The sequence below is a fragment of the Novosphingobium kalidii genome, assembly GCF_040534015.1.
Lineage (GTDB): Bacteria > Pseudomonadota > Alphaproteobacteria > Sphingomonadales > Sphingomonadaceae > Novosphingobium > Novosphingobium kalidii.
This window is the reverse complement of the sequence record NZ_JBEWLY010000004.1, coordinates 1-179,465: the sequence shown is the minus strand read 5'-3', so window position 1 is coordinate 179,465 and position 179,465 is coordinate 1. Positions and strand designations below refer to the sequence as shown.

Here is a 179,465-nt window from a genome sequence, read left to right as displayed (position 1 = left end):
CACGAGCCGCGCCTTTAGCAAAAATCGTGCACAGCCTGTCACCGCACTAAGATCCGACACCTCCGCCTCGGCGCGTTTTTACACAGCCTCGGGCGTGATACGTCGTAAAGGATCGGTGCCTCCGTGGGGCGCCCTCGAGCCGCCCTCCATTTGCATCGGCGATCCAATGGCCGCCAGTCGCGGTCACCAAGCTTTCCGTCCGGTCGATGCTGAAGGCGGCATAGATCGGGCGGGCGCCAACATTGATCCGCACACTGGTCTGGCTTCGACCCATCTTCTTGTCGAGAGGGAGTGTGACGGCCCGGTCACTGGGCTGCGGATCGCGCAGGATGAAAATGGTTCTCCCGGACGGGAAGGTTTCAGGACCGGCAACGCCGTCGGCACCCGCAACAACTTGCCGATCGCTGAATGCTGTGCGGATGTTGAAAAACGCTTCGCCCTCGCCGTAGCGAACTTTCTCGGTCCTAAACGCAATTCTCTCCGGTCCGACGACGTAGACATAGCCAATCATGCTCGACCTCAACTTGATCCGCTCGGCTACGTCCGAATTGACGGCCGGCACGGAGATTCCCTCTGGGGCGAGGCGAAATCGGACAGGTTGATTGTTGATGGTCATGTCAACCGGGTCGCCCATGCGCACGACGAGATCGCATTTCGCCGATCCCGAAGGCCTTGCCGCTGAACAATCAATTGCCGTGAGTAGGACGGACAGCAGCGATGGAAGCACGGAGCACCATATTGCCCCCCCACAGATGCCGCGATCATGAGATCCAACGGCGCTGAGCGATACCTGAATGCGAGGCGGTCTATACCATGATCGCCCTGGGTGACCGTCACATCTCCCAATCCTTCAACTTACTCTGAACGCGACCAATTTCGCCAACACACACTAGCGCTGAGACGGCGCAGATGCACTTACACACCCCGCCGTCAGCAAGAGTCCGAAGTCAGAGGCCGCGCAGCATTGTCGCTTCCTGCAGGGAAAGTAGAGGCGCATCGAACGCCCTGAACCGATAAGCCCCATATACGCGTGCCGGTGAAACTTAAATAGCGTTCCCGGCCCTTCCCGATGTGAGAGCAAGCTCCACGAGGAGCGACTAGTGATTTAGCTGCGGTATGGGTCATTAGTCACCCAAGTTCCGAAGTTTCGGCCCTCGTCTTCATCAATCGACTGCCGCCGGAAGCTCTTGGCCTATAGTTTCCTTGGAATGGCCCACGTCGCTACGGCATGTACTGACCCCAAATTTGTTCACGCCGCTTAGTATGCCACCGGGTAATCTTTGGGAAAATCCTGCCGTGAATAAGCGAGCCGCATGGTCCACGGCAGACCGGGGTCAGTCCAATAGCGGTGCGCGGCCGGCAGCCCCAAAGCGAGCAGGCTCTCCGACGCAATATACATGCTGCCCGCATTGGAATAGACGTCGCCGAGCGTAGGCTGGTGCCTTGCGAACCCAATCGTCAAAAAGCCGTCTTCATCGAAATTGCTGGGATCGGCGAAGATACGGCGCTGCGCCGCCATGGTCGCGGCGCGTACTTGCCCTAGCGGCAGGCTGTCTGGCAACTTCTCGCGCCAAGCCAAATGGCCCAAAGGTTGGTGCACGGCTGTGCGGTAAGTCAGCGAACGTCCAATCGCGGCATAGGCACCGTCCGGACCGATCAGGCGCTCCAGATGCTCACAATAGCGTTGCTCTCGCTTGAGAGCACGCGCAAGTTCTTCGGCTGGCTTGAGGCCGCTGAACGCCGGTTTGCCTGCCGCCATGACCTCTAGGATTTGCACCAACATCGGATGGATGACGTAGCTGTTGTAATAATCGAAGTGGAAAGTCGCGCCGTCGCCGTACCAGCCGTCGCCCACATACCACTCGATAAACTTGCGGATCGACATATCTACGCGCATTGGATCCCATTCCTCGCCGATGGAAAAGAGGAATGCCTCGTTCATCGATGCAAAGAGGATCCAGTTCTGATAAGGTGGATCCACACGACGAAGGTTCTTGATCTCTTCGACGATGCGGCGCTTGGTTGCCGTGCTCAGCGGTTTCCACAGGGCGTCGGGCGCGCGCAGAAGCGCGCTGGTGAAGAATGCAGAATCCACCAGAGCTTGGCCATGGCCGCGCCAGGTCAGGTAATCGGGGCTTTTGGGATCGACGGAGTGCTCGAAGCTTTGCAGGGCCTGCTCCCTAAGCCGTGCGCGCAAACGGCTTTCTTCCGTTTGATCATCGGGCAGAGCCAGCCAAGGCGCCAGACCATCGATCAGGCGGCCGAATGCCTCCAGATAGCCAACGCCGGGGTCACGGCCGTCCCATGTGGGACTAAGTTCTATCTTCCAGTCGCGGCGCAGTTGGCCGCGTGACATTTTTGCCAAGATCGGCTCGGCCATCCGACGTGCCAAGTCGACGGAAAAAACCCGGTCGGCGCGGCCGCTCGGCAAGGCCTCTTCTGGGCCTGGGGCGGTAAGATGCCTGCTGGAGGTTTGTGCAAGTGCTAGCTGCGCACCGGAAGCCGTCAGACCTGCCGCGCTTGCCAGACCGCCGAGGATATGGCGGCGATTAAGCGAATAGTTCAATTGTTGTCTCCCGGCACAGTGAAGTTCAGCCGCTCTCCGGCAACGTAGTCATCCCACTGCTCGCGGGTATGGAATGCGCCTTGACCAAGGTTCCACGCCGAACCCGAATAGTAGACAAACGGCTTTCCAGGCGTGACCCGCAGAAGCACCAGATAGTTGTCTATGTCCTGTCGAACGTCCGCGATCATCGCGGGGTCGACCCGGATCGCCACTGCCATCCGGCCGTGGTCGGCATCCTCAGGTCCCCACCACGAGAAGACGCCCTTTTCTCTATCTGCGGTCATTTCCCCGGCGCCCGGCCCGGTAGTGCGTTTGCCGATGCCGACGCCCACCAGCAGTTCATCCGGCTTATCCGACGAGATGGTCGAAACCATACGCGTGAAATGAGTGCCCAATGGGAGCGTGAACCGGCGCGTCTCCCACACCTTGCGACCTACGTCGACGGGCCATGGCGCATAGTCGACGGCAAAATCGGCCTCCTTTCCGCCGCTCGAAAATATGCGGTGCCTCACGTAGTTCCGGGAGGTCCAAAGCTTGTTGTCATGCCAGATCCCTAGGCCCCCGGCCCCGCGCGTGGTGCCGACATGGAAGAAATCCAGGCCTTCGCCGTGGTAATTGTGCTGATCCCCCGCACGCAGTTGGCGATCTGCATAAGGCCAACGTACATTCTTGCCCCATGAATCCACGCCAGAACCAGAGGGGGGCTCCACAGCCTCGAGCGCATGACCGTATATGCGGTGCGCGGTTCGATCGTTTTCCCACAGCAGGTCATCGAACCGATATGGGGCAAGGGTTACCGTCGCCTGCGCTTCCCGTGAAATCGGCGGTGGCAGAGCATCTATCACGTTGGGCAGCCAGCTTTGCGTCTGCGCCTTCGCGGACGAAGGCTGAGCATTCGCAGCGCCATTAAGTATTCCAGAACCCATGCCGCAAGCGATAAGGCCTGCGCACACAATCGCGTAACTTGTATGACCATTCCACGCCATAGCTCTCCCCTCGCCCGATGTTGTCATACAAATCTACAGCATGATTGCGGTAGTTCGCAAGCTTGTCGGACATCATCGCGCGCACCCCAACCTGTGGTATAGGCTTCGCAATGACGAAACCACCATCCTTGGCTGATGCTCTTTTCCTCAAGTTGGACGCGATGATCCGCTCCGCGCAATTGGCACCGGGCTCGCGCCTACCTTCGCAAAAGGACATCGCCGAGCAAGAGAACGTAAGCCGGACAGTCGTCCGCGAAGCCGTGGCAAGGCTCGAAGCGAAGGGCAGCGTTGTTGCGCGGCGCGGGTCCGGCGTCTTCGTATCCGACGATGCGCGTTATCAAGCGTTTCAAGTTTCGCGTGACGACATGAAGGAACTTGCCGACGTTGTTCGCCTCCTTGAAGTGCGCCTGGCAATCGAGACAGAGATGGCGGCTTTAGCGGCTGCTCGACGGACAATGGCCGATATTCGTGATATGCGTCAGGCCCTCAACGACATGACCTTGGCCGACGATCCCATCGATTCAGCTGCCGCTGACACGCGGCTTCATATGGCGATCGCGCGCGCAACGAAGAATGAGAATTTTGTCAAATTGGTCGACTTTCTTGGCGTGCGCCTTGTGCCCCCTCGCAGCCTTTATCTGCGCGACCAACCTGTGGAAGCGCAGCAAGCCTATTCCGAAAAAGTCTTCAAGGAACATGAGGCTATAGTCGACGCGATCGTACGGATGAATTCGGACGGCGCACGAGAGGCCGCACGCCACCACATGCAGGAAAGCCTGTGCCGTCACGCGGAGTTGAACCCGACAGGTCTGGCCCCAAGGCCCTCAGCCTAAAGAAACTCATTATTGACTCCGACAAATAGTTATATGACAACTCCTCTCAATGTCGCGATGAACGACGATGTGTGGAGGGGTACAGGTGGGCAAATTCAATTCACTTTGTGGCGCGTCGGTCATCGCGTTGTCAGCTGTCACAGGGTTCGCCCCCGCGGCGGCACAAACAGCAGCGGTAGGCAGTTCCGAGCCGGGTCCGGCGCCTGCGGCATCCGCGAACGACCAAGTTGCGGATACGGAAAACTCAGACAATCAGGGAGGCGACATTGTCGTCACCGGTTTTCGCGAAAGCCTCGCGCAAGGTCTGGCGCTTAAGAAGGAAGCGATCGGCCTCCGCGACTCGATCGTCGCCGAGGACATCGGCAAGTTCCCCGAAGCGAACGTGGCAGACTCACTGCAGCGTATCCCTGGCATTATTCTGACACGCGACGGCGCTTCGAACGAAGGCCAGCGTATTAGTATTCGCGGGCTTGGGCCGGAATTCACGGTCACCACCATCAACATGGCGCCCGTCCGCACGACTTCATCGTTCGACATCGGCGGCTCGTCGCGGAGCTTCAACTACGATGTGTTTCCGTCCGAGCTCTTTGGCCGGGTGGACGTGTATAAAACCCCTCTTGCCCACCTGGAGGAGGGCGGCATCGGTGGTAACATCGATCTGCAGACCCCGCGCCCATTCGACAGCAATGGGCGCGTTATCCGCTATACGGCGCAAGCCAATTACAACACCCAGTCTAAAGAATGGGGACCGCGCGGCTCGCTGCTGCTGAGCGATACCTTCGGCAATTTCGGCGCCTTGTTCGGCGTGGCCTATTCCCGCACCGTGAACGAGCGGTCAGGCTTCCAGGCGCCTGGCGGCTTTAATACATCCGCTATTGGCTCGCGCGGCTATCGAACGCCTGCTGGCCAACCCCGCCCCCTCGTAGGCGCCTATGAGTTCGAGCTCGATCTGGACAATCCAAGAGCCAATTTCGGAGATCTGACGCGGTCTCAAGTGGAGAACGCCTACCTGCCCCGCCTGTACCGTGCCTTCGCCTCCAATAATGAACGCGAGCGGCTCGGTATGGTAGGTTCGCTGCAGTACAAAACCGATCGCCTCGATCTCAGCGTTGACGGCATCTACTCGCGTCTGACGGACCAGACTGACGAATTCACCTTCGGTGTCGCCGTACGCAACTCCCGTACGGTGCCAGGCACCACCAACCTGCCCGGCAGAGGGACCAACTCCGGCATAATCCCGCTGAACGTCAAGATTGACGAGTTCAACAATCTTTACGGCACGTTTGGCAACACGACCATTCTAACGGAAAGCTTCTTCCGCGATTTCAAGACAACGTTCAAATACGGGATCGCGCGTGGCGCTTACGATATCTCCGACAATCTTAAGTTTTCCGCTCAAGGAAGCTTGAGCGAAAGTCGCGGGCGCAGCTCGGGTAATCGCGTACTCTCTGCCCTGTATGGTATAGAAACGACGTTTGATCCCACCGAAAACGTGTCTTACCCGACCATAAGCTCACCGGTTTCGTTCACGGACCCGCTTAACTTCGCAGACCCGACCATAGCCTTCGGTTCGGCGGTGGAGACTGACAAGCAGCACACGGCGCGTGCAGTTTTGGATTGGACCCTGCTCGATGATGGTGACCGGCTGTTCGAGATAAAGCTGGGCGGCAGCTACGTTTCTTCGACCAAGCAAATCTCTCGCCGGGATGGCAGCTCGATCGGAGCTACGCGAACACTGCCGGGTGGCGGCACGTTCAGGACCATGGACGTCTTCGGCTATATGGACCCCTTCGTTCAATCCGGCGCCTTGCAAGATGGCGGAAACCCCGGCTTTCCGTCCCAATTCGCTACCTTCTCACGCGATTTCGTTATGAATACACTCGATGCAAACGGTGCGAATGCCGCCGCCCCGCCTTTGCTGAACGGGTCATTCAAGGCGGCCGAGGCGGTTTCGACCGGCTTCTTCGAAGCCAGCTTCAAGACTCCGCTATTTGGCGGTGAGCTTCGCGGTAACGTAGGAATGCGCTATTCCGACACCCGCACGACGATCAATAACTACGTCAGCGCTGGCGCCGGTCAGTTTGTACCGGCAGAGCGAAAGGGCGGGTACGACAACTGGCTGCCAGCTGCGAGCCTTGCCTTCGACCTGACCCGTTCCATCACGCTCAGGACGTCCGCTGGGCGCACGATTACCCGCAACGCGCTTTCCACTATCGCAGGAAGTACCGTGGTGCCCAACGTGTTCTCAGGACAGGTAACGGTCGGCAACCCCGATCTGCTGCCTCAGATTGCAGATCAGTACGATGCAGCAGCAGAATGGTACTTCGCACCTGGCGCGCTGATCAGCGTCGGCGTCTTTCAGAAGAACATCAAGAACCGGCCCTTTGCATCACAGGAATACGTGCCGTTTAGCTCGCTTGGTCTGCCGCAAAACGCATTCAATGCGCTATCGCTGGGCTTTCCCGACGGCGTGATTCCGCCGGATTTCCAAATCCGCCGGACAATTACGATCAACCAAGGCGAACTTAATCTTAAGGGACTGGAAGCGGCGTATCAGCAGAACTTCACGTTCTTACCAGAACCTTTCGACGGTTTAGGCGTGACGGCAAGCCTGACATTGATCGATCAGGATGGCGGGGATTTCGTAACTACAGCCGGCACGATCGTTCCAATCTCGTTCGTGCCGAAGAAGTCCTACAGCCTTACCGGCTTCTACGAAAAAGGCCCGTTTACCCTGCGCGCCTCGTACAACTATCGCGGCAAGACCGGCACTTCGTTTGAAAACCTCGGCAACGATCTCATCACGTATGTCGCACCGCAAGGCTACCTTGATGGAACGATCAGCTATCAGCTGAACGATTTGATAGAAATTAGGATCGATGCGCTCAACATCTTGAACGAGAACACGTACCTCTACTTCGAAAACCCCGAACAATCCAAAGGCAACGGGCAGAGCCGCCGCGACAGCTCGTTCTACAATGGCACGACGGTCTCCTTCGGTGTTCGCGGCAAGTTTTAAGCAGGTCCTCCCTGTAAGGCGTCCGGTTCGTCCGGACGCCTCTTTTTCTTGTAACTGAAGAGGACGCTATGGTCGCTAAAGGCTCCGCCCCTCACCGCAGCATGGAACGTGTTGGGCGCTATCGCTGGACGATCTGCGCCCTGCTTTTTGCGGCGACGGCCATAAACTATATCGACCGTCAGATGATCGGGGTGCTGAAGCCTGTGCTTCAGGAAGACCTCGGATGGACCGAAGGGCAATATGCCGACATCGTTTTCTGGTTTCAGGCTGCCTATGCGGTCGGGTTCCTGGCGATGGGCCGCTTCATCGACTTTGCCGGTGCCAGGTTCGGCTACGCTATCGCCTTCACCTTCTGGACATTGGCGCACGTAGCGCACGGCTTGGTAAGTTCGGTCGCTCAGTTCGCGGCCGTACGCTTCGCATTGGGACTGGGCGAGGCTGGAAACTTTCCGTCTGGTCTGAAAGCAGTGACGGAATGGTTTCCCCAGAGGGAACGGAGCTTCGCCGTCGGTCTGTTTAACGCCGGCGCCAATGTTGGCGCGATTGCTACGCCGCTGCTCATTCCCGTCATAACGCTCGCCTATGGCTGGCGCATGGCGTTTATTGCCACCGGTGCTTTCAGCGTAATCTGGCTTGTTGCCTGGCTGACCTTGTATCGCCGGCCGGAAGAGCATTCAAAGGTCGGCGCAGCAGAGCTGGCGTTCATTCGCAGCGATCCTGTCCAGCCCAGCGCCCGGGTGCCTTGGCTGCGCCTCTTCGCGGTCCGTGAAACCTGGGCCTATGCCGTGCCCAAGTTCCTGACCGACCCGATCTGGTGGATGTTCCTGTTCTGGCTGCCCGATTTCCTGGCCAAGCGTTACGGCCTTGACCTCAAGACCTTTGGCATCCCTCTGGTCATCATCTATCTCTTGTCGGATGGCGGCAGCATAGCCGGGGGCTGGGCCTCCTCACGCCTGATTGCTCTCGGTTGGTCGCCCAATGCCGCTCGAAAGCTCACGATGCTGGCGTGCGCCATTGCCGTGCTCCCAATCATGACGGTGCAGCACGTGGATCAACTCTGGATCGCTGTGCTATTGATCGGCCTTGCAACGGCAGGCCACCAAGCCTTTTCCGCGAACTTGCTCACACTGCCCTCGGACCTGTTCCCACACAAGGCGGTTGCTTCCGTCGTGGGGATCGGCGGCACGGCTGGCGCGATCGGCGGCATGCTGATCGCCAAGTTCGTGGGCTACGTGCTCGAAGTTTCGGACAGCTATTCGGCGATATTCGCGGTGGCATCAGGCGCCTATCTGCTGGCGCTGTTTTCTCTGCACATCATCAGTCCCAGGCTGACGCCTGCTCGTTTTACCTCTCCGGAGACACAATCATGATATTCCGCGCCCTCATGGCCCCGCTGCTCGTCGTCTTCGCCATGGCAGCTCCGCTCGCCGCTGCGATCAAGCCCGCTGAGAGCCCGATCAAGACGGCAGTCAAGCTTGCCAACTGGCAACTTGAACGGATGAAGGACCCCCAGCTGGTCAGCCGCTGGACGTTCGAGACGAACAATCCGCGGGCTTGGGAGCAGGCAGTGTTCTGGGTTGGCATGACCGAGCTTGCCGATGCCGGCGCGCCGGCCAGCATTCGCAACGCCATTCTTCAGATGGGCGCAGCCAACAACTGGCAGCCGGGGGAGCGTCCCTACCACGCGGATGACCATACCATCACTCAAAGCTACCTTTGGGCCGCTAAGAACGGCGCACCGAAAGGCGCTCTTGCGCCCACTAAGGCCGCTTTTGACCGGATCATCGATAAGCCTGCCATAACGTCGCTGGCGTTCTACGCGCCGCCGCGCGGTCAGGGCGAAATCGAGTGCCTGACGCGCTGGTGCTGGTGCGATGCCCTGTTCATGGCACCGCCGGCGCTGGCCGAGCTATCGCTTCAGACTGGCGACCCGCGCTACCGCGAATTCGCCCTGAAGGAGTTCTGGGCGACAACGGACTTCCTATACGATCCGGTTGAGCATCTGTACTACCGCGACAGCCGGTTCTTCGAACGACGCGACGACAAGCAGCGGAAGATGTTCTGGTCGCGCGGCAACGGATGGGTGTTTGCAGGTATGGCCCGCATCATCCCTCGCCTTCCACAAGGCAGCCCCGATCGCCAGCGCATGGAAAACTTGTTCCGCGAAATGGCAGGCAAGCTCAAGAACATACAAAAACCGGACGGCTATTGGGCCCCTTCCCTGCTCGCACCCGAAAACTCCCCGCCGGAGACCAGTGGCACCGGCTTCTTCACCTATGGAATGGCATGGGGCGTTCGTAACGGTCTTCTGCCGCGCGCCGAGTACGAACCGGTCGCCCGGCGTGGTTGGGATGCGCTGAACCGCGCTATCCAGCCAGATGGTCGGCTCGGATACGTTCAACAGGTCAGCGACCGGCCAGAAAAGGTCGAGGCAATGGACACGCAATATTACGGCGTTGGCGCCTTCCTCCTAGCCGCCACCGAAATAGCCGCACTCAATCGTGCCTCGCGCTGAAAAGGATTACATACCGTGTTCAAGAAGACCTACTACGCCACGCACCCCGACATGATGGACGGCGCTTCCAACGAAGACCTGCGAGATCGTTATCTCGTTTCAGGATTGTTCGAGGCAGGCGAAATCGTGTTCACCTACTCTCACGGCGAGCGTTTTATCATCGGTGGTGCCGTGCCTTTGGACGCACCACTTTCCCTACCAGTGCAAACCGAACCGGAAAGTGCCGCTGGGCATTCTCTCCTCGAGCGGCGGGAACTTAGCGTGGTGAACATCGGCCAGGAAACCGGAACGGTAACAGTAGATGGTCAGGCATTCGAACTGGCAAGGTTCGAAACGCTTTACGTTCCGATGGGATCAAATGACGTAACCTTCGCCGGTAACGGAGCGCGGTATTACCTTCTCAGCGTACCCGCCCATGCCGCCTTCCCGCTCCGCAAGGTCACCTTGGCCGATGCCAATCCGATGCACCGCGGCAGTCTTGAGAGTTCCAACGATCGTACGATCTATCAGCTGATCCTGCCCCATCTGTGCGCCAGCGCTTCACTATGCCTGGGCCTTACTCAATTGAAGCCCGGCTCTGTCTGGAACACGATGCCGCCGCATGTTCACGAACGGCGCAGCGAGATCTACCTCTATATCGATCTCGATGACGACGACCGGGTGTTTCACTACATGGGGCAACCCGACGCGCTGCGACACATTGTCATGAAGAACGAGGACGTCGTCATATCCCCGCCGTGGTCGATCCACATGGGCGCAGGCACATCGAATTACGTGTTCATCTGGGCGATGGCGGGCGAAAATCAGGACTACACCGACATGGACGTGTGCGACATCTGCCAGCTCCAGTAAGCAGGGCTCCCATTACGAACTTGCAAAGCGCGCCCGATAAGGTCCCGCGTTCCGAGCGCGAACATTCATGAAAGACGATCCATGGCCATTTCCTTCGACCTGACGGGGAAGAACGCCCTCGTTACTGGCGCCAACACCGGGATCGGCCAGGCGATTGCCTTGGCTCTCGCACAAGCGGGCGCGGACGTTGCCGTAGCGGGGCGCTCAGACCCTACCGAGACGCTCGATCAGATAAGCGAAACCGGCCGCCGAGCCGTGAGCATCAAGGCAGACCTCTCCTCGGTGGAACCAATCGACCACATCATAGAAGAAGCGGTCAGCCGACTCGGGCAGGTGGACATCTTAGTCAACAACGCCGGGATCATCCGGCGCAGCGACATTCTGGAGTTCTCGGAAGAAGACTGGGATGCCGTGCTGGACACCAACCTAAAAACCTTGTTTTTCCTAAGCCAGGCAACAGCCAAGGGCATGGTGGAGCGTGGTAGTGGCAAGATCGTCAACATTGCCTCGCTCCTCACCTTCCAAGGCGGCATTCGTGTGCCCAGCTATGCAGCGGCCAAGTCAGGGGTCAGCGGCGTAACCAAGGCGATGGCGAACGAACTCGCACCAAGCGGCGTGCAAGTGAACGCGATCGCGCCCGGCTATATCACCACCAACAATACCGCAGCACTCCAGAGCGACGATATCCGCAATCGCCAGATCCTTGAGCGCATTCCTACAGGTCGTTGGGGGAAGCCAGAAGACATTGCTGGCGCCGCCGTGTTCCTGGCGTCCTCCGCGGCCGACTATGTGACGGGACATGTGCTGGCGGTGGACGGCGGGTGGCTTGCGCGCTAATAACGGGTGCTGACGTCCCAAGGTCACGGTTAACTCATTCGAGCCTGAAGAGCACGGTGGCGGCGGAGAGCGCGAGCCAAGGAAGAGCACCGATTCTGACAGGTTGAGGCGCGGCACCAATCCTTGGGCGGCCGAACGTGGGATCATGCGGTTGCAGCGATTGTCGTATTCGATGGGCGCCGAGCGAGATTAGCGGCCCAGAGGGCAGCAGTGCATTTTGGGGACACAGATATACGGTAGCGACCGGTCGTGCATAACAGCAAAGCGCATATCGAGCTTCCCGTCATTCGACCGTGTAAAATGGACAGCGGGCAATCTAACCCAACCATATGTCGGCCTGCTGATCTGCCCCCTTCTGGGTGGCCCATCGACTGTCATAGTCTGGACCACGAAGGAGGAGCGGAATGGCGCGGAAGCACAAGCCAGAGGAGATCATCGGCAAGCTGCGCGAGGCGGGGATCGTAGCCCCCCGATGGTCCTTTCGGAGACTAAATCAGATCGCGCCTCGGGCTGGGCAGGCGGTGGTTCGATGAGCAGCGCACATGTGTCGCGATCCGGATCACATATCTTGCGCCAACACCGCGAACGCTGCCGTAAAGGCACTCGCCCTGGTAAAGATCTCCTGTGCCGTGGCTCCGGTCCTGTAGAGTGCCGACCCGAGGCCATATCCGTTGGCCCCCGCCGCATGCCAGGGCCGCATGGTCTCGGGCGTGATGCCACCGACGACGAGCAGCGGCACTTCTTTGGGAAGCACCGCGCGCTGAGCCTTAACCACCGCGGGTGACGCAGCCTCGGCCGGGAACAGCTTGAGGCCGCTCGCGCCTGCGGACAGCGCGGCAAAGGCTTCGCTTGGCGTGAAGTAGCCAGGCAGGGAAATGAGGCCGCGTGTGACGCTCTCGGTGATGACCGCCACGTCGGTGTTAGGGGAGACGATCAGGCCCCCGCCCGCGTTCTGCACCTGCGCGACTTGCGCGACGCTAAGCACGGTGCCGGCGCCCACGATGACGTCGTCGCCGAGGCGGCGCGCCAAGCGCTCAATGCTGACCAGCGGTTCGGGCGAATTGAATGGAACTTCGATCATGGTGAAGCCCGCCTCGACCAAAGCGGCGCCCGCCGCCTCGACTTCGTCGGGCCGGATGCCCCGCAAGATTGCGACCAGCGGCATCGCGGCAAAGGCGGAGGCAAAGGCGGTCATGACATAAAGTTCCTGATTTGAGTGATGCCGGCGATGAACGAGGCATGGCTATCGATCGCGACGACCTTTCCGCCGGCGATGGTGATCGCGGCCGTGTAGAGCCGCGCGAGCAACCCGTCCGCAAGTAGGTAGACGGTCTGCTCAGGCTGGCGAAGGCGTGCGCGGCAGTCGTTGCCGATCAGCAATCCGCTGACATAGGCCGCTGCCTCGCCCGGCGCGCGCTTTCCAAGCACCGAGGCGGCACGAATGCCGAACAGCGCAGCGAGAAGGTCTGCGTCCGCGCTAGCGACGACACCCGCGCGGAACGAAGCGTCAGCGTTGACCTCGCCGGCCATCTCGCTGCCGATCAGCGCATGGCTCTTGAGCAGCGCAAACAACTCGCCGGTCATGGCAGTGGTGAAGTCGACGATTGCTCCCTGGCGCAAAGTGGCCCACTTGTTGTGCGTTCCCGGCTGACACAACAGTGCATCGCCCGGCGCAAGCCCCGCGGCCACCGCGCCAAGCAACTGCACTTCCTCGCCCCGCATGACATCCGCTCGTTCTGGCGTATCAACGTAGACCCCGGGGATGATCAACACGCCCTCGTCGGGCTGCACCACAGCAGACGCGATCGTTTCGAGGGTGGCAGGGCATGCAACGTAACCGGCGTCGTGCCAGCCTCGGTTCGATCCGACCATCCCCGCCATGATCACCGGGAGCGCACCGAGTTTGGCCCGCAACGCAGCAACCGCGGCAGGGAAGCCACCTGGCGGGACCGACAGGATGCCCATGCCGTCCCGCTGGGTCGCGACCGCTGAGCCCTGCTCGATACGAGAGACGCGGCGATTGGTCGTGCCCCAGTCAACCGCAATGAACGCATCAGTCACCAGACCACCGCCTGAAATAACCTCACTGCAAATACTCCATTGAAGTTCCGATCTGAGGAGAGAGGGCGTGCCTGACTGACTAGCGAAGGACTTCGTTGGGGCTCTCTGAAGTAGGCCCGTCGATCCGCGCCTGCGACCATAAAAAATATCGCTGGAGGGTGATAGTCAACGGTAAACGACCAGCGCGAGACGCGTCAATTCCTCGGCTTCAGCGAGCCATCAGGCAAGGAGCTGGAGATGAAGAAGTAGAGGTACACCGAGGAGCAGATAGCCTTCGCGTTGAAGCAGGCGGTGACAGGTAGACCGGCCGCCGAGGTGATCCGCCGCATGGGAATCTCCAAGCAGACATTTCACCCGTGGAAGAAGATGTACGGCGGCCATGGCGTGGAGCGCAACGCGCTCGCGATAGTCGATGCTTCCACTCGAGAGGCGGTGGCGATCGACGTCGATCCGAGCATCAAAAGTGAGCAGGTCGTTGCCGCGATGACGCGGACCTTACCGGCCCACGCTCCAAAGACCATTCGGGTCGACAATGGGCCGCAAGTTTGTCTCGAAGGCGATGGACCGGTGGGCCTACAAGAATGTCGTAACGCTGGACTTCAGCCGACCAGGCAAGCCGACGGACAATGCGTTCGTCGAGACATTACGTGATGGCGTCGTTCAACCCCGCTCGGCGTATGGGTGGTTGGCGAGCGCGACCGCGCCGTCGCTTTGCGGTGCACGCACCTCGGCTTCGCCTGTAACCCGCAAGTAACTGCCCGAGCTATGCGCCAACTTAGCGCTGAGGACTGATTTTCAGCACCTTACAGGCAAACTGAGTCTTGAGCCGCACGGCCGCAGGGAGGGAAAGTGTGCTTTTCACCGTCACCAGCATCTTCAACGAAGGCGGGGCGGCGTTGGCGGATCCCACGATCAACCTGACCGCGTCTGGCGGCAATCCCAACCTGCGACCCTATACCTCGTGGAACTTCAACACATCGTTCGAATGGTACTTCGACACGTTCGGCGCCTTCACCGTGGCCGCGTTCCACAAGGACATCAGCAACTACATCGCATCCGACTTCGAGACGCGCACGCTGGCCTTCGCGGTTGCCGATGGCAGCACGCTGCCCGTCGACGTCCTGGTCGCCACGCCGACCAACGTGGGCGATGCGACGATCACGGGCATCGAATTCGGCTATACCAACAAGCTACCCTTCGGTCTGGGCGTCACCGCCACGGCGACCTTCGCGACCTCCAAGCTGGAGCTCGACCTCTCGAACGTGGGCGTGCAAACCGCCGGCATCCAGGGCGTGTCCGGTGTCAGCTACTCGATCACGCCGTTCTTTGAGCGTGGACCGTTGGAGATCAACGTCAGCTACACCTACCGTAGCAACTGCATGACGGACGCGGGCGCGAACGTGACCTCGCTGCCCAGCCCTCAGGATGTCGTCGCATTCTATCAGAAGGGCTTCGGCATCGTCGACATCGGCGCCAGCTACCAGGTACGGCCAACGTCGAACTATTCATGCAGGCGGTGAACGTGCTGGACGAGCGGCAAGTCTCCTTTGCGGGCACCGAAAGCGAAGTCAGCGAAATCCACACTTTCGGACGCACGGTAAATTTCGGCGTACGCGCCAAGTTCTGATCCGACCTGCCGACACCGTCCCGACGCTCGCGCTTTGGGACGATGTCTGGCTTGCGGCACAAGGTGAAACCACTCCATGCTCACGCGCCTGATCCCTCTCGTTGCGAGCGCCGCCTTGGCAATGTCCGCTTCCGCCTTGGCCGAAGATGGGCAGCGTCGCTGGCTGGCCGGCGATCACCACGTGCACAGCATCTACAGCGCGCGCTACAAGCCCGATTCTGCGCATCCCGAGCGGGCACCTGCGCCGATCATCGGCGAGGATCCGTCTCATACGGTCCTTCAGAACGTGCAAATGGCACAGCGCTTTGGCTTGGACTGGATGGTCGCTACCGATCACAGCGGTCCGCACCACTCCGCGCTGAACCATGACAAGGCCTGGCCCGATGTTGTCGCCGCGCGCGGAAGGCGGTGCCAGGTATGACCGTGTTGTACGGCATGGAGTTCGACGTTCCAGGCGGCGAGCATGCCAGCCTGATACTGCCGACGAACCCGGAGGAGCGCTCGGCGTTGCGGGCGATCGAGTCTCGTTTTGGCAAGCGCGAAGCGTTTCCGCCGGACCCGTCGCGTAACACTAAGCCCCGGATGATCGAGGCGCTGCGCTACATGGCCGCGCTGCCGCAGCCGCCGGTCCTCGTCGGCAACCATCCTTCCCGCACCGCGACGGGAAAGGGCGCATGGGGGGCGCACACGCCCGCCGAACTCGCGGTCTGGCAGGCTGCCGCGCCCGGCGTGGTCATCGGCATGGAGGGCGCTCCCGGTCACCAGGCAGCCATGCCAAAGCACGGGCTGGACGCGGCCCACGGCTCTCGCGGGCTCTATGGCGGTTATCCAACGCTGGGCGGGCTCGACCAGATGGTGGCCCAACTAGGGGGAGCTTGAGATGCGCTGCTGGGTCAAGGCTTGCGCTGGAGCATCACGGCGAACTCGGACTCGCACGGTCACCATAGCGCGGGCGGAGCCGATTTCTGGCCTGGTGAGTATTCCAAGACCTGGGCCTACGCTTCGCCGAATGGTGACGACATTTTGGATGGGCTGCGCAAAGGGCGCATCTTCGTCGCCACTGGAGGGCTGATCGATAGACTGGACGTGACTGCGGCTCTGGCATCGACGCCTGCGATGGGTGACTTGATGTGAGAGATGGAGATGCGGGTTGCACAGATCCAAAGCGTTTTCACACAGCCTCTTCCTGATCCTGTCGAAACGATCCCGCCGCAGAGGTACGCGACGAGGAAACCGCTTCGCCGCTGCTTCGCTTCCACCCCTGGCTGAAAGACTGGGTCAACGGGGCCTAAAAGGCTTGCCAGTCGCTATCTGCTCCTGCCATCGCGGTGGAATGTCTCGCCGTGAGCACCGGGGCTGCGGGGACGTGGCGCGCCCCGACCGACCGGGTCGCCGGTGTCGGAGTGGTCCGTCGCACCTGTCCTGCATTGAACTGGGCGGCCTCGTCGCTGAGCGAGGCGACTTCGAAGGCAAGGTTGCGCGCGGCGGCGGAGGTTTGCTCCACCATGGCGGCGTTCTGCTGTGTCGACTGGTCCATCGTACGGATCGCGATCGAAACCTCCGCAATCGCGGCTGACTGTGTCTGGTTATCCGACGCGATGCGGCCCAGGAGCTGGTGCATCTCATCGACATCGGTCGAGATGCAACCGAGCGCACCATCGACTTTCTCCACCATCTCCACCGCGCCAATGATGTCCGCCTGCGTAGCGGTGAGCTCCTCCCGCGCCCGCGCAGCCTCCTCTTCCGAGCGCATCGCAAGCGCCGAGACGAGATCGGCGACCACAGCGAACCCGCGGCCGGCTTCGCCCGCGCGTCCGGCTTCGACGGCGGCGTTCATCGCCAGCACGCGCGTCTGGAAGGCGATCTTGTCGAGGCCTTCAATCACGCTGTCGATGCCTTTTGCGCCGTCGGCAACACGCGTCATCGCGTGGACTGCCTTGTCTGCAACTTCGCGTCCCTCCAACACGCTTTTAACCGTGCCAGTCGCCCGCTCAAGCGTGCTGTTCGCCGCTTGGGCGGTCGCCCTGAGGCGTTCGTCCATCTGCGCCACCGCGGCAGACGTTTCCTCCAGGCCCGCCGCATTGCTCTCGGTGCGGCGCGCCAAATCCTCGGATGCTTGCGCGATCTCGCCTGAGCCAACCTGAATTGTCGCTGCGCTTTCCGCAACCGATCCGATCAGAGCCCGGAGCTTGGCCAATGCTTCGTTGAAGTTGGCTTTCAGCGTCGCATAAGCGGCAGGAAACTCCTCGGTGATAGAGGTGGTCAGGTCGCCATTGGAAAGGTCCGACAGATGCAGGGAGACCGCGTGAACCACTTGCCGCTGTTCTCGTTCCGCAGCCGCGCGGGCCGCATCAGCCTCCGCCTTCTTAATTGCGGTCGCCCGGAACACTTCAAGCGCCTGCGCCATCTCGCCGACCTCGTCCGCCCGATCGCCGCCCGGGATGCCGGACTTTGTGTCACCCTCGGCCAGAGAACGCATGCGGTGGGTGAGCTCAACGATTGGTCTGGATATCGAGCGCCCTAGCAGGATTGTCAGCGCACAAACGCCGATTAGCATCGCCAGAACGATGCCCACCATCGTTATCGTCTCGCGCCATATCGCATCCCGGAGATCGTCGACATAGACGCCCGAGCCCACGATCCAGCCCCAGGGAGTAAAGCCTTTGACGAACGAGAGCTTGGGCTGCGGCTCGTCGGCGCCGGGCTTTGGCCAACGATAACCAACAACGCCCTCGCCACTGGCTTTCACGGTGGAGCTCATCGCGCGGAACGGGTAAACGCCATCGATGTCGACTTGACCGCCTACGTCCGTTCCGTCCATCTCAGGCTTCATGGGGTGCATGAGCATCCGCGGCTGGTGATCAGTGACGAACAGATAATCATTGTCGCCGTAGCGCATCACCTTGAGCGCGGACAGCGCAGCGGCCTGCGCCTGCTCCTTGCTCATCCGTCCGGCACGCTCTTCCGCTTCATAGTATGCAACGATGCTGTGGCCGGTCTCGACGATCTTCTTCGTCCGGTCGGCCACACCGTTGCGCATCGCGCTGTCCAGTCGCGTCAGCGACAGGCCAGTCACCAGGATCATGCCTAAGGCAATGGCCACGGTGATAACAAAAAGACGATGTCTGATACGCAACTTCTTCATGGACTACATTCCGCTCGGTTCCCTCGCATTTTAGACGGATCGAGCACGCCGGCGGTCCCGCAGAGACCTGCTCGGAAAAAAAGTGAAATCTCCCGCCTCGGTCCCGATCGCCACTGCACCGTCTATGATTGATGCTCAGCCTGCGGGATTTTCAATCAGAAATGCGACGTTCGACAACTTTTGGCACCTTGGGTGTTTTGACGGCGCTTCTGACGCCCACCACCCTTGCCGCGCAGACAGCGCGCGAACGCGATCTTGAAACTCGGGTGCAGCAGCTGGAGGAGGCCTTGCTTGCGCTTCGCCTGCAAATGCAACCATCAACCTCCGATCCGGTTGTTGCAGATGCTGGCGCAAGCCCCCGGTCTGAAATCGCCCCGCCCGCGCCGGTCAAATTCGCACCAGCCAAACCCGCACCGCCGATCGAGCGCGCGAGCGGCACTCAGGGCGACGAGACGCAGATCAAACTCAGCGGCTTTGTTCGAGTCAATATGATCGGCTCACGCAGCGATGCGGGAGAGATGCCTGTGGGTGCCTTGGGCCGGGAATTTTACCTTCCGCAGCAGATACCGGTCGGCCGCGACTTTGCCAGCAACAGCCTGCTGCTAAGCGCCCGGCAGACGCGACTTGCGGTCGACGTCGCCAAGGCGCTTCCGGCGGGCGAGATCAAGGCGCACGTTGAGTTCGACTTCGCGCTTGCCGCTGCGCCCGTCGGCGCCCAGCGCGCCACTAATCCTTATACCCCGACCTTCCGGCGAGGCTTCGTGCAATACGGCGGCCTGCTGATCGGGCAGGAGTGGACGACTTTCCAGAATGTCTCAGTGCTGCCCGAAACGACCGACTTCGTTGGACCGATAGAGGGCACGGTGTTCGCTCGCCAGGCCCTGATACAGTACAGGCTGCCGCTCAGTTCATCGCTAGACCTGCTGATGGCGGTGGAGAATCCCGAGACCGAGACGATCAGTGCCGCTGCGCCGATCATGGGCGACAATGACGACGACCGGCTTCCCGATTTGGTAGCGCGACTGAACGCACGCACGGCGTTCGGTGAATTCTCGCTCGCCGGGCTTGCACGCGAACTTCGCGTCCAGGACGAGGGGCTGGCGATCAGCACATTTGCATGGGGCGCGAGCTTGGCGGGCCGCGTTCCTTTCGGCCCCAAGAAGCGCCACGACATCCGGTTCATGGCGACTTATGGTCAGGGTATCGGACGCTATCTGGGACTTGGCTTCGCTCCGGACGCATTTCGGACGGCCGACAGGCTGGCGCCAATCGACAATCTTGCCGGCTTCGTCGCCGTCAAGCTGGGGTGGACCGATAAGCTGCGATCGACGGTCACTTACAGCCTGCAGGAAGCTGAGTACCCGGATTTTGCACCGGAAACCGCCAATATGCGTGCTGAAAGCCTGGCGGGTAACCTGTTCTGGACCCCGATCGACAAGTTCGACTTGGGTATCGAGTACCGTCGCGGCTATCGTTCAGTGCTGAGCGGGGCAGAGGGACGGCTCGATCGTATCGAATTCGCCGCCAAGTACGGGTTCTGAGTAGGGGACGGCTTTGATCGAGCCATTCGCTACTGAAGGTCAGGAACATTACAGGACGTCTTGTCAGAAAAGCTATGACGCCTGAGTGGTCACATCTCGGGGCAGTACGTCAGTGACCGCCGCCGTAGCGGCACCCCAGCTTACGCGGCCAATCAGCAACAGTGCGTAGCAATTTCGCGAGCCAGCGGAAATTTGTCACGAATGTCACATGGAACCAGAATAGGGGCGCCGGCGGGCGCTCGCGAGGCTGATGATCCGCAAAAATCACGCGGAGGGCACGGCGGCGCACCGGTTGCAAAAGGAAGACATTCGAATGATCTCGTACAAGCAGCGCAGGGCTGTGGTTTTTGCTTTGTTGAGCCTGGGCGCGAGCGCGCTGCCCGGCATGGCTTTGGCACAGGATGCTGCGGCATATGGTGGAACGACCGCCAGCGCTGAACAGTCCGGCGGGCTTGAAGACATCGTGGTCACGGCCGAGCGCCGTGAGGAGCGGCTGATGAACGTGCCGGTCTCCGTGGGTGTCGTGCGTGGCGATGACTTCCGCACCTTTACCGCTGGCGGCGATGACACCCTGCTGGCGCTCTCCGGCCGAGTTCCCGGACTTTATGCCGAGACGACCACGGGCCGCATCTTCCCGCGCTTCTACATTCGCGGCCTCGGCAACAATGACTTCTACCTCGGCGCATCGCAGCCCGTCTCGATCATCCAGGACGACGTGGTGCTCGAGCATGTGGTGCTCAAGTCCAACCCGGTGTTCGACGTTGCCCAGGTCGAGGTGCTGCGTGGGCCGCAAGGATCGCTGTTCGGCCGGAACACGACGGCAGGCATAGTCAAGTTCGACACCAACCGCCCCACCCAGCAGCTTGACGGTCAGGCATCCCTTAGCGTGGGAAGCTACAATTCTGTCGCGCTAGATGCCGGCATTGGTGGCCCGATCGTGGCCGACAGGATCGCCGTGCGCCTTTCGGCCTTGGTGCAGCATCGTGACGACTACGTGGACAACATCTATCGCGGCCCCAGCGCGGATGGCACCGTCTCTCCGATGAAGGACGTGATGGGTGGCTTCGACGATCGCAATGCTCGCCTCCAGATCCTGTTCACGCCGACAGAGGATGTGTCGCTGCTGCTGTCTGGCCATATTCGCGACTACGACGGCACTTCTACCTTGTTCCGTCGTGGAGCTCTGGAGAAGGGCTCGAACGATCCAATCGCACCTCGCAAGTCGGTCGCTTACGACGAGGCACAGAACAACCGTCAGGCTTACAACAGCAAGGGTGCATCGGCTCACTTCACCTGGGATTTCGGACCGGCGGCTCTGACTTCTATCACCGCCTATGAGACCACAGAGGGCTTCAGCCGCGGCGATACCGATGGCGGCGCGGCAGCTGATTTCCCCGTCAGAGGCGTCCCGAACGGTTATGGCCAGTCGCAGGGCAACATTCGCGATCTTGACCAGTGGACTCAGGAGCTCCGCCTCGCCAGCACTGGAGATGACGCCTTCAAATGGCAGTTCGGCGGTTTTTACTTCGATAGCCGCGACACGACTGACTTCTACCAGCGGGCGTTCTTCCTTAATGCTCCAGCGCGCAATCCAAATAACTGGGTTCGCCTTCGCAACGTGAACACTTCGTGGGCCGTGTTCGGCCAGGCAAGCTACAAGCTGACCGAGGCACTCACCGTAACCGCCGGTGCGCGCTACACCAACGACGACAAACGCACGCGCCTGCTCAAGACGGCCGACACTGCTGCTGGCGTGGTGACTTACCGCGGCCGTACCGACGTCGAGCTTGAAGCCGAGAAGCCTAGCTGGGACATCAGCGCGCTCTATCAGGCAAGCCCCGATGTAAGCATCTACGCGCGCATCGCCCGTGGCTTCCGAGGGCCGACCATCCAGGGCCGCTCGGCGGTATTTAACTCGGACTTCACCACCGCTGACTCCGAAACGATCACGTCGTATGAGCTAGGCTTCAAGAGCCAGCTTCTGGATAACACGCTGCGCTTCAATGCCAGCGCATTCTATTGGAACCTGAAGGACATTCAGCTCAACGGCAATGACTCGAACGGCAACGGTGTGCTGTTCAACGCCGACAAGGCCGAAGCCTACGGTCTTGAGGCCGAGTTGGAATATCGTCCGTTGCGCAACCTCTCGCTCTCTCTCGGTGGTAGCCTGCTGCACACCGAGATCAAGGACGACCGGGTCTATGCCCAGGCTTGTGCGCTCAACGGCGTGCTAGTCTGCACCGTCAACGATCCGATCATCACCCGTACGGTGTTCGGCGCCCCGGCCTACTTCGCGCAGATCGACGGTAATCCGCTGCCGAATGCGCCCAAGTACACGCTCAACGCGACAGCACGTTACGACATCCCGGTCGGCGATGCCTCAAGGTTCTTCATCGCCACGGACTGGAACGTGCAAGGCTACACGAACTTCGTTCTTTACAAGACGGACGAGTTGTACGCGAAGAACAACTTCGAGGGTGGCCTGAAGATCGGGTACGACACCGGCAATTTCGAGATTGCTGCATTCGCACGCAACATCACGAACGAGAAGAACCTCAAGGGCGTGATCGAGAACTACATGGCCGCCGTCTACAATGAGCCGCGCATCATCGGCGTCTCGTTGAGCGGCAAGATTCGCTGAGCCGTTCGGGACCGCCGCCATCGGGTGGCGGTCCCGGCACTCGGCTCTGGCCTCGCTATGCTGTGGTTTGATTTGAATGCCGTCCCGCAGGGGAGCGCGGCGTACGACTGGTCCTTCTGGAGACTTATCGTCATGCGTTCTCTCTACTGCTTCACGTCGCTTGCTGCTCTCGTGGCCCTAGCTGCCTGCCGAGCGCCTGCGAACGACAGCGAAGCTCCAGCCCCGGAAACTGCGCAGACCGCCGCCGACAAGAAAAGCGGCGCAGCAATTCTGTCCGAAAGGGAGGTTCCCGGGTTCGATATCGAAGTCCCTCAGGTCAGCGATATCAACGCCGCAGCCGCAGAGAGGATCAATGCCACTTTGTCCTCTGAAGACAATGGGAAGTGGATCGAACCGCTCAAAACCATCGCTGGAAAGGCGAATTAAGACGGGTTCAGAAACAGCGGCACCAAGGGCCGGACGTCAACATTGGCGTCCGTGACTAGATCAGGAATGCCGGGGAGCTTTGGTACAGAATTGAAATTCCTGCCATCGTCGCGCCGGCAACTGCGATCCACGCCAGCCATCGGTTGAGATCATCCGTACCGGCTGCTCTCACAATTCCCAGTGCATGCCAGAAAAGCCAACCCACAGCCGCGAGCGCGGCGACGGTGATCGCCAGGACCAACCAGCGCGCGACGGCAGATCCGGGAAAGAGGCTCGCGGCCGCGTAGACCCCGAAGAAGTGCGCGGTCCAAGCCAGAAAGCCACCGAGGAGGAGTTTCCACGTGCCCATCACACTCCGCCCGGGAAGAAGCGCAGGAGCAGCGTGGTCGCGGCGCCTTGGGCTGCGGTGTAAAGGAGGAACAGACACGTCACGTCGAACGTGGTGTTCCTGGGGCGAGTGACCAAGCCCCGGCTGGTTCGAGCGGCCAGGTAGCCGGCCATCAGAAGTACGATCGCAACGAGCTGCGCCTCAAGCGCCAGCATCGCATGCGAGAGTGCCCCTTGGGATGTCAGCTCCGGATCGATCCCTTGCGCGCGCCAACTGAACCAGTCGAGCACCAGCGCTGCGAGAATGAACCCGCTCGCGAACAACACGGCAGCCGTTGGGCTCCATAGCGTGGATTTCTCCCGTGTGAGCAATCGCCAGCCGTATAGGACCAGCAGCGCTGCGGCACCGTACCCCGCGACGATCGGCACCGCCCACCATTGTCCGGTCGGGGCGGTCCAGTACTCCGGATGGATGCCGTAGACGAAGAGATAGCCGAACACTGCCATCACGAAGATCATGAAGCAGACGACAAGGACGCAGATGATCGCCCACCAGCCGTGCGAGCTTGGCCCAGTGACATACGTGGGCAGGATGACGCCTGCTCCGACATCGACTTCGGCCTGCTTCGCAGGACGGTCCGTATCCCATAGCCAACGCAGGATGGATATCGTGGCCAGCGGCAGGCAGATCACCGCGGGGATGTAGGCCTGCACCGTCATGAGCAGAAAGAAACCGGCCGTGAACACCGCCGCGAGCAAGGGCCAGACCGACGGGCCCATCATGATCGTGAGATATTGCGGTTCGGCGCGGATGGGGCTTGTGATCAGCGTCTCGCGCAGGCCCGTCGCCGAAAAAGGCAGCATGTAGCGGCCTTCTTCCACGTCCTTGCAGATGTTCGGATCGTCCCACAGAGGCTGCCGGCTTCGCACCACGGGAATGCTGCGGGTGGAATAGAGCCCGGTAGGCAACCATTCGAGCGTCCCGCCACCGTAGGTGTTTCCTGCGTCGTCCTCGGCCGTGAAGCGGAAGTTGCGCGCAAGATCGAGGAGGAACACCGCCACACCTGCGGCAAGGACAAACGCGCCGACAGTGGAGAGCAAATTGGTCCACTCCCACTGCATTCCCGGCAGGTAGGTATAGACGCGGCGGGGCATCCCCATCAGGCCTGTCAGGTGCATGGGAAGGAAGGTGATGTGCATGCCAGCGAACATCAACCAGAATGCCCACTTGCCCAGCCGCTCCGAAAGCGGACGGCTGCTCGTCATTCCCACCCAATAGTAGAACGCGGCGAATACCGGGAAAACCGCACCGCCGATCAGCACGTAGTGCAGGTGAGCGACAATGAAATGAGTATCGTGAACTTGCCAGTCGAACGGGACCATAGCGACCATCACGCCGGTCAGCCCGCCCATGACGAACGTGACGAGGCCGCCGATCACGAACAGCGTGGGCGTGTTGAACGTCGGCTTGCCCGTTGCCAGCGTGGCGATCCAGCTGAACACCTGGATGCCGGCGGGGATGCTCACCGCCATGCTCGCTGCCGAGAAGAACCCGACCGACAGCGTCGGCATACCTGTCGCGAACATGTGGTGCGCCCAGACGCCGAAGCTGATGAACCCGGTGCCCAGCAAGGCCAACACGATCAGCTGATACCCGACCAGTTCCGTCTTCGAGAGACTGGCGACCATCATCGAAACCAGCCCGGCTGCGGGAAGGAAGATGATGTAGACCTCGGGGTGGCCGAAGAACCAGAACATGTGCTGCCACAGCATCGGGTCGCCACCGCGCGTGGCATCGAAGAACGGCCAGTTCAGCGCGCGCTCGATCTCCAGCAGCAGCGTTGCCAGGATAACCGCGGGAAAGGCGATCAGGATCATCGCCGCGAACACCAGCATGGCCCAGGCGAACAGGGGCATACGGGCCAGCGTCATGCCCGGCGCGCGGGTCTTGAGAATGCCCACGAGGATCTCGATGGCGCCCGCAATCGCGGAGATCTCGATGAAACCGATGCCGAGCAGCCAGAAGTCGGCGTTGATCCCCGGCGAGTAGGTGGTGCTCGTCAGCGGGGGGTACATGAACCAGCCCCCGTCTGGTGCCAGCCCCACGAAGAGAGAGCAGAAAAAGCTCAGGCCGCCAACGAAGTAAGCCCAGAAGGCATAGGCCGACAGCCGAGGAAACGGTAAATCGCGGGCTGCCAGCATCTGGGGCAGCAGCATGACGCCGAGCGCCTCCATCACGGGCACCGCGAACAAGAACATCATCACCGTGCCGTGCATGGTGAAGAACTGATTGTAGGTTTCCTGCGGCAGCACTCCCAGCAGCGGCAACGACAACTGGGTGCGCACCGCCAGCGCCAGCAAACCAGCCAGCAGGAAGAACAGGAACGCAGTCGCGACGTACCACAAGCCAATATAGTTGTTGTTGACGACGGTGAGCCGCGCCCATCCCTTGGGTGCGGCCCAGATCCGCTCAAGTTCGTCGACTTCGCTTTGCGGCCGTGCCTCCGCGGTGGGGAAGCGATCGAAAAGTTGCGGGTCGAACCCCGTTTCCGACGTCACCGTTGCGCCTCAAGATAGCTGGCGAGCGCCATGAGCTGCTCGCTCGAGAGAAGTGTGTAAGGCGGCATCCGATTGTTCGGCTTGATCGCTTGGCTGTTACCGATCCAGCCCATCAGCGTCCCCCGGTTGTTAGGTAGAATACCGGCGCCCAGCGTGCGACGGCTGCCCACGTGAGTCAGGTCTGGCCCGGCGACGCCGTTCGCATCGGTGCCGGCGATGCGATGGCACGCCGAGCAACCCGCCGTGTCGAACAGCCGCGCGCCTGCGGAGGTCGCGTCGACGGCGATTGCGGCTCTGGCAAGCCGCGCCTCCATCAGCCGCGTGAACTGCACTGGATCATGTGCGATCACCGTGAAGCCCATCAGCGCATGTGGTCCGCCACAGTATTCCGCACACTGGCCGCCGAATGTGCCCGGTGTATTCGCCTGGATACGCATCAGGTTGCGGCGGCCCGGTATCATGTCGAGCTTGCCCGAAAGGCGGGGCACCCAGAAGCTATGGATCACGTCTGCGGATTCGAGCTCAAGGACCACCGGCTGGCCGGCGGGAATGTGCAGCTCGTTCGCGTCCAGAATGATCTCCTGCCCCTGCGCGTCCAAGTATGCGACCCGCCACCACCACATTTCGCCGGTAATGCGGACCCGCATCTCGTCACCCCTGATGGGGTCCGACAGATGGTTGGTGAGCGACAGGCCGTAGACCAGCAGAGCGGTGAGGACGACGAGCGGGAAGGCCACGCCCCCGGCCCAGATCGCTGTCTTCCCGCCCACCTTGCGTTGCAGCTCTCGTCGTCCGAAGAGGGCGAGGTAAAGCGCCACAAGCACCACCAGCAGCACCACTGCGGCCATGGCAAAAAGTATCCAGCTGAGCAGGCTGATCGATCCAGCGTAAGGACCTGCCGGATCCAGCACAGGCGGCGGCCAACCATTGAACATCTTATTCTCCGCCCTGTTCGTACAAGTAGGCGGCGATATCGCGCGCCTCGTTCTGTGTGATCGGCATTGCCGGCATGCCTGACCCTGGCACGAGGCTTGGCGCATTTCGGATGTAGGCCGCGAGGACATCCGGCCTATTCGGCAGCACGCCTGCGATCAGCGCCCGATCCGCAAGGCCTTCCAGATTGGGCCCGACCTTGCCTTTGGGCCAGCGTATGCCCGGCATGGTGTGGCATGCGCCGCATCCGGCGCTCTCGATCGCAATCTTGCCTTGAGCCGCGTTCGCTTGCGGCAGGAACTGGCGCTGATCGGGCGGCGCCTTGCAGGCGACAACGCCAAGCATCAGCGGGAGCAACCCGACAGATGGGAACCAGCAGCTCCTTCTGGCAATTGCGCGCATGTGTTGATGCGTAGCCCCCTCCTTGCCGCCGCGACCCTCTTGGGTGCGCTGACCTCCGGTTGCACAGCTGTAGAGAGCAAATCTACGGATCGCCTGGCGCAGGACGGGCACCTGATCGCTCTGAGCGGTGCCAAGGCGGGAGCGGCCAACGCCTGTTTCACCTGTCACGGCATGGATGGTCTGGGCAATGGCGCCGGTGCGCCACGACTGGCTGCTCTTGACGCTGGCTATCTGGTTCGTCAGCTTGAGGCCTATTCCGACGGCAGGCGCGACCACGCGCAGATGGGATGGATTGCCAAGCGGCTGACGCCGACTGAGCGGCAGGCCGTCTCGCAGTACTACGCTCAACTTCCATTCCCAGGCAACGGCAGGGCGCCAGTGGCCCGGCTCGCGCTTTACCATGAAGGCGACGCCTCGCGCGGCCTTCCGGCCTGTTCCACCTGCCATGGCGATGAAGGACAGGGCATCGGTCCGGCCAACCCGCCACTCGCCGGGCAGCCCGGCGGGTACCTCACCGAGCAGCTCGAGCTCTGGCGAGCGGGGCGTCGGAGGAACGATTCTGGCGACGTGATGTTGAGAGTCAGCCAGCTTCTGACTCCTTCGGAAAGTCGGGCGCTTGGCGCTTATGCCTCTGCGTTGCCCGGTCGTCCTCCCAATCCGGAATCTCCGGCAGCATCCCGCGAAGGACATCGTGGCGGTCCCAGAAGTGGTGCTTCAGGGCCGCCCCTGCATGTGCCGGAATCAGCAAGAGCAGCAAAACGATAGAGCCGATGTGCACATCCTCGGCGAGATCGAGGATGATGAACTGCAGTTCCAACGACAGTTCGTCGAGCGGCATCTGCGGCCAGGGAACGATGCCGCCCAGATAAAGTGGACCAGGTGCCGCTATGGCGGACCACATGGCCCAACCGGACAGCGGGAGAGTGAAGAAGGTCACGTAGAACAGGAAAGCGGTTCCGTGAGCGATCTTCGTCTGAAGGCCCTGCGTATCGGCATCGTTGTAGGGATCATCAATCAGCATCCGCCACACGATCCGCCCCATCGCCAGCAGCAGGATGGGGAGCCCCGCGGCGCTGTGGATCTGATAGGCATGCACCTTCTCGCCGCCCGGCATCATCCAGTCGGTCCAGAACCCCCACCCGATCTGGAATAGGATCAAGCCCGCCATGACCCAGTGGAAGACAATGCCCACCGGCGTGTAGCGCCCTCGGTTGGTATAACTTCTGCCCCAAGCCTGCAGCCGCGCAATCATGCTGCGATCCGGCCTTCCTCATGTTTCAGGAAGCGGCTCATCACGAACAGCGCGGCTCCCAGATATAGCGCTGCGGAAGGAGCCCACATGATGAGTCCGGCGAGTTGCTGATCCTCCAGCGGGCTCATGTTCCAGGCGGCGGTCGTAAAGTAGTGCGGCTCGTAAAGCGGGACCCCTGCGAAGGTGATCAGCGCGCCCAGCAGGCCCATCAGCACGGTCGCGCCCAGCAGCGCCGCAATGGCAGCCGGACTGCTGGCACGGCGCACCGCCGCCCAGAACCCGGCCGCTGTTCCCAAAAGAGTGATTTGCATGCTCCAGTAGACAAGATCGCTGGAGAGAGCTGCTGCGTAGAAACCCGGTGCATGCCACAACCAGAACGTCAGCGTCTGAATGCCTGTCCAAACGGCGAGAGAGCCCGGCCAGCGCGTTCGCCAGGCTGGCAGCGCGGCAACGAGCGCAGGCGCGATCACTGCCGTAAGCAGGACGTGATGCGTCACCCGCGCAGAGAACAGGGCGGAAGTCAGCGCGCAGAACGGGGATACAAAGAGGATCACCGCCAGCGCGGCTGAACCGCAGAGGAACTGGCGCCCTCGCGAGTCGACCGACAGCCGCCATATCACCGCGAAAATGCCAGCCATTCCGATAAGGAGGAGGGGGTCGAAGTTCCAGCGGGCGAGGAGTTCGTCAGGCGTCGGACCTGCGCCGCAGTAAGGAACCCATAGGCGTGCTGCCGTCGTCGTCATCATGATTGAATGCTGCGCCGCCATTGCACTGGAGAAGTTGCTGGTGGGCTCCTGGTTGGTCGAGATCGCTTGCCATGCGACTGCAACCGCGTTGCCATTGTGCGGGATACTCGACGGCACCTGAGCGTGCTGGCGGTCACCACGGAAGAATGCGCCTCTCTTCTCGCTAAACAGGCTGTCTCAATCGGAAGTTCGCTCACGAACACGCCCCCTTAGCGGCATCGCCGCACTACCTGCCAGCATCCTGCTGCCATGATGCACCTGTTGCAGCAGCAGGCACAATCTCGCCATGGAAATTCAGGAACACATCAGCGCCAAGATTGCTGCAAAGCTTGCACGGCTTCTTTCAGGAAGTTGTTTTGCGCACACTCGCGCCAGCGAAAGGCTCCTCCATGTGGGGACCTTCGGCGTCGGTCAGTTCGAGAATCGCCTCGGCGGTCGGCACCTTCCGCCTGGGGCGTACCACTACCGTTTGCGGACGAACTCGGCTCGCAGCACCAAGCCTTTTATGCCCTCGTAGCGGCAGTCGATCTCCTGCGGATCGCCTGTCAGCCGGATGGATTTGATGAGCGTACCGCGTTTCAGCGTCTGCCCGGCGCCCTTAACCTCGAGATCTTTGATGAGCGTCACCTGGTCGCCGTCAGCCAGCAGATTGCCGACGGCATCGCGCACCTCTACCTGCCCGTCGAGCTGACGCTTGGCGGCCAACTCGGCTGCCGGCACCCACTCACCGCTGTCCTCGTCATAGACATAGTCGTCATCGGACATGCTTCTTCCTTCCCAATCACATGATTGGCAGCCCTTTACACCGCTCGCTGAGCCGAGAAAGCGCGATTGCGGCCGCCCTAGCTGGCGGGCTTCAACAATTCGAGATGCGGGCCGCGCAGACCGGTCAGGATCATTTCGCCATCTGCATCGACGCGAAACTCGCCAAAGCACGCCTCGTCGAGCGCCTTCGCCTGCCCTTCCTCAAAGAAGAAGGCATTGGTGGCGAATATTACCTCCCCGTGCCGGACGCGATACCGAAGCGCCACTTCGCCCGCACCCAGCGGCCGAGTATCGGCGAAGCGGCGAAACTGGCCGACGCCGCGCTCGTCAAGTGCGACAACAAGGCGCCCGCCGGCGACCTGCGATCCCGCGGCGCGAGACGCCTGATTAGCGGCAGCGAACCGCAGCCGCATATAGTCGCCCTGCATCAGCGAGCGCGGATCCACCGGGCTGAGCTCCAGTAGCACGACCCGACCATGCCTCAGAAGCCGCTCGCGCTCGTAGATGCCGTAGTTGACGAAAAGCAGGATCAGCAGTCCGACGGCGAGCGCAATCTGTTTACGCATGGTGCACCTCGTCCAGTTCGCCCGCCGTCCGGCGCAGGAACAGGAACGCGGCGAGAAGGCTGAGGCCCGTGACTGCGAGGATGCCGGACTTGAGGAGCAGCGTTGCGTGCAAGCTGTAGTAGAAATGGGCGGCGAAGCCGAGCAGGCCGAGGATGCCGATAGCCATCAACAACCGATTGCCCGCCGCGAAGCCGAGCAGGAGGATCAGCAGCGCCGCACCCAGGCCCGGCGCTATGAGGCACAGGCAGCCGACCAGCACCGCAGCCCCTGCTGTCAGCAGGAATCCCCGGCTGGTGAAGCGGAAGCCTTCGCGGGTTACCAGAAGGACAGTCACCCAGACCAGCACCGCACTCGTTAGTCCTCGACCGAGCAACGGGCCATGCTGCGCTATCCAGCCTGAGGCTGCGGCCCGGCCGAACAAGGCGTCCCAGCCGAACAGGCGGAATGTCTCCACCAGCATCAGCGCAAGCACCAGCCCATAGCCGACCGGTCGCCAGAGTCGACCGCCCCTCGCCCACCTCACCGGATCGAGCCAGACCAGCACCAGCGCCGCGCAGAACAGCGGAGTGGTGAGGCCGGGCAGTTCCAACTCATTGATCGCGAGCGCCAGCGCGATAGCGGCACCGCAAGCGGCCAGCAGGCGATGGAGGAATGCCGGCACAATGAGCACCAGCGCAGCCTCGACCAAAGCGAACGCGAAATAGAACGCCGGATCCTGCGGCCTGAAAACCTTTGCCAGCGCGACCGCTAGAAGCCCCTGCCCGGCCAGGCTGAGCGCAAGCGCGAACTGTTCGGCGAAGTCCTGTCCGGCGAAGGTGCGAAACAGCGCGAAGGCCGCCGCGCAACACAGGACGCCGGCGACTAGCGCGGAGGCGGCATCATCCACGATAGCGGTCAACGCGTTCGCGACGAAGCCGAGCAGAAACAGCGCGCCGATCCAGCCGGCGATGCCGAGCATCAGGCGGACGTACCAAGGCGAAACGCCCGCCTCAGGCTCGGGCTGAGCGCCCTTGACCAGGCCGGCGTCGCTCAGCTCGGTCCAGAGCTCCGCGGCGTTCATGCTGCCTACTCCCGCGCCACGGATTTAAGCCAGAGCGCGCCGGCAGCCGAAAGGCCGATCACTATCAGGCCGATGAACAGAAAGGCGACGCCGCCAGAATTTGGCAGGTGAAGCAACAGGAAGGCGGCGACCGCGACGATCAGGCTCAGCACGCCAATGGCCAGCATGAATAAGTCCGCTCGGACGCCGCGATACCAAGCGTAGATCGCCGTCAGCCAGCCCAGGTACGCGAACGTCGTGAGAACGGCACTGCCGCCGCTTCTCTCCACAATCGCCCACAAGATCAGCACCGTTGCGGAGCCAGCGCTCGCCATTGCGATCAGCCGCGCAGGCCAGCGTTCGCGCAGCCAGGCGAGCCCGGCGCGATGGGCGATCTCCCAACCGACCAGCGCCAGACCATTCAGCACGAACAAGGCCCACAACAGCGGCTCCTCGTCGCGACCGAGCACGAAGTACAGAAACACCGCAGTGTTGATCAGACCGAGCCAGACCAGCCACAGAGCTGCGAACCGCCCGATGAGCACCCACGGGAGGATGAGCGCGGCCCAATAGGCGAACAGTTCGAACGTGTCGGCGCCGGTCTGATAGATCTGTCCGGTCAAAGCCAGGAGCGCGCCTACCAGCAAGCTCCCCAAGGTGAGCGCAGCCTTGCCCGCACCCCCGTCCAGATCAAGCTGCCAGCAGGCGAGCAGAGCGACCAGGATCGCCGCTTCGGCCAGGCCAATCTTGACGAGGCGGCCAAGATCGTCCCAGTTGAACGCGAAGAAGAAGATCACCGCCGCGGCCAGGGCGAGCGTGCCCAGCCACAAGGCGATCTGCTCGAGAAACTTCCGCCACTGTGCGGGCTTAGGGATGATCCCGGCAGCCCGCAGCACCGCGAGTTCGCGACCGGGCATGACCCTCCGGGACATGACCCAACTCAGAACCTCGTCTTGAAGCTGGCCCATCTGCTCCCCCGCCCGCGCCCGGTATGGATAGCGAATCCATTTTCCTTGCGCCATAAATTCCGCTGCCGACACGGAGCATTGGCGCCAAGACCACGAAGGCGGAGTGCCTAGGCGATCAGCTCACCCCGAACCGGTCATGCGCGGCCTCAGCTTCGCTTTTCCGAGATTCAACGTTCGCGCTTCTTACAGCCCGTGTTTCTTCTCCAGTTCCAGGTCAAGGATCGCCCCATCAAAGTTTCCGCCAAGCTTCTGGTTGGCGTTTGAAAGGAGCGCTGCCGGCGCACCGGCGATGTAGCCATCGATCAGGCGCTGGTAGTTGCTGATCAGCCCTTCGCGCTCCTTGCACAGCCGCAAGTTTTCCAAGCCTTCAGAGTGCAGGCCTTTCTGCTGGATAGGTATATTGGAATAGTCCTGCCGCGGGATCATCGGGAAATCCTGGCTGTCGAATGGCAGGACGGTGGGTTCGCGCTGCAGTTCCGGCTCCTCGCCCTCCGGGTAGTGCGTCAGCGACCACAGTTCGAAAAGGCAGGACTCCGGGCCAAGCGGACGGATGCGGTATGCCGACATGCTCGTAAAGTAGGTGAGCAGGAAGGTATTGGGAAACAAGAATTCAACCGCTTCCACCGGCTGCTCCACCATCACTTTGGCAAGGTCCGGCACATCCTCGCCCCGCGCGCGCAGAGTGTCTGTGATGGCCTGACAGACGCGGCCGTACCAAGCCATTATCGCAACTTGCGGATCCTCGGGCAGGTCATGGGTGGGAACGGCGCGCGCGATTTCGATTTCCTTGCGCTGCACCAGTCCGGCCATGCCGTCGCTGAGCAATTCCATGGTCTGCAGCGCTTCTGCGATGTTCTCGCTCACACTGAGATTGGGATTGATCGTCGGCCCCAGCCCGCCGGTCTCATTACCATAGCGGCCGTTATAGAGGCTGGGCTGCGCGTGCTGGAGTTGCGGGTGCGTCTTCATCACGTGGTAGCCTTCCATGAAGGCCTCCATCGCCACCTTCCAGTTGGCGGGCAGCACTGTCGCGAACCACCACTGCGCGCGCATCTTGCTCATGCCGCGCGCTTCCAAGCGGTCGAGCACCGGTCCCAGGCTATCGCGCAGTGAGGGCGCATCTGGATCGTGGTTGATGAAGGCGCACCCGCCCCAAGTCTCGACCCGGACCGAGCGGAGCGCGAGGTCGTCCTTGTTCAACAGCTCTTCGTCGAACAAGTGGCGACCGTAAACGAAGGTGCAGTCGCCATCCATGTTCCAGCGCCAGCCGTGGAACGGGCAGATGAACCCGCTCTTGGCGCAGTTGCCGTGCGCGCTCTTGCCTTCAGCGTTGCCCTCCCCGCCCGCAATCGGCACGCCGCGATGCCGACAGTGGTTCTGGTAAGCCTTCACCTCGTCGCGAGTGCGCACGACGATGACTGATTTGCCCAGGTTCGAGTACTCGATCCAGTCGCCCACCTCCGGAATCTGCTCGAGCCGGCAAGCCATTTGCCACACGTGCGGCCACATCCGCTCGCCCTCCAGGCGATAGAAGTCCTCGTCGTAGTAGCGCCCGGCGGGGATCAGCGCGGGGTTCTCGATCCGCAGCGGGTTGTGCGCGTGCAGCTCGATCGGGTCCATTTCGGCCATGAGCCGGTCCTCTCTGCGTATGGGAGTCTTCAGGCGAAAGGTTCGTCACCCTGCAGGATCGTGCGATGGAGCAGGCGTCCGCAGTCGGGATCGTAGGGCATCGCGCGGTGGAGCGTGCCGGTGTTGTCCCACATCACGGAGTCTCCGACCTCCCACTCGTGCGAGTAGTGGTACGGCTCGCTGGTGGCGACCTCGCGCAGACCATGGAGGATGCATGCACTTTCCTCTGGCTCCAGACCGATGACATATTGCGCGGTGTTGCCGAGCACGAGCGACTTGCGGCCTGACTTGTGCTTCCACACCAGTGGCAGCTCACGCTTGCCCTGCCCGCGTGTCTGCCAGTCGCTGAGTTGCTTCAGCGTCGGCTCGGGCGTGTGGTAAAGCTGCGAGGCCCACATCGTATGCACCACCCGCAGCCCCTCGATGCGCGCCTTCGTCTCCTCCGGCAGGTCGTCGTAGGCAGCGTAGCAGTTGGCAAACTCGGTGTTGCCGCCCCAGGTCGGGAGAACCTTGCTCGTGAGGATCGAGCCCCGAACCGGCACGTCGTTCATGGTGCCGTCGATGTGCCAGAACAGGGAGCCCTTCAGGTACTCGACCGCCTCCTGGTTGATGCGGCGATCAAGTGAAATGGGGAACACCGCCTTGTTCTGATAGCCAATCTCGGTGGCATTGCCGCCCAGCGCATTCGTGAAGGCGATTTGCTCATCGTCGGTAAAGTGCAGCTGCTTGAAGACCAGCACCCCGCGCTGCTCCAGCAGCTCGTTGATCGCGCCGGTCAGTTCGCCGCTGAGCAGTTCTTCCTTGGTGTTGAGAATACAGCTGCCGATCATTGGCTTGATCTGTTCTGCCTTGAGGCGGCTGAGGGTCGTCGTTGCCATCTGGCTCTCTCCTGTCGATTGATGCGAGTGTGACTGCGTGGCGCACGCGCCGCTTTGATCCGGCGCAAAGACTAAGGAGCAATCAGTCCAGCGGTCGCGGGGCGCCAATACCCATGTACTTGGCGAGGCCGCGGTGCAGGTTGGTGACCTTGCGCTCCTGCCAAGGGTTAGGCAGGTTGCCCCGAAAGCCGCGTGACTTCAGCCCTCGCTGCACCTCAATCATGTTCGAGATGTCCTGTGCGATCACATGAGGCCAGGCGGTGAGATCCTGGTCGGCGAAGACCCACTCGGTCTTGGGTTCTTCCCCGGGCGGGAAGCGATCAAGGGCGATCGCCTCGTAGATGCACTTGTCCGGGTCAGAGCCATAGGGCCGAACACGATAATAGAGCGCGAAAGTCGGACCGGGCAGGATGTTCATATTCGGGAACACCGACAGTGCGAGACCCGCTTGGCTCATCTGCTCGTCGCTGATCTCGGGCCAGATCACACCGCGCGCCGCATCGTCGGCCTTTGCTGCCATGATCCAGTGATGATGCACCTGTTGGGGCGGTGTACCCTCGGGTAATTCGTCCACCAGGCGCTGGGCGGCCTGGACCAGCGTCTCGGTCGTACTGGCTCCGATCGTGTCCCAGAACTCCTGTTGCATGCGCGCGATGTTGACGCGGGCGTCCTTGCCCTTCGGCGCGCGGTGCACCGTGGTCCTGTCCGCCGAACCCTCGGCAGTGTGATCCTTGGTATCGTATCCATCGTGGCCGTGGAGACCGAGCGTGCGCGACCAGGCGTAAAAATCGCCGTACTTGGTCAGCTGCGGATGCGTGCCGGCAACGTGGTAAGGCTCCAGGAAGGCTTCGAGGGCGACCTTCCAGTTGCAGTCGAACACCCCCCACTGACGAAAGCGGTAGCGCATCTTTTCGAACTCGAACGGGTCGAGCAGGGAGGCGACAGGCTCGAGGTAGTCCCGCAGGGGCCGGGCACCGGGGTCCATGTTGATCCAGATCCATCCGCCCCAGGTATCCACCTGCACGGGCGTGAGGCTGGTCCTCTCCTCGTTGAGCGCACCCTGCCAGTCATCCTTGTCGAGGATGTGGGTCGCCTTGCCGTCCAGATCAAAGGTCCAGGCATGATAGGCGCAAGTGAAGGCACCCTGGCGTCCGCAGGCGCTGTGCTCCCCCTTGCTCTGCGGCAGCACGCCCTGCCCGCCGCCCGCGTTGTTGCCGACAAGGCGCCGCGCGCGATGCGGGCAGACGTTGTGGTAGGCCTTGATCGTGTCCGGCCCAGTCCGCACGATGAGTATGGAGTCGTGCGCGATGTTGTAGGTGATGTAGCTGCCCACTTCGGCAAGCTCCTCCACCCGTCCGGCGTGCTGCCATACCTTGGACCACAAACGATCGGCCTCAGCCTCGGCATAGTCGCGGCTGATGTAAGCTTCGGCCGGGAAGGTCAGCGGTTCGGACAAGTCGGCGGAGACGATCTTTTCTGGCTTGTTCATGGTGCGCCTCCTCAGGCCTCGACCGGCTCGCGGGTGAGTTCCAGCCCATCCAGCGTGCCGGCATCGCGCCAGCGCTCCAGCATGGCTTCGAAGTCGTAGAAGCCCGGCCCCCAGGGTTCGCCAAAGATGTGGCGCTTGTGAGCCTGATCGCCCTCATTGTTGAAGTAGCTGGGCGTGCATTCGTTGACGAAGTCGGAGTTGTCGACCGCCACCGACCGCAACTTGGCGAGGTAGGCGTCCTGTGCCTCCTTCGTGGGCTCCACCGTGACCGCCCCGCGCTTCAGCGCCTCGCTCGCGATATACCCGATGTGGCGCCCTTGCGCGATGAAGGTGGCACTGTTGGTCGCGTTGACTCCGGCTTGTGTAAAGCCCGTGAAGAACAGGTTGGGGAAGCCGTTCGCCATCATGCCCTGGAACGTCTTGAAGCCATCTGCCCAGTAGTCGTAGATCGACAGGCCATTGCGGCCGGTGACCGGATCGATGGCCCAGCGCCGGTGCAGCTCATTGGTCACCTCGTAGCCGCTGGCGAAGATCATGCAGTCGATCTCGTACTCACGACCGTTGGCGACAAAGCCCTTCTCGGTCATGCGCTCGACGCCTTGTGTTGCGGCGACGTCCACCAGTTCGACATTAGGGCGGTTGAAGGTCGCATAATAATCGTCGTTGGAGCACGGCCGCTTGCACAGGAAGCGATACCAGGGCTTGAGCGCCTCAGCCGTCGCCGGATCCTCCACGATCTCCTCGCAGCGTCGGCGCAGGCGCTCCATCACGCGGTAGTCCATGACTTCGCGGCGACGCATGTACTCCTCCAACGAGACGTCAGGCCACCCTTCAGCCTCGAGTTCGGCAGAGAGGTTGCGGCTGATCTCGGTCCAGATGTCCTGGATCAGGTCCGGCTCGCCGGGGGCAAGCCGCTCCATCGCGGCGTGGTGGAAGTTGCGGATGCGGTCCTGCTGCCAGCCCGGCTTGAGCGACTTGAACCATTCCACGTCCGTGGGCTTGTTGGCGCGCAAGTCGACGCTCGAAGGCGTACGCTGGATGACGTAGAGTTGGCCGGCGTGGCGCCCCACGTGCGGCACCACCTGGATGGCGGTGGCACCAGTGCCGATGACAGCGACCTTCTTGTCGGCGAGCTTGTCCAGCACAGGAGCTTTCCATTCGCCGCCAGTGTATTCGTAGTCCCAACGGGCAGTATGGAAGAGCTTGCCCTTGAAATCCTTGATGCCGGGAATGCCGGGCAGCTTGGGCTTGTTGAGCGGACCGTTGGCGATCACGACGAAGCGCGCCTTGATGTCGTCGCCTCGATTGGTGGTGACGTGCCAGCGATTGAGCGTCTCATCCCAGCTCAGCCCACGCACGAGAGTGTGGAACAAGGCATTTTCGTATAGCCCGAAGGTCTCGGCGATTGTGCGGCAGTGTTGCTGGATCTCGAAGCCGTCGGTGAACTTCTTGGAAGGCATCGTGCCCGTCTCTTCGAGCAGCGGCATGTAGCAGTACGCATCGTTATCGCACTGGATGCCGGGATAGCGGTTCCAGTACCAGGTGCCGCCGAAATCGCCGGCATGGTCAACAATGAAGAAGTCGTCGATGCCAGCCTGCTTGAGGCCATGCGCCACCATCATCCCGCAGAAACCGCCGCCGAGCACCACCACGTCAGTCTCACCGGCGATCGGCTCGCGCGGGGCGACCGGCATGTACGGGTCACGCTCGTAAAGGTCCGCCCACTCGCCGCTCGTCTCGATGTACTGCTCGTTGGCCTCTTTGCGGATGCGGCGGTCCCGCTCGGCGCGATAGCGTGCGCGTACCGCCTCGAAATCGATCTCGCTTGCGGGCGGGCAGTCGGTCGGCTGGCAGATCACAAGGCCTCTCCTAATCAACAGAGTTGTTGATTAGGCTCTATCACTCCTGCCGAGCGCTGCTTTGATCGAGATCAATGTGTGCCGAACGCGTATCGCCGAATGAAGACCTCGGTTGCACCCGCGTCTGGACACGACTTCCAGCGCCGCCCGCAACCGCTCTTCCCGACTAACATAGGCGGCCACTCGCAAGGTGGCCGCCTCCTTTTTGTTCAACGGCCAAGCACCAATTGATCTCGATCAATGTCGCGCCACCGACAACAGAGACACCGTGCGGTATCGATAATACACGGAGAGTTGCGCATGCACATGAACGACATGGTGGTCATAAGCACCGACGATCACATCTGCGAGCCGCCTACCTTGTTCGACAATCAACTGTCGGGCGACCTGCTGGCCACTGCCCCCAAGCTGAAGACCGACAAGCAAGGCAAAAACTTCTGGGAGTACCAGGGCTATATTCGCCCTTCTGTCGGCCTCAACGCCGTCGTCGGCCGTCCCTTCGAGGAGTACGGCATGGAACCCACCTCGCTGGACCAGCTGCGGGACGGCTGCTGGGACGTCCACAAGCGCATCGAGGACATGGACGTGAACGGGATCGCCGCCTCGATGTGCTTTGGCAACTCGATCGGCTTCGACGGGCAGACTTTCCATAAGGCGCCAGACAAGTCGCTCTCTCTTCGCCACATGCAAGCCTACAACGACTGGCACTATGACGAGTGGTGCATGGCTTATCCCGGCCGCTTCATACCGCTTGCAATCTTGCCGACGTGGGATGTCGACGCGACCGTGCAGGAGATACACCGCTGCGCCCGCAAGGGGTTCCGCGTGGTCTCCATGAACGAGAACCCGACCGCGCAGTCCCTTCCAAGCATCCACAACGACTATTGGAATCCGGTGTTCAAGGCGCTGATGGACAACGACATGACCATCGCGCTGCACATCGGCAGCGGCAATCCGGCGCCTCATGCCTCCATGGAAACGCCGATCGAGGCCTGGATCTCGACCATGCCGCTGTCGGTCGCGCAGGGCGTCGCCGACTGGCTGCAACTGGAAGAGCTGCATCAATATCCAGACATGCGCATCATCGTCGCTGAGGGTTCGATCGGTTGGGTGCCCTACCTCATGGAGCGGGCAGATTTCTCGAACTGGCGGCACAAGGCCTGGACCCGCTCCAGGTTCCAGGACATCAAGCCGAGCGAGCTGATGAAGCGCCACTTCGCACACTGCTTCTTGTGGGACCCGTACGGCCTGAAGAACTTGTCCGAAGTGGGAGAGGACAACGTCACTTACGAAGTCGACTACCCGCATTCCGACGCGCTCTGGCCCGACGCGGCCGAGCTGCTGTGGCAGCAAGTGCAGGGACTCACCGACGCCCAGATCAACAAGATCACTCACCTCAACGCTATCCGCTGGCTGCGCCACGACGCGCTGTTCAAGTACAATCGGCGCGAGGATATGACAGTCGGCGCCTGTCACGCACGCGCCGCTGCAAGGAACGTCGACACTAGCCCCAAGTCCTCCGGCGGTTCGGCCCCAACGACGGAGACGCGGCCCGTCACCTCGGGCGACGTCATGCAGATGTTCAAGGCGCACGCAGAGAAGCGCGCCAAGGAGGTCGAAGCCGCCTGAGCGGCATGCCGCACTGTCGCGCCGGATCGCCCGGCGCGGCAGTTCACGAAGGTGGAGCAGCGAAAAAGGCCGGCGGGATCACCGCCGGCCTTTTGCTTGCCCAAAAGGCGGATCAGAAGCGGAAGTAGGCGCCGCCGCTCACGACCCAGGGATCGAGCGAGTGCTTGGTTTCGAGTGCCTCCACGCCCGACGCTGTGTAGAAATGTGCGGTCGTGTTCATGAAGTACTTCTTGGCATCAAACGTGACACCAATGCCCTTATCACTCACCGGCACGTCGGCGCCGGCCTGCAGTGCGAGACCCAACTCGTTGCTCATCTTCACCCGCGTCGCCCCGAGCGCGCGAGCGGTGGCACCGGGCTTCTCGTCAAAGATGATGAACAGGCTCGGGCCGACGCCCACATATGGCCGCACCGGCCCAAGGTTGACGTGGTACTTGAGCGTGAGAGTGGCCGGCAGGATCAAGACATGGTCTACAATGTCCGTTCCGGCAAGCGGCCCCGCCCCGTTGACGTGGTGCTGCGTGAAGCAACAGATCGTCTCCACGGAGACGGCGGGCGTTGCATAATACTCGATGGCAAGAGTGGGCACGACATTGTCGTTGGCCTTGGTCTGGCTGCCGGCCGGGATGCCGACCAGGTTTTTCTTCAAGTCGTCGATCTTGCCATCGGGCAGCACGCCAGTGGCGAGCACTTTCACCTGCAGTCGGCCATCGGCATTCGTCGCAAAGGCCGGGGTGGCTGCCGCCGCGGCGAGCGCCGCGGTCAGGTACAGAACGTTTCGCATAGTCCCTCATCCGTCGCCGCAGTGCCCGCACGGCGCGGGCCAGGATTGTTGCAGCGTCGAGGACGGCCTTGCTCTGCTTCGAGCGCGCGCGCTTTGATCGCGCGCAAGTTCGCTTAACCTGTGAGCATTCCCCATCCGTGCCGGCCGGGAATTCCATGGCGCTGTTGGACCCAGTGCTGCGGCGAGAGCGATTCAGCGCAGTTGCCGCTTCTCCAGTTTACGCGCAAGCGTCCGCCTGTGCATTCCCAAGCGTCGGGCGGTTTCGGAGATGTTGAAGCCGGTGTCCGCCAGCGCCTCATTGATCCGTTCCCACTCAAGAGTTTTGAGTGAGGTCGGCTGCGCGGTGATTGGCGCTTCGACATTGCCATTGGCCTTGGCAAAGGCCGCCTCGATGTCGTCCGTGTTAGACGGCTTGGGCAGATAGTGAGAGGCCCCCAGCTTGATCGCCTCTACCGCCGTCGCGATGCTGGCATAACCGGTGAGGACGACGATCCGCATGCCGGGATCCATTTCATGCAGCGCCTGGACGCACACCAGGCCGGACGTGACGCCAAGCTTCAGGTCCACCACGGCTCGATTGGGGCGCTCCGTCTTCAGCAGCTCATAGAGCTGTTCCGGCGTGCCAACCACATGCACCTGATAGCCCCGACGCTCGAACGATCGCGCCAGCGTGCGGGCAAACGTGGCATCATCCTCGACGATGACGAGGCGTCGGTCCTCGACCTGCATTCACCTCTCCTCCGAAGCTGGCGAGTTGACGATGGGAAGTGTCAGCCGCACCTCGGCACCACCGCCCAGCCGGTTCGAAGCCTCAAGCTTTCCACCCAGCCGACGCGCAACGGTTCCTGCAAGAAAAAGACCGACGCCGTGCCCGGCATTCTTGGTCGTCTGATTCAGCGCGCCGATGCGCTCAAGCTGCTGCGGCGAAAAGCCGATGCCACGATCCGCGATGGTCACCATAAGGAATTCGTCGTCGATCACCTCCCCAAGGAGGAGCACTCCGGCAGGTGACGCTTCCGCGGCATTGTCCAGCAAACTCCAGATTGCCTGGCGCAGTGCTGGCTCGGCGGCTACGGCCGGCGTGCCGGTCCAATCGAAGCTGTGCTTGAGCGGTACGCTGGGATGCACAATCCGCCACTCAGCCGCGATGCTCTCCAGCAAGGCTTCTGCCGACGCCGAGCCCATCGCCTCCCCGCGTGAACGGCCAGCCGAGTGCAGGATGTTGGAGACGATCTGCTTGCACCGGCCAAGTTCGGCCTGGGCCTCCTCCAGCTCCTCGGCAAATTGCTTGTCGCCCAGGATCACGGGATGACGCTGCCAATCCGCGATCAGCACTGCCAGCGTCGAGAGCGGCGTGCCCAGTTCATGCGCTGCGCCGCTGGCGAACAGGCCCATGCGAACGATGCCGTCTTCCTCTACAGCCCGCTGTCCAAGTTCTGCGGCGTACGCATCGCGCGCGCGCAGATTGCGGGTGATACGGGTGCTGAACAGGACCAGGAGCACGGCAACCATGACGAAGCTGATCCAAGATCCGCTCATCAGCAAAACGGTCGCATCGTCCGAGAACTCAGCCGGAAAAACGAGGGGACGGTAATGAATGCTCAGGAAAGCCGTGCACACGCATGATGACGCCACCAGCAGCCAGGCGAGCGGTGCCTGCAACAGGATGGCCCCGAGTACGACCTGCACCAGATAGAGAGAAATGAACGGATTGGTGGCGCCGCCGCTCAGGTAGAGCTGAGCAGTCAGAGCCGCCATGTCGAGGAGCAGCGCCAACACAAGCTCGCCCGACACGATCCAGGACCGCCGAACCCGCAGCCTGAACAGGAAGTTCGCGAAGGCCAGCAGCCCCACGATCGCGATCATCGGGGCCAGCGGTAGTTCCACCCTGAGCAGGAAGTGCACCGCCAGGATCGCGATCAATTGGCCAATCACAGCGAGCCAGCGCAGCTGGATGAGCTGTCGCATGTTCTCGATTGAAGCTTGCCTGGCCGATACGTCGGGGAACCTGCTGAAGGGCCTTCGGGTAAGCGCAAGGAGTGGTGCGTCCATCACCGACGCTTTTGCGCCGGAAGCAGGAGCAAGACCAGTCCTGTGATCGAAAGAGCGGCGAGACCGAACCAGGTCAGGGCATAGATCAGGTGGGTATTGCGGAACTGAACCACGGTTAGCCCGCCGCGCGGATAGCCCATTGCGCTGCCGGTCGCCTCCGCATCGACGAAGAACGGCGCGACGTTGGTCAGACCTCGGGCTCGCGCGATCGCCGGAACGTCGCGAGAGAACCAGCGCTCTTCCGCCGGCCGGTTCGGCCGCAGGATTCGGCCATCCGGCTCCGACAGGCGGAGGAGCCCGGTGATCGTTACCTCAGCCGCCTCTTGCCCGGCGGCCGAGTTGGACTGCGCCTTCCAGTCATGAGGTACGAACCCGCGGTTGATCAGGACGATGCCTTGCGCGGTGCGCAGCGGCGTGACCAGCCATGCGCCTGGGCCAAGCTCGGTCAGGGCATCGACCAAAGTCGCGCGGTCATGAAGCAGAGTGCCGGTTACGCGCACCCAGCGATATTCTACATCCGCCGGGCTCAGGGACGCCCATGTTCCGGGTTCGGGCGGCGCTACCGGCGGTGCATGGATGCGGGCCTCTACCCGCTCGATCAGATCGAGCTTCCAGGCCCGCCGTTCCAGCTGCCATACGCCCAGTCCTGAAAACAGAACGCTGGCAAGCAGGCATAAGCCCAGGAGGAAGGCGCGCTTGCCTCCCCCCGGGATCACGGCATCGTCGCCGCTTGTCCCGTCATCATGCCCGGCATCATGTTCGTGTTGAGGTGATACATGATCCACAGCGAACCCGCGATGATGATCAGCAGGATCACGGCGGTGAACACGAAAGCCACCAGCGTCCACCCGCCTTCCGCCTGGGTGTTCACGTGCAGGAAGCAGATGGTGTGAACCACGACCTGTGCCACCGCGAACGCGATCACGGCGGCCGATGTCCAGGTCGAATTGCCCAGCACATCGCTCATGACGAGCCAGAACGGGATGGCCGTCAATACAGCCGACAGCGCAAAACCGATCAGGTAGCTGCGCATGGAGCCGTGCCCATGCGTATCACCGTGCGCGTGCAATTCGCCATCGAGATTGGCGCCGTGGGAAGCGGTAGAAGTCGAACTCATCGCACCATTCCAAGCAGATAAACGAAGGAGAAGACGCCGATCCAGATCACATCCAGGAAGTGCCAGAACATGCTCAGGCACTGAAGGCGGCGCTTGTTCTCAAGGTGCAGACCACGCTGATTGAGCTGAACCAGCATCACGCCAATCCAGATGATGCCGACGGTGACATGGAGACCGTGGGTCCCGACCAGCGTGAAGAATGCGGAAAGGAAGCCGCTGCGCTGGGGGGTTGCGCCTTCGGCGATCAGTTCAGCGAACTCGTACAGTTCGACTCCGACGAAACTCAGGCCGAGCAGGCCGGTGACCAGCAGCCACCCTTGCACTGCGCGCAGCCCCCCCCGCTCCATCGCCAACATGGCGAAGCCATAGGTGATTGAGGAGAAAAGCAGAATGGCGGTGTTGAGCGCGACCAATCGCAGGTTGAAAATCTCGTGAGGCGCCGGGCCTCCGGCGTAGCTGCTGCTCAGCACGCCAAAGGTTGCGAACAGGGCCGCGAAGATGAGCGCGTCGCTCATCAGGTAGATCCAGAAGCCCAGCAGCGTCGGACTGCCGTGGCCATGATCGTCCTGCTCGACCACGTAGAAGGTCGAGGGGTCCACGGGGCTGTTGTCTTGTGCCATCGTCGTCATCGCTCAGGCTCCCGCCGCCAACGCAGCGTCATGGCTGCGTTCCTCGCGCTCCACGTCCGCCGCGTCGATGTAGTAGTCGCGGTTGTAGTTGAAGGTATGCGCGATGGTGACGACCACCAGCCCAAGGAAGCTGAGTACTGCCAGCCACCACATGTACCATACCATCGCGAAACCCAGCACCGTGGCCAGCGCCGAAAGGATCAGGCCCGCGCCTGTGTTCCGGGGCATATGGATCGGCAGGTAGCCACCTTCCGGACGGCGATGCCCGCGGCTCTTCATGTCGTACCAGGCGTCCAGATCGTGCACGACCGGAGTGAACGCGAAGTTGTACGCGGGCGGCGGCGAAGAAGTGGCCCATTCCAGCGTACGCCCGTCCCAGGGATCGCCAGTGGTGTCGCGAAGCTGGTCGCGCTTCACGTAGCCCATCACGATGCTCATCACGAACCCGAGGATACCCACCAGGATGATCAGCGCGCCGATGCCGGCAAGCACAAACCAGATCTGCATAGACGGATCATCGAAGTGACGCACACGCCGGGTCGTGCCCATCAGGCCGACGACGTAGATCGGCGTCCACGCGACCCAGTAGCCGATCACCCAGCCCCAGAAGCCCACCTTACCCCACCAAGGATCGAGGTGGAAACCGAACGCTTTGGGGAACCAGTAGATGATGCCTGCGAAGAGGCCGAACACCACGCCGCCAATGATCACGTTATGGAAGTGAGCGACAAGAAACAGTGAGTTGTGGAGCACGAAGTCGGCGGGAGGAACGGCCAGCAGAACACCCGTCATGCCGCCGACCACGAACGTGAGCATGAACGCGACCACCCACATCATCGGCAAGTCGAAGCGAATCGAACCCCGGTACATCGTGAACAGCCAGTTGAAGATCTTCGCCCCGGTCGGGATAGAGATCACCATCGTCGCGATGCCGAAGAAGCTGTTGACGCTCGCACCCGAACCCATCGTGAAGAAGTGGTGCAGCCAGACCAGATAGCTCAGGATCGTGATAACGACGGTGGCATAGACCATCGACGTGTAGCCGAAGAGCCGCTTGCCGCTGAAGGTGGAGGTGATCTCGGAATAGATGCCGAAGGCTGGGAGGACCAGAACGTACACCTCTGGGTGGCCCCAGATCCATACCAGGTTCCAGTACAGCATCGGGTTGCCGCCGAGGTCGTTGGTGAAGAAGTTGGTCCCCACGTAACGATCCATCATCAACAGTGCGAAAGCGCCCGTGAGTACCGGGAAGATCGCGATGGCCAGAACGTTGCTGCACAGCGCCGTCCAGCAGAACACCGGCATTTTCATCATCGTCATGCCGGGGGCACGCATCTTGATGATGGTGACAACCATGTTGATGGCGGAAAGCGTGGTGCCAACGCCGGCTATCTGGAGGGCCCAAAGATAATAGTCAGGCCCGGTTCCGGGGCTGTTTTCCAAGTTGGTGACCGGCACATAATTGAGCCAGCCGCCGGTCGAGAACTCACCCACGAACAGCGAGATCATCACCAGTACCGCGCCGGCCACGGTCATCCAGAAGCTGAAGTTGTTAAGGAACGGGAAGGCCACGTCACGCGCGCCGATCTGCAGCGGCATGACGTAGTTGATGAGGCCGACCACCAGGGGGATCGCCACGAAGAAGATCATGATCGTGCCATGGGCGCTGAAGACCTGATCGTAGTGGTGAGCCGGCAGGAAGCCGTCATTGCCAGCAAAAGCGATGGCCTGCTGAGCACGCATCATCAAAGCGTCGGCAAAACCGCGCAACAGCATGATGATGCCTAGAATTATGTACATGATGCCGATCTTCTTGTGATCGACACTCGTGAACCACTCACGCCACAGCCAGCCCCATAATCCGAACTTGAAGACGGCGGCCACGATAGCGGCGCCCAGCAGGACCACGACGATGAAAGTGCCTAGAATGATCGGCTCGTGGAGCGGGAAGGATTCCCAACTCAAGCGGCCGAAGATCGTTGCGGCAAGGGACTGATCGAACACGTTCATCTGCTCCGAGTGGGCTAGATTTTGGGCTTGGCGGGCGCGCGCGAGCCGGCTTCAGGCGTATCGCCGAGGTCTCTGTCGTGCTCCGCCTCCGGCGAAATGACCCCGGGCTGCGAAACTGTCGTTCCAGGCACCGGACGCGCGCCGGTCTTGCGCGACGGATCGATCAGGTGGCCCTCTCGATCATCGCTCTGAGGCAGCGTCTCGCCGCGCGGCGTCATCGTGTGACCACCACTCTGGCCGTGACGCATCAGTTCGCTCATGCAAGGCTTGCCGGGCTCGACGCACCGCTCGACCACGCGCTGGAACAGATCGCCGTTCACACCGGCAAAGTGCATCGCGGGGACGCGTTCGCTCGGCTGGGCGAGGCGCTGGTACGAGGAAGTATCGAGCACCCGTCCGCTCTGTTTGACCTGGCGCACCCATTGCTGGAATCGGGCATCCGCGACGCCATGCAGGCGGAACCGCATGTCGCTAAAACCAGCGCCGCTGTAATTGGCGGAGAAACCTTCGGACACCACCGGACGATCGAGCACGGCGTGCAGAGTGCTCTGCATTCCGGGCATGGCATAGATCATGCCCGCCATCGTGGGTGCATAAAAGGTGTTCATCATGTTGCTGGACGTGATGTCAAACCGAACCTCGCGGTTGACCGGCAGCACCAGCTCGTTGACCGTGGCGATGCCCTGTTCCGGATAGATGAACAGCCATTTCCAGTCGAGCGCCACGACCTGCACCCGCAGAGGCGCCTCAGCAGGAGCGGTAGCCTCCTGCCCCACCCCGACCCGGTCCAGTGGACGGAACGGATCGAGCAAGTGCGTGCTCGACCATGTCAGTGCTCCCAGCATGATGATGATCAGCAGCGGCGCCGACCAGATCACCAGCTCCAGCGTTGTCGAGTGGTCAAACTCAGGATCGTACGTGCCGCCCTTCCCCTTTCGGTACCGCCAGGCGAACACCACGATCAGGATCATCACCGGCACGATGATCACGAGCATCAGGCCGGTCGAGATGTAGATGATATCGCGCTGTTGACGCGCGACGTCGCCAGCGGGGTCCAGCACCGCCTGATTACAGGCGGCAAGGAGACCAAGCAGAGGAAGCGTCGCCAACGTTCGCAGGCGGCGGACCGAGGAGAAGGATTGCTGCACCATGGCGGCGCTCATAGGCGAGCACCGACGTTCTTCGACATTGGACATTTTGTCCAATCCCGAAGCAGCAGCAGTTGCGGTTAAAGGAGCAGCTGTCCTTCGTGCTCGCACGTGCTTGGGACGTTGTGTAACCCGCGTTGCTAGAGAGTATTGCGCATGACTGCCCCTGCTACCGCGTCGAGCTCGACGCCTCTTGAACGCGATGCCCGGTTGGTAAACGCACGCCACGGCAGCATCGCGCCAGGAGATATCGCGATCGGCGTGATCATCGGCCGTATGGGCGAGTTCTTCGACTTTTTCGTCTATGCCATCGCGTCGGTGCTGGTATTTCCGGCCTTGGTCTTCCCTTACGTCGACGCGCTGACCGGTACGCTTTACTCCTTCGCGCTGTTCTCGGTCGCCTTCGTGGGCCGCCCAATCGGCACTCTTCTTTTCATGGCCATTGACCAGCGGCATGGCCGCGGCGTCAAGCTGACCATAGCCATGTTCCTGCTCGGCGGATCGACCATGGCGATCGCGCTGCTGCCGGGGTACGCTCAGGTGGGCATGGCCAGTGCGTGGATTCTCGGCTTCTTCCGGCTTTGCCAGGGCATCGCGCTGGGCGGAGCATGGGACGGGTTGCCTTCGTTGCTATCGTTGAACGCGCCGGAGGATCGCCGGGGATGGTACGTGATGATCCCGCAGCTCGGCGCCCCGCTCGGCTTGCTGCTGGCCAGCGGTCTGTTTGCCTACTTCCTGGGACTGCTCAACAGCGACGATTTCCTCAGCTGGGGCTGGCGTTATCCTTTCTTCGTGGCGCTCGCGATCAACGTCGTCGCCCTGTTCGCACGGCTCCGTCTGGTGGCGACGCCCGAGTTCGAGCGGTTGTTCGAAAGCCGGGAACTGCAGCCCTCCCCGCCGTTCCGCACCCTCGTGAGCGAATGGCGCACGATCGTGCTGGGTGCGTTCGCGCCGCTTGCCAGCTTCGCACTGTTCCACCTCGTCACCGTGTTCCCGCTGTCCTGGGTAGGGCTCTATACCGAAGGCGATCCGGTCTACTTCCTCGTGCTCGAAGCTGCCGGCGCCGTAGTCTTCATCATGGCCCTGCTCGCATCCGGCTTCGTTGCTGACCGCGTGGGACGCCGTGCCGTTCTGGGCGTGTCGGCGGCGCTGATCGGGGCTTACAGCGGCTTTGCTCCCCAACTCCTCGACGCCGGCCCGTTCGGTGAGGCCATGTACATGATCGGCGGATTTGTGCTGCTCGGTCTCGCCTTCGGGCAGTCCTCAGGCGTGGTGAACAACAACTTCTCGCCCATGAACCGCTATACTGGCGCGGCGATCGTCGCCAACTCGGCCTGGTTCATCGGCGCCGGCTTTGCGCCGCTGGTGGCCTTGTTGCTTGCCAGCCGGCTTGGGCTGTGGTCCGTCGGCCTGTACCTGCTCTCCGGCGTGATCTGCACCTTGGCTACCCTGGCCATCAACAAGGACTGGGCAAAACGCGTATCGCCTTCAACAGGAGTAAACGCAGCTCAAGGTCGCTAATTTCTTCCGCCGAAGCAAAGCAACCGATAGGCCGCTGACCACACGGGGTGCTGCACAGCATCCCGTTGATGAACATCCGTTTACCGCACGGGGCGCTCCGATTACCGGCACAAGTTGAACAGCCGCGCTGCATGTTCATGTGCCCGCAATGTCATCCTGAACACGCCAGCAGTCCCAAATGTTCAGGTGCAGCTACATGCCGCACATCTCAATTAAACTGGCTGGGAGGGGTCCTGATAGCTGGGCACGCGAGCAGTGGGCAACCGCTGGACAAGAAGCCGTGACCAAATGCCCCGACCTGTCGAGTTCGAAGGAGTAGCGCAATGAGTGTCATTTCCAAAAGCCCGAGAGTTCTCCTGATGCTTGCCATGCTGGCGGGGTCGGCCTCCGGCAGCTTGGCTGCACAGCAGCCAGACCCGATGGAAACTGGTGTTACAGGATCGGTGACCGACACATCACCGCCCGTTGCCACCACGAAAGGACCCGAGATCGAAGGCATCATCTCCGCGCGGAGTGGTGACAGAATGCAAGTCACGACGGCCGACGGTACAAAGACCGTGATCACCATCAACGATGCCACCCGGATCAAGGCGAGCGGAGGGTTCCTGGGCCTGAATCGCGATACGCTGGCTGCCACATCGCTGCTGAACGGCCTGCCGGTTGAGGTGAAGACCTTGCAGGCGGGCGGCGAACTGATCGCCAGCGACATTGACCTGAAGAACAAGGATCTCAAGACCGCTACGATGATCCACAACGGCACTGACCAGCGCTTTGCCGAGCAGACTGCTGCCACCGAAGCGCTGCGCGGACGCATGGCGGACATCGACCAGTACAACATCAAAAGCACGACGGACGTGAACTTCGATACTGGCAAGGCCGTTCTGTCCGAGCAGGCAAAGGCGGAGCTTTGCGCCGCCGCAACCGCAGCCGAGGCGATGGACAACGCCCTGCTTCTTGTCGTCGGTTATACCGATTCCACCGGAAGCGAGGAGTTCAACCAGGAGCTCAGCGAGAAGCGCGCAGGACGCGTCGTGAACTATCTTCAGCAGGCCTGTCGCTGGAAGCCTTACCGCATGCTCACGCCCACCGGGATGGCCGAAGCCGACCCTGCTGCAAGCAACGATACGGCCGAAGGCAAGGCACAGAACCGTCGCGTCACGGTGAATGTCCTCGTCAGCAAGGGCCTCGACGGACTGTGAGATACACGGGGGTGGGATCGCCCACCCCCTTGATTGCTGGACAGGTAAGCGCGGGATAGCCGCGCTCAACCTCAATCGAGCATGGGCGTCATGCCAGGTTCCGCTTTGGCCATCGCGCGCCGGTAAGCTTCGCGCTCGCCGATCCGCTTCAGGTAAGCGTGGGTGTTCGGCATTCCCGCGAGCGGTTCTTTGCTGAACGCTCGCGTCGTCGTCAGCGAGTAGACCATCATGATGTCGGCAAGAGTGAGAGACTGCCCGCCAAAATAGGGATGATCGCCCAAGCGGGCTTCGATCAATTCGCGGCTACGCTGAACGCGCTCCTGCACGAACGGCACGTCGGAGGGGTTCCGGCCGACAAAACCCAGCGCCAGCGCCATCATCTTGGTGGTCATGAACGTCGCGTTGGACCAGTGAAACCAGAACAGGTGATCCGCAAAGCCCGGTTCATCCGGAGCAGGCGCGAGCCGCCCATCGCCATAGCGCACATTGATGTATTCGCAGATGGCGGCACTTTCGCCGAGCACGACATCCCCGTCAGTGATGACGGGTGCAATCCCCATGGGGTGCAGCGCCTTGTACGCGTCGGGCGCCAGACGGTTGTCGGCGCGTCGGTCGTAACGCTTGAGCCCGTATTCGAGCTCCAACTCTTCGCAGAGCCAGACGATACGTTCGGACTGGGAAACGCCCAGATGATGGACTGTTAGCAGCTTCGCCTCCTGAAGTGATCCATGGGGATTCGCATCCCCTTGCAACCCTACTGCGCATGCACCGGCGTGAGCAGGAAATCTGCCGACCTGCCCTGGCTCAGGGGTATAGAAGCGTGCTTGACCACGTGCCGTCCGGCCCGCGTTCGAAGCGTCGGCGTTCGTGCAGGCGGTGCTGACGGTCCATCCAGAATTCGATAGCGCGGGGCGTCAGGCGAAAACCTGTCCAGTGCGCGGGCCGTTCGATCTCGCCATCGCCGAAGCGCTCACGGGCTGCCTCGAAGCGCGCGACGAATGTCTCACGCGTGTCCATTGCCGCGGACTGGTCCGAGGCTACTGCACCGAACTGCGAATCACGGGCGCGGGAATGGAAGTAGGCGTCGGCCGTCGCGGCATCGACTTCGCTGACGGAGCCTTCGATGCGAATCTGGCGGCGCAGGCTTTTCCAATGAAACAGCAGCGCCGCATGAGGATTGGCCAGCAACTCGCCACCCTTGCGACTGCGCGCATTGGTGTAGAATACGAAGCCATCCGGTCCGTGATCCTTGAGCAGCACCATCCGTACCGAGGGCAGCCCGTCCGACGTGGCGGTGGCAAGCGCCATGGCGTTCGAATCATTGAGTTCGAACTCACGCGCCTCGGCGTACCACTGCTCGAACAAGCCGAAGGGATCGCCCTCGGGGATGATGTCGTCGGAAATCTCCGTGTTCATAAAAGTCCTCTTATGGCTTGCCGGGTTGCCGCAGTTGCCGGTGTCCAGACAGCGAAAAGGCGCCGGGATCTCATGCCGTCGCGGCAATCGAGCCGGGCAGCTTTGCAAGAGAAGCCCGACCGTTCACCCGCACGACGGTACCGATACGACTGCATGTAGGAAAGTGCACGTGAACGCCACGCTTGTCGGACGGCTCGCGCCACCCTAGCTATGTCGCCGATATGGCAGCAGACCCTTATTCCACTCTCGGCGTTCCGCGCAGTGCAAGCGAGAAGGAGATCAAATCCGCCTATCGCAAGCTCGCGAAGGAACTTCATCCCGACGCCAACAAGGACAACCCGAAAGCGGCGGAGCGTTTCAGCGTCGTGACCGGCGCTTATGACCTGCTATCCGATAAGGACAAGCGGGCCCGCTTCGACCGCGGCGAGATCGACGGAGACGGCAACCCGACAATGAGCGGGTATGGCGGCGGCTTCGGCGGGCAGCGCGGCTTCGGCGGCGGCGGCGGTCAAGGTGGGTTCGAAGGCTTCTCCAGCGAGGGCGTCGACCTTGGCGACTTGTTCGGAGACATCTTCGGCAGCAGGGGTGGGCCTGGCGCAGGCCGTGGCGGCGATCCGTTCGGCGGCGGGCGCCAGCGGCGGGCTGCGCCGCGCGGTGCGAATGTCTCGTATCGGCTGGCGGTGTCGCTGCCCGATGCGGCCACTCTCAGCCCGCAGCGCATAACCCTGGGCGATGGCAAGACCATCGACCTCAAGCTGCCTCCTGGCCTTGAAGACGGCACGCAGATGCGGCTTTCCGGCAAGGGAGAGCCGGGGCCGGGTGGCGCCGGGGACGCGATCGTGACCATCCATGTCCAGCCGCATCCTTGCTTCAAGCGCGACGGTGACGATGTACGCCTCGATCTCCCGATCACGCTGGACGAAGCAGTCAATGGCGCGAAGGTGCGCGCTCCCACTGCCACCGGTGCGGTGATGCTTTCGGTGCCGCCGGGCAGCAGCTCCGGCAAGGTCCTGCGCCTCAAGGGCAAGGGATTCACGCGCAAGGATGGAAGCCGCGGGGACCAGCTCATCACTCTGGAAATCGTCCTGCCCGAAAACGACGCCGACCTCGCGACACGCCTGGAGGGCTGGCGCGACGCGCGCGACGTGCGTGCCCGTCTGGGCGCGTGATCGTGCCCTCCTCCGAAGGGTGGGGAGGGCGGCTGCCGAGAAGGCGGCACAGATGATAGCGAACGAGCGCAGCTTGAAGGCTACTGCGCCTTCAGGGCCGCGCGTGGATCGCGTCTGGCTGACGGAAGCGGCCGGTGGCTGATCCCCAAGCGCCGTCAAACCTCACACCAGAGGCCCGGCGTGTGGATGCGGTACGCCGCGTTTCCGGCCTTCAGGCCCATATCCGCGAGAAAACCGGACCGGGCTCTCGCTTCTTCAACGTGACCAAACGGGTCATCACCGGCGCCTGGCAGGACGGCTTCATTCATGCAGGCAATCTGGCCTACATGACCATGCTGGCGCTGTTCCCCTTCTTCATCGTCGTCGCTGCGGTCTTCTCCGTCATTGGGGAGCAGGAACGGCTCGACAGCTCGATCGACAACCTGCTCACCGCGCTGCCACCACGAGTCTCCGAGGTGCTCGGTCCCGTGGCGCATGCGGCCGTGGAAGCGCGGCAGGGATGGTTGCTGTGGGTGGGCGGACTGTTCGGACTGTGGTCGGCCGCCAGCCTGATCGAGACCATCCGCGACATTCTCCAACGCGCGTATGGCGCACAGCCGACGCATGCCTTCTGGCGATATCGGCTCGCGTCGAGCGGCATGATCGTGCTCGCGGTGTTAACCTTGCTGCTATCCCTTTCCGGCCAGGTCCTGATCGCCTCGATTCAGCAAGTGCTCTTTGCTCTGTTCCCGCTGATCGATGCACCGCGCGCCGCGCTGCTGCTATCCCATGCGGTCACCGCACTGACGCTTTATGGCTCGATTTACGTGCTGTTCTACACGCTTACCCCTGCCGCCTATCAGAAGCCGATCTATCCACGCTGGCCCGGCGCACTGCTGGTAACAACGTGGTGGGTGGTCGTTGCTATCGCGCTTCCGCGCATGCTCCGCACGTTTTTCCGCTACGATCTTACCTATGGCAGCCTTGCCGGGGTGATGATCGCACTTTTCTTTTTCTGGCTTGTCGGACTAGGGATGGTGGTGGGCGCCGAACTGAATGCGGCGCTGACGGAATCGCCGGAAGAGCGGGCACTGAACCGATCCGGCGGACAGGTGAAGAATAACGCTACCGGCGAATAACGGAAAGAAATGCGGATGACGGGTCTAATGCAGGGCAAACGCGGCCTCATCATGGGGCTGGCGAACGACAAGTCGTTGGCCTGGGGGATTGCGAAGAAACTGGCCGAACACGGCGCCGAGCTGGCGTTCTCCTACCAGGGCGAGGCGCTGGCGAAGCGCGTGCGCCCGCTTGCGGAGAGTTTGGGCAGCGACTTCCTGATCGAGTGCGATGTGTCCAACATGGACGCCCTGGACACTGCGTTCGACACCCTGAAGGCGCGCTGGGACACCATCGACTTCATCGTCCACGCCATCGGCTTTTCGGACAAGACGGAGCTGCGCGGCAAATACATGGACACCAGCCTCGACAACTTCCTGATGACCATGAACATCTCGGCCTACAGCCTGGTCGCGGTGACCAAGCGCGCAGCGGCGATGATGAACGACGGTGGCTCGATCCTGACGCTGACGTACTACGGGGCCGAGAAGGTAGTTCCGCACTACAACGTCATGGGCGTGGCCAAGGCGGCGCTGGAGACCTCGGTGAAGTACCTCGCCAATGATCTGGGACCGCGCAATATTCGCGTGAACGCGATCTCGGCAGGGCCGATCAAGACACTGGCCGCCAGCGGCATCGGCGACTTCCGCTATATCCTCAAGTGGAATGAGCTGAACGCACCGCTGCGTCGCAACGTGACGATCGAGGACGTGGGTGGCAGCGGGCTCTACTTGCTTTCCGATCTCTCCTCGGGCGTCACGGGTGAAACGCACCACGTCGATGCCGGGTACCACGTCGTCGGCATGAAGCAGGAAGACGCGCCTGACATCGCGTTGGCGTGAGCGGTCTGCGACGAAGCACGATGGGCACTAGCTGCCGGCACCGGCGAAGCGCATAAGGCTGCCCATGCCGGACAACCTCGCGCCCGCACTGCTTTCTGCTGCCGCGATGACGGCAATTGTGGGCGTGCGGTACCTCGTGACCAGCGGGTTTTTCGCCTGGCTTACCGGACGCGTGCGGCCGGGGCTCTATCGCGAACTGCGCCCACAGATCGGTCGCGAGGTGCGCTGGTCGCTGCTGTCAGCGGCGATCTACGGCATCCCGGCGGGAGTGGTCGCCTGGGGATGGCAGGCGCGGGGTTGGACGCAGGTCTACACCACGGCGGGGGCCTATCCCTTGTGGTGGCTCCCCGCTTCGTACCTCGTCTACCTCTTCCTGCACGACACCTGGTTTTACTGGACTCATCGCTGGATGCATCGCCGCCGGATATTCGAGCTTGCCCATGCGGTGCACCACGCCAGCAAGCCTCCAACAGCCTGGGCGGCGATGAGCTTCCACCCCATCGAGGCGCTGACCGGCGCCGTCGTGATACCCGCCCTTGTCTTTTTCGTGCCCATCCACGTAGCCGTGCTCGGACTGGTTCTGCTGACGATGACGGTGATGGGGATCACGAACCACATGGGATGGGAGATGTTTCCGCGTTGGCTCGTTCACTCGCGGTTGGGACATCATCTGATAACCGCCAGCCATCACCAGCGCCATCACGAGTTCTATCGATGCAATTACGGCCTCTATTTCCGTTTCTGGGATCATTTGTGCAAAACCGACCGCGGTCTCTCGGCGCCCTGACGCTCCTCGCGGTGCTGCCGGCGATCTCCGGCGCAGCGCTTCCAAGCACGGATGTGGTCGCATCGGTGACCGGCCTGCGCTCCACCCGAGGGCAGATCCTCGCTTGCCTGACCGCCCGTCCCGAGGCCTTCCCCGGCTGCGACAATGATCCGGACGCGCGGCGCCTGACCGTCCCCGCCACGACGAGCCCGCTGCGCTTCGGCTCGGTTCGGGAAGGGCGTTATGCGGTCGCCCTGATCCACGACGAGAACGGCAACGGCAAGCTCGACAAACACCTGATGATCCCGCGCGAAGGCTTCGGGTTCTCGCAAGACGCGCCCGCCGTGATGGGGCCGCCGCGCTTCTCGAGCGCCTCCTTTCCCGTTGGCGCGGCGGATGAGCATCTCTCGATAAAAATGCGGTATATGTTCTAAGCTTGCGAGCCGGCGCTGCTCTGCTTACTCCGGTCGCGTGGCAGATGCGGAACCCTCCCTGACAAGCGAGGTGCTCGACCCCAGCGGGCACCCGGCGACAGACACCGGTACCTTCTCGCCCTTTCGCTATCCGGTATTCCGCGCGATCTGGATCGCCAATCTGTTCTCGAACATCGGCGCCACCATCCAGTCGATCGCGGCTGCCTGGATGATGACGGAGCTGACCACGTCGCACCAGCTCGTCGGCCTCGTGCAGTCCTCGGCCACGGTGCCGATCATGCTGTTCGGCGTGTTCGCGGGTGCGATCGCCGACAACTTCGACCGTCGCCGCGTCATGCTGGCAGCACAAGTCGGGATGCTCGTGGTCTCCAGCGCACTGGCGGCGATGACGTATGCGGGGCTCATCAATCCGATCCTGCTGCTCTCGTTCACCCTCACTGTCGGGATCGGCACGGCCCTTAATTCGCCAGCCTGGCAAGCCTCGGTGCGCCAGCAAGTCGATCAGCGGCAACTGCCGCAAGCGATCGCGCTCAACTCCATCTCGTTCAACATCGCGCGCAGCATAGGCCCGGCGGTGGGTGGTCTCCTCATCTCGATGTGGGGCGTCTCGTTCGCCTTCCTGATAAACGCCGTCAGCTATATCGGTCTGATCGGTGTGCTGCTCTGGTGGAAGCCCGAGCCGCGCGCTATCGAGCGACGGGCGATCCTGCCCGCCGTTGGTGTCGGCCTCCGCTACTGCGCGGGCTCCTCGCCGCTGCGCCGCATTCTCTTACGCGGGCTCTCGCTGGGATTCAGTCTGGCCGCTTATCAGGCGCTTCTACCCACGATCGTGAGCGACCAACTTGGAGGCAACGAGTTCCAGTTCGGGTTGATGCTGGGACTGTTCGGCGTCGGCTCGATTCTCGTAGCGCCGTTCGTCGGCCCGATTCGCCGCAAGCTGCAATTGGAAGGAATCCTGGCTCTGGGATCTCTGATGTTCGTGTTCGTGCTCTCGCTCCTGGCAGAGGTGCGCGTGGTCTGGTTCGCGCTGCCGGCCGCTTTCATCGGGGGGATGGCCTGGGTGATGATCCTCACCAGCATCAACACTGCCGTGCAGTTGCGATCGCCCGATGCGATCCTGGGTCGTTGCCTCTCGATCTACCAGGCCGTGACCTTCGGCGGAATGGCGCTGGGATCATGGACCTGGGGAGCGGTAGCCGATTGGCGCGATCTGCCTTTCGCACTGCATGCCGGCTCGATTTTCCTGATCGTGTCTTTCCTGCTCCTGCGAATCGTCGCGCCATTGCCCAAGCCCGGCGAAGGCATCATCCAGGACTGATCCGGCCCAAGCACCCCAAGCGCACGCGACTTCACCAGTTATTTACCACGTTGCGCCAGAACCCGGTCTCCCAAGGGGGTTAGGGCAAACCGCGATGGATATTCTGCGCGCTGATTTTCGGGATACCGGCGACCACCGTTCGGGCGAAGGTCCCTCGGCCGACGACGAGACCGGACGCGAACTGCCGCCAACCCCGATCGGCCAGGACGAGCGGCGTATGCAAGTGCGCGCTTACAACTTCTGGGCCAGCCGCCTGGGGGAAAGGCAGTTCCCCTCCCTCCTCGGCCTAGAGCCTGAGAACTTGCCGGATTTCGCCCCCTACGGCGTGCTGCTCGATTTCAGCAGCGGAATTGAAGACCCCGCCATCGGTTACATCGGCAGCGCGCTTGCCGAAGAATGCGGCACCTCCCGTGTGATGCGCAAGCTCAGCGACGTCCCCGGACGCTCGCTGCTGTCGCGCATCACTGATCACTACATGCAGATCCTGGCAAATCAGGCCCCGATCGGTTTCGAGGCGGAATTCGTCAACTGGCGCGGAGCCACGATCGCCTATCGCGGTATCCTGCTGCCCTTCTCCAGCGATGACGAAACGATCGATCACATCTTTGGCGTGATCAACTGGAAGGAACTGGCGGACGCGCAGGTCGCGGGCGAACTGCAGTTGCAGATGGAGCAGGCTATCGAGCCGCTCAGCCCCTTGCGCCATGCCCGTGCGCCCTTGACCGACTGGGCCGACGGTCCCGCCGAAATCGAACCCTGGGCAGCAGTAAGCCGGCTTACGACTTTGCCCGTGCCGGACTTCGGCCTCACCAGCGCGTCTTATCAGGACATCGCGGCCGATATCGATCTGCCGGATGGCGCGATGGACGAAGCTGACATGGCGTTGGCTGATTGGCTCGCCTCTGCCCGCGAACTCGCTCTGAATGCGGCAGGGTGCGAGGACCGCTCGCGCCACGCGCTTTACGCGGCGATCGGGCGCGCTTACGATTTTGTGCTGGCTGCGGGCGACGACCCGGATGAACTGCGCGAACTCGTGGAAGACGCGGGGCTGACGATGCAGACCCGGGCTCCGCTGACGCCGCTGGTAAAGCTGGTATTCGGTGCTGACTACGACAAGACGCGGCTTGCTGAATTCGCTGCGGCTCTCGGCCATGCTCAACGTCTCGGCTTGGGTATGGGCTCTCTCGCCACGCACCTTGCGAACGCGCCCGGCGGCCTAAAGGCGATCGTCGCCGAAGAGCGCCGCTTGCGGCGGGCCGAGACCGCTCGCCCTGCCCGCGAGTCGGCCGGCGGAAAGCTGGCCGAACGTCTTCGCACTCTCGATTCGCAGCCTATGGGCGCCATAGCGGCCGAGGGGAACGAATTCGCCCTTCTGGTCGCCCGTCGACTCCCCGAAGGCGGTGTCGTGCTGTTGGGCGAGGTCGCCGACGACCCTCGCTTGCTAGAGCGCGCCGCACGACATCTGCTCTGACCGTTGTTCTGCACCGGAAGCGTCAGATTAACGGTCGACGCCGCCATCCGCGGCAGGCATGACACGCGAGTGGAAAAATGCGCCCTTCAGCGCCGGTTAACCCGCTCACGCGCTAAGGCGGCAGGGATGCGTTCCCGCCGGTCATGTGCCTTCCTGCTCGCTTTGCTGGCGCTCCTCACCTCTGTGCCGGCAACAGCGCAATCGATCCTGCGCGATGCAGAGACCGAAGCGCTGTTTCGCGACATGTCGCGGCCGTTGGTCGCAGCTTCCGGACTCGATCGCAAGAACGTCGATGTGGTTCTCATCAACGATCCCAGCGTCAACGCCTTCGTGGCGGGAGGGCAAGCGGTCTACGTCAACTCCGGCCTGATCAACGAAGCCAGCACCGCCAATGAAGTGCAAGGCGTGATCGCGCACGAACTCGGCCACGTCGTCGGTGGGCATGCCGTGCTGAACATGGGCGGCAAGTCGGCGACCAACATCAGCCTGCTATCGCTCCTGTTGGGCGCTGCGGCAGCCGCCGCCGGTGGCGGAGAAGCGGCGATGGGCGTGCTCATGGCAGGCCAGCAAGCGGCTATGGGCAAGTACCTCGCCTACAACCGCTCTCAGGAAGCGAGCGCGGATGCCGCTGGCGCGCAGTACTTGTCGAAAGCCGGAATCACCGGGCGTGGCTCCATCGAGTTCTTCAAGAAGCTGCAGAACCTGGAGTTCCGCCACGGTTATCGCCCCAAGGAGGGCGACGGCTTTTTCAGCTCGCACCCGCTCACCGCAGACCGTATCACCACGCTGCGGGACACTTATGAGGCCGATCCAGCTTGGGACAAACCCAGCGATCCCGGGATCGAGGAACGCTTCAGCCGGGTGAAAGCCAAGCTGTTCGGCTTCCTCGCCGAGCCGCGGGATACCTTGCGCGTCTATCCGCTCACCGACAACTCCGTGAACGCGCACTACGCACGCGCTTACGCGTACCACAAGGACTCACAGCTCGATCGCGCGCGTGCCGAAGTCGACGCATTGTTGCAGACTGCACCCAACGACCCGTATTTCCTAGAACTCAAGGGACAGATCCTGCTCGAATCCGGCAGGGCCGCCGAAGCGCTCGAATCGCTGCGCCGGGCTACCGAGCTCACCAGCCATCAGCCGCTGATCGCAACGCTGTTCGGTCACGCTCTGATCGCAACAGAGGATCGCAAGAACTACGCCGAAGCCCAGCAAGTGCTTCGCGCGGCGGTAGCGCGCGACAGGGAGAACCCCTTCGCCTGGTATCAGCTCGGCGTTATTTACGCCGCCAATGGCGACATGGCCCGTGCGCGGCTTGCCAGCGCCGAGCAGCAAGTGCTGAGCGGCCGCATGAAAGAGGCTCTGATTAGCGCCCAGACAGCGCAAGCGGGGCTTCCCGCAGGCACTCCCGACTGGCTGCGCGCCCAGGACATCGAGTTCCAGGCTCGGGCCGAGATTGAACGCGAACGCAAACGCAGATAGGCGCCCAGCGAATATGACGTCAGGCGAAGCTAAATCCACAAGCGGGGCGGCACGGATCGCACTCGTGATCCTGTTGATGGCAGTCGCGGCGGCCCTGGGCTGGTTCGCCAACCGGCAACTCGGCGCCCCCCGGGACCGCGCCGCGGTCGAAGAGATCGTGCGCGCCTATATCCTTGAGCATCCGGAGATCCTGCCGGAGGCGATGGAGAACCTTCAGCGCAATCAGGGCCGCAACCAACTTGCCCAAGTGCGCGAGAGTGTGGAGCAGCCCTTCCCCGGCGCGGTGCTCGGCAACCCCAGCGGCTCCGTCACCTTGGTGGAATTCACCGATTTTGCCTGTGGTTACTGTCGACATTCGGTGGAGGACGTAGCCAAACTCACCCGAGAGAATCCCGATCTGAAAGTCGTCGTGCGAGAGCTGCCGATCATCAGCCCGCACAGCGCTGAGGCCGCCAAGATGGCGCTCGCCGCCGCCGAGCAGGGCAAGTACGCAGCATTTCACAAGGCCATGTTCGCAGCCGGCCAGCTCGACGCAGCATCCATCGAGGCCGCGGCGCGCCGCGCGGGCCTCGATCTGGAGCGTGCCCGCAAAGTCGCGGCCAGTGCACCCGTTGCCGCCGAGCTGGAGCGCAACCTGGGCCTGGCTCAAACGCTCGGCATCGGCGGAACCCCGAGCTGGGTGGCCGGGGATGAGCTGATCTCCGGCGCGGTGGGCGTCGATCGGCTCGCCGAAGCCGTCAACGCTGCGCGGGCGAGTTGATCGCGGAAAAAGGTAAGAGATCGGCAAGGATTCCCGTTCCCCGGCTTTTAGGCTAGGAACGTCCATGATGCGCGTCCTGCCGATCAAGCCGATCCCGTTTTTCGCCAACAAGAACCAGGCGTTCTGGCGGCTTCAGCTGGCGGGCTGGGCCGGCGCGATGTTGCTGCGCGCGATGTCGGCCATTGCCAACGACCAGCCGCTGAACTTCCTGGTGATCGTGCTGATCGGCACAGCCACCGGCTTCTCGATCTCGCTGCTTTTAGCAGTCATATTCCGCCAGCTTATCGGGCGCAGACCGTTCGTTACCTGGGGTGTGACCGTTCTGACCTTGCCGTTCGGGGTGGGGCTTTACGCGTTCGTCGATGCCTGGGTGATCTGGCTCTATCGGGCCGAGAGCAACGCCAGTTTCGCGCAGCTGTTCATCGGCTACTTCTATTACGACGCGACCCTGCTCGGCGCGTGGTCGGCATTATACTACGCCATCAACTTCTACCTGCAGGTTGAGGAGCAGAACGATCAGCTCATCCGCCTGGAGAACCAGGCGACGCAGGCGCAGCTCGCGATGCTTCGCTATCAGCTTAACCCGCACTTCCTGTTCAACACGCTGAACTCGATCTCCACCCTCGTACTGCTGAAGCAGACCGAACCGGCCAACGCGATGCTCAGTCGGCTTTCCTCCTTCCTGCGTTACACGCTGGTCAACAAGCCTTCCGCCCGAGTGACCGTCGCGCTCGAGGTGGAGACGCTCAAGCTCTATCTCGATATCGAGTTGATGCGCTTTGAAGAGCGGCTGCGCACCCGGTTCGATATCGCCCCGGAAACCGAGCAAGGCATGCTTCCCTCCCTACTGCTCCAGCCGCTCGTGGAAAACGCCATCAAGTATGCCGTGACTCCGCAGGAAACCGGAGCGGAGATCACCATCTCGACGCAGCTTATCGGTCCGATGCTTCGCATCGTCGTCTCAGACACCGGACCAGGCTTGCAAACCAGCACGACGGACAACAGGCTGTCTGGCATGACATATGATGGAGGGGAGCCGGTCTCTACCGGTGTGGGTCTGTCCAATATCCGCGATCGGCTGTGGCAGGCCTATGGGGAGGATCACCGTTTCGACATCGTCGAACCGCCCGAAGGCGGCTTCGCAGTCATCATCGAGATCCCCTTCGAGAGTCGCGAGTCCGCCGAGCAGGCCGATGCGGCACTGCTGGCCGCGACGCCCTCGCACTGATACACTGCATCCATGCACTCGCTGGCCGGGCATGTCCCGCTTCCCGGCCTGAAGCATCAGGTCTGAAACCTAGGGGCGAACTGCGCGTTCCAGCGCCGGAGATTTCACCGAATGACCATCCGAACCATACTCGTCGATGACGAAAAGCTCGCCATTCAGGGCCTCCAGCTGCGTCTGGAGAAATACCCTGACGTCGAAATCATTGATACGTGTTCCAACGGCCGGGAAGCCATCCGCAAGATCAAGACGGAAAAGCCCGACCTCGTCTTTCTAGACATCCAGATGCCCGGCTTCGACGGCTTTTCCGTGGTTAAGGGCGTGATGGAGATCGAGCCCCCGCTGTTCGTCTTCGTAACTGCGTATCAGGAACACGCCGTACGTGCCTTCGAGGCTAACGCGGTCAACTACCTGATGAAGCCTGTGGAGGACGACAAGCTGGCCGATACGCTGGCGCGCGTCCGGACTCGCCTTACCGAAAAGCGTTCGGCCGAAGAGGCGGAAAAGCTTAAAACCGTGCTTGCCGAAGTGGCACCGGATGCGATGGATCAGCTCCCCGAGGATGCCGATCCCAACTCCGACCGCTACGAGAAGCTCATCAACATCAAGGATCGCGGCCAGATCTTCCGGATCGACGTCGATTCGATCGAGCATATCGAAGCGGCCGGCGACTATATGTGTATCCGCACCGCCGACAATTCGCTGATCCTTCGCGAGACGATGAAGGACCTTGAGCGCCGGCTCGACCCCCGCGTGTTCCAGCGCGTGCACCGCTCGACCATCGTCAACCTGAACCAGGTCCGCCAGGTCAAGCCGCACACCAATGGCGAATGCTTCCTGGTGCTCGATTCGGGTGCTCAAGTGAAAGTCAGCCGCTCCTACCGCGATGTAATCGCCCGTTTCGTGCACTGAGCCCGATGGCCGGCCCCCTCCTTGCAGAGGCGGGCCGGCGCTGCAGCTGCTCAAGGCCCATTTCAGCAGCCTCTCGACAAGCGCCGGGCGACGCGCGAAAGACCTGGTCATGACCCAGTTCACGCTGCCCGGCTTCGATCTCGACGCATTCGTCACCGCCACTCTGGATGAGGATCTCGGCGTCGGCCTTCCCGGCGGCGGGCGCGACGTCACATCCGAAAGTGTAATTGACGCCGAGGCGCGGTTCTCGGGCGTGATGGACTCGCGCGATGCGATCACCGTCGCGGGCCTGCCCATTGCCGCCGCGTTCTTCCGCACGCTCGATCCTGCGATAACGATCGAGATCCTGGTCGAAGAAGGCGCGCAAGTGCAGCCAGGCACCAAGCTCATGCACCTCACTGGCAACGCGCGCGCCATGCTCACGGCTGAGCGCTCGGCCCTCAACACAGTTCAACACCTCTCGGGCATCGCGACGATGACGCGCAGCTATGTGGATGAGATGAAGGGCAACGCCACCTTGCTCGACACACGCAAGACGATTCCCGGGCTCAGGCATCTCGAAAAGTACGCGACACGCATGGGCGGGGCAAAGAACCACCGCATGGGTCTGTGGGACGCGGCGATGATCAAGGACAACCACGTCCTTGTCGCAGGCGGAGTGGGTCCTGCCGTGGCCCGCGCGAAGGCAGCCGGTGTCGCCCAGGTCATTTGCGAAGTCGACAGCCTTGACCAGATCGAGCCCGCTCTTGCCGCAGGAGCCGACCACCTGCTGCTCGATAACATGAGCCCCGATGTTCTGCGCGAGGCCGTCTCGCTCATCGCCGGGCGTGTTCCCAGCGAAGCATCAGGCGGCGTGAACCTCGGCACGATTGCCGCCATCGCCGCGACGGGTGTCACCTACGTTTCGGTGGGACGCCTGACACAGAGCGCGCCTGCGGCCGATATCGGGCTGGACTTCACGCCACTGTGACCACCACAATGCCGAAGCGGCTCTCGACCCTGGTTCTGGCACTCGCCCTTTTTGCCGTGCCTGCTCTCGCGCAGTCTTATCAGTGCGTTCCGCCTCGCGCACTGGAGCCGATCAAACCGGTCAAGCCTGACGGTCCGGCTAGAAGAACCGCTATCGGCGGGTACACACTCGCCGCGAGCTGGTCGCCCGACCACTGCAAGACGCGCGGCGATCCGGCCTCGATGCAATGCTCAGGGCGCCAGGGTCGCTTTGGCTTCATTCTCCATGGACTCTGGCCCGAAGCGGCTCGCGGTCTTTACCCGCAGTGGTGCGCAACGCTGCCGTTACCCTCGCCCGAGCTTCTACGCCGCAACTTGTGCATGACACCGTCCGCGCAGCTCCTGGTGCACGAGTGGGCCAAGCACGGCAGTTGTATGGCCAAGACCCCGGCACAGTACTTTAAGGTGAGCGCGATCCTGTGGAATTCCATCCGGTGGCCCGATGCCGATATGCTCTCACGACGCGACGACCTCACTGCCGGTGACTTGCGCCAAGCATTCGTCGCAGCGAATCCTTCCTGGAAGGCGGAGCAAGTGGGGCTTCTGGTCAGCGGCAACGGCTGGCTGCGCGAAGTGCGACTTTGCTATTCGAAGCGTTTCCGGCCTGCTCGCTGCGGGCCGCACCTGTTCGGGCCGGCAAACACCGCTCCGCTGAAGATCTGGCGGGGACTCTAGCCCCGCACTTCAGCGCTTCTCGCGGAAGAAGTCCCGCAACAGTTCGCCCGCTTCCGGCCCACCAATGCCCGCATAGACGTCGGGGCGGTGCAGACACTGCGGTTGATCGAAAACGCGTGCACCGTGCTCCACGGCGCCGCCCTTAGGATCGGATGCCCCATAGTAAAGCCGCGCGATTCGCGCGTGAACGATCGCACCCGCGCACATGGCGCAAGGCTCCAGCGTCACCCAAAGCTCACAACCCTCCAGCCTCTCGTTGCCCAGCGCCTTGGCCGCGGCGCGAATCGCAACCATCTCGGCGTGCGCTGTGGGGTCGTGGATCTGGCGCGGGGCGTTCCGTCCAATGGCAATCGTCTGCCCGTCCTTGACGATGACCGCTCCGATCGGCACTTCTCCCTCAGCGGCGGCTAGCCGCGCTTCTTGAAGCGCGCGCGCCATGTGCGGGGGAAGCGGCCAACGGGTCATGAGCCCGCGCTAGACCTCCTGAAGGCACCGTGCAACTTGACCTGCCCCTGGTGAATCGCTAAGGGCGCGCCTTCCCGTTTAAACGGCACAGACATTTTTCGAGCGAGAGAGACCATGTCCCGCATCTGCGAACTGACCGGCAAGAGCCGTCTTACCGGCAACAACGTCAGCCACGCCAACAACAAGACCAAGCGCGTTTACCTGCCCAACCTGCAGAACGTGACGCTGCTTTCCGACGGGCTGGAGCGCAGCTTCAAGTTCCGCGTGTCGACGCACGGCCTTCGGTCGGTGGAGCACAACGGCGGTCTCGATAACTGGCTGCTCAAGACCTCTGACGAGAAGCTCAGCACGCGCGCTCTCAAGGTTAAGCGCGACCTGAGGAAGAAGCAGGCGGCCTGATTATCTTTCGTCCTGCTTCGGCGGGACGATGATATAGGTGAAGCATCAAGGCGTGCGGGGCGATCCGCGCGCCTTTTCGCGTTCATCCCCCGCTCGGCAAATCAGCAGGATCGACGACGAGCTTCCACAGGAGCGTGCGCTGTAGGGCTGCCTGGTTATCGTCGGAGATGAGCCACACGGTCAGCTTGCCGTCGTCCCGCGGCGTCACAGCAATGCCTTCGAAGTTGTCGACCGGCAGCGAGGAGGCGATTCGCGCGACTTCCTTCGCGTGCCACACCCCACCGGCCCGAATCTCTTCCGGATCGGCGATAGCGATGCGGGCCGCAAACCGTTGAGGGAAAGGCCACACGAGCGCTCGCATAAGCACCAGCACACGCCCGTCAGGTATCTGGACCATGTCCACAGGGTCGAACCCCGACGGGCCGTCGAAGACGAACCTCTCCACCGCGTCAGGAGCTTCCACCGGATCACCTGCGAAGATCACGGCATCGTGACGATGCCCACGCCACCAGTCGAGCGGCGCCTCCTGCAGCAACACGAAGCGTCCGTCCTGCAGCCGGGTCATTGCCTCTGGGCCTGAATTCTTGCCCCAGTGCCGAATGATTTCGGGGCGAACGCTCCCCGTCTGTACCCAATTCGAGTTCAGCCGTATGATCGAGTTGCGCAGCTCAAGGCCCAGCCAGATCGAACCAGTGGCCGGATCCCGTGTCGCGGATTCCACATCAACATCGGACTTGTTGTGGTTCGGATTGTCCAGCAAGTTGCCGATCCACGGCTTTGCCTTGGGTCCCCCCGGCGGCGCAAAGACAAGAAACCGCCCCAGGTCCGACAAGGTCAGCATACGCCCATCCGGCAGCGGTACGAGGGCGGAGTAGCCACCGAACTTCCACGATCCGAGCTTCATCTCCCAGGCTTTCTCGAGCCGGAAAGGACCGAGGTGCGCTTGCAGGATCGCCTCCGAGGGTCTTGGCTCGGCCACGAAGGTCAGCGTCTTGTCGCGCGCCGGCGTCACCCGCTCCGAGCGCAGCCAAGTGCTGAAGGTCACGCCGACAATCAGGATCAGGAGAGCTATGCTGCGATGCACCACGGCTTGATAGGGGAGTGGGCGGACCGCGCAACCCCGCCTGTGCTCGTTTCAGAGCCGAGTTCGTTTTAGGTGGAGCCGGGCGCAACCGCACCTAGCGCATGGGGCCGGTAAGGAGAATCGGATCGAGGCGTGAGTCATTCCATTTCATCGACCAGTGCAAGTGCGGCCCCGTGGCACGTCCGGTGCTGCCGATCCGGCCAATGACTTGCCCTTGCCGGACATGCTCGCCCTCTCTCACAAGAATCTCGGAACAGTGCAGGAAGGCGCTGTTGAGGCCCAATCCATGGTCAAGCATCAGGAGGTTGCCCTCCAACGTAAACGGCTTCTCTGCTGCCAGGATGACGACGCCATCCGCCGGCGCCACGAACGGCGTGCCGCTGGTGCCGCTGGTGATGTCGATGCCCGAATGGTAGGAGCCAGGCTCACCTCGGTAGACGCGTTGCGAGCCGAACCGGCCTGAGATCCGCCCTGTCACGGGCCAGACGAAGTCCTGCCGCCAGCCTTGTGCGCCGGTGTCCTTCGCACGCGCACCGTTGATGCGCGCGAGTTCAGGTCGTCGCAGCGCCATGAAAGCTTCGCTTGCCCCCGATTGCCTGCGGGCGATATTGATGTTCTCGATCCGCCAGGCACGCGGCGCGACGGTCAGCGGGTGCGTTACCTTAGCGCCGGAATCCAGGGTCGCCGTCAGCGTGGCCGTGGGACTCGCGTCGCGATCGAAAGCGACGAAAAAGCCTCCGTTTTCGGCAAAGTCGACCCGCTCACCGTTGAACATCAGGCTGCGCGTGCCTGCTGGCGCGCTACCCTTGATCCAGCCGCCCTGCGTCAGTTCGCCTGCGAATGCGAATATCGCGGGACGAACAGGCTCAGGCGAGCGCGCAGGGGCCAACACCGCAGCAGGTGCCGCCACTATTGCTTTTTGAGCGGTTTTCTGAGGAGTCTCGGCCGATGGAACTGCCGTGCAGCTTGCGAGAACCGCCAGCACGGCGACTGGTGCAAGCGCGCGGCGCATCGCGCCCGTCATGCCTCGCCGAGCAGGCGGCGTGTGGCAACCTCAGGGTTGGCGTAAGGCTCCTGCCGCTCGACATCCCAGTAACGCAGAGCTTCCAGTGGAATCTTTTCGCCGGTTACGGCGCACAGGACGTGGTTGCCCGGGCTCAGCATGCGAAAGCCATTGGGGCCATAGTGCAAGGTGGCGGGGCGGTCGGCAGAAGACATCAGCATGGGCATCGATCTAGCAGAGCGTTGACTTCAAAACAAATCACCCTGCCGAGCGGTCGGTTCCTTTGAACGCGAGGACCGACGCAGAGCCGAGCCGGGAACGACCGCCAGATCGCCGTCGCGGAACTTGAGGACGAGCGAAGCTTCGCGCTCGGCTCGTGCCTTGTCGGTCAACGTGCGCCCCTCGGGGTCGGTCACGCGGGCAAACCCGCGCGCCAGCGGCTTGTCAGGATCGAGCTGGGGCAGCACTCGCGCAACCGGGGCGAAATGCTTGCAAGCGGCGTCGAACCTGCGCTGCAGCAACGCCGGGGTGAGTCCCGCGCGCGCTAACCTTTCGTCCGCACGCTCCAGCCGTTGCCGCAGCAGCGGCAAGGAGAGCTGCGCGCCGCGCCCCTCCAGCCTTGCGCGTGCAGCCATAGCCCGCTCACGCAAAGCGCGGCGCAGGCATTCGCTCGCCTCGTCCAGTTTCTGCGCCTTGGCTGCGAGCAGCGCCTCGGGACGAGGCAAGTGGCGCGCTCTCGCCTCGAGCCGCTCGCGACCGAGCGTGAGCGGGCGCGTGGCGCAGCGGCGTTTCCTCAGGGAAAGCTCGGCCAGCGAGTTAGCCAGCTCGGCGTGTACCGGGACCGCCATTTCGGCAGCAGCCGTTGGCGTTGGTGCGCGCCGATCCGCGGCATAGTCGCACAAGGTCGTGTCGGTCTCATGGCCGACGGCGGAGATGACAGGGATCGTGCACTCGGCAACTGCACGCACCACCGCTTCCTCGTTGAAGGCCCATAGATCCTCGATCGAGCCGCCTCCGCGGGCGACAATGACGAGGTCGGGCCGCGGCACCCGTCCGTTCTCCGGCATGGCCGAGAATCCTCGCACCGCCGCCGCCACTTGAGCCGCAGCGCCCTCTCCCTGCACCAGCACCGGCCAGACCAGAACGCGGCTGGGAAACCGGTCTGCCAGGCGGTGGAGAATGTCGCGGATGACGGCGCCCGTGGGCGAGGTCACCACCCCGATCATGGCAGGCAGGAACGGCAGAGCGCGCTTGCGTTCACTGGCGAAGAGACCTTCCGCCGCCAGCCGGGCGCGCAGCTTCTCCAGCAGGGCGAGCAGTGCCCCCTCGCCCGCGATCTCCATGGACTCGATGACGATCTGGTACTTCGAGCGCCCGGGATACGTTGTCAGCTTTCCCGTTGCGACGACCTCGACCCCGTCCTCGGGTCGGAAAGCGAGCCGCTGCGCCCCGCCTTTCCACATGACGCCGTCGATCACCGCCTTGTCGTCCTTCAGGCAGCAGTAAAGGTGGCCCGATGCGGCCCGTTTCACGCCTGAAAGCTCTCCGCGCACACGCACGAAACCGAAGCGGTCTTCCACCGTGCGCTTGAGCAATGCCGAAATCGCGCTAACGGACAGCGGCTCGGCGTTGTCGCCCGGCATGGCCTTGGCTACGAGCGGGGCCTTCGCTACGGGCGGCGCTTTCCGCTCATCCGAATAATCGTCGTCATCGAAAGGCAGCGCCATGAATATCCTTCTGCTGGGATCGGGAGGCCGCGAGCATGCGCTCGCCTGGAAGCTGACGCAATCCCCGCTTTGCACCCGTCTTTATGCCGCGCCGGGCAACCCGGGAGTTGCCCAGCACGCAACGTGCGTCTCCCTTGATTCGGCAGATCACGCCGCCGTCATCGCCTTCTGCGAGGGGCAGAGCATCGGCCTCGTCGTCGTCGGACCGGAGGCGCCACTGGTCGATGGCCTCGCCGACACGCTGCGCGGCGCCGGCATAGCCGTGTTTGGCCCCAGCCGCGGCGCCGCCCGCCTTGAAGGCTCGAAGGGCTTTACAAAGGATTTGTGCGAACGTGCGGGCATTCCGACAGCACGTTACGTGCGCGTCACGTGCGAATCGGAAGGGCTTGGCGCCCTCGACAGCTTCGGCGCTCCTGTGGTGATCAAGGCCGATGGCCTCGCCGCCGGCAAGGGCGTCACGGTCGCGATGACCATGGCCGAAGCACAGGAGGCCGTGCGCGAGATCTTCTCGGGCCGCTTCGGCCAAGCCGGTGCCGAAGCCGTGATCGAGGAATTTCTCGAGGGTGAGGAAGCCAGCTTCTTTGCGCTTACGGACGGCAGCACCATCGTCCCGTTCGGCTCTGCACAAGACCACAAGCGCGTGGGCGAAGGCGATACCGGTCCCAACACGGGCGGCATGGGCGCCTACAGCCCCGCCCCGGTGCTCACGCCCGAACTGGAGGGCGAAGCGATGACGCGAATCATCGCACCCACTGTCAAAGCCATGACCGACGAGGGTTGCCCCTATTCAGGTGTGCTCTACGCCGGCCTGATGCTGACTCGCAGCGGTCCCAAGCTGATCGAGTACAACTGCCGCTTCGGCGATCCGGAATGCCAGGTGCTGATGATGCGGTTGGGCAGCGATCTCGTCGAACTGCTCCTCGCTTGTGCACAAAACCGCCTCGGCTCGGTGCAGCCGCCCCGCTTTTCCGATGCGACGGCGCTCACGGTCGTCATGGCGGCGAACGGCTATCCCGATACGCCCGAGAAGGGTGGCCGCATCGATGGCATACCATCCGCAGAAACGGACGGCGCCAAGGTCTTCCATGCCGGAACGGCGCTAGGGCCCGATGGCGTGCTGAGGGCTTCGGGAGGCCGCGTCCTGAACGTCACAGGGTCAGGCGCCACGGTTCGCGAAGCGCAGGAGCGGGCTTATGCCGCCGTGGACCGCATCAGCTTCCCGACCGGCTTCTGCCGCCGCGACATCGGCTGGCGCGAAGTGGCGCGTGAAGGGGGCTGAGCGTTCGACATGGCTCTGAACGTCGATACCATGCTGAAGCTCAGCCTCGCTGCCGGCGCGCTGCTCGCGGGTGCAGGGGTCGGGTATTACTACGGCATCTTTCTGCCGGCAGAGTCGATCCACCAAACGCTGGATGCTGGGCAGCAGCAAGAGGCAGCCGCGTCCGACCGCAGAGCGGCTTTCGAACGGGCCCGCGCTGCCGAGACCAAGCGGCGAGAAGCCGCACGGCAGCATTACGAGACTTGCCTCGCCGCTGCAGACACTGCTTATCAGGCTCGCTGGACCTCGGGATGTCGCACGCAGCACGTGCGCCAGCGAGCCGCCTTCGAGGATTGTGCTGACGACTGGTTCCGCTCACGCAAGAGCTGCGCACGAGAGTTCCCGGTGGAGCCCGAAAGAGGCTGCGTTCTTCCTGCGCCGATCGGCAACCGTTTTGCTTTGGAGCGCGATGCAGCACGTGCGCAGTGCCTGGGTGGGTTTCAGAGCGGAATCTAAGCCGCCGTCTCGCCGTCCATCAGCAGCTTTACGGCCAGCGCCAGGCGGCTGGCATCATCGCGAGCCACATGCTCCACGGGTAGCCGCTCTCGTGCCGCATCGAGCGCGCTGACCACCTGCTCGCGAGTATAGCCCCGCTCCAGCAGGTACTCGCCGAGGTAGAGAACCGAAAAGGGCGGCTTGGTTCCAGCGGCGTGAGCCAGCACCTCCAGCCAGTAGGCATCGAGGTCAGCGTCCGCATAGACGTGGCACTCACCCGCGAAATCCCGCATCTCCGCGACAACTTGTGCCGGCGGCAGGCCTTCGTCAGCTAGGAGATCCCGGCTGATGCCGTGCAGCGCCTCGGCTTCAGGAGACCAGTCCCAGAAACGCCAGGCATCGGCAGGGCGAATGAGCCACGTCCGGCTCGAACCATCGACTCGCGCCAGCGCCACCTCGATCGGGTAGGATTGCCCGTAATCGGGTAGGCAGCTCGCTTCGAAGTCGATCAGCGCCGGTGCGGTCACGCTTCGCTCCCTTCCCGGCGCCCTCCCATCAGCCCACCCGCTCGGCGGCCAGCCTGGCAAGATCGACTTCCGGCCGCGCTCCGAAGTGCGAGATCACCTCGCTGGCACACAGTGCACCCAACCGCAGGCACTCATCGAGTGGCCGCCCACGTACGTGACCGAAGAGGAAACCCGCCGCGAACAAGTCGCCCGCACCAGTCGTGTCCACCACGCGCGCAACGGGCTCTGCCGGCACTTGCGCCCGCTCGCCGCCGGCGGTCGCTACCGCGCCGTCCTCTCCGCGGGTGGCAACCACGACAGGCACTTTGGACGAAAGCGAGGCGAGAGCCTCGTCAAAGTCGTCGATGCCGGTCAGCGCCGCCAGTTCCACGGCATTGGCGAAGAGTATGTCGATCTGGCCTTGCGCGATCAGCGCGCGGAAGTCGTCACCATGACGATCGATCACGAAGGCGTCGGAGAGCGTGAAAGCGACTTTGCGGCCCGCATTGCGCGCCGTGTCGATCGCCTTGCGCATGGCCGCGCGCGGCTCCTCGGGGTCCCAGAGGTAGCCTTCGAGGTAAAGCACGGCGGAATCGGCGATGGCATCCAGATCCAGCACTTCGGCGGGCAGAAACTGCGAGGCCCCCAGGAACGTGTTCATCGTGCGCTGCGCATCAGGCGTCACGAAAATCATGCAGCGGGCCGTCGGCGGATCGCCTGCGCGCGCAGGGGTGGTGAAATCGATGCCGGCAGCACGAATGTCATGGGCGAAAACTTCGCCGAGTTGATCATCCGCGACCTGACCGATGAAGGCGCAGCGCGCGCCAAGAGAAGCCAGGCCCGCAAGCGTGTTCGCGGCCGAGCCACCCGAGACTTGCGCGGTCGGGCCCATGTGTGCGTAAAGCTCTTCGGCCCTTGCGGTATCGACAAGGGTCATGCCCCCGCGCGTAAGGCCGAGTTCGTCGATCACCTCGTCCCGGCTGTGGGCGAGCACGTCGACGATGGCGTTGCCGATCGCGATGACATCGTAACGGGCGGCTTCATTCATGTGCGCAGAGGTTCCTTTTTGCCGCAAACCGGCTTCATGCCGCGAGTAGCCTGCGGGTCAGCCCGGGGCAACCGTGGGCAGCGTTGACAGTCCATAGCGCGGGCGCAATGCGGAACGTAACCATGCTGTACACTCTACCATCGCCGACCCCATCGGCCATGCGCGCGCTGCTCACGGCGGCTCTGCTTGTGCCTTTCCTCGCCGCTTGTGCCTCCAGCGGCGGGACCACCTCAACACCGCGCCCGGGCAAAGTCACGGGGCAGCCGGTTAGAGCACCAATTCGCGCCGCACCGCGCGACCCGACGTTTCAATCCATCGCCGGTCTTCAAGGGGTGATCGGTGCGAACGAGAGCCAGATCGTACGCCAATTCGGCACGCCGCGACTGAATGTGTGGGAAGGCGACGCGCGCAAGCTGCAGTTCACCGGCACTGCCTGCGTGCTCGACGTCTATCTTTATCCGACGAGCCAGTCGCGCGAACCAATCGCCTCATACGTCGATGCGCGCCGTGCGTCCGACGGAGAGGAAGTGGACCGGGCCGCCTGCGTGGCCGCGCTCAAACGCCGGTGATGCCGCGCGAGCTGGCGATCAGACCGTGAAGCTTTCGCCGCAGCCGCAGGCACCCTTCGCGTTGGGATTGTTGAACACGAACCCGGCGGTGAAGTCATCCTCTGACCATTCCATGGTGCTGCCCACGAGGTAGAGAACGGAAGCGCCATCAATGAAGAACGTGCCTCCGGGTGTCTCGATTCGCTCGTCGAGTGGACTGGCCTCCGTGACGTAATCGACCGAGTAGGCAAGGCCCGAACAGCCGCGCCGCGGCGTCGAGAGCTTTACTCCGATCGCGTCTTCAGGTGCCTTGGCCATGAGCGCGGCGATTCGCGCCTCGGCAGAGGGGGTCAGAATGACAGCAGCGGGGCGCTGGCGTGTCTTGGTTTCCGTGGTCATGTCAGCCTCTTCTTCCGGCACAACGCGTGGCCGGCCCTTGTGTTGTGAAAACCGCAGCGCGGGTCACAACATCCCCAACTCGAGCTTCGCCTCGTCGGACATCTTCGCCATGTCCCACGGCGGATCCCATACGAGACTGACCTCGCAGTCACGCACACCAGGCACGGCGGCCACGCGCAACTCCACTTCGCCAGGCATCGACTCGGCCACGGGACAATGCGGCGTCGTCAGCGTCATCATCACGGCCACGCCGCCATCCGGGGATACGTCCACGCCATAGATCAGGCCCAGATCGTAGATATTGACCGGGATCTCCGGGTCGAAAATCTCCTTGAGCGCCTGGATCACGTTCTCATAGATCGCGCCGCCGGGCTCGTTCGGATCGTCAGCCGCCGGCTTCTCAGCCAGAAAGCCTTCCAGATAGTCCCGCTTGCGCCCCAGCTTCTCAGCCGCCGTCTCCTCGACGGGTGCGTCTTCCACACGCGCCCGCGGGGGCGGGGTGACCGCCTGAACTTCCTCGACCGCGAACTTGCGATCCTCGTCACTGGTACTTGCCGTCATTGGCCGAATATCCTCCGCGTGCGCTCGATCCCTTTCAGGAGCGCCTCGATGTCGCTTTCGTCGTTGTAGAGCCCGAAGCTGGCGCGCGCCGTGGCCGACACGCCCAAGTGCTCCATCAGCGGCTGAGCACAATGGTGCCCGGCGCGGATCGCCACGCCTTCCTCGTCCAAGATAGTACCGAGGTCATGCGGATGCACCCCGTCGAGCGCGAAACTGACGATGCCGATGGAATCGGCCGGGCCGAACAGCGTCACGTCATTGCGTCGCGATAGCTCGTCGCGCAGTTTCGCAGCCAGCACCCGCTCGTGCTCCTGCGCCACATCCAGGCCGACCTGGTCCAGCCAGTCGATTGCGGCCGCAAGCCCGATCGTCTCGATGATCATCGGCGTTCCCGCTTCGAAGCGCTGCGGCGCCGAGGCGTAAGTGGTCTGCTCAAAGGTGACCTTTTCGATCATCGCGCCGCCGCCGTGCCAGGGCGGCATGCTTTCGAGAATCTCTGCCCGAGCCCACAGCGCGCCGATGCCGGTGGGACCGTAAAGCTTGTGCGCGGAAAAGACGTAGAAGTCACAGCCAAGCGCGTGCATGTTGAGCTTGATGCGCGGTGCGGCCTGGCAGCCGTCGATCAGCAGCTTCGCACCGACGCCGTGCGCCAACTCCGCTGCTCGCCCGATGTCGAGCACAGAGCCAAGCACGTTCGATACGTGCGCGAAGGCCACCAGCTTGTGCGCTGGCGTCAGCATCGCAGCGGCAGCGTCAAGGTCAATCTGTCCATCCTGCGTGAGCGGGCAAACATCGATTTCCACGCCCGTACGCTCGCGCAGGAGTTGCCAGGGCACAATGTTAGAATGGTGCTCCAGCGTGGAAAGCAGAATGCGATCGCCCGCCTTCAGGTTCTCGACGCCCCATGTATTCGCGACAAGGTTGATCGCCTCGGTCGCCCCGCGCGTGAACACCACTTCGTCTTCGGTCGCGCCGACAAATGCGGCCACGCGCCGACGCGCAGCTTCGAAGCCCAGCGTCATTTCCGCAGAGCGCGCATAGACGCCCCGATGGACAGTCGCATAGTCCACGCCCATGGCGCGGACGGTAGCATCGATCACCGCCTGCGGCTTCTGCGCCGTGGCGGCTGTGTCGAGATAGCCCCAAGGCGAGCCGTCAAGATTCCACATGCCTGGGAACTGCGATCGCAGGTCGGTCGAAGTCGAGACACGCTCAGCATTGTCCACGCGGGCCTCGCTCACAGGATCGCCTCCAGTCGCTCCAGCGCCTGCGCGCTCAGCGTCTCTTCGCCTGGTGCGCCGGCAAACGCCTCGGCAATGAACGCCTGCAGCATGAGGCGCTTGGCCTGCGGCGGCGTCAGCCCGCGCGACATGAGATAGAACAGCCCCTGCGCATCCAGCTCGCCAACGGCGCAGCCATGGGCGGCTTTCACATCGTCAGCGTAGATCTCAAGTTCCGGTCGAGCGTTGGCCGTAGCCGTGCGTTCGAGGAGCATGGCACGAACGGACTGCTCGGCATCAGTGCCATCGGCGCCGCGCGCCACCGCGATACGGCCGAGATACGTGCCCGTGGCTTGCCCGGCCAGCACCGTGCGAACGATCTGTGCAGAGGTTGAATTCGGCGCTGCGTGCATGACTTCGCTGACGATCTCCAGCGTCTCGCTGCCAGTCGCCAGCTGCGCCGCGCCGAGTGTGAAACCTGCTGCCTCTCCAAGCGTCACGTCAACGGCGATGCGACCGAACGCAGGTCCGGCAGACAGCACCCGAAGATCGAACTTCGCGCCGGCCTCCAGCGTGATCGCCAGATGACGGGCGACGGCGCCATCGCCGGTCGCGATCACTTCCAGCGAACCGCTCTTGCCTGCGGCAACCACGATCTCCTCGCGCGCGACCGGCCACACCGTGGCCAGCGCATCGATGTCGGAGTAGCGGAACCCCTCGTCCCGCCGGGTGGGAAGAGCAAGCGTCGTCACGCGACGACCGCCTCGTAGCCTTCTTCCTCAAGCTGCAGAGCCAGTTCCGGGCCGCCGGTGCGCACGATCCGCCCGCCTGCAAGCACGTGGACGAAGTCCGGCTTCACGTAGTCGAGCAGGCGCTGGTAGTGCGTGATGAGCAGCACGGCCTTGTCGGGCTTGCGCATGATCGCGTTGATCCCTTCGCCCACGATGCGCAGCGCGTCGATGTCGAGGCCCGAATCGGTCTCGTCGAGGATCGCCAGCTTGGGATCGAGAATGCCCATCTGCACCATCTCGGCGCGCTTCTTCTCACCACCCGAGAAGCCGACGTTCACGGCACGCTTGAGCATGTCCATGTCCATCTTGAGCAGTCCCGCCTTCTCGCGCGCCAGCTTGAGGAACTCGCCGCCAGACAGCGGCTCCTCGCCGCGGCCCTTGCGCTGGGCATTGGCCGCTTCGCGCAGGAACTGGACGAAGGACACGCCGGGGATCTCGACCGGATACTGGAAGCCCAGGAACAGCCCGGCGGCAGCACGCTCGTGCGGCTCCAGCTCGAACAAATCGGCACCATCGAGCGAAACCGAGCCGCCGGTCACTTCGTAGCCGGGCCGCCCGCCCAGCGTATAGCCCAGCGTCGACTTGCCGGCGCCGTTGGGCCCCATGATCGCATGGATCTCGCCCGCATTGATCTGGAGCGAGAGTCCCTTGAGGATCGGCTTATCGGCAACGGTGGCTTGGAGATTATAGATCTGGAGCATGGTCATCCTTCGGCACCCTCGAACCGGGGCGCTGCATTGCGGCGAGCGGCGGCGCGCTTGTCGAACGGCTTGTTCACTTCAGCGGCGATTGTCTTCACCACTGGCTCGAGATCGGCCAGCACTTCGCTTTCGGCAAAGCGCAGGACACGCACGCCGACATCGCTGAGCTTCTTGTCCTGCAGTGCATCGACTTCGGCATTCGCGTCTTCGGGTGAGATCATCACGACGACCCAGCGCGCCGGGCAGGCGAAATCAACGATCACCGAACCGACGATGGTCTGGCGCGTGAACTTCACCCCGCCCAACCGCGAACCCGACAGCTGCTTCCACAGCGCTTCCTGCGCTGGGCTTGGGCTGCGGCGCTGCGAACGTGCCCGCTCCTTGAGCTTCTCCAGCCGTGCGCCAGTAGCGGCGAATCCCACCTTTACGTCGGCCTTGGGAGTGGCTTCGCGGCTGATGCCGAGTGTCTTGCGCTCGGCGTTCATCCGACGCTCCCTTCTAGGCTGATCCCAAGCAGCTTCTGCGCCTCAACGGCGAATTCCATCGGCAATTGCTGTAGTACCTCTTTCGCGAACCCGTTGACGATCAGCGCCACGGCGGCCTCGGTGTCGAGGCCCCGCTGCTGCGCGTAGAAGAGCTGATCGTCGCTGATCTTGCTCGTGGTGGCCTCGTGCTCAATCTGGGCGCTGGGATTGCGCACCTCGATGTAGGGCACCGTGTGTGCGCCGCATTCCTTGCCGAGCAGCAGCGAGTCGCACTGAGTGAAGTTGCGCACCCCATCCGCGTTTGCCGCCACGCGCACGAGGCCGCGGTAAGTGTTGTTGGACTTGCCGGCCGAGATGCCCTTCGAGATGATCGTGGAACGGCTACCCTTGCCGTTGTGGATCATCTTGGTGCCGGTGTCGGCCTGCTGGTGGTTGTTGGTGACCGCGACCGAGTAGAACTCGCCCACCGAATCCTCGCCGTTCAACACGCAGCTCGGGTACTTCCATGTAATCGCGCTGCCGGTCTCGACCTGGGTCCAGCTGATCTTCGAGCGCGCGCCCTGGCACAGCCCGCGCTTGGTAACAAAGTTGTAGATGCCGCCTTTGCCTTCGGCGTTGCCGGGGTACCAGTTCTGCACCGTGGAATACTTGATCTCGGCGTCTTCCATCGCGACCAGCTCAACCACAGCAGCATGGAGCTGGTTCTCATCACGCATCGGGGCGGTGCAGCCCTCAAGGTACGAGACGTAGGAGCCCTTTTCGGCGACGATCAGCGTACGCTCGAACTGGCCGGTGTTTTCGGCATTGATACGGAAATAGGTCGACAGCTCCATCGGGCAGCGCACGCCTTCGGGGATGTAGACGAAAGTGCCGTCGGAGAAGACTGCGCAGTTCAGCGCGGCGAAGTAGTTGTCGTGCGCTGGCACCACCCGGCCGAGCCACTTCTTCACCATCTCGGGATATTCCCGGATCGCCTCGGAGATCGAGCGGAAGATCACGCCCGCTGCTTCCAGCTCCTTGCGGAAGGTGGTGGCCACCGAAACCGAATCGAACACTGCATCGACGGCCACTTTGCGCACGCCTGCGAGAACTTCCTGCTCTGCGATCGGGATGCCCAGCTTTTCGTAGACGCGCAGGATCTCAGGATCGACTTCGTCCAGCGAATCGAGCAGTTCCTTTTTCTTGGGCGCGGCGTAGTAGTACGCATCCTGATAGTCGATCGGCGGCACGTTGAGCTTGGCCCAATCCGGGGGCGTCATTTCGAGCCACTTGCGGTAGGCCTTCAAGCGCCAGTCCAGCATCCACTCCGGCTCGTTCTTCTTGGCCGAAATGAAGCGCACGGTGTCTTCCGAAAGACCTTTCGGCGCAAACTCCTGCTCGATTTCGCTCGACCAGCCGTGCTCGTAGTCCGCAACGCGGGCAGCGGCATCGCGTGCAGCCTGGTCCTTGAAGCCAGAGTCGAGAGCTGTTTGATCAGTCATGCGGCGTACTCGGAAGTATGATGTTCAAGCGAAGGCGCGGAAGGCACCTCCACCAATCGGGTGAGCGGAACGCCAGCCAAGGCACCACGCACGGCCTCGTTGACGAGAGGCCAATGGGGCCGAACCGTGCAGGCGCTTTCCAGCGTGCAATCGTGACGGCCAGTATCACAGCAGGCCGTCAGAGCGATGGGACCTTCCACCGCCTCGACGATGTCGGCGACGGTGATCGCCGCAGCCGGCCGAGCAAGCTTGAGCCCGCCACCAACTCCGCGCGAGGAGCGCAGCAGGCCGGCACCGGCCAGACGACTCACCAGCTTCTGCACAGTGGGCGCCGGCACCCCCGTCTCCTCCGCAAGTTGCACGGCCGAGACGCGCGTGCCGCCACAATGCCGCGCGGCGGCGGCCATGACGACAACGGCATAATCAGCCATGCTGGACAAGCGCATGAAAACGGCAACCCATGATGATTCAGGTAAATCGGAGCGATCTTCTCCGGTTTGACCTAGTGCATCGGACCTCAGGTTTCAATGGCGATCCCGGCCAGAGCGGGCCGGCACATCGAAAGAGGCACCTAGGTGAGCTCAAAACGAAAAAAGCGGTTCCCCGCACGCACGGCGGGGAACCGCTAAGTTTAAAAGAACTCGTGCACAGATGGCTACGAGCCCTTCGGGTCGCGTGCCCCACTTATTCCGGCGCCGAGAGCATGGATTGTAGAATCGCGACAACACGCTGCGAAATAGGCACCAGCGCTAATTTATTGCTCAATTCCTTGAATGTGCGACACAAATGCAACTCTGCTGCTCAGTGCGCCCGGCCAGCGATTGAGCTTGGGCGGGCTTTGCGTCTAGAGGACGTAGCGTGCCCTATCCGCTGATCCGTCCGCTTCTGTTCCGACTCGACGCTGAGCGCGCGCATGGCTTGGCAATGAAGGCACTGGCAAGTCGGGGGGGCGGCCGCGGTACGGCGGCTCCCGGCGCGCTCTCCACCACCGTCGCCGGCATCACCTTTCCAAATCCCGTTGGCATGGGCGCCGGATTCGACAAGGACGCCGTCGCCGCGGACGGTTTGCTGGGTCTCGGCTTCGGCTTTGTCGAAGTGGGCACGCTGACCCCCCGTCCGCAAGCGGGCAATCCGCGCCCACGGCTGTTCCGCCTGGTGGAGGATCGCGCTGTCATAAACCGCATGGGTTTCAACAATGGCGGAACCGCCGCAGCGGTCGAACGGCTGGCGAAACGAAACCGCGAATCGGGTATCGTCGGCATCAACATCGGCGCCAACAAGGACAGCGCGGATCGCGTGGCGGACTATCGCGACGGCATACGCGCCGTCGCTCCACTGGCCGACTATGTCACGGTGAACATCTCCTCGCCCAACACGCCGGGACTGCGGGCCCTGCAGGACAAGGGCGCGCTGGACGAACTGCTCGACGCCGTGTTGACGGAACGCCAGGCGCTGGGCTCCCGCGTGCCTGTGTTCCTAAAGGTCGCACCGGACCTGGAGCCGGCGGACATCGACGATATTGCCGAAGTGGCCCTGGGACGCGGCTTGGATGCCCTGATCGTCTCCAACACCACCATTGCCCGCCCGCCCCTGCGCTCGCGCCATGCCGGAGAGGCGGGGGGTCTCTCGGGAGCGCCGCTCAAAGAGCCTGCACTGCAACGCCTGCGCGACTTCCGACGCGCTACTGGCGGCGGGCTGCCACTAATCGGCGTCGGCGGAATTGCGACGGCACAGGATGCCTGGGAGCGTATTCGCGCGGGTGCAAGCCTCATCCAGCTCTACTCGGCCATGGTCTATGAAGGGCCGGGAATTGCCCGCTCCATCTGCCGGGGGTTGGAGTCGCTGATGCAGCGAGATGGGTTCACTTCCATTGCCGAGGCGGTAGGAAGCGAATAGCGTCCGGCTGCAATGGCCTTGAAAATCTTCCCCGCTCATCTGCTTGCACTCGCAAGCGCTCTCGTTCTCCCCGCCTGCGCGACGGCTCCTCCCGTGGGCCCGTCCCCAACCGCAGCCGCGCGGGAAAACGATGTTTACGATAAAGGCATGGTCAGCGCTGCCGATCCCCGCGCGGCAGAGGCCGGGGCGGAAATGCTCCGCCGGGGCGGCAGTGCCACTGACGCGGCGATCGCCACGATGCTGGCCCTCACCGTGGTCGAGCCGCAAAGTTCAGGCATCGGCGGAGGCGGATTCTACGTACACTCCGATGCGGCGGGGCACCTCTACACGATCGACGGACGGGAAACTGCGCCCGCCGCCGCCACACCGCAACGCTTCCTCGACGCGGACGGCAAGCCTCTCCTGCGCCGCGAGGCAGTGGTCAGCGGCCTCTCAGTCGGCGTACCCGGAAATGTGGCGCTGGCGGCTAAGGCACATGCGCGAGACGGCAAGCTGGCTTGGGCGGAGCTTTTCCAGCCTGCCATTCGCCTCGCTCGCGGAGGCTACACGCTCAGCGAGCGAGGCCGGTCCATGCTGGCGCGCTCGCCGGACAGCGGCGCGCACGATTCAGCCGCTCGCGCGCTTTACTATGGCGCCGATGGCCAGCCGCACCCGGCCGGCACGCTGATCCGCAACCCGGCTCTGGCAGCAACGCTGGAGGCGCTGGCTCAGCAGGGTCCGCAGGCGTTCTACACCGGCCCTCTTGCACAGACACTCGCGGAACACGTGGCCGCAGAAACGCCGGCTGAGGCCGGCAAGATGACCCTCGCCGATGTAACCAGCTACGAAGCCAAGCAACGGTCCGCGCCTTGCGGCACTTACCGCGTCTACACGATCTGCGGGATGGGCCCGCCCTCGTCGGGCGAAACCACCGTGCTGGGCATTCTCGTGGCGCTGGAGAACTTCGATCTTGCTGCTCTCGGCCCCGAATCGCCGGTCGCATGGCACCTCTTCGCGGAAGCGCAGCGCCTGGCTTATGCGGACCGGGAGCTATACCTTGCCGATCCTGACTTCGTCCCGGTACCGCTCGCTGGGCTGACGAACCACGCGTATCTGCTGGAGCGAGGCAAGGCGATCTCTCCCGGCCAGACACTGCCTACTGTGACCGCCGGTGATCCACCTGGCGGGGACAGGCTGAGTTTTGCGACTGGGCAGCACTATCCCGAGCATGGCACCTCGCACTTCGTAGCGGTCGACAGGAAGGGCAACGCAGTCAGCTATACCTCCACTATCGAGAGCGCGTTCGGCTCCGGGCTGTTCGTTGGCGGGTTCTACCTCAACAACGAACTAACCGACTTCAGCGCGGTGCCGGAACAAAACGGCCGCCTTGTCGCCAATCGCGTCGAGGGCGGAAAGCGCCCTCGCAGTTCGATGGCACCAACGCTGGTCTTCGGGCCGGATGGCAAGCTTCTCGTCGCCGTTGGCGCAGCCGGAGGTGCAACGATACCGGTGCAGGTCGCCCGCGCGCTGATCGGATTTCTCGACTGGAAACTGCCGATCCAGGAGGCGCTCGCGCTACCGGTGCTGTTCTCGCCGCAGGATACCGTCATCGTTGAGAAGGGCTCTCGCCTGGAAGCCATGGTTCCTGCGTTGGAAAACTTGGGCCACAAGGTCCGCACGGCGGAACTACCGCTGAAGACGAACGCTATCGCGGTGGTCAACGGGCGCCTGGCTGGCGCTGCCGATCCGCGCAGTGAAGGGCGCGCGGTGGCGCAGTAGGACAGCGATCGGGTATAACCCGTAGCATTGGGAAGGATGTCAGGGGTTGTCACCATGCAGCTAAGCGACTTTGCCGAGGCGCCCAACCTCGTTTCCTTGTTCCTGCAGCGCGCCGACGCGCTCGGTAGCAAGCCCTTCCTGTGGACCAAACCGGGCGAGCAATGGGTCGCGATCAGTTGGCAGGAGACGGCGCGCCAGGTCTGCCTCCTTGCCGAACATTTGCGCGCGATTGGGCTGCAGCCGGGTGACCGCGTGGCTATCGTCTCGGAAAATCGACCGGAGTGGTGCATCGCCGATATGGCAATCATGGCGGCCGGCTGCGTCACCGTGCCTGCCTATACTACCAACACGGTGCGCGATCACTTGCATGTGTTGCAAAACTCCGGTGCGCGCGCGGCGATTGTCTCGAACCCGAAACTCGCCAATGCGCTCCTCCCAGCGGTTGTCAGAAGCGACTGCTGCGATCACGTGATCGCAATGGAACCGCTACGGATTGGGCAAGGCAGCTTCCAGGTCCACGATTGGCGCACCCTCACCCAAGGCGACGCGCCGACCGCGCGGGCTGCCGTGGACGCGCGTATTGCGGGGATCACGCGCACGGATCTGGCCTGCATCATCTACACCAGTGGGACCGGCGGCGCTCCGCGCGGAGTGCGCCAGCACCACGGCATGATCCTGACGAATGTCGCCGGCACTGTCACCGTGATCGCAGAGGATTTCGGGTGGGACAAGGACGAGGCATTCCTGTCGTTTCTCCCGCTCAGCCATGCTTACGAGCATACCGCCGGACAACACGTGCCGATCGGGCTCGGCGGGCAGATCTACTACGCAGAGAGCCTGGAGAAGCTGGCCGCCAACATCGAGGAGACCAAGCCCACCATGATGGTGGTGGTGCCTCGCCTGTTTGAAGTCCTGCGCACGCGCATCGTCAAGCAAGCCCAGAAGCAGGGCGGCGCTGCGAACTGGCTCATGGGGCAAGCCGTAGGGCTGGCCAGCCGACGCGCCTCGGGACGCCGATCACCCAAGGACGCAGCGCTCGATCTGCTGCTCACACCCACCTTGCGGCCGAAAATCCGCGCCAAGTTCGGCGGTCGCCTCAAGGCGCTGGTTTCCGGTGGCGCCCCGCTGAACCCGGAGATCGGCGACTTCTTTCAGGCGATCGGCATCACGCTTCTGCAAGGCTACGGGCAGACCGAGGCCGGGCCGGTCATCAGCTGCAATCGGCCGGGTGCCGGGGTCGCCATGGAGACAGTCGGCCCCCCGCTTCCCGGCGTCACCGTGCGAATTGCCGACGATGGCGAGATCCTGGTGCACGGCGAGCTTGTCATGCAGGGGTACTGGGACAACCCTGCCGCATCCGAGGCAGTGCTTGAGGATGGTTGGTTGCACACCGGCGACATCGGCGCATTCGATGCCAAAGGCCGCATCCGCATCACCGATCGCAAGAAGGACATGATCGTCAACGACAAAGGCGACAATGTCTCGCCCCAGAAGGTCGAATCGATGCTGACGCTCCAGCCTGAGATCGGCCAAGCCATGGTTGTGGGTGACAGGCGCCCCTACATCATCGGCCTTGTCGTACCCGATCGCGAGTGGGCCGAAGGCTGGGCTCAGGCGCAGGGCGTCTCGGCGGAAATGACTGCCTTGCAGCAAAACTCCGCTTTCCATGCAGCCGTGCGGGCCGCGGTCGACCGCGTAAACACGGACTTGTCGGTCATCGAGAAGGTCCGCCGCTTTGCGTTCGCGGACGAGCCGTTCTCCATCGAGAACGAGGAGATGACTCCTAGCCTCAAGATCCGGCGCCATAAGATCAAGGAGCGCTACGGCGAGCGCCTTGGCGCGCTCTACGGCGGCTAAAGCTCGCGCGTCAGCGTCTCTGCGGTGCCGCCAGCGATTGCAGCCGGGCGTCAAGCCACTCGCCGCTTCCTCCAGCGCCATAGCCGGCCTGAAGCGCGCTCACGGTGATGTCCTTCGCATTCGCCGCCGACTCGTCATTCTGCTCTGAAGGAGCCGGCGCGGACTCGTTCATGGCGATGGCGACGCCAGGCAAATCCGGCAGCGCGACGCCGCGGTGCTCCGCCATCGTCTGCATCAGTGGCGGCGCATCGTCGGCCATGCTCTCGACAAAGCGCAAGCGGTAAGCATTCCAGTTCCCAACTTTCGTCCGACGCCAGTTCGCGCCTTCCAGTTGACTGGGGAAGTTCACGTTGAGCGCGATCCCGGCTGGGAGCAAAGGTGCTCCCTCGCTTGTGCCAAGCGCGTTCAGGAGTTCCACCGTTCGCGCTGCCACTTGCGAGGACGCGGGATTCGCCAGCGGCGCGGCTGGCGATCCCGCGGTGTTCGATCCGGCACTCAGTGCGATCGCCGGGATGCCGCGCAGGGCTGCTGTCTGGACATTGCCCACAGTTCCGGAACTGATGATGATCGCTCCCAGGTTCTGCCCTTCGTTCGGACCAGAGAGCACAAGGTCCGGCGCGTGCCCCCAGCGCTTGGCCGCAGCGACATCCAGCCCATAGAGCAGGGCCATAACCGGCGTACCGTCAACGTAGAAGAAATCCGTTGCAAGCCCTTCACGTGTCATGGGGCCTGCGCCGGGAGCACCAGCCTTGGCTGCCCCATTGCGGCAATCTTCGGTGAGCGGGCCCAACGGCCGGCCGATCCGAATCGCCGCGCCCATTCCGCTCTGATCCTGGCACGGAACGGAGACGATCACATCATGACCGGCGGCCTTCAGCGCACGATAAAGCGCCACCACGTTGCTGGTCAGCCCATCATCGTTTGTCAAAACGATATCACGCGCCGTAGCCGCGCCTGAAACGGACGCCAGCAAAGCCGCGCACAGGGCTAAGGCGGATCGGATCATGAAAAGGCTCCCGGATCGAGGAGCGATAGACTCCCCTTGTCACCGGCAGTCATCAAGCCTGAATGTGACGCTGGCAAGACCTACCGTCTTGCCAGCTCTTTCAGGCCGCTTCCTTCTCCACCCACTCAGGATAGAAACGCGGCTCACGTTCGGACCAGCCCGAGGCAGTGGCGGCCGCTTCGCTGATCGAGCGCAGCAGCAGCTTGCGTCGATCAGGATGGATCTGGGGAAGCGCCGCCGCTCCACAAAAGGCTGCCGGAAGCCAGGGCCGGACGCTAGCGCCAAGCAGGCGCTCATAAAGAAACCGGTAGGCGGAAAAGCTCTCGAGCCGCTCTTCAGACAAATCGAAGGCAGTCATCCCGACCAGCTTTCCGAAATACTCGCCCACTCCCTCGAAGCCGCTGCTATCCGGCTGAGACGTGCGTAGATCGCGGAGGTCGTCATAGACGGCGTATTGCCGCTGAATGGAGGTGACTTCATCAGAGCCGCGCGCCCACAGCTTGAGGGCATCGCGGCGGCCCAGCCCGATATCGAGGCTACGCTTGATGTAACGCTGCTCGGACGAAGAGAACCCAGCGAACTCCTTCAGTTCACTGATCGTAAGGCTTACGATGCCCGCGTCGCTCATGCTCATGCCCTCGCTCGGAAAGAAGGGCGTGTTTCAACCCTTCATCTGAGCTGCAATTCATCATGATAGCCTTACGAAGCTCTTAACCACGTATCCGTGATGTTGCGATCCGCACTCGATTTTCCTGCTGCCAGCGCTACCAGTGGGTTCCGTGCGGAACGAATGCGTGCGCCACCGATTTCTCTTAAAGACAGACTGAATCCGACAAACGGAGACGAGAAATGGAATGGCTTTGGGCATTCGTCGTTATCGGCGGCCCCATCATCCTTGGACTGGCACTCGTTTATGCCACACTCCAATACCGCAAGCGGGGTCGCGCCCTTGACCGGGTTTCGCAAGAGAGCGCCAAGCACGTGCGTGAAGATATCCGCCGTGATGAGGACAGGGCCAGCCAGGTTCGCTGATTGCCTGAGGACGGCGATACAGCGTCCTGCGGCTTAGATCAGTCCAGCCAGTGGGCTGGACGGATCTGCATACTTGCGGGTCGCCATGCGACCAGCGCGGTAAGCTTCGCGCCCGGCCTCGACCGCGAGCCGCATAGCCCGCGCCATGCGAATCGGGTCACCGGCCTCTGCGATGGCGGTGTTCATCAAGACGCCGTCGCATCCCAGTTCCATCGCCACGGCGGCATCCGACGCCGTGCCGACACCTGCGTCCACAAGCACTGGCACCTTGGCCCCCTCCACGATGAGGCGAATCGTGACCCGGTTCTGAATGCCAAGGCCCGACCCGATCGGTGCACCCAGCGGCATCACCGCCACGGCACCCGCACCCTCTAGCTGCTTGGCCGCAATCGGATCATCGACGCAGTAGACCATCGGCAGGAAGCCTTCCGAGGCGAGAACCTCGGTCGCCTTCAGCGTTTCACGCATGTTCGGGTAAAGCGTGCGCGCCTCGCCCAGAACCTCCAGCTTGACCAGATCCCAGCCACCCGCTTCGCGCGCCAGGCGTAACGTGCGAATGGCGTCGTCGGCGTTAAAGCAGCCGGCGGTGTTGGGCAGGTAAGTGATCTGCTTGGGATCGATAAAGTCCGTCAGCATCGGGGCTTTGGGGTCGGACACGTTGACGCGACGCACGGCAACGGTGACGATTTCTGCCCCGCTCGCCTCTACCGCAGCGGCGTTCTGAGCGAAATCCTTGTACTTCCCGGTACCGACGATCAGCCGCGAGCGAAACGTGCGCCCCGCCACCGTCCACGTATCCTCAGCCGCGGCAGACGCATCGCCGCCGCCCACGAAGTGAACGATCTCCAGCGTGTCTCCATCTGCTAGCGTCGCCTCCGCTAGCGTAGAGCGCGGCACGATCACGCCGTTGTGCTCCACCGCGACTTTCTTCGGATCAAGCTCAAGGCTGGAAACAAGGTCGGCGATGCTGGCACCAGGCGCGATGCGCCGGGGTTCGCCGTTGACGGTAAGCTGCAGTTGAACGGTCATGCCTGCGCGAGATAACGCTCAAGCCAGCTTGTGCAAGTTCCGGATGTGCGCCAGCGCCACCAGAGCGACACCCAGGATCGTCAGCACCGCCTCGGGCAGGCCGTGCTCGACCATAAGTCCTGCAGCCATGAGCGAAAGACCCACGACGCCGAGCACGAGCGGCTCCAGCCTTCCGTGGCGCAAAACGCCAAGCCCGATGGAGACAAAGCCCACGACGACGGCCAGTGCCAATCCGATCCGGTGAATCTCAGGCGCTAGCAGGAACTGGCCACCCAATCCCATGATGCCCACGAGCATGGCGCCAAGGACGCAGTGGACGGCGCACAAGCCCGAAAGCAAGACGCCGAAGCCGTCCATCCTGTGTCGAATCGATAGTAGCGCCTGCCGCATGGGGCCTCACATATGTGACGTTGTATCATTCTACAACCCACTTGTTGCGAAACGGTTCCGAGCAGCGGCCCCATACTAGAGGCGCTCCTTGTACTCAGGCGCCCCTTGCACATCATAAAATGAAAGAGCAGTGACGTGCGCCATGAGAGTTCCTGACGGTCGCCCGATCATTGGCACCACTGACGATATCCTCCCCATGATGCGCTGGCTGCTTTTCGTAGCCCTGCTGGTGCTGGCAATCGTCGTCGTTGGTGGCGTGACCCGGCTCACCGAGTCCGGCGTGTCCATCGTCGAGTGGAAGCCCGTCACCGGGGCGATCCCGCCGCTCTCCGACGCGCAGTGGCAGGCTGAATTCGCTGCCTACAAGCAGACGCCTCAGTATACCCAGATCAATGGTCCGGCGGGCATGACTCTCGCGACTTACAAGTTCATCTACTTCTGGGAGTGGGTGCATCGCCTGATCGCCAGGGTCATCGGCCTTGCGTTCGCGTTGCCGCTCGCGTGGTTCTGGATGCGCGGGACGATCCCGCTAGGTTACAAGCCGCGCCTACTTGCGCTGCTCGCGCTCGGCGGACTGCAGGGCGCGATCGGCTGGTGGATGGTCTCCTCCGGCATCGTCAACGACGTGAAGGTGAGTCACTTCCGGCTGGCAGCGCACTTACTTACGGCATTCGCGACGTTGGGCGGACTGGTGTGGACCGCTCTCGATCTACGCGCGCTCAAACGCGGCGCGCCGCGCGCGCGGTTGACCGGGCTCGGCACGGTGACGCTTATCGTTCTCACGCTTCAGCTTTTCTATGGCGCTCTGCTCGCTGGATTGCGCGCGGGCTATGTCGCCGGCGCGGGCTGGTGGAATTGGGATGCCTGGCCGCTGATGCAGGGTCGCCTCTATCCTGACGGCGTGGACTGGTCCCAGGGTGCCTGGCACGCTTTGGTGAGCGATCCTTACCTCGTCCATTTCCTCCATCGCTGGTGGGCTTGGGCGGTAGTGCTCGTTCTCATCGTCATGGCGCGCAAGGTGCGGCGGCGTAATCGCATTGTCTCCGTCGCGATCCACGCCGCATTCGGCACGCAGATCATTCTCGGCATCTTCACTGTTTGGTCCGGCGTGAACTTGTGGATCGCAGTGGCGCACCAGTTCGTTGGCGCTCTCACCCTGTGTGCGGCCGTATGGGGCGCTCACGCGCTGGGTCGGCGCGGGTGACAGGGGCGCGGACGCCCGCGCTGATCTGGTGCCCCTTTCCGGATGCCGATGCTGCCCTCGCCGTGATCGACACCTTGTTGGACGAAGCGCTGATCGCCTGCGGCAACGTGCTCCCCGGAATGCAAAGCCGGTTCGTCTGGAATGGCCAGAAGGACAGTGCCACGGAAACTGGCGCCCTTCTCAAGACCAATGCCGCTCGCCTGGCGCGCGCGGTCTCCCGTCTCTCCGAACTGCACCCCTATGAGGAGCCGGCGATCGTGGCGTGGCATTGCGAGACTGGCGCTCCAGGCACTCTCGCGTGGCTGGCAGGTATCGGCGACTAGGCGCCCGCTTGCGCTCGGAGGTATTATTTTACCTCCTGGGAAATCCGCGCTCAGCTTGACTTTGCGCGCGATCTGAAGGATTGGGCCGCCTTCTCGCGCTGCGGTGAGACTCGTCTTGGCGAGGTCGCGACGCGAACTGAAACAAGGGAAAGACCAGCCATGAAGGCGCTCACGAAGGTCACCCGGTCGATCAAACCGGCCGAGGTGGAGAAGAACTGGCATCTGATCGATGCCGAAGGTCTGGTTGTTGGCCGCCTCGCGGTGATCATCGCCGACCTGCTGCGCGGTAAGCACAAGCCGAGCTACACCCCCCACGTCGATTGCGGCGATCACGTCGTCGTCATCAACGCGGAGAAGGTGCGCTTCACCGGCAACAAGCTGAAGCAGCAGACCTATTACAAGCACACCGGCTACGCCGGCGGCATCAAGGAAGTGACCGCGGACAAGGTCCTCGCCGGCCGCTTCCCCGAGCGTGTTCTGGAAAAGGCCGTTGAGCGTATGGTCCCGCGTGGTCCGCTGGGTCGCGACCAGATGCGCGCGCTGCATGTCTACGGCGGCTCCGAGCACCCGCATGCGGGCACTCAGCCCCAGCCGCTCGACGTTGCTTCCATGAACCGCAAGAACAAGGTGGGCGCGTAAATGTCCGACACCGATACCGTCCAGAGCCTGTCCGACCTCAAGGACCTCACCGCCAACGCGCCGATCGCCGAAGAAGGCGAGCAGGTCCAGGCACCCGTGATCCGCACCGGCCCGGCCGCACCGATCCGTGAGCAGGAAATCGACGCCCAGGGCCGCGCCTACGCAACCGGCCGCCGCAAGGACGCCGTTGCCCGCGTGTGGCTCAAGCCCGGCAGCGGCAAGATCACCGTCAACGGCCGTGACCAGGAAGTTTACTTCGCGCGTCCGACTCTGCGTCTGGTCATCGCGCAGACCTTCCAGATCACCGATCGCGTCGATCAGTACGACGTCGTCGCCACCGTAAAGGGTGGCGGCCTTTCGGGTCAGGCCGGCGCCGTGAAGCACGGCATCGCCCAGGCACTCAGCAAGTTTGAGCCGACGCTGCGCAGCACCGTCAAGGCTGCTGGCTTCCTCACGCGCGACCCGCGTGTCGTCGAGCGTAAGAAGTACGGCCGGGCCAAGGCTCGCCGCAGCTTCCAGTTCTCGAAGCGCTAAGTTTCGTAACGACGGTTACGATGGAAGGGCTCGCGGGAAACCGCGGGCCCTTTTCGCATGTGAAATCAGGTCAGCTCCAGCGGGTCCGCAGCGCTTCAGCCCCGGATCGCCTACTTATCTTCACCAGGCACGACGGTGTCATGCCCAAGCGCATCACGCACATAGAGCTGCTTCACGAGCACGAAGATGAGCACCACCAGTGGGGCCGAGAACAGAACGCCGAGTGGGCCAAATAGCGCGCCAAGCGCAAAGACACCGACAAGCGTAAGCGCGGGCGGCACGGACACCGCCTTTTTGGCGACCATCGGCGTGAGGATGTTGCCCTCTACCTGCTGAACCACGACATAGACGGCAAGAGCCCAAAGTGCGGTCGACGTATCCTGAGTGAGCGCGACCATGATGCCGGGAATCGCTGCAGCCACCGGTCCCACCAGCGGAACGAATTCGGCCAGTCCGGCGATAAGCCCCAGCGCGAGCGCAGATGGCACTCCGGCAAGCCAGAGCCCTCCCGCGGTGAGGATGCCGACCACCGTCATAGATACAAGTTGGCCCAGCAGCCACAAGCGTAACGCGCGCCCGGAGTTGCCCGTCGCGGACGCCACCTCTTCCGCGCGTGCTTTCGGAAACAGCTTGACCACGCCTTCCCGGTAAAGCCCCGGAGAGAGCGCAAGATAGACACCTGCAAACAAGACCAAGATGAAGTTGCTGATCACTCCGACGAGCGTGGTGAGGAAGGCGGCAACTCGCGACGCCATCGCACTCGCGTCGGGTTGAAAGCCATTCAGTCCTGCGAGGATTTCATCACCGAAGGGCATAGCGGCAATGCGGGCCTGCACTTGCTTCCATGCTTCCGGCAGGCGCTCCGCCAGCCCCGAGAATTCGGCCCGCATCTGCATGCCGAACAGCGTTCCTGCTGCGGCAAAAACCCCCACTATAAGCAGCAGCGCAACCAATACCGCCGCAGTCTGCGGCAAATGCAGGTAGCGCCGGAGAGGGGCGGCGAGTGCCCGCAGGATCACGGCCACCAGGGCAGCCCCGAATATCAGCAGCGCCACGTCCGCCAGGGCATAGATCAGCAGAGCAATACCGACGAGGAGCAACGCCACGGCGGTTCGGCGGACAAAACGGGACATGCCCCCGTCAGAATTTTGCTCGATCATAATCCACCGGACGCATGTGCCCAGCGATTGTTCCGGCGAAGGCTGAGAATGGGCGAACTCGCTCGTATCTGGGGAAGGTGCTTGGCGATGGACACCATTTACATCGCACGGGCGATAGTCCTATGGGGACCGCCCGCAAGCATCAGGGCCCGTCCTGATGCGAGCCCCCGACGATGGCAGACCGATGAGCTGGATTACCAAGGTACGCAATTCACTGGCGACGCTCGGAAAGCGGGACACGCCCGATAACTTGTGGACCAAATGCCCTCGTTGCCAGGAAATGGTTTTCACGCGCGCCTGGGAAGAAAACCTTTCGGTCTGCCCGCGTTGCGGTCACCACGGCCGCATCGGAGCGAACGCGCGCTTCGGGCAACTCCTCGACCCTGGCTTTACATTGCTGCCTCCGGTCAGCGTGCCCGAGAACCCACTGAACTTTCGCGACAGCAAGAAGTATTCCGATCGCTTGAAGGCTGCCCGCGCCTCCAATCCGCACCCCGACGCTCTCGCTGCGGCCGAGGGCGCGATCGACGGCGAGCCCGTCGTGCTCGCTGTTCAGGATTTCGCATTCATGGGCGGCTCGATGGGTATGGCCGTGGGCGAAGCCTTCGTGCGCGCCGCAGAGCATGCGATCGAGCGGAAATGTGCGCTCGTCATGTTCACGGCAGCGGGTGGCGCACGGATGCAGGAGGGCATCCTCTCACTGATGCAGATGCCCAAGACGACAGTTGCCTTGCGGCGGTTGTCGCGTGCCGGATTGCCTTACATCGTCGTGCTGACCGATCCAACAACCGGCGGCGTTACGGCCAGCTACGCAATGCTCGGCGATGTCCACCTTGCTGAACCCGGCGCTTTGATCGGCTTTGCCGGCCAGCGGGTGATCCGCGATACCATTCGCGAGAAGCTGCCCGAGGGCTTCCAGCGGGCCGAATACCTGCATGAACACGGTATGGTCGACCAAGTCGTGCCGCGCGCCGAACTGAAGGCGACTCTCGCGCGCCTGCTAAATTATCTGACTCGAAAGGACGTAGCGTGAAGATCGACAGCGCCCTCGTGCGCGAACTGGCCGAGCTGTTGGCCGCAACCGGCCTTACCGAGATTGAGGTGGAGGATGGCGAACGCAAGATCCGCGTCGTCCGCCAGGCCGCGCCGGTGGTGGCGACCGTTGCTCCCACGCCAATGGCTCCACCTGCTCTCACGACTGAAGCGGCACCGGCAGCGAGCTCCGCTCCAGAGACGGCACCGGTTGATGCGGTGAAATCGCCGATGGTCGGCACGGTCTACCTCGCGGCGGAGCCGGGTGCTGCCAACTTCGTCAACGTCGGGCAGAGCGTGAAGGCGGGCGACGTGCTGCTGATCGTCGAAGCCATGAAGGTGATGAATCAGATTACCGCGCCCAAGTCCGGCACTGTCCGGGCCATACTGGTCGAGAACGGCCAGCCTGTTGAGTATGACCAGCCGCTTGTCGTGATTGCCTGACATCATGCCGATCAAACGCCTGCTGATCGCCAACCGTGGTGAGATTGCGTTGCGCATCCACCGCGCCACGCGCGAGATGGGTATCGAGACGGTCGCGGTGCACTCGACCGCCGATGCAGATGCGATGCACGTCCGCTTGGCCGACCACGCCGTGTGCATTGGGCCTCCTGCGGCGAGGGACAGCTACCTCAATGTGGCCGCGATCATCGCTGCGGCCGAGATCACACGCGCCGATGCGATCCACCCCGGCTATGGCTTCCTATCGGAGAATGCGCAGTTCGCCGAGATTGTCGAGGCACATGGCCTGATCTGGGTGGGCCCCAAGCCTGAGCACATCCGCACGATGGGCGACAAGGTGGAAGCGAAACGCACTGCCGGCGCGCTCGGGCTGCCGTTGGTGCCGGGCTCAGACGGCGCGGTCGAGGACGTCGCGGAAGCCAAGGCGCTGGCTGAAAAGATCGGCTATCCCGTTCTTATCAAGGCGGCTTCCGGTGGCGGCGGACGCGGCATGAAGGTGGTGCAACACGCCGGCGAACTCGAAAGCCAGATGGGCCAAGCCCGTTCGGAGGCTAAAGCGGCCTTCGGCGATGCGACGGTCTACATGGAAAAGTACCTCGGCAATCCGCGCCACATCGAGTTCCAGATCTTTGGCGACGGCAAAGGCCAAGCAATCCATCTGGGGGAGCGTGACTGCTCTCTCCAGCGTCGACACCAGAAGGTCCTTGAGGAGGCTCCTTCGCCCGTCATCACTGCCGAGGAGCGGGAGCGTATGGGCGGCATCGTCGCCCGTGCCATGGCAGACATGGCCTATCGCGGCGCCGGGACGATCGAGTTCCTATGGGAAGCAGGCGCGTTCTACTTCATCGAGATGAACACCCGGCTTCAGGTGGAGCACCCCGTCACCGAGGCGATCACCGGCATGGATCTCGTTCGCGAACAGATTCGTGTGGCCGAAGGTCATCCGCTCTCGGTCAGACAGGAAGATGTGGAGTTTCGCGGCCACGCCATAGAGTGCCGCATCAATGCCGAGGATTCCTGGACCTTCGCGCCCTCGCCCGGACTCGTCGAGCATTACCATGCCGCCGGTGGCCTCAACGTGCGCGTCGATTCGGGGCTCTACGCAGGTTATCGCGTGCCGCCTTACTATGATTCGATGATCGCCAAGCTGATCGTCTCGGGCCGCACCCGCGAAGGTTGCATCATGCGGCTCAAGCGTGCGCTGGAGGAAATGGTCATCGATGGCGTGAAGACCTCGATCCCGCTTCACCAGGCGCTGATGGACGAACCTGATTTTGCCTTGGGCGACTACACCATAAAATGGCTCGAAGACTGGCTGGCAAGGCGCGCAGGCTCATGATCTCGTTCCTCGGTTTCGAGAAGCCCATCGCCGAGCTCGAGGCCCGGATCGCCGATCTGCGAGCTACGGCGGAGACCGGCCAGCTTGACCTTACGGCAGATATCGATCGGCTGGAGAAGAAGAGCGGCGCGTTGCTGAAGAGCACTTACGCGAAGCTGTCACCCTGGCAGAAGACCCAAGTCGCACGCCATCCGCAGCGGCCGCATTTCCTCGACTACGTTCGTCTGATGTTCGAGGATTTCATGCCGCTCGGCGGTGACCGGCGGTTCGGTGAGGATCAGGCTATCCTCGGCGGTCCTGCCAGGCTTAACGGCCGCAAGGTCATGCTGATCGGTCATGAAAAGGGCAACGACACCGCGAGCCGGCTGAAGCACAACTTCGGAATGGGCAAGCCCGAAGGCTATCGCAAGGCAATCCGCCTGATGGAAATGGCGAGCAAGTTCGGCCTGCCCGTGGTGACGCTGGTCGACACCGCCGGTGCCTTTCCGGGCGTGGAGGCGGAGGAACGCGGCCAATCCGAAGCCATCGCCCGTAGCACTGAAGCCTGCCTCGCCTTGCAAGTCCCGATGGTAGCCGCGATCGTCGGCGAAGGCGGCTCGGGCGGTGCGGTGGCGCTTGCGAGTGCCGAGCGGGTGCTGATGTTGGAGCACGCGGTCTACTCCGTCATCTCACCCGAAGGCGCGTCTTCGATCCTATGGCGTACACCCGAAAAGGCGCCAGATGCGGCAGAGGCGATGAAGGTTACGGCTCAGGATCTGCTGGTACTGGGAGTGATCGACCGGATCGTGCCGGAGCCTCTGGGCGGCGCACATCGCGATCCGAATGCTGCCGCACAGACGCTAGCCAGCGCCATCGACGAGGAACTGGATGCGCTGGCCAACCGCCGGACTGACCAGCTGATCGCCCAGCGAGAGGAGCGGTTCCTGAAAATCGGCCGCGGTTGATGCGCCTCAGGGCACCTCCGGGCCGTTTACTGGCCTTGAGGTGCTGCTACCTGCGGTGAAGTGCTGGCGGCGGCAGCTTCCTGCGCCCGCTGCCGCGCCTCATAAGCGCGTTCTTCCTCCTCGACACGAGCTTGCACTTCGGCTGCGTTCTCGTCGATCGTGCTAAGCCGCCGCTCACGTTCCGCCTGGATCAGTTCGCTGAAGCGCACGTCGGTGCCGTTCTCACGCTCTGCGGCAGCTTGCCGGAGGAGTTGCTGCGTGCAGCCGGTGAACCCGCCCGCGCCAACTGGCGAACAGCTCATGATGCCTTGGCGGCCTACGGTCTCATAGGCAGTGACGCGGTTGGTCCATGCGTCAGCCTGCGGCCGGTCGATCCCACGGAGCGGCTCGGGTATCCGATACCGCTCTGCTTCCGGCTTGCGCGCGCAGACGGTGATCTCGTCTCCCGAGGAGACCGGGCACTCGTCGTCGCCATAGACGATGACCTGATTGACCCTCTCGTTGCCGACCGCTGCTTCGCCCTGCGCTAGGGCAGACGTGGAAAAAGCCGCTCCAAGGGCGACGGCCGGGAGAACGGCGGCGGTGAGAATGCGCAACATAAGTCAAGCTCCAGTCGGGGCGAGGCACAGGCACCCCGTTCGCGGTATAGGGGCCGCCATCCTTGAATGATAGCTGAAGGGCGAGGGTTTGGTTCCCGCCTCGACCGCGTTAGATCCGCTCGGACAGGCGGATGGCGAGCCTACAGCCCATACGGACAGCACCGGAAAGCAACGGGTAAGCCGGGGCCCTCTCTGCACCGCCTGCTATGGCAGCGTCGTAGTGCGCACGCTCGTCATCACGAAAAGTCCGGATGTGGGCGGCCAGCTCCGGATCGTCATCGCCTAGGTCTTCGATCTGCTTGGTGTAGTGCCGCTCGATCTCGGTCTCGACAGCGGCTGTGCAGGCCATCGCTGCCTCAGGCCCAAGCAGCGCCGTTGCGGCCCCAAGCGCAAACCCCGCCGCCGACCAGACCGGTTGAAGTGCAGTGGGCCGCACTCCCCGCTCCACCAGCATCGCGTCGAAGACCTCGCGGTGCGCCGCTTCCTGCATCGCCATACCCGCGATCTCGGCTGAGACAGGGGCGCGGTTGCCCATGACGGCGATCTGTCCGGCATAGATCCGGGTCGCGCCGTATTCGCCTGCCTGGTCGACGCGGAGCATGCGCTCGGAGAGATCGTTCGGCTTGCCTGCTACCGTCATGTCCTGCTCCTGCCGCGCCCAAGTAGAATGAAGATCGCCAAAGCCGCGGCGAGTGAGAAAAGAAAGTTCCAGCCGGCCAAAGAGATCCCGAAGAGCGACCAGGGCGCAACATCGCAGCGGACAACAGGCGCGGCCAGAATAGCCGCCAAGGGATCACCCCCGTTAGCGAAAGTGCCAGCAGTGCAAGCCGTCACACCTTCCCACCAGCCATACTCAACCCCCGCATGGAAACCGCCGATAGCGCCAGACAAGGCGACCGCGATCCCGGCAAGCGCCACCGGGACGCGCGGCGGCAGTAAGAATGCTAGCAGCGCCAATGCCATCGCAGCAAAATGCGGGTAGCGCTGCCACCAGCACATTTCGCAAGGGAACAGCCCAAAGGCGTACTGGCCGAGGTAAGCCCCGGCGAGCAAGCCTGCTGGCGCCAGCAGCGCCAGCAGGCGCGCGGCGCGTAAGGGCTCGCTGTTCACCCCCAGCACGAACGATCAGTTCTTGCGTGCGAGCGCTGGGCGGCCACTGGCTCGATCCAGCGTCTGGATCGCATAGTGCAACTGGAAGTCCTCGACGCCCTTTTTCTTGAGCTCCTCCGCGGTAAGCGAGAAGCGCGGGTCCGCCTGCTTGTCGGTCTCCAGTTCCTTGTCATCCAGCGCGGCCTCGTTGATCAGGTGCCCCCGCAAGTCGGATTCGCGCACCGCCCGCTCGGCACGTGCCTTCGCGTCAGGATCGGAAAGCTGCGGCACCCGAATATCAGGATCGATGCCGCCTTCCTGCACCGAGTGGCCCGACGGGGTGAAGTAGCGAGCAGTCGTGAGCTTGACCGCGCTATTCCGGTCGAGCCCGATCAGCGACTGCACGCTGCCCTTGCCGAAGCTGCGCTCACCCATGATGACCGCACGGTGCTGGTCCTGCAAAGCACCGGCGACGATCTCTGAAGCAGAGGCGCTCCCGGCGTCGATCAGCACGATCATCGGCATGCCTTTGATGACATCACCCTTGTAGACTGTTTCCGCGCGGTAGAACTGGTTCTCACCGGCAACACGGCCCCTCTGCGAAACAATGTCACCCTTGTCCAGGAACAGGTCTGACAAGGCCACCGCTTCGTCCAGCGACCCTCCTGGGTTCGAGCGCAAGTCTAGCACGACGCCGGCCAGCTTGCCCGCCGGGGTTTTCGCCGCCTGCTGCTTGAGGTCGGCAATTGCGCTGTTCACGTTCCTGCCGACATTGCGCGAGAATTCGTTAACCGACACGACCCCCACGTCCCCACGCAGTTCGTGCGTGACGGGCTCCAGCTCGATCACACCGCGAGTTACTGTCACGTCGAAAGGCTTGTCCCGACCCTGACGGAAAATGGTCAGCCGAATCGGAGTACCCTGGGCACCGCGCATCTTGGCGACCGCCTCGTCGAGATCGCGTTCGAAGTAGAGTACGCCATCCAGGTGCGTGATGAAGTCACCAGCCTTGATGCCCGCCTTCTCCGCCGGGCTTCCCTTGAATGGGGAGACCACCTTCACCGCACCGTCCTCCTGGACGACCGAGAGGCCAAGACCGGTGTAGTTGCCGTCGATCATCGTCTCGATGCGCTGCAGCGATGCACCGTCGAGATAGGTGGAATGCGGATCGAGGCTGGCGAGCATGCCGTCGATCGCGCCCTTGAGGAGCTTGCTGTCGTCCACTTGGTCGACGTAGTTTTCCTTCACGAGCTGGTAAATCGCAAGGAGCTTACCGAACTCGGGGCCACTGCGCGCGTCCACGGCAGCAAGGCCGGCTGTAGCCGCGGGCAAGAGGGCGATGGCGCTCACAAGCATCGACGCGCGCAGGAGAGGTGCGAATTTCATCAAGGCGAGAAGGCCTTCTCTTCTTCCGGGGGCTTGGGCAGACCCCACCGTGGGCGATTCCCAATCTAGTGCTCAACGCCCGCTATGGCCAGTGGCCCACCGTCGACGCTGAAAGATGCTTATAGCGTACGCAAATATTGCAGGGGATTAACAGGCTCTCCATCGCGGCGAAGCTCGACCCCTATTTGGGGTGATGCGGGCCCCGCAGTGCCGAGCGGCGAGCCCGCCACGACTTGCTCACCCACTCTGACGTTCAGACGCGCGAGGCCGGTGACGACCGAAGCCCAGCCACCTGAATGCTCGATGATGACGATCTGACTATAGCCGCGGTAACGGCCGGCATAAGCTATCCGGCCCGGTGCTGGCGCCACAGCCTGCGCGTTCGCCCGCGGAGCAAGAACCAGCCCTCGCGAGCGGACCTGACCGGGAACTTGCTCTCCAAATCCGGTAAGCAGGCGTCCATTCAAGGGAAGTATCCAGGTCGGCAGACCCTTTGGTGGAGCGATAAAGTGCTCCGCCTCTACCACTCGCGAGTCCTCAGGACGAGCCGGACGCATCAGCGGCCCGGGAAGCTGCGCCAGCACGCTGCGCAGTTCACCTTGCCGACCGATCTCCTCGACCAGCTCTCCCAGGTCCTGCGCATGCTCGGCCAATGCCAATGCGCGATCAGCCTCGCGGCTGGCGATGCCGCTCGCCTCTCGACTGGCAAGGCGCTGGCGGGCTTCGATGGCTGCCAGCTGACGCCGCTTTCCGCTAAGTTGCCCCTCGGTCGCTCGGAGCCGGGCCGCGGCGGTACGTGCGGACTGCTCCAGAGCTCTTGCCCTTGCAAGCTCCGCGCGTAGCGCAGCCGTCCGGCGCTCCACCTCAGGCAGCATCGTGTCGAACATGGCGCGCATGTAGACGAGGTCCTGAACCGATCCGGGTCGCAGCAGCGCCAGTACCGGTGGGCGCCGCGACAAGCGCTGGAGCGAAGCGGTGAGGCGCGCAAGCGGCGCCTGCCGCTCCGCCATGCGTGCGCGCAGCTCCTCGCGCGCGGCGGTAATAAGCCTCACCTGCGCTTCCTGCGCCGCGATCGCTGCTTCGGTTTCCTGCACCCGCGCGGCCAACGCCGCCGCCTCGCGCGCGGTGCGGTCGGCTTGCTGAGTCACTGCCCGGGCTTCCGCTTCCAGCTTCTCGGCGCGCTTTCGCGCCGCCGCACCAGTCGCCAAAGCAGCCGCTATTTCACGACGGGTCAGGCCAGCATCCCTTTCGAACGCCATCGGCACATCTTGCGCACCGGCTGTGGCGAACACAGCCGTCAGCGCAGCACCACCCGCCCCGAGCGTAAAGGCAAAGCGGCGGATCATCCGGAGCGGTGATATGGGTGGCCGGCCAGAATGCTGGTGGCGCGCCAGAGTTGCTCGGCCAGCATGGCGCGAACCAGCAAGTGCGGCCAAGTCATCGCGCCAAATCCGAGCAGCAAGTCCGCGTTCGTACGGGCCTCGTCGCCATGCCCATCGGCGGCACCGATCAGGAACCGTGTTTCCCGAACTCCTCCATCGCGCCAACGCCCGAGCAACGTGGCGAAATCCTCCGACGACATCAGACGGCCGCGCTCGTCCAGCAGGACTTGCCGGCACGGGGTGTGGGCGGGAGGCGGTACGCGGCCTCCGGTGTCGGGCAACTCGGTATGGCGAAAAGGCCAGGTCAGCCGCTTGGCATAGCGATCCACCAGCTCCGCCTCGGGCGAGCGAGCGATCTTTCCCCTGGCAATGATGTGCAAAAGCATGGCTGCAGCGCGTCGCTTGCGCGGTCGCGCAATTCCCCCTTCACGGCCGGGCGCCAGCTAGCGCCCGGCTTCGCCTCAGGCGCGCATCAAGCCGCGCCGGCGTTACCCTCGCCAAAGCCCCACATGCGCTCCAGATTGTAGAAGGTGCGCACTTCGGGACGAAACAGATGAACGACCACGCCGCCTGCATCGACCAGTACCCAGTCGGCAGCGGGAAGCCCTTCGATCCGCGGATTGCCATGACCTGCGTGCTTCAGGCGCTCGGCGAGCTTCTGCGCGATCGCAGCCACCTGCCGGCTGGATCGGCCGGAGGCGATCACCATGTGATCGGCAATGCTCGATTTGCCCTCGAGGTCGATGGTGACGACGTCCTGGGCCTGGTCGTCGTCTAGCGATTGCAGGACGATGGCAAGAAGCGGATCGTCCGTTCCGGTCATGACCGGGGTCGCGGTGCCGGTACGGACCGGCTGTAGGTGTGCCTGTGGCATTTTAGGGGTAGTCAGCTCCTCTCTGTGGTGGCGCGCTACCGCAACCGAACAAGTCTCGGCCGTTCCGGATGACGTTTGCGGTACGCATGAACTATGAAGTGGGGGTCGCGTGGGCTTTGGGCAACCCGTCCGCTCACGCGGCCTCTCCGGGGATAGAGTGATAAGTGACCTGATCGCGCAGGCTCCTGCCCGACAAACTGTCGGTCCAGTTCGGATTGGCGCGACGAAGCGCCGTAGCCGAACGAGGGTCAGGATCGAAACGCAAGGTCACCAGCGCCGGGGCGCTCCACGTTTCCCGGAGTCTCAAGCTGGCGGGAGGCTTCCGGTACCGGCCCAACCAGGCCATCGCGGGGCTCGCGAGGGCAGCCCCATCATAGCCCGGACGCGCGATAACCGCAATCGGCATCAGGCGCGCGATGCTCTGCCAGTCGCGCCAGCGGTGGAACTGGGCGAGATTGTCGGCTCCCATGAGCCAGACGAAGCGCCGTTTGGGATAGCGCCGAACCAATCGCAGCAGTGTTTGATGCGTGTAAGTCGTGCCGAACTCGCGCTCGATCGCAGTGACGCGAATCGGAGCGCGGCGCGCCCGCTCCCGCGCCGAGGCAAAGCGCGCGGCCAGGGGAGCCATTCCCTCTCTAGGCTTCAACGGGTTACCGGGTGAGACCAGCCACCAGACTTCAGCAAGGCCAAGCGCCTCTGCCGCCATCAGCGAGATGCGTCGGTGCCCACCGTGCGCCGGATTGAAACTGCCGCCGAGCAGGCCGGTAGGGATACCTCTATGTTTCAGAAGATAGCACTCGCCGCGTTCAGGGCCGGGTCTGTCCGGTCCCGCGCACCTGCCACTTGTAAGTCGTGAGGCCTTCGAGCGCGACCGGTCCACGCGCATGAAGGCGACCGGTGGCAATACCGATCTCTGCGCCCAGGCCGAATTCTCCGCCGTCGGCAAACTGGCTGGAAGCATTCACCATCACGATGGCGCTATCGACTTCCGCAAGGAACCGCTCCGCGGCGGGATCCTCGCCGGTAACGATCGCATCGGTGTGATGCGAAGAGTGCGCCGCGATATGCGCGATGGCCGTATCGAGACCGTCGACAACCGCCACCGAGAGAATCGCGTCCAGGTACTCGGTGTCCCAGTCTTCCTCGCTTGCCGCAACGATACGCGGATCGAGCGCGCGCGCTCTCGCATCCCCGCGCAACTCGCAGCCAGCGTCAAGCAGCTCACCGACAAGCGCCACGGAGTCTGAAAACTGCACGTCGAGCAGCAGAGTCTCCATCGCGCCGCAAATGCCCGTACGTCGCATCTTGGCGTTGTTTGCGATCGCGCGCGCCATGCCCGGGTCGGCAGACGGATGCACATAGGTGTGGCAGATCCCGTCGAGGTGAGCGAGTACGGGTACCCGCGCATCCGCCTGGACGCGTGCGACAAGACTCTTGCCGCCGCGCGGCACGATCATGTCGATCAGTCCGGCCGCCGTCAGCATCGCGCCTACGACCTCGCGATCCTGCGTCGGCACAAGTTGGATAGTCGCTGCTGGCACGCCGGCGCTTTCCAACCCCCGCACCATCGCAGCGTGGATCGCGCGATTGGAATGAAGCGCCTCGCTACCTCCGCGCAGCAGCACCGCATTGCCCGAACGCAAGCACAAGGCGGCGGCGTCAGCGGTGACGTTGGGGCGACTTTCGTAGATGATCCCGATGACGCCGATGGGAATCCTCACGCGTGAGAGCACGAGACCGTTCGGCCTCTCACAACGGTCGATCACCTCGCCGACGGGGTCTGCCAGTACGGCGACCTGATCAATCGCATCTGCAATTGCGGCAATCCGGGCACCGTCGAGCCTCAACCGGTCCAGCATCGCGCCGGAAAGCCCTTTCGCCTCGCCCGCTTCGAGATCACGTTTGTTCGCCGCGAGGATTGCCGTCTCGTCGTCCCGCAATGTGCTGGCTGCGGCTTTCAACGCCTGCGCCTTCTGCGCATCCGACATAAGCGCAACAACGCGTTGCGCCGCGCGGGCTGCCTCAGCCAACCGGGTGACCAGCACCTGGGGCGACTCCGTAACGGGGCTCTCCATGTTCATGGACCTCGCCTAACACTACCCAGAGGCGGTGTCACCGAGGCGTGTGCGGTGAAGTGACCCCCGCGAACGTCACACCGAGGAGACATTCCGAAGGGTTCCCGGCTTTCTCCTCCACTTAACCCGCACTGAGGTCGATTGGACGAGATTCCGCAACGCAGCGGGTCGGGTGGATTCGCCAAACGGTGATCCCGTCGGTAGGGCGCGGCTCGACAAAAGAATGCTAACACGCGGGGTCGACTTGAAAACTGTAGCCGCTCGTGCGCTCACAGCGCGCCTGCGGGCCATCTTTCCTGACCGCGAGTTTTTCATGCGGTCGCAGGGGCAGGTCCGATTTATCAAAGTTTCAACGCGAGTGCAGGCTCTAGGCGCCTTGGCCTTGATCCTCATGCTCGGCGCCTGGCTGGTAGTGATGGCGAGTATGGCCTTATCGCAGTTGTCCGATGGCCGTCAGCATTATCGGCTGCTTGAACGCGAAGCCAAAATCGCGAGCACGCAGAAGCAGGTGAAGACCTACCGCTCGGAAATGACGTCTCTCGCGTCTGACCTTGCGCGTCGTCAGGACTTCATCCAGCGCCTCGTCGAAGCCCACCTGGATGCTCCCGCCGAGGAGATCGGGCAGGAGCGGGCAGCCACGGGCAGCAGCAGGGAGGCCTTCAGCAAGATCAGTGCCGCTATTCCGGAGGCGAGCGTGCTTGCGCGTCTGGAAGCAGACCAGCTCGCCTTGGTAGAGCGGCTGACGCGTTATGCAGATCGTCGGGCTGCCAGGGCTGAGGAAGCGATGCGCAATCTGGGTCTCAACCCGGAGATCGTGCTGGCTTCTGCCCGCTCCGGGACCGCCGAGGGTGGTCCACTTCTGCGGCTCGCCACGTCGAAAGACGGTTCGCTCGATCCGCGGTTCCGCCGTCTCGGTACCAGTCTGGCTCGCATGGATGCCCTCGTGTCCGGTCTCGCCAGCGTGCCGCAAGTGCAGCCTGCCCACGTTGCCTATGTGTCCTCCAGCTTCGGCTACCGCAGCGACCCCTTCAACGGCAGTGCTGCCTTCCATGCGGGACTCGACTTCCCGGGACCAATGGGTTCGCCCATCTATGCCGCGGCCCAGGGTACTGTCACTTTCGTCGGTGAAAAGCAGGGCTACGGGAACTGCATCGAGATCAGCCACGGCAACGGCCTGATGACTCGCTATGCGCACTTGTCGGGTTTTGGCACGCGCATGGGTCAAAAGGTCGATACGGGCGCCCGCATCGGCGCCATGGGCAGCAGCGGGCGTTCGACCGGCCCGCACCTTCACTTCGAGGTTCGCCTGAACGATAAGCCTGTTAACCCGCGGACCTTCTTGGAGGCCGCCCGCCATGCTCAAGAAGATCATCCCCATGCCTAAACCTATCGGTAGCCACCGCCCCATCAACGGGGCGACGTTCTCCCTTCTCGGCAGTGACACCGCCATCACCGGCAATATCAACGCGACTGCAGACCTTCACCTGGAAGGGCGCGTGCACGGCGACATTGGCTGCACCACTCTCGTCCAGAGCGAGGGCAGCGAGGTGGTGGGTGCGATCACGGCAGAGAAGGTGCGCATCGCCGGACGCATCGAGGGATCCGTGAGCGCACGGGAAGTCGTCATCCTGCAATCCGCCCGCGTACGGGGCGATATCACTTACGATGCCCTGACCATCGAACAGGGCGCGCAGTTGGACGGGCGGCTCACGCCCAGGAACGCGCAGAGCCAAGCAATCGCGCGAAGCCGGGACGGCAACGAGGCGAGACTGATACTGGCTGCGCCGGAGTAAGGCGGCCATTCAAGCCCGGAGCGCGGCGTTGCTCCGAGCCGCACGTCCGGTCATCATCAGTTGATATTACCGATCGCAAAGAGGCTGGCACCCCCGGGGATGCCAGCCTCTTTGCATGATCGAACAAGGGACCTGGCGCCAGGCCGGGACCCTTTACAAAGCTCTAGCGACCGCGCTCTTCAGCTTCTGCAGCGCGCTTGGCTTCCAGCCACGCGGCGGCTTCCGCCTCCTGTGCCGCTTCGCCGGCTGCGCGGACTGCGTCTTCACGCTCCTTGCGCAGTTCTTCGATCAACGCCTCGCGATCGTCCCCCAGGCGCTCGTCGTCCCGTCCATCGTCTTCGATCCCGGCCTTCTTCGCCGCCTTCGCGACAATGGCGTCCAGCTCACGCTGGGAGCACAGGCCCAGCGTCACCGGGTCCTTCGGCGTGATATTCGCGATGTTCCAGTGGCTGCGATCGCGGATCGCGGCGATGGTGTTGCGCGTGGTGCCGATCAGCTTGCCGATCTGCGCGTCGGATACCTCGGGATGGTGGCGCAGGATCCAGGCAATGCCATCCGGCTTGTCCTGTCGCTTCGACACCGGGGTGTAGCGAGGGCCCTTGGTGCGGCTGACGGTGACGGGGGCCTTGTGCATCTTGAGCTTGTAGGATGGATCGGCCTGGCCCTTTTCGATCTCCTCCATCGTCAGTTCGCCCGAGCGCACGGGATCGCGGCCGGTGTACTTGCTCGACGCGAGGTCGTCGGCCATGGCCTGAACCTCGAGGATGTGGAGACCGCAGAACTCGGCGATCTGCTCGAAAGTGAGGCCGGTGCTGTCGACCAGCCATGAGGCGGTCGCGTGCGGCATCAGCGGTGTGGGCTGGCTCATGTCTCTTGGTCCCGATGAGTTTCGATCACCATGTAATCGAAGGCGTAAAAACAATAAGGGCCGCCCCTCGCGGAGCGGCCTAACCGGGATAATCTAGGCCGATCTTGTGGATTCGGCAAGCAAGAGTGCGAGTTTTGTCGCCCAACTCCCCCTGATGACGGATTGCAGGTGAGATACACCGCCCTTCAATTCATCGGTACGTAGCCCTTCAGTCCCGAGACGCGGTTGAGCCAAGCACAAACTGCAGGATAGTCGCGGAGGCGGAAACCGCCGGCCTCGCAAACGTGAGTGTAGGGGTAGAGAGCAATGTCTGCGAGACTCGCCCGCTCGCCCACAAACCAGTTCCGCTTGGACAAGTGGTCGTTCATCATCCCCAGAGCCGCTTCACCCCCGGCACGCTTGACCATGATCTGATCTCGCTGAAAGCTGCTGAGGTTCGCCTCGCCCACGAACAGGAGCCAGAACCGCAAAGTGGCGACGTTCGGCTCATGATTGTACTGCTCGAAGAACATCCAGCGCAGCATGTCAGCGCGCTCGAACCGGTCGGTGGGCACCAGAGTAGAGCCTTCCGCCAGGTACCAGCAGGCAGCGTTGCTTTCGGGCAGGAAACGGTCGTCGATCTGGAGGACGGGTATGCGGCCGTCGGCGTTCACATTCTGAAGAAATTCCTTCGTGCGCGTGTCCCCGCGCAGAATGTCATACTGTCGCCGCTCCAGCGGCAGTCCCAGCAGCGCAGCGGTGAGCCGGATCTTGTAGCAGTTGCCGCTACGCGGATCTTCGTGAAGCGTCAGCCGGTCCATTCAAGCCCTCCTGGGTAGGAAACGTAGCGAGAGCACTCTTATACCTCCAGCACGATCTTCCCGACGTGGTCGCCGGCCTCCATGCGACGGTGGGCCTCGCCCGCTTGTGCCAGAGGAAAGCACGCATCCATCACCGGACGCAGATCACCGCTTTCGACCATAGGCCAGACTTGCGACGCGATCTCTTGTGCGAGCAAACGTTTGAACGAGGCCGGGCGCGGCCGCAGCGTGGAACCGGTAAGCACGTAACGGCGGCTCATCACGACGGCCATGTTGATCTGTGCCTTGGCCCCGCCCAGCACCGCGATGGTGACGTGGCGGCCATCCTCGGCAAGGCACTTCAGATTACGCGGAACATAGTCGCCCGAGATCATGTCGAGCACGAGGTTCACCCCCTTCCCACCGGTCATTCTGGCGACTTCCTCTACGAAGTCCGCGTCCTTGTAGTTGATCGCAAGATCAGCCCCGATTTCGCGCGCCCGCTGGCACTTCGCCTCGCTGCCGCATGTTACGATCACCTTAAGCCCGAATAGCTTCCCCAGCATGATCGCCATCGTGCCAATACCGCTGGTCCCGCCATGCACCAGCATGGTCTCACCCTCCATGGCCCAGCCACGGTCGAAGACGTTGTGCCAGACGGTAAACAGTGTTTCCGGCAGTGCAGCCGCTTGATCAAGCGGCAGCGAATCAGGGATGGGCAGGCACTGCCCCGCGTCGGCTATGCAGTATTCGGCATACCCGCCACCGGCCACGAGCGCACAGACGCGTGCCCCTTCCTGCAGCGAATCGGCACCTTCACCACGTGCCACGACAATGCCGGAGATTTCGAGACCCAGCAGTGGCGAAGCATCTGGCGGAGCGGGATAAAGTCCTTGCCGCTGAAGCACGTCCGGCCGGTTCACGCCCGCAAAGGCAACCTTCACCAGCACTTCGCCTGGTCCCGGCTTTGGTACCGGCACCTGCTGGGACACTAGGACTTCCGGACCGCCCGGTGCCGTAATGGCGAGGGCGATCATCTCATCGGGGACGGCTTGGTACATATCGTTGTGTTGCCACAAGGGAACAGTGATGGGTACGTGTTTTCAACCGTTGACACTCGGGAAAAGCGGTCCGATGCTGCATGGCAATGGACGACGACGAGCGACCGCGGCGACGGTCGACCGAGGGTGACTTCGGTGCCGCCAGCCTCCTCGCCAGCGAGAGCCTTGAAAGCTATTCGCTGGATGAACTCGACGCACGCATTGCTCTGCTCGAGGCCGAGATCGACCGGATCAGGACTCACCGGGGAAAAACTGCCGCTCACATGCTGGCGGCTGAATCTCTCTTCAGGCCGAAGCAGCCTTGAGCCGGGCGCGTTATCTCGAAACGGTGACGCAAGTTCCTATATTGGTCGCAACGAGCGCTGACCTTCGGTTTTCCGAGCAATCGGTCCCCGGCACGGAGCGCGATCCTACCCAACGAAAGAACACTAATGCCCAGTTTCGCGCAAAGCCTTGAAAAGACACTGCACTCCGCGCTGTCGCATGCGTCGGACCGCAGCCACGAATACGCAACGCTCGAGCACTTGCTGCTCGCGCTGATCGACGACGCCGACGCAGCCCAGGTCATGCAGGCCTGCGGTGTGGACCTGGGGGATCTTGGCGACGTTGTACGCCAGTACCTCGACCAGGAATATCAATCCTTGAAGACCGAGGAGAAGGGCGATCCCGCCCCGACTGCCGGCTTCCAGCGCGTGATCCAGCGCGCCATCCTCCATGTCCAGTCATCCGGGAAGGACACCGTGACCGGCGCCAACGTGCTGGTGGCGTTGTTCTCCGAACGGGATAGCTATGCTGTCTACTTCCTCCAGCAGCAGGACATGAGCCGGCTCGATGCGGTCAGCTACATCAGCCACGGCATTGGCAAGGGCGGTCGCCGCATCGAGGATCGCAACGCCAAGGGGTCGGAAGATCAAGCCCCGCAGGCCGAGGAAAAGTCCGATGCGAAGGGTGGGAACAAGAAGGACTCCGCGCTCGACCAGTTCACGGTGAACCTCAATGAGAAGGCACTGTTGGGCAAGGTCGACCCGCTGATCGGTCGCGGTCCAGAAGTCGACCGCACAATCCAGATCCTCTGCCGCCGTTCCAAGAACAACCCGCTCTACGTGGGCGATCCCGGCGTGGGCAAGACCGCGATCGCGGAAGGTCTCGCGCGTAAGATCGTCGAAGGCGAAGTGCCCGAGGTGCTGGAAGAAGCGGTAATCTACTCGCTCGACATGGGCTCGCTGCTGGCGGGCACGCGGTATCGCGGTGACTTCGAGGAGCGGCTAAAGCAAGTCGTCTCCGAGCTGGAGAAGATGCCGCACGCGATCCTGTTCATTGACGAGATCCACACCGTGATCGGTGCTGGCGCCACCAGCGGCGGCGCGATGGACGCGTCCAACCTGCTCAAGCCGGCGTTGTCGGGCGGAACGATCCGTTGCGTCGGTTCCACCACCTACAAGGAGTTCCGCAACCACTTCGAGAAGGACCGCGCGCTGCTGCGGCGCTTCCAGAAGATCGACGTGAACGAGCCCACGATCGAGGACACGATCAAGATCCTGAAAGGTCTGCGCACCGCGTTCGAGGATCACCACAAGGTCAAGTACACGCCCGATGCGATCAAGACGGCGGTCGAGCTGTCGGCCCGCTACATCAACGACCGCAAGCTGCCGGACAAGGCGATCGACGTGATCGACGAAGTCGGCGCGATGCAGATGCTGGTGCCGCCCAGCCGTCGCAAGAAGACCATCACCGCGCGTGAGATCGAAGCGGTGATCGCGACGATGGCGCGCATCCCACCCAAGTCGGTCAGCTCGGACGACAAGAAGGCACTCGAGTCGCTCGATCGCGACCTCAAGCGCGTCGTGTTCGGCCAGGACAAGGCGATCGGCGTGCTTTCCACGGCGATGAAGCTCAGCCGTGCAGGCTTGCGCGATCCGGACAAGCCGATCGGCTCGTTCCTGTTTTCGGGCCCGACCGGCGTCGGCAAGACCGAAGTCGCGCGGCAGCTCGCCACGATCATGGGCATCGAGCTCAAGCGCTTCGACATGTCGGAATACATGGAGCGCCACTCGGTCAGCCGCCTGATCGGTGCACCTCCGGGCTATGTCGGCTTCGACCAGGGCGGGCTGCTGACCGATGCGATCGACCAGAACCCGCATTGCGTCCTCCTGCTGGACGAGATCGAGAAGGCGCACCCCGACCTGTTCAACATCCTGCTGCAGGTGATGGACAACGGGCGGCTGACCGATCACCACGGCAAGACCGTCGACTTCCGCAACGTGGTCCTGATCATGACCACGAACGCGGGTGCATCCGACATGGCGCGTTCGGGTATCGGCTTCGGCGATGTGTCGCGCGAGGATGCGCAGGACGAAGCGGTGAAGCAGATGTTCACGCCTGAGTTCCGCAACCGCCTCGATGCGATCGTGCCCTTCGCTTACCTCGGCAAGGACACCATCAGCCGGGTGGTCGACAAGTTCATCCTCCAGCTCGAACTGCAGCTGGCGGACCAGAACGTGCACATCCAGTTCGACTCGGATGCGCGCGAGTGGCTGGGCGAACGCGGCTACGACAAGCTTTACGGTGCCCGCCCGATGGGCCGCCTGATCCAGGAAAAGGTCAAGCAACCGCTCGCCGAAGAGCTGCTGTTCGGCAAGCTGGCGGGCGGGGGCGAAGTCCACGTGTCCGTCAAGGAAAAGGCGCTGTCCTTCGAACTGACTCCGGCGCCGCCGAAGCTGAGCAAGGCGAAGAAGAAGAAAGCGCCAGCCAAGGGCCCTGCGTCTGAGGCGGGCTCGGAATCGGAGACGAGCACGGACGAGTAAGCTCGCGAGAGCACGTTTGCCCTCAAGCATGGGGTGGAACCGCAGAGGTTCCGCCCCATTCTGCTATCTATGGCCCGCGATTTCTCCTGGATCCGACCCGAACCCTGGGGGATCCACGTCGTACCCGCAGACTGCTGGATAGACCCCGCGCGGCCAATTGATCGCGCCTTAGTGACGCACGGCCATGCCGACCACGCCCGAGGCGGTCACGGCCAAACGATCGCTACGCCTGAGACACTGGCGATCATGAAGTTGCGCTACGCAACTGATGAAGGGGCGACGCCCGTTGCCTATGGCGAGACCCTGTCGCTGGGCGGCGGAGTGGACGCGACGTGGCTGCCAGCCGGTCACGTCCTGGGATCTGCGCAGATCCTGCTGGAGCATGCGGGCGAGCGGATCATTGTCACGGGCGATTACAAGCGCCGCCCCGATCCGACTTGCCTGCCATTCCAGGTCACGCCTTGCGACGTGCTCGTGACCGAAGCCACGTTCGGCCTCCCCGTGTTCCGCCACCCACCGGTCGAGCAAGAAGTCGCCAAGTTGCTCAAGGCACTTGCGGCAAATCCGGAGCGCTGTGTGCTCGTTGGCGCCTATGCATTGGGAAAGGCACAGCGGCTGATGGCCGAAGTGCGCCGCGCCGGGCACACCGCCCCGATCTATCTCCATGGCGCGATGGAGCGGATGTGCCGGCTCTACGAGGAGCTGGGCGTTGACCTTGGCGACCTGCGGCTGGTGAGTGACGCCACAAAAGACGACATCGCCGGGCACCTCGTGGTTTGTCCGCCCTCCGCGCTTAATGATCGCTGGAGCCGGCGCCTGCCCGACCCGATCACCGCCATGGCGTCTGGCTGGATGCGCGTACGACAGCGCGCCCGCCAGCGGATGGTTGAACTCCCTCTCGTCATCTCCGACCACGCCGACTGGGATGAACTCACGCAGACCGTGGAGGAGGTGAACCCCTACGAGACATGGATCACCCATGGCCGCGAGGAAGCCATGCTTCGCTGGTGCCAGCTTCACCAGCGCCGCGCCAAGGCTTTGGCCCTGGTGGGGTATGAGGAAGAGGACGATTGAATGGAAGAGTTCGCCGCTCTTCTCGACGCGCTGGTCTATACTCGCAGTCGCAACGCCAAGCTCAAGCTGCTTGCCGATTACTTGCGCGAAACGCCGGACCCGGACCGCGGCTGGGCGCTGGCTGCACTGACCGACGGGCTGAACTTTCCCGCGGTGAAGTCATCGACCATCCGCAACCTTCTGAGCGAGCGAGTTGATCCCATACTGTGGGCTCTCAGCCGGGATTTCGTGGGCGACAGCGCGGAGACCGCAAGCCTGCTCTGGCCCGAGCCGGACGCCGCCCCCACGCCTCCGAGTGTCTCCGAAGCGGTAGACGCGCTCGCACAGATGACGCGCGCCAACGTGATGTCGGAGTTGCCGAAGCTCCTTGATCGCCTTGATGCCAATGGCCGCTACGCCCTGCTCAAGATGGCGACCGGCGCCATGCGCATCGGCATTTCCGCACGCCTTGCCAAGACCGCTTTCGCACAGGCGTTCGGCGTCACCGTTGAGGACGTGGAAGAGCACTGGCACGGCCAAACCCCGCCCTACCAGCCGCTCTTCGCCTGGGCCGCGCATGGTGAGGAAGCCCCTTCGTCCGAAGGTATCCCCTTGTTCCGGCCCTTCATGCTTGCCCACCCGCTCGACGAGACCGTGGTCGACATGGCGGAGTATGCGGCCGAGTGGAAATGGGACGGCATCCGCGTTCAGCTGGTGCGAGCAAATAATCCGGAAGGTCTCGGTGAGACGCGAGTCTACTCCCGCTCAGGAGACGACATATCCGGCACGTTCCCTGAGGTGGCAGCATCGTTGCCTTTCGAAGCGGTGTTGGATGGCGAACTGCTGGTCCGCGGCTCGCATCAGGGCGGCCCAGAAAACGACAAGACTCAGGGCGGCGCTGCGAGCTTCAACGCTCTGCAGCAGCGCCTCGGTCGCAAAGTCGTGAGCAAGAAAATGCTCGCTGATTACCCCGCCTTCGTGCGCCTTTACGACGTACTGATCCTCGATGGCGAGAACTTGCGCGAGTTGCCCTGGGAGCAGCGACGCGCCCGGCTTGAGGCGCTCATGCCGCGCCTGGAGCCTGAGCACTTCGACCTCAGCCAAGTAATCGAGGCCGCCACCCTTGATGAACTCGCCGCCATTCGCGAGCGGGCACGAGACGATGCCATCGAAGGCGTCATGCTCAAGCGCCGCGATTCGCCCTATATCGCAGGGCGCCGCACGGGGCTGTGGTACAAGTGGAAGCGGGATCCGCTGCTGGTCGACTGCGTGCTGATGTATGCACAACGTGGCAATGGCAGGCGCAGCTCGTTCTACTCGGACTACACCTTCGGCTGCTGGGATGGCGACCCGGATCAAGGCGCCGAACTGCTGCCGGTAGGCAAAGCCTACTTTGGCTTCACCGATGAAGAGTTGAAGTGGCTCGACCGTTACGTGCGCAGCCACACGGTCAATCGTTTCGGCCCCGTGCGCGAGACGGACCGGAGCCTAGTATTCGAGGTTGCGTTCGATTCCATCCACGCCAGCAAGCGTCACAAGTCGGGTCTCGCCATGCGATTTCCCCGCATCAACCGCATCCGCGCCGACAAGCCAGCGCATGAGGCCGACCGCATCGAGGCCTTGCGAGGCATGATCCGAGATTGATAGTGTCTTTTGATCCGGATCAATGTTGCGCCGCCCAACTTCGCCCATCAAGGCTCATGTCCAGACCGAAAACCTCCCGCCTGTGACCAACGACACGCTCTCCAAGCCTGCCACGCCTTTCGACCGGCTGGGTGGCCATCCAACCATGGAGGCGATCTGCAATCGTTTCTACGACCTTGTCGATAGCGATCCTGCTTATGCGGAGCTGCGAGCCATGCATGCGGCAGACCTTGCCCCGGTGCGCAAGGGTCTGCCGCTTTTCCTTGCGGGGTGGGCCGGCGGCCCGCGCGACTGGTTTGAAGCCAATCCAGGCCGCTGCATGATGAGCCTGCACGCGCCCTTCAAAATCAATCGCGCCGTTGCAGAGCAGTGGGCTCAGGCCATGCAGCGCGCCATTGCCGATGTCGCACCTGAGCCGCCGGAGCTTGCGAAAGGGCTATCGCGGGCGCTGAGCGACCTTGCCATAGCCATGGGCCGAGACTGAACGCCCCTCCGCCAGCGATAAGAGGGAGGTGACACAAGGGTCATCTGCAAAACCGTCAGGAGCGCAGCGTTCCGCAGTTTAGAAGCGCACGGCCTGATGACCCATCGGCCCATGGCCCGCGCCCAGGCCCGGCGCGGCTTCAAGTGCAGCCCGTACGAATAGGCGCGCTCTTTCGACCGCCTCCTGCAGATCGAGACCGCGTCCAAGTTCCGTCGCGATGGCACTGGAGAGAGTGCAGCCGGTGCCATGGTTGTGACGCGTGATTATACGCGGCGCGCGCCACTCAACCGGGGGCAGACCCGGGCGCAGCAGCCTATCCACGACCACAGCGCCAGGCGCATCTCCACCCTTCGCGAGATAAGCCAGGTTTCGAGTGGCCATGGCGTCAGACCCGCCAAGCGCGGCCAGTTCAGGCACGTTCGGGGTAGTAAGCGCAGCCAGCTTCATCAGCCGTTCGAAGGCTGCGATTGTGTCTGCATCGGCAAGCACGGAGCCGCTGCTGGCGATCATGACGGGATCGAAGACCACCGGAACAGTCAGCTGCTCCAGCCGGTCCGCCACGGTGTGCGCCACGGTCGCGGATCCCAGCATTCCGATCTTCACCGCATCCACGCCAATGTCCGCGACACAGGCATCGATCTGCGCTGCGACCATTTCCGGCGAGACGACATCCACGCCTGTCACTCCAAGCGTGTTCTGCGCAGTGATCGCGGTGATCGCCGTCATCGCGAAACCGCCCAACATCGTGATCGTCTTGATATCCGCCTGAATGCCTGCACCACCGGAACTGTCGGACCCGGCGATAGAAAGGACGCGAGGTGGAGCGGATGTCTGCGCGGTCATACCGCCTTGAAGCGCCGTTGCGTTGCCGGCGGACTCTTCGCCTGGTGCTGCTTAGCCCGCGTAGGCCGGTCAACCAACTCACCCTTGCAGTTGGGGCACAGGTCGTCGAGCGCTTCAGCGCACTCGGCACAGAATGTGCACTCGAAGCTGCAGATGAATGCGCCGGGATCTTCGGCGGGAAGATCGGTGCCGCAGCGCTCGCAATCGGGGCGCATCTCCAGCATCAGGCCGCCGCCCGTTCAACTGCGGCGCAAATGGAGGCGACTGCGGCCTCCACTTCGCCGGCATCGTCGCCTTCGGCCATGACCCGGATGACGGGCTCGGTACCGGACGGACGAATGACGAGGCGGCCGTTGCCGTTCAGCGATGCTTCCGCGTCGGCAATCGCGGCCTTGACGCTATCCGCCTCCAGCGGCTTGCCGCCTGCGAAACGCACGTTCCGTAGCAGTTGGGGGACGGGGTCGAACAAGTGCAGCAACTCGCTTGCCCGCTTGCCGGACTGCACCAGCGCGGCGAGAACCTGAAGCGCCGCTACGGTACCGTCGCCGGTCGTAGCATGGTCGAGCAGAATCATATGACCGGACTGCTCGCCCCCCACGTTATAGCCGCCCTTGCGCATCGCTTCGAGCACGTGACGATCGCCCACGGCTGTACGGACGAGACCCAGCCCACGTCCCCGCAGGAATCGCTCAAGCCCCAGGTTCGACATGACCGTGGCGACCACGCCTCCGCCGGAAAGGCGCCCTTGCGCTGCCCATTCGCTGCCGATCAGCGCCATGATCTGGTCGCCGTCGACGACTTGGCCTTTCTCGTCGACCACGATCAGCCGGTCGGCGTCGCCATCGAGGGCAATGCCGATGTCGGCGCCGGAAGAGACGACCGTCTCCTGCAACGCGCCGACGTGTGTCGAACCACAGTTCAGATTGATGTTCCGCCCATTCGGTTCAACGCCCAGCGCGAAGACTTCGGCGCCGAGTTCCCAGAATGCGGAGGGCGCCACTTGGTAGGCCGCGCCGTTGGCGCAATCGAGCGCGATCTTCAGCCCGTCCAGCCGGATCGCCTTGGATAGCGACTGCTTCACGGCATGAATATAACGCCCCCGCGCGTCGTCGATGCGACGGGCTCTGCCGATCTCGTCCGATGATGCAAGGGCGAGGTCTTCAGCCAGCATCGCTTCGATCGCAAGCTCATCCGCGTCGGAGAGCTTGAAACCATCGGGGCCGAACAGCTTGATGCCGTTATCCTCATACGGATTGTGGCTGGCCGAGATCATCACGCCCACGTCGGCGCGCAGTTCCTGCGTCAAAAGCGCCACGGCGGGCGTCGGCATCGGACCGAGCAGGACCACGTCCATGCCGACCGAAGTGAAGCCTGCCACCATAGCGTTCTCCAGCATATAGCCGGAAAGCCGAGTGTCCTTGCCGATGACGACCCGGTGCCTGTGATCGCCGCGCAGGAACCGGGTGCCAGCGGCCTGCCCGACCTTCATCGCGGTGACTGCCGTCATAACGCTGGCGTTTGTGCGCCCGCGGATACCGTCGGTGCCGAAGAACTGCTTGCCCATTTGCGCTCCTTACCTGGACCTCCCTATCGCGGGTTTGCTGACAAATTGCTATGTCGCGATGGGCTGCTAGAGTCACTCTTTCGAGACCCGTAGGAGCGATATGAAGGCTGAAAGCAGCGCGACCCGCATGCCCGAGATCCGGGTGCCCGCCGGTCTCACCTTCCTGGGTCTTGCGCTTGGCCTTGCGGCCGGATGGCTTCTGAGGGGCACCTCCACGGCAGCGCCGGTGCTTGCGGTCGCCGGGCCGGTCGGCAAGCTGTGGCTTCAAGCTCTGACGATGACGATCCTGCCACTGGTCGCGGCGCTGCTGTTCAATGGCGTGGTGGAGACTATCGCCGCAGCCAGAGGAGGCACAACCGCTCGACGGGCGCTGGGGCTTATTCTTGGGATACTCGCGGCGAGCGCTGTCCTTGGCGCCGTGCTCACACCGCTGGTGCTCAAGCTCTCGCCCGTGCCTGCCAATGCCGCCGCCGCGATCGGTGCGCAAAGTGCGGATCCCGGCCCCGTGCCCGGGATCGCTGACTTCCTCGCGTCACTGATCCCGGGCAACATCGTGGCAGCCGCCGCCGAGAATGCGATGCTGCCGGTGATCGTCTTCTTCGCACTCTTCGCCGTCGCTTCCACTCGGCTGGCCGAAGCGCCGCGCCGCAGCCTGGCCGTGCTGTTCGAGGCGATCGCCGGCGCCATGATGGTGGTCATCGGCTGGGTCCTCGCCGTCGCGCCCGTGGGTGTGTTCGGTCTTGCCTTTGCCGTCGCTGCCAGCAGTGGCGGCGCCGCCATCCAGGCGTTGGCCCACTACATTGTGATCGTGACTTGCGTGGGCGGTGTTGTTTTCATTGGCGGCTACGTGCTCGCGATAGTCGCCGGCGGCCGTACGCTGACCGGATTCGCGCGGGCATTGCTGCCGGCTCAGGCTGTCGCCTTCTCGACCCAGTCCTCGCTCGCGAGCCTGCCGGCGATGCTGGTCTCCTGCCGCAAACTTGGCTTGCGCGAAAGTACGAGCGAGTTCGTACTGCCGCTCGCCGTGGCATTGTTCCGCTCGACGGGACCGGGCATGAACATGGCCGTTGTAATCTATGCCGCGCACCTGACGGGTGTCACGCTCACGCCCGCTGCTCTGGCAGCAGGAGCGCTCACCGCATTTGCGACCACCTTCGGCGCTGTTTCACTGCCGGGCGCCATCAGCTTCGTCACTTCGGCGGGGCCCGTCGCCATTGCGATGGGTGTACCGGTAGAACCGCTGGCGCTACTCGTAGCGGTGGAAATGCTGCCGGACCTGATGCGCACGATCGGCAACGTGACAATGGACGTGGCGATCACCACTGTCGTGGATCGGCAGGAAGACGGCGATTTGCCAGCGACGCTTCACTGAGGACGCCTACGCCTCCAGTTCGACATCCCAGTAGAGCCAGTCCCGCCAGGTCTCGTGCAGATAGTTGGGGGGAAAGGCCCGGCCACGCTCCTGAAGCTGCCAGTTGGTCGGCCGGATCGGCTGTACGATCGGCGGCATCTTCGCCTGCTTCGGCGTGCGTCCGCCCTTCTTCATGTTGCACGGCGCGCAGGCCGTAAGGATGTTTTCCCAACTGGTGCGTCCGCCCAGCCTGCGGGGGACGACGTGGTCGAAGGTGAGGTGATGCTGGCTGCCGCAATATTGGCAGCTGAAACGATCGCGCAGAAACACGTTGAAGCGGGTGAAAGCCGGAAACTCGGAGGGCTTTACGTACTGGCGAAGCGCAATGACCGAAGGGATCTGCATCGACCAGCTCGGCGAGTGGACCACCCGCTCATAGGTGCTGACGATGTCCACTCGCTCCAGCACGACCGCCTTGATCGAGGTCTGCCAGGGCCAAAGGCTCAGCGGGTAATAGGAGAGCGGCGTGTAATCCGCGTTCAGAACCAAAGCAGGGCAATCGGAAAGGCTTCGGGAGGGATCCCCCTCCGCGCTGCGGAAGCAAGCCGCGCGCTCCATCAGCTCCGACTTGAGCATGGCCTCCTGTCGCAGGCCGACATTGCGGTTTGATGGCAAACCATAATTGCTTCATCAGCACCTGTGCGAAGGAACGTCAAGCCGCAGATGCTTATCGGCTCACTCAATCCACAACCGCCGGTAACTTGCGCCCTTGACCCACACGAGTAGACCCTGCGGGATGCGTACCCGCTTTGCCCCCAGTCCCAACGGTCCGCTGCACCTCGGCCACGCCTATGCGGCCATTGTTGCACATGATCTTGCCCGATCAAGCGGCGGCGCATTCCTGCTGCGAATCGAAGATATCGATGGGGAGCGAAGCCGCCCGGAATTCGTCGAGGAGTTCCTCGCTGATCTTACATGGCTTGGCCTCGCCTGGGATGAGGCGCCGGTGTTCCAGTCAAGCCGGCTCTCCACTTATGCGGATGCCGGAGAGTGGCTGAAGGCAATGGGTCTGCTGTACCCGTGCCGCTGCAGCCGGACGGAGATCGCAGTCTCTGCAACGCAAAGCGGCCCGGACGGTCCTGTCTATCCCGGCACTTGCAAGCACCGTAACGTGAACCCCGCTGGAGCAGCCTGGCGCCTCGACATGCAAGCAGCACTCGCCGTCACAGGGCCGCTCGAGTGGGTCGATGCAGTGGCCAGCCGGCAACGTGCAACGCCCGAGACCCTTGGAGACGTGGTCCTTCTGCGCAAGAACTTGCCGGCCAGCTATCACCTCGCTGCAACCCTTGACGACGCGGCTGACGGGGTGACGCTTGTCACGCGCGGGCTCGACCTGTTCGCCGCCAGTCACGTGCACCGCCTCCTGCAGGCTCTGCTCCACCTGCCCGTCCCCACCTGGCACCATCATGGCCTGCTGGTAGAGCCGGACGGACGCAAGCTCGCCAAGCGGCGCGGCGCTCCCTCGCTCACGGATCGCCGCCGTGCGGGAGAGGACGGCAAGGCGCTGGCAAATGCCCTTCGGGACGGGAGGCTGCCCACTGGCATTTCGCTCGCCCACACCCTACCTAGTGAGCCATGAGCTATATCCTTGTCCCTATCATAATCGCCCTGGTGGCGATGGTCGTGGTCAGCCTCGTGCGAGGCATCATTGCCTTCCTCAAAAGCACCAAGATGGATCTCGAAAGCGATGCCGGAACCGGCGCGACCGAGATGCAGTTGATGCAGAACAAGATGATGTTCGCGCGCATCAAGTACCAGGCGCTTGCGGTCATTGTGGTCGCGGTGCTGCTCGCGGCTTCGCGCTAAGCCTTGGTCCGCCTCAACCGGATCTACACGCGCACCGGCGACGACGGCACCACGGGCCTCGTCGATGGCTCGCGCTTGCCCAAGTACGCCGCGCGCATGGAAGCGATCGGCGCTGTCGACGAAGCGAACAGCGCCATCGGTCTGGCGGTCTGCGCTCTTCAGGGTAGCCCACATGCAGAGGTGCTCACGCGCATCCAGAACGACTTGTTCGACCTGGGCGCCGATCTCGCGACCCCCGGTGAAGACTTCACGCCTGGTGAAATGACGCTGCGCATCGTCGCTTCGCAGGCCGAATGGCTGGAAAGTGCGATCGACGCGTTGAACGATGGGATGGAGCCGCTGCGCAGCTTCATCCTTCCCGGCGGGACCGAGGCTGCCGCACGGGTGCACATCGCGCGCGCCGCAACCCGCCGCGCCGAGCGTGCGGTGACCGCTCTGGCCGCCGAAGAACCCACCAACCCCGCCGCGCTCGCCTATATCAATCGGCTGAGCGACTACCTCTTCGTGCTGGCCCGTGCAGTCAACGCGGACGCCGGTGGCGATGTCCTGTGGGTTCCTGGCCAGAATCGCTGACCTAATCGCTAGCCTTCGCCCAGCGTGAACGACGGTTGGCTTGAGCACGCGCTAGCCGCTCTTCCAGTTTTCTTGCGCTGACATTGCCGCTACGCAGCCGCCGAACCAGTTCACAAAGGGAGGCTTGGCGTGCAGACAGTCGCGATCATCGGTGCGGGTATCATGGGAGCGGGCATCGCCCAGACCGTCGCGTCCAAGGGGATGGACGTGATTTTGTCGGACGTCTCTGTCGAACTCGCCGAGAAGGGCAAGGCAGGCATCGGCAAAGGCGTTTCCAAGCTGGTCGCCAAGGAAAAGATCAGCCAGGCCGACGCCGACGCGCTGCTCGCCCGCATCACCCCGGTCGGCGATTACGCGCCGATGGCGAAGGCCGACCTGATCATCGAGGCCGCGACCGAGCGCGAGGACATCAAGGCCAAGATCTTCGAGGCCGCGGGCAAAGTTCTGGGCGCCAACGCGATCATGGCGTCGAACACCAGCTCCATACCGATCACGCGCATGGCTGCGAACTCGCCCGACCCGGCGCGCTTTTGCGGGCTGCACTTCTTCAATCCGGTACCGGTGATGGGCCTGGTCGAAGTGATCCCCGGCCTCGCGACGTCGCAGGACACGATCGACCGGATGAAGGCCTTTGGCGAGAGGCTCGGCAAGACCGTCGTGCTTGCTGGCGACGCGCCCGGCTTCGTCGTCAACCGCATCCTGTGTCCGATGTTGAACGAAGCGATCTTCGTTCTGGGTGAGGGCCTCGCCTCGGTGGAGGACATCGACGCGGGCTGCAAGATCGGCCTCAACCACCCGATGGGGCCGCTAACATTGTGCGATTTCGTGGGTCTCGACACTCTCTACGAGATCATGAAGGTGTTCCATTCGACTACGGGCGATCCAAAGTACCGCCCCGCCCCGCTGCTACAGAAGTACGTCGAGGCCGGCTGGTACGGACGCAAATCCGGCCGCGGTTTCTACGACTACTCGGGCGAGAAGCCGGTCCCCAGCAGGTGAGGGCCGGCCGGTACTGATCCTCCTCAAGCGGGAGGATCAGTCCGCCGCCGTCTCGCGCTTGAGTTCATAGAGCAACTCCAGCGCCTCACGCGGGCTGAGCGCATCGACGTCGACGTCCTTCAGCCGCTCACGCAAGGTATCGCAAGCCTCCTCGCGTGCGGCCTCGGCGGCAGCAAATAGCGGAAGGTCGCCCAACCCTGCGGCGAGACCGCCCGTTTGTGCACGGCCCTTCTCCAGCTTGTCGAGCACCGCCTTGGCACGCGAAACCACCTTTGCGGGCACGCCGGCCAGCCGGGCGACCGCAAGGCCATAGCTGCGATCCGCCGGTCCCTCTCCCAGTTCATGCAGCAGGACAAGTTCGCCTTTCCACTCGCGCGCACGGACATGGTGAAGCGAGAGGGCATCGCAGGTCTCCGCCAGTCGCGCCAACTCGTGATAGTGAGTCGCGAACAGACAGCGGCAGCGATTGGTCTCGTGCACCGCCTCGGCCACCGCCCAGGCCAGCGCCAGCCCATCGTACGTGGATGTGCCGCGGCCGACCTCATCGAGGATCACGAAGCTGCGCTCCGTCGCTTGCGCCAGGATCGCAGCCGTCTCCACCATCTCGACCATGAAAGTGGAACGCCCGCGCGCCAGGTTGTCCGAAGCGCCGACGCGGCTGAACAAGCGGTCGACAAGGCCGATCTTGGCGGCCTGCGCGGGCACGAAGCCGCCGGCTTGCGCGAGAAGGACGATGAGCGCGTTTTGGCGCAGGAAGGTCGACTTACCGCCCATGTTGGGACCGCCGATCAACCAGAGCCGGTCCTGCGGAGACAGCCGGCAGTCGTTCGCGACGAAGCGCTCTCTCTGCGCCGCCAGCGCCGCCTCGACTACCGGATGACGCCCGCCTTCGATTTCGAGGCAAGGCTCCTCAACGATATCGGGCCGGGACCAGCCACTTTCTGCCGCGCGCTCTGCCTGGCCCGCCGCTACGTCGATGCGGGCGAGCGCCGCGGCCGTTGCCGCGATCGCATTGCGCGCAGCAACGGCGGTGCCGATCAGCTCCTCGAAGTGCGCTTCCTCAGCCGCGAGCGAGTGAGCACCTGCTTCGGCAATGCGGCTCGCTTCCTCGTGCAGCGCCAGCGCATTGAAGCGCATCGCACCCGCCATCGTTTGCCGGTGCGTGAAGCCGCTTTCCGGCAGGAGCAGCTTGTCGGCATGGCGCTGCGGCACTTCCACGAAGTAGCCGAGCACGTTGTTGTGCTTGATCTTGAGCGCGGCAACGCCGGTCTCGTCGCGGTATTTCGCTTCCAACGCGGCGATGGCGCGGCGCGCGTTCCCGGCGGTCTTGCGCAGTTCATCAAGAGAGGCGTCATAGCCCTCGGCGATATAGCCACCTTGCCCGCGCTCGGTCGGGGGCGCGGATACGAGCGCCCTGGAGAAAAGGTCTACCAGCGCGCCGTGGCCCGCCATTGCAGGCATCAGGCGCGCCAGGAGTGCAGGTAGCTCGCCCTTGCGCCCGAGACGCTCATGCAGCCTGCGGCCGCCGCTCAGACCATCGCGTAGCTGCCCGAGATCGCGAGGCGATCCGCGCCCTGCAACCACTCGGCCAAGCGCGCGGCCAATGTCCGGCAGCGCACGCAGGGCACCACGTAGATCCTCGCGCAGCAGGGCATCCTCGTAGAGCCAGGCTACCAATTCAAGGCGCTCCGCGATGGCGATGCGGTCAGTCAGCGGCGCCGAGAGATCGTCGGCCAACTGGCGGGCGCCCGCCCCCGTGACGCAACGATCGACAGCATCGATCAGGCTCCCCTTGCGTCCACCCTGCGAGGATTGGAGGATTTCGAGACTAGCGCGGGTCGCCTCGTCCATTGCCAGAGCCGTGCCGCTGCTGCGTACTTCCGGCGGCAAGAGAAGCGGCAGTTTGCCGCGTCCGACGTGGTCCAGATAGGCAATCAGCCCTCCTGCCGCCGCTAGCATGGCGCGCGAGAACATGCCGAACCCGTCCAACGTGCCGACGCCATGAATGGCCTTCAGGCTTGCCTCGCCCGTTTCGCTGGCGAAGTCCCGCGAGGGCCGCCCAATGGCGCCATCGGGCGTGCCTTCCCACACCTCCGGCACGACCAGTTCGCTCGCCCCCACCCGGGCCAGCGCGGCGCTTACTTGATCGGCCGCGCATTCCTCCAGCTCCATCCGTCCGGTGGAGATGTCGCAAGCGGCAAGGCCTATGCTGCCGCGCAGCTCGCACACGGCGGCCAGCACGTTGGCGCGACGCGGCTCCAGCAGCGCTTCCTCGGTCAGCGTGCCAGCGGTGACGAAGCGCACGATGTCCCGCGCCACAAGTGCTTTGGATCCGCCGCGCTTCTTGGCCTCCGCAGGGCTCTCGGTCTGTTCGGCGATAGCGACTCGGCACCCCGCGCGAATCAGGCGTGCAAGATAGCCCTCCGCCGAATGGACTGGAACGCCGCACATCGGGATCGGCGCACCGGCGTGTTCGCCGCGACTGGTGAGCGAGATGTCGAGGATTGCGGCGGCTTTCTGAGCATCTTCGAAAAACAGCTCGAAGAAGTCTCCCATGCGATAGAACAGCAGGCAATCGCCGGCTTCCTCGCGCAAGGCCAGGTACTGCGCCATCATGGGCGTTGGAGCCGCAGTTTCTCCCATCGCCGGACGGTTAGCGCCGCTGACTGCGACTTGGAAACCCAGGCAGACCAGCTTTCCCCTACCAAGAGCAGTCAACATTGGTTAGGGGCAGGCGCTTCTGCGGGAGATTACGCGTGTCCGACGAAAACAGGGTCCAGTTCACCGAGCGCGAGGCGCTTTTCTATCACCGGACGATCCGCCCTGGTAAGATCGAGATCATAGCGTCCAAGCCGATGGCGACACAGCGCGACTTGTCGCTGGCTTATTCGCCGGGCGTCGCGATCCCCGTGCAGGCGATCGCGGACAACCCGAGCGACGCCTACGAGTACACCGCCAAGGGCAATCTCGTGGCCGTCATCTCGAACGGCACTGCCATTCTGGGCATGGGCAACCTGGGCGCCCTCGCCTCCAAGCCCGTGATGGAAGGCAAGGCGGTGCTGTTCAAGCGCTTCGCCGACGTGGATTCGATCGACATCGAACTCGCGACCGAAGATCCAGATGCCTTCATCGAAGCTGTCGCGCTGATGGAGCCGAGCTTCGGCGGCATCAACCTTGAAGATATCAAGGCGCCGGAGTGCTTTGTCATCGAGCAAGCCTTGCGCGAGCGGATGAAAATTCCGGTCATGCACGATGACCAGCACGGCACCGCGATCATCGCGGCAGCCGGCGTGCTCAACGCCTGCCACATTACCGGGCGCGCGCTGAAGGATGTGCGCGTGGTGGTCAACGGTGCCGGAGCCTCGGCACTCGCTTGCACGGCCTTGGTCAAGGCTATGGGCGTGCGGCACGAGAACGTGATCGTCTGCGATCGCTCCGGCCCAATCTATCCCGGCCGGGACAATGTCGACCAGTGGAAGAGTGCGCACGCGGTTCCCACCACCGCGCGTAGCCTGGAGGAAGCGCTTGTCGGCGCCGACATCTTCCTTGGCCTGTCCGCTGCCGGCGCGCTCAAGCCGGCATGGGTCGCCAAAATGGCCGACCAGCCGATCATCTTCGCCATGGCGAATCCGACTCCCGAGATCATGCCCGATGATGCTAAGGCCGTGCGGCCGGACGCAATCATCGCCACCGGCCGCTCGGACTATCCGAACCAGGTCAACAATGTGCTTGGTTTTCCCTTCATCTTCCGCGGGGCGCTGGATGTGCGGGCGACCGCCATCAATGAGGAAATGAAAGTGGCCGCCGCACGCGCCATCGCTGAGTTGGCGCGCGAGCAAGTGCCCGAGGAAGTCGCAGCCGCTTACGGCAAAAATCATCAGTTCGGGCCCGAATACATCATCCCCGCGCCTTTCGATCCGCGGCTGATGGAGCGAGTCTCCTCTGCCGTCGCGAAGGCGGCAATGGACAGCGGCGTTGCGCAAACCGCGATCGAGGATTTCGACGCTTACCGCCACGCGCTGAAAAGCCGGCTCAATCCGACAACTTCGGTGCTCACGAACGTCTACGCACAGGTAAAGCAGGATCCCAAGCGGATGATCTTCGCTGAGGCCGAGCACGAAGTGGTGCTGCGCGCTGCCATCCAGTACCGCGACTTCGGCTACGGGGAGCCAGTGCTCGTCGGCCGTACCCAAGCCGTGCTCGACAAGATGGCGGAGCTCGGCGTCAGCGAACCTCAGAGCTACCAGATCGAGAACTCAGCCGTCTCCAACCACGTGGAACCCATGGTCGAGATGCTATATGAGCGGCTCAAGCGGCGTGGCTATCTTGAGCGGGATGTCCGCCGCATGGTGAACCAGGACCGCAACGTCTTCGCGTCCGGACTGCTAAAGCTGGGCGTGGGCGATGCGATGATCACCGGCATGACGCGCCCCTTCGCACAATCCATGAAGGAAGTGCGGCGCGTGCTCGATCCCAAGCCGGATGCGCTACCGTTCGGCATCCACATGATCGTCGGCAAGAACTACACCGTGTTCCTTGCGGACACGACGATAAACGAGCGACCCAGCTCTGAAGAGCTTGCACTTATCGCCCGGGAAACCGCAGGCGTCGCACGGCGCCTCGGCCATGAGCCGCGTGTGGCGTTCCTCTCCTACTCCACGTTCGGCAATCCTTCGGGGCGCTGGCTCGATAACATCCGGGGAGCGGTGCAGATTCTCGACCAGGAAGAGCAGAACTTCGAATACGAAGGCGATGTCGCACCCGATGCCGCTCTCAATCCGAACATCATGAAGCTGTATCCGTTCTCCCGCCTTTCGGCGCCGGCGAACGTGCTGGTGATGCCCGGCCTGCAGTCCGCCAACATTTCCGCGAAGTTGCTTCGCGAGCTGGCAGGCGCAACGACCATCGGCCCGATGCTGATCGGCATGGAGAAGCCGGTGCAGGTCGTTCCCATGACCGCGATCGCCCCAGACGTGTTGACGAGCGCGGTCCTGGCAGCAGCAGGGGTTACCGGATAGAAAGTTTAAAGCGCTGGGCCGCGGGCCCAGCGCTTTGAGTTTCTACAGCTGGCGTCAGAACCAGGCCTTGTAGATTCCGAACACGCTGGTCAGGGTGAGCACGACGCCTACCATGATCAGCATTGGCTTGGCCGGAATACGCTTCGCCGCCCAAGCACCGATCGGGGCCGCCGCCACGCCTCCGACAAGCAGGCCCAGCGTTGCCCCAGCCACATCGGCAATCCCCAAGTGCAGGATAAACGCCAGCGAGACCGTGAGCGTCAGGAAGAACTCCACTGAGTTCACTGTCCCTACGACCTTGCGCGGATCGGCTCCCTGAATCAGCAAGTTCGAAGTCACGACCGGCCCCCAGCCTCCGCCGCCCGCTGCATCGAGGAAGCCCCCTACCAAACCGAGCGGAGCGATGAGCTTCGCGTCTTTCAGCTTGGGTGGGTACAGAACACCGCGCACCAGCAGCCAGATGCCGATGCCCGTAAGATAGAGCAGCACGAAAGGCTTCACCGCACTCGCATCCAGCGAGGAGAGGACGTACGCCCCCAGAACGCCTCCAATCACGCCGGGCACAAGCAGGCGCAAGAACAGCCTCTTGTCGATGTTTCCGTGGATGAGGTGGCTGATGCCCGAAATGCCGGTCGTGAAGCATTCGACCAAGTGCACGCGCTGGGAGGCCAAGGCCGGGGGCACCCCCAGAACGGCGACGAGCAAAGTATTTGAAATCACCCCGAACGCCATGCCCAGGGCGCCATCGACGATCTGCGCAGCGAATCCGATGGCGATAAACGGCAAGATTGCAGCGGGATCAAAACTACCAATGTCCATGCGCAACGGCTCCAGATCCTATTGTCCACCTATATACTAGACTTTCTCAGCCGTGGTCCAGACGAAATGTGTTTGCTGCTGCTCAAGCTCCGCTTTCCCGAAGTCGGTACTAACGGAAGGTAACTGCACGATCCCACTTGAACAACGATATAACGTAACATAGAGGAGCTGCATTCCCGCAGGTAAAAGGTCTCCCTGGTGAAAATTCGCAGCATCCTGTTCTCGGCCGTATCGCTCTCGGCCTTCCTGCCCCACGCGGCCCAAGCCGCGCAGGCCGGCAGTTCCGGAACCAAAGAAATCATCGTCACTGCTTCGCCGCTGGAGCAGAGCGCTGACGAGACCGCCACTCCCGTGCTGACACTCACGGACGACGAACTGGTGCATCGCCGCCAGGCAACGCTGGGCGAAACGCTGGCCGGGCAGCCCGGCATCAACTTCGATAATTTCGGCGGCGGCGCCGGTCGCCCGGTGATCCGGGGGCAAACCGCACCACGCGTACAGACGCTGTCGGACAGCTCGAACCTTCAGGACGCCTCGACGATCTCGCCGGATCACGCCATCTCAACCGAGCCCCTGCTGCTCCGTGGCATCGAGGTGCTGCGCGGGCCTGCAGCGCTGATTTACGGCGGCGGAGCCATTGGCGGCGCGATCAACCTTCTGGACGAGAAGGTGCCGACAAGTCTGCCAGAAGGCGGCATCACGGCAACTGCAGAAGGCCGGCTGGGGACGGCTGACAAGGAACGCTCCGCTGTGGGGGGCGTGACGGTCGCGGTCGGCCCGATCGCCCTTCGCGCGGAAGGCGTCTACCGCGATACCCAAGATTACCGCGTTCCCAGCAGCTTCGGCGAAGATCGCGTGCACGGCTCCTTCAACGACACGAACACGGTGACGCTCGGCGCATCATGGGTCGGCGCCGGAGGTTATCTGGGCTTCGCCTATACGCGTCAGCGCAGCGAGTACGGCCTTCCCGGCCATGAGCACGAGTACGAAGGCTGCCATCCGCACGGGCTCAGCTTGCACTGCGGCTCGCATGACGATGAGGCGGATGAGCATGACGACCATGATCACGAACATGAGCACGAACATGATGAGGTGCCGATCGTAAAGCTGCGGAGCAACCGCTTCGACATTCGCAGCGAGTATCGCGACCCGCTGCCCGGCTTCGAGAAGGTGCGGTTCCGGATGTCGTTCACGGATTACGAGCACGACGAAATCGAAGACGATGAAATCGCCACCACTTTCAAGAACAAGGCTCACGACATCAGATTCGAGCTGACGCACAAGCCCATAGCAGGTCTTCGTGGTGTTCTGGGCGTCCAGCACTCGGAAAGCGACTTCAGCGCACTTGGCGAAGAAGCCTTCCTGCCCCGCAGCGAAACCCGCAACACGGCGCTCTATCTGATGGAGACCGTGCAAGCGGGTCCGGTCCGCTTCGAGCTTGCCGGACGACAGGAATGGCAAAGCATCGAAACTTCGCTCAACAGGCGGGCCGAGCACAACCCCTTCTCTGTCTCGGGCGCAACTGTGTGGACCATCAAGGACGACTACTCGCTTGCCCTGTCGCTTGCCCGCTCACAGCGCGCACCGAATGTTCAGGAGCTCTATGCCCGGGGCGTCCACCTGGCGACGAATACCTATGAGATCGGCTCCGCGACTCTCGGCAAAGAGACATCGCGCTCAGTAGACCTGACGTTCCGTAAGACGGACGGCGACACGACCTTTACCATCGGCGTGTACCATCAGGACTTCGACAACTACATCTATGCGGACACTCTCGACCGCTTCGAAGACTTCCGCCTTGTCCGCTACACCGGAGTGGATGCGACCTTCAGCGGCATTGACGGAGAGGTTCGGCACCAGTTCGCGCCCTACTTCGCCGCCGCAATCTTCGGAGATTACGTGCGCGCCAAGATCAAGGACGATGGTGGCAACCTGCCCCGCATCCCTGCAGGCCGCCTCGGCGGCAGGCTTGATGGCGACTTCGGCCCGCTTTCGGCAGACGTCGAGTACTTCCACGTCTTCAGCCAGGACCAGACCGCTGAGTTCGAGGCGGCGACTCCCAGCTACAACATGGTGAACGCCACTCTCGCCTATCACATGGACCTGGGCGCCGGAACGCGGGGCGAGTTCTTCGTGAGAGCCACCAACCTGACGAACGAGCTGGCGTTCAACCACGCTTCGTTCATCAAGAACGCATCTCCGCTTCGGGGGCGGAACGTCGTCTTCGGTGTCCGCGCCGGCTTCTAAACTTCACCAGCTGACGCGCGAGATATCGCGCGTCAGCGCCGCCGATATCGAAAGTACCAGACCTCGTGACCCTGCTTGCGGGCCTTGGCTTCGTACCGGGTCTCGGGCCAACCGCCTGGACGCTGAAGGAAATCAGCGGGTTTCTCGCCGAGCCAGTCGAACTGCGCCCGGTGGCGCTGCATCACCATGAGTGCGTGGCGTAAATAGATCGGGTGATCGGTGCCGAAGCGCAGCTCGCCGCCCGGCTTGAGCTTGGCAGCGAACATCCGCACCGGACCATCGTTCATCATCCGCCGCTTGGCATGGCGCGCCTTGGGCCAGGGGTCGGGATGTAGCAGGTAAAGAAACGAGAGCGCTCCGTCGGGAATGCGAGCAAGCACCTCCAGAGCGTCACCGTGATGGATGCGTACGTTACCCAGCGGCGCACCTGCTCCGTTGTCGCCCGACACATGCACGAGTGCTTGCGCCACGCCGTTGACGAAAGGCTCGCATCCGATGAACCCATGGTCCGGCAGCATGTCGGCACGCCCGGCCATGTGTTCGCCACCACCAAAGCCGATTTCGAAATGCAGGGAGCAGGGACGCCCAAACAGGCGCTCGGCGGTCACTGGACCTTCCGTCGGCACAGCTATTCGGGGCAATAGCTCCTCGACCAAGGCCTGTTGCCCCGTCCGCAGGGCCTTGCCTTTGGCGCGGCCGTAAAGCCGATTGAGAGTCGTGGGATCACCGGGCTTGTTCGCAGTCATGGCGCGGCGCGATGACAGGCACGCTCTGCACGGTCAATGCCGACCAGCGTCATTGCCTCTCGAAATGAAGACGTGTCTGCTCGTTTGTCCAACTCAGCAGGTAGTCTCGCTCAACCATCTCTGAACCGGCCGCGGTCCATTTCGCGGCCACCCAAGGCGCATCCGAGCAGGACACCCGGCGGGGCATGTTCCGGAGGAACAGCGCCCCGGTGGACGTCAGTGGTGGCAGGTCATCGCCTCGATCACGTCCTCAAGTCTGGCTGGGTCGCCGATCGCGAGAACGCGCCCGTCCGACCCTGCATGGAGCGGCTCGCCATTCCAATCGCACATCGTTCCGCCCGCACCCTCCACGATTGGCACGAGCGCCGCCCAGTCATGCAGCTTCAGCCCGGCTTCGCAGATTACATCAAGATGGCCGCTCGCCAGCAAGCCGTAGTTGTAGCAGTCGCCGCCCATCATCATTCGCTTGTGATCGGTTCGCGCTGCCAGAGCCATGAAGTGCTCACCTTCATGATCGTCGAAATACTGCGGTCCGGTCGTGGCCAAAGCCGCCCGATCCAGCTTGGGACAAGGCCGCGTCCGGGCATCGGATCCGTTGAAGCGCGTGGGGCGTCCGCTGACACCCACCCAGCGCTCCTGCAAAATCGGCTGGTCGATGACCCCGAGCACTGGCCAGCCGTCCACCAGCAGCGCGATCAGAGTGCCGAAGATCGGGCGGCCCGCCAAGAACGACACTGTTCCATCAATGGGATCGAGCACCCAGGTGCGCCCACTGGCACCTTCCTCCGTGCCGAATTCCTCGCCGATGACGCCATCGCGTGGGACTTCTGCCTTGAGGGTGCGGCGCATAGCTTCCTCAGCGGCTCGGTCCGCTATCGTGACCGGCGATGCGTCGGATTTGCTTTCCACTTCCAGCCCGGAACGGAAATGCGGACGAATGGCAGCGCCCGCCACATCGGCGAGGCGAATAGCGAGGGCGAGTTCAGCGTCTAGGTTCATCCTGTATCTGTTACACTCCCTCCGGAGCGCGGCAAGCCGTACAGCTGGCAACCCCTGTAAGAAAATCTAGTCGGCACCCGATACAACCGCGGCGAAACAATTGTCACATCTCCATCGTTTGTCCTATCCTCAACCTGGGGCAGATTGAAGTTGAGGAGGCATGACTCATACGGCGCGATCAGCGGTCGATTCCCGCTCCGTTCCTGAACTCGGTTATACACGCAACGGGCTGCCGCTTTCATACAACCGCGCCCCCGCCAGTGATTTGGCTGACTGGATTGCAAGGCTTGGTGTGATCCAGATCGATCTGCCCCCGGGAGAGACACTCTCGTGCGGGCTGTTTTCCGAGACCCCAAGCCTGCGTGTGCAGCTCGCGGGCGATTGTGAGGTGGAGACGCTTGCCGGCCTGCAGCAGCACCAAGCGCGTAACGTTCTTTTCTGCGGGCCTCAGTCCCGCCTCAGATCGCTGCGCGTAACCAGCTCGATTGTCAGCCTCATCGTGGCGCTGCGGCCCAGCGCCTGTAACGCACTGATCGAGCTGAACGGACCAGACTTGGTCGACAGGGTCATTTCTCCCCCGGATGACTGCTGCGAACATATCCTATCCCTCATCAACCCGGCTGGAACGCCCGAGGACTGGCTGGTCAGGCTCGAGGGGTTCTTTCGCGATCATCTCGCCACGCTGCCGAACGCAGAGCCTGACCCAGTGACGGCTCACTTCGAGAAAATCGCGTTCAGGGATCCCGCGATGTCCATCTCGCAAGCCGCGCGTGAAATCGGAGTAGACCGGCGACGCCTCGAAAGGCTCGTGAGCCGCGACTTCGGGATGCCCCCCAAGCAAGTGCTTAAGCGCGCCCGAGCGCTCGACATGGCGAGCTTCTTACGGGGCGTTGCCGATAAAGAGGAAGGGCAGGCTTTCGCCTTGCGCTATTACGACGAAAGCCACTTGATCCGCGAGTTTACGGAACTGTTCGGCATGCCGCCAGGCCGGTTCAAAGCGCTGGCGCAACCATTGCTGACAAGTTCGCTGGACGCCCGTCAGGCCCGTCGGCTCGAGACGCTAGAACGCCTTGCCCCAGGGGCCAAGCGCCCCTGGGAATAAGCTTCGTTCAGTCAAACAGGCTGGAAACCGAGCTCTCGTCAGCGATGCGGCGGATTGCTTCGCCCAGCAGCGGCGCAATGGTCAAGCTGCGGATACGAGAGGATTCGCGAGTTGCATCGGTGGCCAGGATGGAATCGGTGATCACCAACTCCTTCAGGGCCGAATTGTTCACGCGCGCCACAGCACCGCCTGACAGAACGCCGTGCGTAATGTAAGCGGTGACGCTTTCCGCGCCCTCATCCAGCAGAGCTTGCGCCGCGTTGCACAAGGTGCCGCCCGAATCGATGATGTCGTCGATCAGAATGCAGGTACGCCCCTTTACGTCGCCGATGATGTTCATCACCTCGGACTGACCTGGCCGGTCGCGTCGCTTGTCCACGATGGCCAGCGGCGCATTATCGAGCCGCTTGGCCAGGGAGCGAGCGCGGACCACGCCACCGACGTCCGGCGAAACGACAGTGAGTTCCTGCCCGCCGAGGCGCGCCTGGATGTCGGCTGACATGACCGGCGCGGCAAAAAGGTTGTCCGTCGGGATATCGAAGAACCCCTGGATCTGCCCTGCGTGAAGATCGACGGAAAGCACGCGGTCCGCTCCCGCCTGCGTGATCAGGTTCGCAACCAGCTTGGCGGAAATCGGCGTACGCGGACCAGGCTTCCGGTCCTGCCGGGCATAGCCGAAGTATGGCACCACTGCGGTAATGCGCTTGGCCGAGGCGCGGCGCAGCGCATCGATGCAGATCAGCAGCTCCATCAGGTTGTCGTTTGCAGGGTAGCTTGTGGGCTGCACCACGAACACGTCTTCTCCGCGCACGTTCTCATGGATTTCGACGAAGACCTCCTCGTCGGCGAACCGCCGGACGCTGGCGTCGGTCAAAGGCAGTTCAAGGTACCCTGCGACCGCACGCGCGAGAGGCAGATTGCTGTTGCCGGACAAGATCTTCATCGCAGGAATTCCTCAGCGGGCGCCTGACCAGCGCGTCGAAACGCCCCTGCCTCTAGTCATGCGTCACGCGATTGCAATACGCGCCGGGGCACTGGTCCCCGGCGCAGAGGCTTACTCACTTACGGTGCTCGCCGCGGATCCAGCGAACTGTGCCCGAGCTGGCGCGCATGACGACGCTCTCAGTCGTCATCTTGCCGCCCTTGAGGCGCTTCACGCCATCCAGGAGTGAGCCGCTGGTGACGCCGGTTGCCGCGAAGATGCAGTCACCTTTCGCGAGATCGTCCAGCTTGTAGATGCGATCAAGGTCTTCGATACCCCACTGGTGCGCGCGGGCGCGCTCATCGTCGTTGCGGAACAGCAGGCGGCCGTTGAATTGTCCGCCGACGCAGCGCAGCGCTGCAGCGGCCAGCACGCCTTCCGGCGCACCGCCCGACCCCATGTACAAGTCGATGGTGGTGTTCTCGTCCGTCACCGCGATGACGCCGGCCACATCGCCATCCCCGATCAAGACTACGCCGCAGCCCAGCCCGCGCAATTCCGCGATCAGTTCGGAATGACGTGGGCGATCGAGGACGCACACGATGATCTGGTCGGGTCGCACGCCTTTGGCCGCGGCGACCGCCTCGACGTTCTCGGTCGGACTCTTGTCGAGCGAGATCACGTCCTCGGGGTAGCCCGGTCCCACGGCCAGTTTGTCCATGTAGACATCGGGCGCATTCAACAGGCAGCCTTCCTCTGCGGCGGCGAGCACCGCCAGCGCGTTGGGGCCGGCCTTCGCAGTGATCGTCGTGCCCTCGAGCGGGTCGAGCGCGATGTCGATCTTGGGCCCCGTCCCGGGCGCTCCGCCGACTTTCTCGCCGATGTAGAGCATCGGCGCTTCGTCACGCTCGCCCTCACCGATGACCACGGTGCCGTCCATGTAGAGCTCGTCGAAAGCCTTGCGCATGGCTTCCACTGCTGCGTGGTCAGCCGCCTTCTCATCGCCGCGGCCGATCAGTTCCGATGCTGCGATCGCGGCCGCCTCGGTGACACGGACCATTTCGAGCACCAATACACGATCGAGAACTTTGCTTGCAGGTGTCGGCTTTTGCGGCATGTTCACTCCGGATTAAGCGGTGGCGGCGTGCTGATAGGGCACGAAGCGCTTAAACAGGGGAACCGGGATTGTCGAGACGATGCACCCCGCTGCTGGCGCTGACCATTGCGGCAGCTACCTTCCCGCTACCGTGTTCGGCGCAAGAGGTGTCCGCTGAAGACCGGGCTGTCGCCCGTAAGCTCATGGCAAACCAGGGGCGGCTTACCCCACCCCTGCGGCCACGCTGCGAGGCGCCCAGAGGTAACGACATCGTCGTATGCGCGCAGGACGAGGAGCAGTTCCGCGCACAATCGAGCAGCGACATCGATCCGACTTCCAAGTACGGAACGGACGACGGGCGGCTTAGCCCCCCGGATGTCGCCGGCGGAGGTATCTTCAAGGGCAAGGCCACCGCGACGATCTGCTGCGCACCGCCTCCTGCTTACATGATCGACCTTGCGAGCATTCCCGAAGCGCCCGCAGGATCGGATGCCGACAGGATCGCTAAAGGCGAGATCCGCGCACCTTGATACGCATCAAGTGATGATCTGCATCACCAATGGCGGTGCGGCCAAGGCGTCGGAGCCCTCAAGAATCCGCAGAGCTTCACTCACTGCTGATTCGGGACCTTCGTGCGTGACAAGAGCTACGATTACCTCGCCCGCAGCTTCGCCCCGGCCTTTCTGAATGAAGCTCTCGATCGAGACGCCGGCGTCGCGCATGGCGGCCGTGATCTCGGCCAGGACACCGGGACGATCCGGGACAGTGAAGCGAATATAAGCCCTTCCCATCCGGTGTCCTGATTGCGCCGGCTCAAGGGCTTCCAGTTCGTGCGAGGGCATCGAGAAAGCAGCGCCCTTTTCCCCTCGTGCGATGTCGATGAGATCCGCGACGACCGCGCTCGCCGTCGGTCCATCTCCCGCACCGGCTCCCTGAAACAGCAAGCGCCCCATGAAGTTGCCTTCGGCAACGACTGCATTGGTGGCACCGTCCACGCTTGCGAGCGGGTGATCGCACGGCACCAGGTGCGGACGCACACGCTGGAACAAGCCCGGCGCCGTACCGACGCGGTCGATCTCCGCGGTGCCGATCAGGCGAATGACGTAGCCCAGCGCCCGCGCCTGCGCGATGTCCGCAGCCAGCACGCCGGTAATGCCGGTTGTCTCCACTGCGTCGAAGCGCAGACGCGCACCGAACGCAATGGCGGCCAGGATCGCCAGCTTGTGCGCCGCATCGACACCCTCGACATCGAACGTAGGGTCGGCTTCCGCATAACCAAGGCGCTGCGCCTCGGCCAGCACGTCGGCGAAGTCGCGACCGGTGGCTTCCATGGTGGTCAGGATGTAATTGCAGGTGCCGTTGAGAATGCCATAGACGCGCTCGATCGCGTTCGCTGCGGCGCCTTCGCTCAAACCCTTGATCACGGGAATGCCGCCAGCAACTGCGGCCTCGAACTTGAGCGCAACGCCCGCCTGCTCCGCAGCGGCGGCAAGCTCCAGACCATGGTGCGCGATCATCGCCTTGTTGGCGGTCACCAAAGACTTGCCCCCGGCAATCGCGTTGCGTGCCAAGGCCAAGGCCGGTCCGTCCGAACCGCCCACCATCTCGACCACGACGTCGATCTCAGGGCGCAGGGCCATCTCAGCGGGGTCGTCGAGCCACTGATAGCGCGACAAGTCGACGCCGCGGTCCTTGCTGCGGTCACGCGCACTGACTGCCGCGATACGAATCGGACGACGGGCGCGGCGGGCAATCAGTTCGGCATTGGTCTCGATCAGGCGCACGACGCCGGATCCAACAGTTCCGAGGCCGGCGAGGGCGATGTTCAGCGGTTCAGCCATGGTGCTCCCTTTCGGGAGCGCGCACTAAGGCAGAGGCGCCGCGAATGCCAGCGGCTTGGCTACACCAACACCTCGCTTCCGTTTTTTGCCTATCCTTCACCTCGTGCGGCGGCAGGGTCCTAGGGCGTTCATCACCATTCGATAGTCGGCCTCCGCCATGCGGCGGGCTTCCAGCGTTTCGGACAAGTTGGCGCCGACGGGCGGGTCTTGCGGCAAGAAACAGGCGAGCCGATACCATTCGAGGCTCTCGCGTTGCGGCGGGCGGCCCACGTCGGCCACGAGTTCCGAGAACGAGACGCCCCATTCCGAAGGTCGATCTTGGTAGTGGCGCACAGTGATGGATGCGGCCGACGAATCCGCAGTGTTGAGGAAAATCTGCGTCTCCCCTTCCCCGGCAAGCGTTCCCGGAACATGGATGAGCTCACGCACACCGGTTACCTCTCCCGGTGCATCAGGAGCGAGCAGCGCCGTTACGATCCCCCGCACGCGCGCCTCTGTGGCCTCACTCCAGGGGACTTGGGCGGAGGGCTGGACCAACTGCAGTTCGCCGGACCGCCCCGGTACCGGCCGGGCAAAGAGAAGAACCCCGTCTTTCTTGCGGAACGGCGGCTTGCCGTTGGCGTCGAGAGGCAGATCGACGAGATAGGCAAAGGACTCACCGATCGGCGTCCTCCCGGTAATGAGCGCAAGCGTCTCTGCTTGAACGTAGAACCGGCTCTTGCCGGGTTGCAGACCCGGGGCCCGCGAATCCTCGATGGGGACAATCTTGCGAATGCGCGCTTGCACGACAAGCGGAGCCGAATCAGCCAAGTCTGCAAGGTCGGCGTACGTCACGCCGGCTGCCGGCGGAAGCAAGGATGCCTGAGCCTGCGCGGCGGGGCTGAAAGCCGCTAGGGGCGCGGCGGCGAGAAGCGCGGGCGCAAGGCGTCGCAAGGTCGACATGTACACATCATCTCCGTTGGTGCGCGGCTGAACCGCATGACATGGTGCGCACCGATCGCCAATTCACCCCTTCTATCGGCAATTTCGCGCTGAATCCCGTGTTAACCGCGCCGCACCTTAGAAGGTCGTTGCACGGGTGGGGCTTCACCGCTAAGGAAATGCGCAAAAGCGGGGCTAATAGCTTAAAAATCGCCCCACGGTTCGCTCAAACGAATATCTTCGTTATGGGTTGGCCGTCAGCCGTCAGGGTGGATATAAACAGTTTCTTCATGAGTGCCGTTGCGGCGGTGCACATGGGTGCCCCGGACGTCGTCCGGGCTGTTAGATGGAGTGATGTATCTGAATGGCTTACGCTGACCAATCGATGAGCGGTAACAAGATTACCGCGATCGTCATTGTTGCGCTGGTACATATCTTCATTGGTTACGCGCTCGTCACCGGCCTCGCCTATGAAGCGGCGAAACAGGTCATTCAGAAGGTGACCACCGTGGACATCAAGGAAGAAGAACCGAAGAAGGAGGAACCGCCGCCACCTCCGCCGGAGCAGAAGCAGCCCGATGTGGCTCCACCGCCTCCGGTGGCTCCGCCGGTGAAGATCAATGTCGCAACGAAGCCGCCCGCGATCGAGACGGTCCGGGTTGCGCCGCCTGCTCCGCCAGCACTTATTCTGGCGCCGCCGGCTCCTGTTCCTGCGCCTCCCGCCCCGCCGCCGCCACCGGCACCGAAGGGTCCGACCACCGCGGCTCAGCCACGGGGGAACCCCGGCTCTTGGGCCACTCCGGATGACTATCCGCAGCGTGCCCTTCGCGAAGAGCGGACCGGCACGACCGGCTTCCGGGTGACGATCGACACCAACGGACGCGTGGTTGATTGCCAGATCACCAGCTCAAGTGGCTCGCCAGACCTTGACGAGGCCACCTGCAAAAACGTGAGTCGCCGCGCGCGCTTCAAGCCCGCCCTGCAAAACGGCGAGCCGGTGCAGAGCACCTACAGCAACCGGATCCGCTGGGAAATTCCACGGTGACATGATTAGGCTGCGCAGACCTGCGCGGCCAACCACCTTCGCTTTATTGTCTTAAGAGGATTCAACCGCATGCTTATCCTTGACCTTCTCGCCGCTGGTGCTCAGGGCGCCCCGCAGAACAAGTTCGGCTTTGCCGAGGCGCTGGAACAGGGCGGTTTCATCGCCTATGCGACCGTCATCATCCTTGCGATCATGTCGTTCGGCTCGTTCTACATCCTGTTCACCAAGTGGTTCGAACAGTCGAAGATCCTTCGTCAGTACCAAGCCGTGCGCACGTCTTTCTGGAGGGCTCCGACCCTTCGCGAAGGCGCTACCAAGCTCGAGAAGAACAGCGCTTGGCGCCAGATTGTTGACGATGGCCTTGCCGCCGAAGAGCAGCACTCGAAGATGACCGATGCTCTCGAAGCGCATGACTGGATGCATGGCTCGCTCGCTCGCTCGGAAGCGACGATCAACGCTCGCCTTGCTTCGGGCCTACCGTTCCTCGCCACCGTCGGCGCGACCGCTCCGTTCATCGGTCTGTTCGGCACCGTCGTCGGCATCTACCGCGCTCTGATCGCCATCGGCCTTGCCGGTTCGGCATCGATCGACAAGGTGGCTGGCCCCGTCGGTGAGGCGCTCATCATGACCGCTCTCGGTCTGCTCGTCGCCGTACCCGCCGTGCTCGCGTACAACTATCTGCAGAGCCGCAACAAGCGCATCGCCGAGCTGCTCACCGGCTTCTCGAGCGACGTCCTGGCCAACATCAGCTCGCGTGGCAACGTGAAGCCTGTGGTTGCGTCGACTGCCGCCAAGCCGGCTGCTGCGACCGCCAAGCCTGCCGCAGCCCCCGTCAAGTCGTAAGACTATGCGGGCGATGGACGGGGTGCCCGTCCATCGTGCGGACGGGAGAGGCAGTGGGCGGGCATGCGCGTCCACTGCCCTCTCCCGAGGCAAAGCTAGGAACTAGGATAAGACTATGGCGATTTCTACGGGCGGAGGCGGTGCAGACGCACCGATGTCCGACATCAACACGACGCCGCTCGTCGACGTGATGCTGGTGCTGCTGATCATCTTCCTCATCGCGGTTCCGGTCGCGATCCAGACGATCGAAAGGCTACGCATTCCGATCATCGAATCGGCTGAATCGAAAGACAAGGTCGAGAACCTCTTGCTGACGGTTTCCACCACTGATGCGGCGGGCCGCGCCGCCGGCGAGCCGGGCTTCCAAGGCGCCTCACGGAACGGCGAATGCCGCGTGTACTTCAATAACATCACGCCCGTGAGCTCCGAGGAACTGCGTGACCGCGCCTTCGAGCGTCTGGACAACATCGTAAAGCGTGAAGGCGGCCCCGAAGCGCTCAAGAACAATCCGGAAGCCATCCCGCAGGTTCATATCCGCGGCGACGTGGAAGCGCCGTGGCGCTGTGTGGCCGGTGCGATCTACAACGTGCAGGTTTCGGGCTATCCGACCGTGGGCTTCATCTCGAACCCCGTCGATCCCGGCGCGTGACGTCAGCCTAAGATAGAAACCAGGAGTACTCCCTATGGCAATGTCAGGAGGCAGCGACGACGGCGCGCCGATGATGGAGATGAACACGACGCCGCTCATCGACGTCATGCTCGTGCTGCTCATCATGTTCATCATCACCATCCCGGTGGCGACCCACTCGATCGACATCGACCTTCCGGTTGCGGCACCGCCGACGGATACGCCGCCGCCGGTCGATCCGATCAAGAACAAGGTCGTGATCACGCCCGATAACGAGATCTTGTGGAACGGAACGCCAATCGATGGCGCGATGCTGCTCGGCAACCTGCAGGAATCGCTGACTTACGCAGTCGAGCCGGAACTTCAGTTCCAGCCCGAAGCTCAGGCCAGCTATGACCTCTCGGCTAAGGTGCTCAACATCATCAAGAGCTCGCAGGTCACCAAGTTCGGCTTCGTCGGTAACGAGCAATACTCGGAATTCGACAAGTAAGGCGCGCAAACGCAAACCGGTCCCGGACGGGCAACAAGGGGCGGAGAAATCCGCCCCTTTTCTTTTGCGCTCACTCAACCGGCACCACCTGCCTCGCACCTGCAGCGCGGGGCCAGTGCCTCAGCTCAGGTCGGAAAGCTCAGCGTCGTCGTCGAGCGGTTCGGTGCGCATGGCCAAGCTGGCCAGACTTTCCGCCTCAAGCAGTATATCCTCTTCGGCCTCCCCCGACGGCAGGTTCTCCCGCCCGATCATCGAGAGAGCCGGCACCGACAGAGGACTGATGCGATCAAGCTTCACATGGTCGATTTCCCTGGCGGCTCGATCAAGTACGTCCCCCACACGGCCCACGTCCGTCATGCGTGCTCGTGCATCAGCCCAGGCAGCCTGAATCAGCAGGTGGTCGGGTTCGTACTTGCGCAGGACGTCGTAGATAAGGTCCGTGGAGAAGGTGACCTGGCGCCCCGACTTGCGTTTGCCGGGCTGCTGCCGCTCCACCAAACCCGAGATCACCGCCACCTCGCGGAAAGCGCGCCGCAGAAGATGCGACTGCTGCACCCAGTCGATGAACTCCTCGGTCAAGATATCGGGTGAGAGGAGCTCGGCGGGATCCTCAACCGGCTTCAGCCCCCATACCACAAGCGTATAGTCGGTCGCCACGAAGCCGAGGGGCCCCAGGCCTCGGTCTTCCATACGCCGGGTAAGCAGCATGCCGAGCGACTGGTTCGCATTCCACCCCTCAAACGTGTAGTAGCTGGTGTACGCGAGACTGCGGTGCGGGAAGCTCTCGACGAGCAGCCTTCCCGGTTCCGGCAAATGCGAACGCCAGTCCTGCACCTCAAGCCATTCGCGCACGTCGTCGGGGAAACGAGCCCACCCTGCACGGTCCGCCAGCAGAGTCCGCACGCGATCAGCCAGATGGCCGCTGATGGGCAGACGCAGACCTGAGTAGCTCGGGATCGCAGCCGACTTGCGAGCGGCCCGCACGAGCAATTCGAGATCGCGCACACCTTCCACCTCCAGATCGAGGCCGGCAAATCGAAACGTGTCCCCCGCCCGCAGACCTGCGCCAAACGTTTCCTCGACCTTGCCCAACGATCGCCCATTGCGAAACCGCACGTCCAACATCTCGTTATCGACAATGATACCGGCGTTGATCCTGTGCCGTGCGGCATGCTGGGGATGAGCGAGGCGCCAGGAGCCGTCACGATCCCGCACAATGCGCTGGAACCGATCGTACGAGCGCAACGCGTACCCCCCGGTTGCCACGAACTCGAGCACACGCCGAAAAGTCGCCTCGTCAACCCACGCGTAGGGTAACGAACTTCGGACTTCGGCTCGAAGCATCTCCTCGTCGAAGGAGCCGGCACAGGCACAGCCCATGACGTGCTGGGCCAGTACGTCGAGTCCGCCGGGCCGGAAGTCCTCGCCGTCACGAGTGCCCTCGGTGACTGCCTCCACAGCAGCAACCGCCTCGATGAACTCAAAGCGATTCCCCGGTACCAGCACGGCCTTGCTAGGCTGATCCAGACGGTGATTTGCCCGACCAATGCGCTGGAGCAACCGCGAAGATCCCTTCGGCGCTCCCATCTGCACAACGAGGTCGATGTCACCCCAGTCCACCCCCAGGTCGAGACTTGCGGTGCAAACGAGCGCGCGCAGTTCGCCCCGCGCCATCGCCCCTTCCACCTTCCGGCGGGCTTCTTTCGAAAGAGAGCCATGGTGTATGCCGATCGGCAGGTTGTCCTCGTTGGCATCCCACAGCCACTGAAAGATGTACTCGGCAAGAAACCGCGTGTTGGTGAAGATCAGCGTGGTGCAATGCGCGCGGATCTGCTCGTACAGCTGCGGGATGGCCCAGGTCGCGGCATGGCCGCTCCAGGGGATGCGTTCCTCCTCCGGCAGCATGATCGTGACTTGCGGCTGCGCACCTTCCTCGCCCTGCACAAGCGCAACGCTGTCGAGATCGCCCCAAGGCGCCAGCCACGCGCGATACGCCTCAGGCGAGGCCACCGTGGCCGACAGCCCAACGCGCTGCAGTTCAGGCGCGATCGCCTGCAGCCGGGACAAAGCCAGCGCCAGCAAATCGCCGCGCTTGCCCGTGGCGAAGGCGTGGACCTCATCAATGACAACGCGTTTGAGGCCGGCGAAAAGCGTTTCCGCTTCGGGGTAGCTTAGCAGCAGCGACAACGACTCGGGCGTAGTGAGCAGAACGTGCGGCGGGCGAGCGCGTTGCCGCGCCTTGCGATCCGATGGCGTGTCGCCGCTGCGAGTCTCGACCACGATCGGCAAGCCCATTTCGGCGATGGGGGCGATCAGGTTTCGCTGCACGTCATGCGCAAGCGCCTTGAGGGGTGAGACGTACAGTGTGTGCAATCCCTCCGGAGGCTGCGCCGCACCAAGCCGTGAAGGGCAGAACGCGGCAAGCGTCGGGAGGAAGCCAGCCAGCGTCTTGCCTGCGCCAGTGTCCGCGACAAGCAGGGCGTGCAGCCCAGCCTCGGAAGCTGCGTGCATCTCAAACTGGTGGCGCCGAACACGCCAGCCACGCGCAGTGAACCACGCATCGATTTCGGAAGGAAGGGTTCCTTGCTGCTGCATCGAGCCAAAGGTGGCGACGAACGGCACCCGCGGCAAGCTGGAGCGTCCGGGCGAGCGGCGACTACGCCGGGCGGTGGACCATACGGGCGCGCGTCGCGTTGTATCAGTATCGGGGAGAACGCGATGGAGCTGAGCGGCTCGGAGCTGTAGTGCGACCCAGACCGCAACGGGCTCCCGAACACCAGAAGGAGATTTTTCGATGAGCGATCGAGACCGTCAACAACCCTATGGACGCAGCCAGCAGCGTAGCGGTGCGTACCGCGACGAAGCCCATTACAGGCAGCAGCAGCCCTACCAGTCGCAATCTGATGACCATCGCCAGCCCGGCGGAGATTGGCAGGACGACGGGCGAGGCGACCGCAGCTATCGTCAGTCCGGCTACCGGTTTTCCGGTCAGGGCGAGCCCTACCGCGAAGATTATGACTCCCAGGAGGACTGGAATATGCGCAGGCGGTCCCCGCGCTCAGGTCCTCGCGAGCAGGTTTACCACCCGCGTGACTTCGATGCGAGTGGCGGAAACGACTTCGGCAACTTCACCAGCGAGGACTACGGCGGCCGCGACTTCTATAATCGTGACAGCCCTTCCGGAGGCATGCGGTCGAGCGAATCGTATCGCCCGAGCTATGGCGTCTCCAGCTGGTTCCGCAGCGATCACGATCACGATCGCAGTGGCGACTACAGCGGTTGGCGTGACTATGGAGAAAGCCGCGGCTTTCTTCAGCGGGCTGGTGACGAAGTCGCGAGTTGGTTCGGTGACGATGATGCGTCGCGCCGCCGTGAAATGGACAAGCGTGAAATGGATACGCGCGAGGATCACCGCGGCCGTGGTCCGGCGAACTACACCCGCTCGGACGAGCGCATTTTCGAAGATGCCAACGATCACCTCACGCATGACTGGACCGTGGATGCCAGCAATATCACGGTCACCGTAAGGGACGGCGAGGTGACGCTGGACGGCACCGTCGATAGCCGTCAGGCGAAGCGGCGGGCGGAAGATTGCGTGGATGGCCTCTCCGGCGTCAAGCATGTCCAGAACAACTTGCGTGTTCAGGATAGAAGCGCTGGCGCCTATCGCTCAGGTTCGACAAGCGGCTGGCGCGAGAATGGCCGGTCGGATGCCGCCACTCAGGAGCGAGACTCCGAATTCTCGAGCGGGAACGATACGACAGCCGCCAACACGACCAATGGCATAGGCTCAAGTGCAACGGCTGGCGTAATCAACGCTAGCGCCCCTCGCAGCAGCGACAAGCCAAGCTGACGGTCGGTACATGAAAGGGGAGCCTTGTGGCTCCCCTTTCATGTTCACTTACCCCTGGCGAGAGGCTTCAGGCTGCGGTTAGTGGCTGGCTTGCAGGCCGCGCTCCAGCCCTGAGAGGGCAAGCTGCTCGTCGATCTGCCGCATGAGTCGATCCAGGCCCTCCTGGGTGTCGCTCTCGGCGCGAGCCACCAACACGTCCTGTGTGTTCGAGGCCCGCAGCAACCACCAGCCGTCTGTCGTGTTCACACGCACACCATCGATGCCGTTAACCTCCGCATCGGTCCTGGCGAGGCGCTGCTTCACCTCCTCGATGGCGGCGAACTTACGACTCTCGTCCACCTGGAACCGCATTTCGGGGGTGTTGAGCATCGGGGGCATGTCGCCCCGTAACTCCGTGACCGACTTGCCGAGCCGCGCGGACGCGGCGATCAACCGAACCGCTGCGTAGAGCGCATCGTCAAAACCGTAGTAGTCGTGCTTGAAGAACACATGGCCGCTCATCTCGCCCGCGAGCGGTGCGCCGGTCTCCTTCATCTTTGATTTGATCAGCGAGTGGCCGGTCTTCCACATCAGCGGCTCGCCCCCGTGCTGCGCGACAGTGTCGAACAGCGCGCGGGACGCTTTCACGTCGGCGATGATGGTGGCGCCCGGCTGCATCCGGAGAAGATCCTCCGCGTAGATCATCAGCAACTGGTCGCCCCAGATCACCCGGCCTTCGCTGTCGACTGCACCGATACGGTCAGCATCTCCGTCAAAAGCAATTCCAAAATCGAGCTTCTTCTCCGCGACCAAAGCCTTGAGGTCTGCGAGGTTCTTCTCCTCGGTAGGGTCAGGATGATGGTTGGGAAAATTTCCGTCGACTTCGGTGTAGAGAAGGAAATGCTCGCCCGGCATACGGCTGGTGAGCAGTTCGAGGGCGGGTCCCCCGGCACCGTTGCCGGCATCCCAGCCGATGCGCAGGCTCTGCAGCCTACCAGCGGGCAACCCGCTCAGGCCCTGGAGCAGGCGAGTGACGTATTCGCTAAGGATGTCCACCTGTTCGCTGGAGCCGCTCCCGTCGTCCCAGTCTCCCGCGGCAGCCATGCTCCCGATCTTCTGGATGTCCGCTCCAAAGAACGGCCGTCCCATAAATACCATCTTGAAGCCATTGTAATTGGCGGGATTGTGGCTGCCAGTTATCTGAATGCCGCCCTGCACATCTTCCATTGAGGCTTCGGCGTAGTAGAGCATCGGCGTCGGCCCCATGCCGACGCTGACGACGTCGATGCCGCTGGAGTTGAGGCCGTCGATCAGCGCCTTTTCGAGAATCGGCGAACTGACACGACCATCGTAGCCGACGACTACCTTTTTCCCTCCCTCGCGCGCCAGCAACGTGCCGAAGCCACGGCCAATGGCGTGCGCGTCGTCAATGCTCAGCGTCTCGCCGATGATGCCGCGAATGTCGTATTCGCGAAGCACCGTGGGATCGAAGGTATAGCTCATCGTCACTCCTGCACGTGAGGAGGCAAGTCGGCGAGAAGTACGTCCCTTGCCGCATTCGCCTCGTGAACCTGTTCATTGCTGCCACCGCGATCCGGGTGCACCGTAGCGAGAAGGCGGCGGTGCGCCTCGAGGATCTCCTGCCGCGCTGCTCCGGCCCGCACACCTAAAAGCGTACGCGCCTGCTGCCGCACGGCCGAAGACCTCGAAACCAGCTTTGGCTGCCATGGCCAGCGCCCGGTGAACAGTCTCCATGCAACCAATACGAACGCAACAAGGACAAGGAGCTTCATCATTCCGCAGCGACTGCCATGTTCCCGTCACTTTGCACAGCAGAGCGTTTCGGAACCGGCAGGTTGAGCCCTGCTACCAGGCTGCGCAGTTCCTGCCGGGCCACGAGATGACTGGTTCCGAGATCACCGAGGTGCCCCTTGTCGAGCAACGTGAGCCCGGAGGGGAACAGTTCGCGGAAGATCACGCGTTCGGACAAGCCGCCAGCGATGCGGAACCCAACTCGCTTCGACAGCTCCTGCAGCGCGCCCTCAAGACGTCGCATGTTGCGCGCTTCGACATGCTGCGTGCGGTTGCGCACCACCACCCAGTCCAGCTCGCGCCGCTGCTGGTTGATGGTCGAGTGCGCACGCTTCTTGCGCGCTTCCCACATCAGTTCGGCATAGAAAGACAGCTTCTTCACCTTGAAGGTTTCACCCTCCACCTGGCCGATCAGGTCGAAGTCCACGAAGCTGTCGTTGAGCGGAGTGACCAGCGTATCCGCCGTCGTGGCGACGTGCCGAGCAAGCGGATCGTCGCGGCCCGGCGTGTCGAACACCAGGAAATCCTGTTCTTCCGCAATCGCTTCCGCCAGCTCTTCGAGTTCCTCGACGCTGGTGCCGTCGTAAACCGCGAAGCGCGTGCCCGGCAGGCTGATCTGGCGCCGCTTTTCGGTGTCGAGGCGGTTCTCCATGTAGCGGAACAGCGTGCGTTGGCGGTGGTCGAGATCGATGCATGCGACACTCGCGCCCTGATAGGCGAGCGCGATAGCGACGTGAACCGCGGTGGTAGACTTGCCGGTTCCGCCCTTCTCATTGGCGAAGACGATGCGATGCGCTGTCACGGAAAATTCCCTAAATGCATTGCCCGGCCGAGCGTGCGGCGGCTAATCCGCGCATTCGGGTCCGGTTCAGGACTTCATATCGGAGCGCCCACCGTCAATGCAATTGATCCACTCCCTTGATCCACTACGAAGCGCAGTCGAGACTTTGCGTGCAGACGGAACGCTTGCACTGGTGCCGACGATGGGCGCACTACATGACGGGCATCTTACGCTGGTTCGCGAGGCCAGGAGCAGGGCTGCGCGCGTGGCGGTCTCGATCTTCGTCAATCCCCTCCAGTTCGGTGCAAATGAAGACCTCGACGCCTATCCGCGCCAGATGGAGCGCGATTGCGCTTTGCTGGAAGCAGAAGGTGTCGATCTCGTCTGGGCACCCGATGTGGCGACGATGTACCCGCAAGGGTTCGCCACGAGTATTTCGGTCAGCGACGTCAGCGAAGGCCTTTGCGGGGCAAGCCGTCCCGGCCATTTCGACGGCGTGGCGACTGTCGTGTGCAAGCTCTTCAATCAGGTTATGCCGGACATCGCGCTGTTCGGCGAAAAGGATTGGCAGCAGCTCGCCGTCATCCGCCGCATGGCGCGCGACCTCGATCTCACACGCCCCAGCGCGGACGCCATCATCGGCGTGGCGACGCGGCGCGACGCTGACGGGCTCGCCATGAGTTCGCGCAACGCTTACCTCATCCCTCAGGAGCGCGCGCAAGCCGCGTCGCTTCCGTCTGCCATGCAAGCGGCGGTAACGGCGATCGAGAGTGGCGACGACGTTGCCGAGGTTCTGGCGCAACTCGAGCGTAGCCTTCTGGCGAGCGGTTTTTCTTCGATCGACTACGCCGAGCTGCGAGATGCCAGCAGCCTTGCTCCCCTCGAAATCCGTTCGCATGCGCCGATGCGGCTTCTGGTCGCGGCGCGCATCGGCAAGGCAAGGTTGATCGACAACATGGCCGTGGCACCGTGAGCGTGCATTCTGGGTCTCGGGTCCAACCTCGTGAGCAATGACCTAGCGAACGGCTGGCTGATCCAAGCAGAAATTGCAGGAAGCTCTATGCATCGCTAAGGCCCGTCGGATCATGACCGAAGAGCGCGATTACCGATCCACCGTCTTCCTGCCGAAGACGGACTTTCCGATGAAGGCCGGCCTTCCGCAGAAGGAGCCGGCCATCCTGGCGCGCTGGGAGGAGCAGGCCCTCTACGCGAAGACGCGCGAAGCTCGCGCGGGGCGCGAAAAATTCATTCTCCACGACGGCCCGCCTTACGCCAATGGCGACATGCACATCGGACATGCGCTGAACCACATCCTCAAGGACATGGTGATCCGCACCCAGACGCTGCTGGGCAAGGACGCGCCGTACGTGCCGGGCTGGGACTGCCACGGCCTGCCGATCGAGTGGAAGGTCGAGGAAGAGTACCGCAAGAAAAAGAAGAACAAGGACGAGGTCGATCCCGTCGAGTTCCGCGCTGAGTGCCGCGCCTATGCTACCAAGTGGGTGGACGTGCAGCGCGAGCAACTCAAGCGGCTTGGCATCAACGGCGACTGGGACAAGCCCTACCTGACGATGGATCCGCAGGCAGAAGGCACGATCGTCTCCGAACTGCTCAAGTTCGCGGAGAGCGGCCAGCTCTATCGCGGCGCCAAGCCGGTGATGTGGTCGCCCGTCGAGAAGACCGCGCTGGCCGAGGCCGAGGTCGAGTACGAGGACATCGTCTCGACGCAGATCGACGTGGCGTTCGAGATCATCGAGAGCGCGGTGCCGGAGCTGGTCGGCGCGCATGCGGTGATCTGGACTACGACGCCTTGGACGATCCCCGTTAACCAGGCTTTGGCTTATGGGCCGGAAGTTGAGTATGTCGCTCTCAACGATGGTGGGCAGACGCTTGTCATTGCGCGCGATCTGATTGGCCAGGCTGGTCAGCGCGGTTTGCTCGATACAACCAAGCTAAATGTTGTTTGGGGCGGCAAAGGCTCCGACCTTGCGGGCACCCTCGCCCGCCACCCGATGCACCACCTCGGCGGCTTCTTCGCCGAGCCGCGTCCGCTGCTGCCCGGCGACTTCGTCACCACCGACAGCGGCACCGGGCTCGTCCACATGTCGCCCGACCATGGCGAGGACGACTTCGACTTGTGCAAGGCGCACGGCATCGGCCCCAAGTTCGTGGTCGAAGCCGACGGCAAGTATCGCGCCGACTGGACCTGGCTCGGCGGCCAGGGCTCGGTCATCAACCCCAAGTTCAACGCCCCCGACGGCGCGATCTGCTCGGACTTGCGCGAAGCCGGCGGGCTCCTGGCCGCGAGTGCGGACTACAAGCACTCCTACCCGCACTCTTGGCGGTCGAAGGCCAAGGTGATCTACCGCTGCACCCCCCAGTGGTTCGTGCCAATGGATCGGGAGAGCGACGGCAAGACTCTGCGCCAGACCGCGACCCAGGCCATCGCCGACACGCGCTTCGTACCCGAAAAGGGCCGCAACCGCATCGGCGCGATGGTTGAAGGCCGGCCCGACTGGGTGCTCAGCCGCCAGCGCGCATGGGGTGTGCCGATCACGCTGTTCGTGAACCGCGAAACCGGCCAGTACCTCGCCGATCCCGAGGTCAACGCCCGGATTATCGCAGCGGTCATGCAAGGCGGCGTCGACGCTTGGTCCGACGAACGCGCACAGGAGTATCTGGGCGACCAGTATCGCGCCGAAGACTATGAGCGCGTCACCGACATTCTGGATGTCTGGTTCGATTCCGGCTCCACTCACGCTTTTGTGCTGGAAAGCGGCCGCTGGCCCGAGCTGTCGTGGCCGGCCGACCTCTACCTCGAAGGGTCGGACCAGCATCGCGGCTGGTTCCAGTCCTCGCTGCTGGAAAGCTGCGCCACGCGCGGCCGCGCGCCGTATAACGCAGTGCTGACCCACGGCTTCACGATGGACGCCAAGGGCCTCAAGATGTCGAAGTCGCTCGGCAACACGGTGAGCCCGCTCAAGGTCATGGAGACCAACGGCGCCGACATCATCCGCCTCTGGGCACTCTCGGTCGACTACACCGAGGATCACCGCATCGGCGACGAGATCCTCAAGGGCGTGGCCGACCAATACCGCAAGCTGCGCAACACCTTCCGCTACATGCTGGGCGCGCTCGCTGACTACGACGCGGCGGAAGCGCTGCCGGTGGCGGAAATGCCAGAGTTGGAGCGCTACGTGCTGGCGCTGCTCGGCCGGCTCGACGCCACGCTGCGCCAGGCGGTCGCGGACTTCGACTTCAACACTTACGTCCGCGCGCTGATCGACTTCTGCAACGAGGACTTGTCCGCGTTCTTCTTCGATATCCGCAAGGACAGCCTCTACTGCGATGCGGCCACAGACCCCAAGCGCCGCGCCTATCGCACCGTGCTCGACACGCTGTTCCAGGCGTTGCTCCGCTACGCCGCGCCGGTGCTGGTTTTCACCTCGGAAGAAGTCTGGCAGACCCGCTATCCCGATGGGGGCAGCGTGCATTTGCTCGAATGGCCCGAATTTCCGACCGCCGAGGCCGACCTCGCGCGCTGGGCCGAGCTGCGAGCTTTGCGCGAAAAGGTTACCGAAGCGATCGAGCCGCTGCGCCGCGAGAAGATCGTCGGCTCCAGCCTTGCCGCCGAAGTGACCGTTCCAGAAACCGCGCCCGAGGCCAATCTTGCCGAGTTGTTCATCACTGCGACAGTCTCGCGCGGGCAGGGCGACGGTGTGGCGGTCGCGCCCACCGAGAAGCACAAATGCGGCCGTTGCTGGCGCCATCTCCCCGAAGTCGAGGATGATGGCGCCCTCTGCGCCCGCTGCGATGACGTGGTGAGCACGCTGGAGACGCCGCTATGAATACCGTGTGGCGCAGGCGGACCTTTGGCATACTGCTCGCTCTTGCAATCTTCGCCATCGATCAGGCTATCAAGGTCGTTCTGGTCGGGCGCATCCTGAAGCTGCGCGAAGTGCGGCTTGTCGAGGTGCTACCCTTCTTCGATTTCCGGTGGACTGAGAACTACGGCATTTCGCTGGGCCTGCTCACCGCAGGATCGATAGAGATGCGCTTCCTGCTCGTTGCCGTGACCGCGGGGATCGCGCTGTTCGTGGCGGTCTGGATGCTGCGCGAACGCCTGTTGGGAGACATCGTGCCGCTGGGAATGGTACTTGGCGGCGCGCTCGGCAACATTGTCGACCGCTGGAACCACGGTTTCGTGGTCGATTATGCAGACCTGCACTTCGGTGAGTTCCGGCCGTTTCTTATCTTCAATTTCGCGGACGCGGCGATCACCATCGGCGTCCTGATTATCCTTGCCCGCTCCCTGCTTTCGCGCGACAAGCCCGAGGCAGCGCCGCAGGCCGCTCCGGAGAGTTGAATCGATGCGCAAGTCCAAGGTCCTGAAGATGATTGTCCTGGCGGGCACGACGGCGGTTCTGCTGTCAGGCTGCAGCAGCGGCGGCCTCTTCAATCGTGGCCGTCCCGATGAGTTCGCTGTTCAGCGCCAGACTCCGCTGGTGGTGCCGCCCGACTTTTCGCTCACCCCTCCGCAGCAGGGTGAGCCGCGCCCGGCCGAAGCGACCCTGCAGGGCCAGACGCTGGACGCACTGTTCGGCGGACCGTCAGCGCGCAGCGAGATCGAGACCAACGCGCTCGCCCTCGCCGGCACGGCAGCGCCTTCTATCCGCTCCACGGTTGGCGATCTCGCGACGCATTCCGTCGCCAAGGGAGGAGTGACCCAGCAGATCCTCGCCGCGCCGGAAGGTGACGGGCTTAACGCTCAAGTGGCGATCGGCGGCTAAGGACCGAAGTCCGTCTCAGCTCCGCCGGAGCTGCGATGTTTCAGACATGTAGCGACGTCTTGAGGGGGAGGTTACCTCTCGCTCAGGCGTTGCCGACAGGCTCATCGGCGGATTGGGCTGCTTGCTGGCGAGCGATAAGCAGCTTGTCTATGCGCAGGCCATCCATATCGACGACTTCGAAGCGCCACCCTTGCGTATCGAAGTACTGCCCCTCCTGCGGAAGCTGCTTAAGCACGGCGAGAACATAGCCGGCTGTCGTCGCGAACTCTCGATCCTCCGGCAAGTCGATGCCCAGAAGGTCAGCCAGCGCGTCGGCCGGCATCGCACCTGAAACGAGCAGAGAGCCATCCTCGCGCTCCACCAGAAGCGGCTCGTCGCCTTCATCCTGGTGGCTGACGAAAGTGCCGGCGATCGCCGCGAGCACATCGCTGGGTGTGACCAGACCCTCGAGGTGACCGTACTCATCCCGAACCATCGCCATGGGAACTTCTGCGCGCTGAAGAACCTTGAGCGCGTCCATGGCGTCGATCTGATCGGGAATGACCTCAACTCTGCGCATGAGTTCGCTCATCTCGACCGGCTTTCCCTCCAACAGCATGGCAAGGGCATCACGCACGCGCAGAACGCCAACGACATTGTCGGGCGACCCCTCCGCCACTGGCAGCAGCGCATGAGGGGATACGGTGATTCGGGTACGCAATTGTTCTTCGCTCGCTTCCGAATCGATCCAGTGGATCTCCGGGCGAGGGGTCATCAGCTCACGAATCGGGCGATCTGCGAGGCGCATCACGCCGGCCATCATCGCGCGTTCGCCCTCCTCGATCACGCCTGAGCGTGTCGCTTCGGCGAAGATCATGTGCAGTTCCTCGGACGTGAGCCGGCCCTCGCCCCCGCTTCGCACCGCAAACAGGCGCAGGAGTACGCTGGAGGAGCGGTCGAGCAGCCAGACGACTGGTGCCATGACCCGTGCCAGCAGGAGCATCGGCACGGCCATGATCAGTGCTATCGGCTCGGCTGCGCGCAGGGCGAGTTGCTTGGGCACCAATTCGCCGATTACCAAGCTGGCGTAGGTGGTTACGGCAATGACCAGCGCAAAGCCCGCTTCGGGCGCATAGCGGACGGGAACCCCGAGTGCGGCGAGCCGCTCGCCCACCGGCCCTCCCAGGCTTGAGCCGGAGTAAGCGCCCGCAATAATACCGATAAGAGTTATGCCGATCTGCACGGTCGACAGGAACTTGCCCGGGTCCTGCGCCAGCTCCATGGCCGTGCTGGCGGCCTTGCTGCCCTTTTCTGCCGAAACCTTCAGCCGAGCCGTTCGAGCTGAGACGATCGCCAGTTCGGACATTGAGAACAGGCCGTTCAGCAGGATCAGCGCGGCGATGACGACGAGGTCGGTCCAGGGGAATGGCGTCACAATAGTCCCGCGCTAGCAGACAAACAGCGCGGCGCGAAGGGGGGCTTCCGCAGTGTTTTCGTAGAACCACCAGCGGACACTGGAACTCAAACAGCGACGAACCGTTGCGCGCCTGTCATCCAGATGCCGTTAATGTGCACAAACGCACATAAGGCGCGATGCCGATTTTGCAGGAAAGGGCCTGACATGAAAACTCCCCGCCTTCTTACTTCCGCTGCTGCAGCCCTATCGCTGGTGGCGGTCTCCGGTTGTGTAACCGATCCCAACACCGGTGAGCGCAAGATCTCGCGGACTGCAATAGGCGGCACCGGCGGTGCTGGCCTGGGCTATCTGCTTGGCAGTGTCATTGGCGGCAAGACGGCTCGCATCGTAGGCGCGGGCATCGGTGGTGTTGCCGGTGGTGTCGTGGGCTACCAGATGGACAGGCAGATCAAGGAGCTGCGGGAATCGACCGCCGGTTCCGGTATTGACGTCAGCCAGCAGGGCGACGGCATTCTCCTGAACCTGCCCGACGTGACATTCGCAGTCGATTCGACCCAGATCAGCCCCTCGTTCCAGCAGAGCTTGGACCGGGTGGCGCAGAGCATGGTGCAGTACCCCGACAGCCTCATCGACGTGTATGGTCACACCGATTCGACCGGCTCGGACGCATACAACCTTGATCTTTCGAAGCGCCGCGCCGACGCCGTGGCACGCTACCTGATGTCGCGCGGCGTGTCTTCGGCCCGCATCCAGACGCAGGGCATGGGCAAGAGCTACCCTGTGGCGGACAATACGACTGCAGAGGGCCGCGCGCTCAACCGCCGCGTGGAGATCAAGATCACGCCCGTGACCACACAGGACGTTCAGAGCGCGCGCTAAGCGTTCCGGACCGAACCAACCGGAAGGGCCGGCGCGTCACTGCGGCGGCCTTTTTCGTTTTGCGCGTGATCAATGACCGCCCGTCCGCGAACCGCCAATGAGGCGGAGCATAGCGGAGGTGGAGCGACTATCATGCTGCGAAAGATCATTGTCACCGGGTTGATGGGCATCGTCCCGCTTGCTCTTGGTGGAGCTGCGATTGCCGCACCGGCGGAAGATGGCGGCATCGTGGTCATGGCGCCGCGCGCTATACCCGTGCCCGCCGAACGATCACCTTATACGGGCGCCCCGATCGCCACTGCATCGGTGAAGATCCCCGTGCTGTATCAAGATCTCGATCTAGCGGAGGCGCGCGATGGCGAGCGGCTCGTAACCCGCATCGAACGCGTTGCGTACGACGCCTGCAAGCAGCTCGACAGCCTTTTCCCCTTCAATCCTGATCCTGAATGCCCGCGCAAAGCTGCCGCCTCTGCCAAGGATGCAGCGAAGGCCATGATAGCCTCGGCACGGCAGGTCCGCTAACACGGCGCGGGAGTACAAGACCTAGACAGAAAGTCGCTGCGCACGGTCCGCCAGGCGTTCGACCGCAGCGGGATGCATGGGCGGTGAGGACACGAGCACGCCAAATGCGCGCGGGTCGCGCTTGTTGTAGTTGAGCGGCTGGCCAAAGGCATCGGTGACGGCCGCGCCGGCTTCGCGCGCGATGAGACCGGCAGCGGCAATGTCCCATTCGTAACCCCAGCGCAGCGTTGCGACGAGATCCGCCTCATCCGCCGCCACCATGGCGATGCGCAAGGCGATGGAGTTGGGCTGCTCCACGCTGAGGAGATCGGCGTCTTCGCGAGGAAGCACCTTGGCCGGCACCCGGGCGCCTGGCAGCGCGACGCGGCGACTGGCAGACAGAAGTTCACCATTGCGCCACGCCCCCTGACCCGCCTCGGCCTGCCATAGCTCACCCCCCTCCTCCCGCCGTCTCACGGGTGCGAAGAGGCAGCCGAGCAATGGCCGCCGGCTGCTGACCAGAGCGACCGAAACGGCCCAACCGGTTCGTCCGCGAATGTAGTCGCGCGTGCCGTCGATCGGGTCGACCAGCCAGATCAGAGACTGGTCAAGGCGCGCAGGTGCGTCGGCGGTTTCCTCGGAAAGCCAGCCAGCAGAAGGCAGCAGTGCCGCAAGCTCGCGTTTCAGGAAGGTGTCGACGGCGATGTCGCTGGCTGAGACGGGGCTGTCTGCCCCCTTATCCCATACCTCGCACGCGTGTCCGTCCCCCGGCCAGGCGGCCAGAGCGATGCGACCAGCCTCGCGCACGATGCTCTCCAGACGGGCGCGATCTATCATAAAGGGGAGTTCTTGTTGGGCACGCTATCCTATAGCGGAAAAATCGGAAGTTCAGCGGCCCTTTTCAAGCGGGGAGCGATATGCTTATGCGGCAATGCACAAGCCCTCCCCAGGCGCTGCGCCAGCAGATGTGGCGAAACTCCAGCAAAAGGCGAACCAGCGAATGAACATCCACGAATACCAGGCGAAGGAACTGCTCGCAAAGTACGGCGTGAAAATCCCCGCCGGATACGCCGCTTTGACCGTCGAGGAAGCCGCCGAAGGCGCCAAGAAGCTCCCCGGGCCGCTCTATGTCGTGAAGGCGCAGATCCACGCTGGTGGCCGTGGCAAGGGCAAGTTCAAGGAGCTGGGCCAGGACGCCAAGGGCGGGGTACGCCTTTCCAAGTCGATCGAAGAGGTCGAGACCAATGCCAAGGAAATGCTGGGCAACACCCTCGTCACCATCCAGACGGGCGACGCCGGCAAGCAGGTGAACCGCCTTTATGTGACTGACGGCGTGGACATCGAAAAGGAATTCTACCTCTCGATGCTGGTCGATCGCGCCACCGGCCGCGTCGCCATGATCGTGTCGACCGAAGGCGGCATGGACATCGAGGAAGTCGCCCATTCCACGCCCGAGAAGATCGTCACCATCACGATCGATCCGGCGGAGGGTTTCCAGCCGCACCACGGCCGCGCCGTCGCGTTCGGTCTGAAGCTTGAGGGTGAGCTGAACAAGCAGGCGCAGAAGCTCGCCAAGCAGCTCTACACCGCTTTCCTCGACCTTGACTGTGACATGGTCGAGATCAACCCGCTGGTTGAGACCAAGGACGGCAACCTGCTCGTCCTCGACACCAAGATGAGCTTCGATTCGAACGCGCTCTATCGTCACCCCGACGTAATGGAACTGCGGGACGAGACCGAGGAAGACCCCGCTGAGCTGGAAGCCTCGAAGTATGACCTGGCCTATATCAAGCTCGATGGCGACATCGGCTGCATGGTTAACGGCGCCGGCCTCGCCATGGCGACGATGGACATTATCAAGCTCAACGGCAGCTTCCCGGCCAACTTCCTCGACGTGGGCGGCGGCGCCAGCAAGGAGAAGGTGACCGCGGCGTTCAAGATCATCCTGGGTGATCCGAACGTTAAGGGCATCCTGGTCAACATCTTTGGTGGCATCATGAAGTGCGACATCATCGCGGACGGCATCGTCGCGGCGGCTAAGGAAGTGAACCTGCAGGTTCCCCTCGTCGTCCGTCTGGAAGGCACCAACGTCGAGCAGGGCAAGGAAATCCTCGCCAACTCCGGCCTGGCGATCGTCCCTGCAAACGATCTGGGCGACGCAGCCCGCAAGATCGTCGCGGAGGTCAAGGCGGTCGCCTAACCGCTGAGGCATGCTTCGTACGGAAAGGGGCTCGCCGCACCGCGCGGCGAGCCCCTTCTGCATTTCGGCCCCGGCGGTGATCGCCCCGCATCACCGCGGCAGGGGTTGACGCGCGCGTCAAGGGACGCGATGGCGGTGCCGCGTACTGTTTAATCGCGCGGCTAAACTGCTGCCGCGCCGCCGCAGAGAGGACCGAACCGTATGAAGATCCTCGTGCCCGTCAAGCGGGTCATCGATTATAACGTCAAGCCGCGCGTCAAGGCGGACGGCACTGGCGTCGACTTGTCGAACGTCAAAATGAGCATGAATCCCTTCGACGAAATCGCGGTCGAAGAAGCGATCCGCCTCAAGGAGGCGGGCAAGGCGGAAGAGATCGTCGCGATCTCCGTCGGCCCGGCGAAGGCGCAGGAAACCTTGCGCACTGCGCTCGCCATGGGCGCCGACCGCGCGATCCTGGTTGAAACCGATGCCGAAGTCGAACCACTTGCCGTCGCCAAGATCCTCAAGGCAGTCGTCGCTGAGGAGAACCCCGGCCTTGTCGTACTCGGCAAGCAGGCGATCGACGACGATTCGAACCAGACCGGTCAGATGCTCGCTGCCCTGCTCGGCCGCCCTCAGGGCACGTTCGCTAGCAAGGTTGAAATCGAAGGCGACAGCGTCTCGGTCACGCGTGAAGTCGACGGTGGCCTCGAGACGGTGAAGCTGTCGATGCCCGCTATCGTCACCACCGACTTGCGCCTTAACGAGCCGCGCTACGCTTCGCTGCCGAACATCATGAAGGCGAAGAAGAAGCCGCTCGATACCAAGAGCCCGGCTGACTACGGCGTCGACATTGCGCCTCGCCTCAAAACTGTCACGGTGAAGGAGCCGCCGGTGCGTCAGGCTGGCATCAAGGTGCCGGACGTCGACACGCTGGTGAACAAGCTCAAGGACATGGGCGTAGCCAACTGATCAACCTCCCGCTGGCGTTGAGCGCCGCTGTGGCGCTCGCACCGCGGGTTCCCGACTTCGCCCGAACCGTGCGGTGAAGGGCTGAAAGGACTGATACGATGAAGACGCTAGTCTGGGTCGAACACGACAACGCGGCGCTCAAGGACGCCACACTCGCAGCCGTCACGGCGGCCTCCAAGCTCGGTGATGTCAACCTTCTGGTCGCTGGTTCCGGCGCGCAGGCCGTTGCCGATGCCGCTGCGCAGATTGCCGGCGTGAGCAAGGTATATCTTGCGGATGACGCCGCCTATACCAACGCTCTGGCAGAAAACGTCGCCCCGCTGATCGTCCAGCTAATGGGCGACCACGATGCGTTCGTTGCCCCGGCAACCACCACGGGCAAGAACATCGCGCCGCGCGTGGCTGCGCTGCTCGACGTCATGCAGATCTCCGACATTCTCTCGGTGGAAGGTGAGAAGACCTTCACGCGCCCGATCTATGCCGGCAACGCGATCGCCACGGTTGAGAGCTCGGATGCCAAGCTCGTCATTACCGTGCGCGGCACCGCCTTCGAGAAGGCTGCGACGAGCGGCGGCTCCGGCAGCGTCGAGACCGTCTCCGGTACGGGTGACGCAGGGCTCTCCAGCTTCGTCAGCGCCGAGCTCGCGAAGTCCGAGCGTCCTGAGCTGACCAGCGCCAAGATCATCGTCTCCGGCGGTCGCGCGCTCAAGGACGCGGATACCTTCCAGGAAGTCATCTTCCCGCTGGCGGACAAGCTCCACGCCGCTGTTGGCGCGAGCCGCGCCGCTGTTGACGCGGGCTATGTTCCCAACGATTATCAGGTCGGCCAGACGGGCAAAATCGTCGCGCCTGAAGTCTACATCGCAGTCGGCATTTCGGGCGCCATCCAGCACCTTGCCGGCATGAAGGACTCCAAGACCATCATCGCCATCAACAAGGACGAGGACGCGCCGATCTTCCAGGTCGCGGACATCGGCCTGGTAGGGGACTTGTTCACGATCGTGCCGGAGCTGACCGGCAAGCTCTGAATCCCCCCCGGCGCTGCAGATAAAGAGAATCCGGTCGGCAACGGCCGGATTTTTCTTTGTAGTGAAACAATTTGCGGCAAAGTGGTCCGGAGCACTGTTCGTGGATGGTAGCATGACGGGCCAAGTCCGACGCAAACTCCTTCTTGCTGCCGCAGTCATATCGGCATCAGCAAACCCTTCGGGCGCCATGGCGTCGACTACAGCCGGCCTCGAGCCGACAGGGCCGTGGAACGTCCACTACGCGGCGCAGTCGTGCATGCTGCTACGAGGGTATGGCGACGCGACCAAACCAGATCTCCTCATGATGGAGCGGTTCGAACCGTCGGACAGGTTCCAACTCGTTCTGATCAGCGACCAGTTGCGCTACTACGAGCAAGGAAGCATGCTACGTCTCCGCTATGGCGACGGCGAGCGGATCATCGTGAAAGGAGCGATGCCCGGCAAGGCGGACGACGGCAGAGCCAGTCTTACCATCTCCAGCACCGCCATCCGGCCGTGGCCGGAGAGCGAAGAAGACGAACCCGAACGGCTTTCCATCACGCCCGAACAGGAAGCCGCAGCCACCTCGCTCACGGTCTCTTTCCGGGGGCGTGATGTCACGTTCCGCACCGGACCACTCGACAAAGCGTTCGCGGCTCTGCGCAAGTGCACGGATGACCTGGTGCGATCATGGGGCCTGGACCCGGTTCAGCAGAGCAGGCTTTCGGCGCCCGCCAAGCCGCTCAGCAAGCCTCGCTCGTGGATCACCTCCAGTGCCTATCCAAGAAGCATGATCCTGCTTCGCAAGCAGGGCCTGGTGAACTTCCGTCTCTCCGTCAACGAAACGGGAACGCCAACCGCTTGCCAGATTCAACGCTCTTACAGCGATGAGGCTTTCGACAAGGTCACATGCGAGCTCTTGATGCGCAACGCCCGCTTCTCACCCGCACTCGACGAAAGCGGCAAAGCTGTTCCCTCTTATTTCGTGAGCGGCGTCCGATTCATCATAGCTACCTGAGGGCTGCCTACCACCGGGACACGCTGGATCAGCAACCGCCCTCGCCCGCGCAGCTCCTATCGCGAATCGCGCGGAACTCGTCCGCCGGGCGCCAGTTCGGCCAAGCGGTGCTGTCCGCGAGATCTCGACCGAGCGAGTAGAGCAACTCCATGTCCTGCATGATGCCAGACCAGTCCCAGCTCTGCGCGTACTCATCGCCGGGCTGGTGATAGCGGTTGGCGGTATAGTCGTCCTCGGCCGCCTTTCCGGCTGCCTTCCCACCCTCGACAAGATCGATACCGCGACCGAAGTTGAACATCGGCACGCCGCGCTTGGCGAGGCTGAAGTGATCGGAGCGGTAGTAACCACCCTTCTCCGGGCTATCCTCAGCGGCTTCGACCAGACCGCGGGCACGCAAGGCGGTGCGGAACCGATCATTCAGCTCCGATTTGTCTCCGCCCACCATCGCGTAGTCACGGGTGCGGCCACCGGGAGCCAGCGCATCCATGTTGACGCCGCCAACAGTTCGTTCGAGCGGATAGATCGGGTTCTGGGCGTAGTATTCGGAGCCGAGCAGACCCGATTCCTCCAGCGTCACTGCCAGAAAGACTTGGCTGCGCGCAGTAGGTCCCGCGTCTGCGTTGGCTTTGGCAAGAGCGGCCAGCGCCGCCACGCCAGTCGCGTTGTCCACTGCGCCATTGCAGATGTCATCTCCGGTCGCATCAGGGGTGCAGCGCCCCAGGTGATCCCAGTGAGCGGAATAGAGGACGTACTCGTTCGGGCGTGTCTTGCCCGGTAATATGCCGACGACGTTATGCGAGTTCGACTTACGGATCGTGTTTTCGAACGAGACGCTCGCATTCAGGTCCAGCGGGATCGGCTTGAAACCCTTGGCTTGCGCCGCCTTGGTGAGGGTCGCAAGATCCTGGTCGGCAGCGGAAAGGATCTTCTCAGCCACGTCCTTCTGGACCCATCCATTGACCTGCGTCTGGTCCATCGCCTCGTTTGGCGTCTGGACGTAGTACTGCGGACCGGTCCAGCTGGAGTTGACGACGTTCCAGCCGTAAGCTGCGGGGAAGGTATCGTGCACGATAATGGCTCCCGCCGCGCCCTGCCGTGCCGCTTCCTCGAACTTGTAAGTCCAGCGGCCATAGTAGGTCATCCGGCGGCCCTTGAAGAGGCCGTCCTCGCTTTCCATTGCGTAGTCTGGATCGTTGACGAGGATGACCGCGGTCTTCCCCTTCATGTCGACGCCGGCATAATCATCCCAGCCTAGCTCGGGCGCCACGATGCCATAGCCGACGAAGACGAGGGGACTGTTCTCGAGCTTGGTGCTGGGGGTGACGCGATAGCTCGTACCCACCCATTGGTCGCCAAAAGAAAAACTCATCGGCGTTCCGCTGCCGCTCACCCGCAGTGCGCTTGGTTTCTGCGCCGTGATCTCGACCGTCGGCACCGGTTGCAACCACTCGCCATTGGCACCGGGTTCCAGCCCCGCCGCTTTAAACTGGCTGACGATGTAGTCGAGAACCTTAGGCTCCGTGGCGGTGCTCGGCGCCCGGCCCTCGAAGTCATCCGCAGAGAGACGCTCGGTCATCCGCTTCATCAGCTCAAGCGAAACATTGGCGCCCGCCGAGGCAGGCGTCGCGTCCGGCGTGTCGCTTGGCGGGGGAAGGGCCGTGCCCACGCCACCGATCGGCTGTGCCCCTGAACAGGCGGCAAGCGCCAGAACGCAGAGCGAGGACAGAAACGACTTCTTGGAGACGATGCTGATCATGACAGCAGCGTGCCAGAGCGCCTGACTGCACACAAGTCTGCCGGCGGCCTCGAAGGGTTGTTCCGGCGGGCAGCAGAGGCCATGATCGGCAGGATGAGTGCGACACCCTTTCCCAGCGCTGATTGGACCGGCGCAGTGGCACGCGCGCATGCGCACTCCCCCTACCTTGCGCGGGCGCTGGACCGACTTCCCGAACTAACCGAACTGCTCGCGGCAGGCGATGGCCCCGCGGCGCTGGCGTGGGCTCAGGCAGCCGGCGAGAGCGCTTCCGAGGCAGGGACGGCCTTGCGACGCCAGAAGCAGGCGCTGGCTCTTGCTCTGGCGATCGGCGACCTTGCAGGCGCCTTCCCGCTTCTGACCGTAACGCGCGCCTTGTCGGACTTCGCCGACCATGCTCTCGACACCGCTATCGCCGCCGGCATTCGCCGCCGCGCGCCGGACTTCGATCCGGCTGCGCAGCCAGCGGGCTTTCTCGCCCTGACGCTGGGCAAGCATGGCGCGCGCGAGCTGAACTACAGTTCTGATATCGATCCCATCCTCCTTTACGACCCCGCGCTGCTGCCGCGCCGAGAGCGCGACGAGCCTGGTGAGGCTGCCCAGCGAGTGGCCCGCGCGGTCGTCGAGACGTTGTCGACCGTCGACGCGGAGGGCTACGTCTTCCGCGTCGACCTGCGGCTCCGTCCTGCATCGGAAGTCAGCCCGCTGGCCATCTCGATCGACGCCGCGCTTACTCACTATGAAACCTCCGCACTCTCATGGGAAAGGGCCGCTTTCATTCGGGCGCGCGCCTGTGCAGGAGATATCGCGGCAGGCGACGACTTCCTGGCGGCAATCCGGCCCTTCATCTGGCGTCGCAGCCTGGATTTCGGCGCGATCGACGAGATTGGCCGCCTGACGGCGCAAATCCGTGCCAGCGCCCGCGGCAAGCCCGAGGCAGGCCCCGGATTCGACCTCAAGAAGGGCCGTGGCGGCATCCGCGAAATCGAATTCTACGCGCAAGTTCACCAGCTCATCCACGGTGGCCGCAACCCGGCCCTGCGGCTGCGCGGAACACGCGAGACACTCGACGCTCTTGCCGATGCTAGCCTGATCCCGCGCGCGGAAGCCGTCCTCCTGGGAGAAAGCTATGACCGGCTCCGGACAATAGAGCATCGCCTGCAGATGGTCAGCGATCAGCAAACGCACGCACTACCTTTGAATGCCGATGCGCTCGACAATGTAGCCCAACTCGACGGGATGACTGACGGAGACGCGTTGATAGAGGAAGTCGCAGCCATCACGTCGCAAGTGGGCACTCTATACGATTCGCTCATCCCTACGCAGGACTCGACGGCGAGCGCCGGCGCACTCCCTGCCGAGACGCTCCCAGAAACACTCGTTCGGCTCGGTTTGCCGAACCCCGAAACAACAGCAGCACGGATTGAGAGCTGGACCTCAGGCCAGATGCGCGCCTTGCGATCTGACGCGGCGCGCACTGCGTTCGAGGCTATCCGCGACGATCTGCTTGCCGCAGTCGCTGTGTCCCCGGAGCCCGAGCGTGCCCTTGCCCGCTGGGAGCAGTTGCTCGACAATCTGCCCAGCGCCATCAACCTGTTTCGCCTTTTGGAAGCGCGGCCTGGCCTGACTGTACGCCTCGCGCGCATCTTGAGCCTTGCGGCCCCGCTCGCCGATGCACTCGCACGCCGCGCCGACCTTCTCGACCCGCTGATTGACGCCAGTGCATTAGAGCTCCCCGGCGATGTACCAGAGCTGATCGAAGAGTTCTCGCGGTTCGAGGCGGACGACGGATATGAGCGCATCCTCGACACCGTGCGCCGTAAGGTCGGAGAGTGGCGCTTCGCACTGGGTGTGCAACTCATCGACGGCACCGCCGACCCCATCGCTATCGGAGCCGGTCTCGCGCGAATAGCCGAAGCGGCCACGTGTGTGCTGACCAAGGCGGCGCGCGCTGATTTTGAGGAGACGCACGGCCGCATCCCCGGATCCGAGCTCGTCATTCTGGCTCTCGGCCGTTTCGGCGGCGGCGTTCTGACGCATGCCTCTGACCTGGATGTCGTGTTCCTGTTCACCGGCGACGTTGCCGGAGAGTCGGACGGCAGGCGGCCTATCGGACCGACCCGATATTACAATCGGCTGAGTCAGCGCATCATCGCTGCGCTCTCGGCGCCAACGGCGGAAGGCGCGCTGTTCGAAGTGGATACGCGGCTGCGGCCGTCGGGAAGCCAAGGACCGCCCGCAGCGAGTCTCGACAGCTTTGAGCGGTATCAACGCGAACAAGCCTGGACATGGGAGCACATGGCGCTTGCCCGCTCGCGTCCGGTTTATGGGTCGGAAACGGCGCGCGACGAGGTGGACATGGCAGTTCGCCAAGTCCTCAGCGCACCACGCGATGTCGAGAAACTTCGGATCGAAGTGCTGGAGATGCGCGCAACGATGGCGGCGCATAAGCCCGCCAAAGGGCCGTTGGACGTGAAGCTGGCGCGCGGAGGGCTCGTCGATCTCGAGTTCATCATCCACTACTTGCAGCTGCGCAATGGCGCCGCCTTCGCTCCCGATCTCGGCGCCGCTGTCGCTGCGCTGACCGAGGCTGGGCTTCTCCGGCCCGAACTCGCCAATGCGCAATCCACGCTCACACGGTTTCTGGTGGCAGCGCGGTTGCTGACGCCGGATTCGCAGATCCCATCGGACGCTACGCGGGAAGCCCTTGCGCGCGCCTGTGCTTGCGGCGAATGGAGCGAGATCATGGCCGAGTTGGTCCAAGCGCGCGCCATCGTTGGTGCGGCCTGGAAAGACGCGTTCGGCATCGAGCTGGAGATCACCTGATGGGCACCAAACCTGGCGTCGGCGACGCTTTCCCCGACATCGCTCTGGAAACCCCCGAGGGTGGCAGCGTGAAACCTTCCGATTTTGCTGGAAAGCCCCTCGTCGTGTTCTTCTATCCCAAGGACGACACGCCCGGCTGCACGACCGAGAATATCGACTTCACCGCGCTGAAACCGAAGTTCGAGGAAGCCGGTGTCGCCGTGCTCGGCGTGAGCAAGGACCCTCCGGCCAGGCACGCCAAGTTCATCGCCAAACATGATCTGGCTGTTCCGCTTGCCAGCGATGCCGCGGAACACGGTCTTTCCGACGCCCTCGGCATCTGGACCGAGAAGCAGAATTACGGACGGACTTACATGGGCATGGTGAGGACGACGTATCTGGTTGCCGGCGATGGCAGCATTGCCAAGGTATGGGACAAGGTGAAGGTGAAAGGGCACGCCCAAGCTGTGCTCGAGGCGGCGCAAAGCCTCTGATCGTGCAGTCTGTCGCCACAGCCATTCGGGAGGTTCTGCTCACGCCCGATCCGCGCAAAAAAGTGATGGGCGCCCGGCATGTCGCGCGCGAATGGCGGCTGGGCCGGCTTGCCGCGACATTCGATGCCGAGATGCCCGAGAGCCCCGGCCGACCTGCAGCTCCGGAGTTGCTGCCGCCTAACCGCATGCCCAAGCGCGGGAAAGCGCAGTCGGACCGAGGGCGGGTCGCGCTGTGGCACGCCCTCGCGCATATAGAGTTCGTGGCAATTGACCTCGCGCTCGACATGGCGGGGCGCTTTGGCGGTGATATGAGCTTGGAGTTCGTGAGCGACTTCATGGCAGTCGCCGCGGACGAGGCGATGCACTTTGCGCTCATCGAGCGACACCTGCGCACCATGGGGAGCTTCTACGGCGCCCTGCCCGCCCACAGGGGATTGTGGGACGCCGCCTACGAGACACGCCATGACCTAGCTGCGCGCCTGGCGATCGTCCCGATGGTGCTGGAGGCAAGGGCCCTCGACGTGACCCCATCTGCCGTGGCGCGCGTGCGCGATTCGGGTGACGAAAGGGGAGCCCGGCTCCTTGAACGAATCCTTGACGATGAAATCCGCCACGTTCGCGCAGGAGTGACGCATTTCGTCGCTGTGGCCGATAAACTGCGGCTATCTCCGCAATCCCTATGGAAATCTTTGCTTTCGGAGTACTTTCGGGGAACCCTGAAACCACCGTTCAACGACTCAGCGCGTCGGTCAGCCGGTTTACCGCGCGAATGGTACCACGGGGTTGTTCCGGTAACTTCTTCCCCTCTAAAACTTAACTCGTGAGACGGCGGGGGGTTCCGACCATCTCCAACAACCGACCGCCAGCCCCCGGCTGAGCGGACCTGAAAAACACGCCGTGCGTGGTCGCGTCGGCGGATAACAAGGTATTGCGAGTGGTCGTAACGCATTTCTCCGCTGGTTCGCGTTTGGTTTCAGGCGTCGTAGCTGCGGCTTCCCTGCTCTTCGCCGCACAGCCGGCTCTTGCCAATTCCGCCAACACTGACATTGCCGCCCCATTGCGGGCAGCTCAGGGCGCCGAAAAGAGCGCCAGCGGTGGTGAGGATGAGCAGTTCCGTACTCTGTTCAGCTCGTGGCAGAATTTTGAGGAGACCGGCCACGCGGCACTTGCCGCCTCTTCCGGCAAGTCGCCACTGTCGGCTGCAGCTCGCGCAGCGGCCGGAATCACCGGCCCCCTTTCGATCCCTTCGCGTACGCCGCTTGAGGGTATCAAGCTGACCAGCAGCTTCGGTATGCGCAATCACCCTGTGGTTGGCGGCATGCGCGCACACAAGGGTATTGATCTTGCCGCGCCGGTCGGCACGCCGATCTACGCCACAGCTGACGGCCTCATTGGCAAGGCATCCTGGTTCGGTGGCTACGGCCTTTACGTGCAGATCAAGCACGGCAACGACCTCGAAACGCGCTATGGTCACATGTCCCGGCTCAACGTGGCCGAGGGTCAGCAAGTTCGCAAAGGTGACGTGATCGGCTACGTCGGCAGCACCGGTCGCTCGACCGGGCCGCACCTCCACTACGAAGTGCGCGTCGATGGCCAGGCCGTAAACCCCATTCCCTACATGCAGTCTGACCGCACAACGCTTGCGTCCAGCGACAGATAAGGCTGATGCTGTCTATCTGACTGCGTCCGGGCAACTTCGGGTATTGAGCGACGCCTTTATACCTTCGCCGTGCTTCTGTGAGCCTCGATACGCTTGCTGCCTAGCGGGCCCATGCACGTGATCCAGCCCTGCAGTGTGGGATAGAACTCCCATCCAGCCAAGTTGCACACGCAAGAGCTGAAGTAGTTTGCACTTCGGCCGGTGGAAGATGTCGATGGCGCGGACAGAGGTCCGGAAGGCGGAGACGGATCGCTCACCGACCTTGCTGAGGATGGCCGCAGTCTAGAAAACGGCGCTAGGATGCGTTCTAGATGCCTCCGCGGCGCCAACTTTCATATGTCGCCGTCGCTCCCGCCGAACGGGTCAGTCACCAACCACGCACTCACCGATTACGAATTATACCTGCGGTCTTGGCCCGCGCTCCAATTTGCTTCGCCGGGAGATTTGGCTTGATGCCTGCCCGTGCATCATCCGAGATGCAGCTAACGAGTGCTACCCGTTGAAGGAACTGATGCATCGGCCCTCGGTTGCAGGATCAACGACCTGCGCTTCAAGGCGCTGACTGACTGTTGACCAAATGCTCTATCGGCAGTGCTGAATATTCAAGACGATGTGCAGCCGGGGACCAGGGCAATTCAGCACAACTAGCATTATGCGCTTAGCCAAGCGTGCCCTACTCACAACTTCCCAGCTGCCAAGTTCGCCCTTCGCAAATTTAAAGCGCTATATCGACTTGGCGTTGGTGTACCGTATCAGCCTGTAGATCGAATAAGGGTTTGTGGTGAGATAGCGCCAGAGCAGCCTCTTGGGATCCCTCATAGCCCGAAACAGCCATTCCAGACCAAGACTCTGCATCCAATCGGGCGCGCGCGGCGCTTCTCCAGAGAGAAATGCGTAAAGTCCTCCGCAGGTCTTCACCCAACCGATGCCCCGCAGTTGGTCGCGATTGCGGACGCACCATTCCTCCTGTCGCGGCTTACCAAGCCCAACCCAGAGAACATCGGCTCCGCTCTCACGAATATCCTGGCAAATCTCGTTGTTCTCGGCCGGATCGAAATAGCCGTTCCGCCGTCCCACGATTTTGAGCTCGGGATAGAGGACACGGATACGCTCTACCGCATTGCGGTTTTGGTTTTCCGATCCGCCAAAGATGTAAAACGACAGGCCGCCTTCGATCGCAGCGCGCGCTGCGTCGTGGAAAAAGTCGGTCGTGGCGATACGTTCCGGGAGAGGCGCCGCAGTCATCTTGCTGGCAAAGACGACCGATTGCCCATCAGCATGGATCCACGATGCTTCGAGCATGACGTCCCTGAACGCGTCGTCCATCCCCGCCAAAGCGACACCTTGGCCGTTGGATGAGAAGACTAGCTTAGGGAGCCAGCTACCCCCCGCGTCCCTAGCCAACTGGCAATCTGCCACCATCATTGCAGCAAGCTCTTTACGTGACGCGCGTACAGTTGGCAGTCCGCCGACGAGCACTCGTTCGGGAAGGATCTGGGCAGATGCGGAAAGCCGCTCGAAGTCAGTCATGTGCGACATGCAAGCCATTCATGTTTTACAATCACCTCAAAGGCAATCACGCTGATATTCCACAAGCGCCATGACGCGGAAGTGACACAACCTTGTTGTGCCACAAAATTGTAGAATGTCGTTCGCAAACAGAGATACGCAAACCTCTTACAACTGTTAGCGGCGTGGATTATCGCAACAATCTAGTTATTAGAAGTCAACAGGCGTTGGGCCCATTTTCGCAATTCGCTATGCCATACTGCACTGCAACCTCTTTTGCAACTCTTCTAAGGCACGAGCATCTTTGAGGGAGAGAACCGCTCGATGGGCGACCGCCTGAAGGCCACCGCAATCGCCGAGGAGTACGTAACCTCACAAGTGGACGAAATTCGTCACGGTGTCTAGGTCGCTGCGACGTCCGACTTGCAGTGGGGCACAGTCGCAAGCAGGCCGAGGGTAAGCGAAAACGACAAAAAAAGGGTACGATGTCCGCCCCCAGTGTTGGGGGCAGAGCAGGAATAAAAAGACGCGTGAGGGGTGTGCTGAGGACCTGCCGACCGCACTCTTTTAGAGTGCAACCTCCGCGAGGCAAAGCCCGGGTGCTTGACCTCGTCCGGAATGGAGGAGATATGCTGCATCTGCGAAACTCGCTCGGCAAGGGGAATTCACGATGGCTCTCTTACAAGACGCGCAGCCGGCCCCCAGCGTACACCTGACCTCCGGCATCGATGCTACATTGATGGCGCAGCGTTGCCTCGACCTGATCAAGAGAACTTCACCGGCAGGCTACGAATTTTGGTTCACCTCAGGACCGACAGTCGGCGCTGAGGATGTGGCCCTGCAAGACCATGCGGACATCATCTACTCTGCGCACCTACTTGGAGTGACGCAGCAGCTACAGGCTGAGGCCGCAGAGCATTATCAGACCATGCTTGCGCATGCGCAACTCTATGGACGCGCCGGCGGCAACGCTGTAGCGGAAAAGGGAGCTAACGCTCATCTCACGGCTTACCTTCTTGGCGGAGCTAGGCTTCTTCAGATCACAGGTAAAGCTGCGATGTTGCCGGCGCTTTTCAAAGGGTGGCAGCTTGAACGGCTGATCGACGAACATTTCCTGCCCCGCTGGCCGAAGGCGTGGACACACCACATCTGGCGTGTCAGCCACTGGATCGGCGGGATCCCGTCCATTCTGCTGCAAATCGCAGAGTCAGGACAGAACACGATGATCTCGAGATCATTGGTGGACAAGGTCTTGCAAAGTTCAAGCGAGCGGTTGCTTGCTCAGCGCTCGGGATTGCTAAAGCCCTACAAATCAGAGCTATTGCAGCAACTCTTCAAGGCGGCATACCGACTACGCCACGACCCTGACATTGGCGAGATCGGCGGCGTAGTCCATATCCTGTGGGTTTTCCATGCGGTGAATAAACCTTACGTTGCGAGCAACGCCTTGTTCGACAGCGCAAAGAAGCACCTCCAGAGGGAGCCTTTCATGGAAAAGGTCCCCTATTGTCTTGATTTTGACATCGTTCAACTTGCCCGCACCGCTGCCCCTAATGAAGCGGCGCGCTTAGACCTAGCGCCCCGTGCGGAGCGCTTTCGAAGAGATATTGCGGTCTTCCTGACGTCAGATGAGCAAATCGGGTACACCCTGCATAAACTCCCCGGAGCGCTAGCCACCATGCACGAGTGCGCCATGATACAGGGTCTTTCCGAAGTTCCAGAACTCGGAATAGATGTGATCGACGTGATCCATGATGCCTATTGGCTGTAGATATAGAGCGACTCTGCCATTTGAATTTTGCCCCGCAGGGCTGACGATTGCTGGCATTGTCCTCAGATTTACGATGGTGGCAGCGCGAGCGGCGCGGTGAGAATGGGGGCATCCTGCACATCGTCTCCGACTAGCTGATCAGCTTCAATGCCCGCTCGCTTCGCGGGTTGCTGACGGCTAGGCTCCGGGCAAGCGGTCGCCCCTCCAGGACGCGCAGCGGCGTGCATTGATCGAAGCCGTCGGATACGGGCCTACGATCCATGTGTTATGCCTGAGAGCCGCAGCCCGGCGAAGATCGTCGACCACCGACTCAGCGATCAGTCTTTGCAAGCTCGCCGTGCATGCTCAACGCTCGCCTCGCGGAACTTACGGCGCCACGTGAGGACGGCGAAGTCGACCGGCTTTAGCGCCTTGAGGTGGCGCTGTATTGGTGAGTTGACACTCCAGCCCGCGTCGCATTCCTTCTGCCAGAGCTTGGCAGGCTCGTGCTTCCAGCGTTTCGGGATACCGGCCTTTCGTGTCGGTGCCCTTCTCCTACTGGGTTCCCCTGCTTGAGCGCTGGCACAATGGAGGAGCCGATGATCTGGCCAACCATGGCGATATACTTTTAGTCGGTGAGCGCGGCATCGAAGCGGGTGAAGAGCTTGTAGCCCGCCTTAACCTTCACCAGCGTTCACGGAACAGCCATACCGTCGGTGCGTCGAGTACCGCAAACTGCTCCAAGGTTCGCCCGCTGCGCCCAGCGCCACGTGGCGATCCGAAAAACCAAAGAGAGACGGCTGCCCTGCCACCTCCGCCTCCGCGGTCGCGCTCAGGCAGTGAATCATCTCAGGCCCGCAGACGTCACCGGTTCCTCGAGGCGCTCAACTATCGATGGTACTTTGCTGAGCCAGCAAGCGGGTCAACGCGGCGGCGCCGGATGAGCCGTGCAATGCAGCCCCCCCGCACGTCCTGAATCAGAGCTTCAATTGTCTGGGAAGCCTTCCGACTACCCCAGTCAATAATCTTTCAAGTCCCACCATGTTTCTGACCCAAATGCAAAGGTCAGACCCCGAAACAAGGCTTCCTACCGCGCGCAGTCTCGAGGGAAGTGATCTCATTGTAACGGGTTATTTGGATCCAGCCGGGAAAGCAAAAAGCTCAACTCCCCGCCTAAAAAGAAAGACCTCATGTTAACGCCTTTGGCAAGGGTCTCGACTCTTTCAGAAATAGAACTGTCTCCAAATGCGAAAACATGCAAGAGTGGATAGAGAAAGGGTGTAGTTTCAGCTTGCTGCGGCGCTCCAGCTCGCTTCGCGATGGAGCTGTCGCGCTCATCATCGGTCGACTGTATGATCGACGAAGCTAGCCGATGAAGTTGGCGCCTCGTAACCGCTGAAGTCGGCACTTCCTGAAGGAGTATGATCGTCGCCAAGGGCGCTGCAGCAAACAAATGATAGTGTCGCGCACGAGTCCCGCGGTTACTCTCACTGGCAAGCGTCCCATCCTCGCGCACTTGGCTGGCTCCCAGGGCAAGTATATCATTGGCCTCGCTTTTGAGGTCTGCTCTGCCCAATACTCTCCCGACTGCAGCGAGCGCAGCACCACTCCAATAGACATGATTGTCGATGTGCTTGCTCTGCACGCGATCTCGCTCAAAGGCTTGGATGCCGATCGCGTGACGCTCAAACCAGGACCTGATACTTTCGGATTGTAACTGTGAAGCCGAAGGCAGCTCAGCCTTGAGATAAGAAATAGCGAGGGCAGTGATCATCCAATTGCGGTAGTATGCGGCAGCTTTACTCTTTACACCCTCAAGCGAGCGAGCAGAAGCTAACGATTCAAATGATAGGGCAAGGCACTCTTGCAAGCGCCTCTTGGTAGCAACATTTCTGGCGTGGCGGTACCGGTCTGCCATCGCCACGATGCGGCCCACCGGGCGTTCTATACGCCTTCTTACGGCTGCTTGCTCCCGTACCTTGTCGGGATCGAGCTCTGACTGAGTCGGGTCGCTTGCCTTGTAGCGCACAGCTATGTTGAGATCGGACGGTATCAATGCTGAATCTCGGCAGCTCTCCGGTGCAGCATAGGCATCGAGCGGCACTAGCACGAAAATGGCAAAGGCTAACAGGACGGCGGCTCTGCTGCTTATCATCTGTATACGCGCTTGAAAGCTTCGCAGATGAGGTCACGCCTTCGACTAATCGACAAAGAATCCAAAGTAGAGAATTCAGATGCAATCACAGAATCGTGCTCCGTAACTAGGTTCCGGTCTAAGCCCAGATCCTGAAACATCCCAACTATTTTCGCATCCGCCTTAGGCTCTACATATGCCACCGGGGCTGCGCCCACGTGTGCAGCCATGAGCAGTGCATGAAGCCTGTTCGAGAAGACCTCTCCTACGCCTTCATAAGCCTCGAATGTGGAACTGATGGTACGCGGTTCCAGGTATGCCACTGGAGCGCGTCGGGTATCTGATAATTCGCGGGCAAGCTGCTGCATAAAAGCAGCATCTCGACGTACCTGAGCCACCAACCGGATGGACGTACTTTCAGGCCTTTGCCCAAGCACGTTCTCTATCAGAAGCCGAGTGCGCGCCTGATCAGCATCGCTGTTCCGATCGGTCCTAAAGGAAAAAGCTATATCGCTGGCCACCTCCCGCGGGACAAAGGTATGCTCGAATGAGAAGGACATATCTGGAACGATCCCGTCGCATCGAACATCCAAGCTCTGAAGCAGTTTGCGGCTTTGCTCATCTCTTACCAAATGCATGTCCAAGTGCCTGACACGTGAACGCAGTAGGGAGGCATACCGCCTACCTAGGGCCCCGTAGGATGGGCCAAGGTGCACCAGCTTGACGCCAGCCATGCGCAGTGCACGCATAAGGGTCGTAATCGCAGCATAGTTGGCTGCGGCCTTCCGATTCTTTTCGCCGGTGTAGCCTGCGGGAAGCAGGAAGAAGTAGCACTCCTTCCCCGCCGCGCGTTTGGCCAATGCCGCCTTTGCGAGTGCAGCATACCCCCCTTTTTGAACAACATGCACCTTTGACTTATCTGTGCCGGCAAGGACCTCTTCGACAAATTCAGAGGGAGCACTCGAGACATCAACTACAAGAGATGAATGAGTAAGTATGTTCTGAACGAGTCCACGGTTGATCAAAGCATCACCCACGTTCTCGAACTGAGTACTGAGCCTCAAAAAGGATACTCGATCTTTTGCCATACTTTTGGCGCTCTCCTAGTATATTCATGCGCGTTGCGGCTTCATTTCGCGCAGGATTCGCACGAACGACGCACTCGATGATCAAATCGTTAGCACGGCAATGATGCATATGGTAGCCAAGCGCTTGTTTGCAGTGCAGCAAGCGACGGCAAATCGGCCGTGATGGAACGGAAGCGGAGGGGCAGTGACAAGACTTGCATCCAAGACGATGGTCGTCATCGGATCGCGCCTTCTTACCAGGGCGTTGCAGCTGGTCTTCTTCGTTATACTCGCTCGAGAACTTTCGCCCGAAGGTTTTGGCACCTATGGGGTCCTGACGTCAGCCATATTCCTGACCGGGGTCATTGGACACGTCGGCTTGCGCCAAGCTTCCGCGCAGATGGTCGGTCGCAATCAGATAGAGTATGGCGAAGCGGCATCGACGGTCCTCGTCGCGTGGCCGTTTCTTGCGGTAGCATGCTGCCTCATCCTTCTGAACGCTAACGCCGAGCAGTTTCTGTCTTTGGACCCTGTGTCGACGGCAGCATGCTGGCTTGCCGTAGCCGCAATCCTCCTGATTTCCCTATGGCAAGGTGTTTTGCTTGGTCGGGGCTTAACGGGCGAGTTTGCTCTAGCCGACACCGGACCTCGCTTGCTTCAAGCGGCCCTTGTTATTGCCCTGCTCTTGACCGGATCTTTGGACCTAAAGAGCGCTCTTGTAAGCTTCGCGGCGGGAGTCCTCATATTTCTGCCTTGGCTGGCGTGGCGGGTTTACCGAGGATCCACAAGCAACCGAATCAGGTTGTCCGTTACGTGGCCGATGATGAGGATGGGCTTCATATATGCCATTTCTTTATTCTTAATTTCGATTCAGGGCCGGATCGGGTTGTTTTTCCTTAACGGAATAGATGCTGCGCACCAGACCGGGCAGTTTTTTGCCGCGCAGCGAGCGAGCGAGATCTTTCTTGATGTTGCCTCCGCAGCAGCGGTGGTGCTCTTCTCTGAGACAGCCAGGGCTGAAGATCAACGCAGCGCATTTGGTTCAGCGGCACGAACCGCATGTGGTTTGTTTATTATGTTTCTAGTCCTTGGCGTCTCTCTCGCGATTGCAGCTCCATTCGTCGTAACTCTTGTACTTGGCCCACTCTATGCTGAAGCCGAGAGCGCCCTCGTCGTTCTCAGCTTGGGTCTCGCACCCGTTGCGGCGGCGCGTGTCATGAACAGTGTCGTTTCCGGCATGGGCAAGCCTTGGATTAGCGCCTCGGTAGCAGTGGTCGGTTCTTGCGTTAATCTGTTCGCCTGCTCCCTGCTCGCCCCTCGCTTCGGCGCGGTCGGCGCGGCAATGGCACTTGTCGCTGGCCAAACTACAACGCTTCTAGGCTACATTGTCGTATCGAGGGCCTACTTCGGTTTGCGCTGGAGAGACGTGATGCCTCGCGTTAAGCTCAACACAGTTGTGACGCGCCTCCGACGCCAGCGCGTGCGAAAGAGCGAGCCAGCAAGCTAGACGCGTAGAGAATTTGAGATACCAACCTCGGGTTAGCTGCTGACGGGCAGCAACTGCTCACTGCTTTTTAGGTGGGCCACCTAGAGCGACCTCAGGTTGAGCGGTATCGCTGAGGGTACTTCGTTCGCGCTGATCGTGTGGGTCATACATTGCCATCAAGGCGGCACGATGGGTTAGCAGAGGTAATGGCAGGACTTTCGCGACCGGGGGCTTACGGCGGCACGGCAGTGGGCGCGGCGGCGGCAACGTTCGAGGTGAGGATCGCGTACCTCTACAAGGCGCTGATCCGGCGCCGTATGGCGGTGATGCAGGAAGCAACCCGAAGGGCGGTTACCCGCCTCGCAAGCGGTCAGGCGAACGGGAACGGGCGGTGACGGCGCACATGCGCTCGCGGCCGGGGATTACCTTGGCGAACGCACAGGCTGGCAACACGCCGAGCACGGCGCTAAACTCAGCAGATGCGCGGCAAGTCGCAGCCTGTGGAGAGCAGCATAGCCTTTTCCTTGCCCCTGGAAGTCTCGTGTTTCTCAACGAAACCGGGTGCGCACGACATGGCGCGGCTCTGTGGCCGGCCTCGGTTGGGGAGTGTTGTCGCGACAAAGCGCCATTCGGCCGTTGGGACGCGAGGACCTTCGTGGCAGGGCTGTGCCTCTCCGGAACTACCCCGCCTTGGGTGCTCGATCGCGCTGGGATGGCGATGCCTTCCGCGCCGCGTCCAGCTCGTCCTCGCACCGGCCCTCAAGCGAAGCGATCAACGCACCCCACGCTGATATCCTCTACCTGCCGCCTTACAGCCTGACATGAACCCGATCGACACGGCGTTCTCCAGCTCCAAGGCGCTACTGCGTCAGGAGCCAGCGCGAACCGTCGACGCACTCGTCAAGCGCATTGGCAGCCTGCTCGATCACTTCCATCCTGGCGGACACGCCAACTTCTTCTGCGCCGCAGGATATCAACGGCCATCGGGAAAACGCTCTGGCTCCGGGAAAAGGAGCTTGCGCTAGCGCCGCACATGCGTTCGCGCGCCAGGATCACGCTCGGACCGTTACAATCCTGACTGCTGACCGAGCGCCCGCGCAGATCAGCCCGGGCGCCCTGGGCCCTGTTGACATAGTCTCGTAACCATAGCTTGGCTGCAGCGAGGGATAGAAAGCCGAGGAAGGATAAGGCGACTTTGTCGTACCGGTAGCGATGCGGCGGGATTGCTTAAGCCGGTTGAACAAGCGCTCGACTTGGTTGCGATCAAGATAGCGTCTGAAGTCCCAAACTGCTGCCTCTCGGCGGTTTGCCCTGGGTGGATGATCGGCAGGATGCCTCGCCAGAGCAAGCTTCCGCGTACGCGGTCGCTGTCATAGCCCTTGTCAGCGAGCAGAGCCTTTGGCTTGGTGACACGCATGTCGAGCAGGGTCGGCACAGCCTTATAATCCGACACTTCGCCGCTTGTCAGGACGAAGCCAAGAGGGCGTCCCTGACCGTCACAGCGGACGTGGATCTTGCTCGTGAAGCCGCCGCGGCTTCGGCCAAAGCCCTCCTTGCAGGTCCCCCTTTAGCGCCTGCTGCCTGAGAGTGGCCCCGAACGATGGTGCTGTCGATCATGTGCTGCCAGTCGTCGGTCAGCCCCAAATCTACCAAGGTGGCGAGCATCGCGTCCCATACACCCTGCTCGGCCCGGCGCCGTAAGCGGACATAGACTGAATTCCACGGGCCGTAGCGCTCGTGCATGTCGCGCCAGGGGCGACCAACCCCGCAGCACATGCAGCATGCCGCTCAGGACCCGCCGGTTGTCGCGCGCCGGCCGGCCTTGCACCCCGCTCGGAAGGCGGCAGCACGCTGATGATCGCCCATTCCTCGTCCGACAAGCCTCGATACAAGACCGCCTCCAAAATGCAGTCTCGAATCAGAGATCACGCCTCTTGGGATCCACTATGTCAACACAGCCTAACTCGGTGCCTCGCTTTGGCCGTCGTTTGAAAAGGCCCCTGCACACCACCGAGCAGGACCGGCACGACGTCGCCGCCAAGCGCAAGCTGTGGCGGCCGGCGCGGCGGTTCACCCCATGATATCCCGCGGCTTGGCCGAGATCATGCTTCAGCGAGTGACCTCCGATGAAGAAGGAGCCGCCGGAAGAACAGACTGCAGCTTTGACGCGCGACGCGCACCTGAACGCTGCTTGCGAATGACGGAATTGACCGAGCCCACAAGCCGTCCTTCAATAGCAACAAAGAGCATAGTTAAGCCGAAGAGTGTCGAGGGCTTGCCGGCGTAATTAACGCCTGTAAGGCTTGCGAGAAATGTCATGATGATCAGGAATAGGCCAAGGGAGGTCGCGCGACGCATGTTCGCACTTCTAACTACCGTTACGATTTGTGACAGTATAAAGACAGCGGTTAGGACCGCACCAATCAAACCGGTCTCGAACAGGGCGGCGATGAAAGAATTGTGGGGGTGTGGCGGACGATAGTAGTTCCACATGCTGTCAAAGGCGGGAAGATTGAACGTGGCATACCCCATCCCCCGTAGAGCCGGTCCTTCCTCATAGGCGCTCATCGTGACCTCCCAAACACGAGTTCGACCACTGAGGGTAACATCCCCTCCCTCGTCGCCCAGCAAGCCCACGATCTGATCGGCATAGATCATGATAAAGGTCACCATTGCGCCGACCAGCACAATAGTGGTCCACCGTATCCATCCTCTGCGCGACAGAAGGATACTGATCGGCAGAGCAAGAAGCATATAGGCAGTGTATGATCTCGCGAGCGCAGCTACCATGCATATAAACAGAATGAGGAACATAGCCCACCGAGTGGCTGCGTTCTGACCCACCAGAGATCGGGAGGAGCCATCCAGTACTCCGATCATAATGAAAGCTACACACACTGACATGAATGCACCCAGCCGGAGCTGGTGCGCGAACACTCCCCGCAGCTCCGGAAGCCCGGTGGATGAGAATGGCTGGAAGGCTAACTGCGAACTCACCGGAATCATCGCAAAGGAAGCCAGCGCGATCACAACAGCCGCTCGAAGCAAATAGTTCGCTGCCATGCTTGGACTTGCCTGCATTCCTACAGCACTACAACCAAGCCAAAGGGCGCCAAGGTAGATTGTTTGCGTTAGAGTTCCGATCGGATCCAGAGACCAGAGAGCACTTAACGCGCACCACGCCAAATAAGTAATGTAAACATAGTCAGGGCCAATAAGATAGAACCTCTTACCCGCTCCTATTCTAGGTGAAATATAAATCAATAGCGCAGCCATTAGGCACGACATTACCATAAGTACGTTGCCGATGTTCAGCGAACCACCTGTAAATACGCCAATTTCCAGACTTATCAACCCGACCAGCAAGATCATTAAGGCTAACTTGGTATAGGATTTTTTAGTAGCCGCCAATTTGGGTCGCTCCAGCTCTTGCATTGTTGGGTGATAGCCCCGTAACTTGGGTAGAATAGGACTGTAGGCAACGTTTGGCGAGCCGCTTGCGCCGCACTGCCGTGGTAAGAACGGTATGCGGCGACGGGTGGAGCCATTAAGGAGCGGTTCTGCGCCGCGCATAGCGGACAGCAATCGAGCTCGGCCTATACACTCCGGATGCTTGGATGTCTTACGGCTCGTCCGGGCCAGCTAATGGAAGCGATACATGTCAGAAGCACTGCCCCTAATCTCCGTCGTGATTCCGGTCTACAATCGGGCAAACACCCTTCTTGCCGCGCTTCAGTCTGTCTTTGATCAGACCCTTCAAGATTTTGAGATCATCGTTGTTGATGATGGCTCATCCGATGATCCGGAAGCCGTTGTACGGCAATTGAACGATCCGCGCGTAAGATACACCAGACAGGATAATCAAGGAGCAAACGTAGCCCGAAATCTGGGCATCTCTCTCGCTCGTGGTAAATGGATCGCGTTATTGGATTCCGACGATCGCTTCCTGCCGCATCACCTTTCAGTCGCATACAATCGACTCAAGGGAACAAAGAGTGCGTACTTCTCAAGGGTAATTGTTGATCGGGGAAATGGAAGCACCTTCCTCAAGCCTCCGCGTGGCCCAAAAAGCGGCGAACCATTGAGCGAATACTTGTGCTGTGACGCTGGCTTTGTCCAAACTAGCACCCTTGTGCTGCCAAGCCAGGCCGCTAAATCCGTGCAATACCTTGACTGGCTGCCATATGGGCAGGACGTCGATTATGCACTGCGCTTAGATGCAGCGGGCGTCGACCTCGTTTACAATCCTAACCCTGGGGCTGTCTGGGACGATGTGCAAACCGGAAAGAGGATTTCTTCCGCCTCCCGAGGGGCGATAAGAGATCGTTGGGCCGAGGAGAACCGCCATCTTCTGACCCGCAAGGCATACGCGGGCTTTCGGGGCTGGCGATCTGCAAAAGCGTATGCTGAAGGCGGACAGACGATGACTGGCTTGCGGTTGTACGCCAAGGCTGCGGCAAAGGGAGCATACAGTCCACGCCACGCAGCGCGTGTCGGTTTGCAGGTCCTGCTCGCGGGGGGATCGTACCAGAGGCTCGTTAAATTAGCTTTGAAGTTTAAGAGCGCGTCTTAAGGGGCAAGGTGCCGATCTTTTTTTGTATCAGGGCCTGCATGCCTCGACCCCGCTGGATGAGGAAGAATGGGTTGCGATCTTGGGCTTCTTTCTGTAACTTCTACTTCTAATCTGCACGATCTCTGACGTTCTGGCCCGAAGCCGATAATTTGACTTAACATTTTCCAGGTATTTCAGCCGGCTAGGCCGTAGACTCATAAATCCGTAGCCACAGGCGCATTGAGGCAAGTTGGACCATTGCGAGGAAGTTCTCGGCCAGCTTGTCGTATCGGGTGGCAACTCGGCGGAAGTGCTTCAACTTGGAGAAGAAGCGTTCGATCAGGTTGCGCTCGCGGTAGAGCCAAGTGCTAAAGTACGGTTTCGACCGTCGGTTGGCCTTTGGCGGGATATTGGCGAACGCTCCTTTCTCGCGGAGAGACGCCCGGATGCGATCCGCATCGTAGGCCTTGTCCGCCAGCACGACTGCTTCGGCACCTACATGGCTTAGCAGATCGTCAGCGGCTTGGCCGTCATGGCTTTGTCCAGCGGTAAGGCTCAGTCGGATCGGGAGACCTTGCCCATCGACGACCGCGTGGATTTTGGTCGTGAGCCCACCTCTGGAGCGACCGAGACAATGATCTCGATCCCCCTTTTTGCCGTCGCAGCCTGCTGGTGCGCCCGGATTGATGTGCTGTCGATCATCTGAAGGTCGCCGTCGTGGGCGGCAGTGATGGCGTCCATCATCCGGTCCCATACGCCCGCCTTCCGCCATCGTATAAATCGGTTGTAGCAGGTAGTTCGCGGACCATAGCGTTCAGGCAGGTCACGCCACGGCGCACCTGATCGCAGTACCCAGAAGATGCCGTTCAACACGCGGCGGTCATCGACACGTGGCACCCCTCGCGGTTTGTTGGGCAGAAGCGGTTCGATCACACGCCACTCGAAGTCGGTCAGATCATATCGGCTCATGCCGACGCTGAATCAGCAAACGGGCGAAATGGAAAGGGCAGATGGTCGAGTGCCGCTTGCGATGTTAGGATTCCGGCATGGCGCTATACCCGAAAATACAGCTCTCCCGTTTGCGCGACATCGGTTGGAAGCTTTGGGATCCGATCGGATTGGCAGATGAGCACGGCACTTGTGGCGAAGGATGCGCCGACGAATATGATAGCTATCTGCTGCACGTCGTCAGCATGCTCTGCCACGATAGCTCGAAAGACGAAGCAACAACGTACCTAGTCGGAATCGCATCCGATCATATGGGATTATCGGTCGTAGACCCCGACGCCGCTGCCACCACAGCGTGTGCAATCGCAGATTACCTCACTTCCCTACCGGACGGCCCGACGACCATCCGCTGATGCGTTTATGAGTTCACGGCCTAG

General features: G+C 62.6%; 171 protein-coding genes and 3 pseudogenes. 88 read left to right on the top strand and 86 right to left on the bottom strand.

All coding sequences use genetic code 11. The annotated features are described in order from the left end of the window. Window positions 1-682: hypothetical protein (locus ABVV53_RS01670; RefSeq protein ID WP_353982578.1), on the top strand; the 682-nt coding region annotated here is incomplete at its 5' end. Window positions 683-1,258: 576 nt separating this feature from the next. On the opposite strand, the gene ABVV53_RS01665 is transcribed toward ABVV53_RS01670, so the two are convergent. Both ABVV53_RS01665 and ABVV53_RS01660 read right to left on the bottom strand, forming a co-directional pair. Continuing rightward, window positions 1,259-2,566 (bottom strand): DUF2264 domain-containing protein, encoded by a 1,308-nt coding sequence (locus ABVV53_RS01665; RefSeq protein WP_353982577.1) that lies wholly within the window; start codon window positions 2,564-2,566, stop codon window positions 1,259-1,261. Continuing rightward, a complete protein-coding gene (locus ABVV53_RS01660; RefSeq protein ID WP_353982576.1) occupies window positions 2,563-3,492 on the bottom strand; it encodes a DUF4861 family protein in 930 nt (309 codons plus the stop codon). Before ABVV53_RS01660 ends, ABVV53_RS01665 begins: the two co-directional genes overlap by 4 nt. 170 nt (window positions 3,493-3,662) lie before the next feature. Here ABVV53_RS01660 and ABVV53_RS01655 point away from each other — a divergent pair, with 170 nt between their 5' ends. The 6 genes from ABVV53_RS01655 (at window position 3,663) to kduD (ending at window position 11,608) form a co-directional block, all read left to right on the top strand. Beyond that, window positions 3,663-4,385 carry a FadR/GntR family transcriptional regulator gene (locus ABVV53_RS01655; RefSeq protein WP_353982575.1) on the top strand — a complete coding sequence of 241 codons (723 nt, stop codon included), beginning with the start codon at window positions 3,663-3,665 and terminating at the stop codon, window positions 4,383-4,385. Between the two features lie 85 nt (window positions 4,386-4,470). Next, window positions 4,471-7,404 carry a TonB-dependent receptor gene (locus ABVV53_RS01650; RefSeq protein ID WP_353982574.1) on the top strand — a complete coding sequence of 978 codons (2,934 nt, stop codon included), beginning with the start codon at window positions 4,471-4,473 and terminating at the stop codon, window positions 7,402-7,404. 68 nt (window positions 7,405-7,472) lie between these two features. Next, a complete protein-coding gene (locus ABVV53_RS01645) occupies window positions 7,473-8,774 on the top strand; it encodes an MFS transporter (protein WP_353982573.1) in 1,302 nt (433 codons plus the stop codon). Further along, a complete protein-coding gene (locus ABVV53_RS01640; RefSeq protein ID WP_353982572.1) occupies window positions 8,771-9,919 on the top strand; it encodes a glycoside hydrolase family 88/105 protein in 1,149 nt (382 codons plus the stop codon). Before ABVV53_RS01645 ends, ABVV53_RS01640 begins: the two co-directional genes overlap by 4 nt. Before the next feature lie 15 nt (window positions 9,920-9,934). Continuing rightward, window positions 9,935-10,771, top strand: coding sequence for a 5-dehydro-4-deoxy-D-glucuronate isomerase (gene kduI, locus ABVV53_RS01635; protein WP_353982571.1), 837 nt, complete (start codon window positions 9,935-9,937; stop codon window positions 10,769-10,771). Window positions 10,772-10,852: 81 nt separating this feature from the next. After that, window positions 10,853-11,608, top strand: coding sequence for a 2-dehydro-3-deoxy-D-gluconate 5-dehydrogenase KduD (gene kduD / locus ABVV53_RS01630; RefSeq protein WP_353982570.1), 756 nt, complete (start codon window positions 10,853-10,855; stop codon window positions 11,606-11,608). A gap of 559 nt (window positions 11,609-12,167) precedes the next feature. Here the strand turns inward: kduD and ABVV53_RS01625 are convergent. Both ABVV53_RS01625 and ABVV53_RS01620 read right to left on the bottom strand, forming a co-directional pair. Then, a complete protein-coding gene (locus ABVV53_RS01625) occupies window positions 12,168-12,803 on the bottom strand; it encodes a 2-dehydro-3-deoxy-6-phosphogalactonate aldolase (RefSeq protein WP_353982569.1) in 636 nt (211 codons plus the stop codon). Continuing rightward, window positions 12,800-13,669: a 2-dehydro-3-deoxygalactonokinase gene (locus ABVV53_RS01620; protein WP_353982568.1), complete on the bottom strand. Its 870-nt coding sequence runs from the start codon at window positions 13,667-13,669 to the stop codon at window positions 12,800-12,802. The genes ABVV53_RS01625 and ABVV53_RS01620 overlap by 4 nt, the downstream gene beginning before the upstream one ends. Window positions 13,670-14,179: 510 nt before the next feature. On the opposite strand from ABVV53_RS01620, the pseudogene ABVV53_RS01610 reads away from it, so the two are divergent. From ABVV53_RS01610 to ABVV53_RS01590, 5 genes and pseudogenes are all read left to right on the top strand, one after another. Continuing rightward, window positions 14,180-14,309 (top strand): annotated as a pseudogene (locus tag ABVV53_RS01610) (IS3 family transposase); the annotation flags it as partial. Between the two features lie 211 nt (window positions 14,310-14,520). Then, window positions 14,521-15,189 (top strand): TonB-dependent receptor domain-containing protein, encoded by a 669-nt coding sequence (locus ABVV53_RS01605; protein ID WP_353982567.1) that lies wholly within the window; start codon window positions 14,521-14,523, stop codon window positions 15,187-15,189. Window positions 15,190-15,372: 183 nt separating this feature from the next. Continuing rightward, entirely contained in the window at window positions 15,373-15,717 is a 345-nt protein-coding gene (locus tag ABVV53_RS01600; RefSeq protein WP_353982566.1) for a hypothetical protein, read from the top strand. Next, entirely contained in the window at window positions 15,714-16,175 is a 462-nt protein-coding gene (locus ABVV53_RS01595) for a hypothetical protein (protein WP_353982565.1), read from the top strand. The genes ABVV53_RS01600 and ABVV53_RS01595 overlap by 4 nt, the downstream gene beginning before the upstream one ends. 21 nt (window positions 16,176-16,196) lie before the next feature. Then, on the top strand, window positions 16,197-16,430 hold the full coding sequence (locus tag ABVV53_RS01590) for a hypothetical protein (protein ID WP_353982564.1): 234 nt from the start codon (window positions 16,197-16,199) through the stop codon (window positions 16,428-16,430). Window positions 16,431-16,584: 154 nt separating this feature from the next. On the opposite strand, the gene ABVV53_RS01585 is transcribed toward ABVV53_RS01590, so the two are convergent. Then, window positions 16,585-18,441, bottom strand: a complete 1,857-nt coding sequence (locus ABVV53_RS01585; RefSeq protein WP_353982563.1) for a methyl-accepting chemotaxis protein — start codon at window positions 18,439-18,441, stop codon at window positions 16,585-16,587. 161 nt (window positions 18,442-18,602) lie between these two features. Here ABVV53_RS01585 and ABVV53_RS01580 point away from each other — a divergent pair, with 161 nt between their 5' ends. The 3 genes from ABVV53_RS01580 (at window position 18,603) to ABVV53_RS01570 (ending at window position 23,049) form a co-directional block, all read left to right on the top strand. Then, the gene (locus ABVV53_RS01580; RefSeq protein ID WP_353982562.1) at window positions 18,603-19,982 is read left to right on the top strand and encodes a DcaP family trimeric outer membrane transporter; all 1,380 of its coding nucleotides are present in this window, start codon (window positions 18,603-18,605) and stop codon (window positions 19,980-19,982) included. Window positions 19,983-20,295: 313 nt separating this feature from the next. After that, window positions 20,296-22,623: a TonB-dependent receptor gene (locus tag ABVV53_RS01575; protein WP_353982561.1), complete on the top strand. Its 2,328-nt coding sequence runs from the start codon at window positions 20,296-20,298 to the stop codon at window positions 22,621-22,623. A 132-nt stretch (window positions 22,624-22,755) separates the two neighbouring features. After that, window positions 22,756-23,049 (top strand): hypothetical protein, encoded by a 294-nt coding sequence (locus tag ABVV53_RS01570; RefSeq protein ID WP_353982560.1) that lies wholly within the window; start codon window positions 22,756-22,758, stop codon window positions 23,047-23,049. A 55-nt stretch (window positions 23,050-23,104) separates the two neighbouring features. On the opposite strand, the gene ABVV53_RS01565 is transcribed toward ABVV53_RS01570, so the two are convergent. Genes ABVV53_RS01565 through ABVV53_RS01550 form a run of 4 tightly spaced genes read right to left on the bottom strand, consistent with a single transcriptional unit; the run spans window position 23,105 to window position 27,213 of the window. Further along, a complete protein-coding gene (locus ABVV53_RS01565; protein ID WP_353982559.1) occupies window positions 23,105-23,398 on the bottom strand; it encodes a hypothetical protein in 294 nt (97 codons plus the stop codon). Further along, complete coding sequence (locus ABVV53_RS01560; RefSeq protein ID WP_353982558.1) at window positions 23,398-25,935, bottom strand: cbb3-type cytochrome c oxidase subunit I; 2,538 nt, start codon at window positions 25,933-25,935, stop codon at window positions 23,398-23,400. The genes ABVV53_RS01565 and ABVV53_RS01560 overlap by 1 nt, the downstream gene beginning before the upstream one ends. Next, window positions 25,932-26,870, bottom strand: coding sequence for a cytochrome c oxidase subunit II (gene coxB / locus ABVV53_RS01555; protein ID WP_353982557.1), 939 nt, complete (start codon window positions 26,868-26,870; stop codon window positions 25,932-25,934). The genes ABVV53_RS01560 and coxB overlap by 4 nt, the downstream gene beginning before the upstream one ends. Before the next feature lies 1 nt (window position 26,871). Then, a complete protein-coding gene (locus ABVV53_RS01550; RefSeq protein ID WP_353982556.1) occupies window positions 26,872-27,213 on the bottom strand; it encodes a c-type cytochrome in 342 nt (113 codons plus the stop codon). Between the two features lie 63 nt (window positions 27,214-27,276). Here ABVV53_RS01550 and ABVV53_RS01545 point away from each other — a divergent pair. Further along, a pseudogene (locus ABVV53_RS01545) lies at window positions 27,277-27,825 on the top strand (c-type cytochrome); the annotation flags it as partial. A 25-nt stretch (window positions 27,826-27,850) separates the two neighbouring features. On the opposite strand, the gene ABVV53_RS01540 reads toward ABVV53_RS01545, so the two are convergent. The 10 genes from ABVV53_RS01540 to ABVV53_RS01495 all read right to left on the bottom strand — a co-directional run bounded on the left by ABVV53_RS01540 (window position 27,851) and on the right by ABVV53_RS01495 (window position 38,461). Further along, window positions 27,851-28,522, bottom strand: a complete 672-nt coding sequence (locus ABVV53_RS01540) for a cytochrome b (RefSeq protein WP_353982555.1) — start codon at window positions 28,520-28,522, stop codon at window positions 27,851-27,853. Beyond that, complete coding sequence (locus ABVV53_RS01535; RefSeq protein ID WP_353982554.1) at window positions 28,519-29,385, bottom strand: cytochrome c oxidase assembly protein; 867 nt, start codon at window positions 29,383-29,385, stop codon at window positions 28,519-28,521. Before ABVV53_RS01535 ends, ABVV53_RS01540 begins: the two co-directional genes overlap by 4 nt. Before the next feature lie 345 nt (window positions 29,386-29,730). Continuing rightward, entirely contained in the window at window positions 29,731-30,033 is a 303-nt protein-coding gene (locus tag ABVV53_RS01530) for an alkylphosphonate utilization protein (protein ID WP_353982553.1), read from the bottom strand. A gap of 77 nt (window positions 30,034-30,110) precedes the next feature. Continuing rightward, window positions 30,111-30,599, bottom strand: a complete 489-nt coding sequence (locus tag ABVV53_RS01525) for a GDYXXLXY domain-containing protein (RefSeq protein ID WP_353982552.1) — start codon at window positions 30,597-30,599, stop codon at window positions 30,111-30,113. Next, window positions 30,592-31,659 carry a DUF4401 domain-containing protein gene (locus ABVV53_RS01520; RefSeq protein ID WP_353982551.1) on the bottom strand — a complete coding sequence of 356 codons (1,068 nt, stop codon included), beginning with the start codon at window positions 31,657-31,659 and terminating at the stop codon, window positions 30,592-30,594. The genes ABVV53_RS01525 and ABVV53_RS01520 overlap by 8 nt, the downstream gene beginning before the upstream one ends. 5 nt (window positions 31,660-31,664) lie before the next feature. Next, window positions 31,665-32,570, bottom strand: coding sequence for a DUF2157 domain-containing protein (locus tag ABVV53_RS01515; RefSeq protein ID WP_353982550.1), 906 nt, complete (start codon window positions 32,568-32,570; stop codon window positions 31,665-31,667). Window positions 32,571-32,789: 219 nt separating this feature from the next. Then, window positions 32,790-34,235, bottom strand: a complete 1,446-nt coding sequence (locus ABVV53_RS01510; RefSeq protein WP_353982549.1) for an aromatic ring-hydroxylating oxygenase subunit alpha — start codon at window positions 34,233-34,235, stop codon at window positions 32,790-32,792. Between the two features lie 29 nt (window positions 34,236-34,264). Further along, window positions 34,265-35,113 carry a TauD/TfdA dioxygenase family protein gene (locus ABVV53_RS01505; RefSeq protein WP_353982548.1) on the bottom strand — a complete coding sequence of 283 codons (849 nt, stop codon included), beginning with the start codon at window positions 35,111-35,113 and terminating at the stop codon, window positions 34,265-34,267. 82 nt (window positions 35,114-35,195) lie between these two features. Then, complete coding sequence (locus ABVV53_RS01500) at window positions 35,196-36,602, bottom strand: aromatic ring-hydroxylating oxygenase subunit alpha (protein WP_353982547.1); 1,407 nt, start codon at window positions 36,600-36,602, stop codon at window positions 35,196-35,198. An 11-nt stretch (window positions 36,603-36,613) separates the two neighbouring features. Then, window positions 36,614-38,461: a flavin-containing monooxygenase gene (locus ABVV53_RS01495; RefSeq protein ID WP_353982546.1), complete on the bottom strand. Its 1,848-nt coding sequence runs from the start codon at window positions 38,459-38,461 to the stop codon at window positions 36,614-36,616. A gap of 300 nt (window positions 38,462-38,761) precedes the next feature. On the opposite strand from ABVV53_RS01495, the gene ABVV53_RS01490 reads away from it, so the two are divergent. Continuing rightward, on the top strand, window positions 38,762-40,090 hold the full coding sequence (locus tag ABVV53_RS01490) for an amidohydrolase family protein (RefSeq protein ID WP_353982545.1): 1,329 nt from the start codon (window positions 38,762-38,764) through the stop codon (window positions 40,088-40,090). A 112-nt stretch (window positions 40,091-40,202) separates the two neighbouring features. Here ABVV53_RS01490 and ABVV53_RS01485 read toward each other — a convergent pair whose 3' ends face one another. From ABVV53_RS01485 to cyoA, 8 genes are all read right to left on the bottom strand, one after another. Then, window positions 40,203-40,874 (bottom strand): OmpW/AlkL family protein, encoded by a 672-nt coding sequence (locus ABVV53_RS01485; protein ID WP_353982544.1) that lies wholly within the window; start codon window positions 40,872-40,874, stop codon window positions 40,203-40,205. 192 nt (window positions 40,875-41,066) lie between these two features. After that, window positions 41,067-41,603, bottom strand: coding sequence for a response regulator transcription factor (locus ABVV53_RS01480; protein WP_353982543.1), 537 nt, complete (start codon window positions 41,601-41,603; stop codon window positions 41,067-41,069). Beyond that, on the bottom strand, window positions 41,604-42,926 hold the full coding sequence (locus ABVV53_RS01475) for an ATP-binding protein (protein WP_353982542.1): 1,323 nt from the start codon (window positions 42,924-42,926) through the stop codon (window positions 41,604-41,606). Further along, the gene (locus ABVV53_RS01470) at window positions 42,926-43,642 is read right to left on the bottom strand and encodes an SURF1 family protein (RefSeq protein ID WP_353982541.1); all 717 of its coding nucleotides are present in this window, start codon (window positions 43,640-43,642) and stop codon (window positions 42,926-42,928) included. The genes ABVV53_RS01475 and ABVV53_RS01470 overlap by 1 nt, the downstream gene beginning before the upstream one ends. Next, a complete protein-coding gene (cyoD, locus tag ABVV53_RS01465; protein WP_353982540.1) occupies window positions 43,639-44,043 on the bottom strand; it encodes a cytochrome o ubiquinol oxidase subunit IV in 405 nt (134 codons plus the stop codon). Before cyoD ends, ABVV53_RS01470 begins: the two co-directional genes overlap by 4 nt. Continuing rightward, window positions 44,040-44,663 (bottom strand): cytochrome o ubiquinol oxidase subunit III, encoded by a 624-nt coding sequence (gene cyoC, locus ABVV53_RS01460; RefSeq protein WP_419956732.1) that lies wholly within the window; start codon window positions 44,661-44,663, stop codon window positions 44,040-44,042. Before cyoC ends, cyoD begins: the two co-directional genes overlap by 4 nt. A 12-nt stretch (window positions 44,664-44,675) precedes the next feature. After that, window positions 44,676-46,676 (bottom strand): cytochrome o ubiquinol oxidase subunit I, encoded by a 2,001-nt coding sequence (gene cyoB, locus ABVV53_RS01455; protein WP_353982538.1) that lies wholly within the window; start codon window positions 46,674-46,676, stop codon window positions 44,676-44,678. Window positions 46,677-46,696: 20 nt separating this feature from the next. Further along, on the bottom strand, window positions 46,697-47,833 hold the full coding sequence (gene cyoA, locus ABVV53_RS01450; protein ID WP_353982537.1) for a ubiquinol oxidase subunit II: 1,137 nt from the start codon (window positions 47,831-47,833) through the stop codon (window positions 46,697-46,699). Window positions 47,834-47,986: 153 nt separating this feature from the next. On the opposite strand from cyoA, the gene ABVV53_RS01445 reads away from it, so the two are divergent. Together ABVV53_RS01445 and ABVV53_RS01440 are read left to right on the top strand one after the other, a co-directional pair. Continuing rightward, window positions 47,987-49,351 carry an MFS transporter gene (locus ABVV53_RS01445; RefSeq protein WP_353982536.1) on the top strand — a complete coding sequence of 455 codons (1,365 nt, stop codon included), beginning with the start codon at window positions 47,987-47,989 and terminating at the stop codon, window positions 49,349-49,351. 323 nt (window positions 49,352-49,674) lie between these two features. After that, complete coding sequence (locus ABVV53_RS01440; RefSeq protein WP_353982535.1) at window positions 49,675-50,550, top strand: OmpA family protein; 876 nt, start codon at window positions 49,675-49,677, stop codon at window positions 50,548-50,550. Window positions 50,551-50,621: 71 nt separating this feature from the next. On the opposite strand, the gene ABVV53_RS01435 is transcribed toward ABVV53_RS01440, so the two are convergent. Together ABVV53_RS01435 and pdxH are read right to left on the bottom strand one after the other, a co-directional pair. After that, a complete protein-coding gene (locus ABVV53_RS01435) occupies window positions 50,622-51,302 on the bottom strand; it encodes a glutathione S-transferase family protein (protein ID WP_353982534.1) in 681 nt (226 codons plus the stop codon). A gap of 52 nt (window positions 51,303-51,354) precedes the next feature. After that, window positions 51,355-51,966: a pyridoxamine 5'-phosphate oxidase gene (gene pdxH, locus ABVV53_RS01430; RefSeq protein WP_353982533.1), complete on the bottom strand. Its 612-nt coding sequence runs from the start codon at window positions 51,964-51,966 to the stop codon at window positions 51,355-51,357. A 221-nt stretch (window positions 51,967-52,187) separates the two neighbouring features. On the opposite strand from pdxH, the gene ABVV53_RS01425 reads away from it, so the two are divergent. From ABVV53_RS01425 to ABVV53_RS01365, 13 genes are all read left to right on the top strand, one after another. Beyond that, window positions 52,188-53,135 carry a J domain-containing protein gene (locus ABVV53_RS01425; protein ID WP_353982532.1) on the top strand — a complete coding sequence of 316 codons (948 nt, stop codon included), beginning with the start codon at window positions 52,188-52,190 and terminating at the stop codon, window positions 53,133-53,135. Window positions 53,136-53,269: 134 nt separating this feature from the next. Beyond that, complete coding sequence (locus tag ABVV53_RS01420) at window positions 53,270-54,253, top strand: YihY/virulence factor BrkB family protein (protein ID WP_353982531.1); 984 nt, start codon at window positions 53,270-53,272, stop codon at window positions 54,251-54,253. Window positions 54,254-54,268: 15 nt separating this feature from the next. Further along, window positions 54,269-55,072, top strand: a complete 804-nt coding sequence (fabI, locus tag ABVV53_RS01415) for an enoyl-ACP reductase FabI (RefSeq protein WP_353982530.1) — start codon at window positions 54,269-54,271, stop codon at window positions 55,070-55,072. A 64-nt stretch (window positions 55,073-55,136) separates the two neighbouring features. Then, window positions 55,137-55,859, top strand: a complete 723-nt coding sequence (locus tag ABVV53_RS01410; RefSeq protein ID WP_353982529.1) for a sterol desaturase family protein — start codon at window positions 55,137-55,139, stop codon at window positions 55,857-55,859. After that, window positions 55,826-56,272, top strand: a complete 447-nt coding sequence (locus ABVV53_RS01405) for a DUF2141 domain-containing protein (protein WP_353982528.1) — start codon at window positions 55,826-55,828, stop codon at window positions 56,270-56,272. The genes ABVV53_RS01410 and ABVV53_RS01405 overlap by 34 nt, the downstream gene beginning before the upstream one ends. 58 nt (window positions 56,273-56,330) lie before the next feature. After that, window positions 56,331-57,590, top strand: a complete 1,260-nt coding sequence (locus ABVV53_RS01400) for an MFS transporter (protein ID WP_353982591.1) — start codon at window positions 56,331-56,333, stop codon at window positions 57,588-57,590. Window positions 57,591-57,684: 94 nt separating this feature from the next. Further along, window positions 57,685-59,061: a PAS domain-containing protein gene (locus ABVV53_RS01395; RefSeq protein WP_353982527.1), complete on the top strand. Its 1,377-nt coding sequence runs from the start codon at window positions 57,685-57,687 to the stop codon at window positions 59,059-59,061. 126 nt (window positions 59,062-59,187) lie between these two features. Beyond that, window positions 59,188-60,543 (top strand): M48 family metalloprotease, encoded by a 1,356-nt coding sequence (locus tag ABVV53_RS01390; RefSeq protein ID WP_353982526.1) that lies wholly within the window; start codon window positions 59,188-59,190, stop codon window positions 60,541-60,543. A gap of 64 nt (window positions 60,544-60,607) precedes the next feature. Continuing rightward, window positions 60,608-61,303, top strand: coding sequence for a DsbA family protein (locus tag ABVV53_RS01385; protein WP_353982525.1), 696 nt, complete (start codon window positions 60,608-60,610; stop codon window positions 61,301-61,303). 67 nt (window positions 61,304-61,370) lie between these two features. Next, a complete protein-coding gene (locus ABVV53_RS01380) occupies window positions 61,371-62,531 on the top strand; it encodes a sensor histidine kinase (protein ID WP_353982590.1) in 1,161 nt (386 codons plus the stop codon). Between the two features lie 111 nt (window positions 62,532-62,642). Further along, window positions 62,643-63,440, top strand: a complete 798-nt coding sequence (locus ABVV53_RS01375) for a LytR/AlgR family response regulator transcription factor (protein WP_353982524.1) — start codon at window positions 62,643-62,645, stop codon at window positions 63,438-63,440. 109 nt (window positions 63,441-63,549) lie between these two features. Continuing rightward, window positions 63,550-64,410 carry a carboxylating nicotinate-nucleotide diphosphorylase gene (nadC, locus tag ABVV53_RS01370; RefSeq protein WP_353982523.1) on the top strand — a complete coding sequence of 287 codons (861 nt, stop codon included), beginning with the start codon at window positions 63,550-63,552 and terminating at the stop codon, window positions 64,408-64,410. Further along, window positions 64,407-65,123, top strand: a complete 717-nt coding sequence (locus ABVV53_RS01365) for a ribonuclease T2 family protein (RefSeq protein ID WP_353982522.1) — start codon at window positions 64,407-64,409, stop codon at window positions 65,121-65,123. The genes nadC and ABVV53_RS01365 overlap by 4 nt, the downstream gene beginning before the upstream one ends. Before the next feature lie 9 nt (window positions 65,124-65,132). On the opposite strand, the gene ABVV53_RS01360 is transcribed toward ABVV53_RS01365, so the two are convergent. Further along, window positions 65,133-65,588 (bottom strand): nucleoside deaminase, encoded by a 456-nt coding sequence (locus ABVV53_RS01360; RefSeq protein ID WP_353982521.1) that lies wholly within the window; start codon window positions 65,586-65,588, stop codon window positions 65,133-65,135. 114 nt (window positions 65,589-65,702) lie between these two features. Between ABVV53_RS01360 and rpmB the strand changes: the two genes are divergently transcribed. After that, window positions 65,703-65,987, top strand: coding sequence for a 50S ribosomal protein L28 (gene rpmB, locus ABVV53_RS01355; protein ID WP_353982520.1), 285 nt, complete (start codon window positions 65,703-65,705; stop codon window positions 65,985-65,987). Between the two features lie 82 nt (window positions 65,988-66,069). Here rpmB and ABVV53_RS01350 read toward each other — a convergent pair whose 3' ends face one another. The 4 genes from ABVV53_RS01350 to xseA all read right to left on the bottom strand — a co-directional run bounded on the left by ABVV53_RS01350 (window position 66,070) and on the right by xseA (window position 69,801). Further along, complete coding sequence (locus ABVV53_RS01350; RefSeq protein WP_353982519.1) at window positions 66,070-67,071, bottom strand: esterase-like activity of phytase family protein; 1,002 nt, start codon at window positions 67,069-67,071, stop codon at window positions 66,070-66,072. A gap of 94 nt (window positions 67,072-67,165) precedes the next feature. Then, complete coding sequence (locus tag ABVV53_RS01345) at window positions 67,166-68,083, bottom strand: M23 family metallopeptidase (RefSeq protein ID WP_353982518.1); 918 nt, start codon at window positions 68,081-68,083, stop codon at window positions 67,166-67,168. Window positions 68,084-68,091: 8 nt separating this feature from the next. Next, window positions 68,092-68,295, bottom strand: coding sequence for a DUF2093 domain-containing protein (locus ABVV53_RS01340; protein WP_353982517.1), 204 nt, complete (start codon window positions 68,293-68,295; stop codon window positions 68,092-68,094). A 27-nt stretch (window positions 68,296-68,322) separates the two neighbouring features. Next, a complete protein-coding gene (gene xseA / locus ABVV53_RS01335) occupies window positions 68,323-69,801 on the bottom strand; it encodes an exodeoxyribonuclease VII large subunit (RefSeq protein WP_419956729.1) in 1,479 nt (492 codons plus the stop codon). Between xseA and purD the strand changes: the two genes are divergently transcribed. Both purD and ABVV53_RS01325 read left to right on the top strand, forming a co-directional pair. Beyond that, window positions 69,800-71,080, top strand: coding sequence for a phosphoribosylamine--glycine ligase (purD, locus tag ABVV53_RS01330; protein WP_353982516.1), 1,281 nt, complete (start codon window positions 69,800-69,802; stop codon window positions 71,078-71,080). The genes xseA and purD overlap by 2 nt on opposite strands. Window positions 71,081-71,089: 9 nt before the next feature. Beyond that, entirely contained in the window at window positions 71,090-71,575 is a 486-nt protein-coding gene (locus ABVV53_RS01325) for a hypothetical protein (RefSeq protein WP_353982515.1), read from the top strand. Here ABVV53_RS01325 and ABVV53_RS01320 read toward each other — a convergent pair. Together ABVV53_RS01320 and ABVV53_RS01315 are read right to left on the bottom strand one after the other, a co-directional pair. Further along, a complete protein-coding gene (locus ABVV53_RS01320; protein WP_353982514.1) occupies window positions 71,572-72,081 on the bottom strand; it encodes a 3'-5' exonuclease in 510 nt (169 codons plus the stop codon). The two genes, ABVV53_RS01325 and ABVV53_RS01320, sit on opposite strands and share 4 nt — an antisense overlap. Before the next feature lie 28 nt (window positions 72,082-72,109). Further along, a complete protein-coding gene (locus ABVV53_RS01315) occupies window positions 72,110-73,108 on the bottom strand; it encodes an adenosine kinase (protein ID WP_353982513.1) in 999 nt (332 codons plus the stop codon). Between the two features lie 122 nt (window positions 73,109-73,230). Here ABVV53_RS01315 and ABVV53_RS01310 point away from each other — a divergent pair, with 122 nt between their 5' ends. After that, the gene (locus ABVV53_RS01310) at window positions 73,231-73,677 is read left to right on the top strand and encodes a hypothetical protein (RefSeq protein WP_353982512.1); all 447 of its coding nucleotides are present in this window, start codon (window positions 73,231-73,233) and stop codon (window positions 73,675-73,677) included. Window positions 73,678-73,695: 18 nt separating this feature from the next. Here ABVV53_RS01310 and ABVV53_RS01305 read toward each other — a convergent pair whose 3' ends face one another. From ABVV53_RS01305 to ABVV53_RS01270, 8 genes are all read right to left on the bottom strand, one after another. Then, window positions 73,696-74,055, bottom strand: a complete 360-nt coding sequence (locus ABVV53_RS01305) for a HesB/IscA family protein (protein WP_353982511.1) — start codon at window positions 74,053-74,055, stop codon at window positions 73,696-73,698. A 63-nt stretch (window positions 74,056-74,118) separates the two neighbouring features. Continuing rightward, entirely contained in the window at window positions 74,119-74,616 is a 498-nt protein-coding gene (locus ABVV53_RS01300; RefSeq protein WP_353982510.1) for an SUF system Fe-S cluster assembly protein, read from the bottom strand. Then, window positions 74,613-75,857 carry an aminotransferase class V-fold PLP-dependent enzyme gene (locus ABVV53_RS01295; protein ID WP_419956728.1) on the bottom strand — a complete coding sequence of 415 codons (1,245 nt, stop codon included), beginning with the start codon at window positions 75,855-75,857 and terminating at the stop codon, window positions 74,613-74,615. The genes ABVV53_RS01300 and ABVV53_RS01295 overlap by 4 nt, the downstream gene beginning before the upstream one ends. After that, a complete protein-coding gene (locus ABVV53_RS01290) occupies window positions 75,854-76,588 on the bottom strand; it encodes a SufD family Fe-S cluster assembly protein (RefSeq protein ID WP_353982509.1) in 735 nt (244 codons plus the stop codon). Before ABVV53_RS01290 ends, ABVV53_RS01295 begins: the two co-directional genes overlap by 4 nt. Beyond that, window positions 76,585-77,328, bottom strand: a complete 744-nt coding sequence (gene sufC, locus ABVV53_RS01285) for a Fe-S cluster assembly ATPase SufC (RefSeq protein WP_353982508.1) — start codon at window positions 77,326-77,328, stop codon at window positions 76,585-76,587. Before sufC ends, ABVV53_RS01290 begins: the two co-directional genes overlap by 4 nt. Window positions 77,329-77,330: 2 nt before the next feature. Continuing rightward, entirely contained in the window at window positions 77,331-77,813 is a 483-nt protein-coding gene (locus ABVV53_RS01280; protein WP_353982507.1) for an endonuclease domain-containing protein, read from the bottom strand. Then, the gene (sufB, locus tag ABVV53_RS01275) at window positions 77,810-79,294 is read right to left on the bottom strand and encodes a Fe-S cluster assembly protein SufB (RefSeq protein ID WP_353982506.1); all 1,485 of its coding nucleotides are present in this window, start codon (window positions 79,292-79,294) and stop codon (window positions 77,810-77,812) included. The genes ABVV53_RS01280 and sufB overlap by 4 nt, the downstream gene beginning before the upstream one ends. Further along, window positions 79,291-79,740 carry an SUF system Fe-S cluster assembly regulator gene (locus ABVV53_RS01270; protein ID WP_353982505.1) on the bottom strand — a complete coding sequence of 150 codons (450 nt, stop codon included), beginning with the start codon at window positions 79,738-79,740 and terminating at the stop codon, window positions 79,291-79,293. The genes sufB and ABVV53_RS01270 overlap by 4 nt, the downstream gene beginning before the upstream one ends. Before the next feature lie 412 nt (window positions 79,741-80,152). Between ABVV53_RS01270 and ABVV53_RS01265 the strand changes: the two genes are divergently transcribed. From ABVV53_RS01265 to ABVV53_RS01255, 3 genes are read left to right on the top strand one after another with little or no spacing between them, the layout of a single operon-like run. Continuing rightward, entirely contained in the window at window positions 80,153-81,190 is a 1,038-nt protein-coding gene (locus ABVV53_RS01265; protein ID WP_353982504.1) for a quinone-dependent dihydroorotate dehydrogenase, read from the top strand. A gap of 12 nt (window positions 81,191-81,202) precedes the next feature. Then, complete coding sequence (gene ggt, locus ABVV53_RS01260) at window positions 81,203-82,948, top strand: gamma-glutamyltransferase (RefSeq protein ID WP_353982503.1); 1,746 nt, start codon at window positions 81,203-81,205, stop codon at window positions 82,946-82,948. A 54-nt stretch (window positions 82,949-83,002) separates the two neighbouring features. Continuing rightward, on the top strand, window positions 83,003-84,805 hold the full coding sequence (locus tag ABVV53_RS01255) for an AMP-dependent synthetase/ligase (protein WP_353982502.1): 1,803 nt from the start codon (window positions 83,003-83,005) through the stop codon (window positions 84,803-84,805). A gap of 10 nt (window positions 84,806-84,815) precedes the next feature. Here the strand turns inward: ABVV53_RS01255 and ABVV53_RS01250 are convergent, their stop codons facing one another. Together ABVV53_RS01250 and ABVV53_RS01245 are read right to left on the bottom strand one after the other, a co-directional pair. Then, a complete protein-coding gene (locus tag ABVV53_RS01250; protein ID WP_353982501.1) occupies window positions 84,816-85,811 on the bottom strand; it encodes a 5'/3'-nucleotidase SurE in 996 nt (331 codons plus the stop codon). A gap of 100 nt (window positions 85,812-85,911) precedes the next feature. Further along, window positions 85,912-86,439 carry a hypothetical protein gene (locus ABVV53_RS01245; RefSeq protein WP_353982500.1) on the bottom strand — a complete coding sequence of 176 codons (528 nt, stop codon included), beginning with the start codon at window positions 86,437-86,439 and terminating at the stop codon, window positions 85,912-85,914. Between the two features lie 221 nt (window positions 86,440-86,660). On the opposite strand from ABVV53_RS01245, the gene ABVV53_RS01240 reads away from it, so the two are divergent. Then, window positions 86,661-86,843: a hypothetical protein gene (locus ABVV53_RS01240; protein ID WP_353982499.1), complete on the top strand. Its 183-nt coding sequence runs from the start codon at window positions 86,661-86,663 to the stop codon at window positions 86,841-86,843. Window positions 86,844-86,876: 33 nt separating this feature from the next. Here the strand turns inward: ABVV53_RS01240 and thiS are convergent, their stop codons facing one another. Next, the gene (thiS, locus tag ABVV53_RS01235; RefSeq protein WP_353982498.1) at window positions 86,877-87,872 is read right to left on the bottom strand and encodes a sulfur carrier protein ThiS; all 996 of its coding nucleotides are present in this window, start codon (window positions 87,870-87,872) and stop codon (window positions 86,877-86,879) included. Window positions 87,873-87,890: 18 nt separating this feature from the next. Beyond that, the gene (locus ABVV53_RS01230; RefSeq protein WP_419956727.1) at window positions 87,891-88,229 is read right to left on the bottom strand and encodes a MerC domain-containing protein; all 339 of its coding nucleotides are present in this window, start codon (window positions 88,227-88,229) and stop codon (window positions 87,891-87,893) included. A 175-nt stretch (window positions 88,230-88,404) separates the two neighbouring features. Here ABVV53_RS01230 and ABVV53_RS01225 point away from each other — a divergent pair, with 175 nt between their 5' ends. The 4 genes from ABVV53_RS01225 to rpsI all read left to right on the top strand — a co-directional run bounded on the left by ABVV53_RS01225 (window position 88,405) and on the right by rpsI (window position 90,962). Next, window positions 88,405-89,466, top strand: coding sequence for a COX15/CtaA family protein (locus ABVV53_RS01225; RefSeq protein WP_353982496.1), 1,062 nt, complete (start codon window positions 88,405-88,407; stop codon window positions 89,464-89,466). Then, window positions 89,463-89,789 (top strand): divalent-cation tolerance protein CutA, encoded by a 327-nt coding sequence (gene cutA / locus ABVV53_RS01220; RefSeq protein WP_353982495.1) that lies wholly within the window; start codon window positions 89,463-89,465, stop codon window positions 89,787-89,789. The genes ABVV53_RS01225 and cutA overlap by 4 nt, the downstream gene beginning before the upstream one ends. Window positions 89,790-89,948: 159 nt before the next feature. Continuing rightward, a complete protein-coding gene (gene rplM / locus ABVV53_RS01215) occupies window positions 89,949-90,428 on the top strand; it encodes a 50S ribosomal protein L13 (protein WP_353982494.1) in 480 nt (159 codons plus the stop codon). Continuing rightward, complete coding sequence (rpsI, locus tag ABVV53_RS01210) at window positions 90,429-90,962, top strand: 30S ribosomal protein S9 (RefSeq protein ID WP_353982493.1); 534 nt, start codon at window positions 90,429-90,431, stop codon at window positions 90,960-90,962. A gap of 110 nt (window positions 90,963-91,072) precedes the next feature. Here the strand turns inward: rpsI and ABVV53_RS01205 are convergent, their stop codons facing one another. Beyond that, on the bottom strand, window positions 91,073-92,095 hold the full coding sequence (locus ABVV53_RS01205; RefSeq protein WP_353982492.1) for an AI-2E family transporter: 1,023 nt from the start codon (window positions 92,093-92,095) through the stop codon (window positions 91,073-91,075). Window positions 92,096-92,306: 211 nt separating this feature from the next. Between ABVV53_RS01205 and accD the strand changes: the two genes are divergently transcribed. Genes accD through ABVV53_RS01185 form a run of 4 tightly spaced genes read left to right on the top strand, consistent with a single transcriptional unit; the run spans window position 92,307 to window position 95,899 of the window. Next, window positions 92,307-93,155 carry an acetyl-CoA carboxylase, carboxyltransferase subunit beta gene (gene accD, locus ABVV53_RS01200; RefSeq protein WP_353982491.1) on the top strand — a complete coding sequence of 283 codons (849 nt, stop codon included), beginning with the start codon at window positions 92,307-92,309 and terminating at the stop codon, window positions 93,153-93,155. Further along, the gene (gene accB / locus ABVV53_RS01195) at window positions 93,152-93,598 is read left to right on the top strand and encodes an acetyl-CoA carboxylase biotin carboxyl carrier protein (protein ID WP_353982490.1); all 447 of its coding nucleotides are present in this window, start codon (window positions 93,152-93,154) and stop codon (window positions 93,596-93,598) included. Before accD ends, accB begins: the two co-directional genes overlap by 4 nt. 4 nt (window positions 93,599-93,602) lie before the next feature. Then, a complete protein-coding gene (gene accC, locus ABVV53_RS01190; RefSeq protein WP_353982489.1) occupies window positions 93,603-94,955 on the top strand; it encodes an acetyl-CoA carboxylase biotin carboxylase subunit in 1,353 nt (450 codons plus the stop codon). Beyond that, window positions 94,952-95,899 carry an acetyl-CoA carboxylase carboxyltransferase subunit alpha gene (locus ABVV53_RS01185; protein WP_353982488.1) on the top strand — a complete coding sequence of 316 codons (948 nt, stop codon included), beginning with the start codon at window positions 94,952-94,954 and terminating at the stop codon, window positions 95,897-95,899. The genes accC and ABVV53_RS01185 overlap by 4 nt, the downstream gene beginning before the upstream one ends. A gap of 26 nt (window positions 95,900-95,925) precedes the next feature. Here ABVV53_RS01185 and ABVV53_RS01180 read toward each other — a convergent pair whose 3' ends face one another. The 9 genes from ABVV53_RS01180 to ABVV53_RS01140 all read right to left on the bottom strand — a co-directional run bounded on the left by ABVV53_RS01180 (window position 95,926) and on the right by ABVV53_RS01140 (window position 103,310). After that, complete coding sequence (locus ABVV53_RS01180; protein ID WP_353982487.1) at window positions 95,926-96,498, bottom strand: hypothetical protein; 573 nt, start codon at window positions 96,496-96,498, stop codon at window positions 95,926-95,928. 109 nt (window positions 96,499-96,607) lie between these two features. After that, a complete protein-coding gene (locus tag ABVV53_RS01175; protein WP_353982486.1) occupies window positions 96,608-97,138 on the bottom strand; it encodes a demethoxyubiquinone hydroxylase family protein in 531 nt (176 codons plus the stop codon). Further along, on the bottom strand, window positions 97,135-97,614 hold the full coding sequence (locus ABVV53_RS01170; protein ID WP_353982587.1) for a disulfide bond formation protein B: 480 nt from the start codon (window positions 97,612-97,614) through the stop codon (window positions 97,135-97,137). Before ABVV53_RS01170 ends, ABVV53_RS01175 begins: the two co-directional genes overlap by 4 nt. A 9-nt stretch (window positions 97,615-97,623) precedes the next feature. Beyond that, window positions 97,624-98,973, bottom strand: a complete 1,350-nt coding sequence (locus ABVV53_RS01165) for a S41 family peptidase (protein ID WP_353982485.1) — start codon at window positions 98,971-98,973, stop codon at window positions 97,624-97,626. A 119-nt stretch (window positions 98,974-99,092) separates the two neighbouring features. Beyond that, window positions 99,093-100,319, bottom strand: a complete 1,227-nt coding sequence (locus tag ABVV53_RS01160; protein ID WP_353982484.1) for a murein hydrolase activator EnvC family protein — start codon at window positions 100,317-100,319, stop codon at window positions 99,093-99,095. Continuing rightward, window positions 100,316-100,741, bottom strand: coding sequence for a 23S rRNA (pseudouridine(1915)-N(3))-methyltransferase RlmH (locus ABVV53_RS01155; protein WP_353982483.1), 426 nt, complete (start codon window positions 100,739-100,741; stop codon window positions 100,316-100,318). The genes ABVV53_RS01160 and ABVV53_RS01155 overlap by 4 nt, the downstream gene beginning before the upstream one ends. Window positions 100,742-100,827: 86 nt before the next feature. Then, a complete protein-coding gene (gene rsfS / locus ABVV53_RS01150; RefSeq protein WP_419956726.1) occupies window positions 100,828-101,229 on the bottom strand; it encodes a ribosome silencing factor in 402 nt (133 codons plus the stop codon). Between the two features lie 133 nt (window positions 101,230-101,362). Then, window positions 101,363-102,016: a nicotinate-nucleotide adenylyltransferase gene (locus ABVV53_RS01145; protein ID WP_419956731.1), complete on the bottom strand. Its 654-nt coding sequence runs from the start codon at window positions 102,014-102,016 to the stop codon at window positions 101,363-101,365. Between the two features lie 19 nt (window positions 102,017-102,035). Continuing rightward, the gene (locus ABVV53_RS01140; protein ID WP_353982482.1) at window positions 102,036-103,310 is read right to left on the bottom strand and encodes a glutamate-5-semialdehyde dehydrogenase; all 1,275 of its coding nucleotides are present in this window, start codon (window positions 103,308-103,310) and stop codon (window positions 102,036-102,038) included. Window positions 103,311-103,617: 307 nt separating this feature from the next. Here ABVV53_RS01140 and ABVV53_RS01135 point away from each other — a divergent pair, with 307 nt between their 5' ends. Both ABVV53_RS01135 and ABVV53_RS01130 read left to right on the top strand, forming a co-directional pair. After that, complete coding sequence (locus tag ABVV53_RS01135; protein ID WP_419956730.1) at window positions 103,618-104,688, top strand: M23 family metallopeptidase; 1,071 nt, start codon at window positions 103,618-103,620, stop codon at window positions 104,686-104,688. Then, window positions 104,681-105,097 carry a bactofilin family protein gene (locus tag ABVV53_RS01130; protein ID WP_353982481.1) on the top strand — a complete coding sequence of 139 codons (417 nt, stop codon included), beginning with the start codon at window positions 104,681-104,683 and terminating at the stop codon, window positions 105,095-105,097. Before ABVV53_RS01135 ends, ABVV53_RS01130 begins: the two co-directional genes overlap by 8 nt. A 163-nt stretch (window positions 105,098-105,260) precedes the next feature. On the opposite strand, the gene ABVV53_RS01125 is transcribed toward ABVV53_RS01130, so the two are convergent. The 3 genes from ABVV53_RS01125 to ABVV53_RS01115 form a co-directional block, all read right to left on the bottom strand. Continuing rightward, window positions 105,261-105,965: a DUF1013 domain-containing protein gene (locus tag ABVV53_RS01125; RefSeq protein ID WP_353982480.1), complete on the bottom strand. Its 705-nt coding sequence runs from the start codon at window positions 105,963-105,965 to the stop codon at window positions 105,261-105,263. Window positions 105,966-106,150: 185 nt separating this feature from the next. Next, window positions 106,151-106,765: a glutathione S-transferase family protein gene (locus ABVV53_RS01120; protein ID WP_353982479.1), complete on the bottom strand. Its 615-nt coding sequence runs from the start codon at window positions 106,763-106,765 to the stop codon at window positions 106,151-106,153. 38 nt (window positions 106,766-106,803) lie between these two features. Beyond that, entirely contained in the window at window positions 106,804-107,805 is a 1,002-nt protein-coding gene (locus ABVV53_RS01115; RefSeq protein WP_353982478.1) for an NAD(P)H-quinone oxidoreductase, read from the bottom strand. An 80-nt stretch (window positions 107,806-107,885) separates the two neighbouring features. On the opposite strand from ABVV53_RS01115, the gene ABVV53_RS01110 reads away from it, so the two are divergent. From ABVV53_RS01110 to ABVV53_RS01090, 5 genes are all read left to right on the top strand, one after another. Further along, on the top strand, window positions 107,886-108,110 hold the full coding sequence (locus ABVV53_RS01110) for a DUF1192 domain-containing protein (protein ID WP_419956725.1): 225 nt from the start codon (window positions 107,886-107,888) through the stop codon (window positions 108,108-108,110). Window positions 108,111-108,236: 126 nt separating this feature from the next. Then, a complete protein-coding gene (gene clpA, locus ABVV53_RS01105; RefSeq protein WP_353982477.1) occupies window positions 108,237-110,609 on the top strand; it encodes an ATP-dependent Clp protease ATP-binding subunit ClpA in 2,373 nt (790 codons plus the stop codon). A gap of 69 nt (window positions 110,610-110,678) precedes the next feature. Next, the gene (locus ABVV53_RS01100; RefSeq protein ID WP_353982476.1) at window positions 110,679-111,683 is read left to right on the top strand and encodes a ligase-associated DNA damage response exonuclease; all 1,005 of its coding nucleotides are present in this window, start codon (window positions 110,679-110,681) and stop codon (window positions 111,681-111,683) included. Then, window positions 111,684-113,306 (top strand): cisplatin damage response ATP-dependent DNA ligase, encoded by a 1,623-nt coding sequence (locus ABVV53_RS01095; protein ID WP_353982475.1) that lies wholly within the window; start codon window positions 111,684-111,686, stop codon window positions 113,304-113,306. Between the two features lie 22 nt (window positions 113,307-113,328). Continuing rightward, on the top strand, window positions 113,329-113,790 hold the full coding sequence (locus tag ABVV53_RS01090) for a group II truncated hemoglobin (protein ID WP_353982474.1): 462 nt from the start codon (window positions 113,329-113,331) through the stop codon (window positions 113,788-113,790). Between the two features lie 78 nt (window positions 113,791-113,868). On the opposite strand, the gene thiD is transcribed toward ABVV53_RS01090, so the two are convergent. Genes thiD through glmM form a run of 3 tightly spaced genes read right to left on the bottom strand, consistent with a single transcriptional unit; the run spans window position 113,869 to window position 116,197 of the window. Continuing rightward, window positions 113,869-114,633: a bifunctional hydroxymethylpyrimidine kinase/phosphomethylpyrimidine kinase gene (thiD, locus tag ABVV53_RS01085; protein ID WP_353982473.1), complete on the bottom strand. Its 765-nt coding sequence runs from the start codon at window positions 114,631-114,633 to the stop codon at window positions 113,869-113,871. After that, window positions 114,630-114,857 carry a DUF1272 domain-containing protein gene (locus ABVV53_RS01080; RefSeq protein ID WP_353982472.1) on the bottom strand — a complete coding sequence of 76 codons (228 nt, stop codon included), beginning with the start codon at window positions 114,855-114,857 and terminating at the stop codon, window positions 114,630-114,632. The genes thiD and ABVV53_RS01080 overlap by 4 nt, the downstream gene beginning before the upstream one ends. Continuing rightward, window positions 114,857-116,197 carry a phosphoglucosamine mutase gene (gene glmM, locus ABVV53_RS01075; RefSeq protein WP_353982471.1) on the bottom strand — a complete coding sequence of 447 codons (1,341 nt, stop codon included), beginning with the start codon at window positions 116,195-116,197 and terminating at the stop codon, window positions 114,857-114,859. The genes ABVV53_RS01080 and glmM overlap by 1 nt, the downstream gene beginning before the upstream one ends. Before the next feature lie 100 nt (window positions 116,198-116,297). On the opposite strand from glmM, the gene ABVV53_RS01070 reads away from it, so the two are divergent. Then, entirely contained in the window at window positions 116,298-117,569 is a 1,272-nt protein-coding gene (locus tag ABVV53_RS01070) for a dicarboxylate/amino acid:cation symporter (RefSeq protein WP_353982470.1), read from the top strand. Window positions 117,570-117,575: 6 nt separating this feature from the next. Here the strand turns inward: ABVV53_RS01070 and ABVV53_RS01065 are convergent, their stop codons facing one another. Next, entirely contained in the window at window positions 117,576-118,184 is a 609-nt protein-coding gene (locus ABVV53_RS01065; protein WP_353982469.1) for an HNH endonuclease, read from the bottom strand. A gap of 160 nt (window positions 118,185-118,344) precedes the next feature. On the opposite strand from ABVV53_RS01065, the gene gluQRS reads away from it, so the two are divergent. From gluQRS to ABVV53_RS01045, 4 genes are all read left to right on the top strand, one after another. Then, window positions 118,345-119,187, top strand: coding sequence for a tRNA glutamyl-Q(34) synthetase GluQRS (gene gluQRS / locus ABVV53_RS01060; protein ID WP_353982468.1), 843 nt, complete (start codon window positions 118,345-118,347; stop codon window positions 119,185-119,187). Then, complete coding sequence (locus tag ABVV53_RS01055) at window positions 119,184-119,414, top strand: hypothetical protein (RefSeq protein WP_353982467.1); 231 nt, start codon at window positions 119,184-119,186, stop codon at window positions 119,412-119,414. The genes gluQRS and ABVV53_RS01055 overlap by 4 nt, the downstream gene beginning before the upstream one ends. A gap of 3 nt (window positions 119,415-119,417) precedes the next feature. After that, window positions 119,418-119,987 carry a cob(I)yrinic acid a,c-diamide adenosyltransferase gene (locus ABVV53_RS01050; protein ID WP_353982466.1) on the top strand — a complete coding sequence of 190 codons (570 nt, stop codon included), beginning with the start codon at window positions 119,418-119,420 and terminating at the stop codon, window positions 119,985-119,987. A gap of 129 nt (window positions 119,988-120,116) precedes the next feature. Further along, window positions 120,117-120,986, top strand: a complete 870-nt coding sequence (locus tag ABVV53_RS01045; protein WP_353982465.1) for a 3-hydroxyacyl-CoA dehydrogenase family protein — start codon at window positions 120,117-120,119, stop codon at window positions 120,984-120,986. A 36-nt stretch (window positions 120,987-121,022) separates the two neighbouring features. On the opposite strand, the gene mutS is transcribed toward ABVV53_RS01045, so the two are convergent. Next, window positions 121,023-123,602, bottom strand: coding sequence for a DNA mismatch repair protein MutS (mutS, locus tag ABVV53_RS01040; RefSeq protein ID WP_353982582.1), 2,580 nt, complete (start codon window positions 123,600-123,602; stop codon window positions 121,023-121,025). Window positions 123,603-123,742: 140 nt separating this feature from the next. On the opposite strand from mutS, the gene ABVV53_RS01035 reads away from it, so the two are divergent. Further along, window positions 123,743-126,004 (top strand): NADP-dependent malic enzyme, encoded by a 2,262-nt coding sequence (locus tag ABVV53_RS01035; protein WP_353982464.1) that lies wholly within the window; start codon window positions 123,743-123,745, stop codon window positions 126,002-126,004. A 54-nt stretch (window positions 126,005-126,058) separates the two neighbouring features. Here ABVV53_RS01035 and ABVV53_RS01030 read toward each other — a convergent pair whose 3' ends face one another. Then, window positions 126,059-126,823 (bottom strand): sulfite exporter TauE/SafE family protein, encoded by a 765-nt coding sequence (locus ABVV53_RS01030; RefSeq protein WP_353982463.1) that lies wholly within the window; start codon window positions 126,821-126,823, stop codon window positions 126,059-126,061. A 198-nt stretch (window positions 126,824-127,021) separates the two neighbouring features. Here ABVV53_RS01030 and ABVV53_RS01025 point away from each other — a divergent pair, with 198 nt between their 5' ends. Next, complete coding sequence (locus ABVV53_RS01025) at window positions 127,022-129,070, top strand: TonB-dependent receptor domain-containing protein (RefSeq protein ID WP_353982462.1); 2,049 nt, start codon at window positions 127,022-127,024, stop codon at window positions 129,068-129,070. Between the two features lie 32 nt (window positions 129,071-129,102). Here the strand turns inward: ABVV53_RS01025 and trmB are convergent, their stop codons facing one another. Then, window positions 129,103-129,816, bottom strand: a complete 714-nt coding sequence (gene trmB, locus ABVV53_RS01020) for a tRNA (guanine(46)-N(7))-methyltransferase TrmB (RefSeq protein WP_353982461.1) — start codon at window positions 129,814-129,816, stop codon at window positions 129,103-129,105. Between the two features lie 216 nt (window positions 129,817-130,032). Further along, window positions 130,033-130,815: an inositol monophosphatase family protein gene (locus ABVV53_RS01015; RefSeq protein ID WP_353982460.1), complete on the bottom strand. Its 783-nt coding sequence runs from the start codon at window positions 130,813-130,815 to the stop codon at window positions 130,033-130,035. A gap of 160 nt (window positions 130,816-130,975) precedes the next feature. Between ABVV53_RS01015 and ABVV53_RS01010 the strand changes: the two genes are divergently transcribed. Next, entirely contained in the window at window positions 130,976-131,917 is a 942-nt protein-coding gene (locus ABVV53_RS01010; protein ID WP_353982459.1) for a helix-turn-helix domain-containing protein, read from the top strand. Between the two features lie 7 nt (window positions 131,918-131,924). On the opposite strand, the gene ABVV53_RS01005 is transcribed toward ABVV53_RS01010, so the two are convergent. After that, entirely contained in the window at window positions 131,925-132,860 is a 936-nt protein-coding gene (locus ABVV53_RS01005) for a ribose-phosphate pyrophosphokinase (protein WP_353982458.1), read from the bottom strand. 115 nt (window positions 132,861-132,975) lie between these two features. Further along, window positions 132,976-133,956 (bottom strand): class II fructose-bisphosphatase, encoded by a 981-nt coding sequence (glpX, locus tag ABVV53_RS01000; protein WP_353982457.1) that lies wholly within the window; start codon window positions 133,954-133,956, stop codon window positions 132,976-132,978. A 68-nt stretch (window positions 133,957-134,024) separates the two neighbouring features. Between glpX and ABVV53_RS00995 the strand changes: the two genes are divergently transcribed. Further along, window positions 134,025-134,465, top strand: a complete 441-nt coding sequence (locus tag ABVV53_RS00995) for a hypothetical protein (RefSeq protein WP_353982456.1) — start codon at window positions 134,025-134,027, stop codon at window positions 134,463-134,465. Between the two features lie 6 nt (window positions 134,466-134,471). On the opposite strand, the gene ABVV53_RS00990 is transcribed toward ABVV53_RS00995, so the two are convergent. Next, window positions 134,472-135,776: a homoserine dehydrogenase gene (locus ABVV53_RS00990; protein WP_353982455.1), complete on the bottom strand. Its 1,305-nt coding sequence runs from the start codon at window positions 135,774-135,776 to the stop codon at window positions 134,472-134,474. A 96-nt stretch (window positions 135,777-135,872) separates the two neighbouring features. Further along, the gene (locus ABVV53_RS00985; RefSeq protein ID WP_353982454.1) at window positions 135,873-136,718 is read right to left on the bottom strand and encodes a hypothetical protein; all 846 of its coding nucleotides are present in this window, start codon (window positions 136,716-136,718) and stop codon (window positions 135,873-135,875) included. Between the two features lie 343 nt (window positions 136,719-137,061). Between ABVV53_RS00985 and ABVV53_RS00980 the strand changes: the two genes are divergently transcribed. The 4 genes from ABVV53_RS00980 (at window position 137,062) to ABVV53_RS00965 (ending at window position 139,703) form a co-directional block, all read left to right on the top strand. After that, window positions 137,062-137,742, top strand: coding sequence for an energy transducer TonB (locus ABVV53_RS00980; RefSeq protein WP_353982453.1), 681 nt, complete (start codon window positions 137,062-137,064; stop codon window positions 137,740-137,742). A 69-nt stretch (window positions 137,743-137,811) separates the two neighbouring features. Further along, window positions 137,812-138,585 carry a MotA/TolQ/ExbB proton channel family protein gene (locus ABVV53_RS00975; protein ID WP_353982452.1) on the top strand — a complete coding sequence of 258 codons (774 nt, stop codon included), beginning with the start codon at window positions 137,812-137,814 and terminating at the stop codon, window positions 138,583-138,585. 115 nt (window positions 138,586-138,700) lie between these two features. Further along, complete coding sequence (locus ABVV53_RS00970) at window positions 138,701-139,234, top strand: ExbD/TolR family protein (RefSeq protein ID WP_353982451.1); 534 nt, start codon at window positions 138,701-138,703, stop codon at window positions 139,232-139,234. Window positions 139,235-139,268: 34 nt separating this feature from the next. Continuing rightward, window positions 139,269-139,703 (top strand): ExbD/TolR family protein, encoded by a 435-nt coding sequence (locus ABVV53_RS00965; protein ID WP_353982450.1) that lies wholly within the window; start codon window positions 139,269-139,271, stop codon window positions 139,701-139,703. A gap of 120 nt (window positions 139,704-139,823) precedes the next feature. Here ABVV53_RS00965 and ABVV53_RS00960 read toward each other — a convergent pair whose 3' ends face one another. After that, the gene (locus ABVV53_RS00960) at window positions 139,824-142,298 is read right to left on the bottom strand and encodes a ligase-associated DNA damage response DEXH box helicase (protein WP_353982581.1); all 2,475 of its coding nucleotides are present in this window, start codon (window positions 142,296-142,298) and stop codon (window positions 139,824-139,826) included. A gap of 199 nt (window positions 142,299-142,497) precedes the next feature. Here ABVV53_RS00960 and ABVV53_RS00955 point away from each other — a divergent pair, with 199 nt between their 5' ends. After that, complete coding sequence (locus ABVV53_RS00955) at window positions 142,498-143,556, top strand: BON domain-containing protein (RefSeq protein ID WP_353982449.1); 1,059 nt, start codon at window positions 142,498-142,500, stop codon at window positions 143,554-143,556. 78 nt (window positions 143,557-143,634) lie between these two features. Here the strand turns inward: ABVV53_RS00955 and pgmG are convergent, their stop codons facing one another. Genes pgmG through ABVV53_RS00940 form a run of 3 tightly spaced genes read right to left on the bottom strand, consistent with a single transcriptional unit; the run spans window position 143,635 to window position 146,149 of the window. Beyond that, window positions 143,635-145,038, bottom strand: a complete 1,404-nt coding sequence (gene pgmG / locus ABVV53_RS00950; RefSeq protein WP_353982448.1) for a phosphoglucomutase/phosphomannomutase PgmG — start codon at window positions 145,036-145,038, stop codon at window positions 143,635-143,637. Window positions 145,039-145,040: 2 nt separating this feature from the next. Then, window positions 145,041-145,331 carry a J domain-containing protein gene (locus ABVV53_RS00945; protein ID WP_353982447.1) on the bottom strand — a complete coding sequence of 97 codons (291 nt, stop codon included), beginning with the start codon at window positions 145,329-145,331 and terminating at the stop codon, window positions 145,041-145,043. Continuing rightward, entirely contained in the window at window positions 145,328-146,149 is an 822-nt protein-coding gene (locus ABVV53_RS00940; protein ID WP_353982446.1) for a division plane positioning ATPase MipZ, read from the bottom strand. Before ABVV53_RS00940 ends, ABVV53_RS00945 begins: the two co-directional genes overlap by 4 nt. 97 nt (window positions 146,150-146,246) lie before the next feature. On the opposite strand from ABVV53_RS00940, the gene panC reads away from it, so the two are divergent. The 4 genes from panC (at window position 146,247) to ABVV53_RS00920 (ending at window position 150,918) form a co-directional block, all read left to right on the top strand. After that, complete coding sequence (panC, locus tag ABVV53_RS00935) at window positions 146,247-147,101, top strand: pantoate--beta-alanine ligase (protein WP_353982445.1); 855 nt, start codon at window positions 146,247-146,249, stop codon at window positions 147,099-147,101. 112 nt (window positions 147,102-147,213) lie between these two features. Next, a complete protein-coding gene (gene ileS, locus ABVV53_RS00930) occupies window positions 147,214-149,976 on the top strand; it encodes an isoleucine--tRNA ligase (RefSeq protein WP_353982444.1) in 2,763 nt (920 codons plus the stop codon). Next, window positions 149,973-150,494 (top strand): signal peptidase II, encoded by a 522-nt coding sequence (gene lspA, locus ABVV53_RS00925; RefSeq protein ID WP_353982443.1) that lies wholly within the window; start codon window positions 149,973-149,975, stop codon window positions 150,492-150,494. The genes ileS and lspA overlap by 4 nt, the downstream gene beginning before the upstream one ends. Window positions 150,495-150,498: 4 nt before the next feature. After that, window positions 150,499-150,918: a DUF3035 domain-containing protein gene (locus ABVV53_RS00920; RefSeq protein WP_353982442.1), complete on the top strand. Its 420-nt coding sequence runs from the start codon at window positions 150,499-150,501 to the stop codon at window positions 150,916-150,918. A gap of 82 nt (window positions 150,919-151,000) precedes the next feature. On the opposite strand, the gene ABVV53_RS00915 is transcribed toward ABVV53_RS00920, so the two are convergent. Next, window positions 151,001-152,332, bottom strand: a complete 1,332-nt coding sequence (locus ABVV53_RS00915; RefSeq protein ID WP_353982441.1) for a hemolysin family protein — start codon at window positions 152,330-152,332, stop codon at window positions 151,001-151,003. A gap of 186 nt (window positions 152,333-152,518) precedes the next feature. On the opposite strand from ABVV53_RS00915, the gene ABVV53_RS00910 reads away from it, so the two are divergent. Next, the gene (locus ABVV53_RS00910; RefSeq protein WP_353982440.1) at window positions 152,519-153,193 is read left to right on the top strand and encodes a YiaD family glycine zipper/OmpA-like lipoprotein; all 675 of its coding nucleotides are present in this window, start codon (window positions 152,519-152,521) and stop codon (window positions 153,191-153,193) included. 132 nt (window positions 153,194-153,325) lie between these two features. After that, window positions 153,326-153,715: a UrcA family protein gene (locus ABVV53_RS00905; protein ID WP_353982439.1), complete on the top strand. Its 390-nt coding sequence runs from the start codon at window positions 153,326-153,328 to the stop codon at window positions 153,713-153,715. Window positions 153,716-153,736: 21 nt separating this feature from the next. Here the strand turns inward: ABVV53_RS00905 and ABVV53_RS00900 are convergent, their stop codons facing one another. Continuing rightward, on the bottom strand, window positions 153,737-154,531 hold the full coding sequence (locus ABVV53_RS00900) for a 3'(2'),5'-bisphosphate nucleotidase CysQ (RefSeq protein WP_353982438.1): 795 nt from the start codon (window positions 154,529-154,531) through the stop codon (window positions 153,737-153,739). Window positions 154,532-154,694: 163 nt separating this feature from the next. Here ABVV53_RS00900 and sucC point away from each other — a divergent pair, with 163 nt between their 5' ends. From sucC to ABVV53_RS00880, 4 genes are all read left to right on the top strand, one after another. Continuing rightward, entirely contained in the window at window positions 154,695-155,894 is a 1,200-nt protein-coding gene (gene sucC / locus ABVV53_RS00895) for an ADP-forming succinate--CoA ligase subunit beta (RefSeq protein WP_353982437.1), read from the top strand. Window positions 155,895-156,095: 201 nt separating this feature from the next. After that, window positions 156,096-156,845, top strand: coding sequence for an electron transfer flavoprotein subunit beta/FixA family protein (locus ABVV53_RS00890; protein ID WP_353982436.1), 750 nt, complete (start codon window positions 156,096-156,098; stop codon window positions 156,843-156,845). 98 nt (window positions 156,846-156,943) lie between these two features. Then, on the top strand, window positions 156,944-157,873 hold the full coding sequence (locus ABVV53_RS00885) for an electron transfer flavoprotein subunit alpha/FixB family protein (protein ID WP_353982435.1): 930 nt from the start codon (window positions 156,944-156,946) through the stop codon (window positions 157,871-157,873). A 112-nt stretch (window positions 157,874-157,985) separates the two neighbouring features. Then, window positions 157,986-158,870 (top strand): TonB family protein, encoded by an 885-nt coding sequence (locus ABVV53_RS00880; RefSeq protein WP_353982434.1) that lies wholly within the window; start codon window positions 157,986-157,988, stop codon window positions 158,868-158,870. A gap of 28 nt (window positions 158,871-158,898) precedes the next feature. Here ABVV53_RS00880 and ABVV53_RS00875 read toward each other — a convergent pair whose 3' ends face one another. After that, window positions 158,899-160,626, bottom strand: a complete 1,728-nt coding sequence (locus ABVV53_RS00875) for a M28 family metallopeptidase (RefSeq protein WP_353982433.1) — start codon at window positions 160,624-160,626, stop codon at window positions 158,899-158,901. A gap of 93 nt (window positions 160,627-160,719) precedes the next feature. Here ABVV53_RS00875 and glnE point away from each other — a divergent pair, with 93 nt between their 5' ends. The 4 genes from glnE (at window position 160,720) to ABVV53_RS00855 (ending at window position 165,582) form a co-directional block, all read left to right on the top strand. After that, window positions 160,720-163,449: a bifunctional [glutamate--ammonia ligase]-adenylyl-L-tyrosine phosphorylase/[glutamate--ammonia-ligase] adenylyltransferase gene (glnE, locus tag ABVV53_RS00870; protein WP_353982432.1), complete on the top strand. Its 2,730-nt coding sequence runs from the start codon at window positions 160,720-160,722 to the stop codon at window positions 163,447-163,449. Continuing rightward, window positions 163,449-163,922 (top strand): peroxiredoxin, encoded by a 474-nt coding sequence (locus ABVV53_RS00865; RefSeq protein WP_353982431.1) that lies wholly within the window; start codon window positions 163,449-163,451, stop codon window positions 163,920-163,922. The genes glnE and ABVV53_RS00865 overlap by 1 nt, the downstream gene beginning before the upstream one ends. Before the next feature lie 2 nt (window positions 163,923-163,924). After that, window positions 163,925-164,746 (top strand): ferritin-like domain-containing protein, encoded by an 822-nt coding sequence (locus tag ABVV53_RS00860; RefSeq protein WP_419956724.1) that lies wholly within the window; start codon window positions 163,925-163,927, stop codon window positions 164,744-164,746. 110 nt (window positions 164,747-164,856) lie between these two features. Further along, entirely contained in the window at window positions 164,857-165,582 is a 726-nt protein-coding gene (locus tag ABVV53_RS00855) for a M23 family metallopeptidase (protein WP_353982430.1), read from the top strand. Between the two features lie 723 nt (window positions 165,583-166,305). On the opposite strand, the gene ABVV53_RS00850 is transcribed toward ABVV53_RS00855, so the two are convergent. Continuing rightward, window positions 166,306-167,121: a WecB/TagA/CpsF family glycosyltransferase gene (locus tag ABVV53_RS00850; RefSeq protein ID WP_353982429.1), complete on the bottom strand. Its 816-nt coding sequence runs from the start codon at window positions 167,119-167,121 to the stop codon at window positions 166,306-166,308. Between the two features lie 640 nt (window positions 167,122-167,761). Here ABVV53_RS00850 and ABVV53_RS00845 point away from each other — a divergent pair. Further along, entirely contained in the window at window positions 167,762-168,862 is a 1,101-nt protein-coding gene (locus ABVV53_RS00845) for a hypothetical protein (RefSeq protein ID WP_353982428.1), read from the top strand. A 1,096-nt stretch (window positions 168,863-169,958) separates the two neighbouring features. Here the strand turns inward: ABVV53_RS00845 and ABVV53_RS00840 are convergent. Together ABVV53_RS00840 and ABVV53_RS00835 are read right to left on the bottom strand one after the other, a co-directional pair. Further along, a complete protein-coding gene (locus ABVV53_RS00840) occupies window positions 169,959-170,996 on the bottom strand; it encodes an alginate lyase family protein (RefSeq protein WP_353982427.1) in 1,038 nt (345 codons plus the stop codon). Next, the gene (locus ABVV53_RS00835) at window positions 170,993-172,063 is read right to left on the bottom strand and encodes a polysaccharide pyruvyl transferase family protein (protein ID WP_353982426.1); all 1,071 of its coding nucleotides are present in this window, start codon (window positions 172,061-172,063) and stop codon (window positions 170,993-170,995) included. The genes ABVV53_RS00840 and ABVV53_RS00835 overlap by 4 nt, the downstream gene beginning before the upstream one ends. Before the next feature lie 184 nt (window positions 172,064-172,247). Between ABVV53_RS00835 and ABVV53_RS00830 the strand changes: the two genes are divergently transcribed. Together ABVV53_RS00830 and ABVV53_RS00825 are read left to right on the top strand one after the other, a co-directional pair. Continuing rightward, a complete protein-coding gene (locus tag ABVV53_RS00830; RefSeq protein ID WP_353982425.1) occupies window positions 172,248-173,549 on the top strand; it encodes a lipopolysaccharide biosynthesis protein in 1,302 nt (433 codons plus the stop codon). Between the two features lie 185 nt (window positions 173,550-173,734). Continuing rightward, complete coding sequence (locus ABVV53_RS00825; protein WP_353982424.1) at window positions 173,735-173,923, top strand: hypothetical protein; 189 nt, start codon at window positions 173,735-173,737, stop codon at window positions 173,921-173,923. 730 nt (window positions 173,924-174,653) lie between these two features. Here ABVV53_RS00825 and ABVV53_RS17265 read toward each other — a convergent pair. Both ABVV53_RS17265 and ABVV53_RS00810 read right to left on the bottom strand, forming a co-directional pair. After that, window positions 174,654-175,420, bottom strand: a pseudogene (locus tag ABVV53_RS17265) (IS5 family transposase); the annotation flags it as partial. A 217-nt stretch (window positions 175,421-175,637) separates the two neighbouring features. After that, window positions 175,638-176,939, bottom strand: coding sequence for an O-antigen ligase family protein (locus tag ABVV53_RS00810; protein ID WP_353982422.1), 1,302 nt, complete (start codon window positions 176,937-176,939; stop codon window positions 175,638-175,640). A 247-nt stretch (window positions 176,940-177,186) separates the two neighbouring features. Here ABVV53_RS00810 and ABVV53_RS00805 point away from each other — a divergent pair, with 247 nt between their 5' ends. Beyond that, window positions 177,187-178,101, top strand: a complete 915-nt coding sequence (locus ABVV53_RS00805) for a glycosyltransferase (RefSeq protein ID WP_353982421.1) — start codon at window positions 177,187-177,189, stop codon at window positions 178,099-178,101. A gap of 181 nt (window positions 178,102-178,282) precedes the next feature. Here the strand turns inward: ABVV53_RS00805 and ABVV53_RS00800 are convergent. Beyond that, a protein-coding gene (locus tag ABVV53_RS00800; RefSeq protein ID WP_353982420.1) for an IS5 family transposase occupies window positions 178,283-179,049 on the bottom strand; the annotation gives its coding sequence in 2 pieces (ribosomal slippage) (window positions 178,283-178,737 and window positions 178,737-179,049; 768 coding nt in all). Between the two features lie 77 nt (window positions 179,050-179,126). Here ABVV53_RS00800 and ABVV53_RS00795 point away from each other — a divergent pair. Further along, window positions 179,127-179,441 carry a hypothetical protein gene (locus ABVV53_RS00795; protein WP_353982419.1) on the top strand — a complete coding sequence of 105 codons (315 nt, stop codon included), beginning with the start codon at window positions 179,127-179,129 and terminating at the stop codon, window positions 179,439-179,441. Window positions 179,442-179,465: the final 24 nt, after the last annotated feature.

Bases quoted from the DNA above. Each gene is read 5' to 3' on its own strand.
- ABVV53_RS01645 (WP_353982573.1), top strand. From the start codon at position 7,473: ATGGTCGCTAAAGGCTCCGCCCCTCACCGCAGCATGGAACGTGTTGGG.
- gluQRS (WP_353982468.1), top strand. From the start codon at position 118,345: ATGCGTACCCGCTTTGCCCCCAGTCCCAACGGTCCGCTGCACCTCGGC.
- ABVV53_RS01520 (WP_353982551.1), bottom strand. From the start codon at position 31,659: ATGAACGCCGCGGAGCTCTGGACCGAGCTGAGCGACGCCGGCCTGGTC.
- ABVV53_RS01485 (WP_353982544.1), bottom strand. From the start codon at position 40,874: ATGCGAAACGTTCTGTACCTGACCGCGGCGCTCGCCGCGGCGGCAGCC.
- ABVV53_RS01305 (WP_353982511.1), bottom strand. From the start codon at position 74,055: ATGACCACGGAAACCAAGACACGCCAGCGCCCCGCTGCTGTCATTCTG.
- ABVV53_RS01250 (WP_353982501.1), bottom strand. From the start codon at position 85,811: ATGATCCGATCCGCCTTAGCCCTGTGCGCGGCTTTGCTGGCGTCCGTT.
- rplM (WP_353982494.1), top strand. From the start codon at position 89,949: ATGAAGGCGCTCACGAAGGTCACCCGGTCGATCAAACCGGCCGAGGTG.
- glmM (WP_353982471.1), bottom strand. From the start codon at position 116,197: ATGGGCAAGCAGTTCTTCGGCACCGACGGTATCCGCGGGCGCACAAAC.
- ABVV53_RS01205 (WP_353982492.1), bottom strand. From the start codon at position 92,095: ATGTCCCGTTTTGTCCGCCGAACCGCCGTGGCGTTGCTCCTCGTCGGT.
- trmB (WP_353982461.1), bottom strand. From the start codon at position 129,816: ATGACTGCGAACAAGCCCGGTGATCCCACGACTCTCAATCGGCTTTAC.
- ABVV53_RS00945 (WP_353982447.1), bottom strand. From the start codon at position 145,331: ATGATGAAGCTCCTTGTCCTTGTTGCGTTCGTATTGGTTGCATGGAGA.
- ABVV53_RS01550 (WP_353982556.1), bottom strand. From the start codon at position 27,213: ATGCTTGGCGTTGTCGCCTGCAAGGCGCCGCCCGATCAGCGCCAGTTC.
- ABVV53_RS01005 (WP_353982458.1), bottom strand. From the start codon at position 132,860: ATGAAGATCTTGTCCGGCAACAGCAATCTGCCTCTCGCGCGTGCGGTC.
- ABVV53_RS01375 (WP_353982524.1), top strand. From the start codon at position 62,643: ATGACCATCCGAACCATACTCGTCGATGACGAAAAGCTCGCCATTCAG.
- ABVV53_RS01055 (WP_353982467.1), top strand. From the start codon at position 119,184: ATGAGCTATATCCTTGTCCCTATCATAATCGCCCTGGTGGCGATGGTC.
- ABVV53_RS01175 (WP_353982486.1), bottom strand. From the start codon at position 97,138: ATGACGGTAGCAGGCAAGCCGAACGATCTCTCCGAGCGCATGCTCCGC.
- ABVV53_RS01015 (WP_353982460.1), bottom strand. From the start codon at position 130,815: ATGAACCTAGACGCTGAACTCGCCCTCGCTATTCGCCTCGCCGATGTG.
- ABVV53_RS00965 (WP_353982450.1), top strand. From the start codon at position 139,269: ATGGCAATGTCAGGAGGCAGCGACGACGGCGCGCCGATGATGGAGATG.
- ABVV53_RS00885 (WP_353982435.1), top strand. From the start codon at position 156,944: ATGAAGACGCTAGTCTGGGTCGAACACGACAACGCGGCGCTCAAGGAC.
- sucC (WP_353982437.1), top strand. From the start codon at position 154,695: ATGAACATCCACGAATACCAGGCGAAGGAACTGCTCGCAAAGTACGGC.
- panC (WP_353982445.1), top strand. From the start codon at position 146,247: ATGCAATTGATCCACTCCCTTGATCCACTACGAAGCGCAGTCGAGACT.
- ABVV53_RS01255 (WP_353982502.1), top strand. From the start codon at position 83,003: ATGCAGCTAAGCGACTTTGCCGAGGCGCCCAACCTCGTTTCCTTGTTC.
- ABVV53_RS00905 (WP_353982439.1), top strand. From the start codon at position 153,326: ATGCTGCGAAAGATCATTGTCACCGGGTTGATGGGCATCGTCCCGCTT.
- cyoC (WP_419956732.1), bottom strand. From the start codon at position 44,663: ATGGCACAAGACAACAGCCCCGTGGACCCCTCGACCTTCTACGTGGTC.
- ABVV53_RS00845 (WP_353982428.1), top strand. From the start codon at position 167,762: ATGGCTCTCTTACAAGACGCGCAGCCGGCCCCCAGCGTACACCTGACC.
- ABVV53_RS01310 (WP_353982512.1), top strand. From the start codon at position 73,231: ATGCTGTACACTCTACCATCGCCGACCCCATCGGCCATGCGCGCGCTG.
- ABVV53_RS00985 (WP_353982454.1), bottom strand. From the start codon at position 136,718: ATGTCGACCTTGCGACGCCTTGCGCCCGCGCTTCTCGCCGCCGCGCCC.
- ABVV53_RS01135 (WP_419956730.1), top strand. From the start codon at position 103,618: ATGCGGTCGCAGGGGCAGGTCCGATTTATCAAAGTTTCAACGCGAGTG.
- ABVV53_RS01360 (WP_353982521.1), bottom strand. From the start codon at position 65,588: ATGACCCGTTGGCCGCTTCCCCCGCACATGGCGCGCGCGCTTCAAGAA.
- ABVV53_RS01180 (WP_353982487.1), bottom strand. From the start codon at position 96,498: ATGTTGCGCATTCTCACCGCCGCCGTTCTCCCGGCCGTCGCCCTTGGA.
- ABVV53_RS00835 (WP_353982426.1), bottom strand. From the start codon at position 172,063: ATGGCAAAAGATCGAGTATCCTTTTTGAGGCTCAGTACTCAGTTCGAG.
- lspA (WP_353982443.1), top strand. From the start codon at position 149,973: ATGAATACCGTGTGGCGCAGGCGGACCTTTGGCATACTGCTCGCTCTT.
- ABVV53_RS00980 (WP_353982453.1), top strand. From the start codon at position 137,062: ATGGCTTACGCTGACCAATCGATGAGCGGTAACAAGATTACCGCGATC.
- glnE (WP_353982432.1), top strand. From the start codon at position 160,720: ATGAGTGCGACACCCTTTCCCAGCGCTGATTGGACCGGCGCAGTGGCA.
- ABVV53_RS00990 (WP_353982455.1), bottom strand. From the start codon at position 135,776: ATGGCTGAACCGCTGAACATCGCCCTCGCCGGCCTCGGAACTGTTGGA.
- mutS (WP_353982582.1), bottom strand. From the start codon at position 123,602: ATGATGGCGCAGTACCTGGCCTTGCGCGAGGAAGCCGGCGATTGCCTG.
- ABVV53_RS01120 (WP_353982479.1), bottom strand. From the start codon at position 106,765: ATGGACCGGCTGACGCTTCACGAAGATCCGCGTAGCGGCAACTGCTAC.
- ABVV53_RS01110 (WP_419956725.1), top strand. From the start codon at position 107,886: ATGGCAATGGACGACGACGAGCGACCGCGGCGACGGTCGACCGAGGGT.
- ABVV53_RS01525 (WP_353982552.1), bottom strand. From the start codon at position 30,599: ATGCGTAAACAGATTGCGCTCGCCGTCGGACTGCTGATCCTGCTTTTC.
- ABVV53_RS01500 (WP_353982547.1), bottom strand. From the start codon at position 36,602: ATGAACAAGCCAGAAAAGATCGTCTCCGCCGACTTGTCCGAACCGCTG.
- ABVV53_RS00960 (WP_353982581.1), bottom strand. From the start codon at position 142,298: ATGCAGCAGCAAGGAACCCTTCCTTCCGAAATCGATGCGTGGTTCACT.
- ABVV53_RS01315 (WP_353982513.1), bottom strand. From the start codon at position 73,108: ATGAATGAAGCCGCCCGTTACGATGTCATCGCGATCGGCAACGCCATC.
- ABVV53_RS00865 (WP_353982431.1), top strand. From the start codon at position 163,449: ATGGGCACCAAACCTGGCGTCGGCGACGCTTTCCCCGACATCGCTCTG.
- cyoA (WP_353982537.1), bottom strand. From the start codon at position 47,833: ATGGTGCAGCAATCCTTCTCCTCGGTCCGCCGCCTGCGAACGTTGGCG.
- ABVV53_RS01530 (WP_353982553.1), bottom strand. From the start codon at position 30,033: ATGTCCGATGACGACTATGTCTATGACGAGGACAGCGGTGAGTGGGTG.
- ABVV53_RS00840 (WP_353982427.1), bottom strand. From the start codon at position 170,996: ATGATAAGCAGCAGAGCCGCCGTCCTGTTAGCCTTTGCCATTTTCGTG.
- fabI (WP_353982530.1), top strand. From the start codon at position 54,269: ATGACGGGTCTAATGCAGGGCAAACGCGGCCTCATCATGGGGCTGGCG.
- ABVV53_RS01100 (WP_353982476.1), top strand. From the start codon at position 110,679: ATGGCCCGCGATTTCTCCTGGATCCGACCCGAACCCTGGGGGATCCAC.
- ABVV53_RS01160 (WP_353982484.1), bottom strand. From the start codon at position 100,319: ATGATCCGCCGCTTTGCCTTTACGCTCGGGGCGGGTGGTGCTGCGCTG.
- ABVV53_RS01490 (WP_353982545.1), top strand. From the start codon at position 38,762: ATGCACATGAACGACATGGTGGTCATAAGCACCGACGATCACATCTGC.
- ABVV53_RS01410 (WP_353982529.1), top strand. From the start codon at position 55,137: ATGCCGGACAACCTCGCGCCCGCACTGCTTTCTGCTGCCGCGATGACG.
- ABVV53_RS01065 (WP_353982469.1), bottom strand. From the start codon at position 118,184: ATGCTCAAGTCGGAGCTGATGGAGCGCGCGGCTTGCTTCCGCAGCGCG.
- thiD (WP_353982473.1), bottom strand. From the start codon at position 114,633: ATGACCGCGCAGACATCCGCTCCACCTCGCGTCCTTTCTATCGCCGGG.
- ABVV53_RS01585 (WP_353982563.1), bottom strand. From the start codon at position 18,441: ATGAAGAAGTTGCGTATCAGACATCGTCTTTTTGTTATCACCGTGGCC.
- ABVV53_RS01570 (WP_353982560.1), top strand. From the start codon at position 22,756: ATGCGTTCTCTCTACTGCTTCACGTCGCTTGCTGCTCTCGTGGCCCTA.
- ABVV53_RS01425 (WP_353982532.1), top strand. From the start codon at position 52,188: ATGGCAGCAGACCCTTATTCCACTCTCGGCGTTCCGCGCAGTGCAAGC.
- ABVV53_RS01510 (WP_353982549.1), bottom strand. From the start codon at position 34,235: ATGGCCGAAATGGACCCGATCGAGCTGCACGCGCACAACCCGCTGCGG.
- glpX (WP_353982457.1), bottom strand. From the start codon at position 133,956: ATGCCGCAAAAGCCGACACCTGCAAGCAAAGTTCTCGATCGTGTATTG.
- ABVV53_RS01115 (WP_353982478.1), bottom strand. From the start codon at position 107,805: ATGTACCAAGCCGTCCCCGATGAGATGATCGCCCTCGCCATTACGGCA.
- ABVV53_RS01225 (WP_353982496.1), top strand. From the start codon at position 88,405: ATGAGAGTTCCTGACGGTCGCCCGATCATTGGCACCACTGACGATATC.
- ABVV53_RS01575 (WP_353982561.1), top strand. From the start codon at position 20,296: ATGATCTCGTACAAGCAGCGCAGGGCTGTGGTTTTTGCTTTGTTGAGC.
- pdxH (WP_353982533.1), bottom strand. From the start codon at position 51,966: ATGAACACGGAGATTTCCGACGACATCATCCCCGAGGGCGATCCCTTC.
- ABVV53_RS01165 (WP_353982485.1), bottom strand. From the start codon at position 98,973: ATGAAATTCGCACCTCTCCTGCGCGCGTCGATGCTTGTGAGCGCCATC.
- ABVV53_RS00955 (WP_353982449.1), top strand. From the start codon at position 142,498: ATGAGCGATCGAGACCGTCAACAACCCTATGGACGCAGCCAGCAGCGT.
- accD (WP_353982491.1), top strand. From the start codon at position 92,307: ATGAGCTGGATTACCAAGGTACGCAATTCACTGGCGACGCTCGGAAAG.
- accC (WP_353982489.1), top strand. From the start codon at position 93,603: ATGCCGATCAAACGCCTGCTGATCGCCAACCGTGGTGAGATTGCGTTG.
- ABVV53_RS01600 (WP_353982566.1), top strand. From the start codon at position 15,373: ATGCTCACGCGCCTGATCCCTCTCGTTGCGAGCGCCGCCTTGGCAATG.
- ABVV53_RS01080 (WP_353982472.1), bottom strand. From the start codon at position 114,857: ATGCTGGAGATGCGCCCCGATTGCGAGCGCTGCGGCACCGATCTTCCC.
- rpsI (WP_353982493.1), top strand. From the start codon at position 90,429: ATGTCCGACACCGATACCGTCCAGAGCCTGTCCGACCTCAAGGACCTC.
- ABVV53_RS01090 (WP_353982474.1), top strand. From the start codon at position 113,329: ATGTTGCGCCGCCCAACTTCGCCCATCAAGGCTCATGTCCAGACCGAA.
- ABVV53_RS01345 (WP_353982518.1), bottom strand. From the start codon at position 68,083: ATGCGCCGCGCGCTTGCACCAGTCGCCGTGCTGGCGGTTCTCGCAAGC.
- ABVV53_RS01515 (WP_353982550.1), bottom strand. From the start codon at position 32,570: ATGTCCCGGAGGGTCATGCCCGGTCGCGAACTCGCGGTGCTGCGGGCT.
- ABVV53_RS01480 (WP_353982543.1), bottom strand. From the start codon at position 41,603: ATGCAGGTCGAGGACCGACGCCTCGTCATCGTCGAGGATGATGCCACG.
- ABVV53_RS01185 (WP_353982488.1), top strand. From the start codon at position 94,952: ATGATCTCGTTCCTCGGTTTCGAGAAGCCCATCGCCGAGCTCGAGGCC.
- cyoD (WP_353982540.1), bottom strand. From the start codon at position 44,043: ATGAGTTCGACTTCTACCGCTTCCCACGGCGCCAATCTCGATGGCGAA.
- ABVV53_RS01540 (WP_353982555.1), bottom strand. From the start codon at position 28,522: ATGATTGCGCGGCTGCAGGCTTGGGGCAGAAGTTATACCAACCGAGGG.
- sufB (WP_353982506.1), bottom strand. From the start codon at position 79,294: ATGACTGATCAAACAGCTCTCGACTCTGGCTTCAAGGACCAGGCTGCA.
- ABVV53_RS01395 (WP_353982527.1), top strand. From the start codon at position 57,685: ATGGATATTCTGCGCGCTGATTTTCGGGATACCGGCGACCACCGTTCG.
- thiS (WP_353982498.1), bottom strand. From the start codon at position 87,872: ATGACCGTTCAACTGCAGCTTACCGTCAACGGCGAACCCCGGCGCATC.
- ABVV53_RS01095 (WP_353982475.1), top strand. From the start codon at position 111,684: ATGGAAGAGTTCGCCGCTCTTCTCGACGCGCTGGTCTATACTCGCAGT.
- ABVV53_RS01580 (WP_353982562.1), top strand. From the start codon at position 18,603: ATGCGACGTTCGACAACTTTTGGCACCTTGGGTGTTTTGACGGCGCTT.
- sufC (WP_353982508.1), bottom strand. From the start codon at position 77,328: ATGCTCCAGATCTATAATCTCCAAGCCACCGTTGCCGATAAGCCGATC.
- ABVV53_RS01625 (WP_353982569.1), bottom strand. From the start codon at position 12,803: ATGACCGCCTTTGCCTCCGCCTTTGCCGCGATGCCGCTGGTCGCAATC.
- ABVV53_RS01155 (WP_353982483.1), bottom strand. From the start codon at position 100,741: ATGCTTTTGCACATCATTGCCAGGGGAAAGATCGCTCGCTCGCCCGAG.
- ABVV53_RS00825 (WP_353982424.1), top strand. From the start codon at position 173,735: ATGGCAGGACTTTCGCGACCGGGGGCTTACGGCGGCACGGCAGTGGGC.
- purD (WP_353982516.1), top strand. From the start codon at position 69,800: ATGAATATCCTTCTGCTGGGATCGGGAGGCCGCGAGCATGCGCTCGCC.
- ABVV53_RS01240 (WP_353982499.1), top strand. From the start codon at position 86,661: ATGGAATGGCTTTGGGCATTCGTCGTTATCGGCGGCCCCATCATCCTT.
- ABVV53_RS00850 (WP_353982429.1), bottom strand. From the start codon at position 167,121: ATGTCGCACATGACTGACTTCGAGCGGCTTTCCGCATCTGCCCAGATC.
- ABVV53_RS01660 (WP_353982576.1), bottom strand. From the start codon at position 3,492: ATGGGTTCTGGAATACTTAATGGCGCTGCGAATGCTCAGCCTTCGTCC.
- ABVV53_RS00920 (WP_353982442.1), top strand. From the start codon at position 150,499: ATGCGCAAGTCCAAGGTCCTGAAGATGATTGTCCTGGCGGGCACGACG.
- xseA (WP_419956729.1), bottom strand. From the start codon at position 69,801: ATGGCGCTGCCTTTCGATGACGACGATTATTCGGATGAGCGGAAAGCG.
- ABVV53_RS01505 (WP_353982548.1), bottom strand. From the start codon at position 35,113: ATGGCAACGACGACCCTCAGCCGCCTCAAGGCAGAACAGATCAAGCCA.
- ABVV53_RS00970 (WP_353982451.1), top strand. From the start codon at position 138,701: ATGGCGATTTCTACGGGCGGAGGCGGTGCAGACGCACCGATGTCCGAC.
- ABVV53_RS01270 (WP_353982505.1), bottom strand. From the start codon at position 79,740: ATGCGCTTGTCCAGCATGGCTGATTATGCCGTTGTCGTCATGGCCGCC.
- ABVV53_RS01325 (WP_353982515.1), top strand. From the start codon at position 71,090: ATGGCTCTGAACGTCGATACCATGCTGAAGCTCAGCCTCGCTGCCGGC.
- ABVV53_RS01655 (WP_353982575.1), top strand. From the start codon at position 3,663: ATGACGAAACCACCATCCTTGGCTGATGCTCTTTTCCTCAAGTTGGAC.
- ABVV53_RS01380 (WP_353982590.1), top strand. From the start codon at position 61,371: ATGCGCGTCCTGCCGATCAAGCCGATCCCGTTTTTCGCCAACAAGAAC.
- rsfS (WP_419956726.1), bottom strand. From the start codon at position 101,229: ATGCCACAGGCACACCTACAGCCGGTCCGTACCGGCACCGCGACCCCG.
- ABVV53_RS01070 (WP_353982470.1), top strand. From the start codon at position 116,298: ATGAAGGCTGAAAGCAGCGCGACCCGCATGCCCGAGATCCGGGTGCCC.
- ABVV53_RS01280 (WP_353982507.1), bottom strand. From the start codon at position 77,813: ATGAACGCCGAGCGCAAGACACTCGGCATCAGCCGCGAAGCCACTCCC.
- ABVV53_RS00875 (WP_353982433.1), bottom strand. From the start codon at position 160,626: ATGATCAGCATCGTCTCCAAGAAGTCGTTTCTGTCCTCGCTCTGCGTT.
- ABVV53_RS00890 (WP_353982436.1), top strand. From the start codon at position 156,096: ATGAAGATCCTCGTGCCCGTCAAGCGGGTCATCGATTATAACGTCAAG.
- ABVV53_RS00795 (WP_353982419.1), top strand. From the start codon at position 179,127: ATGGCGCTATACCCGAAAATACAGCTCTCCCGTTTGCGCGACATCGGT.
- ileS (WP_353982444.1), top strand. From the start codon at position 147,214: ATGACCGAAGAGCGCGATTACCGATCCACCGTCTTCCTGCCGAAGACG.
- ABVV53_RS01445 (WP_353982536.1), top strand. From the start codon at position 47,987: ATGACTGCCCCTGCTACCGCGTCGAGCTCGACGCCTCTTGAACGCGAT.
- ABVV53_RS01010 (WP_353982459.1), top strand. From the start codon at position 130,976: ATGACTCATACGGCGCGATCAGCGGTCGATTCCCGCTCCGTTCCTGAA.
- ABVV53_RS01130 (WP_353982481.1), top strand. From the start codon at position 104,681: ATGCCTAAACCTATCGGTAGCCACCGCCCCATCAACGGGGCGACGTTC.
- rpmB (WP_353982520.1), top strand. From the start codon at position 65,703: ATGTCCCGCATCTGCGAACTGACCGGCAAGAGCCGTCTTACCGGCAAC.
- ABVV53_RS01640 (WP_353982572.1), top strand. From the start codon at position 8,771: ATGATATTCCGCGCCCTCATGGCCCCGCTGCTCGTCGTCTTCGCCATG.
- ABVV53_RS01390 (WP_353982526.1), top strand. From the start codon at position 59,188: ATGCGTTCCCGCCGGTCATGTGCCTTCCTGCTCGCTTTGCTGGCGCTC.
- kduD (WP_353982570.1), top strand. From the start codon at position 10,853: ATGGCCATTTCCTTCGACCTGACGGGGAAGAACGCCCTCGTTACTGGC.
- ABVV53_RS01595 (WP_353982565.1), top strand. From the start codon at position 15,714: ATGACCGTGTTGTACGGCATGGAGTTCGACGTTCCAGGCGGCGAGCAT.
- pgmG (WP_353982448.1), bottom strand. From the start codon at position 145,038: ATGAGCTATACCTTCGATCCCACGGTGCTTCGCGAATACGACATTCGC.
- ABVV53_RS01565 (WP_353982559.1), bottom strand. From the start codon at position 23,398: ATGGGCACGTGGAAACTCCTCCTCGGTGGCTTTCTGGCTTGGACCGCG.
- ABVV53_RS00910 (WP_353982440.1), top strand. From the start codon at position 152,519: ATGAAAACTCCCCGCCTTCTTACTTCCGCTGCTGCAGCCCTATCGCTG.
- ABVV53_RS00900 (WP_353982438.1), bottom strand. From the start codon at position 154,531: ATGATAGATCGCGCCCGTCTGGAGAGCATCGTGCGCGAGGCTGGTCGC.
- ABVV53_RS01245 (WP_353982500.1), bottom strand. From the start codon at position 86,439: ATGAGCGACGCGGGCATCGTAAGCCTTACGATCAGTGAACTGAAGGAG.
- nadC (WP_353982523.1), top strand. From the start codon at position 63,550: ATGACCCAGTTCACGCTGCCCGGCTTCGATCTCGACGCATTCGTCACC.
- ABVV53_RS01125 (WP_353982480.1), bottom strand. From the start codon at position 105,965: ATGAGCCAGCCCACACCGCTGATGCCGCACGCGACCGCCTCATGGCTG.
- ABVV53_RS01340 (WP_353982517.1), bottom strand. From the start codon at position 68,295: ATGCTGATGTCTTCTGCCGACCGCCCCGCCACCTTGCACTATGGCCCC.
- ABVV53_RS00805 (WP_353982421.1), top strand. From the start codon at position 177,187: ATGTCAGAAGCACTGCCCCTAATCTCCGTCGTGATTCCGGTCTACAAT.
- coxB (WP_353982557.1), bottom strand. From the start codon at position 26,870: ATGTTCAATGGTTGGCCGCCGCCTGTGCTGGATCCGGCAGGTCCTTAC.
- ggt (WP_353982503.1), top strand. From the start codon at position 81,203: ATGGCCTTGAAAATCTTCCCCGCTCATCTGCTTGCACTCGCAAGCGCT.
- ABVV53_RS00975 (WP_353982452.1), top strand. From the start codon at position 137,812: ATGCTTATCCTTGACCTTCTCGCCGCTGGTGCTCAGGGCGCCCCGCAG.
- ABVV53_RS01030 (WP_353982463.1), bottom strand. From the start codon at position 126,823: ATGGACATTGGTAGTTTTGATCCCGCTGCAATCTTGCCGTTTATCGCC.
- ABVV53_RS00880 (WP_353982434.1), top strand. From the start codon at position 157,986: ATGACGGGCCAAGTCCGACGCAAACTCCTTCTTGCTGCCGCAGTCATA.
- ABVV53_RS01440 (WP_353982535.1), top strand. From the start codon at position 49,675: ATGAGTGTCATTTCCAAAAGCCCGAGAGTTCTCCTGATGCTTGCCATG.
- ABVV53_RS01475 (WP_353982542.1), bottom strand. From the start codon at position 42,926: ATGGACGCACCACTCCTTGCGCTTACCCGAAGGCCCTTCAGCAGGTTC.
- ABVV53_RS01300 (WP_353982510.1), bottom strand. From the start codon at position 74,616: ATGACGGCAAGTACCAGTGACGAGGATCGCAAGTTCGCGGTCGAGGAA.
- ABVV53_RS01140 (WP_353982482.1), bottom strand. From the start codon at position 103,310: ATGAACATGGAGAGCCCCGTTACGGAGTCGCCCCAGGTGCTGGTCACC.
- clpA (WP_353982477.1), top strand. From the start codon at position 108,237: ATGCCCAGTTTCGCGCAAAGCCTTGAAAAGACACTGCACTCCGCGCTG.
- ABVV53_RS01230 (WP_419956727.1), bottom strand. From the start codon at position 88,229: ATGGACGGCTTCGGCGTCTTGCTTTCGGGCTTGTGCGCCGTCCACTGC.